The organism is Streptomyces sp. NPDC022910 (assembly GCF_055561075.1).
The window spans coordinates 55,984-283,696 of the sequence record NZ_JBVHHL010000003.1 but is presented as its reverse complement, the minus strand read 5'-3'; the positions used below and the strand labels follow the sequence as shown (position 1 = coordinate 283,696).

The 227,713-nt window shown below is 70.4% G+C and carries 205 protein-coding genes and 6 pseudogenes (2 of these 211 running past the window's edge); 129 read left to right on the top strand and 82 right to left on the bottom strand.

Annotated features, from left to right (window positions below):
• On the bottom strand, positions 1–160 hold the 5' end (the start) of the coding sequence (locus tag ACZ3TS_RS04680) for a pyridoxal phosphate-dependent aminotransferase (RefSeq protein ID WP_467613659.1). Its footprint begins 1,052 nt before the window's first position; only the first 160 of its 1,212 coding nucleotides appear in the window; it begins with the start codon at positions 158–160; the stop codon falls past the left edge of the window.
• Positions 161–287: 127 nt separating this feature from the next.
• Between ACZ3TS_RS04680 and ACZ3TS_RS04675 the strand changes: the two genes are divergently transcribed.
• Both ACZ3TS_RS04675 and ACZ3TS_RS04670 read left to right on the top strand, forming a co-directional pair.
• On the top strand, positions 288–1,085 hold the full coding sequence (locus ACZ3TS_RS04675) for a hypothetical protein (RefSeq protein WP_467613607.1): 798 nt from the start codon (positions 288–290) through the stop codon (positions 1,083–1,085).
• 203 nt (positions 1,086–1,288) lie between these two features.
• Positions 1,289–1,435: pseudogene (locus ACZ3TS_RS04670) on the top strand (serine protease); the annotation flags it as partial.
• 30 nt (positions 1,436–1,465) lie between these two features.
• Here the strand turns inward: ACZ3TS_RS04670 and ACZ3TS_RS04665 are convergent.
• Positions 1,466–3,076: an N-acyl-D-amino-acid deacylase family protein gene (locus ACZ3TS_RS04665; protein WP_467613606.1), complete on the bottom strand. Its 1,611-nt coding sequence runs from the start codon at positions 3,074–3,076 to the stop codon at positions 1,466–1,468.
• 10 nt (positions 3,077–3,086) lie between these two features.
• Positions 3,087–4,364: an amino acid deaminase gene (locus ACZ3TS_RS04660; RefSeq protein ID WP_467613605.1), complete on the bottom strand. Its 1,278-nt coding sequence runs from the start codon at positions 4,362–4,364 to the stop codon at positions 3,087–3,089.
• Positions 4,365–4,573: 209 nt separating this feature from the next.
• Here ACZ3TS_RS04660 and ACZ3TS_RS04655 point away from each other — a divergent pair, with 209 nt between their 5' ends.
• The 5 genes from ACZ3TS_RS04655 to ACZ3TS_RS04635 all read left to right on the top strand — a co-directional run bounded on the left by ACZ3TS_RS04655 (position 4,574) and on the right by ACZ3TS_RS04635 (position 9,105).
• Positions 4,574–5,620, top strand: coding sequence for a sugar kinase (locus tag ACZ3TS_RS04655; protein WP_467613658.1), 1,047 nt, complete (start codon positions 4,574–4,576; stop codon positions 5,618–5,620).
• On the top strand, positions 5,617–6,378 hold the full coding sequence (locus ACZ3TS_RS04650; RefSeq protein ID WP_467613604.1) for an IclR family transcriptional regulator: 762 nt from the start codon (positions 5,617–5,619) through the stop codon (positions 6,376–6,378). The genes ACZ3TS_RS04655 and ACZ3TS_RS04650 overlap by 4 nt, the downstream gene beginning before the upstream one ends.
• Entirely contained in the window at positions 6,375–6,785 is a 411-nt protein-coding gene (locus ACZ3TS_RS04645) for a RidA family protein (RefSeq protein WP_467613603.1), read from the top strand. Before ACZ3TS_RS04650 ends, ACZ3TS_RS04645 begins: the two co-directional genes overlap by 4 nt.
• Positions 6,786–6,916: 131 nt before the next feature.
• Positions 6,917–8,437 carry a GntP family permease gene (locus ACZ3TS_RS04640; RefSeq protein ID WP_467613602.1) on the top strand — a complete coding sequence of 507 codons (1,521 nt, stop codon included), beginning with the start codon at positions 6,917–6,919 and terminating at the stop codon, positions 8,435–8,437.
• A gap of 68 nt (positions 8,438–8,505) precedes the next feature.
• Positions 8,506–9,105 carry a hypothetical protein gene (locus tag ACZ3TS_RS04635; protein WP_467613601.1) on the top strand — a complete coding sequence of 200 codons (600 nt, stop codon included), beginning with the start codon at positions 8,506–8,508 and terminating at the stop codon, positions 9,103–9,105.
• Between the two features lie 216 nt (positions 9,106–9,321).
• Here the strand turns inward: ACZ3TS_RS04635 and ACZ3TS_RS04630 are convergent, their stop codons facing one another.
• From ACZ3TS_RS04630 to ACZ3TS_RS04620, 3 genes are all read right to left on the bottom strand, one after another.
• Positions 9,322–10,572, bottom strand: a complete 1,251-nt coding sequence (locus ACZ3TS_RS04630) for a hypothetical protein (RefSeq protein ID WP_467613600.1) — start codon at positions 10,570–10,572, stop codon at positions 9,322–9,324.
• A gap of 75 nt (positions 10,573–10,647) precedes the next feature.
• Positions 10,648–11,163 (bottom strand): SigE family RNA polymerase sigma factor, encoded by a 516-nt coding sequence (locus tag ACZ3TS_RS04625; RefSeq protein ID WP_467613599.1) that lies wholly within the window; start codon positions 11,161–11,163, stop codon positions 10,648–10,650.
• Between the two features lie 219 nt (positions 11,164–11,382).
• Positions 11,383–13,083 (bottom strand): chitinase, encoded by a 1,701-nt coding sequence (locus ACZ3TS_RS04620; protein WP_467613598.1) that lies wholly within the window; start codon positions 13,081–13,083, stop codon positions 11,383–11,385.
• A gap of 325 nt (positions 13,084–13,408) precedes the next feature.
• Here ACZ3TS_RS04620 and ACZ3TS_RS04615 point away from each other — a divergent pair, with 325 nt between their 5' ends.
• The 16 genes from ACZ3TS_RS04615 to ACZ3TS_RS04540 all read left to right on the top strand — a co-directional run bounded on the left by ACZ3TS_RS04615 (position 13,409) and on the right by ACZ3TS_RS04540 (position 27,008).
• Positions 13,409–14,269 (top strand): hypothetical protein, encoded by an 861-nt coding sequence (locus ACZ3TS_RS04615; protein ID WP_467613597.1) that lies wholly within the window; start codon positions 13,409–13,411, stop codon positions 14,267–14,269.
• An 83-nt stretch (positions 14,270–14,352) separates the two neighbouring features.
• Complete coding sequence (cpaB, locus tag ACZ3TS_RS04610; RefSeq protein WP_467613596.1) at positions 14,353–15,066, top strand: Flp pilus assembly protein CpaB; 714 nt, start codon at positions 14,353–14,355, stop codon at positions 15,064–15,066.
• Positions 15,067–15,126: 60 nt separating this feature from the next.
• Entirely contained in the window at positions 15,127–16,746 is a 1,620-nt protein-coding gene (locus ACZ3TS_RS04605) for an AAA family ATPase (RefSeq protein WP_467613595.1), read from the top strand.
• The gene (locus ACZ3TS_RS04600; protein WP_467613594.1) at positions 16,743–17,132 is read left to right on the top strand and encodes a TadE/TadG family type IV pilus assembly protein; all 390 of its coding nucleotides are present in this window, start codon (positions 16,743–16,745) and stop codon (positions 17,130–17,132) included. Before ACZ3TS_RS04605 ends, ACZ3TS_RS04600 begins: the two co-directional genes overlap by 4 nt.
• A gap of 8 nt (positions 17,133–17,140) precedes the next feature.
• The gene (locus ACZ3TS_RS04595; RefSeq protein ID WP_467613593.1) at positions 17,141–18,481 is read left to right on the top strand and encodes a CpaF family protein; all 1,341 of its coding nucleotides are present in this window, start codon (positions 17,141–17,143) and stop codon (positions 18,479–18,481) included.
• A 25-nt stretch (positions 18,482–18,506) separates the two neighbouring features.
• A complete protein-coding gene (locus ACZ3TS_RS04590) occupies positions 18,507–19,454 on the top strand; it encodes a type II secretion system F family protein (RefSeq protein ID WP_467613592.1) in 948 nt (315 codons plus the stop codon).
• Positions 19,455–19,465: 11 nt separating this feature from the next.
• The gene (locus ACZ3TS_RS04585; RefSeq protein WP_467613657.1) at positions 19,466–20,356 is read left to right on the top strand and encodes a DUF5936 domain-containing protein; all 891 of its coding nucleotides are present in this window, start codon (positions 19,466–19,468) and stop codon (positions 20,354–20,356) included.
• Positions 20,353–21,657 (top strand): sensor histidine kinase, encoded by a 1,305-nt coding sequence (locus ACZ3TS_RS04580; protein ID WP_467613591.1) that lies wholly within the window; start codon positions 20,353–20,355, stop codon positions 21,655–21,657. The genes ACZ3TS_RS04585 and ACZ3TS_RS04580 overlap by 4 nt, the downstream gene beginning before the upstream one ends.
• Positions 21,650–22,384 carry a response regulator gene (locus ACZ3TS_RS04575; RefSeq protein WP_467613590.1) on the top strand — a complete coding sequence of 245 codons (735 nt, stop codon included), beginning with the start codon at positions 21,650–21,652 and terminating at the stop codon, positions 22,382–22,384. Before ACZ3TS_RS04580 ends, ACZ3TS_RS04575 begins: the two co-directional genes overlap by 8 nt.
• Positions 22,385–22,495: 111 nt before the next feature.
• Positions 22,496–22,702 (top strand): hypothetical protein, encoded by a 207-nt coding sequence (locus tag ACZ3TS_RS04570; RefSeq protein WP_359392176.1) that lies wholly within the window; start codon positions 22,496–22,498, stop codon positions 22,700–22,702.
• Positions 22,699–23,307 carry a pilus assembly protein TadG-related protein gene (locus tag ACZ3TS_RS04565; RefSeq protein ID WP_467613656.1) on the top strand — a complete coding sequence of 203 codons (609 nt, stop codon included), beginning with the start codon at positions 22,699–22,701 and terminating at the stop codon, positions 23,305–23,307. Before ACZ3TS_RS04570 ends, ACZ3TS_RS04565 begins: the two co-directional genes overlap by 4 nt.
• A 15-nt stretch (positions 23,308–23,322) precedes the next feature.
• Positions 23,323–23,910, top strand: a complete 588-nt coding sequence (locus ACZ3TS_RS04560) for a hypothetical protein (protein ID WP_467613589.1) — start codon at positions 23,323–23,325, stop codon at positions 23,908–23,910.
• 6 nt (positions 23,911–23,916) lie between these two features.
• On the top strand, positions 23,917–24,543 hold the full coding sequence (locus ACZ3TS_RS04555; RefSeq protein ID WP_467613588.1) for an OmpA family protein: 627 nt from the start codon (positions 23,917–23,919) through the stop codon (positions 24,541–24,543).
• Positions 24,544–24,643: 100 nt separating this feature from the next.
• Complete coding sequence (locus ACZ3TS_RS04550; protein ID WP_467613587.1) at positions 24,644–25,219, top strand: dihydrofolate reductase family protein; 576 nt, start codon at positions 24,644–24,646, stop codon at positions 25,217–25,219.
• Positions 25,220–25,259: 40 nt separating this feature from the next.
• Positions 25,260–26,132 carry an LLM class flavin-dependent oxidoreductase gene (locus tag ACZ3TS_RS04545; RefSeq protein WP_467613586.1) on the top strand — a complete coding sequence of 291 codons (873 nt, stop codon included), beginning with the start codon at positions 25,260–25,262 and terminating at the stop codon, positions 26,130–26,132.
• A 105-nt stretch (positions 26,133–26,237) separates the two neighbouring features.
• Positions 26,238–27,008: a class I SAM-dependent methyltransferase gene (locus tag ACZ3TS_RS04540; RefSeq protein WP_467613585.1), complete on the top strand. Its 771-nt coding sequence runs from the start codon at positions 26,238–26,240 to the stop codon at positions 27,006–27,008.
• 59 nt (positions 27,009–27,067) lie between these two features.
• On the opposite strand, the gene ACZ3TS_RS04535 is transcribed toward ACZ3TS_RS04540, so the two are convergent.
• On the bottom strand, positions 27,068–27,403 hold the full coding sequence (locus ACZ3TS_RS04535; protein WP_467613584.1) for a DUF192 domain-containing protein: 336 nt from the start codon (positions 27,401–27,403) through the stop codon (positions 27,068–27,070).
• 590 nt (positions 27,404–27,993) lie between these two features.
• On the opposite strand from ACZ3TS_RS04535, the gene ACZ3TS_RS04530 reads away from it, so the two are divergent.
• The 4 genes from ACZ3TS_RS04530 (at position 27,994) to ACZ3TS_RS04515 (ending at position 33,055) form a co-directional block, all read left to right on the top strand.
• A complete protein-coding gene (locus ACZ3TS_RS04530) occupies positions 27,994–28,767 on the top strand; it encodes an isoprenyl transferase (protein ID WP_467613583.1) in 774 nt (257 codons plus the stop codon).
• 376 nt (positions 28,768–29,143) lie between these two features.
• Positions 29,144–30,469: a PhoH family protein gene (locus tag ACZ3TS_RS04525; protein ID WP_467613582.1), complete on the top strand. Its 1,326-nt coding sequence runs from the start codon at positions 29,144–29,146 to the stop codon at positions 30,467–30,469.
• 395 nt (positions 30,470–30,864) lie between these two features.
• On the top strand, positions 30,865–31,578 hold the full coding sequence (locus ACZ3TS_RS04520) for an aggregation-promoting factor C-terminal-like domain-containing protein (protein WP_467613581.1): 714 nt from the start codon (positions 30,865–30,867) through the stop codon (positions 31,576–31,578).
• A 169-nt stretch (positions 31,579–31,747) separates the two neighbouring features.
• A complete protein-coding gene (locus tag ACZ3TS_RS04515; protein WP_467613580.1) occupies positions 31,748–33,055 on the top strand; it encodes an AI-2E family transporter in 1,308 nt (435 codons plus the stop codon).
• A 137-nt stretch (positions 33,056–33,192) separates the two neighbouring features.
• Here the strand turns inward: ACZ3TS_RS04515 and ACZ3TS_RS04510 are convergent, their stop codons facing one another.
• Both ACZ3TS_RS04510 and ACZ3TS_RS04505 read right to left on the bottom strand, forming a co-directional pair.
• The gene (locus ACZ3TS_RS04510; protein ID WP_467613579.1) at positions 33,193–33,726 is read right to left on the bottom strand and encodes an alkyl hydroperoxide reductase; all 534 of its coding nucleotides are present in this window, start codon (positions 33,724–33,726) and stop codon (positions 33,193–33,195) included.
• A gap of 3 nt (positions 33,727–33,729) precedes the next feature.
• Entirely contained in the window at positions 33,730–34,284 is a 555-nt protein-coding gene (locus ACZ3TS_RS04505; protein ID WP_467613578.1) for a peroxiredoxin, read from the bottom strand.
• A 159-nt stretch (positions 34,285–34,443) separates the two neighbouring features.
• Between ACZ3TS_RS04505 and ACZ3TS_RS04500 the strand changes: the two genes are divergently transcribed.
• Both ACZ3TS_RS04500 and ACZ3TS_RS04495 read left to right on the top strand, forming a co-directional pair.
• Positions 34,444–35,400 carry a LysR substrate-binding domain-containing protein gene (locus ACZ3TS_RS04500; RefSeq protein ID WP_467613577.1) on the top strand — a complete coding sequence of 319 codons (957 nt, stop codon included), beginning with the start codon at positions 34,444–34,446 and terminating at the stop codon, positions 35,398–35,400.
• Between the two features lie 121 nt (positions 35,401–35,521).
• Positions 35,522–35,695, top strand: coding sequence for a hypothetical protein (locus tag ACZ3TS_RS04495; protein WP_467613663.1), 174 nt, complete (start codon positions 35,522–35,524; stop codon positions 35,693–35,695).
• A 60-nt stretch (positions 35,696–35,755) separates the two neighbouring features.
• On the opposite strand, the gene ACZ3TS_RS04490 is transcribed toward ACZ3TS_RS04495, so the two are convergent.
• The 5 genes and pseudogenes from ACZ3TS_RS04490 to ACZ3TS_RS04470 form a co-directional block, all read right to left on the bottom strand.
• Positions 35,756–38,086 (bottom strand): ABC transporter permease, encoded by a 2,331-nt coding sequence (locus ACZ3TS_RS04490; protein WP_467613576.1) that lies wholly within the window; start codon positions 38,084–38,086, stop codon positions 35,756–35,758.
• Positions 38,083–38,772: an ABC transporter ATP-binding protein gene (locus ACZ3TS_RS04485; RefSeq protein WP_467613575.1), complete on the bottom strand. Its 690-nt coding sequence runs from the start codon at positions 38,770–38,772 to the stop codon at positions 38,083–38,085. The genes ACZ3TS_RS04490 and ACZ3TS_RS04485 overlap by 4 nt, the downstream gene beginning before the upstream one ends.
• On the bottom strand, positions 38,769–39,293 hold the full coding sequence (locus ACZ3TS_RS04480) for a PadR family transcriptional regulator (protein WP_467613574.1): 525 nt from the start codon (positions 39,291–39,293) through the stop codon (positions 38,769–38,771). The genes ACZ3TS_RS04485 and ACZ3TS_RS04480 overlap by 4 nt, the downstream gene beginning before the upstream one ends.
• A gap of 125 nt (positions 39,294–39,418) precedes the next feature.
• A pseudogene (locus ACZ3TS_RS04475) lies at positions 39,419–39,643 on the bottom strand (type II toxin-antitoxin system antitoxin); the annotation flags it as partial.
• Between the two features lie 70 nt (positions 39,644–39,713).
• A pseudogene (locus tag ACZ3TS_RS04470) lies at positions 39,714–39,824 on the bottom strand (SPFH domain-containing protein); the annotation flags it as partial.
• 238 nt (positions 39,825–40,062) lie between these two features.
• Here ACZ3TS_RS04470 and ACZ3TS_RS04465 point away from each other — a divergent pair.
• Positions 40,063–42,414, top strand: coding sequence for a transglycosylase domain-containing protein (locus tag ACZ3TS_RS04465; RefSeq protein WP_467613573.1), 2,352 nt, complete (start codon positions 40,063–40,065; stop codon positions 42,412–42,414).
• Positions 42,415–42,491: 77 nt separating this feature from the next.
• Positions 42,492–42,749: a hypothetical protein gene (locus tag ACZ3TS_RS04460; protein ID WP_467613572.1), complete on the top strand. Its 258-nt coding sequence runs from the start codon at positions 42,492–42,494 to the stop codon at positions 42,747–42,749.
• On the opposite strand, the gene ACZ3TS_RS04455 is transcribed toward ACZ3TS_RS04460, so the two are convergent.
• The 5 genes from ACZ3TS_RS04455 to ACZ3TS_RS04435 all read right to left on the bottom strand — a co-directional run bounded on the left by ACZ3TS_RS04455 (position 42,736) and on the right by ACZ3TS_RS04435 (position 50,752).
• Entirely contained in the window at positions 42,736–44,199 is a 1,464-nt protein-coding gene (locus ACZ3TS_RS04455; protein ID WP_467613571.1) for a catalase, read from the bottom strand. The two genes, ACZ3TS_RS04460 and ACZ3TS_RS04455, sit on opposite strands and share 14 nt — an antisense overlap.
• 139 nt (positions 44,200–44,338) lie before the next feature.
• Positions 44,339–46,444, bottom strand: coding sequence for a SpoIIE family protein phosphatase (locus ACZ3TS_RS04450; RefSeq protein ID WP_467613570.1), 2,106 nt, complete (start codon positions 46,442–46,444; stop codon positions 44,339–44,341).
• 289 nt (positions 46,445–46,733) lie between these two features.
• The gene (fomD, locus tag ACZ3TS_RS04445; RefSeq protein WP_467613569.1) at positions 46,734–47,426 is read right to left on the bottom strand and encodes a cytidylyl-2-hydroxypropylphosphonate hydrolase; all 693 of its coding nucleotides are present in this window, start codon (positions 47,424–47,426) and stop codon (positions 46,734–46,736) included.
• Between the two features lie 84 nt (positions 47,427–47,510).
• Positions 47,511–48,896 carry a class II fumarate hydratase gene (locus ACZ3TS_RS04440; RefSeq protein WP_467613568.1) on the bottom strand — a complete coding sequence of 462 codons (1,386 nt, stop codon included), beginning with the start codon at positions 48,894–48,896 and terminating at the stop codon, positions 47,511–47,513.
• A 188-nt stretch (positions 48,897–49,084) separates the two neighbouring features.
• Positions 49,085–50,752, bottom strand: coding sequence for a fumarate hydratase (locus tag ACZ3TS_RS04435; protein WP_467613567.1), 1,668 nt, complete (start codon positions 50,750–50,752; stop codon positions 49,085–49,087).
• 208 nt (positions 50,753–50,960) lie between these two features.
• Between ACZ3TS_RS04435 and ACZ3TS_RS04430 the strand changes: the two genes are divergently transcribed.
• Positions 50,961–51,665, top strand: a complete 705-nt coding sequence (locus tag ACZ3TS_RS04430) for a DUF1707 SHOCT-like domain-containing protein (protein ID WP_467613566.1) — start codon at positions 50,961–50,963, stop codon at positions 51,663–51,665.
• Between the two features lie 163 nt (positions 51,666–51,828).
• Positions 51,829–52,200, top strand: coding sequence for a WhiB family transcriptional regulator (locus ACZ3TS_RS04425; protein ID WP_467613565.1), 372 nt, complete (start codon positions 51,829–51,831; stop codon positions 52,198–52,200).
• A gap of 211 nt (positions 52,201–52,411) precedes the next feature.
• Here the strand turns inward: ACZ3TS_RS04425 and glpX are convergent, their stop codons facing one another.
• Complete coding sequence (gene glpX, locus ACZ3TS_RS04420; RefSeq protein WP_467613564.1) at positions 52,412–53,446, bottom strand: class II fructose-bisphosphatase; 1,035 nt, start codon at positions 53,444–53,446, stop codon at positions 52,412–52,414.
• 127 nt (positions 53,447–53,573) lie between these two features.
• Here glpX and ACZ3TS_RS04415 point away from each other — a divergent pair, with 127 nt between their 5' ends.
• Positions 53,574–54,095, top strand: a complete 522-nt coding sequence (locus ACZ3TS_RS04415; protein ID WP_467613563.1) for a DUF4245 domain-containing protein — start codon at positions 53,574–53,576, stop codon at positions 54,093–54,095.
• Between the two features lie 105 nt (positions 54,096–54,200).
• Here the strand turns inward: ACZ3TS_RS04415 and ACZ3TS_RS04410 are convergent, their stop codons facing one another.
• Together ACZ3TS_RS04410 and xseA are read right to left on the bottom strand one after the other, a co-directional pair.
• Positions 54,201–54,434 (bottom strand): exodeoxyribonuclease VII small subunit, encoded by a 234-nt coding sequence (locus tag ACZ3TS_RS04410; RefSeq protein WP_467613562.1) that lies wholly within the window; start codon positions 54,432–54,434, stop codon positions 54,201–54,203.
• A 9-nt stretch (positions 54,435–54,443) separates the two neighbouring features.
• Entirely contained in the window at positions 54,444–55,652 is a 1,209-nt protein-coding gene (gene xseA, locus ACZ3TS_RS04405; RefSeq protein ID WP_467613561.1) for an exodeoxyribonuclease VII large subunit, read from the bottom strand.
• A gap of 99 nt (positions 55,653–55,751) precedes the next feature.
• Between xseA and ACZ3TS_RS04400 the strand changes: the two genes are divergently transcribed.
• Together ACZ3TS_RS04400 and ppgK are read left to right on the top strand one after the other, a co-directional pair.
• Positions 55,752–56,747 carry a 4-hydroxy-3-methylbut-2-enyl diphosphate reductase gene (locus ACZ3TS_RS04400; protein ID WP_467613560.1) on the top strand — a complete coding sequence of 332 codons (996 nt, stop codon included), beginning with the start codon at positions 55,752–55,754 and terminating at the stop codon, positions 56,745–56,747.
• A gap of 63 nt (positions 56,748–56,810) precedes the next feature.
• Positions 56,811–57,557 (top strand): polyphosphate--glucose phosphotransferase, encoded by a 747-nt coding sequence (gene ppgK / locus ACZ3TS_RS04395; RefSeq protein WP_467613559.1) that lies wholly within the window; start codon positions 56,811–56,813, stop codon positions 57,555–57,557.
• Between the two features lie 18 nt (positions 57,558–57,575).
• Here the strand turns inward: ppgK and ACZ3TS_RS04390 are convergent, their stop codons facing one another.
• Entirely contained in the window at positions 57,576–58,229 is a 654-nt protein-coding gene (locus ACZ3TS_RS04390) for a DUF6542 domain-containing protein (RefSeq protein WP_467613558.1), read from the bottom strand.
• 199 nt (positions 58,230–58,428) lie between these two features.
• Between ACZ3TS_RS04390 and ychF the strand changes: the two genes are divergently transcribed.
• Positions 58,429–59,517, top strand: a complete 1,089-nt coding sequence (ychF, locus tag ACZ3TS_RS04385; RefSeq protein WP_467613557.1) for a redox-regulated ATPase YchF — start codon at positions 58,429–58,431, stop codon at positions 59,515–59,517.
• Between the two features lie 84 nt (positions 59,518–59,601).
• Here ychF and ACZ3TS_RS04380 read toward each other — a convergent pair whose 3' ends face one another.
• Positions 59,602–59,865, bottom strand: a complete 264-nt coding sequence (locus ACZ3TS_RS04380; protein WP_467613556.1) for a type II toxin-antitoxin system RelE family toxin — start codon at positions 59,863–59,865, stop codon at positions 59,602–59,604.
• The gene (locus ACZ3TS_RS04375) at positions 59,858–60,127 is read right to left on the bottom strand and encodes a type II toxin-antitoxin system Phd/YefM family antitoxin (protein WP_101400445.1); all 270 of its coding nucleotides are present in this window, start codon (positions 60,125–60,127) and stop codon (positions 59,858–59,860) included. Before ACZ3TS_RS04375 ends, ACZ3TS_RS04380 begins: the two co-directional genes overlap by 8 nt.
• A gap of 108 nt (positions 60,128–60,235) precedes the next feature.
• Here ACZ3TS_RS04375 and ACZ3TS_RS04370 point away from each other — a divergent pair, with 108 nt between their 5' ends.
• The gene (locus ACZ3TS_RS04370; RefSeq protein WP_467613555.1) at positions 60,236–62,419 is read left to right on the top strand and encodes a DEAD/DEAH box helicase; all 2,184 of its coding nucleotides are present in this window, start codon (positions 60,236–60,238) and stop codon (positions 62,417–62,419) included.
• Positions 62,420–63,083: 664 nt separating this feature from the next.
• On the opposite strand, the gene ACZ3TS_RS04365 is transcribed toward ACZ3TS_RS04370, so the two are convergent.
• From ACZ3TS_RS04365 to ACZ3TS_RS04325, 9 genes are all read right to left on the bottom strand, one after another.
• Positions 63,084–63,728, bottom strand: coding sequence for a LutC/YkgG family protein (locus tag ACZ3TS_RS04365; RefSeq protein ID WP_467613554.1), 645 nt, complete (start codon positions 63,726–63,728; stop codon positions 63,084–63,086).
• Positions 63,725–65,164, bottom strand: coding sequence for a lactate utilization protein B (locus ACZ3TS_RS04360; protein WP_366023800.1), 1,440 nt, complete (start codon positions 65,162–65,164; stop codon positions 63,725–63,727). Before ACZ3TS_RS04360 ends, ACZ3TS_RS04365 begins: the two co-directional genes overlap by 4 nt.
• Positions 65,161–65,925 carry a (Fe-S)-binding protein gene (locus tag ACZ3TS_RS04355; RefSeq protein ID WP_366023799.1) on the bottom strand — a complete coding sequence of 255 codons (765 nt, stop codon included), beginning with the start codon at positions 65,923–65,925 and terminating at the stop codon, positions 65,161–65,163. Before ACZ3TS_RS04355 ends, ACZ3TS_RS04360 begins: the two co-directional genes overlap by 4 nt.
• The gene (locus ACZ3TS_RS04350) at positions 65,922–66,836 is read right to left on the bottom strand and encodes a carbohydrate ABC transporter permease (protein ID WP_366023798.1); all 915 of its coding nucleotides are present in this window, start codon (positions 66,834–66,836) and stop codon (positions 65,922–65,924) included. Before ACZ3TS_RS04350 ends, ACZ3TS_RS04355 begins: the two co-directional genes overlap by 4 nt.
• Positions 66,833–67,765: a carbohydrate ABC transporter permease gene (locus tag ACZ3TS_RS04345; protein WP_366023797.1), complete on the bottom strand. Its 933-nt coding sequence runs from the start codon at positions 67,763–67,765 to the stop codon at positions 66,833–66,835. The genes ACZ3TS_RS04350 and ACZ3TS_RS04345 overlap by 4 nt, the downstream gene beginning before the upstream one ends.
• Positions 67,762–69,150, bottom strand: a complete 1,389-nt coding sequence (locus tag ACZ3TS_RS04340) for an ABC transporter substrate-binding protein (RefSeq protein WP_467613553.1) — start codon at positions 69,148–69,150, stop codon at positions 67,762–67,764. Before ACZ3TS_RS04340 ends, ACZ3TS_RS04345 begins: the two co-directional genes overlap by 4 nt.
• A 94-nt stretch (positions 69,151–69,244) precedes the next feature.
• The gene (locus tag ACZ3TS_RS04335) at positions 69,245–70,342 is read right to left on the bottom strand and encodes an enolase C-terminal domain-like protein (protein ID WP_467613552.1); all 1,098 of its coding nucleotides are present in this window, start codon (positions 70,340–70,342) and stop codon (positions 69,245–69,247) included.
• Positions 70,343–70,391: 49 nt separating this feature from the next.
• Positions 70,392–73,586: a discoidin domain-containing protein gene (locus ACZ3TS_RS04330; RefSeq protein WP_467613551.1), complete on the bottom strand. Its 3,195-nt coding sequence runs from the start codon at positions 73,584–73,586 to the stop codon at positions 70,392–70,394.
• A gap of 210 nt (positions 73,587–73,796) precedes the next feature.
• Complete coding sequence (locus ACZ3TS_RS04325) at positions 73,797–74,645, bottom strand: FadR/GntR family transcriptional regulator (protein ID WP_467613550.1); 849 nt, start codon at positions 74,643–74,645, stop codon at positions 73,797–73,799.
• A 375-nt stretch (positions 74,646–75,020) separates the two neighbouring features.
• On the opposite strand from ACZ3TS_RS04325, the gene ACZ3TS_RS04320 reads away from it, so the two are divergent.
• From ACZ3TS_RS04320 to ACZ3TS_RS04295, 6 genes are all read left to right on the top strand, one after another.
• Entirely contained in the window at positions 75,021–75,854 is an 834-nt protein-coding gene (locus ACZ3TS_RS04320) for a fumarylacetoacetate hydrolase family protein (RefSeq protein WP_467613549.1), read from the top strand.
• Between the two features lies 1 nt (position 75,855).
• On the top strand, positions 75,856–76,605 hold the full coding sequence (locus tag ACZ3TS_RS04315) for an SDR family NAD(P)-dependent oxidoreductase (protein WP_467613548.1): 750 nt from the start codon (positions 75,856–75,858) through the stop codon (positions 76,603–76,605).
• 4 nt (positions 76,606–76,609) lie between these two features.
• Complete coding sequence (locus tag ACZ3TS_RS04310) at positions 76,610–76,933, top strand: L-rhamnose mutarotase (protein WP_467613547.1); 324 nt, start codon at positions 76,610–76,612, stop codon at positions 76,931–76,933.
• A gap of 123 nt (positions 76,934–77,056) precedes the next feature.
• Positions 77,057–77,890: an amidohydrolase family protein gene (locus ACZ3TS_RS04305; protein ID WP_467613546.1), complete on the top strand. Its 834-nt coding sequence runs from the start codon at positions 77,057–77,059 to the stop codon at positions 77,888–77,890.
• A complete protein-coding gene (locus ACZ3TS_RS04300; protein WP_467613545.1) occupies positions 77,887–78,891 on the top strand; it encodes an aldo/keto reductase in 1,005 nt (334 codons plus the stop codon). The genes ACZ3TS_RS04305 and ACZ3TS_RS04300 overlap by 4 nt, the downstream gene beginning before the upstream one ends.
• On the top strand, positions 78,866–79,309 hold the full coding sequence (locus tag ACZ3TS_RS04295; RefSeq protein WP_467613544.1) for a zinc ribbon domain-containing protein: 444 nt from the start codon (positions 78,866–78,868) through the stop codon (positions 79,307–79,309). The genes ACZ3TS_RS04300 and ACZ3TS_RS04295 overlap by 26 nt, the downstream gene beginning before the upstream one ends.
• A 74-nt stretch (positions 79,310–79,383) precedes the next feature.
• Here ACZ3TS_RS04295 and ACZ3TS_RS04290 read toward each other — a convergent pair whose 3' ends face one another.
• On the bottom strand, positions 79,384–80,574 hold the full coding sequence (locus ACZ3TS_RS04290; RefSeq protein ID WP_467613543.1) for a serine/threonine-protein kinase: 1,191 nt from the start codon (positions 80,572–80,574) through the stop codon (positions 79,384–79,386).
• Between the two features lie 700 nt (positions 80,575–81,274).
• Here ACZ3TS_RS04290 and ACZ3TS_RS04285 point away from each other — a divergent pair.
• On the top strand, positions 81,275–83,536 hold the full coding sequence (locus ACZ3TS_RS04285; protein ID WP_467613655.1) for a peptidoglycan recognition protein family protein: 2,262 nt from the start codon (positions 81,275–81,277) through the stop codon (positions 83,534–83,536).
• A 342-nt stretch (positions 83,537–83,878) separates the two neighbouring features.
• Entirely contained in the window at positions 83,879–84,298 is a 420-nt protein-coding gene (locus ACZ3TS_RS04280; protein WP_467613542.1) for a hypothetical protein, read from the top strand.
• Between the two features lie 41 nt (positions 84,299–84,339).
• Here the strand turns inward: ACZ3TS_RS04280 and ACZ3TS_RS04275 are convergent, their stop codons facing one another.
• Together ACZ3TS_RS04275 and ACZ3TS_RS04270 are read right to left on the bottom strand one after the other, a co-directional pair.
• Entirely contained in the window at positions 84,340–86,979 is a 2,640-nt protein-coding gene (locus ACZ3TS_RS04275) for a SpoIIE family protein phosphatase (RefSeq protein WP_467613541.1), read from the bottom strand.
• Positions 86,976–87,161, bottom strand: coding sequence for a hypothetical protein (locus tag ACZ3TS_RS04270; protein WP_467613540.1), 186 nt, complete (start codon positions 87,159–87,161; stop codon positions 86,976–86,978). The genes ACZ3TS_RS04275 and ACZ3TS_RS04270 overlap by 4 nt, the downstream gene beginning before the upstream one ends.
• Before the next feature lie 315 nt (positions 87,162–87,476).
• On the opposite strand from ACZ3TS_RS04270, the gene ACZ3TS_RS04265 reads away from it, so the two are divergent.
• The 4 genes from ACZ3TS_RS04265 (at position 87,477) to ACZ3TS_RS04250 (ending at position 90,573) form a co-directional block, all read left to right on the top strand.
• Positions 87,477–87,773: a hypothetical protein gene (locus ACZ3TS_RS04265; protein ID WP_467613654.1), complete on the top strand. Its 297-nt coding sequence runs from the start codon at positions 87,477–87,479 to the stop codon at positions 87,771–87,773.
• Positions 87,774–87,816: 43 nt separating this feature from the next.
• Complete coding sequence (locus ACZ3TS_RS04260) at positions 87,817–88,251, top strand: archease (protein ID WP_467613539.1); 435 nt, start codon at positions 87,817–87,819, stop codon at positions 88,249–88,251.
• Positions 88,252–88,645: 394 nt separating this feature from the next.
• Entirely contained in the window at positions 88,646–89,074 is a 429-nt protein-coding gene (locus ACZ3TS_RS04255) for a DUF2267 domain-containing protein (RefSeq protein WP_467613538.1), read from the top strand.
• Between the two features lie 74 nt (positions 89,075–89,148).
• Positions 89,149–90,573, top strand: a complete 1,425-nt coding sequence (locus ACZ3TS_RS04250) for an RtcB family protein (protein ID WP_467613653.1) — start codon at positions 89,149–89,151, stop codon at positions 90,571–90,573.
• A 30-nt stretch (positions 90,574–90,603) separates the two neighbouring features.
• Here ACZ3TS_RS04250 and ACZ3TS_RS04245 read toward each other — a convergent pair whose 3' ends face one another.
• A complete protein-coding gene (locus ACZ3TS_RS04245; RefSeq protein WP_467613537.1) occupies positions 90,604–91,725 on the bottom strand; it encodes a pyridoxal-phosphate dependent enzyme in 1,122 nt (373 codons plus the stop codon).
• Between the two features lie 169 nt (positions 91,726–91,894).
• Between ACZ3TS_RS04245 and ACZ3TS_RS04240 the strand changes: the two genes are divergently transcribed.
• From ACZ3TS_RS04240 to ACZ3TS_RS04215, 6 genes are all read left to right on the top strand, one after another.
• Complete coding sequence (locus ACZ3TS_RS04240) at positions 91,895–93,082, top strand: DUF4190 domain-containing protein (protein WP_467613536.1); 1,188 nt, start codon at positions 91,895–91,897, stop codon at positions 93,080–93,082.
• 147 nt (positions 93,083–93,229) lie between these two features.
• The gene (locus tag ACZ3TS_RS04235) at positions 93,230–93,982 is read left to right on the top strand and encodes a GntR family transcriptional regulator (protein WP_467613535.1); all 753 of its coding nucleotides are present in this window, start codon (positions 93,230–93,232) and stop codon (positions 93,980–93,982) included.
• Between the two features lie 334 nt (positions 93,983–94,316).
• Positions 94,317–94,499, top strand: a complete 183-nt coding sequence (locus ACZ3TS_RS04230; RefSeq protein ID WP_467613534.1) for an SPOR domain-containing protein — start codon at positions 94,317–94,319, stop codon at positions 94,497–94,499.
• A gap of 53 nt (positions 94,500–94,552) precedes the next feature.
• A complete protein-coding gene (locus ACZ3TS_RS04225; protein ID WP_467613533.1) occupies positions 94,553–94,951 on the top strand; it encodes a (deoxy)nucleoside triphosphate pyrophosphohydrolase in 399 nt (132 codons plus the stop codon).
• Between the two features lie 336 nt (positions 94,952–95,287).
• Complete coding sequence (locus tag ACZ3TS_RS04220; RefSeq protein ID WP_467613532.1) at positions 95,288–95,695, top strand: ATP-binding protein; 408 nt, start codon at positions 95,288–95,290, stop codon at positions 95,693–95,695.
• Positions 95,696–95,977: 282 nt separating this feature from the next.
• Positions 95,978–98,587, top strand: a complete 2,610-nt coding sequence (locus ACZ3TS_RS04215) for a SpoIIE family protein phosphatase (protein ID WP_467613531.1) — start codon at positions 95,978–95,980, stop codon at positions 98,585–98,587.
• A 192-nt stretch (positions 98,588–98,779) separates the two neighbouring features.
• Here the strand turns inward: ACZ3TS_RS04215 and ACZ3TS_RS04210 are convergent.
• Together ACZ3TS_RS04210 and ACZ3TS_RS04205 are read right to left on the bottom strand one after the other, a co-directional pair.
• Positions 98,780–99,079 (bottom strand): annotated as a pseudogene (locus ACZ3TS_RS04210) (immunity 49 family protein); the annotation flags it as partial.
• Positions 99,080–99,159: 80 nt separating this feature from the next.
• A complete protein-coding gene (locus tag ACZ3TS_RS04205; protein ID WP_467613530.1) occupies positions 99,160–100,734 on the bottom strand; it encodes a TPM domain-containing protein in 1,575 nt (524 codons plus the stop codon).
• Positions 100,735–100,951: 217 nt separating this feature from the next.
• On the opposite strand from ACZ3TS_RS04205, the gene ACZ3TS_RS04200 reads away from it, so the two are divergent.
• Together ACZ3TS_RS04200 and ACZ3TS_RS04195 are read left to right on the top strand one after the other, a co-directional pair.
• The gene (locus ACZ3TS_RS04200) at positions 100,952–101,251 is read left to right on the top strand and encodes a hypothetical protein (RefSeq protein ID WP_467613529.1); all 300 of its coding nucleotides are present in this window, start codon (positions 100,952–100,954) and stop codon (positions 101,249–101,251) included.
• The gene (locus ACZ3TS_RS04195) at positions 101,248–102,243 is read left to right on the top strand and encodes a phosphotransferase family protein (RefSeq protein WP_467613528.1); all 996 of its coding nucleotides are present in this window, start codon (positions 101,248–101,250) and stop codon (positions 102,241–102,243) included. Before ACZ3TS_RS04200 ends, ACZ3TS_RS04195 begins: the two co-directional genes overlap by 4 nt.
• On the opposite strand, the gene ACZ3TS_RS04190 is transcribed toward ACZ3TS_RS04195, so the two are convergent.
• Genes ACZ3TS_RS04190 through ACZ3TS_RS04175 form a run of 4 tightly spaced genes read right to left on the bottom strand, consistent with a single transcriptional unit; the run spans position 102,218 to position 106,145 of the window.
• Positions 102,218–102,994: a succinate dehydrogenase/fumarate reductase iron-sulfur subunit gene (locus ACZ3TS_RS04190; RefSeq protein WP_467613527.1), complete on the bottom strand. Its 777-nt coding sequence runs from the start codon at positions 102,992–102,994 to the stop codon at positions 102,218–102,220. The genes ACZ3TS_RS04195 and ACZ3TS_RS04190 overlap by 26 nt on opposite strands.
• Positions 102,991–104,964, bottom strand: a complete 1,974-nt coding sequence (locus tag ACZ3TS_RS04185) for a fumarate reductase/succinate dehydrogenase flavoprotein subunit (RefSeq protein WP_467613526.1) — start codon at positions 104,962–104,964, stop codon at positions 102,991–102,993. Before ACZ3TS_RS04185 ends, ACZ3TS_RS04190 begins: the two co-directional genes overlap by 4 nt.
• Positions 104,965–104,981: 17 nt before the next feature.
• Positions 104,982–105,815, bottom strand: coding sequence for a hypothetical protein (locus ACZ3TS_RS04180; RefSeq protein ID WP_467613525.1), 834 nt, complete (start codon positions 105,813–105,815; stop codon positions 104,982–104,984).
• Positions 105,816–105,854: 39 nt separating this feature from the next.
• Positions 105,855–106,145: a hypothetical protein gene (locus tag ACZ3TS_RS04175; protein WP_467613524.1), complete on the bottom strand. Its 291-nt coding sequence runs from the start codon at positions 106,143–106,145 to the stop codon at positions 105,855–105,857.
• A 363-nt stretch (positions 106,146–106,508) separates the two neighbouring features.
• Between ACZ3TS_RS04175 and ACZ3TS_RS04170 the strand changes: the two genes are divergently transcribed.
• The 7 genes from ACZ3TS_RS04170 (at position 106,509) to ACZ3TS_RS04140 (ending at position 117,107) form a co-directional block, all read left to right on the top strand.
• The gene (locus tag ACZ3TS_RS04170; RefSeq protein ID WP_467613523.1) at positions 106,509–108,557 is read left to right on the top strand and encodes an ABC transporter family substrate-binding protein; all 2,049 of its coding nucleotides are present in this window, start codon (positions 106,509–106,511) and stop codon (positions 108,555–108,557) included.
• A 172-nt stretch (positions 108,558–108,729) separates the two neighbouring features.
• Complete coding sequence (typA, locus tag ACZ3TS_RS04165) at positions 108,730–110,637, top strand: translational GTPase TypA (protein WP_467613522.1); 1,908 nt, start codon at positions 108,730–108,732, stop codon at positions 110,635–110,637.
• 623 nt (positions 110,638–111,260) lie between these two features.
• The gene (locus ACZ3TS_RS04160; RefSeq protein WP_467613521.1) at positions 111,261–112,883 is read left to right on the top strand and encodes a peptide ABC transporter substrate-binding protein; all 1,623 of its coding nucleotides are present in this window, start codon (positions 111,261–111,263) and stop codon (positions 112,881–112,883) included.
• Positions 112,884–113,032: 149 nt separating this feature from the next.
• Positions 113,033–113,959 carry an ABC transporter permease gene (locus tag ACZ3TS_RS04155; RefSeq protein ID WP_467613520.1) on the top strand — a complete coding sequence of 309 codons (927 nt, stop codon included), beginning with the start codon at positions 113,033–113,035 and terminating at the stop codon, positions 113,957–113,959.
• Positions 113,952–114,893 (top strand): ABC transporter permease, encoded by a 942-nt coding sequence (locus ACZ3TS_RS04150; RefSeq protein ID WP_467613519.1) that lies wholly within the window; start codon positions 113,952–113,954, stop codon positions 114,891–114,893. Before ACZ3TS_RS04155 ends, ACZ3TS_RS04150 begins: the two co-directional genes overlap by 8 nt.
• A gap of 11 nt (positions 114,894–114,904) precedes the next feature.
• The gene (locus ACZ3TS_RS04145; RefSeq protein ID WP_467613518.1) at positions 114,905–115,966 is read left to right on the top strand and encodes an ABC transporter ATP-binding protein; all 1,062 of its coding nucleotides are present in this window, start codon (positions 114,905–114,907) and stop codon (positions 115,964–115,966) included.
• Positions 115,959–117,107, top strand: a complete 1,149-nt coding sequence (locus ACZ3TS_RS04140) for an ABC transporter ATP-binding protein (protein ID WP_467613517.1) — start codon at positions 115,959–115,961, stop codon at positions 117,105–117,107. The genes ACZ3TS_RS04145 and ACZ3TS_RS04140 overlap by 8 nt, the downstream gene beginning before the upstream one ends.
• 112 nt (positions 117,108–117,219) lie before the next feature.
• On the opposite strand, the gene ACZ3TS_RS04135 is transcribed toward ACZ3TS_RS04140, so the two are convergent.
• The 6 genes from ACZ3TS_RS04135 to ACZ3TS_RS04110 all read right to left on the bottom strand — a co-directional run bounded on the left by ACZ3TS_RS04135 (position 117,220) and on the right by ACZ3TS_RS04110 (position 124,081).
• Positions 117,220–118,206: an ABC transporter ATP-binding protein gene (locus ACZ3TS_RS04135; protein ID WP_467613516.1), complete on the bottom strand. Its 987-nt coding sequence runs from the start codon at positions 118,204–118,206 to the stop codon at positions 117,220–117,222.
• Positions 118,203–119,201: an ABC transporter ATP-binding protein gene (locus ACZ3TS_RS04130; protein WP_467613515.1), complete on the bottom strand. Its 999-nt coding sequence runs from the start codon at positions 119,199–119,201 to the stop codon at positions 118,203–118,205. The genes ACZ3TS_RS04135 and ACZ3TS_RS04130 overlap by 4 nt, the downstream gene beginning before the upstream one ends.
• Positions 119,198–120,112, bottom strand: coding sequence for an ABC transporter permease (locus ACZ3TS_RS04125; protein WP_467613514.1), 915 nt, complete (start codon positions 120,110–120,112; stop codon positions 119,198–119,200). The genes ACZ3TS_RS04130 and ACZ3TS_RS04125 overlap by 4 nt, the downstream gene beginning before the upstream one ends.
• A complete protein-coding gene (locus ACZ3TS_RS04120) occupies positions 120,109–121,182 on the bottom strand; it encodes an ABC transporter permease (protein WP_467613513.1) in 1,074 nt (357 codons plus the stop codon). The genes ACZ3TS_RS04125 and ACZ3TS_RS04120 overlap by 4 nt, the downstream gene beginning before the upstream one ends.
• 26 nt (positions 121,183–121,208) lie before the next feature.
• Positions 121,209–122,960 carry an ABC transporter substrate-binding protein gene (locus ACZ3TS_RS04115; RefSeq protein ID WP_467613652.1) on the bottom strand — a complete coding sequence of 584 codons (1,752 nt, stop codon included), beginning with the start codon at positions 122,958–122,960 and terminating at the stop codon, positions 121,209–121,211.
• 365 nt (positions 122,961–123,325) lie between these two features.
• Positions 123,326–124,081 (bottom strand): class I SAM-dependent methyltransferase, encoded by a 756-nt coding sequence (locus ACZ3TS_RS04110; RefSeq protein ID WP_467613512.1) that lies wholly within the window; start codon positions 124,079–124,081, stop codon positions 123,326–123,328.
• Between the two features lie 163 nt (positions 124,082–124,244).
• Between ACZ3TS_RS04110 and ACZ3TS_RS04105 the strand changes: the two genes are divergently transcribed.
• The 9 genes from ACZ3TS_RS04105 to ACZ3TS_RS04065 all read left to right on the top strand — a co-directional run bounded on the left by ACZ3TS_RS04105 (position 124,245) and on the right by ACZ3TS_RS04065 (position 131,907).
• Complete coding sequence (locus tag ACZ3TS_RS04105) at positions 124,245–124,631, top strand: VOC family protein (protein WP_467613511.1); 387 nt, start codon at positions 124,245–124,247, stop codon at positions 124,629–124,631.
• 76 nt (positions 124,632–124,707) lie between these two features.
• Complete coding sequence (locus ACZ3TS_RS04100) at positions 124,708–125,220, top strand: DinB family protein (protein WP_467613510.1); 513 nt, start codon at positions 124,708–124,710, stop codon at positions 125,218–125,220.
• Between the two features lie 5 nt (positions 125,221–125,225).
• Positions 125,226–125,618, top strand: coding sequence for a VOC family protein (locus ACZ3TS_RS04095; protein WP_467613509.1), 393 nt, complete (start codon positions 125,226–125,228; stop codon positions 125,616–125,618).
• A gap of 2 nt (positions 125,619–125,620) precedes the next feature.
• Complete coding sequence (locus ACZ3TS_RS04090; RefSeq protein WP_467613508.1) at positions 125,621–126,106, top strand: GNAT family N-acetyltransferase; 486 nt, start codon at positions 125,621–125,623, stop codon at positions 126,104–126,106.
• A 187-nt stretch (positions 126,107–126,293) separates the two neighbouring features.
• A complete protein-coding gene (locus ACZ3TS_RS04085; RefSeq protein WP_467613507.1) occupies positions 126,294–127,916 on the top strand; it encodes a peptide ABC transporter substrate-binding protein in 1,623 nt (540 codons plus the stop codon).
• 34 nt (positions 127,917–127,950) lie between these two features.
• The gene (locus ACZ3TS_RS04080; RefSeq protein WP_467613506.1) at positions 127,951–128,874 is read left to right on the top strand and encodes an ABC transporter permease; all 924 of its coding nucleotides are present in this window, start codon (positions 127,951–127,953) and stop codon (positions 128,872–128,874) included.
• Complete coding sequence (locus tag ACZ3TS_RS04075; RefSeq protein WP_467613505.1) at positions 128,867–129,847, top strand: ABC transporter permease; 981 nt, start codon at positions 128,867–128,869, stop codon at positions 129,845–129,847. The genes ACZ3TS_RS04080 and ACZ3TS_RS04075 overlap by 8 nt, the downstream gene beginning before the upstream one ends.
• A gap of 4 nt (positions 129,848–129,851) precedes the next feature.
• Complete coding sequence (locus ACZ3TS_RS04070; RefSeq protein WP_467613504.1) at positions 129,852–130,844, top strand: ABC transporter ATP-binding protein; 993 nt, start codon at positions 129,852–129,854, stop codon at positions 130,842–130,844.
• Complete coding sequence (locus ACZ3TS_RS04065) at positions 130,831–131,907, top strand: ABC transporter ATP-binding protein (protein WP_467613503.1); 1,077 nt, start codon at positions 130,831–130,833, stop codon at positions 131,905–131,907. The genes ACZ3TS_RS04070 and ACZ3TS_RS04065 overlap by 14 nt, the downstream gene beginning before the upstream one ends.
• Before the next feature lie 169 nt (positions 131,908–132,076).
• Here the strand turns inward: ACZ3TS_RS04065 and ACZ3TS_RS04060 are convergent, their stop codons facing one another.
• Positions 132,077–134,197, bottom strand: a complete 2,121-nt coding sequence (locus ACZ3TS_RS04060) for a S9 family peptidase (protein ID WP_467613502.1) — start codon at positions 134,195–134,197, stop codon at positions 132,077–132,079.
• Between the two features lie 204 nt (positions 134,198–134,401).
• Here ACZ3TS_RS04060 and ACZ3TS_RS04055 point away from each other — a divergent pair, with 204 nt between their 5' ends.
• The 8 genes from ACZ3TS_RS04055 to ACZ3TS_RS04020 all read left to right on the top strand — a co-directional run bounded on the left by ACZ3TS_RS04055 (position 134,402) and on the right by ACZ3TS_RS04020 (position 142,086).
• Positions 134,402–134,596: a hypothetical protein gene (locus ACZ3TS_RS04055; protein WP_306189482.1), complete on the top strand. Its 195-nt coding sequence runs from the start codon at positions 134,402–134,404 to the stop codon at positions 134,594–134,596.
• A gap of 60 nt (positions 134,597–134,656) precedes the next feature.
• The gene (mshB, locus tag ACZ3TS_RS04050) at positions 134,657–135,580 is read left to right on the top strand and encodes an N-acetyl-1-D-myo-inositol-2-amino-2-deoxy-alpha-D-glucopyranoside deacetylase (RefSeq protein WP_467613501.1); all 924 of its coding nucleotides are present in this window, start codon (positions 134,657–134,659) and stop codon (positions 135,578–135,580) included.
• Entirely contained in the window at positions 135,577–135,963 is a 387-nt protein-coding gene (locus ACZ3TS_RS04045; protein WP_467613500.1) for a DUF6113 family protein, read from the top strand. Before mshB ends, ACZ3TS_RS04045 begins: the two co-directional genes overlap by 4 nt.
• Before the next feature lie 256 nt (positions 135,964–136,219).
• On the top strand, positions 136,220–138,487 hold the full coding sequence (locus tag ACZ3TS_RS04040; protein WP_467613499.1) for a hypothetical protein: 2,268 nt from the start codon (positions 136,220–136,222) through the stop codon (positions 138,485–138,487).
• Between the two features lie 128 nt (positions 138,488–138,615).
• Positions 138,616–139,539 (top strand): ABC transporter ATP-binding protein, encoded by a 924-nt coding sequence (locus ACZ3TS_RS04035; RefSeq protein ID WP_467613498.1) that lies wholly within the window; start codon positions 138,616–138,618, stop codon positions 139,537–139,539.
• Positions 139,536–140,276: an ABC transporter permease gene (locus ACZ3TS_RS04030; protein WP_467613497.1), complete on the top strand. Its 741-nt coding sequence runs from the start codon at positions 139,536–139,538 to the stop codon at positions 140,274–140,276. The genes ACZ3TS_RS04035 and ACZ3TS_RS04030 overlap by 4 nt, the downstream gene beginning before the upstream one ends.
• A 5-nt stretch (positions 140,277–140,281) precedes the next feature.
• The gene (locus tag ACZ3TS_RS04025; protein WP_467613651.1) at positions 140,282–141,475 is read left to right on the top strand and encodes a sensor histidine kinase; all 1,194 of its coding nucleotides are present in this window, start codon (positions 140,282–140,284) and stop codon (positions 141,473–141,475) included.
• Positions 141,472–142,086 carry a response regulator gene (locus ACZ3TS_RS04020; RefSeq protein WP_467613496.1) on the top strand — a complete coding sequence of 205 codons (615 nt, stop codon included), beginning with the start codon at positions 141,472–141,474 and terminating at the stop codon, positions 142,084–142,086. The genes ACZ3TS_RS04025 and ACZ3TS_RS04020 overlap by 4 nt, the downstream gene beginning before the upstream one ends.
• A 120-nt stretch (positions 142,087–142,206) precedes the next feature.
• Here ACZ3TS_RS04020 and ACZ3TS_RS04015 read toward each other — a convergent pair whose 3' ends face one another.
• Positions 142,207–143,058, bottom strand: a complete 852-nt coding sequence (locus tag ACZ3TS_RS04015; RefSeq protein ID WP_467613495.1) for a transglutaminase family protein — start codon at positions 143,056–143,058, stop codon at positions 142,207–142,209.
• Positions 143,059–143,075: 17 nt separating this feature from the next.
• Positions 143,076–144,125 carry a GNAT family N-acetyltransferase gene (locus ACZ3TS_RS04010; RefSeq protein ID WP_467613494.1) on the bottom strand — a complete coding sequence of 350 codons (1,050 nt, stop codon included), beginning with the start codon at positions 144,123–144,125 and terminating at the stop codon, positions 143,076–143,078.
• 140 nt (positions 144,126–144,265) lie between these two features.
• Here ACZ3TS_RS04010 and fdxA point away from each other — a divergent pair, with 140 nt between their 5' ends.
• Both fdxA and ACZ3TS_RS04000 read left to right on the top strand, forming a co-directional pair.
• Entirely contained in the window at positions 144,266–144,586 is a 321-nt protein-coding gene (gene fdxA, locus ACZ3TS_RS04005; protein WP_043443616.1) for a ferredoxin, read from the top strand.
• Positions 144,587–144,748: 162 nt separating this feature from the next.
• The gene (locus ACZ3TS_RS04000) at positions 144,749–145,840 is read left to right on the top strand and encodes a bifunctional succinyldiaminopimelate transaminase/glutamate-prephenate aminotransferase (RefSeq protein WP_467613493.1); all 1,092 of its coding nucleotides are present in this window, start codon (positions 144,749–144,751) and stop codon (positions 145,838–145,840) included.
• 77 nt (positions 145,841–145,917) lie between these two features.
• Here ACZ3TS_RS04000 and ACZ3TS_RS03995 read toward each other — a convergent pair whose 3' ends face one another.
• Both ACZ3TS_RS03995 and ACZ3TS_RS03990 read right to left on the bottom strand, forming a co-directional pair.
• On the bottom strand, positions 145,918–146,355 hold the full coding sequence (locus ACZ3TS_RS03995) for an ATP-binding protein (RefSeq protein ID WP_467613492.1): 438 nt from the start codon (positions 146,353–146,355) through the stop codon (positions 145,918–145,920).
• 324 nt (positions 146,356–146,679) lie between these two features.
• Positions 146,680–147,636 carry a heavy metal transporter gene (locus ACZ3TS_RS03990; RefSeq protein WP_467613491.1) on the bottom strand — a complete coding sequence of 319 codons (957 nt, stop codon included), beginning with the start codon at positions 147,634–147,636 and terminating at the stop codon, positions 146,680–146,682.
• 96 nt (positions 147,637–147,732) lie between these two features.
• Here ACZ3TS_RS03990 and dapE point away from each other — a divergent pair, with 96 nt between their 5' ends.
• On the top strand, positions 147,733–148,812 hold the full coding sequence (gene dapE, locus ACZ3TS_RS03985) for a succinyl-diaminopimelate desuccinylase (RefSeq protein WP_467613490.1): 1,080 nt from the start codon (positions 147,733–147,735) through the stop codon (positions 148,810–148,812).
• Positions 148,813–148,925: 113 nt separating this feature from the next.
• Entirely contained in the window at positions 148,926–149,684 is a 759-nt protein-coding gene (locus ACZ3TS_RS03980) for an LOG family protein (RefSeq protein WP_467613489.1), read from the top strand.
• A gap of 58 nt (positions 149,685–149,742) precedes the next feature.
• Here ACZ3TS_RS03980 and folP read toward each other — a convergent pair whose 3' ends face one another.
• Positions 149,743–150,603 (bottom strand): dihydropteroate synthase, encoded by an 861-nt coding sequence (gene folP, locus ACZ3TS_RS03975; RefSeq protein ID WP_467613488.1) that lies wholly within the window; start codon positions 150,601–150,603, stop codon positions 149,743–149,745.
• A 151-nt stretch (positions 150,604–150,754) separates the two neighbouring features.
• Here folP and ACZ3TS_RS03970 point away from each other — a divergent pair, with 151 nt between their 5' ends.
• Both ACZ3TS_RS03970 and ACZ3TS_RS03965 read left to right on the top strand, forming a co-directional pair.
• Positions 150,755–151,102 (top strand): DivIVA domain-containing protein, encoded by a 348-nt coding sequence (locus ACZ3TS_RS03970; protein WP_467613487.1) that lies wholly within the window; start codon positions 150,755–150,757, stop codon positions 151,100–151,102.
• On the top strand, positions 151,099–151,680 hold the full coding sequence (locus tag ACZ3TS_RS03965) for a DNA-3-methyladenine glycosylase I (RefSeq protein ID WP_467613486.1): 582 nt from the start codon (positions 151,099–151,101) through the stop codon (positions 151,678–151,680). The genes ACZ3TS_RS03970 and ACZ3TS_RS03965 overlap by 4 nt, the downstream gene beginning before the upstream one ends.
• A 22-nt stretch (positions 151,681–151,702) precedes the next feature.
• Here ACZ3TS_RS03965 and chcB read toward each other — a convergent pair whose 3' ends face one another.
• Positions 151,703–152,506: a 2-cyclohexenylcarbonyl CoA isomerase gene (gene chcB / locus ACZ3TS_RS03960; protein ID WP_467613650.1), complete on the bottom strand. Its 804-nt coding sequence runs from the start codon at positions 152,504–152,506 to the stop codon at positions 151,703–151,705.
• A 373-nt stretch (positions 152,507–152,879) separates the two neighbouring features.
• Between chcB and ACZ3TS_RS03955 the strand changes: the two genes are divergently transcribed.
• Entirely contained in the window at positions 152,880–153,047 is a 168-nt protein-coding gene (locus ACZ3TS_RS03955; RefSeq protein ID WP_003966491.1) for a DUF3117 domain-containing protein, read from the top strand.
• A 114-nt stretch (positions 153,048–153,161) separates the two neighbouring features.
• On the opposite strand, the gene ACZ3TS_RS03950 is transcribed toward ACZ3TS_RS03955, so the two are convergent.
• Positions 153,162–153,860, bottom strand: a complete 699-nt coding sequence (locus tag ACZ3TS_RS03950) for an O-methyltransferase (protein WP_467613649.1) — start codon at positions 153,858–153,860, stop codon at positions 153,162–153,164.
• 153 nt (positions 153,861–154,013) lie between these two features.
• Between ACZ3TS_RS03950 and sigE the strand changes: the two genes are divergently transcribed.
• The 5 genes from sigE (at position 154,014) to ACZ3TS_RS03925 (ending at position 159,267) form a co-directional block, all read left to right on the top strand.
• A complete protein-coding gene (sigE, locus tag ACZ3TS_RS03945) occupies positions 154,014–154,784 on the top strand; it encodes an RNA polymerase sigma factor SigE (RefSeq protein ID WP_467613485.1) in 771 nt (256 codons plus the stop codon).
• Positions 154,781–155,770, top strand: a complete 990-nt coding sequence (locus ACZ3TS_RS03940; protein WP_467613484.1) for an anti-sigma factor family protein — start codon at positions 154,781–154,783, stop codon at positions 155,768–155,770. Before sigE ends, ACZ3TS_RS03940 begins: the two co-directional genes overlap by 4 nt.
• Before the next feature lie 138 nt (positions 155,771–155,908).
• Positions 155,909–157,735 carry a S1C family serine protease gene (locus ACZ3TS_RS03935; protein WP_467613483.1) on the top strand — a complete coding sequence of 609 codons (1,827 nt, stop codon included), beginning with the start codon at positions 155,909–155,911 and terminating at the stop codon, positions 157,733–157,735.
• A 198-nt stretch (positions 157,736–157,933) separates the two neighbouring features.
• Positions 157,934–158,368, top strand: coding sequence for a sec-independent translocase (locus ACZ3TS_RS03930; protein WP_467613482.1), 435 nt, complete (start codon positions 157,934–157,936; stop codon positions 158,366–158,368).
• Positions 158,369–158,610: 242 nt separating this feature from the next.
• Entirely contained in the window at positions 158,611–159,267 is a 657-nt protein-coding gene (locus ACZ3TS_RS03925) for a hypothetical protein (protein ID WP_467613481.1), read from the top strand.
• Between the two features lie 92 nt (positions 159,268–159,359).
• On the opposite strand, the gene ACZ3TS_RS03920 is transcribed toward ACZ3TS_RS03925, so the two are convergent.
• From ACZ3TS_RS03920 to ACZ3TS_RS03910, 3 genes are read right to left on the bottom strand one after another with little or no spacing between them, the layout of a single operon-like run.
• Positions 159,360–160,493 (bottom strand): Mrp/NBP35 family ATP-binding protein, encoded by a 1,134-nt coding sequence (locus ACZ3TS_RS03920; RefSeq protein ID WP_467613480.1) that lies wholly within the window; start codon positions 160,491–160,493, stop codon positions 159,360–159,362.
• A gap of 44 nt (positions 160,494–160,537) precedes the next feature.
• Complete coding sequence (locus tag ACZ3TS_RS03915) at positions 160,538–161,155, bottom strand: DUF1003 domain-containing protein (protein WP_467613479.1); 618 nt, start codon at positions 161,153–161,155, stop codon at positions 160,538–160,540.
• Positions 161,145–162,425 carry a magnesium transporter MgtE N-terminal domain-containing protein gene (locus ACZ3TS_RS03910; RefSeq protein ID WP_467613478.1) on the bottom strand — a complete coding sequence of 427 codons (1,281 nt, stop codon included), beginning with the start codon at positions 162,423–162,425 and terminating at the stop codon, positions 161,145–161,147. The genes ACZ3TS_RS03915 and ACZ3TS_RS03910 overlap by 11 nt, the downstream gene beginning before the upstream one ends.
• Before the next feature lie 224 nt (positions 162,426–162,649).
• Between ACZ3TS_RS03910 and ACZ3TS_RS03905 the strand changes: the two genes are divergently transcribed.
• Positions 162,650–163,354, top strand: coding sequence for a hypothetical protein (locus tag ACZ3TS_RS03905; protein ID WP_467613477.1), 705 nt, complete (start codon positions 162,650–162,652; stop codon positions 163,352–163,354).
• 83 nt (positions 163,355–163,437) lie between these two features.
• On the opposite strand, the gene ACZ3TS_RS03900 is transcribed toward ACZ3TS_RS03905, so the two are convergent.
• Both ACZ3TS_RS03900 and ACZ3TS_RS03895 read right to left on the bottom strand, forming a co-directional pair.
• Complete coding sequence (locus tag ACZ3TS_RS03900) at positions 163,438–163,947, bottom strand: hypothetical protein (RefSeq protein WP_467613476.1); 510 nt, start codon at positions 163,945–163,947, stop codon at positions 163,438–163,440.
• A gap of 22 nt (positions 163,948–163,969) precedes the next feature.
• Complete coding sequence (locus tag ACZ3TS_RS03895; RefSeq protein WP_467613475.1) at positions 163,970–165,085, bottom strand: magnesium and cobalt transport protein CorA; 1,116 nt, start codon at positions 165,083–165,085, stop codon at positions 163,970–163,972.
• A gap of 511 nt (positions 165,086–165,596) precedes the next feature.
• Between ACZ3TS_RS03895 and ACZ3TS_RS03890 the strand changes: the two genes are divergently transcribed.
• Positions 165,597–166,181 (top strand): suppressor of fused domain protein, encoded by a 585-nt coding sequence (locus ACZ3TS_RS03890; protein WP_467613474.1) that lies wholly within the window; start codon positions 165,597–165,599, stop codon positions 166,179–166,181.
• 41 nt (positions 166,182–166,222) lie between these two features.
• Here the strand turns inward: ACZ3TS_RS03890 and ACZ3TS_RS03885 are convergent, their stop codons facing one another.
• A complete protein-coding gene (locus ACZ3TS_RS03885; RefSeq protein WP_467613473.1) occupies positions 166,223–167,485 on the bottom strand; it encodes an MFS transporter in 1,263 nt (420 codons plus the stop codon).
• A gap of 170 nt (positions 167,486–167,655) precedes the next feature.
• On the opposite strand from ACZ3TS_RS03885, the gene ACZ3TS_RS03880 reads away from it, so the two are divergent.
• From ACZ3TS_RS03880 to ACZ3TS_RS03870, 3 genes are all read left to right on the top strand, one after another.
• Positions 167,656–168,297, top strand: a complete 642-nt coding sequence (locus tag ACZ3TS_RS03880) for a DUF6758 family protein (RefSeq protein ID WP_467613472.1) — start codon at positions 167,656–167,658, stop codon at positions 168,295–168,297.
• A 118-nt stretch (positions 168,298–168,415) separates the two neighbouring features.
• Positions 168,416–169,282, top strand: coding sequence for a PHP domain-containing protein (locus tag ACZ3TS_RS03875; protein ID WP_467613471.1), 867 nt, complete (start codon positions 168,416–168,418; stop codon positions 169,280–169,282).
• Between the two features lie 147 nt (positions 169,283–169,429).
• On the top strand, positions 169,430–170,035 hold the full coding sequence (locus tag ACZ3TS_RS03870; RefSeq protein ID WP_467613470.1) for a MarC family protein: 606 nt from the start codon (positions 169,430–169,432) through the stop codon (positions 170,033–170,035).
• A gap of 121 nt (positions 170,036–170,156) precedes the next feature.
• Here ACZ3TS_RS03870 and ACZ3TS_RS03865 read toward each other — a convergent pair whose 3' ends face one another.
• Positions 170,157–170,309, bottom strand: coding sequence for a hypothetical protein (locus ACZ3TS_RS03865; protein WP_331265367.1), 153 nt, complete (start codon positions 170,307–170,309; stop codon positions 170,157–170,159).
• A gap of 247 nt (positions 170,310–170,556) precedes the next feature.
• On the opposite strand from ACZ3TS_RS03865, the gene ACZ3TS_RS03860 reads away from it, so the two are divergent.
• Entirely contained in the window at positions 170,557–171,453 is an 897-nt protein-coding gene (locus ACZ3TS_RS03860; protein ID WP_467613469.1) for an NYN domain-containing protein, read from the top strand.
• Here ACZ3TS_RS03860 and ACZ3TS_RS03855 read toward each other — a convergent pair.
• Positions 171,450–172,328, bottom strand: a complete 879-nt coding sequence (locus tag ACZ3TS_RS03855; RefSeq protein WP_467613468.1) for an alpha/beta fold hydrolase — start codon at positions 172,326–172,328, stop codon at positions 171,450–171,452. The two genes, ACZ3TS_RS03860 and ACZ3TS_RS03855, sit on opposite strands and share 4 nt — an antisense overlap.
• Before the next feature lie 131 nt (positions 172,329–172,459).
• Complete coding sequence (locus ACZ3TS_RS03850; RefSeq protein WP_467613467.1) at positions 172,460–174,583, bottom strand: DEAD/DEAH box helicase; 2,124 nt, start codon at positions 174,581–174,583, stop codon at positions 172,460–172,462.
• 462 nt (positions 174,584–175,045) lie between these two features.
• On the opposite strand from ACZ3TS_RS03850, the gene ACZ3TS_RS03845 reads away from it, so the two are divergent.
• On the top strand, positions 175,046–175,783 hold the full coding sequence (locus ACZ3TS_RS03845) for a ferritin-like fold-containing protein (protein WP_467613466.1): 738 nt from the start codon (positions 175,046–175,048) through the stop codon (positions 175,781–175,783).
• Between the two features lie 147 nt (positions 175,784–175,930).
• Here ACZ3TS_RS03845 and ACZ3TS_RS03840 read toward each other — a convergent pair whose 3' ends face one another.
• The 4 genes from ACZ3TS_RS03840 to ACZ3TS_RS03825 all read right to left on the bottom strand — a co-directional run bounded on the left by ACZ3TS_RS03840 (position 175,931) and on the right by ACZ3TS_RS03825 (position 178,083).
• Positions 175,931–176,200: a hypothetical protein gene (locus ACZ3TS_RS03840; protein ID WP_467613465.1), complete on the bottom strand. Its 270-nt coding sequence runs from the start codon at positions 176,198–176,200 to the stop codon at positions 175,931–175,933.
• Between the two features lie 282 nt (positions 176,201–176,482).
• A complete protein-coding gene (locus tag ACZ3TS_RS03835) occupies positions 176,483–176,710 on the bottom strand; it encodes a DUF3107 domain-containing protein (protein WP_351235243.1) in 228 nt (75 codons plus the stop codon).
• 153 nt (positions 176,711–176,863) lie between these two features.
• Complete coding sequence (locus ACZ3TS_RS03830) at positions 176,864–177,508, bottom strand: TetR/AcrR family transcriptional regulator (protein WP_467613464.1); 645 nt, start codon at positions 177,506–177,508, stop codon at positions 176,864–176,866.
• A gap of 353 nt (positions 177,509–177,861) precedes the next feature.
• Positions 177,862–178,083: a hypothetical protein gene (locus ACZ3TS_RS03825; protein WP_467613463.1), complete on the bottom strand. Its 222-nt coding sequence runs from the start codon at positions 178,081–178,083 to the stop codon at positions 177,862–177,864.
• Positions 178,084–178,289: 206 nt separating this feature from the next.
• Between ACZ3TS_RS03825 and ACZ3TS_RS03820 the strand changes: the two genes are divergently transcribed.
• The 9 genes and pseudogenes from ACZ3TS_RS03820 to moeZ all read left to right on the top strand — a co-directional run bounded on the left by ACZ3TS_RS03820 (position 178,290) and on the right by moeZ (position 189,954).
• A complete protein-coding gene (locus ACZ3TS_RS03820; protein WP_467613462.1) occupies positions 178,290–179,369 on the top strand; it encodes an alpha/beta fold hydrolase in 1,080 nt (359 codons plus the stop codon).
• A gap of 821 nt (positions 179,370–180,190) precedes the next feature.
• The gene (locus ACZ3TS_RS03815) at positions 180,191–181,345 is read left to right on the top strand and encodes a DUF3152 domain-containing protein (RefSeq protein ID WP_467613461.1); all 1,155 of its coding nucleotides are present in this window, start codon (positions 180,191–180,193) and stop codon (positions 181,343–181,345) included.
• Between the two features lie 24 nt (positions 181,346–181,369).
• Positions 181,370–181,771, top strand: a pseudogene (locus tag ACZ3TS_RS03810) (ABC transporter permease subunit); the annotation flags it as partial.
• A gap of 29 nt (positions 181,772–181,800) precedes the next feature.
• Positions 181,801–183,422 (top strand): annotated as a pseudogene (locus ACZ3TS_RS03805) (dipeptide ABC transporter ATP-binding protein).
• A 232-nt stretch (positions 183,423–183,654) separates the two neighbouring features.
• Entirely contained in the window at positions 183,655–185,385 is a 1,731-nt protein-coding gene (locus tag ACZ3TS_RS03800; RefSeq protein ID WP_467613460.1) for a DUF3492 domain-containing protein, read from the top strand.
• On the top strand, positions 185,382–186,830 hold the full coding sequence (locus tag ACZ3TS_RS03795; RefSeq protein ID WP_467613459.1) for a hypothetical protein: 1,449 nt from the start codon (positions 185,382–185,384) through the stop codon (positions 186,828–186,830). Before ACZ3TS_RS03800 ends, ACZ3TS_RS03795 begins: the two co-directional genes overlap by 4 nt.
• Positions 186,831–187,015: 185 nt before the next feature.
• The gene (locus ACZ3TS_RS03790; RefSeq protein ID WP_467613458.1) at positions 187,016–187,975 is read left to right on the top strand and encodes an NAD-dependent epimerase/dehydratase family protein; all 960 of its coding nucleotides are present in this window, start codon (positions 187,016–187,018) and stop codon (positions 187,973–187,975) included.
• Positions 187,963–188,712: a spherulation-specific family 4 protein gene (locus ACZ3TS_RS03785; RefSeq protein WP_467613457.1), complete on the top strand. Its 750-nt coding sequence runs from the start codon at positions 187,963–187,965 to the stop codon at positions 188,710–188,712. The genes ACZ3TS_RS03790 and ACZ3TS_RS03785 overlap by 13 nt, the downstream gene beginning before the upstream one ends.
• Before the next feature lie 63 nt (positions 188,713–188,775).
• Entirely contained in the window at positions 188,776–189,954 is a 1,179-nt protein-coding gene (gene moeZ, locus ACZ3TS_RS03780) for an adenylyltransferase/sulfurtransferase MoeZ (RefSeq protein ID WP_467613456.1), read from the top strand.
• 404 nt (positions 189,955–190,358) lie between these two features.
• Here moeZ and ACZ3TS_RS03775 read toward each other — a convergent pair whose 3' ends face one another.
• Positions 190,359–190,925, bottom strand: coding sequence for a YceI family protein (locus ACZ3TS_RS03775; protein WP_467613455.1), 567 nt, complete (start codon positions 190,923–190,925; stop codon positions 190,359–190,361).
• A gap of 300 nt (positions 190,926–191,225) precedes the next feature.
• The gene (locus ACZ3TS_RS03770; protein WP_467613454.1) at positions 191,226–192,470 is read right to left on the bottom strand and encodes an IS110 family RNA-guided transposase; all 1,245 of its coding nucleotides are present in this window, start codon (positions 192,468–192,470) and stop codon (positions 191,226–191,228) included.
• A 393-nt stretch (positions 192,471–192,863) separates the two neighbouring features.
• Here ACZ3TS_RS03770 and ACZ3TS_RS03765 point away from each other — a divergent pair, with 393 nt between their 5' ends.
• Positions 192,864–193,826 (top strand): DUF2332 domain-containing protein, encoded by a 963-nt coding sequence (locus ACZ3TS_RS03765; protein WP_467613453.1) that lies wholly within the window; start codon positions 192,864–192,866, stop codon positions 193,824–193,826.
• A 339-nt stretch (positions 193,827–194,165) separates the two neighbouring features.
• Here ACZ3TS_RS03765 and ACZ3TS_RS03760 read toward each other — a convergent pair whose 3' ends face one another.
• Complete coding sequence (locus tag ACZ3TS_RS03760) at positions 194,166–194,408, bottom strand: hypothetical protein (protein WP_467613452.1); 243 nt, start codon at positions 194,406–194,408, stop codon at positions 194,166–194,168.
• Between ACZ3TS_RS03760 and ACZ3TS_RS03755 the strand changes: the two genes are divergently transcribed.
• Both ACZ3TS_RS03755 and ACZ3TS_RS03750 read left to right on the top strand, forming a co-directional pair.
• Complete coding sequence (locus tag ACZ3TS_RS03755) at positions 194,409–194,825, top strand: hypothetical protein (protein WP_467613451.1); 417 nt, start codon at positions 194,409–194,411, stop codon at positions 194,823–194,825. It begins immediately after the preceding gene.
• A 333-nt stretch (positions 194,826–195,158) separates the two neighbouring features.
• On the top strand, positions 195,159–195,350 hold the full coding sequence (locus ACZ3TS_RS03750; protein ID WP_467613450.1) for a site-specific integrase: 192 nt from the start codon (positions 195,159–195,161) through the stop codon (positions 195,348–195,350).
• 161 nt (positions 195,351–195,511) lie between these two features.
• On the opposite strand, the gene ACZ3TS_RS03745 is transcribed toward ACZ3TS_RS03750, so the two are convergent.
• From ACZ3TS_RS03745 to ACZ3TS_RS03735, 3 genes are all read right to left on the bottom strand, one after another.
• Complete coding sequence (locus tag ACZ3TS_RS03745; protein WP_467613449.1) at positions 195,512–197,047, bottom strand: alpha/beta hydrolase; 1,536 nt, start codon at positions 197,045–197,047, stop codon at positions 195,512–195,514.
• Between the two features lie 167 nt (positions 197,048–197,214).
• A complete protein-coding gene (locus ACZ3TS_RS03740; protein WP_467613448.1) occupies positions 197,215–198,780 on the bottom strand; it encodes an alpha/beta hydrolase in 1,566 nt (521 codons plus the stop codon).
• A 136-nt stretch (positions 198,781–198,916) separates the two neighbouring features.
• Positions 198,917–201,754 carry a lysylphosphatidylglycerol synthase transmembrane domain-containing protein gene (locus ACZ3TS_RS03735; RefSeq protein WP_467613447.1) on the bottom strand — a complete coding sequence of 946 codons (2,838 nt, stop codon included), beginning with the start codon at positions 201,752–201,754 and terminating at the stop codon, positions 198,917–198,919.
• A gap of 186 nt (positions 201,755–201,940) precedes the next feature.
• Between ACZ3TS_RS03735 and ACZ3TS_RS03730 the strand changes: the two genes are divergently transcribed.
• From ACZ3TS_RS03730 to ACZ3TS_RS03705, 6 genes are all read left to right on the top strand, one after another.
• Complete coding sequence (locus ACZ3TS_RS03730) at positions 201,941–202,306, top strand: MGMT family protein (protein ID WP_467613446.1); 366 nt, start codon at positions 201,941–201,943, stop codon at positions 202,304–202,306.
• 332 nt (positions 202,307–202,638) lie between these two features.
• Entirely contained in the window at positions 202,639–205,980 is a 3,342-nt protein-coding gene (locus ACZ3TS_RS03725) for an ATP-dependent helicase (protein ID WP_467613445.1), read from the top strand.
• Positions 205,981–206,085: 105 nt separating this feature from the next.
• Positions 206,086–209,601: an ATP-dependent helicase gene (locus tag ACZ3TS_RS03720; RefSeq protein WP_467613444.1), complete on the top strand. Its 3,516-nt coding sequence runs from the start codon at positions 206,086–206,088 to the stop codon at positions 209,599–209,601.
• A 31-nt stretch (positions 209,602–209,632) separates the two neighbouring features.
• Entirely contained in the window at positions 209,633–211,036 is a 1,404-nt protein-coding gene (locus tag ACZ3TS_RS03715; protein ID WP_467613443.1) for a dipeptidase, read from the top strand.
• 164 nt (positions 211,037–211,200) lie between these two features.
• Positions 211,201–212,142, top strand: coding sequence for an NAD(+) diphosphatase (nudC, locus tag ACZ3TS_RS03710; protein WP_467613442.1), 942 nt, complete (start codon positions 211,201–211,203; stop codon positions 212,140–212,142).
• A 169-nt stretch (positions 212,143–212,311) separates the two neighbouring features.
• Positions 212,312–213,091 carry an SDR family NAD(P)-dependent oxidoreductase gene (locus ACZ3TS_RS03705; RefSeq protein ID WP_467613441.1) on the top strand — a complete coding sequence of 260 codons (780 nt, stop codon included), beginning with the start codon at positions 212,312–212,314 and terminating at the stop codon, positions 213,089–213,091.
• A gap of 179 nt (positions 213,092–213,270) precedes the next feature.
• Here the strand turns inward: ACZ3TS_RS03705 and ACZ3TS_RS03700 are convergent, their stop codons facing one another.
• Positions 213,271–213,528: a mycoredoxin gene (locus ACZ3TS_RS03700; RefSeq protein WP_467613440.1), complete on the bottom strand. Its 258-nt coding sequence runs from the start codon at positions 213,526–213,528 to the stop codon at positions 213,271–213,273.
• A gap of 136 nt (positions 213,529–213,664) precedes the next feature.
• Here ACZ3TS_RS03700 and ACZ3TS_RS03695 point away from each other — a divergent pair, with 136 nt between their 5' ends.
• The 5 genes from ACZ3TS_RS03695 (at position 213,665) to ACZ3TS_RS03675 (ending at position 217,615) form a co-directional block, all read left to right on the top strand.
• Entirely contained in the window at positions 213,665–215,920 is a 2,256-nt protein-coding gene (locus tag ACZ3TS_RS03695) for an ATP-dependent DNA helicase UvrD2 (protein WP_467613439.1), read from the top strand.
• Between the two features lie 167 nt (positions 215,921–216,087).
• Positions 216,088–216,408, top strand: a complete 321-nt coding sequence (locus ACZ3TS_RS03690; RefSeq protein WP_467613438.1) for a hypothetical protein — start codon at positions 216,088–216,090, stop codon at positions 216,406–216,408.
• Between the two features lie 176 nt (positions 216,409–216,584).
• On the top strand, positions 216,585–216,953 hold the full coding sequence (locus ACZ3TS_RS03685) for a WhiB family transcriptional regulator (protein WP_019072119.1): 369 nt from the start codon (positions 216,585–216,587) through the stop codon (positions 216,951–216,953).
• Entirely contained in the window at positions 216,950–217,273 is a 324-nt protein-coding gene (locus tag ACZ3TS_RS03680; RefSeq protein WP_467613437.1) for a hypothetical protein, read from the top strand. The genes ACZ3TS_RS03685 and ACZ3TS_RS03680 overlap by 4 nt, the downstream gene beginning before the upstream one ends.
• A 117-nt stretch (positions 217,274–217,390) precedes the next feature.
• Positions 217,391–217,615, top strand: coding sequence for a hypothetical protein (locus ACZ3TS_RS03675; RefSeq protein WP_467613436.1), 225 nt, complete (start codon positions 217,391–217,393; stop codon positions 217,613–217,615).
• Positions 217,616–217,939: 324 nt separating this feature from the next.
• On the opposite strand, the gene ACZ3TS_RS03670 is transcribed toward ACZ3TS_RS03675, so the two are convergent.
• Entirely contained in the window at positions 217,940–219,307 is a 1,368-nt protein-coding gene (locus ACZ3TS_RS03670; protein WP_467613435.1) for an ABC1 kinase family protein, read from the bottom strand.
• Complete coding sequence (locus ACZ3TS_RS03665; RefSeq protein ID WP_467613434.1) at positions 219,300–220,523, bottom strand: TOMM precursor leader peptide-binding protein; 1,224 nt, start codon at positions 220,521–220,523, stop codon at positions 219,300–219,302. Before ACZ3TS_RS03665 ends, ACZ3TS_RS03670 begins: the two co-directional genes overlap by 8 nt.
• A 225-nt stretch (positions 220,524–220,748) precedes the next feature.
• On the opposite strand from ACZ3TS_RS03665, the gene ACZ3TS_RS03660 reads away from it, so the two are divergent.
• The 4 genes from ACZ3TS_RS03660 (at position 220,749) to ACZ3TS_RS03645 (ending at position 224,651) form a co-directional block, all read left to right on the top strand.
• Positions 220,749–221,345, top strand: a complete 597-nt coding sequence (locus ACZ3TS_RS03660) for a M48 metallopeptidase family protein (RefSeq protein ID WP_467613433.1) — start codon at positions 220,749–220,751, stop codon at positions 221,343–221,345.
• Positions 221,346–221,519: 174 nt separating this feature from the next.
• On the top strand, positions 221,520–223,187 hold the full coding sequence (locus tag ACZ3TS_RS03655; RefSeq protein WP_467613432.1) for a TerD family protein: 1,668 nt from the start codon (positions 221,520–221,522) through the stop codon (positions 223,185–223,187).
• An 11-nt stretch (positions 223,188–223,198) separates the two neighbouring features.
• On the top strand, positions 223,199–223,879 hold the full coding sequence (locus ACZ3TS_RS03650) for an AIM24 family protein (protein WP_467613431.1): 681 nt from the start codon (positions 223,199–223,201) through the stop codon (positions 223,877–223,879).
• Between the two features lie 16 nt (positions 223,880–223,895).
• Entirely contained in the window at positions 223,896–224,651 is a 756-nt protein-coding gene (locus ACZ3TS_RS03645) for an AIM24 family protein (protein WP_467613430.1), read from the top strand.
• Between the two features lie 44 nt (positions 224,652–224,695).
• Here ACZ3TS_RS03645 and ACZ3TS_RS03640 read toward each other — a convergent pair whose 3' ends face one another.
• Both ACZ3TS_RS03640 and ACZ3TS_RS03635 read right to left on the bottom strand, forming a co-directional pair.
• Positions 224,696–225,211, bottom strand: coding sequence for an NUDIX hydrolase (locus ACZ3TS_RS03640; RefSeq protein ID WP_467613429.1), 516 nt, complete (start codon positions 225,209–225,211; stop codon positions 224,696–224,698).
• Positions 225,208–226,638 carry a zinc-dependent metalloprotease gene (locus ACZ3TS_RS03635; protein WP_467613428.1) on the bottom strand — a complete coding sequence of 477 codons (1,431 nt, stop codon included), beginning with the start codon at positions 226,636–226,638 and terminating at the stop codon, positions 225,208–225,210. The genes ACZ3TS_RS03640 and ACZ3TS_RS03635 overlap by 4 nt, the downstream gene beginning before the upstream one ends.
• Positions 226,639–226,829: 191 nt before the next feature.
• Between ACZ3TS_RS03635 and ACZ3TS_RS03630 the strand changes: the two genes are divergently transcribed.
• Positions 226,830–227,713 carry the 5' portion of an SDR family oxidoreductase gene (locus tag ACZ3TS_RS03630; RefSeq protein ID WP_467613427.1) on the top strand. Its footprint extends 280 nt past the window's final position, so the window shows 884 of its 1,164 coding nt (coding positions 1–884); it begins with the start codon at positions 226,830–226,832; the stop codon falls past the right edge of the window.

Sequence of the window (227,713 nt, the reverse complement as noted above, 5' to 3'; positions counted from 1 at the left end):
GGATCTCGGGCGGGCACTCGAAGCCGAAGGCGGCCGGGTTGCCGGTGTTGAGCTTGAGGATGCGGTGGCCCGCGGCCTCCAGTCGCATGGCCTCCTCGAGAACCGGGCCCCGGATCTCGTAGCAGACGTTGGCGAGCTTCGTGGACTGGATCACCTGCATGTTCGTGAGCTTACGGCCGCGTACCGCCTCGCGCCCCGTGTTTTCCACCACGTGGGGCACGGTGGGTTTGAGCGGTTATCGACGGTAACTGCCCCACGGATCACTCCCGCCCCTAAAATGCACGCCCATGGCATGGGAGCAGGGGCACGACGGCGGGGCCGACGGGGCGAATGCCGCGAACGGTGCGGGGGGTGGGTACGCCACGGAGGGGGCACACCCGGCGAACGGTGGCCCACAGGGTCCCCCGAACGTGTACCACCCGAATGCCGCGACGGAGCCCGAGTACGAGCAGTACAACGACCCCGCGGCCGCCCATGGCTGGCAGAACGCCTACGACGAGACGCAGAAGCTGCCCCCGATCCCCGATGTCCCGGTCCCCGATGCCCCGGTCCCCGATGCCCCGGTCCCCGATGCGCCGGCCCCCGTGACGCCCCGGCCGGAGGCCGGCTCGCGCCGGCAGGCGCGGCTCGCGCAGCGCCGCTCCGGGCTGCCTCGCCGGGCGGCCGTCGCCGTCGGCGCGCTGGGCGCCGTGGGCATCGCCGTCGCGCTCGCCGGCGGCTTCGGTTCCGGCTCCTCGGGCGCGCCGGGTGATGCCGGCGAGCCCGCACGGCCGAAGGCCGCGCCGTCCTCGTCGCCGGCGCTGACCACCCCGTCCGCGTCGGACGCGGACGGGTCCGCCGCCGCCTCCTCGTCCGTCGCCGCACAGCCGCCCAGTACCCGCGAATCGTCGGCGGCCGCCAAGGTGTCGCCGACGGCCGCCGCCTCCCGGGCCGCCTCCCCGGCGACCAGTTCCGCGCCCGCCTCCTCCTCCCCGGCGCCCACCAGCCAGAGCCCCTCCGCCACCGCGGGCGACGGCGGCTGGGGTGACGGTGACTGGCAGGGCAGGCCGGGCCATGGGCACGGGCCCACCAAGAGGCCCAGGTAGCCGAGCCTGCCGCAAGGCGGCCGGCGGCTGCCGTGAGGGTGCCGCCGGTCCGTCCCGTATGCGTGGGCACCGCGGCGGTCCCAGCAGCCGCCTGAAGCGGCCGAAAACCGCTCCTTGCCCCCGTACGCCCCACTGCTGACAATGCGCATGACAAACCAGGGAGGGCAGGGAGACCTCCGGTCCTCCCCGTCATCCAGAGGGGACACCCCTGCGAGGTCGACGCGAGCGGCAACGTGAACGTCCGTCAGAGCAGCAACTACGCCGAGGAGACGTACCAGATCCCCGCCTGCTTCGGCACCGGCAACAAGCTGAACCTGAACGCCAGCGGCTGCGTCCTGCCAAAGCCGTAGCATCCGGCGCCGAAGGCGCGGGGCGGGCGGTCACACCGGAGTCCGGCGGACCGCCCGCCCGGCGAGGACGTCCGTCCTGCGCCCGTCCTCGATCGCGAAGCGGCCGTCGACCAGGACGTACGGGATGCCCGTGGGAAGGGTGCGCGGCCGCTCGAAGGTGGCGCCCGCGGCCACCGTGGCCGGGTCGAAGAGGACCAGGTCCGCGCGGTGTCCCTCACGGACCAGGCCGCGGTCCGGCAGCCGCAGCCGGGCCGCCGGCCGCGAGGTGAGGTGGGCGACGCACTCCTCCAGCGACAGCACTCCCAACTCCCTCACATACCGGCCGAGATAGTGCGGGAACGCGCCGTAGGCGCGCGGGTGCGGTTTCGTCCCCTGGAGGATGCCGTCCGAGCCGCCGGTGTGGACCCGGTGGCGCATGATCGCCCGCACGTTCTGCTCATGGCCCACGTGCTGCAGGATCGTGGGGCCGAGCCGGTCCTCGACCAGCAGCCGCCGGGCTGTCGTCCACGGGGCCTCGCCGCGCAGGTCCGCCGACTCCTGGACGGTCCGGCCGATGTAGGCGGCGAGCCCGGGCCCGCTCACCCCGGAGATCTCGATCGTGTCCCACTCGATGGGGACGCCATGGCAGCCGTCGGCCCCGGTGACCTCCATGTCGTGCCGGATCCGCTCGGCAACCGCGTCGTCGGCGAGCCGCGCGAGGATCTCCTCGGGGCCGCCCTCGCTCGCCCAACTGGGCAGCATCGCGGCCAGCGTCGTCGAGCCCGGGGTGTAGGGATAGGTGTCCAGCGTGATGTCCGCGCCCGCCGCGAGCGCCGCGTCCAGCAGGGACAGCAGTTCGGGGGCGCGGCCCTTGTTCACGCCGAAGTTCATGGTGGCGTGGGCGAGGTGCAGCGCACAGCCGGCCTCGCGGGTCAGGGCCACCATCTCCTCGTAGGCCCCGAGGGCGCCCGCCCCGTACGAGCGGTGGTGCGGGCAGTAGTAGCCGCCGTAGGAGGCCACCACCCGGCACAGGTCGGCCAGTTCGGTGTCCGGGGCGTACATGCCGGGCGTGTAGGTGAGCCCGGACGACATGCCGACGGCGCCCTGCTCCATCCCCTCCGCGACCAGTCGCCGCATCTGGTCGAGCTCCTCGGCCGTCGCCTCCCGGTCCTCCCAGCCGACGGCCAGCATCCGGACCGTGCCCTGCGGGATCAGATACGCGGCGTTGACCGCGATGCCCTCGTCCAGACGGTCCAGGTACTCGCCGACGGACCGCCAGGTGAAGTCGATGTCGTCGCCGTACCCGTTCCAGCCGGTGATCGCGCGGCGCACCTCGGCGAGCGTACGGTCGTCGACCGGGGCGTACGACAGCCCGTCCTGCCCGACGACCTCGAGCGTCACGCCCTGCGCGACCTTGGCGCTGTGGTCCGGGTCGCGCAGCAGGGCCAGGTCGCTGTGGGCGTGCATGTCGATGAAGCCGGGGGAGAGGACCAGGCCCTCCGCGTCCAGCTCGCGGCGGGCCTCGGGGCGCTGGCAGCCGGCCGTCGCGGCTTCCTTGACGATGGAGACGATCCTGCCGTTGTCGACGACCACGTCGGCGCGGTAGGCGGGTTCCCCGCTGCCGTCCACGACGTCGGCGTCCCGGATGACGAGCTCTTCCACGCCGGATCTCTTAGAAGAACGTACGGATGTAGTCGACGACCGTGCCGTCCGCATCGGCCACCGGGATCAGCTGCCACTTGTCGAAGGACGTGCACGGATGGGACAGGCCGAGCCCGATCCAGTCGCCGACCTCGACGTCCGCTTCGGGGGCCGTACGGAGCCAGGCGTGCTGGTCGGAGAGGGCGGTCACCGAGACGCCCGTGGCGGGCCGTTCCTCGCCGTCCCGGCGCACCACCTGGACGAAGGGCAGGTCCAGGTCATACGCCGCGTCCCGCTTGCCCGCGTTGGCGAAGGCCTGCTCCGGGGAGGGGCGGGAGACCACCTGGGCCCACAGGCGGAACGCCGGCTCCAGCCCGCCCTCCTCCGGGACGCGGGTGAACGGGGTGAGCCTGCGGTAGTGACCGTCGTCGTGCGAGACATAGGCGCCCGAGCGCAGCAGCTTCAGCACCGGTGCGGAGAGTTCCGGGATGTCCGCGAAGACGTCCGCCACCGCGTCGAACCACGCGCTGCCGCCCGCGCTCACCACGATCTCGCCGAGACCGGCGAATCGGCCCGCCTTGTCGAACTCCACGGCCAGCGCGGTGAGCCGGCGCAGCCAGGCGCGTACCCGGTCCGGGTCCGCCTGCGGCACCTCGCCCTCGTACCCCGCCACGCCCACCAGCCGCAGGGTCCGCGTCGCCGCCACGGCGTCCGCGACCGCCGCGCACTGCTCCTCCGTGCGCGCGCCGGTCCGGGCGCCCTCACCGGCCGCCAGTTCCACGACCACGTCGATCCGGCGCGCTGTCCCCTTCAGCGCCGCGTCCATCAGCTCCACGCCGCGTACCGAGTCGACGTAGCAGATGAAGCGGAACTCCTCGTCCGCGGCGAGCTCCGCGGCGAGCCCGCGAAGGGCCGCCGGGTCCACGAGCTCATTGGCGAGGAAGACCCGCTGGATGCCGAACTCCCGTGCCACACGCACCTGGTGGGGGACCGCGAGGGTGATGCCCCAGGCGCCGTGCTCGATCTGGCGGTGGAAGAGCTGGGGTGCCATGGACGTCTTGCCGTGCGGGGCGAAGGCGAGGCCGTGGCGGGCCGCGTACGTCTCCATGAGGCGGACGTTGTGGTCCAGCCGCTCGGCGGACAGGGCGAGGACCGGAGTGGTGAAGCCGCCGGTGAAGAGATTGCGGCACTCGGCCGCCAGTTCGGCGAGTGTCAGGCCCTGGGCGTCCGGCGGGAGGCCCTTGAAGCGGTGGTCGACGCGTTCCGCCCCGAGGGCGGCGAGGCGTTCTGCGACGGTGGCTGCGTCCATGGGGCCTCCTTGAGGTCGACCATTGCAGCATGTGCAACGGTCGTTGCGTGTCTCGCTTGCTGCTGTCTAACATCCCGGCCAACATGCGGTCAACGGAGTCGCCGTGACCGTTCCCGAGCTTGTGCCCCCGCTCGAGCAGGGGCACCCCCGTCCGACGAGGAGCCACCACCATCGTGACCGCCAACGGCCTGCCCACCGCCCCGGACGCCATGGACACCGTGGACGTCGTCGCGCTCGGCGAGTCCATGGTCACGTTCCTGCCGTCCCGGCCGGGGCGCCTCGCCGACGTGCCGTCCTTCGAGCGGGGGATCGGCGGCGCGGAGTCCAACGTCGCCTGTGTGCTGGCGGCCGCCGGGCACTCGGCGCGGTGGGTCAGCCGGGTCGGGGCGGACGGCTTCGGAGACCACCTGGTCGAGGCCATCGGGGCGTACGGCGTCGACGTCGCGTCCGTACGGCGTGATCCGGCGCGGCCCACCGGCATCTACTTCCGCACGGCGGGGGACCGGGCGACCGACGCCCACGAGGTGGCGTACTACCGGGCGGGATCGGCGGCCTCGGCGATGGCGGTGGAGAACGTCGACCTGGACGCGGTGCGCTCCGGCCGGGTGCTGCACCTGTCCGGGATCACGGCGGCGCTCTCGGGTGGCTGCCTGGATCTGCTGCGGGAGCTGACGGCGCCCCGGGCGGGGCGTCCGCTCGTCTCCTTCGACGTCAACCACCGCCCCGGGCTGTGGCGTGACGCCGACGGGCCCCGGGTGCTGCTGGAACTGGCCCGCGGAGCCGACATCGTGTTCGTCGGGGACGACGAGGCCCGGCAGGCGTGGGGGCTGCACGGCGCCCGCGCGATCCGGGAGGCGCTGCCGGAGCCGGAGATCGTGGTCGTCAAGCAGGGCAGGGGCGGGGCGACGGCGCTCGACAAGGACACCGACGGCCTGTGCGAGGACGCCACCGGTACCGCCACCTCCGTACCCGCCCTGAACGTGGACATCGTGGCCGCCGTCGGTGCCGGGGACGCCTTCGCCGCCGGCTTCCTCTCCGCCACCCTGCGCGGCCTGCCCGTCCGCGACCGCCTCCGCCACGGCCATCTCATGGCCGCCGCCGCCCTCACCGTCCCCGGTGATCTCGCCGCCCCTCCCGCGCGTGACCACGCCGACCGTCTGGCCGCACTCGACGAGGCCGGGTGGGGGACACTTCGACTCAGCCCCGGCTGGTCCGAAGCCGACGCACGGGCCGAGGAGGAGGTACGTACACCATGAGCCAGACCGTCGACCGGGCGCTGAGCATTCTGCCGCTGCTCGCCGAGGGACCCGCCGATCTCGGACAGGTCGCGGACCGGCTCGGGGTGCACAAGTCCACCGCCCTGCGGCTCCTGCGCACCCTGCACGAGCACGGCCTGGTGTACCGCCAGTCCGACCAGCGCTACCGCCTCGGCGCCCGCCTCTTCGCCCTCGCCCAGGAGGCCGTGGAGAACCTCGACGTCCGCGAGATCGCCCATCCTCACCTCGTCCGCCTCAACGAGGAGTGCGGGCACACCGTCCACCTCGCCGTCTACGAGGAGAACGAGGTCCTCTACATCGACAAAGTGGAGAGCCGCTACCCCGTGCGGATGTACTCGCGGATCGGGAAGCCGGTGGCCATCACGGTCGCGGCCGTCGCCAAGCTGCTGCTCGCCGATCTGCCCGAGCCCGAGCGCCGCGCGGTCGTGGAGAAGCTCGACTACCCCCTGTACACGGCCCGTTCGACACCGAACCCGGCCGTCTTCCTGAAGGAACTGGCGATCGTGCGCGAACAGGGCTGGGCCACCGACCTCGGCGGCCACGAGGAGTCCATCAACTGCGTCGCCGCCCCCATCCGCGGCGCCGACGGGCGGGCCGTCGCGGCCATGTCGGTCTCCGCGCCCAATGTCGTCGTCACCGCCGACGAACTCCTCACCCTGCTTCCGCTGGTGCGCCGTACCGCGGCCGCCATCAGCCGGGAGTACTCCGGCAACACACCAGCAAAGGACGCCGTATGACGGACAAGATCGCCCTGACGCCGAAGACCCACACCATGCCGCCCGCCAGGTTCTCGCACGGAGTGAAGAGGGGGAACATCCTCCAGGTCGCCGGCCAGGTCGGCTTCCTGCCCGCCGAGGAGGGCAAGCCGCCCACGCCCGCGGGCCCGACGCTGCGCGAGCAGACCCTCCAGACCCTCGCCAACGTCAAGTCGATCCTTCAGGAGGGCGGCGCCTCCTGGGACGACGTGATGATGATCCGCGTCTATCTGACCGACGTGGACCACTTCGCCGAGATGAACGAGATCTACAACTCCTACTTCGAGGAGCAGGGCCTCACCCAGCCGCCCGCCGCCCGGACCACCGTCTACGTGGGTCTCCCGGCCGGCCTCCTCATCGAGATCGACGCGCTGGCCGTCCTCGGCTGACGCGGCGTCCGCCCCCCCCGCACCTCCGTACGCCGTCACGGTGCGGCGCCCCCCACCCCCGGGGTGCCGTGCCGCGATCCCCCCTGCCCGAAAGCTCCATGGCCTTACGAGAAGCAAGAGGTCTCCCTGTCATGCCCATGCCCTTCCTGGCCGCCACCGGAACCCCTCCGCCCCCGCCCCACACCGGCGGCCTGCTCGCCCTCGTCCACGGCACCGCCGGTCTGCTCACGGTCGCCGCACTCGGTATCGCGCTGCTGCTCGTCCTGATCATCAAGCTGCGGCTCCAGCCCTTCGTGGCGCTGCTGGCGGTCTCCATAGCCGTCGGCCTCGGCGCGGGCCTGTCGGTCACCGAACTCTTCGGCACGGTCCAGCGCTCGGACGCCGTCTCCCTCATCGAGTCGGGCATGGGCGGCACCCTCGGCCACGTCGCCATCATCATCGGCCTGGGCACGATGCTCGGCGCGGTCCTCGAAGTCAGCGGCGGAGCCGAGGTGCTGGCGTCCCGGCTGCTGGGCCTGTTCGGCGAGCAGCGAGCCCCCCTCGCCATGGGCCTGACCGGTCTGATCTTCGGTATCCCGGTCTTCTTCGACGTCGGCATCTTCGTGCTCGCGCCGATCGTGTACGCGGCCGCCAAACGCCCCCAAGCTCTCGACTCCGCTCGAGCAGGGGGGACCCCCACGGGCAAGTCGATCCTGCTCTACTGCCTTCCGCTGCTCGCCGGCCTGTCGATGACCCACGCCTTCCTGCCGCCGCACCCGGGCCCGGTGGCCGCCGCCGGTCTGCTGAAGGTCGACCTCGGCATGGTCATCCTGATGGGCATCGTCTGCGGCATCCCGGCGGTGCTGGCCGCGTGGGCGTGGTCGGCCTGGATCGGCAGGCGGATCTTCGTGCCCGTTCCGCAGGACATGGTCGAGGCGGCGGAGGAGGCGAAGGCCGCTCTCGCGCTGGAACAGCGGGCGGCCGGCGTCACCCCGCCGGAGAAGCCGGTGCCGCTCGCCACGGTCTTCGCGATCATCGGTACGCCCCTGGTCCTCATCCTCCTCGCGACGTTCTCCTCGATCGCCTTCGACCCGTCGACCGGTCGGTCCGTGATCGAGTTCGTCGGCCACCCGTTCGTGGCGCTGACGATCGCGCTGCTGCTGGCGTACTACCTGCTGGGCATCCGCCGAGGCTGGTCCCGCAAGTCCCTGGAGACGGTGTCCACCGCCTCCCTCAAGCCGGTCGGCAACATCCTGCTGGTGGTCGGCGCGGGCGGCATCTTCGGCGCGGTCCTCAAGGGCAGCGGGGTCGCGCAGGCCCTCTCCGACACCTTCCATGACGTCGGCCTGCCGGTGATCGTCCTCGCGTACCTGATCTCGCTCGTCCTGCGCGTGGCCCAGGGCTCGGCGACGGTGGCGATCGTCACGACGGCGGGCATCGTCGCCCCACTGCTGTCGGAAGGCCACCACTCCCAGGCCTTCGTCGCCCTGGTCATCATGGCCATCTCGGCCGGTTCCATCTTCGCCTCGCACGTCAACGACGGGGGCTTCTGGATGGTGGCGAAGTACTTCGGCATCAGCGAGCGCGACACGCTGCGGACGTGGACGGTGCTGGAGTCGGTGCTGTCGGTGGCCGGGTTCGCGGCGGCCGCCGTGGTGAGTGTCTTCGTATAGCGAAGATTCGTATAACGATGCCGGGGCTGGCTGTGTCCGGCACAGGATCTTCGACCATACTGCCCGCTGTGGAGCAGCGCATTGGTTCGAGCAGCCAGCCCCTGGACGGCGCCGGTATGGACCCGGCCTTCATTCCCGGGCTCATCTCACCCGTGTCCGGCGAACCCGGGGACGCCAAGCCGGAGGACCCGGAGTCCGGGGTCGTGACCCAGGAGACCGCCTCCGACGGCGCGGTTTCCGGCACCCCGGCCTCCGAGGAGAAGCCGGCCGGGGAGGAGGAGCCCGCCGAGGAGCCCGAGGAAGAGCCCGCCGAGGAGCCCGAGGAGGAGTCCCCGGCGGAGTCCGAGCCAGAGGGCCCCGTCTTCGAGGCCTCCGACCGCCGTGCCCGGATCGTCGCGGACCACAGCGGCGTACAACTCCGCCTGGACGATCAGGAGTGCGAGTTCCGCTGGGACGAGATCGGTGCCGTGGAGACGGAGACCTCGCGCTTCGGCAAGCGGTTCACGGTGACCGTGCACACGCGGGAACGCCGCTGGTACCCGATCGAGATCGAGGCCGATTCCCGCTCTCGCTTCCAGGAGTGGGAGGCACGGCTCGACGAGGTCCTGGACGCCTACTTCGAGGACGGCGGGAACAAGCCCGCCGTCCTCGAGGAGGCCGACGACTGATCCGGGCCGTCAGCTGCAGTACTGCGCCGCCTTCCCGATGGAGCGGTACATGCAGTCGGCGTTCTCCAGCCCGGCCGGACCCGCCGAAGGCGTCCTCGCGAGGATGTGCGGGCGGTGCCTCCCGCCGATCCGGCACAGTTCGGGGCGTCTTCGCAGGCGTCGGACGAGGAAAGGGCCCCGGCGTTCACCCGCCGGGGCCCTTTCGGTTGCCGTGCGTCAGCCCAGCGTGCGCCACTTCGCGCTGGTGGCGATGGCTTCCAGCTGCTTCATGGTGAGCACCGGGACCGTACGCGTCGCGGACGTGTGCTGGGTGCCGGAGTTGAAGGCGCTGATCACCACCCGGAAGCCGCCGGGCCGAATGGTGTCCACGGTCCACATGACGACCCCCTGTCCGCCCTTCTCACCGGGCCCCTGGTGCGTGGCGACCTTGGTGCCGTCGGGCAGGGTCTTGGCGCCGTCGCCGAAGAGCTGGCCCTCCACGTCCGACATGTCGGGCTGGACGTTGACCTGGACCAGGCTCGCGCCCTTTCCGTCGTCGAGGACGGCATATCCGAACCCGGCGTCCGCACCGCTCTTCGAGACGACCTGGAGCCCCTTGGGCAGCAGCGAGACCAGTGTCTTGGAGACGGAGCCGCCGGGGACGCCCTGCGTTGCGCCCGGCTCGGCCGACGGCGTCCCGGGGCGCACAGGGATGGCGTCGGCGGCGGCACGCCACTCGGGTGCGCTGACGAGCGTCCTCAGCTGGGAGGCCGACAGCGGAGGCGCGTCCCGGGTGATGGGCGCGTCCTTCTCGGCGGGCGAGTTCCACTCCTGAAGGCTGATGTGCTGCCCGGACGGTGTGACGAGTTCGGCGTTCCACATCTTCGTGTCGACGCGGCGGTCCGGATACTCGTATCCCTGCAGGACCATGAGTTTGGAACCGTCGGACAGCGTGGTGCTGGTGCAGGCGTCGTACGCGATGAACACCTTGTCCGGGCACTGGGTGCTCTGAACGGCCTCCTGACCGCCGGCCGGGACCCGGGCGAGCGAGAGGGCGATGCCGGCTTTGCCCTTGCCGTCGTCGTACACGACCCGGGCGAGCGGGAGCCGCTTGTCGTTCGTACCCCGCCCCTCCTCCTGGCTGAAACGCCCCTCGGGCAGCAGCTTCTTGAGGGTGCTGACGAGTTGTGCGCCCGACACGGTGGTCCGCGGCGCGGCCGAGGCGGCGGGGGTGGACCGACCGGCGGCCACGGACCGCTGCTGTCCGTCCGCGCCGTGACCGCCGGGCAGGAGCATCGCCGCGCCGAGCCCCACCAGCGCGACGCCGGCCGCGCCGCCCACGACGGCGGCCCGGCCGCGCCGGATCCGCCGGGCGCGCTCCTCGCCGCCGACGACGAGGGCGTGCCGGTCGGGCTCGAAGGTGTCGCCGGCCTGCCGCAGGGCCGAGGCGAGCTGGTCCTCGAAGAGGTCGTGGTCTTCTACGGGCATGGCGAACCGCCTTTTCTGCGGGTGGGGCAGGGGCAGGGGCAGGGGCAGGGGCAGGGGCGGGGCGGGGCGGGGTGGTCAGGGTGTCGCGTACTCGCTGATGGCGCCGCCGAGGAGGGAGCGCAGCCGGGCGAGTGCGCGGACGCAGCGTGTGCGCACGGCGGCCGAACTGGTGTTCATCGCGGCGGCGGTCTCCTCGATGCTGCGGTCCTCCCAGTAGCGCAGGACGACCACGGCCCGGTCCTTGGCGGGCAGCCGGCCGAGCGCCTCGAGCAGGGTGAGCCGCAGCGGCATGTCACCGGGCGTGTCCTGCACGGGGGCGTCGGGGAGCACGTCGGTGGCGCGCTCCTTGCGGCTGCTGTGCCGCCGCTGGTGGGCGAGGAAGGTACGGGTGAGGATGGTCTGGGCGTAGCCGGCGGGGTTGTCGACGCGGGAGATCCGGCCCCAGCGGAGGTACACCCGGCCGAGGGTCTCCTGGACGAGGTCCTCGGCGAGATGGGTGTCGCCGCCGGTCAGCAGGCAGGCGGACCGGTACAGATGCCCGGCACGTGCCGCCGCGAACTCCGGGTATCCCTCGCTCCGGTCCTGCCGCATCTCTTCCCCCGGTCTCTCGGTGTCTTCCGACCGCCCTCATCTCATTGATGCGGTGGACCCGGAGAAATGTTTCAACAGACCTGTGCGGGAGGGGACACCGGCCCCGCGATCCGTCCGCCTCGCGGCCGCCATGGGGTGACCTTCCGGCACAGACGGGAGGGGCGGGACGGCCTGCTCACCGCAAGCCGTCCCGCCCCTGAAGCGTCTGTCATCCCACCGTCACGGCAGCGCGTGCACGTGCGGTCCCACCGCGTTCGACCAGGCGTTGCCGGAGGCCGCGTCCCAGTTGGTCGACCATGTCATCGCGCCCCGCAGGTCGGGGTACGTCTTCGACGGCCGGAAGGAACCGCAGTTCGTGGTCTTCGTCAGGCAGTCCAGGGCGTTGTTCACCACCGTGGGGGAGACATAGCCGCTGCCCGCCCCGCTCGGTGAGGCCGGGACGCCGAGGCCCACCTGCGACGGGGACAGACCGCCCTCGAGCTGGATGCAGGCCAGGGCGGTCAGGAAGTCCACCGAGCCCTGGCTGTAGACCTTGCCGTCGCAGCCCAGCATGGAACCGCTGTTGTAGTACTGGGTGTTGACGACGGTCAGGATGTCCTTGATGTTCAGCGCCGTCTGGAAGTACCCGTTCGACGTCGACTGCATGTCGATCGTCTGTGGGGCCATCGTGATGACCAGCGAAGAGCCCGCCTTCGAGGACAGCTGCCGCAGGGCCTGCGACATGTAGGTCGTGTTCAGGCCGTTCTCCAGGTCGATGTCCACGCCGTCGAAGCCGTAGGTCTGCATCAGGGAGTAGACCGAGTTGGCGAAGTTCGCCGCGGAGGTGGAGTCGTTCACCGACACCGTGCCGTTCTGGCCGCCCACCGAGACGATGACCTTCTTGCCGGCCGCCTGCTTCGCCCTGATGTCCGCCTTGAACTGGTCCACGGTGTAGCCGCCGAGGCCGCCCGAGTCCAGGTTGAAGGTCACAGCGCCCGGTGTGCCCGTGGCGTCGGCGAAGGCCACCGCGATGATGTCGTACTGCGACGGGACGTCCGCGATCTTCTGGACCGTCGCGCCGTTGTTGAAGTTCTGCCAGTAGCCCGTGACCGCGTGCTTGGGGAGCGTCCCGCCGCCGCCCCCGCCGGTGGCCGCGGTCGTGGCGGTCACCGGTGACGACTTGGCCGACTCACCCGCCGCGTTGGTCGCCGTCACCTGGAATGAGTACGAGGTCGACGGTGACAGCCCCGTCACGGTCGCGGAGGTGCCGGTGACGGCGGCCACCTTCGTGCCACTGCGGTACACGCTGTAGCCCGTCGCGCCCGACACCGCGTTCCAGGCCAGGGAGACCGACGAGGACGTGGTGGAAGAGACCGCGAGGCCCGTGGGGGCCGCGGGCACGGTCGGGGACGGGTCACCGCCGCCGCCCCCGTCCGGGCCGAACACCGACACGTCGTCCGCGTAGTACGCCGCCTGCCCGTACCAGCCGTGCAGATACACCGTCACCGACGTGGCCGAGGCGCCGGTGGTGAAGGTCGTCGACAGCTGCTTCCAGCTTGTCGAGTCCGGTGTCCACGTCGACACGTCCGTGGTGCCGGTGCCCGTGGTCCCCAGGAACGTGTACCCGCCCTGCACCCAGGCGCTCAGCGTGTACGTCGAGTCGGGCTTGACCGCGACTGTCTGCGAGCACTGCGCGTAGTCCTGGCCCGTGGGTGTGGCCTTCAGCGCGGCAGTTCCGCCGTGCGCCGGTGACGACACCGTTGTGCCGCTGCCCGCCGCACAGGTCCAGTTGGCGAGGCCCGACTCGAACCCGGCGTTCCTGGCGTTGTTCACGTCCGCGGCGGCCGCGGGACCGGCGGCCAGGAAGGAGAGGGCGAGCGCTGCGACGGCGGCTCCGGCGAGGGTCCGTCTGGGGCGGGGTATCCCTGATGTGCGGTCCACTTGGGCCTCCGAGGGGGGAGATGGGGGCAGGAGGGCATTGCGGAACGGTGGCCACCGCCTGACGAATGAATTTGGTCCAGACCAATTGGGTTGTCAAGGCCTCTGGTGATGCCAACGGCCCGGAACAAGTGCCGAGTTGGGATATGCACGCCTACTCTGTGTCGATCGCGCCCGCACCTTCGGTGAGATGATCTTCCGGATTCGGTGTTGAGCGGGGCATGCCGTGGATATGGTGCTGGTGCAGGACGATGCAATTGGACGTCACAGGGGCGATCTGAGGCGGTGGTCGACCACCCCGCCGCAGCGAACGGGGTGGTGTGCAGCCGTGCCGACCGCGATAGCCGTCACCAGTTCCGACCTGGTGCTGCCGCCGCCCGACCGGCAGACGCCACCCGCCGCGGTCCAGCCTCAGCCCACCCTCGAACAGTCCCTGACCGGTATGCACGCACTGGTCGAGCAGCACGGCTACGTGATCGCTCTGCACCCCGCCTCCGGCGACGCCGAGGCCGTGCAGCGGCTGCGTACGGTGCGTTCCGTCCTGGAGAGCGACCGCATCGCCGTCCTCGGGGTGGACCTGCCTCCCCTCGGACTCGCCCTGCTCGCCCAGCAGTTGCGGCAGCTGTCCGTCTGCGACTTCAGTCCTGGGGTGCTGGCGTCGTCCGCGCGGCTGCTCGCCCACTACATCTACGCGGGCGCCCTCCTCGGTTCGGTCGCCAAGCTCGACCACGTCCCCGTCCCGCTGGCCTCGCACGCCAAATCATGGGTAACGGGCACCCAGTTCGGCGTGCTCGCCCATCCCCGGCCGCTGCTCGTACGGGCCGGGCAGGAGGAGCTGCCGGGCCCCGAGTTCGGTACCCGGATGCTCGTCGCCGCCGGTCAGCCGCCCTCGGACTGGGTCACCGCCCACCTCGCGCCCGCCTGGCGCGTCCAGGGTGTCGCGACCGTGCCGCTGCCGGAGATGTCCGGGCAGTGGTGGGGGACCGGCCGGCTCGTCGAGTTCGCGGCGGGCCTGCACGACGTGTCCGTGCTCTACCAACTCGTCTCGTCGGTACGACGCGAGGTCTGTCACTGGTGCGGGCTGGAGCTCATCGGCGACCGCTGCGGGTTCTGCGCGGCGCCCCTGCCCCCGCCGTCCGAACAGCAGCCGGTCACCGCTGCCCGCGCCCTGCCACGGGGCGGCACGTAACCCCGAACGCACAACTCCACAGCACGACCGCACGATCGCTCGACCGCCCGTCCCCCACCGCTCCGATCGAGGTTGTCCGCGTCATGAACTCACGCCAGCGCCGTGGCGTCATCCTGCTGGTCCTCTCGGCCCTCGCCGCTGTCGGCGCCTTCGCCGGAGTGCTGTCGGTGATCCGCGACGTGAACTCGAAGGTCGGCCCCGAGGTCACGGCGTACCGCCTCAAGAGCGACATCGCACCCTACAAGGAACTCACGGCCGACCAGTTCGAGCAGATCGCCATGCCCAGACGCTGGTTGTCCGCGACCGCCGTCACCAGTCTCACGCAGATCCGCGGCAAGATCGCGGTGACCCGGCTGGAGAAGGGCTCCCTGCTCCAGACCGACATGATCGTCGACCGGCCCGAACTCCAGCCCGGACAGCAGGAGATCGCCATCATGATCGACGCCTCGACCGGTGTGGCCGGCAAGATCGACCCCGGCTCCCGGGTCAACATCTACGCCACCTTCAAGGCCGCCAACGAGAAGAGCAGGGACGAGTCCAAGGTCATCGTGACCAACGCCCGCGTCCTCGACGTCGGCAAGCTCACCGCGCTCGACCCGGGCCAGTCCAGCGACGAGCGGCGGCGCAACGCCACCGACGCCGTCCCCATCACCTTCGCGCTCGACACGGCCGACGCCCAGCGGGTGGCCTACGCCGAGTCGTTCGCCGAACACGTACGGCTCGCCCTGGTCGCGGGCGGTACCCAGACCGCGGTCGCCCCGGGCGACCGCACCTACACCCTCGACCAGGACAAGTAGGAGGCCGCGCATGAGGTCCGTCCCCGTGCCCAGCGAGCCTGTCCCCCTGAGGTGCCGCCGATGACCATCCGTATCCTCTCCGCCGTCGGCGACCTGGACACGGCCCGCTCGCTCACCACCCTGCTGAGCCGGCTCGACGACGCCGAGCCCGCACCGCCGGTCCACGACTCCACGGCCCTGCTCGACACCCTTGCGCGGCTGGCCGGCGAGTCCCTCGACGAACTGCCCGAGGTCGTGCTCGTGCACGAGCGGATCGGTCCGGTCCCCGCGCTCGAACTGATCCGTGATCTGGTGCTGCGGTTCCCCGCGGTCGGGGTCGTTCTCATCACCGCCGACACGAACACGGGCGTGCTCACCGCCGCGATGGACTCCGGCGCCCGCGGCATCGTCACCCTGCCCCTCGGCTACGACGCCCTCGCCGAACGCGTCCAGGCCGCCGCCGCCTGGTCGGTGGGCATGCGGCGCCACCTGGGCAGCGGCACACCGGAGCTGTACGCCGGCGCCGGCGGAACGGTGGTCACGGTGTCCGGGGCCAAAGGCGGTGTGGGAGCGACGGTCACGGCCGTCCAGCTGGCGCTCGCCGCACGGGCCTCGGGCCGCACGGTCGCGCTGGTCGACCTCGACCTGCAGTCCGGGGACGTCGCCTCCTACCTGGACGTCCAGTTCCGCCGCTCGGTCGCGGACCTCGCCGGGATCACGGACATCAACCCCCGGGTCCTCCAGGACGCGCTCTACACCCACGACACCGGCATCGGGCTCCTCCTCGCCCCTGCCGAGGGGGAGCGAGGCGAGGAGGTCACGGACCGGGTGACCCGCCAGATCCTCGGCACCCTGCGCTCCCGCCACGACGTGGTGGTCGTCGACTGCGGCTCCCAGATGAACTCCGCCACCGCCGCGGCCGTCGAGGTCGCCGACCAGGCGCTGCTGCTCGTGACCCCGGACGTGATCGCGGTCCGCGCCGCCAAACGGATGGTGCGCCTGTGGGACCGGCTCCAGATCCGCAAGGCGGAGGAGACCCTCACCGTCGTCAACCGCCACTCACGCGGTACGGAGATCCAGCCCGCCCTCGTCGAACGCGTCACCGGCACGAAGGTGGCCCGCGCCTCGGTCCCGGCATCGTTCAAGGAACTCCAGTCCGTCGTCGACGCCGGACGGCTCCAGGACCTCGACGCCCGCTCCGCCGTGAAGCAGGCGCTGTGGTCGCTGGCGGGAGAGCTGGGCCTGGTCACGGTGCACGAGGGCGGAGGCGGCCGGAGGCGCAAGGTGTCCTCGGACCGGGGAGCGCTGAGCCTGTGGCGGAAAGGCGGCGACCGGGGCTCGGTGACCCTGGAGTTCGCCGGCATGTTCCCGCTCGTCCTGGTCGTGATGGCGCTCCTGTGGGAGTGCGCCCTGTACGGCTACACGTACTCGCTCGCGGGCAATGCGGCGGACGAGGCGGCACGGGCGGCCACGGCGGCGTACGCGGTGGGCGGCGACTGGACCGTGGTGTGCGCGTCGGCGGGCGCCAGGCATCTGCCGGGCGCGTGGAGCAGGGCACAGATCCGCTGCACGCCGGACCCGGGCGGCTCGGTGATGAGGGCGACGGTCGAGGCGGACGTCCCCCTGTTCCTCCCGGGCGTCAACCCGGGCTGGCGGGTGGACGGCAGCGCGGGCGCGGCGCTCGAGGGGAACCGGCCATGAGGGTGCCGCCGAGGGCTCGTCTCCGCGACGACCGGGGCGTCTCGATGCTGGAGTTCGCCGGATTCCTGCCCATCCTCCTCGTCATCGGCATGGCCGCCGTCCAGCTCGGGCTCATCGGCTACGGCATCAGCCAGGCCGGCACCGCCGCCCGGGCCGCGGCCCGCGTCGCCTCGCAGAACGGCGACGGTCGAGCGGCGGGCACGGCGGCCGTCAGCGGCTGGCTCAGTCCCCGCGTGGACGCCCCCAAAGGCGCCGGCACCACCACCGCCACCGTCACCGTCCGCGTGCCCGCCGTCATCCCCCTCTTCGACGGCTGGACCGTGACCCGCCACGCCACCATGCCCAACGACCCCGACCCCGATCCCGGTACCCCGGAGAGGAGCTGACGACGGACATGAGCCTGCGCTCCCGTATCGCCGCCCCCGACGACGGCGGGGCCGACCGCGAGGACGGGCACCTCGTCGCGGTCTACCGTGCCAAACTCCTCGAAGAGATCGACCTCGCCGAGATGTCGGGCCTCGCCGCAGCCGAACGCAGGGTCCGCCTGGAGCGCGTCCTCGGGCACATCATCAGCCGGGAGGGGCCGGTCCTCTCCTCCGCCGAGCGCTCCCAGCTGATCCGGCGGGTCGTCGACGAGGCCCTCGGCCTGGGCGTCCTCGAACCGCTCCTCGCCGACGCGTCCATCACCGAAATCATGGTCAACGGCCCGGACTCGATCTTCGTGGAGCGGGCCGGCCGTGTGGAGCAGCTCCCGCTGCGCTTCGCCTCCACCGAGCAGCTGATGCAGACGATCGAGCGCATCGTCTCCACGGTCAACCGCCGTGTCGACGAGTCCAACCCGATGGTCGACGCCCGCCTGCCCACCGGTGAACGCGTCAACGTCATCATCCCGCCGCTTGCCCTGACCGGACCCACCCTCACCATCCGCCGCTTCCCTCGCGCCTACACGCTCCCCGAACTCATCGGCCTCGGCTCCCTCGACGAGCAGATGCTGATGCTGCTCGCCGCCTTCGTCCGCGCCCGTTTCAACCTCATCGTCAGCGGCGGTACGGGCACCGGGAAGACCACCTTGCTCAACGCCCTGTCCGGGCTGATCCCGGCCCACGAGCGCATCATCACCATCGAGGACTCGGCCGAACTCCAGCTCCAGCAGGAGCATGTGATCCGCCTGGAGTCCCGCCCCCCGAACGTCGAGGGCAAGGGCCGGGTCACCATCCGCGACCTGGTCCGCAACAGCCTCCGGATGCGACCCGACCGGATCATCGTCGGTGAGGTCCGCGGCGGCGAGACGCTCGACATGCTCCAGGCGATGTCCACGGGCCACGACGGCTCGCTGGCCACCGTCCACGCCAACTCGGCGGAGGACGCCCTGATGCGGCTGCAGACCCTCGGCTCGATGTCCGAGGTGCTGATCCCCTTCGAGGCGCTCAAGGACCAGATCAACGCGGCGGTCGACGTGATCGTGCAGCTCGCCAGGTACGCCGACGGCTCCCGCAAGGTCGTGGAGATCGCGCTCGTCGTCTCGCACGGCCGCGAGCAGTTCCGGGTGGCCACCGTGTCCCGTTTCGTGCCCCAGCCCCTCGCCGCCGACCGGATCGTCCGCGGCCGCTTCGAGCATCTGCCGCTGCCCCGGGCGGTCGCGGAGAAGCTGTACGTCGCCAACGAGCCGCTCCCGCCGGCCTTCGGCGTGGCGGAGGCCATCGACGCACGGAACACGAGGCAGGCCATCGGATGAACCCCGTCCACATCAGGAGCGAGCCATGACCGACCCCGCTCTCCTCGCCCTCGGCGCCACCGTCCTCACCGGGACGCTCGCCGTGGCCGGCGTGCACGCGTACGCGTCCGGCCGCGCCCAGCGCCAGGCGCTCGTCGACCGGCTCTCCGGCGACGCGGCGGGCCCCCTGCGCACGGCGGGCGGCCGGGTGCGGCGGTTCACGGCCATCGACCGCAGGCTGCGCCGCATCCGCCTCGGCCGCGCCGTCCACCTGCGCCTTTCTTCGACGGGGCTCGACCTCACGGCGGGCGAGTTCGTCACCTACGTCACAGCCGTCGTCGTCGCGCTCTGGCTGATCGCCGCGACGACCCTGGCCCCCTTCTTCGGCCCGATCGCCGCCCTGGTAGGGGTGTGGAGCGCGGCCGTCTTCCTCAACTGGCAGCGGCAGAAACGCATCGAGGCCTTCATCAACCAGCTCCCGGACGTGGCGCGCCTCCTGGCCAACGCCACGGCCGCCGGACTCGCCCTGCGCACGGCCCTCGCCATGGCGGCCGAGGAACTCGAGGCCCCCGCCGGCGAGGAACTCGCCCGGGTCGCCGACCAGCTGACGCTGGGCCGCTCGGTCGACGACGCCCTGGGCGAACTGGCCGAGCGACTCCCCTCCCGGGAACTGATCGTCCTCGTGACCACGCTCGTCCTGGCGAACAAGGCGGGCGGCTCGGTGGTGAACTCACTGCGCAACCTCACCCAGACCCTGGAGGACCGCAAGGAGACCCGGCGCGAGGTCCGCACGATGCTCTCCGAGGTCAACGCCACGGCCTTCACGGTCCCGCTGCTGGGCCTCGGCTCGCTCGTCCTGGTCAACTCCTCGAACGAGGGCGCCCTTGCCCGTGTCACCGGCTCCCCCATCGGCCAGGGCCTGGTCCTGCTGGCCCTCGGCCTCTACACGGTCGGCTTCTTCGTCATCCGCCGTCTCGGCAAGATCGAAGTGTGAGGGAGGTCGCCATGCTGCCGCTGTTCCTCGCCCTACTGATGGCCGTCTCGGTCGCCGGGATCCTCCTCGGCGTCCGAATGATCCGCGCCGACGCCAAACTGCCCGGCGACCTCGCGCTGGCCCTGGAAGTGGGTGCCACCCGCGTGTCCCGGGCGGGATCGGCGGTCGACCGGCTCGGGATGCGCTTCGCCCCGCTCGTCCTGCGTCTGATGGGCCCGCGCCGCATCGACGAGAAACGCCGGCGCATCGACATGGCCGGCAATCCCGGCGGCCTCACCCTGCACCGGTACGCCGCCCGCCGGGCCGTGTACGGCATCTTCGGCGTCCTGATGGGCCTGATCTTCCTCACCAACGGCCATCTGCTGCTCGCCGTCGGCACCTTCGCCTTCGGGCTGCTCGCCGCCGACGCGCTGATCTGGCAGGCCATCCGCGAGCGCAAGGACGTCATCGACCGCACGCTGCCGGACTTCCTGGACGTCCTCGCGGTCGTCGTCTCGGCGGGGCTCGGCTTCCGCCAGGCCCTGGACCGGGTGGCGGAGAAGTACGAGGGGCCGTGGGCGGACGAACTGCGCATCACCCTGCGCCAGATGGACATGGGGGTCAGCCGCCGCCAGGCCTTCGACGAACTGCGTCGGCGCAACTCCTCCGAGCAGGTCGCCCAGTTCGTGTCGGCCCTGCAACAGGGAGAGGAGCTCGGCTCCCCGATCGCGGAGACCCTGATCCAGCTGGCCACGGACATGCGGCGCACGGACGCCCAGAACGCCCGCCGCCGTGCCGCGAAGACCATCCCCAAGGCCACGCTGGTCACCCTGGTCTTCATGCTCCCGGCAACGATGATCCTGATCGCGACGGGCATGTTCCTCGGCTCCGGCACGGACTTCGGATCGATCCTGGGCCGATGATGAGCAGCCGCGCCCCGCGCCCCACACCCGGGTACCTGGAGGACGACGCCCCGCCCCCGGCAAGCGTCCGCCTCCAGCTGAGCGCGCTGCAGTCCCTGTGCCGCCAGACCGTGGCGGTACGCCTCGCCATGGTCGTGATCGGCGCCCCCTTCGCCCTGGCCAACACCCCCGACGGCGTGCCGCGATACGCCGTCCTCACGTCCGCCGTCCTCGGCGTCATGACCTCCTACGCCCTGTTGCGCGACTGGGAGAAGGTGGGCCCGCGCCTGCTGGCCCACCCGACGCTGATGGCGCTGGACCTCCTCTTCGTCGCCACGCTCCTGGTGACCGCCTCCCCCGCCTCGCCCCTCGCATACGCCACCGTCTGCACGCCGCTCCTGTCCGGCCTGCTGTACGGCTGGCGGGGCGCGGGCGTCTTCACCGGCCTCCAACTGGTCGTGGTGCTCTCCGCGTTCCGAGCCTGGGAGCATCGTCCCGGCGCCGGTGTCAGCACCCTCCTCGTCGCCGGATTCTGCGTGGCCGCGGGCATCATCGGTGTGACCCTGCGCAATCTGCTGTTCCGCTTCGGCGCAGCCGGCGAGGCGCTGTCCGAGGCGGACGCGCGCCTCGCGGCGGCGGAGGCCGTCGAGTCCGAGAGGGCCCGGCTCGCCCGGGAGATGCACGACTCGGTGGCGAAGACCCTGCACGGTCTGGCGCTGGCGGCGGACGCCCTCGCGGCCTCCGCCGACCACTGCGACCCCGACACGCTCAAGCGCCAGGCGAACCTGGTCGCGGGCGCAGCACGCAGGGCGGCGGCGGAGTCCCGGGACCTGCTGTCGGATCTGCGGCGCCGTACGGACCTCACGACGGCGCGCCCGGACCTGACGGCCGAACTCGGCCGCGCCGTCGAGGAGTTCACCGCACGTACCAAGACCGAAGTCGAACTGTCGGCACCGCAGGCCCCGCTCCCGCTCCCGTACGCGACGGCACACCACGTGCTGGCGATCGTCTCGGAGGCCCTCGAGAACACGCACCGCCACGCCCACGCGACCCGCGTACGGGTCGAGCTCACCACCGTCGACGACGAGGCCCTGGACCTCCGCGTGCAGGACGACGGCGACGGCCTGCCCCCGGCGACCGCACCCGAGGACCTGGCGAAAACCGGCCACTTCGGTCTGCTCGGCATGTCGGAGCGCGCCACGTCCCTGGGCGGCCGCCTCGGCCTGGGCCGTTCCCCGCTCGGGGGCGCCGAGATCCATCTGCACGTCCCCCTCCGCGCCACCTTTCCCCCCACCCCCCAAGAGGAGGCCGCACATGCCTGACCAGGCGCTTCCCGGCCCGCCCCTGTGTGTCCTCGTGGCCGACGACAACCCGGTCGTCCGCGCGGGACTGACCGCCCTGCTGTCCGTCCATCCCGACATCGAGGTGGTCGCGGAGGCGGCGGACGGCGAACAGGCCCTCGCGCTCGCCGGCCGCCACCGCCCCCAGGTCGTCCTCCTGGACGTCCGCATGCCCGGCACGGACGGCCTGACGGCACTGCCCGAGCTGGCCCGCCTCGCCCCCGTGATGATGCTGACCTACAGCAGGGAACCCGAGGTGGTGGCCGAGGCGCTGCGCCGCGGGGCCTCCGGCTATCTGGTGCACGGCGAGTTCACGGCGGCCGAACTGATCGAGGCGGTACGGGAGCTGAGGGAGGGCCGTCGCTGCCCTGTCTCGTCTCCGCTCGGTGCTTCGTACCAACCGGGGGAAATTTCTTCGCAGATGCAACCAGTTGTGGCACAGTCGTCGAAGGCTCGGCCCGTCCGCAGGGCGAGCCTGCGGCGCCGAGCCGCCGGGTGGCTGGACTTCGGTCTGAGCACGAGGGAGGTGGAGGTCATGGATCTCATCGCGTCCGGAATGAACAACCGGCAGATCGCCGCCACTTGCTTCATCAGCGAGAAGACGGTCAAGAACCACATCAATCGCATCTTCGCAAAGCTGCACAGTACGTCGCGCAGCGAGGCGATCGCCCGGTGGCTGGGGACGGCGGGGGAGGGGTGGGCCCGATGACCGCCGGGAGACGCGGAAGTTGGGCCCCCGGGCCCACTCGGAGTGAGGGCTCTTTCACGTACGGTGCGTTGGTTGACGGCATCCGCATCGGGCGGGAGGGGACGGACCGTGATGACCAGGGCCAGGCACAGGATCGGCGCGTGGGGGCGGACCGTGGCGTCCCGGATGCGGGGGGATGCCGGGGCGGGGTTCGTGGAGTATGCCGGGCTGATGATCATCATTGCCGGGATCTTCACGATGATCGACGGGCTGGGCCTCGACGGCGCTATCTCGGGAGCGATCATGCGTGCCGTGAACAACGTCATCGGTGGGGGCTGACTTCCCCGTACCCGCTGGACGACCGCGGGCAGACGCTCCCCCTCTACATCTGGCTGACGGGGATCCTGTTGCTCGCAGCGTTCGGCTTCTTCGTCTTCGCTCAAGCAGCGTCCGCCCGGAATGGAGCACAATCCGCGGCGGACGCTGCTGCGTTGGCGGCCGCGCAGGACTCGCGCGACGAGCTGATGACTGGCCTCGAGGCGGCCATCGGCCATGACGACAACTGGCTGGACTGGCTGAACGGCGACCGCTTCGAGGGCGCAGGAGCAACCGCAGCGGCCGAGCGACTCGCCGCCGCGAACGACTCGACCGTGCCGAGTGGGGCTGTCCCCACGACGGTCAACGGCTATCCCGGATACCAAGTGACGGTGGAGACGCGCTACACGGTGGGGAAGTCCATCATTCCTGGCACCGAGAGCCAGCACGCCAGAGCGGAGGCCACCGCGGTGATCGAGCCACGGTGCACCTTCGCTCAGGACGCCGACCCCAAGGAGCCCGTGCAGCTGAATTGCGACGGTCAACTCGTCGACATCGACCCCGAAGATTTCCGTCCGGACGACCTTCCTGACGCGTCCGTGCTGTTCTCTGTGCATCTGGCCAAGTGAAAGGAAGCCGTACCGATGGATTTTCGGCGCACCATGGTGAGCCGCAGGGTGCTGAGCGCGGTCGCGGTCGCGACCGCGCTGCTCCTCACGGTGGCCGGCTGCGGAGGGGGAGACGACGGGAAGTCGGACAAGGGCAGCGCGGCCTCCTCTGCGACGGCCCAGAGCAACCGCGGTCAGAAGGAGTCGCCGACGGCCCGGGCGGACGCGGCGCTGGCCGAGGTCAAGGGCGAGAACGGCCTTACCCTGACGGTCACCTCTGCCAAGCGCGACGCCGGGGGATTCGTGACCGTGGAAGGGACTGTCACGAACAACACCGGCACGCTCTGGGTCGCGGCCGAGTGGCGGGGCGACGAGCAGGAGTTGGCGAGGAACGGTGGATCCATCGCCGGTGCCAGCCTGATCGACCAAAAGGGCAAGAAGAAGTACCTCATCCTGCGCGACACCTCCGGCCGCTGCCTGTGCACCCAATTCACGGGTGGCGTGCGTCAGGGTGCCACCTCCCAGTGGTTCGCCCAGTTCCCCGCCCCGCCCGAAGGCACCACCGACGTCGACTTCCAGGTCGGTGCGATGCCCCCCGCCTCCATCCAGATCTCCGAGGGGTGACCTGCCATGGCCCCCGCCCCGCGCTCCGCCACGCCCGCCCTCGTGGCCGCTCTCACGCTCCTCACCCTGACCGGAGCCCCCCCAGCCACCGCCGACGACAACCCCAGCGCACCCCCCGGCAGCGTCACCACCTCCCCGCCCCCGTCCGTCGACCCCACCAGCCCGGGGCTGAAGCTCGCCGACGGGGCCACGCTCGCGCCCGCCAAGGTGCTGGACATCAAGTCCGTCGTGGAGGACCTCGGCGGCGAGGAGCGGCGGGAGGACACCAATGAGAACGTCACCTTCGCGCTGCAGGCGGAGGTGCTGTTCCCCAAGGACAGCGCCAAGCTGAACCCGGAGGCCCGCTCCCGGATCGACGCCATCGCGGACGAGGTCAAGAAGCAGAACGCGACGAACGTCCGTGTCTTCGGCTTCACCGACAACCTCGGCAGCTACGCCCACGGACTGGTCCTGTCCAAGCAGCGCGCGGAGGCGGTGCACGACCGGCTGGCCGCGAGCCTCGGCGGCAACGTCACCTTCGAGGTGCGCGGCTACAGCGAGGACTACCCGATCGCCGACAACTCCTCCGAGGAGGGCAGGCGCAAGAACCGTCGCGTGGAAGTGTCGTTCCCAAGGGGGGACACGGCTTCGTAGGCGTGCGCGTATTCCGCCGGAGCAGCCTCCGCGCCCGCGCGGCACGGCTGCGCGATGCTCGTGCCGTCCAGTCGGTGGCCGTCGGAACCGGGAGTTGCCCATGCGAAAGATCGTCCTGATGATGTCCGTGTCCCTGGACGGCTACATCGAGGGCCCGAACCGCGAGATCGACTGGCACCTGGTCGACGACGAGCTGCACCAGCACTTCAACGATGTGCTCAAGGAGATGGGGGCCTTTCTCAACGGCCGCGTGACCTACCAGCTCATGGCCGACTTCTGGCCCACCGCCGACACCGATCCGCACCGCTCGGGGCCCATGGTCGAGTACGCCCGGATCTGGCGGAACATGCCGAAGATCGTGTTCTCCCGGACCCTCGAGCACGCCGCCTGGCACACCACCGTCGTCCGGGACGTCGTCGTGGACGACATCCTCGCGCTCAAGGCGCAGGACGGGGGCGACCTCGCGCTCGGCGGCGCCGCCCTCGCCGCCGAGTTCCTGCGGCACGACCTGGTGGACGAGTTCCGGATCTACGTCCACCCGATCCTCGTCGGCCGCGGTCAGCGCCTCTTCCCCGAGACCGACGCGCTGACGGCCCTGCGCCTGATCGACTCGCGCCGGTTCGGCAACGGTGTCGTGCTCCTGCACTACGAGCGCCCGCAGCCGGGCGACCGGTAAACCTGTTGTCCTGCCCGGGTCCGCTCGATAGGAAGACCGCATGACTGGACTCGGTGCCGTGTTCCGGCCCCAACTGCCGCCCGAGCGGCTGCGCGCGATCGCGCGGCTCGCGGACGAGGCGGGCCTTGAGGAGCTGTGGCTGTGGGAGGACTGCTTCCTGGAGGGAGGGATCTCCGTCGCGTCCACCGCGCTCGCCTGGACCGAGCGGCTGCGGGTCGGCATCGGACTGCTGCCCGTGCCGCTGCGGAACGTCGCGGTGACCGCAATGGAGGCCGCCACCCTTGAACGGATGTTCCCCGGGCGGGCGATCCTCGGTGTGGGGCACGGCGTGCAGAGCTGGATGGAGCAGGTCGGCGCCCGCGCCGAGTCACCGGTGACGCTGCTGGGCGAGTATCTCGACGCACTGCGGGCCCTGCTGCGCGGTGAGGGTGTCACCACCGACGGGCGGTACGTGAGACTGGACGGCGTGGCGCTGGACTGGCCGCCCGCGCAGGCGGTCCGCGTCCTCGCCGGTGCCACAGGACCGCGCACCCTGCGCCTGTCCGGCGCGGCGGCCGACGGGACCGTCCTCACCGCCGCCACGGCACCCGAGGGCGTACGAAAGGCCCGTCAACTCGTCGATGAGGGGCGCAAGGCGGCCGGTCGCACCGACCCCCATCACGTCGTCGTCTACCTGCACACCGCCACCGGCCCGGACGCCGCCGCCAGGCTGCGCGCCGAGATCGAGGCCAACAGGGAGGACCTCGTGCCGGAACACGGTGTGGCCGGCGACGCGGGCGCGGTCGCCAAGGCCGTCCGGCGCCTCGCCGACGCGGGTGCCGACACGGTGATCCTCCAGCCGACCGCGGACGAGCCGGACCCGGAGGCGTTCATACGGTTCGTGGCCCACGAGGTCCGCCCCCTGGTGCGGTAGCACCTGGGCGGGGGGCCGTCGCGGGGTCGGACACCCGCAGGGGCGGGCGTCCGACCCCGCGAAATTCGTTCGCGTAGCCCTCGCGGCCGTTGGGACGATCGCCGTATGACCACCAGTCGTCCCTTCGAAGACCTCGTCCGGGAAGCCGTCGCCGCCGCCGTCGACGGCTGGGACTTCTCCTGGTTCGAGGGCCGGGCCACGGAGGAGCGGCCTCCCTGGGGGTACGCGCGTTCGATGGCGGAGCGGCTCGCGCGGGCGTCCGCCGCGCTCGACGTCCAGACCGGGGGAGGGGAGGTCCTGGCCTCCGCTCCGGCGCTGCCGCCGCTCACCGCCGCCACCGAGGGCTGGCCGCCGAACATCGCCAAGGCCACCGCCCTGCTCCACCCGCGCGGCGCCGTCGTGGTCGCCTCGCCGGAGGAAGCTCCGCTGCCGTTCGCGGACGCCGCCTTCGACCTCGTCACCAGTCGGCACCCGGTACGCACGTACTGGCGCGAGATCGCACGGGTCCTGCGCCCCGGCGGCACGTACTTCTCCCAGCAGGTCGGTCCGGCGAGCGCCGTCGAGGTCGTCGAGTACTTCCTCGGGCCGCAGCCGGAGGAGGTCCGCAACGCCCGCGACCCCAAGCGGGCGGGGCGCGAGGCCGAAGCGTCCGGGCTTGAGGTCATCGACCTTCAGGAGGCCCGGCTGCGCATGGAGTTCCACGACATCGGGGCGGTCGTCCACTTCCTGCGCAAGGTGATCTGGATGGTCCCGGGTTTCACCGTGGAGCAGTACGAGACGCAACTGCGGTCCCTGCACGAGCGGATCGAGTCCGAGGGGCCCTTCGTCGCCCACAGCACGCGCTTCCTGATCGAGGCCCGCAAACCCGGCACATGACGTATCTGTCCACCGAAGCGGGGGCATCGTTCAGGCGGATGCGACGGCCGTCCCACCCGTCAGGGGTCGCGCACGGCCACCTGCACCCCGCGCCGTACGCCCCATTGCTTCAGCGCCCCGGCCTCGGCCTCCAGGACGTGGCGCGCGCGGGGACGGGGCAGGCCGATCCGCCCCGGCCGCATCGTCCGTACCGCCACCACCCGCAAGTTCCGGTCCAGGTAGGCCACGTCGATCGCGAACCGCATCCCCAGGGTGTGCACCGCGCTCGCCGGACTCAGCAGCAGCGCCCCCTCGATGCCGTCGCGACCGAGCAGCCCGCGCCGGCGGTCCCGCGGCGACCGGGCGACCTCCAGTGGCACCGGGCCCGGCAGTCCCGTGGTGGTGAGCATGGCCATGACTGCGAAGGTAGCGACGGCGTCAAGGGGACGTTCGCGCCGTGCGTCACCCGCCCGGAGTACGCCCGGGCATGTCGCCGATCGCCCCACAGGGCAAGCGCATCCCTTGGATCTCTCAGGATTCGGCCGCATTCTCTTGGAATCCGATGTGTTTCAGCCATGATCACGAGCTGAATGAACGCTTCCGGGGCCACCGACGCGTCGCCGGGTGATTCCGGAGAGTAGTTGTGGCACGCCGATGCACGCAGCATCACTTACGAAGGGTTATGGTGGAAACCCCCCCTCGGGCCGGTCCGTCTCCCCCCCCACGGACCGGCCCGTTTTCCTTTCCCGCGTGGCCGAGCCCCGCGGCCCTTCCCGACTCGTCCGCCGAGCCCGCCGCCCCCGCGCGGAGGCGATCCCCCCGCATTCCGGCCCGGAATTCCGGCCAAGCGGCCCCCGTTCACGGGTACGAACCTGAGACAGAGCACTGACACCCCTTGGCGGAGCCCGGGTTCCCCAGGGGTAGGCTTCGCCTCCGGGGACTGCCATCTGACGGGGATCGCGTACGCCCGCACCTGTCTGATCCGCACGGAGGGGCTGACAATCACGTGAACCTGCGCGACAAGCTGCGCAGCCTGCTGGTCAGGCTGTACGCACGCCGGGTGGAGGGCCACCTGGACCACGCTCAGGTGCCCAAGCACATCGGCGTCATCATGGACGGCAACCGGCGCTGGGCGAAGGCCGCGGGCTCGACCACCGCACAGGGCCACCGGGCCGGGGCCGACAAGATCGAGGAGTTCCTCGGCTGGTGCGCCGAGACGGACGTCGAGGTCGTCACCCTCTGGCTGCTGTCCACGGACAACTTCGACCGACCGAAGGAGGAGCTGGTCCCGCTGCTCGGGATCATCGAGGACGTCGTCCGCTCCCTCGCCGCCGACGGCCGCTGGCGCGTGCACCACGTGGGCGCGCAGGACCTGCTGCCCCCGCAGATGCAGACCGCCCTCAAGGAGGCCGAGGAGGCCACCGCCCACGTCGACGGGATACTCGTCAACGTCGCCATCGGCTACGGCGGCCGCCAGGAGATCGCCGACGCCGTCCGCTCGATGCTCGTCGACGCCCACGAGAAGGGCACCTCGATGGTCGACCTCGCCGACTCCGTCGACGTCGACCTGATCGGCAGGCACCTCTATACGAGTGACCAGCCCGACCCCGATCTGGTGATTCGTACGAGTGGCGAGCAGCGGCTGTCCGGATTCATGCTCTGGCAGACCGCCCATTCGGAGTACTACTTCTGCGAGGTCTTCTGGCCGGCCTTCCGGAAGGTCGACTTCCTGCGCGCCCTGCGCGACTACGCGGCGCGACACCGGCGCTACGGCGGCTGAAGAACCTCCTCGTCACGGCGGTGAGGGCGGCTCTCGCTCCGTGACGGACGTCACCCGCTCGGGTGCAAACGTAACAAGGAGTTCATCGGGGCGCCGTCATATGCCGTGGCATGGCAGCGCATGTTCGAGGGCATAAGCCAGACAGGTCGACACCCGAACCACGGGTGTCGTATCTCAGCGGGCGGCTCGGGGCCGTCCGCCCGGGAGGCCCTTTGCACCAGCTTGACCGTGCGGTCACGGCACGGAAGAAGCAGCGGAGGGCCGGTCCTCGGCCCGTGCATCGCGGCCGTCGACCGGTCGGGATTTCTCCCGCCCTGCCCCACCCGGCACTCCACTCCGTCGCTCCCCGACCTCATCCGAGGGGGTACGTCCTTCCGTGGTGACCAGCACAAAGCGCCATAAGCCAGATCGGCGCACCTATGTTCTCGACACCAGCGTCCTGCTGGCCGACCCGAACGCCCTGACCCGCTTCGACGAGCACGAGGTCGTGCTCCCCATCGTCGTGGTCACGGAGCTGGAGGCCAAGCGGCACCATCCGGAACTCGGCTACTTCGCCCGTCAGGCCCTGCGCCTGCTCGACGACTACCGGGTCCGGTACGGCCGTCTGGACGCCCCCATTCCGATCGGGGACCTCGGCGGAACCGTCCGGGTCGAGCTCAACCACTCGGACCCGAGCGTGCTGCCCACCGGGTACCGCCTGGGGGACAACGACTCCCGCATCCTCGCGGTCGCCCGCAACCTGCAGGCCGAGGGATTCGACGTCACCGTCGTGTCGAAGGACCTGCCGCTGCGGATCAAGGCGTCCTCCGTCGGCCTTCTCGCCGAGGAATACCGCGCGGAGCTGGCCATCACGGACTCCTCCGGCTGGACCGGGATGTCGGAACTGACCCTGTCCGGCGAGCAGGTGGACATCCTGTTCGAGGAGGGGCACGCACACGTCCCCGAGGCGGCCGACCTGCCCGTGCACACCGGCCTGACGATCCAGTCGGAGCGGGGCAAGGCGCTCGGCCGTGTCACGGCGGAGGGCAGCGTCCGTCTGGTGCGCGGGGACCGGGAGGCGTTCGGCATCAAGGGCCGCAGCGCGGAGCAGCGGATCGCTCTCGACCTGCTGCTCGACCCTGACGTCGGGATCGTGTCGATGGGCGGCCGGGCCGGCACCGGCAAGTCGGCACTGGCGCTGTGCGCGGGCCTGGAGGCGGTGCTGGAGCGCAGGCAGCACCAGAAGGTGATGGTCTTCCGGCCGCTGTACGCGGTCGGCGGCCAGGAACTCGGCTATCTGCCCGGCACCGAAGCCGAGAAGATGAGCCCCTGGGCGCAGGCGGTCTTCGACACGCTGTCCGCGGTCACCAGCCGCGAGGTCATCGAAGAGGTCACCGCACGCGGGATGCTCGAGGTCCTCCCGCTCACCCACATCCGCGGCCGCTCGCTGCACGACGCCTTTGTCATCGTGGATGAGGCCCAGTCACTCGAACGGAACGTACTGCTGACCGTTCTGTCCCGAATCGGCGCGAATTCACGGGTCGTTCTGACTCATGACGTGGCCCAGCGGGACAACCTGCGGGTGGGTCGGTACGACGGAGTCGTCGCCGTGGTGGAGAAGCTGAAGGGGCATCCGCTCTTCGCCCACGTCACGCTGACGCGGTCCGAGAGGTCCCAGATCGCTGCCCTTGTGACCGAAATGCTCGAGGACGGTCAGATCTGACCCAAGTGCTCAACTTGAGATAGTTACCCGTCGGTTGGCGCCGTCCGGCAAAGGCCTAGAGCCTAGCCGGGCGGCGTCTTCGCGTGTGGGCTTTCCGGAAATCTGCTGGGCCAAACGGGATGTGAGCTTTCACACCCAACTCAGAATTGCCACCCGGCGTCCGGTTACGGCAGAGTCTCACTCCTGTCAGGCCCCGCATACGACACACCTGTACCCCCAGCGGTACGGCACAACAGCAGCATCAGAACTCCATAGCGCCGTCGTATGCCGCCCGAGCACCACGCGGCCGCTCCCGTCAGGGGGCTGCCCACCGGGCCCGTGCCTCCCGTGACCCCGCAGTTGGGAGGCCAGCGTCAGGGGCACGATTGCGTCCGCCAGGGTCACCGAAGCGGGCGATGCTGGAAGGAAACCGTGTGAGCCGGATCTCGGTCCGGGGATTCGCAGTGGCCTCGGCCACCGCGGTCACCGCTGTCGGCGCCGTCACCGGTGTTGCCTCGGGCAGCACTGGGCAGCCCTCGAGCGACGCCGAGGCGCTGGCAAGCGACTCGACGCTGCTCGCTGACATACCCGCGGGTCAGCAGGCCCAGGTGCAGACCGCGTCCCTGACGCAGCAGGCCGACGCACAGGCCATCGCGGCGGACGCGAGCGCCAAGAAGGACGCCGAGGCGGCGGCCCGTAAGCAGGCGGCTGCGGACGCGATCGCCAAGCAGAAGGCCGCGCAGAAGGCCGAAGAGGCAGCCAAGGCACGCAAGGAGGCGGCCCTCGCGGCCAGCCGTGCGTCCCGTGACGCCTCCAGCTTCCCGGTCCAGAGCTCCTACACCGTCGCGCAGATCCAGGCGATGGCGCGTCAGATGGTGGCGGCAGACCAGTTCCAGTGCTTCAGCAACATCGTGGACCACGAGTCCAGCTGGAACTACCGCGCGGTCAACGCGTCCTCCGGTGCCTACGGTCTCTTCCAGGCCCTGCCCGGTTCCAAGATGTCCTCGGTCGGCGCCGACTGGCAGACCAACCCGGCCACGCAGATCAAGTGGGGCCTCAACTACATGAACGGCCGGTACGGCAGCCCCTGCCAGGCCTGGTCGTTCTGGCAGGCCAACCACTGGTATTGAGCCGCGGGTCCGCCGTGCGGCCGCTCAACCTCACGAAGCCCCTCACCGTCTATGGGTGAGGGGCTTTGACCGTTCATGGCCGCGGGGCCCCGCCATGTACGGTCGGAACCGACGACTCCAGGGGGGAGCGGTGGGGAGCACCCGAGGACACGGGGGAAGAGGACGGATCATGTCGCAAGTGCCAGGGTGGCTCTCCCGGCTCGGCGCCGGACTGACCCAGGTGGGGGAGCGACTGGACGAACGCCGCGCCGAGGTCGAGAAGGAGCACGCCGAGCCCGAGCCGCCCCCGGCGGCGGACGGCGTCCCGCCACCACCGGCATACGCGCCCGATGTACAGGGGCGCCCGCACCCCGTCGAGGCGGTGCCGTGGGGCGTACGGGTCGCGGCCGAGGCGGGCTGGCGGCTGCTCGTCCTCGCGGGCACCGTCTGGGTGTTGATGCGGGTCATCAGCGCCGTCCAGCTGGTGGTGCTGGCGTTCGTGTGCGCGCTGCTCATCACGGCGTTGCTGCAGCCGACCGTGGCGCGGCTGAGACGTCACGGTGTGCCCAGGGGCCCGGCGACCGCGCTGACCGCGATCCTCGGCTTCGTCATCATGGGCCTCATCGGGTGGTTCGTGACATGGCAGGTCATGGAGAACATCGACTCGCTCTCCGGCCAGATCCAGGACGGTATCGACGAGTTGCGCAAGTGGCTGCTCAACAGCCCCTTCCACGTCACGGACAAGCAGATCAACCAGATCGCCAAGAACCTGCGTGAGGCGATCGGCGCCAACACCGACCAGATAACGTCGGCAGGCCTGGAGGGCGTGCAGGTCGTCGTCGAGGCCCTGACCGGCATCCTCCTGACGATGTTCTCCACTCTCTTCCTGCTGTACGACGGCCGGCGCATCTGGGAGTGGACGCTGAAGCTGGTGCCGGCGGCGGCGCGGCCGGGTGTGGCGGGTGCGGGCCCGCGGGCCTGGCGCACGCTGACGGCCTACGTCCGCGGCACGGTGATCGTGGCCCTGATCGACGCGACCTTCATCGGCCTGGGCATCTACTTCCTGGACGTCCCCATGGCCGTGCCGCTCGCCGTCTTCATCTTCCTCTTCTCCTTCATCCCGCTCGTGGGCGCGGTGGCGTCGGGCGCGCTGGCCGTGGTGGTGGCGCTGGTGACGCAGGGCGTCTTCACCGCCATCATGACGCTGGTCGTGGTCCTGGCCGTCCAGCAGATCGAGGGCCACATCCTGCAGCCGTTCATCCTGGGCCGGGCGGTGAGGGTCCACCCTCTGGCGGTCGTCCTGTCGGTGACGGCCGGCGGAATGGTCGCGGGGATCGGCGGAGCGGTGGTGGCGGTGCCGCTGGTGGCGGTGTCGAACACGGTGGTGGGCTATCTGCGCTCGTACGCGAGTTCGGGAGTGCCACGCCGCCTTCCCCAGCCGACGCCGGTGTCGCAGTCGGAGACGTCAACGCCACAGGACAGCACGCCCGACGCCTGACGAGGATTCAGCCTGTCCGGCGTGTGAGGACGAGGCCGTTGCGGCCGAAGGAGGGTCTGGGGCGAAGCCCTCGGAGGCGGCCACGACAACACGGAGGGCCTCGCCCACCAAGGGTGAGCGAGGCCCTCAACAGCCGCTTACTCGGAGAGCACGGCCTCCGCGTCCAGCGTCACGCCGACCGCCTGGATCACCGAGGCGATCTTGAAGGCCTCCTGGATGACCTCACGGTCGACGCCCGCCTTGCGGAGCACCTGCTCGTGCGAGTCCAGGCACATCCCGCAGCCGTTGATGGCGGAGACCGCGAACGACCACAGCTCGAAGTCGACCTTGTCGACCCCGGGGTTGCCGATGACGTTCATCCGCAGACCCGCGCGCAGGGTGCCGTATTCGTGGTCCGAGAGCAGGTGGCGGGTGCGGTAGAAGACGTTGTTCATCGCCATGACGGCGGCCGCGGACTTCGCCGCGGTGTACGCGTGAGGCGTGAGGTTCGCCTTCGCCTCCGGCGCCAGCTCGCGCAGCACGATCGGCGAGCGTGCGGCGATGGCGGTCGCCAGCACCGTGCCCCACAGCTGCTGCGCCGGCAGGTCGGAGTTGCCGATGACCGAGCCCAGGTTGAGCTTCAGGTCCTTGGCGTAGTCCGGAATGGCGGACTTCAGGGAGTCGAGGGACATCGCTCACTCACCGGCCAGCAGCTTGACCGGGTCGAGGGTCTGCTCGCCCTTGCTCCAGTTGCACGGGCACAGCTCGTCGGTCTGCAGGGCGTCCAGGACCCGCAGGACCTCCTTCGGGTTACGGCCGACGGAACCAGCGGTCACCATGGTGAACTGGATCTCGTTGTTCTGGTCGACGATGAACACGGCACGCTGCGCGAAGCCGTCCTCGCCCTCGATGCCCAGGGCGCGCATCAGCTCGTGCTTCGAGTCGGCCATCATCGGGAACGGCAGGTCGCGCAGATCCGGGTGGTCCTTGCGCCAGGCGTGGTGCACGAACTCGGAGTCACCGGAGAAGCCGAGGATCTGGGCGTCACGGTCGGCGAACTCGTCGTTCAGCTTGCCGAAGGCCGCGATCTCGGTCGGGCACACGAAGGTGAAGTCCTTGGGCCACGCGAAGACGATCTTCCACTTGCCCTCGTAGGTCTTGTGGTCGATCTGCTCGAACTCCTTGCCCTTCTCCAGCGAGACGCAGGCGGTCAGTTCGAACTCGGGGAACTTGTCACCGACAGTGAGCACACGCTCTCCTTGCAGCACAGAAACACCGTGTACACAAGATGCTTCTCATGGGTTGGACGGTCCCGATCCTGGCACACGGTGCATTGATTCAGGAAATAGCTACACTCGGTCGCGTTGATCGACGACGACTATCAGTGACTACCGGTAAGGGGTGCGGCCATGGGCGGGACCAAGGGCAGCGGGCGCCGTCAGCCCACTCTGGCCCAGCTGCGGGCCTTCGCGGCCGTCGCCGAGTACCTCCACTTCCGGGACGCGGCCGCCGCGATCGGCATGAGCCAGCCCGCGCTGTCCGGCGCGGTCTCCGCACTCGAGGAGGTCCTCGGCGTCACCCTGCTGGAGCGCACCACCCGCAAGGTGCTCCTCTCGCCCGCCGGCGAGCGCCTCGCCGTACGGGCGAAGGCGGTGCTGGAGGAGGTCGGCGCCCTCATGGAGGACGCGGAAGCCGTCCGTGCACCCTTCACCGGGGCGCTGCGGCTGGGTGTGATCCCGACCGTCGCACCGTACCTGCTGCCGACCGTCCTCAAGCTCGTCCACGACCGCTATCCCCACCTGGATCTGCAGGTCCACGAGGAGCAGACCGCCAACCTGCTCGACGGACTCACCACCGGCCGGCTCGATCTGCTGCTGCTCGCCGTTCCCCTCGGCGTGCCCGGTGTCGTCGAACTCCCGCTCTTCGACGAGGACTTCGTGCTCGTCACGCCGCTCGACCACTGGCTCGGGGGACGGGAGGGGATACCCCGCGAGGTCCTGCGGGAGCTGCGCCTGCTACTGCTCGACGAGGGCCACTGCCTGCGCGACCAGGCCCTCGACATCTGCCGGGAAGCCGGCCGCGAGGACATGCCCGTGACCACGACCGCCGCCGGGCTGTCCACCCTCGTGCAGCTCGTCGCCGGCGGCCTCGGTGTCACTCTTCTGCCGCGCACCGCGCTCAAGCTGGAGACCAGCCGCAGCAATCAGCTCCTCACCGGCTGTTTCGCGGACCCGGCGCCGACGCGGCGCGTCGCCTTCGCGATGCGCGCGGGCGCCGCGCGGGGCGCCGAGTACGAGGAACTGGCCCAGGCGCTCCGAGACGCGCTGCGCCCGCTGCCCGTGCGGGTCCTGGGGCCCGACTCCTGAGATTTCCCGAGCGGCCGCGCACACATACTCGGTCATTCAGGCGTCCGATCGGCGCAGTCGGGGGCGTCCGTACGGAGGGCCTTGACCAGGCCCATCACCTGGTCGGAGAAACCCCTCCGGCGTGGTCGACATGTCGACGGGGACGCTGCTGTCGTACGAGACCGTGGACAACCACCCGCCCGAGGTTCTCGACCTCCTGGCAGGCGCGACCCTCGCCCTGTTCCAGGAGCGCACGGTCGTGATGATCGAGGACGTGCTCGAGGAGCGCCGGGGATCGGCAACGACAACCATGTGAACGCGTGCGGGCCCCTCCCGGTCAGGGGGAGGGCCCGCACGGTGGGCCGTCGGCTGTCGGCTACTCCGTACGCAGCCCGTCCGGCCGCATCAGCCGCAGCAGCGGAGGCAGGCTGAGCAGCGTCACCAGGAGGACGACCCCGGCGCCGATGCCCGTCATGGACAGCACGCTCGGCCAGTCCACGCGGACGGTCTGGCCGGTCATCCTCAGCAGGACCGCGCCCAGAGTCAGACCGACCGCCGATGCCAGCACCAGTCCCAGCGCGATCGGGATCGCCGTCTGCCACAGCACCGACAGGCTCAAGGTGCGGCGCCGGGTGCCGAAGGCGACCAGCGAGGACAGCAGCTTCTTGCGCTCGCGCAGCTGCTCCAGCTGCGACACCAGGAGGCTCGCTCCGATCAGCGCCAGCACACAGGCGGCGCCCACGAACAGCCCCGTGCGGATGGAGGTGTACCTGTTGGACCGCTCGGTGGCCGCCCAAACCATCGTGTCCGCCCGCACGTCGACCCGGGCCGCCGTGTTCCGTACGTACTCGCGTACGTCCGGCACGGCCGGGTCGAGCGACAGGTAGATCTGCCCGGTGACCGCCGCCGTGGCCCGCCCGGGCAGCGCGCTCGGTGTCATCAGGATGCCGCCACGCCGCACACCCGTCGGATCCTTCATCGACTGAGCCTGTTTCAGCTGCGCCGGCACGGTCCAGGCGACCTCGCGGTTGCGCTCATCGGAGTAGGACGGATCGATGTAGAGCGTCCGGCCCGGCTTGGCCAGCTTCGGCGTGTCGGTGTCGTACTCGCCGCCCCGTACGGCGAACACGTCACCGTCGCGACACGAGGGAAGCGACGCCAGCTCGCGCAGGGCGGCACAGTCGCCGACATTGAGGTCCATGCTCGCGTCGGGATCCTTGCGCCTTTCACCGATGGTGCCGCCGGAGAGCGCCGTGACTTTCCGTACGCCCTTGGTTCCGACGAGCTGCCGGGCGGCCGCGTCGACCGGCACCCCGCTCGGCAGGTGCACCTGCATCTGTGCCCGTGAGAGGTCGTTCTGGGACTGCTTGGTGTAGTCGCTCTCGACCCCGGCGAACAGCATCTGCAGCGCGATCGCCCCGGCCACCGCCACCGCGATGCCGTTGACCATGCGGGCCGCGGTGCCGCTGCTCAGCTGCAGCCTGCGCACGGCCAGTTGCCAGGCGATGCCGCCCTGGCCGAGCCGGGCGACGACCGTCTCCACGATCCACGGCAGCAGAGCGGTCACGCCGACGAGCAACAGGATGACGCCGCCGGTGACCAGGTACTGGTTGAAGTCCCCGTTGTCCCGCCCCTGGCCGACCATCGGGTAGAGCATCGCGAGCCCGCCCAACGGCAGCAACAGCCGCCACCACAGCCGGCGTCGAGTCGGGCGCGCTGTACGCACCACTCCGAGCGGCTCGATGACGACCCTGCGCAGCGTGAACAGCGTGACCAGGACCGCGGCCGCCGGGACCGCGATCGCGACGAGCACGGCGAGGGCGGGCGACGGGTTCAGATAGCTGGGGAACACGCTGACGTCGAGGAGCTCGACGGAGCCCCCGGCCTGACGTCCGATCAGGAAGAACACCATGCCGAGGACCAGCCCGAGCAGGGCCCCCGCGAGCGCTTCGCCCGCGGCGATCCGGCGGGTCATCCCGCCGTCGGAGCCGACCAGCCTGAGCGCCGCGAGCCTGCGGTCCCGCCGCTCGCCGCCGAACCGCACGGCCGCGGCGATGAACACGGCGACCGGCGTCAGCAGCACCACGAAGACGACGAGGGACAGCAGGACCAGCACCGGATCCGACTGCTCGGTGGTCGGGTTCGGGTCGCCGAAGCGGTCGATCCGGGCCACCGTCGATCGGTTGATCTTTGCGGCGAGGTCGTCCGCCCCCGCGTAGTAGGCGAGTTCGGCAGAGCCGATGAGCCCGCGCTCCCCGATGGTCCCGACGATCCGGTACGGCAGTCGCTCCCTCAACAGCTTCCCGCTGTCGGAGACGAGCAGCTCCTTCAGCGCCGGAAAGACCACCATGTCCCCCACCGCCGGGAACTCGTCCACCCCCGGCGGAAGCGGCGCCCGTACCCCCTCGGGCTCCATCAGCCGCCCGCGCACGTCCTTCTCGTGGTACGTCGTGTCGATGTCCGCGATCACAAGGGTGTCGTCGGCCCTGGGCAGGGTCTTGCGGCCGTACGTGTAGTCCAGGCGCGCCTCCTCGCGGTCGTGCCGGACGGTCAGCGCGTTCGGCAGCGCGGTGGTGAGCAGCAGCAGAGCCACGCCGAGACCGACGCCGACGGCCGTCAGGAGAACCCGGGCCCATCCTTCGCGTCCGCCGGTGAAGGCGAAACGGACCCCCATGGCCAAGTCCCTGCACCACTGACGCGTCCTCATACGACGCGCTCCATGTCCCGGGACTTCCCGTCCCGTACGACGATCTCGCGGTCGGAGTACGCGGCCACCCGTGCCTCGTGCGTGACCAGCACGACGGCCGCGTTGGTGGACCGGGCCGCCTCGGTGAGCAGCTCCATCACGCGTTCGCCGTTGAGCGAGTCGAGGGCGCCGGTGGGCTCGTCCGCGAACAGCACACGCGGGCTGGTGACCAGCGCGCGGGCGACGGCGACGCGCTGTCCCTGACCGCCCGATATCTCGCCGGGCCGCTTGCCCGCCAGGTCGTCGACCTCGAGCCGCTCCATCCAGGACAGGGCGGTGCTCTCGGCCGCCTTGCGCGACGTGCCGCTCAGCCGCAGCGGAAGGGCCACGTTCTCGACGCAGGTCAGTTCTGGCACGAGCTGCCCGAACTGGAAGACGAACCCGAACTCGGACCGCCTGAGCAGACTGCGCTCGGCGTCGCTCATGCCGGCCATCTCGCGGCCGTTGTACATGATCGAGCCCGAGTCGGGTGGCACGATCCCGGCGAGACAGTGCAGCAGGGTCGACTTGCCGGAGCCGGACGGACCCATCACCGCGACGATCTCGCCCGGGTGGATGGAGAACTCGGCGCCGTCGAGGGCGACGGTCGGCCCGTACGCCTTGCGCAGGTCCTCGGCGGCGAGCAGGGAACCGGGAGGAGCAGTCACTTGGCCACCGCCTCGGCGAGCTTGTCGAGACGTGCTGCGGTCAGCTCCAGCCAGCGCAGGTCGGCCTCGAGATGGAACAGGGCGTGGTCGCAGATCAGCTGGTCCGCCAGATCGCCCTTGCGCTTGCGGTCGGTCAGGATCCGCATCATGCGCAGGTGTTCGGCGCGCTGGGTGTCGAGGATGTCGGCGGCGTTGCGGTGTGTGAGCAGGGCGAGGACGACCTTCGTGTAGAGGGTCGACTGCAGATACGGCTCGGGCTTCTCCGGAGTCGCGAGCCATCGCTGTACGTCGGTGATCCCGGCGTCGGTGATGGCGTAACGCTTCCGCTCGGGCCCGCCGCCCGCCTCGATGCCGTCGACTTCGACGAGCCCGTTCTTCAGCAGCCGGGACATCGTCGAGTAGACCTGGCCGTAGTGCAGCGGCCGGTCATGACCGAACTTCTCGTCGAAGGCCCGCTTCAGGTCGTAACCGTGACGGGGCCCGGACTCCAGGAGTCCCAGGAGGGTGTGACCGATGGACATGGGAAGCACTCTACATACGGCGTATACACCCCGCGTATACATAGCGCGTATAGATCCCGGTCGAGTGGGCGTCCTCGCTGGTGAGGGCCGATTGTCACGGTTCTGCTACACGGCTGCAGCGGGGTCTATGCTTCGGGCTCGCCTGAAGCCGGCGGACGCCCCCGGCGGGGGGTCGGCCTGGTTCCGCCGGGCAGGCGGCCCGCCTCCGCGAGGGCGCGCCGGAGGAGGAACTCGATCTGTGCGTCGGCCGAGCGCAGATCGTCCGAGGCCCATCGGGCCAGGGCCTCATGGGTCAACGGGTCCAGCCGTAGTAGTACCTGCTTTCGTTGCTGCGGCCGACGCTGGGGGCCGGATCCCCGGAGGGATCCGTCACTGGTGGAGCGATCCCGTGTTGAGTGCGGGCGGCGGCGCCCTGTCCCCGCCGAGCGCCGGCGCGAGACCGCCGACGACGCTGTGCGCGGTGAACTCCCGGACTCGCGGCGCGGGCATCTCGGGTATGTCGCCGGTGGCGGAAACACCATGTGCGGACATGGGTGGTTTCACCCGTTTCATCCCATAGCTCGACTCTAGCGAAGTGATAACGCATTCTCCGGTCCGACAACCATCCGCGCCTCCCGATCGTCGGTTCCGGTGAGGCGGGTGCTGATTGTCACGTCCGCAAAAGGCGGGATCGGCAACCCTTTGTCATACCGCGCGGTGTTAGCTTTCTGAGCTGACCTGAGCCACGTACCTGTGTGACACACGAGAACGAAGCGGAGCGGATCGACTCATGGGACGAGCGGAAGAGAGACGAGCGCGGCAGCGCGGTGGCCGCCGCGCGGCGCCCAAGCGCTCGTCCGGGGTGGCAGGCTCCGCGTCCATCGGCACGGGCGGCGCGCCGGCCGGAGGCCGGGCCGCCGCGCGCGGCAGGGCAGCCAAAAGCAAGAAGAGCGGCATACGCAGGTTCTTCACCTGGAAGTCGGTCCTCGGCTCGCTGTTCGGCTTCGTGCTCTTGGTCATGGGTGCGTTCGTACTGCTGTACGTGATGACCCCCATTCCCGCGGGCAACGCCGCCGCCAAGCTGCAGAGCAACGTCTACAAGTACAGCGACGGCACGATCCTCGCCCGCACCGGCGAGATCAACCGCGAGAACGTCGACCTAGCCGAGGTGCCCAAGGACGTTCAGCACACCTTCGTCGCCGCCGAGAACAAGACCTTCTACCAGGACGCGGGTGTCGACCTGAAGGGCACCGCCCGCGGTCTGCTCAACACCGTCTCCGGCAAGGGCGCACAGGGTGGTTCGACGATCACCCAGCAGTACGTCAAGAACTACTATCTGAACCAGAACCAGACCGTCACGCGCAAGCTGAAGGAACTGGTCATCTCGCTGAAACTGGACCGCCAGAAGTCCAAGGACTACATCCTCGCGGGCTACATCAACACCAGCTACTACGGCCGTGGCGCGTACGGCATCCAGGCCGCCGCGCAGGCGTACTACGGCAAGGACGCGAAAGACCTCACGGTCGAGGAGGGCGCGTACCTGGCGGCGCTGCTCCAGGCGCCGAGCCAGTACGACTGGGCGGTCGCCACCGATACCGGCAAGAAGCTGGTGCAGGCTCGCTGGAACTACGTGCTGAACAACATGGTCGGCCAGAACTGGCTGGACGCGGGCAAGCGCGCGGCCATGAAGTTCCCGGTGCCGAAGACGCCCAAGGGGGCGCCCGGCATGGAGGGGCAGACCGGCTATCTGGTGGACGCGGCCAACGCGGCACTGGAGAAGCAGCTCGTCGCCCAGGGCACCGCCTCCTCGCTCGGTGACGCCGAGGCGCTCGTGAAGGCGGGCGGCTGGACCATCACGCTGAACGTCGACAAGAAGAAGCAGGCCCAGCTGGAGCAGGCCGTCAAGGACAGGCTGACCAGCAAATTGGATGCCAAGAAGCGTTCCGTCGACGGTGACGTCCAGCCCGGCGCCGTGTCCGTGGACCCGAAGACGGGCCGCGTGCTTGCCATGTACGGCGGCGCGGACTACCTCAAGCACTTCACCAACAACGCCACCCGCCGCGACTACCAGCCCGCCTCCACCTTCAAGCCGCTGATCCTCGCGGCAGCCCTGGACGAGCAGGCCAAGACGCAGGACGGCCGGGCCATCACCGCGAACACGATCTACGACGGCACGAGCGGCCGCCCGGTCAAGGGCAGCGACATCGCCTTCGCCCCGCCGAACGAGGACGACCAGAACTACGGCGACATCACCGTTCAGAAGGCGATGAACCAGTCCGTCAACTCGGTCTTCGCGCAGATGGGTGTCGACGTCGGCATGGAGAACGTGCTGAAGGTCGCGAACTCGCTCGGCCTGGACACCAAGGGCCTGCAGGCCGTGCCCGCACAGACCCTCGGCTCCATGGGCGCCAGCCCGCTGGAGATGGCCGGTGTGTACGCGACCCTCGACAACCACGGCAAGAAGGTCACCCCGGCGATCATCAAGTCGGCGGAGCACAAGGACCGTACGGTCGACCTCCCCGACCCGATCGGCGATCAGGTGATCACCCGCGAGGCCGCCGACACGGTCACCTCGGTGCTCACCGGCGTGGTCGACGACGGTACGGCCAAGGTGTCGGTCGCGAGCAACCCCGCCCGCGACGGCCAGCAGGTGGCGGGCAAGACGGGTACGTCCGACAACAACAAGTCGGCGTGGTTCACCGGTTACACGCCGGACCTGGTCACCTCGGTCGGTCTGTTCGGCGAGGATTCCAAGACCCATGCCCAGGTCACCCTGAAGGGCGCCACAGGTCTCATCCCGGGCAGCGGCCGTATCAACGGCGGTGGCTACCCGGCGCAGATCTGGGCCGCGTACACCTTCGGGGCGATGGGCAGCGTCAGCAAGTTCGACCTGGAGACCACGCAGGGCGCGGCGGTCCAGCCGACCGTGTCGCCGACGATCACCCAGTCGCCGACCACGACCACCCCGTCGACGACGCCGACCACGCAGCAGCCGACGTCCCAGCCACCGACGATCACGGCTCCGACGACGCCGACGCAGACGCCCACCCAAACACCGACGACGAACCAACCGACCACGCCGCCGGCCACGACCCCGCCGACGACGCCGCAGAACCCGCTGAAGCCACAAGCCGATCAGTAGCGCTCTTTACGTGATCTTCGAGACGTACAACCTCCCGGCTCACGAGACAGAGCCTCGGCACCTGCACCCCGCCGACCGTGGGCCGAGACCTGTCCCTGCTGACGGCCCCCGCGTCGCTCGCCCTGTACCTGCGGGGATGCCTCCACGTCCCCTTCCTGGAACGGCAGGACATCGGCAACGCATGCGCGAAGAAAGCCGAGGGGATCCGCGTTGCCGCGTTCCACGGCGACTTCGTTCCGCTGGGACTCGTATGCCACCGGTCCTGTGACCGCCCCTGTCCCGCGCTCGTGCGGGACAGGGGCGTCCCGGAAGCGGGCCGGTTCAGCCGCCGTTGACGTTGTGGGCGATGCGGTCGCCGACCTCCTTGTCGATGTTGCGCCAGTACTGCAGCGCGCGGTCGAGGACCGGACGGCTCACGCCCTGCAGCAGGTGCCCGCTGACGTTGGAGACCAGCCGGTCGCGGGCCGCCTCGTCCAGGACCTGGCGGACCATCGTGTGGGCCTGGCCGAAGTCGTCGTCCTCGCGGTGCAGCCGGTAGGCCTCCCGCACCATCTCGCCCGCCGTCTCCCAGCCGGCGGGGTCGCCGAACTGCTGGACGGCCGCGGCCGGTCCGCCGTAGGAGTTGGGCGCGTACGGCCGCGCGGTGTGCGCGGGGTCGTAGCGCATCGGACCGTCCTTGGCGTAGGAGCGCACATCCACGCGCGGCCGGTTCGGCGGCAGCTGGGTGTAGTTCGGGCCGATGCGGTAGCGGTGGGTGTCGGGGTACGAGAAGAGCCGACCGAGCAGCATCTTGTCCGGGGACGGACCGATGCCCGGCACCATGTTGGACGGCTCGAACGCGGCCTGCTCGATATGGATGAAGTAGTCCTCCGGATTCTTGTTCAGGGTCATCCGGCCGACCTCGATCAGCGGGTAGTCGCCGTGCGGCCACACCTTGGTCAGGTCGAACGGGTTGAACCGGTAGTCCGGCGCGTCGTCGAACGGCATCACCTGGACGTGCATCGTCCACGACGGGTGATCGCCGCGCTCGATCGCCTCGTACAGGTCACGGCGGTGGACGTCGGCGTCCTTACCGGCCAGTTCGTCGGCCTGCTCCTGCGTGAGGAAGTCGATGCCCTGGTCGGTTTTGATGTGGTACTTGACCCAGAACTTCTCGCCGCCACCGTTGATCCACATGTAGGTGTGGGACGAGTACCCGTTCATGTTCCGGTACGTCTTCGGGATGCCCCGGTCGCCCATGAGCCACGTCACCATGTGCGCGGACTCGGGGGAGAGGGTCCAGAAGTCCCACTGCATGTCGTTGTTGCGCAGCCCGGTCATCGGGTGGCGCTTCTGGGAGCGGATGAAGTCCTGGAATTTCTGCGGATCACGGACGAAGAAGATCGGCGTGTTGTTGCCGACCAGGTCGTAGTTGCCGTGGTCCGTGTAGAACTTGAGCGCGAAACCACGGGGGTCACGCCAGGTGTCGGGGGAGCCGAGCTCGCCCGCCACGGTCGAGAAGCGCGCCAGCATCTCCGTGCGCTTCCCGGGCCGGAACAGGTCCGCCTTGGTGAACTGGCTTACGTCGTTGGTGACTTCGAAGGTTCCGTACGCGCCACTGCCCTTGGCGTGTACCACCCGCTCCGGGACCCGCTCCCGGTTGAACTGGGCCATCTTCTCGATGAGGTAGTGGTCCTGGAGCAGGATCGGGCCGTTCGGACCGACGGTGAGCGAGTGCTCGTCGCTCTCCACCGGGATACCCGAATTGCTGGTGGTGTAAGGAACCGACTGGGGTACGTGGGTCACGAGCGTCCTCCCGTCGTTCAGAGGGGTCGGTCAGGTCGCTTCGCTCACCCCAGCAGTCAACTCCGGCGACGGGATGGTGGCAACTTTTGGACTGGGTCCAAAGTAGGTTCTCTGCTGAGCGCGGGCCTGCGGGCCCGGCTCAGCCACGGTTCAGTTCGAACCAGACCACCTTTCCGGTGCTCAGCCGGGTCGCGCCCCAGCGCCGGGCCAGCCGGTTCACCAGATAGAGCCCGCGGCCGCCCTCGTCCGTGGCCCGCGCCTGCCGAAGCCGCGGCAGCTGCGGCACGTCGTCGCCGACCTCGCAGCGCAGCACGTCGGTGCGCAGCAGGCGCAGTGTGACCGGCCGTGACGCATAGCGCACGGCATTGGTCACGACCTCGCTGACCAGCAGCTCCACCGAGTCCGTCAGCTCCTCCATGCCCCAGCGGGCGAGCGCCCGGCGGGCGAGGCGCCGGGCCCGGCTCGGGGCCGCGTCCTCGGGTTCCAGGAACCAGTACGCGACGTCGCTCGGCGCGATCCCGTCGAAGCGGGCCGCGAGCAGCGCGATGTCGTCGTCCCGGTCACCGGGACCGAGCATGTCGAGGACCTCGTCGCACAGCGCCTCGAGCGGCGGCGGATGGTCCGCGCCCGTGAGCTGGGCGGTGGCGGCGAGCTTCTCCCGCAGCTGCTCTATCCCGGTCCACACGTCCCGCAGGCGCGACTCGACGAGACCGTCGGTGTACAACAGGAGAGTCGCGCCGGCCGGGGCGTCCAGCTCCACCGCCTCGAAGTCCACCCCGCCCACGCCGATGGGGGCGCCCGCCGGCACCCGCAGCACCTCGGCCCGGCCGCCCAGGTGCAGCAGGACCGGTGGCGGATGGCCGGCGTTGGCGATGGTGATCCGGTGCGCGACCGGGTCGTACACCGCGTACAGGCAGGTCGCCATGCGGTCGGTGCCGAGCCGCTGGGCCTGCTCGTCGAGGTGGTGCAGCACCTCCTGCGGCGGCAGGTCGAGCCCGGCGAGCGTCTGGGCCGTCGTCCGCAGCTGACCCATGATCGCGGCGGACGTCATCGAGTGGCCCATGACGTCACCCACGACCAGCGCCACCCGGCTGCCCGGCAGCGGAATGGCGTCGTACCAGTCGCCGCCGACCCGAGCGGTCTCGGCGGCCGGCAGATAGCGGGACGCGAGCCGTACGCCCGTCGGGTTCGGCAGGGTCTCCGGCAGCATCGTCCGCTGGAGCTCGTCCGCGATGTACGCCTCACGGCCGTACAGGACCGCCTTGTCGATGCCGAGCGCGCTGTGCGTGGCGAGCTGTGCCGCGACCAGCAGGTCGTCCGCCTCGAACGCCAGGCGCTCGGGGCGGCGCAGGAACAGCACGGCACCGATGACCCGGCGGCGGCCGCGCAGCGGCGCGAGGATCGCGCGCTGGCCCGCGGGGATACCGAGGTCGTCGCCGAGCAGCTCCGGGAGCGCGGCACGGGCGGCGGGAGCGTCCGCGAACACCGGCCGCACCCCGCGCAGCACCTCCGCGAGGGCACCGCCGGGCCGCACCTCGCACAACTCGTTGCTCAGCGCCACCAGGCCGGAGTTCTCCGGCACCGGCACCGGCAGGATCCCGTCCTCCAGGTCCCGATCCTGCGGGATCCGGTCGGTGCGCCGCAGGCGCAGCACCAGGGGCCCGGTGGGCCGCTCGTCGCCCACGGGCAGGGGGTCGCGCAGATACACGAGGATCGCGTCCGAGAAGGTCGGTACCGTGGCCCGGCACAGCCCCATCACGATCTCGTCGAGGTCGATGCCGCGGGCGATCCGCCGGGTCGCGGCGCCCACGAAGCGCAGCCGGTCACCGTCGCGCCGCATGGGCATGGGACCGTTCGGCGGGGCCTGGCCGGTGCGCCGGTCCTTGCCGCCGGGCAGCCCGGGGGTCCGGTCCTGCTCGCTGCCGCCGGGCTGGACCGGAATGGCCTCCGGTGCGGGGCGCGGCCGGTGCGCATCGGTCTCGTTGGCGGCCGGCTGGGAGTGCTCGGTGCCGCCCGTCGCGGGCAAAGGGGCGGAGGCGCCGCCCGGCGTGCCCGACGCTCCGTGCTTCGCGCAGGGCAGCGGAGCGCCCGAGGACGGGGGAGCGTCGCCCGCCCGGGTCTGCGCGGGTAATGCCGTGGCGGGCGGCGTGGGCAGCGGCTCGGGGGTACGCAGGAGCGCCCCGCGGGGGTCCGCGGGGCCTACGCCCGGCTGCGGGCGCTCGTGGGAGGTCGGGTGCTCCGTCACGCGTGTCGAATCCGTCCGTCCGGGGCTGCACGCCATGCGTGCAGTTCGTCCCGCAGTGAAGCCGATACCCGGAATACGTGTCCCAGGAACGGAATTCCCGCGTGGTCACACACCGTCCATGATCCACGGGTCGGGCGAGCCGTCCCGGTGTGACCCTCGTACCCCTCGCTCACGTCCTGCCGCCCCTCGGTGACGTTCGGTCAAGCCCAGCGCATACTGCGGGAGTTGCTGTTGTGTGCCCTTGCGGAGGACGATCCTACGGTTGTACCGCGGGGGCGCAACAAGGGTCTCATGAGGTCACATGCACAGGCGTACGGTCCCAGTCCTCCGGCAGAGACGGGACCGACCAGGACGGATCGGGGCGCCAGTGCTGCCAGCCGTCCGAGAACGGCGTCCCCCACGCCCGGATCACCTTCACCGCGGACCGTCCCGCCTCCCTTACCCGTTCGGCCAGCTGAGCGTCCATCAGGCCGTCCCGCTGGGCCTGCGCGAACTCGTCCTCGTCGCGCCAGCCCCAACGGCGGTCGGGGTAGACGCAGATGTCCAGGAAGTGGTCCTCGGAGTCGACCCCGCCGGCCCACCGGACCAGCGGCTCCTCCAGGTTCACGTACCAGTTCTTGAACCGCCAGTCCGGGTCCCAGAACAGCCACACGGACCAGGGCTCGCCGCGCCGGGCCAGCTTGAGCACGCCGGTGCCGAACCAGCGGTCGAGCTGCACGGTCCGCGGCTTGGTGTAGCGGGACTCCAGCGGCTCGGCGTGCAGCGGCGTGCCGTCGGCGAGGACGGGCTTCACGCACTCGGTGCCGGGTGCCATCCACACGGCGAGCAGGTCGGCGTCGTCCCTGACGACGGTGACGGGGCGAGCGATGTGGAAGCGCTCGCCGGCGTTCTCCCGGTAGCGCCACAGGATCTGTTCCCCCGGCGCCCAGTACGTCGTCGACCCGCCCGTTTCCACTCGTCTCACCGCTCCACCGTCTGCCATGCACAGATATTAGGTGCCCCAGGCATACGACGCTGCGGTGCCCGTCACGGTTCGCACGAGGGGCGGGTGATGTGACGCGAGACGTTACGGGCGCGTCATCCGCAGGACATCGAGTGCTTCGTCGAGCTGCTCCAGCGTGAGGTCGCCGCGGTCCACGTACCCCGACTCCAGGACGACCTGACGGATCGTCCTGCGTTCGGCGAGCGCCTTCTTGGCGACCTTCGCGGCCTCCTCGTACCCGATGTACTTGTTGAGCGGGGTCACGACGGAGGGCGACGACTCGGCGTACTCGCGGGCGCGTTCCCGGTGGGCGACGATGCCGTCGACGGTCCGGTCGGCGAGCAGCCGCGAGACGTTGGCGAGCAGCCGGATCGACTCCAGCACGTTCTTCGCGATGACCGGCATCATGACGTTGAGCTCGAAGGTGCCGGAGGCGCCGGCGGTGGTGACGGTCGCGTCGTTCCCGATGACCTGCGCGGCGACCATGAGGACGGCCTCCGGGATGACGGGGTTCACCTTGCCGGGCATGATCGAGGACCCCGGCTGAAGGTCGGGAAGACTGATCTCCGACAGTCCGGTCCTGGGCCCGGAGGCCATCCACCGCAGATCATTGGCGATCTTGGTCAAGCCGACGGCGATGGTCCTGAGCTGCCCACTGGTCTCGACGATGCCGTCCCGTGCGCCCTGGGCCTCGAAGTGGTTGCGGGCCTCGGTGAGCGGGAGCCCGGTGACACGGGCGACCTCGGCGATGACGGCGGCGGAGAAGCCGGGCGGGGTATTGATGCCGGTGCCGACCGCGGTGCCGCCCAGCGGCAGTTCGGCCAGCCGCGGCAGCGAGGCGTTCAGCCGCTCCACGCCGTACCGCACCTGGGCGGCGTATCCGCCGAACTCCTGTCCCAGTGTCACGGGCGTGGCGTCCATGAGGTGGGTCCGCCCCGCCTTCACGACATCGGCGAACTCGTCGGCCTTGCGTTCGAGGGAGGCCGCGAGGTGTTCGAGGGCGGGTACGAGGTCGCGGGTGACGGCGGCGGTGGCGGCGATGTGGAGGGACGAGGGGAACACGTCGTTGGACGACTGGGAGGCGTTCACATGGTCGTTGGGGTGCACGTCCCTGCCGAGCCGCTCACTGGCGAGAGTGGCGATCACCTCGTTGGTGTTCATGTTGGACGAGGTCCCGGACCCGGTCTGGAAGACGTCGACGGGGAACTGCTCGTCCCACCGCCCTTCGGCGACCTCGGCCGCGGCCTCCTGGACGGCCTGGGCGACATCCTTGTCGAGCACGCCGAGTTCCGCGTTGACCTTGGCGGCGGCGCCCTTGATCCGCGCGAGCGCCTCGATGTGCGCGCGCTCGATCCGCTGCCCGGAGACGGGGAAGTTCTCCACGGCCCGCTGGGTCTGCGCCCGCCACTTGGCGTCTACGGGGACCTGCACTTCACCCATGGAGTCGTGCTCGATGCGGTATTCGCTCATACCGGGTACAGCGCGGGAGGCGATGCGGATGTTCCGGGGGTGGGCCGAATGGGGGGCGCGAAGGATTACGGCCACGCCCACTCTTGGGGCTGCCCCCCGGGGGGGCGGAGTCCCTGCGGGGTGGAGGGGACCGCGACGGGACGGGCAGGTGCGGCGCGGCGGGGATCCCGTCCCCGCCGCACGGAGGCCTACGCCAGGCCGGGGCCCCTGACCGGGATCGACGTGAACGTGGGGGGCTCGGCCGGGACCTGGAAGAAGTCGCTCCCCTTGTCGTCCACCACGATGAACGCCGGGAAGTCCTCGACCTCGATCTTCCAGACCGCCTCCATCCCGAGTTCCTCGTACTCGACGACCTCGACCTTCTTGATGCAGTCCTGGGCCAGACGGGCGGCCGGGCCGCCGATCGAGCCGAGGTAGAAGCCGCCGTGCGACGCGCACGCGTCCGTGACCTGCTTGCTCCGGTTGCCCTTCGCCAGCATCACCTTGGAGCCGCCGGCCGCCTGGAACTGCTCGACGTAGGAGTCCATACGGCCGGCCGTCGTCGGACCGAAGGAACCGGAGGCGTAGCCTTCCGGGGTCTTGGCGGGACCCGCGTAGTAGACCGGGTGGTCCTTCAGGTACTGCGGCATCTCCTCACCGCGGTCGAGACGCTCCTTGATCTTGGCGTGCGCGATGTCGCGCGCCACGACCAGCGGCCCGGACAGCGAAAGCCGCGTCTTCACCGGGTACTTGGTCAGTTCCGCGAGGATGTCGTCCATCGGCTGGTTGAGATCGATGCGTACGACGTCGCCGTCCTGCGCCAGATGCTCGTCCGTCGTCTCCGGCAGGAACCGCGCCGGGTCCGTCTCCAACTGCTCCAGGAACACGCCCTCGGCCGTGATCTTCGCGACCGCCTGGCGGTCGGCCGAGCAGGAGACCGCGATGGCGACCGGGCAGGACGCGCCGTGCCGCGGCAGCCGCACCACCCGTACGTCGTGGCAGAAGTACTTGCCGCCGAACTGCGCCCCGATCCCGATCTTCTGCGTCAGCTCGAAGACCTTCTCCTCCAGCTCCTTGTCCCGGAATCCGTGGCCCAGTGCGGACCCCTCGGTGGGCAGCTCGTCCAGGTAGTGCGCGGAGGCGTACTTCGCGGTCTTCAGCGCGTACTCGGCGCTGGTACCACCGACGACGATCGCCAGGTGGTACGGCGGGCAGGCGGCCGTACCCAGCGAACGGATCTTCTCCTCCAGGAACTTCATCATGGAGGCCTCGTTCAGGACGGCCTTCGTCTCCTGGTAGAGGAAGGACTTGTTGGCGCTGCCGCCGCCCTTCGCCATGAACAGGAACTTGTAGGCGCCGCCGTCCGTCGCGTAGAGCTCGATCTGCGCCGGCAGGTTGGAGCCGGTGTTCCTCTCCTCCCACATGGTGAGCGGAGCCATCTGTGAGTAACGCAGGTTCAGCCTGGTGTACGCGTCGTAGATACCGTGGGAGAGCGCCTTCTCGTCCTCGCCCTCGGTGAGGACGTTCTGTCCGCGCTTGCCCATGACGATCGCCGTGCCGGTGTCCTGGCACATGGGGAGCACGCCGGCCGCCGCGATGTTCGCGTTCTTCAGCAGGTCCAGGGCGACGAACTTGTCGTTCGCCGAGGCCTCCGGGTCGTCGATGATGCGCCGCAGCTGGGCGAGGTGCGCGGGCCGCAGGTAGTGCTGGATGTCGTGGATCGCCTCTTCGGCGAGCTTGCGCAGCGCCTCCGGCTCGACCTTGAGGAACGTACGCCCGCCGGCTTCGAAGGTGGAGACACCCTCGGAGGTCACCAGCCGATAGGGGGTGGTGTCCTCTCCCGTGGGGAGCAGATCGGTGTACGCGAACTCAGGCATTCTCGCCCATTCCTCACTCAAGCGACAGCGGCTGGCCTCCGTTGGCAGCGTGCACCAGCGTAGAACCTGGCGCTGACGGCGAACCTGTGAGGTAGGGCTCAGTCGGGCGTCCGGCCGGACGTGTGTGCGAACTGCATCGCAAGGCCGGTTTTCCACAGGCCGGATCGAGGGGTAGTCGCGATCTATCGCGTTTCGGTACGCTGCTGCCGTGGACCTTCACAAGAGCCCCGCCCCGACGGACCGGCAGACCGTGGCCCCGGCCGAGCTGCGCTGTTCCGACGCCGACCGTGACCGCATCGCCGACATCCTGCGCGACGCCCTGGCCGAGGGCCGCCTGACGGCGGAGGAGCACGCCGAGCGCGTCGAAGGCGTGCTGAACGCCAAGACGGTCGGAGAGCTGGACCGGTTCGTCCGGGACCTGCCCGCCGGCCACCCGCGCCGCACCGCCCCGGCGTACACGCCGGCTCCCAACCGCCCGGCTCCGGGTTCGACGCCGGTCGAGCCCGACGAGAACGTGGTGGCGGTCTTCAGCAGCGCCGTGCGCAAGGGCCGCTGGCGCCCCGGCCGGCGTATGCACGCGTACGCGATCTTCGGCAGCGTCGACATCGACCTGAGCGAGGCGATATTCGAATACCAGCAGGTCGTGATCAAGGCGATCTCGGTCTTCGGCAATGTGGATATCCGCGTCCCGGAGAACGTCTCGCTGCGCGGCACCGGTGGCGGCGTGCTCGGCAACTTCGAGGTGAGTCCGCTGGACTCGGCCGAACAGGACGCGCCCGTCATCTATGTGGACGGACTGGCCGTCCTAGGAAATGTCGAGGCGCGCCCCAAGCGGGGCAAGTTGGTCGCGGACATCCTCGACCGTGTGTCGGGCAAGGTGGACAAGGCTTTGCGCAGACACCTGGACCGTTGACGCTTGTGAATTCGGTCGCGTCCGAGGTGAACCGGTCGCGCACCGGCGGCACCGACATCCCCTGGGATTCCAGCGGCTGGGGACTCAGTGCATAGGCACGCGCACAGCGGGTAGGCCTTGCTGCATCGTCTCTCGCTCGCGAAGCCGTCGTCAGGAGTAGACCGTGCTGCAACCGCCGCATTCGTCCCTGCAGGTCGCTGACGTTCCGCACCAGCGGGTGCCAGTGCGCGACAGGGATCAGGACGCCCCGTGGCACACGGAGGCGGTGTGCCGGCGCGACGAGGCCGGCCTGTTCTTCGCCCCCTCCAAGGAACCCACGGCGGCCCGGCTCTCCCGCGAGGAGGCCGCCAAGCGCGTCTGCGCGCGCTGCCCCGTGATGGTCGAGTGCCGGGAACACGCGCTGCTCCAGCCCGAGCCCTACGGGGTGTGGGGCGGTCTCACGGCCGCCGAGCGCCGGGTGGTGCTGGCCCGGCGGCGCCGCCGCGACATGGAGCTCAAGAAGGCCGCACGGGGGACGATAGCCGCGGCCGGCTAGGGAGCCCATGGCAAGAGGGACGCCCCGACCGGCGGGTGAGTGAGTCGAAGGGGCTCTCACCACAGGCTTCAGCACCTTTGAGGCGAACCGAGCCTCAAAAAGAACCGAGCCTCAAAAAGAGGGGGGCGCCCTCTCCGCACAGAGGGCGCCCTCGACGTTCCCGGCAGGCGAGCCGACGGGGCTTCCCGCCCCGGGGACCGACCGAGCCCGGTTATTTCGCGCGGTCGAAGTCGATCGCGCTGTAGGCACGCAGCTTGCTCAGCCGGTGCACGGAGTCGATCCGGCGGACGGTGCCGGACTTCGAACGCATCACGATCGAGTCGGTGGTGGCCGTCTCGGAGCGGTAGCGCACTCCGCGCAGCAGCTCGCCGTCGGTGATGCCGGTGGCGACGAAGAAGACGTTCTCGCCGGAGACCAGGTCGTCCGTGGTCAGCACCTGGTCGAGGTCGTGGCCCGCGTCGACGGCCCGCTGCCGCTCCTCGTCGTCCTTGGGCCACAGCTTGCCCTGGATGGTGCCGCCCAGGCACTTCACCGCGCAGGCGGAGATGATGCCCTCGGGCGTGCCGCCGATGCCGAGCAGCAGGTCGACTCCGGTGCCTTCGCGCAGCGCCAGGATCGAACCGGCGACATCGCCGTCCGAGATCAGCTTGATGCGCGCGCCCGTCTCCCGGACCTCCTTGATGAGGCCCTCGTGACGCGGCCGGTCGAGGATGACGACCGTGACGTCCTCGGGCGTGGACCGCTTGGCCTTCGCGACGCGGCGGATGTTCACCGAGACGGGAGCGTCGATGTCCACGAAGTCGGCCGCCTCCGGGCCGGTGACCAGCTTGTCCATGTAGAAGACGGCGGACGGGTCGAACATGGTGCCGCGGTCGGCGGCGGCCAGCACCGCGATCGCGTTCGGCATGCCCTTCGCGGTGAGTGTGGTGCCGTCGATCGGGTCCACGGCGATGTCGCACTCCGGACCGGTCCCGTCGCCGATCCGCTCGCCGTTGAAGAGCATCGGCGCCTCGTCCTTCTCCCCTTCGCCGATGACGACGACGCCGTTCATCGACACGGTGGAGACGAGGCTCCGCATGGCGCGTACCGCGGCGCCGTCGGCGCCGTTCTTGTCTCCTCGGCCGACCCAGCGGCCCGCGGCCATCGCGGCGGCCTCGGTGACGCGGACCAGTTCGAGGGCGAGGTTGCGGTCTGGCGCCTCGGAGGGAACTTCCAGTTCGGACGGCAGATGATGATTCTCGGTCATCGGAGCGCACCTTTCTGATACGACGACGGCCGGATGAGGGTGATGCCCATGACTCTATCGTCGGGCAGACAAAATGAGCAGGGGGCCCCACGGATGAGCAGACCCCTGCACCTGCGACGATAGGGGCGTGGCAGGTACGAAAGGCAAGCAGAAGACGGTCCGGGACATGCTCCTCTCCCTGGGCCTGATCGGGCTGATGGCGGGCGTCATCTACCTCTTCATCCCGCACGACGACCACGCTCCCGATCTCAAGCGGGTCGACTACCGAGTCGAGCTGCTCACGGCACGTCGCTCGGCAACCTACCCGGTGGCGGCGCCCGAGGGCCTGCCCGACACCTGGAAAGCCACCTCGGTGCGCTTCCGGGGCGACAACTTCGATGCCTGGCACCTCGGCTTCCAGGACCCCACCGGTCAGTACGTGGCGATCGAGCAGTCGACTCAGAAGCCGTCCACGTTCATCGACGAGGCCAGCCAGGGCGCGCAGGAGACCAAGGTCACGCAGAACATCGGCGGCCGGACCTGGCAGCGCTACACGGGCGGCCGTTATGACGCGCTCGTGCTCAAGGACGAGGGCGCCACGACCGTGGTGGCCGGAACGGCGTCGTTCGCGCAGCTGACGAAGATGGCTGAGGCGCTGAGGACCACGTGACACCCCCTCTCGGTCCGGCCTGAGAGAAGGGCCCCTGGAAACCGCCCATGAGCAGGGGGCCCTTCTCGCGCGCAGAGCGTCGGCCGGGTCCGTGCGGGCCGCGGATCACTCGGAGTCCTCGGCGGCCTCCTCTTCCCTCTCCTCGGCCAGCGCGGCGTCCAGCCGCTTGCGGGCGCCCTCCAGCCACGTCCGGCAGACCTTGGCCAGTTCCTCCCCCCGTTCCCACAGCGCCAGGGACTCCTCGAGCGTCGTGCCGCCGGCCTCCAGGCGCCGTACGACCTCGATCAGCTCGTCCCGCGCCTGCTCGTACCCGAGTGCCTCGTCCGTCTTGCTGGTCATGCGCCCACCCTAGATCTCTGCCCGTACCGTGAACTCACCCTCGGCCACCCGCGCCCGCAGCGCCTCACCCGGCGCCACCTCGTCCGGCCCCCGTACGACGCCCCCATCGGCCTTCTGCAGCACCGCGTACCCCCGCTGCAGCGTCGCGGCCGGTGACAGGGCCACCACGCGGGCGTGCGTGTGCGTGAGCTCCGACTCGGCGCGGTCGAGCAGATGGCGGAGCGTGCGGCGGCTGCGGTCGACGAGCGAGGCGATCTGGTCGGCCCGTTCGTCGATCATGCGGTGCGGATCCTCTATGCAGGGCCGCGCCAGCGCGTGCGTGAGCCCTCGCTCCTCACGCTCGACCAACGCCAGGACACACCGCCGCGCCCGGTCCCGCAGCGCCTGTACGCGCTGCAGCTCCTCGCCCACGTCCGGCACGACCTTCTTGGCGGCGTCGGTCGGGGTGGAGGCGCGCAGATCGGCGACGTGGTCGAGCAGGGGATTGTCCGGTTCGTGCCCGATGGCCGACACGACGGGCGTACGACAGGCGGACACCGCCCGTACCAGCTGTTCGTCGGAGAACGGCAGCAGATCCTCCACGCTGCCGCCGCCGCGCGCCACGATGATCACATCCACCTCGTCCAGCGCGTCCAGCTCCTTCACGGCCTGGACGACCTGGGGGACGGCGTGCACACCCTGCACGGCGACGTTGCGCACCTCGAAACGGACGGCGGGCCAGCGGTGCCGCGCGTTCTCCAGCACGTCGCGCTCGGCCGCCGAGGCACGGCCGCAGACGAGCCCGATGAGCTGCGGCAGGAACGGCAACGGCTTCTTGCGCTCGGCCGCGAACAGCCCCTCGGCGGCCAGGGACTTCTTCAGCTGTTCGAGCCGCGCGAGGAGTTCACCGACGCCCACCGGCCGTATCTCGGCGGCGCGCAGGGAGAGCTGTCCCCTCGGGGCGTACCACTCGGGTTTGGCGTGGACGACCACACGGGCGCCCTCGCTCACGACGTCGGCGACGGCGTCGAACACCTGGCGATAACAGGTGACGCCGACGGAGATGTCGTACGACGGATCGCGCAGCGTCAGGAAGACGACGCCCGCTCCGGGCCGCCGCGACAGCTGCGTGATCTGCCCCTCGACCCACACGGCCCCGAGACGGTCGATCCACCCGCCGATGAGCCGCGACACCTCACCGACGGGCAGCGGGGACTCCGCGGACGTGTTGACTGCCATGCGCCCGAGCGTAACGGCCAGGACCGACAACGCCGGTCGGTGCGACCTCTCCCCACGGAGGCGATCTACGGTGCCGGGGGCGGCCTTACGATGGTTGGCATGACTGCTTCGCCTGGCCGCCGTGTTCTGCTCGCCGCCCCCAGGGGCTACTGCGCGGGTGTCGACCGTGCCGTCATCGCCGTCGAGAAGGCCCTGGAGCAGTATGGGGCCCCGATCTACGTCCGCCACGAGATCGTCCACAACAAGTACGTCGTCCAGACCCTGGAGAAGAAGGGCGCGATCTTCGTCGAGCAGACGGAGGAGGTGCCGCCGGGGAACATCGTCATGTTCTCCGCGCACGGCGTCGCACCCACCGTCCACGAAGAGGCCGAGGAGGGCCGGCTCGCCACCATCGACGCGACCTGCCCGCTGGTCACCAAGGTCCACAAAGAAGCCGTCCGCTTCGCCAAGGAGGACTTCGACATCCTCCTGATCGGGCACGAGGGCCACGAGGAGGTCATCGGGACCTCCGGTGAGGCCCCCGACCACATCCAGCTCGTCGACGGCCCCACGGACGTCGCCAAGGTCGAGGTCCGCGACCCGTCCAAGGTCGTGTGGCTCTCCCAGACCACCCTCTCGGTCGACGAGACCATGGAGACCGTCGACGCCCTGAAGGAGAAGTTCCCCCTGCTGATCTCCCCGCCCAGCGACGACATCTGCTACGCCACGCAGAACCGTCAGCTGGCGGTGAAGCAGATGGGCGCCGAGGCGGACCTGGTGATCGTGGTCGGCTCCCGCAACTCCTCGAACTCCAAGCGGCTGGTGGAGGTCGCCAAGCTCGCGGGTGCGCGCGCGGCGTACCTCGTGGACTTCGCCGACGAGATCGACGAGGCGTGGCTGGAGGGCGTGTCGACGGTCGGCGTGACCTCGGGTGCCTCTGTCCCGGAGGTCCTGGTCGAGCAGGTCCTGGAGTGGCTCGCGCAGCGCGGCTTCGAGGGCGTCGAGATCGTCAAGGCGGCCGAGGAGTCCATCACCTTCTCGCTCCCCAAGGAACTCCGCCGCGACCTGCGCGCGGAGGCCGAGGCCCTCATGGCGGAGCGCACCGGCGAGATCTGACCGCACGGCCGTCAGGAGGGCGCCGGCAAGAGGCTGTCGGTCCCACGACGTACCGTGGCGCCCATGCAGATCTTCGGCGTGGACATCGGCGGCTCGGGAATCAAGGGCGCTCCCGTGGACCTGGACCGGGGCGACCTGGCGGAGGAGCGCTACAAGGTGCTCACGCCGCATCCGGCGACGCCCGACCTCGTGGCCGACGGGGTGAAGGAGGTCGTCGGCCACTTCGGCTGGGCGGGACCGGTCGGCATCACCTTCCCCGGTGTCGTCACCGGTGGCTCCACGATCCGTACGGCGGCCAACGTCGACAAGAGCTGGATCGACACCGACGCGCGCGCCCTGTTCACCGAGCGCCTGGACGGGCTCCCGGTGACCGTGCTGAACGACGCGGACGCCGCCGGCGTGGCCGAGATGCAGTTCGGCGCGGGCCGTGACCGCCAGGGCACGGTCATCGTGCTGACGCTCGGCACGGGCATCGGCAGCGCCCTGTTCATCGACGGTGTCCTCGTCCCCAACACGGAGCTGGGCCATCTGGAACTGGGCGGCCACGACGCGGAGAAGCGCGCCTCCACGAAGGCCAAGGAGGACCACGAGCTGACGTGGGAGCACTGGGCCCGCCGCGTGCAGAAGTACCTCGCCCATGTGGAGATGCTGTTCTCCCCGGAGCTGTTCATCATCGGCGGCGGCGTCAGCCGCAAGTCCGAGAAGTTCCTGCCGCTGATCGAGGGCATCAAAGCGGAGATGGCCCCGGCCCAGCTGCAGAACAACGCGGGGATCGTGGGCGCGGCGATGAGGGCGGCCAAGGAGGGGTAGCGGCGCGCGCCGGGGCGGTCAGACCGTTCGACGGCGCGCCGCCGCCCGGCGTCGCATCATCCGCAGCCTGCGTACGGTCGCGATGACGCCTGCGACGAGCGTGCCGCCGTACAGCCAGCCCGCCTGGGTGGCGAGTGCGGTGACCAGCCCCACCAGGCGCCCGCCGAGTCCGCCGTCGCCGTCGGTCACGATCAGCACGCCGACGGAGAAGGCGATCGGCACCACCACGGGCGCGGCCACCAGGTCCCCGGGCCGCACCCACAGCGCGGTCAGCGCGCACACGGGCAGGAACAGCACGCCGTACACCGTCAGGGACGAGTCGAACAGCAGTCGGTCGAGGCATCCGAGCGCGAGCATCACGGCTGCGCAGAACAGTCCGCCGCCGAGGCCGGTGAGCCGGGGGCCGGGCAGGCGCCGTACCGCCTGGGCGAGCGGTGCGCCGGTGCGTTGCTCAGCCGCCGGGTGCCGCTGGAGGCCGCCGTTCCCCTGGTTCGCCGGCCGTGCGCCGACGGCACCGCCGCGCGGTTCGGGCCGGCCGGGGCCGCCGGACCGGGAGGGCCGGGCAGCCGTACCGGACCGCGCGGGCGTGGCCGGACCCCTTCGGCCCTGCGGGGGAAGGGGGGCGCCGCGTCGCGGTCCGTGTTGCGCAGGTCGCGTCCTGTGTTGCTCCACTGGACCAACTTAGGTCGGTTTATGTGCGGAATGCCCGCTCAGACACGCCGATGGCGAGACCTTGGCCAAGCGTTCGATACATCGCCGGGTCGCTGTCCGGCACGCCGTAGACTGGTGGATCGGCCCCAACGCTCTCCTGACGGACCCGGGCCCAGACAGCCCAGTCCAGTCCTCCACCTCACGTACGGGAAGTCGCAACGTGTCGCTCACGATCGGAATCGTCGGTCTGCCCAACGTCGGCAAGTCGACCCTTTTCAACGCCCTGACCAAGAACGACGTGCTGGCGGCCAACTACCCGTTCGCCACGATCGAGCCGAACGTCGGAGTCGTGGGCGTCCCCGACGCCCGTCTCGCCAAGCTGGCCGAGATCTTCAAGTCGGAGCGGACCCTCCCGGCGACCGTGGACTTCGTCGACATCGCGGGCATCGTGCGCGGTGCGAGCGAGGGCGAGGGCCTGGGCAACAAGTTCCTGGCGAACATCCGCGAGTCGGACGCCATCTGCCAGGTCATCCGCGCCTTCAAGGACGAGAACGTCGTGCACGTGGACGGCAAGGTCTCGCCGAAGGACGACATCGAGACGATCAACACCGAGCTGATCCTCGCGGACCTCCAGACGATCGACAAGGTCCTGCCGAGGCTGCAGAAGGAATCCAGGATCAAGAAGGACGTCGCCCCGAAGGTGAAGGCCGTCGAGGAGGCGAAGGAGATCCTGGACAAGGGCGACACGCTCTTCGCGCACGGCATCGTCCAGGGCAGCGAGCGCGCCGAGCTGCTCCACGACCTGCACCTCCTCACCACGAAGCCCTTCCTCTACGTCTTCAACGTCGACGAGGACGAGCTGATGGACGACGCCTTCAAGGACGAGCAGCGGGCGCTGGTCGCCCCCGCCGATGCGATCTTCCTCAACGCCAAGCTGGAGGCGGACCTCACCGAGCTCGACGAGGACGAGGCCCTCGAACTCCTCGAGTCGGTCGGCCAACACGAGCCGGGTCTCGCGACCCTGGCCCGGGTGGGCTTCAACACCCTGGGCCTGCAGACCTACCTCACGGCGGGCCCGAAGGAGTCCCGCGCCTGGACGATCAAGAGGGGCGCAACCGCCCCCGAGGCCGCCGGTGTCATCCACACCGACTTCCAGAAGGGCTTCATCAAGGCGGAGGTCATCTCCTTCGAGGACCTGGTCGCCACGGGTTCGGTGACCGACGCCCGCGCGGCGGGCAAGGCCCGCATGGAGGGCAAGGACTACGTGATGCAGGACGGGGACGTGGTGGAGTTCCGCTTCAACGTCTGATTGGACGTGGACAAACGGTCTGACCTGCGAGAAAGCAGGTCAGGCCGTTGTGCAGTCCGCAACTGTCCGCAGAACCTGGAGCAGCTACGTGTCGTGGACCGTGGAGCGGTGTCCGACGTCTACGACCCACACCACCAGCTCCCCGTTGTCGATCGTGTAGACGACACGGTAGTCGCCGACCCGAAGGCGGCGGCGCTCAGGCTGGGATACGAGTGCGGTGGTGTTGAAGCCGAAGGGGTCGCTCTCCAGCTCTGTCAGTTTGGCCAGGATGCGAAGCGCCATGTCCCGCGGGATCTTGCGCAGCTCCGCCTGGGCCTCGGGCCGGAACACCGTGCGGTAGTCACTCACTGCGAGCCAGCGTCTCCCTCATCACGTCCTCGATCGGGACGCCGACGGCCGGGCTCGCCATGCGCTCGTCGATGATGCGGTTGATCTCGCGCTCCTCCCACTCCTGGTACTTGCGCAGCACGTCGATCGAGACCACAGCGGCGACCTGCTTGCCGCGACGGGTGATGACAGTGGGCACGTCGTCACGGTCGGCCCGTTCGACGACTTCGGCCAAGTGAGCGCGTACATCGCGGATGGACTCTATGGGCAGCGGCTGAGTCATGCTTCAAGGGTACCGAGTGTGCCATGTGTACACACTTGCGGGCCCCGGCCGGTGCCGGGGGTCAGCGGTGGCAGTATGTGGGGACATAGCGAGAGGGGCCGGGGCGGGATGGGGCGCAGTGAGCGGGAGGCGGTTGCCGCGGGAGGGCGGCTGTACGAGGCGGCGCAGGCGGTGGCCGGCGACCACGGGCGGGCTGTCGAGGCGGTTCGGGCGGCGCTGAAGCCGATCTGCGACACGGCGGCGGAACAAGCGCTGGACGCCATTCCAGTGGCCCGGTTGAAGGAGGTCACCGAGGGTCGGCTGAGGCTCGGGGAAGTCGAGAAGAGTGGCCTGCGATCGGTCCGGCAGGTACTCGATGCCGGTTCCTACCGGTTGCGACAGATTCCTGGGGTGGGGCAGCGGACCGCCGATCAGGTCATCGCGGCGGCACGTCAGATATCTGATGCCGTTCGGGAGACCATCGCCGTCTACATCGACGTGGACCGGCCAGAGCCGCGAACCACCTCACTCGTCATGGCCCTGCATGTGCTGGTGGAAGCGGGCCCCGATGCGCGGCGAGCCGTCGACACGGCTGTGGCTCTCTCGGAGCGGCTCGGTCCGCTGCTGGCCGAGGCCAAGCCGGCCGCCAGGCGGCTGCGGATGCTGCTGGTGGGGCAGGCCAAACGAGCTCGGGCGCTGGAGGCCGTTGCAGAGGTCCGCAGGCTGGCCGAGGAAGCAGCGCAGGGCGGTGTGCCGGAGCTGCTTGCACAGGCCTCGGTGGATCTGCTGCGCGGTACCTCGACCGAGGTTGCCGCCTGGGTCGACTTCGAGCTGCGTTCCGCCGAGTACTACAGCCTGCTCGCGGAGATCTCCGGCCGTAGCCCCGACACTGCCGCTGCCGAGGGGTTCCTGCCCGACGAAGTTGCCGAGCGGGTCCGCGACCAGATGCTTGATGACACTCATCGGCGGGTGTCGCTGCGCGGCTATCAAGCCTTCGGGGCGCGCTTCGCCCTGGCGCAACGCAAGGTGATTCTTGGCGACGAGATGGGGCTCGGCAAGACCATCCAGGCCATCGCTGCTCTGGCTCATCTCGCTGCCGAGGGGCAGACTCACTTCATGGTCGTCTGCCCGGCCAGCGTCCTGATCAACTGGACACGCGAGATCGAGGCCCGCAGCAAGCTGCGCGTGATGCCTCTTCACGGCCCCGACAGGCAGGAAGCGTTTGCCGACTGGAAGACCCGGGGCGGCGTAGGGGTGACTACCTTCGACGCCTTGCGTGGTTTCCCGACCCCCGGAGGTGGCGAGCTGGGGATGCTGGTCGTGGACGAGGCGCACTACGTGAAGAATTCGAAGACGCGTCGCTCCCAAGCCGTGACGGAATGGTCCGGGCACTGCGAACGCGTTCTCTTCATGACCGGCACGCCCATGGAGAACCGAGTCGCCGAGTTTCGCAGCCTTGTGCAGATTCTCCAGCCGCACCTGGCAGGGGTTGTCGGTGACCGTGACGGAGTGGCCGGTTCCAAGGCATTCCGGAAGGCCGTCGCCCCGGTCTATCTGCGCCGCAACCAGCAGGACGTTCTGACCGAACTGCCCGCGCTCCAGCAGACGGACGAGTGGGAGGAACTGAGTGCGTCGGACGAAGATGCCTACCGCGAGGCCGTGCACGCCGGCAACTTCATGGCGATGCGCAGAGCGGCGTACGCGCGCCCCGAGAAGTCGGCCAAGCTGAACCGGCTGCGCGAGATCGTCGAGGACGCCGCCGAGAATGGGCTGAAGGTGGTGGTGTTCTCCAACTTCAGGGATGTCCTTGGAACGGTGAAGGACACGCTGGATGGCGCGCGGAGCAATGGTGGCGCTCAGGTGTTCGGTCCGATCTCGGGAAGCGTGCCACCCGCGCGCCGTCAGCAGCTGGTGGACGAGTTTGCCGCCGTGCGGGGTCATGCGGTGCTGGTGGCGCAGATCGAGGCGGCGGGGGTGGGGCTCAACATGCAGGCCGCGTCCGTCGTGATCATCTGTGAGCCCCAGATCAAACCGACCATCGAACACCAGGCGGTGGCGCGGGCCCATCGCATGGGGCAGGTGCGTTCGGTCCGGGTGCACCGGCTGCTCACCACCCGCGGGGTGGACGAGCGGATGGTGGAGATGCTGAAGAACAAGACCCGCCTGTTCGACGCGTACGCGCGCCGCAGCGCGGTCGCCGAGTCGACGCCGGACGCGGTCGACGTTTCGGACACGGCGATGGCCCGCCAGATCGTCGAGGAGGAACAGGCGCGGCTGGGAGCGGTCCGCAAAGAGTCCGCAGGGCACCCGTAAGCGACCGTCGGGACCCAACGCACGCCAACGAGGAAATGCCTGGTCAGGGCGCTGCATGCGGCTCCGCCACAGGTCAGGGTTGGTGTGCAGACATTCCGCTTCAACGTTTAGTCGCCGCCTCAGCGTCGGCGTGGCGATCTGGCAAATGTGCAGGTCAGATGGGGTCTATCCCGGTCGGGGTCGGCCCCGTCGCTGTACCCCGTGCTGGATCCGTACTGGATTTTCTGACACCTCGTCACCTGTCATCATCCCTGGTTGTCCGTACCCCAGCTGGATCGGCGCTGGATATGACTGACGGTGCGTCAGCTGTATGTGCGGCAGACTGGCCGGGGAATCCGTAGCCGACGGGCCGCCGCGGGCGGCGGGCGCCGACGGTGGAGTGTCGGCACCGTCGCCCGGAGCGTTGCATCAGGGCGCCATAGGGTCCGTTGTTGTGACCGGTGGCCGTCGGCCGGGCCGCAGGTTCGAGTCCTGGGCGGAGGACGCGGAACATGGGAACGGGAAAGTCGCCTGTCGAAGAAGGGCCGTCGGCGGCGGTGGTGGGGGCGGTCGGTGGGAGCTGTACCGGCGGTACGGCGAGCTCGGGCGGCGGCCAGGCGATGGGCTGGGAGGGCAAGGCTGCTCCAGGTGTCGTCGGGTGAGGGGTGCGCGGCGCCGGTGCGGCTCAGGGGTGGACGAGGACGACGTCGAGGATTCGGGGGCCGTGGACGCCTTCGACGCGTTCGAGTTCGATGTCGCTGGTGGCGGAAGGACCGGAGATCCAGGTGAGCGGGCGGTTCGGTGACAGCCGCGCCACGGCTCGCGGAACCGAGGCGACGACCTGTTCCGGAGCGCGCACCACGCAGAGGTGGTGGTCGGGGATCAGGCTCAGCGCACGCCGGCCCTGCCCCGGCCCGCCGTCCAGCACGATCGTGCCCGTCTCGGCGATGGCCAGCGCACACCCCGTCACCACGCTGTCCGCCGCGTCCCAGGCGCGCGGGCTCAGCGGCGGGGTGTCGGTGAGCCGTTCGACCACGGCCTCGGACAGCCACTCCTCGGGCAGCCCCTCGGGGACGACGACCGTACGAGCACCCCGCCGGGCCAGCACCGCGGCCACCGTCCCGGGCAGACCGGCGGGGTCGCACCGGTGCACGGCCGCGCGGTACTCGGTGAGATGGTCCTGAAGCAGGTCCAGCAGCTCACCGGGGTCGTCCGCGGCGTGTGCGGCCCGGTAGTCGCGGGCGACGGGGACGTCCTCGGGCCCCTCCTGGCGGGGGACGTCGCTCAGGGCCGTGCGGATACGGCCGAGCACCACGTCCCGGCTGCTCATGGGCGCTCCTCGGTCGTTCGGTTGGCGCGCCACCAGTCGCGGAAGGGCGCGGCCGGGATACGGGGCAGATCGCGGGACTCGCTCCAGGCACCGCTGCCGGGTCCGGGCAGGCGGCGGGGGTGCAGCCGTCGGGTACGGGAGGCGGTGCGCTCGGCCGCGGCGAGAACCGCCGGACGGTCGAGGACCCAGCCGGCCGCGCGGACGGCGCCCTTCTCCAGCCGGTGGCCCGCACCGCCCTGCTCGGCCACCCGTTCGCGGAGGTGGACGAGGACTTCGGGGATGTCGATGGCAACCGGGCAGACCTCGTAGCAGGCGCCGCACAGGGAGGAGGCGTAGGGCAGGGAGGCGTCCAGTTCGGTACCGATCCCACGGAGTTGGGGGGTGAGGATGGCTCCGATGGGGCCGGGGTAGGGCGAGCCGTAGGCGTGGCCGCCGGCGCGTTCGTAGACGGGACAGACGTTGAGGCATGCGGAGCAGCGGATGCAGCGCAGCGCCTGGCGGCCGACTTCGTCGGCGAGGGTGGCGGTGCGGCCGTTGTCGAGCAGGACCAGGTGGAATTCCCGGGGCCCGTCGCCTTCGGTGGTGCCGGACCACATCGAGGTGTACGGGTTCATCCGCTCGGCGGTGGAGGAGCGGGGCAGGGTCTGGAGGAAGACCTCCAGGTCCCGCCAGGTGGGTACGACTTTCTCGATCCCCACCACGGAAATCAGCGTCTCGGGCAGGGTCAGGCACATCCGGCCGTTGCCCTCCGACTCCACGACGACCATCGTGCCGGTTTCGGCGACCATGAAGTTCCCGCCGGAAATGGCCACCTTGGCGCGCAGGAACTTCTCGCGCAGGTGCAGGCGGGCGGCCTCGGCCAGTTCCGCGGGATCGTCGGTGAGTCCCTCGGGCGCCGGGCGTCCCCACTGGCTCATGGTCGCGCGGAAGATGTCCCGGATCTCGCCCCGGTTTTTGTGGATTGCCGGGACCAGGATGTGGGAGGGCCGGTCGTCGCCCAACTGCACGATCAGTTCGGCGAGGTCGGTCTCGTAGGCGGTGATGCCTTCGGCAGCCAGGGCTTCGTTGAGGCCGATCTCCTGGGTGGCCATGGACTTGACCTTGACGACCTCGGTCTCCCCGGTGGCCTTGATCAGGTCGGCGACGATCCGGTTGGCCTCGCCGGCATCGGCCGCCCAGTGCACCACACCGCCGGCTCGGGTGACCGCCGCCTCCAACTGCTCGAGGTAGTGGTCGAGATGCCGCAGCGTCCGGTCCTTGATCGCGGCTCCGGCGGCGCGCAGCCGTGCCCAGTCGTCCAGCTCGGCTACGGCCTGCGCGCGCTTGGCGCGGATGGTGCCGGTGGCCCGGGTCAGGTTCGCCCGCAGACGGGTGTCCTGGGTGGCGGCGGCGGCCGCGCGGGGGAAGGCGGGCATCCCCAGGTACGTACCGGTCATCGCAAGGGTTCCGTCCGGGTGGAGGCAAGGATTTCGGCGAGGTGCAGCGGGCGCAGGTCACTGCCCCGGCGGCGCAGCATCCCGTCCAGGTGCATGAGGCAGGAGTTGTCGGCGCCGCACAGCACGCGGGCGCCGGTGGCCTCGGCGTTGCGGATCTTGTCGGCGCCCATGGCCGCCGAGACGTGGGGGTTCTTCACCGCGAAGGTGCCCCCGAACCCACAGCACTCGTCCGCGCCGGGCAGTTCCACCAGTTCCAGGCCCTCGACCGCCTCCAGCAGCCGCCGGGGACGGTCGCCGAGTCCCAGCACCCGCAATCCATGACAGGACGGGTGGTAGGTGACGGTGTGGGGAAAGTACGCGCCGACGTCGGTCACGCCCAGTACGTCGACCAGGAACTCGCTGAACTCGTGGACCCGGCCGGCCAGCGAACGGGCCTGGTCGGCAAGGTCGTCGGCCCGCCCCTCGGCCGCGGCGCGCGAGCCGAGCCGGGGATAGTTGTCGCGTACCATGGCCACGCAGGAGCCCGACGGGGCCACCACGTGGTCGTATCCGTCGAACGCCTTCGCCATGCGGCGCAGCAGCGGCTCGGTCTCCCGGCGGTAGCCGGTGTTGTACTGCGGCTGGCCGCAGCACGTCTGCTCGAAGGGGAAGTCCACCTCGACGCCGAGCCGTTCGAGGACGGTGACCGTGGCGATCGCCGTGGCGGGGTGGACGGCGTCGTTGACGCAGGTGGGGAAGAGGGCGACGCGGAGGGAACTCATTCCTTGGTCGCTCCGGCGAGCATCCCGGACACCAGTGTGCGCTGCGAGAACAGGAAGAGCACCAGAACGGGCAGGATGGCGACGATGATCGCCAGGGCCAGTTCCGGGATGGTGATGTTCAGACCGGCACCGGCAACGGGGTTGAAGGACGGCGTGGAGGTCAGCAGCTGGTACAGGCCCACCTGGACGGGGAACTGCTCGCTTTTCGGCAGGACGAGGTACGGCAGGAAGAAGTTGTTCCAGTTGCCCACGAAGCTGAAGAAGGCGACCAGCCCGACCACCGGCTTCGCCAGCGGCAGCGCGATGCGCGAGAAGAGCTGCCATTCCGTACAGCCGTCGATCCGCGCGGCCGACAGCAGGTCCTTGGGCAGGCTGCTCCCGAAGTAGATGTACACGAGGTACACGCCGAACGGGTAGAAGGAGAAGGGCAGGATCACCGACCAGATGGTGCCGATCAGGTGGAAGCGGTTGAGTTCCAGGAAGACCGGAAGCACCAGGGTGGCCTGCGGCATGATCATCGTGACCAGGGTGATCATGAGGAGCGTCTTGCGTCCGCGGAACTTCGTCAGGGCCAGTGCGTACCCGGCGGGCACGCTGACGGCCAGCGTCAGGATGAGCGAACCACCGGAGTAGATGGCCGAGTTGCGCAGCCAGGTGACCATGGCGCCGTCCTGGAAGGCGAACAGGTGCCGCCAGGCGGCACCGATCTGCCGGAACGAGCCGAAGGAGAACGGGTTGTCCTGCACCACTTGGCCCGCGGTCTTCGACGGCGCGAGCAGCAGCCAGATCACCGGCAAAACGAAGAACACCAGCAACAGGGCCAGCAGGAGGCCCACTACCAGGAAGGAGGCGGCCCGGGAAGGGGCGAAGCGCCGGCCCGCCGCCGCCGAGGGGACAGTGGTCTGTGTCATTTCTCGTCCAACTTGAACAGGTTCGATCGGGCCACCAGCAGTCCGGCCGCCAGGAGCCCCAGCGCCAGCAGGAAGACGGAGATGGCGGCGGCGCCGTTGAAGTCGCCCTGCTGGAAGGCGTAGACGTAGGCGAGCTGGTTGGGTGACCACGTGGGGCTCACCCGGCCGAGGCTGGCGGTCTGGAGCAACTGGGGCTCGACGAACAGCTGGGTGCCGGTGGCGAACGCCATGATCGTCATGTAGACGATCCACTGCCGGATCATCGGGATCTGGATGTGCCAGGCGGTGCGCCAGGGCCCCGCGCCGTCCATCCGGGCGGCTTCCAGCACCTCGTCGGGGATGTTGTTCAGCGCCCCGTACATCACGACCATCCAGCCGCCGGCGCCGGTCCAGAAGGCGATCAGCATGAGGACCAGCGGCAGGTTGCCGGGCGAGAGCACGGCCGCGAAGGTCTGCAGTCCCATGCTCTTGAGCATCCAGGACACCGGGCTGACGTCGGGGTCCAGCATGAACAGCCAGACCAGGACGCTGGCGACTCCGGCGAGGGCACCGGGAATGTAGTACAGGAAGCGGAAGAGCGCCGAAGTGCCCGGCCGCACCCGGCTGCGCAGGACCACCGCGACGAGGACCACCAGGACGACGAGTGTGACCAGCCACATGACCAGGTAGATCAGCATGTTCGTGAAGGCCGGCACGAAGCGGTAGTCCTGGGCGACCTTCAGGAACTGGTTGAGTCCGGTGAACTGGCCCCGGTCGTTGGTGAGCGCCAGGTAGAACGAGTAGCCGGTGGGGAAGACGCCGAACGCGAGCAGCAGCACCGCGTAGCCGGCGACGAAGAAGTAGCCCGCGAGACCGCGGCCCCTCCGCCGCGGCATGATGCCGCGGCGGAGGGGGGAGACGGCGACGCGCTCGGTCTCCAGCAAGGTCATTGGTTGACCACCTGGTATCCGTGGGCCTTCGCCTCGTTGCTGATCTCCTGCTGCCACGCCGGCAGGGTCGAGGTCAGGGTCTTGCCGGCGGTCAGGGCCGGCAGCACGACGCTGGACCAGGCGGTGGCGTCCGGGAACTTGGTGTTCGACCAGCCGGTCCACACCTCGTTGGCGGCCTCCTGGAAGGGCTTGCTCACGTCGTTGGCGAAGTAGTCGCTGTTGGCCGGGTTGGCCAGCCACGCCTCCGCGGCCTTGGTGTAGGCCGGGTAGGTCGGCGCGGAGGCCTGGTTCTGGGCGGAGGTGGTCAGCCAGGTGGCCAGGTCCGTGGACGCCTTGAGGTTGGCGCTGTGCGAGGACACCATCCACACGCCGCCGCCGACGTTGCCGGTGGCGGCCGTGGTCTCACCCTTCCAGGTCAGCGGGGACGCCGCGGCGATCTGCTTGGCCGGGGCGTTGAAGGCGGCCTTGAAGAGGTACTGGCCGTACCACGACGGGCCGTACGCCATCAGGACCTTGCTGCCGCTCTCCTTGGCGAAGCCCTGGCTGAAGAAGCCCTTGGTGGTGACGGCCTTGGCGGAGATCAGCCCGTCCAGCAGCTTCGCCATCCGGGTGCAGTTCGGGTCCTGCAGGGCGCTGCGCAGAGTGTCCGGCTTCGTCAGGCTGAACGCCGGGCACCGGCCGGACCAGAAGTACGACTCGTGGGAGTTGGTGTCGCCGACGGAGCCGACGAGGTAGCCGGGGTGGTCCTTGGCGACCTGCTTGCCCAGGGCTTCGTAGTCCTCCCAGGTGGTGGGGACCTTGTAGCCCCACTTGTCCATGAGGTTCTTGTTGTACCAGAGCACGACCTGAGCGATGTCGTTGCGCAGGCAGTAGGTGTGGCCGTTGAACTGGCAGGGCGCGAGGGAGCCCTTGGCGAAGCCGTCCAGCGTGCTCTGCGGTACGAGCTTGTCGTCCAGGGGCGCGGCGAACGGCTGTGCGCCGGGCTTGGTGGGCTCCGACGCCCAGGTCACGTCGGTGGGTGAACCGAACACCACGTCCGGCCAGCCGCTGCCGGTCCGGTCGAAGAGCTGCACCTTCGTCTGGAGATACGTGGAGCCGTCGGCACCGCCGTCGTACGTGACGATCTTCATCTTCACGTTCGGGTGCGACTTCTGGTACGCCTGCACCGACGGCAGGCGGGTCGAGTCGGCCCACACCGTGATCTGCGAGCCGTCCTGCTGCGTGACCGGCTTGAACGCCGGCTGCGCGGACGAGGACGACTGGGCGGTGGTGTCGGCGCTGGCGCAGCCGGCCAGGACAGCCGCTGTGGCCAGGGAGAGCGCGGCCGCCGTGGTGCGCAGCACTGCGCGGCGCCGGCCGATTCTCGGAGATCCGGAAGACCTCATCGTCTTGCCTTTCTTGTTCCTTGCGTGGGACAGGTAACGCGCCTGATGGGGGGCGCCGCTGCGGTGGCGGTCCGGGCGGACGGCCACCACACGGTCAGCGCGGCTGCTCGACGAACGGCAGGAGCTCCTTGCCGTAGCCGAAGTCGAGCGGGAGGGCTATGCCAGGCCCCGTGGGGGCGTGCACCAGGCCCTGGTCGTCCACATGGCGCTCGCGGACGACCTTCGCCGCGGTCACCAGGGACTCGTAGTAGGTGGTGTTGGAGATCGCCATGCACAGGTGGTGGTTCGGGATGTCCGAACCGTGCACCTCGGCCCGCAGCCGGTAGGCGTCGGCGAGGTGTGCGGTGCGCATGGCGCCGGTGATGCCGCCGCGGAGGGTGGTGCCGGCCCGCACCCCGAAGGTGGCGGCACCGGCCCGGATGAAGTCCGCGGAGTTCATGTGCGCTCCGTCGGAGGTCTCGGCCACCAGCAGCGGTATGTCCACGGCCGCTGCCAGCCTCTGGTACGCGGAGATGCTGAACTCGCGCATCGGCTCCTCGTACCAGAGGTAGTCGGCCTCCGAGAGCGCCCGGCCCAGGCGGATCGCGTCGGGCAGGTCGAAGCCGGCCGAGCCGTCGTACATGAGGGGGATCGACGGACCGACGTGGTCGCGCAACGCCAGGCACAGCTCGGCGTCACGCCGGGCGTCGCCCCAGGCGTGCAGCTTGATACCGCGGTAGCCCAGTTCCAAGCACTGGTCCGCCACGTCGAGGAACTCCGCGATGCTGGAGAACGTCGAGGTGGAGGCGTAGGCGGGGATCGTCTCCCGGAAGCCGCCCAGCAGGCGCCAGACAGGCTGGCCGTGGTACCGGCCGGCCAGGTCCCACAGGGCGGTGTCGATCAGGCCCAGGGCGGGGAGCGGGAGCTCGTGAATACGGTCCAGCTCCCACACCCGGTGCCACAGCCATTCCCGCTGGAACGGGTCGGCTCCGACCAGTTCCTCGCGGAAGACCCGCTCCACCAGGTCCCGCAGGGTGGCGAAGGCTCCGGGCCGGGCGAACAGCGCCACCCCCTCGGCTCCCTCGTCGGTGCCGATCCGCAGCACCGCGCCGTCGCCCACCGGAGCGCTTCCGCTCAGTCCGTCCCTCCAGCGGAAGGGCGGGCTGGCCGCCGGAACTTCGATCCGGTGTACTTCGACATGGGTGATCTTCATCCTGATGTCATTTCTCTGTGAGCGGGCCGGCTCCGGGGGCGCGTACGGGTCAGAAGTCGCCGTATGCCTGGAGCTCGTAGATGCTGCCGCCGTTCCAGCTGGATCCAGTGACGGTCAGCCGCAGGTAGCGGGCGGTGACGGGCGCGTCGGCGAACGAGTAGTTGGTCGCCGAAGCGGTGTTCTCGGAGGTGTGGTCCTCGAACGTGGACCACGTGACGCCGTCGGCGGAGTACTCGAGCAGGTACTTGTAGCCGCTGGGCTTCTCGAAGGTGGTCACCACGCTGGAGACCGACGTGTCCTGGCCCAGGTCCACCTGGAGCCACGACGGGTCGGGCAGCCCCAGGCCCTGGGCCCAGCGGGTGGACAGGTCGCCGTCCACCGCCTTCTGAGGCGTGTTGTCCTCCGAGTACGAGGAAGCGGTGACCGCCTTGTTCTGCGCCAGGTCGTGGTCGGCCGGCATGGTGATGACGGCCGCCGGGCTGGGGTCGGAGGTGTTCAGCGCGGCGTCGCGGGCGACGACCGTGAAGGAATACTGCTTTTCCGGAGTCAGGCCGGAGACCCGCAGGGTCGTGGCATCGGTGACGGCGATCCGCTTGCCGTCCTGGTAGACGGCGTAGGTGGTCACGCCGGTGTCATCGGTCGCGGCGGGCCAGGTGAGGTCCGCCAGGCTGGGCAGCAGCGGCTTGACGTTGGGCTGTCCGGGGGCCGCGGGAGGCGTGTGGTCGGAACTGGGCGCCCTGGGCGTGCCGTAGACCTGGAAGTCGTAGATGCTGCCGCCGTTGCCGCTGGAGCCGGTGACCGTCAGCCGCACGAAGCGGCCGGCGACCGGATCGGCGGTGTGGGAGTAGTCGGTCATCGCCGTGGTGTTCGCGGAGGTGTGGTCCGCCAGCGTCTGCCAGTGGACCTCGTCCGGGGACACCTCGATGCGGTACTTGTAGCCGCTGCTCTTCTCGAAGGTGGTGATCGCGCCGTTCACGTCGTACTGGGCACCGAGGTCCACCTGGATCCAGGACGGGTCGGGCAGACCGAGGCCCTGGGCCCAGCGGGTGGACAGGTCGCCGTCCACCGCCTTCTCGGGGGTGTTGTCCTCGGAGTACGAGGAGTAGGTGACCGGCTTCTTCAGCGCCAGGTCGGAGCCGGAGGGCATGGTGACCTCCAGTGCCTGGCTCGGCTGGGACTCGTTGCCGGCCGCGTCACGGGCGGTGATCTGGAAGCTGTACGTCTTCCCGCCGGTCAGGCCGGACAGGCGCACCGAGGTCTTTCCGGAGGCGCTGACAAGCGTGCCGTCGCGGTAGACGGAGTAGCCCGTGACGCCCGTGTCGTCGGTGGACGCGGGCCAGTTGAGGTCCGCGATGGTCGGGAAGTCGGTGACCGCGGTCGGGGTGCCGGGCGCGGTGGGCGCCTGGCGGTCGGTGACGTCCGGGCCCGGGTCGAGGTGACGGTAGCTCGGTTGGAGGCCGGCGTTGTTCACGATCGAGGCCGGGAGCTGGTCGCAGGAGCCGACGGTGGTGTTGCCGCTCACGTTGTTGCCCGTGCTGTTGGCCTGGGTGGTGAACGCGGGCTGGGTGGTGAAGTTGCCGGTGGCGGTGATGTCCATGCCGTGGTTCATCAGCAGCCACTGGTACGCCACGTCGCAGAAGGCGTTGCCGGTGTTCTGCCAGTAGCGGCTGCCCTCGTCGTGGTAGACGGCACCGTAGGCCGGCGCCGGAACGCCGTGGATGTAGTTGCCGGAGACCACGCCGCCGGGGTTGGTGCTGAGGGTGTAGATGGCGCCGCCGTCCGCCTGCGACTTCATGATGTCGGAGATGTCGTTGTCGGTGACCTTGTTGTCCCGGCTGGTGGTGTCGGTGTTCCAGATCGGTACGCCGGAGTTGCCGGGGTAGTTGGTGTCGCCGCCCTTGTCGGTCAGACCCCAGCCCCAGCCGACGGAGATGCCGCTGTAGGGCAGGTCGTAGACCTTGTTGTGGGTGATCACCGTGTGGTCGGTGTAGCCGGCCAGGATGCCCAGCGAGCCGTTGTACTGGTCGGCGACCTTGGTGACCACGTTGTTGTCGACCGTGGTGTCCTTGGTGATGTCACGCGGGTCATCGGGGTGGGCGTCGATCACGTCGGTGCCGCCGATCTGGATGCCGGTGGCGGCGATCTGGCGGAAGACGTTGCCCGTGATGTCGGTGCCCTGGGTGCCGGTGTTCAGATTGAGACCGACCGCGCCGAGGTGGGTGAAGGTGTTGTCCTGGAAATTGACGCCGTGGCCGTAGCTCACATTGACCGCGCCTGGCGTCTTCTGCCACTTCAGACGGGTCGAGTCGAAGTCGGGGTTGTTGTCACCGACCATCCGGAAGCCCGCCTGACCCTCGATGAGGCCGTCGGACGAACTGGGGGCGAGCCAGGTGGAGTACGAGAAGGTGATGCCCTGGAAGGACACGTCGGTCACCGGGTCGGTCCTGGTGCCGTTCAGGTCGACCAGGTCCTGCACGCGCGGCACCGTGACGGTCGCGGTGGACAGGTCCTGACCGTCCTTGGGCATGTAGTAGATCTCGCCCGCGCCCTTGTCCAGGTACCACTCGCCGGGAGTGTCCAGCAACTCGCGGGCGTTCTCCAGCCAGGTCGGATTGGTGATCTCCTGACCCTGCTGGAGGTTGGCGTTGTGCCAGCAGGGCTGCTGCATCGTCATCGTGTTGCCGGAGATCGACTGTACGGGGCAGCGCATGAGCTTCCAGCCCCAACTGCTGACGACCTCCAGGTCCGAGGGACGCTTGTAGTTGCTGAGACTGCTGTCGGTGAAGGTGTAGCCGGTGGACGTCTTGCTGAAGCCGGCCGGGTTCTTCCCGCCCCGCGCCCGGGTCTCCAACTCGCCGTTCACATAGAGCTGGCGGGTGTCGAGGTCGCCGACCTCGGCCTTGTAGACCTTCCCCGACGAGTCGGCCGGGGTCCAGCCGGTGACCTGCGTGCCGCCACTGATCACCGGCTGCGCGCCGGGCGCGGCCTCGTAGACGACCCGGTGCCCGGCACTGCCCGAGTCCTGGGCGGTGAGGGTGAAGGTCCGGCTCAGCCGGTAGGTACCCGACATCAGCAGCACGCGGACGTCGCCGGAGACCTTCGTCTTGACGTCACGCACGTAGTCCCGTGCGTGTTCCAGCGTCTTGAACGGATGCTTGGCGGTACCGGAGCCGGCGTCGCGGCCGGTAGGCGAGACGTAGACGTCCAGGCCCGACGCGTTCGAAGGGGACGCCTGGGCCGGCACGGCGGCCAGGGGCGCCGTTGTCGCAGCGAGGGCCAGTGCGGCAACGAAAACTCTTCGGAGCGGCACGAATATTCGTGGAGAAACAGACGGTACAGACACAGGAATCCAATCGCCTGAATGAGATGACGTCCGGGAGCCCGCTCGTCCTGCGGGTTCCTCCGGCGTTGGGCGGCTCGGTCCGCGAGCCCGTGGTACCGGCGCGGTGCCGGTCTACGAGGCGGATGTCTCCGGGGACGACGGCTCGTCCGCGGCACCGGCGCTCCTCGGCGGCTGCGCCGGCGCCCCGGAGGCGCCGCGGCCGTCAAGATTGAACAGCCGGTCACGGATCTTGCGTTCGAACTGGCTCTGAGTGGTGGCGATGTGCTCCACCATCAGCTGCGTGGCGAGATCGGCCTCCCCCGCGGCGACCGCCTCAGCTATGGCGAGGTGCTGTCCTGCGGCTACTTCCAGTGACCCGGGAGCGTCACCGTGGAAGAGCAGCACGTCGGACTGTGACGCGAAACGCCGCACGTTGGCGACGCTCGCTCTCAGAAAGACATTGTGTGCGGCGGCGCCCACCGCGTCGTGGAACGCCGCGTCGGCCCTGGCGAAGGCGTACCCGTCTGCCGCCCGGGCCGCCTCCAGTGACGACTCGGCGCACTCCCGGACGGTACGGACCTCGATCGGCGTGGCGAGGGAGGCCGCACGGCGCGCCGTCTCCGACTCGATCACCGTCCGGTAGTCAAGCAGCATCAGGACGTGTTCCATGCTCGTCGGCCGGAAGTGCGAGAGCTGGTCGTCCACCAGCCCGCCGGTGGACTCGGCGACGAAGATGCCCGCGCCACGCCGCACACTCAGCCGGCCGATGGCGGCCAGGACCTTCACCGCCTCGCGGGTGACATTGCGGGAGGCGCCCAGGATCTCAGCCAGGCCCTGCTCCGTGGGCAGCCGGTCGCCGGCCCGCAGGTTCTGCTCGTCGATGTAGTTCAGCAGCTGCTCGGCGACCAGCTCATAGCCCGGCCGGTAGCGAGGCGACGCCTCGTCATCCCCTTCACCAGGGACCTGTGTTGCGGCTGCCACGGGGTGACCCTCCTCTTGCCTGTTTCACATTAATCAGGTTCATCGGTGAGGGTAACTATGACATCGGCGTTACGGACTGGAAAGAGTCTGAGGAGTTTTTTGTTCGTCCCCGCTTTGAAACGCCCGTCTATCATGACAAATCGGGAATCTCACTCGGAACTATTGCGCAGGAAGGGTCAGATCCTTATGGTCCTGCCTGTCGGATGAAGCAGATCCTTCGCGATGGAGATCACGCCGGCCCCGGGACGGGCGCTCGGCGCGGCTGCCATCAGGACCCGCATCCGGCTCGAGCCGCGATCGGAGCGCGGGGCCGTACGGCCCGGCGGCGCCCCATGCGGCGGGAATTCCGAGCGCGCACCCGTGGGAGAGACCCCTATGAGACTGGCACGGCACGGCACGGCAGGAGCCGAACGCCCCCTGATATCCGCGGCCGACGGACCGTGGCACGACCTGCGCCCCGTCGTCGCCGACCTGACGCCCGACACCCTTCCCACGGTCCTGGACGGCGTCGACCTCGACGCGCTGCCCGTGGTCGAGTCGCCCGGCCGGTTCGGACCGCCGCTGACCGGGATCGGGAAGATCGTCTGCATCGGGCTGAACTACCGGCAGCACGCCGCGGAGACCGGCGCCGCCGTCCCCGAGGAGCCCGTCGTCTTCCTCAAGACGCCGGACACCGTGGTCGGCCCCGACGACGAGGTCCTGATCCCCCGCCGCTCCCTGAAGACCGACTACGAGGTCGAACTCGCCGTCGTCATCGGCCGCGAGGCCCGCTATCTGCCCGACGAGGCCGCCGCTGCCGCGTGCGTGGCCGGTTACGCGATCAGCAATGACGTCTCCGAGCGCGAGTTCCAACTCGAACGCGGCGGCCAGTGGGACAAGGGCAAGAACTGCGAGACGTTCAATCCGCTGGGCCCCTGGCTGCTCACCGCGGACGAGGTGCCCGACCCACAGGCGCTCGGCCTGCGGCTGTCGGTCAACGGCGAGCCGCGCCAGGACGGCAACACCTCCGACATGATCTTCGGTGTGCACCACCTGATCCGGTATCTGAGCCACTTCATGGTGCTTCGTCCCGGTGACGTCATCAACACCGGTACCCCCGCGGGCGTCGCCCTGGGCCGGCCCGGCCTGCCCTACCTGCGAGCGGGCGACGTCGTGGACCTGGAGATCGACGGCCTCGGCCGCCAGCGGCAGACATTCGGGCAGGCCTGACATGGGTGCTTTCGACGGACTCAGGGCTCTGGTCACCGGCGGTGCCTCCGGCATCGGCCTTGCCACCGCCCGGTTGCTCGCCGCCGAGGGGGCCCGGGTGGCCGTGCTCGATCTGCAGGCCGCGCCCGAGGGCTTCACCGCTCACGTCCGGGCCGACATCGGCGACGACACCTCGATCAGGGACGGCGTCGGAGCGGCCGTCTCGGCCCTGGGCGGCCTGGACGTGCTGGTCAACAACGCAGGGATCGGCGCGCAGGGCGGCATCGAGGACAACCCCGACGAGGAGTGGCACCGCGTCCTGGACATCAACGTCCTCGGGCTGGTGCGGGTCACGCGCGCCGCGCTGCCCGCGCTGCGTGCCTCCGCCCACGCGGCGGTCGTCAACATCAGCTCGATCGCCGCGACGGCCGGCCTGCCGCAGCGGGCGCTGTACTCGGCCAGCAAGGGCGCCGTGCTGTCGCTGACCCGGGCGATGGCCGCCGACCTGCTGCCGGCCGGCATCCGGGTCAACGCCGTCAACCCCGGCACCGCCGACACACCGTGGGTCAGCCGGCTGCTGGACCGGGCGGACGACCCGGCGGCCGAACATGCGGCGCTGGCGGCCCGGCAGCCGCACGGCCGCCTGGTCAGCGCCGACGAGGTCGCCGCCGCCGTCGCCTATCTGGCCTCCCCGGCCGCCGCCTCCACGACGGGCACCTCCCTGGCCGTGGACGGCGGCATGGACGGACTGCGACTGCGGAAGGAGGGCTGAGCGGATGCAGCGCTTCGCCGCCGTGATCCGTCTGCGGCCCGAGAAGGAGCGGGAGTACCGCGAACTGCACGCCGCCGCGTGGCCGGGCGTGCTCGCGGCCCTCAAGCGGGCCAACATCGGCAACTACTCCATCTTCCTCCGGGACGGCCTGCTCTTCAGCTACCTCGAGTACACGGGGACCGACTACTCCACCGACACTGCGGCGATCGCCGCCGACCCGGTCTCCCGCGAGTGGTGGGAGTTGACCGATCCGTGCCAGCAGCCGCTGGACAGCGTGGCCGAGGGGCAGTGGTGGGCCCCCGCCGAGGAGGTCTTCCACCTCGACTGACGGCACGTGCCCGCCCCGGTCCGTGCCCACGCCGCCCCCGCGGAGGTCCGGCCCCGCTCCTTCGCTGACGGTGGGGGCCAGGAGCCCTCCCGACATCCGTCCACCGACCCCAAGGACCGAACGGTGCGCATCGACGCTCATCACCATCTGTGGGACCTCGCAGTGCGGGACCAGCCGTGGACCCGCGACCTGCCCACCCTGCGCCGCAGCTTCGCCACCGCCGAACTGCGACCGGCACTCGACCGGAACGCGATCGACGCCACTGTCCTCGTACAGACCATCGCCGTTGCGGAGGAGACCCCCGAACTGCTCGCCGTGGCCTCCGCAGACCCGCACGTGCGAGCGGTCGTCGGCTGGACGAGCCTGACCGACCCCGGCATCGCCGACCGCCTCGCGCGACTGCGCGAGCTGCCCGGGGGATCCGCGCTCGTCGGCATCCGGCACGGCATTCAGGACGAGGCCGACCCGGACTGGCCGGCGCGTCCCGAGGTGCGCCGCGGCATCAAGGCGGTGGGTGCCGCGGGCCTCGTCTACGACCTGCTCGTCCGGCCCGACCAACTGCCCGCCGCCGTCCGGACCGTACGCGAACTGCCCGACGTCCGCTTCGTCCTGGACCACGCCGGCAATCCGGTCGTCGGCACCGACGGCCTGACGCCGTGGACCTCGCTGCTGACCGAGTTGGCCGACTGCCCCAATGTCGCCGTGAAACTGTCCGGCCTGGTCACCCGGACCGCAGCCGACCCGGCCCGCGCTCTGCGTCCCTTCGCGGACGTACTGCTCGCGACAATGGGCCCGGGCCGCCTCATGTACGGCTCGGACTGGCCGGTCTGCCTGCTTGCCGCCGGATACGACGAAGTCCTGGCCGTCGCGGAGACGCTCACCGACCACCTGAACCCCGGCGAGCGCGAGGCGGTCTTCGGCACGACGGCCGCGCGCTGGTACGGGATCGCCGCGTGACGGCCCGCCGGCTCGGCCGTACGAGCGTCCGGGTCAGTGCACTGGGGTTCGGCGCCGCACCCATCGGCAATCTCTACGCCCCGCTCGACGACGACCAGGCGCGGGCCGCGGTCGAGGCCGCCTGGGACGCCGGTGTGCGCTACTACGACACCGCCCCGCACTACGGCCTGGGGCTGTCCGAACGCCGGCTCGGCGCGGCCCTCGCCCACCGGCCACGAGCGGAGTTCACCCTCTCCACCAAGGTCGGCCGCCTGTTGGAGCCACACCCCGCCCCCACCGGATCCGACCTGGCCGCAGGCGGCTTCGCCGTACCGGACACGCTGATCCGCCGCCCCGACTACTCGCGCGACGGCGTGCTGCGGAGCCTGGAGGGCAGCCTGACCCGACTGGGTCTGGACCGTGTGGACGTCGTCTACGTCCACGACCCCGACGATCACCTCGACGCGGCCATCGACCAGGCACTGCCCGCGCTGGTGGCCCTCCGCGACCAGGGCGTCATCGGAGCCGTCGGCGTGGGCATGAACGCCGTCGCTCCACTACTGCGGGTCGTCGCCGAAGCGGACGTGGACACCGTGATGATGGCCGGCCGGTGGACTCTCATCGACCGCACCGCACGCCCGCTGCTGGAGGCGTGCACGAAGCGAGGTGTCTCGGTGGTCGCCGCGGCCCCGTTCAACTCGGGCCTCCTCAGCCGGCCCTGCCCTCCCGACAACGCCACCTTCGACTACGGCCCCGTCCCCGACGCGGTGCTGCGTCGTGCCCGGCGCCTTGCCGACGTCAGCGCCCGGCACGGAACCGTCCTCCCCCATGCCGCCGTCCGCTTCCCGCTCCGCGACCCCGTAGTGGCCTGCGTGGTCGCGGGCTTCCGTTCCTCCGACGAGGTCACCTCCGCCGTCGCATGGGCCCGCACCGACCTGAGCGACGCGGCGTGGGCGGAGCTCGACGCGGTCGCGGAAGCGGCCGAGGACGGGCCCGGTGGTATCGGTGGCGACGGCGGGTAGGGCGGGTGACCTTTTTTCGCGGGCCCCGTTGGGAACACCGCCGGAAGATGGGCGACCCCGGACCGGCAGAAGGCACACGCGATCCGCGCCGAGTTCGCTAAAGTCGACGAGTCGATCAACACGATGCTGGACGGCCCAAGCCGGTGGACCTCGTCCAGGCCCTCGTCCCGCCGATGCCCTCGCGCGTGAACAGCGGGCCGGGGTGCCCCTGGTCTTCGTTGATCCCGGGTACACGTCGCAGACGTGCGCCAAGTGCGGCCACATCGACAAGCGAAACCGTGTCGACCAGGGGCTTTTCATCTGCCGGGGGTGCGGGGTCGTTGCCCACGCCGACCGGAATGCTTCCCACAACATCGCCACCCGTGGCGAGAGCGTGTGGAACGCGGGGCGTGAGTCACGCGCCCCTGCCACCCCATAGGGGTGTCTGGACGCAGGAGTCCACCCCAGCAGCCGGCTGGGCCCTACCTCCAAGCCCGGTCCTTCAGGGCCGGGTCAAGTTGACTCGTCGGATCCCTTGCCTTTTTCCTTCTTCTCGCCGTGCCTGCTCTTGCCGCCGTGGTCATCCTTTGGTGCAGCGGTGGCGGATGGGGTGATGGACGAAGGCTCCGTCGTAGGTGTCTCGTTGACAGCCGCTGTCGGTGTCGTCGCCGTCGTGGAAGACAGCGGGGTGGGGCTGCTGTGGCCGGGGTTCCCGTTCCACGAGGCTCCGATCGCGACCGCTCCGGCGAGGAGGGTGACGCCCGCGGCGCCCAGCACAGCCTTTCGTGACAGCTTGCGGCCGCTGCGCGGTTGTACGCGGGTGACATGCTCTGCTGTGGCCTGTTCCGCAGCGGTTGACGGAGCGACCTTCGGTGGCGCGGGGTCGAATTCTGCCTCGGCCGAGGTCTGTTGGCGGGCGTGGAGCCAGGCGGCTGCCTGGTCGGCGCCGGGGCGGTGCGCCGGGTCTTTGGCGAGCAGGTGCATGACGTAGTCGGCGAGCGGCGGCGGTATGTCGGGGCGCAGGTGCGAGGGTGGTGGTGGCAGGGCATCGACGTGCTGCTGCACCACGGCCAGCGAGGTGGTGCCGCGGAAGGGGGGATGGCCGGTGAGGAGTTCGTATAGCACGCAGCCGAGCGAGTAGATGTCGGAGGCGGGCTGTGCGGGGTGGCCCAGGGCGCGCTCGGGGGCGAGGTAGGCGGCGCTGCCGATGATTTTGCCGGTGGCGGTCAGAGTGCCGACGGCGTCGTCGGTGAACCGAGCGATCCCGAAGTCGGTGAGTTTCGCGATGCCGTCGGTGGTGAGCATGACGTTGGCGGGCTTGACGTCTCGGTGGACCACGCCCTGCCTGTGTGCGGCGGCCAGCCCGGCTGCCATCTGGGCCGCGATACCGGCTGCCTCAGTCGGGGTGAGTGCTCCGCGCAGGGAGCGTTCCTGGGACAGGTTCCGGCCGTCGACGAGTTCCATGACCAGGTAGGGCCGGCCGTCGTGGGAGCCGAAGTCGTACACACCGACGACGTTGGGGTGACTGAGGCGGCCTGCTGTCTGCGCCTCCATACGGAACCGCTCGAAGTCGGCGGCATCGTCGCCGTGCAGGACCTTCACCGCAACGGTGCGATGGAGGACCTGGTCGGCAGCCCGCCACACCTCTCCCATTGCGCCGCGTCCCAGCCGATCCTCCAGCTGATAACGGTCCGCCAGCAGCATCCGTGCCCCCACCCGACATCCGACAACACTCAACTATTTTTTGCAGTTCGTCACGATTTGGGCCGCGATGGGCCCACGCTACCCGTACCGGCGGAACGACGGCAGGCCGCCCCCGCGAGGGTTGCGCCGGGGCAGGCGGACGACGGGGGGATTGCATCCGCCTGCCCGGCGCGTGAGCTCCCGCGCAGGGGGGGAGCGCGGTGCCCGGGACCGGTAGGTCCACTGCCTACAGCGCATGGGGGCACCGAGGCGTCACTCGCGCGCTGAATGTGCCCGTCCCGAACAGGGGATGCACTGACGCCGTAGCGACCGGGGCAATGGCCGAGGTCGTCGCCGGAGCCCCGGCCGAGAGCCGGCGGCATGTCACGGCCGGGAAGGGCGGTCAGGCAGCTGCGCGCTCAGCGTCCGCGACGTCGGCCCAAGACCCCGGGCCTGGGAAGTTCGGGTTCGCCGCCGCTCCGGTTCGCTCCCGCAACACGGACAGCCATGGCGACCGAGCGGCACACCCGCGGCACTTGTAGTGATCTACGTCACTGTGGCCCGTTGGCCTGTGACGCTCGTCGGCCACGATGCGCTTGAGAGACAGGCCGCCTGTGTGACTGGCGTGCCTCATGTGACTCTTTTCTATGGCCTGGGTGGGCCTTCTGGGGGTGGATACGACGTGAGTCGTCGTACTTCGCATGCGTACAGACCGCTGAGCCTGAAGCGACGCGCGTGGCTGACGCTCGGGGCCGTGGTTCTGGGTGGTGGAGGCGTGGTGACCTATGCCGTCGCCAGCCCCTCCGACCCTGGCGCAACGGGCCGGGCCAAGCGGCCGGTGAAGGTCTACGACCTCGCGCTGAAAGGCACCGAAGCCGGAAGGCGGGAGCTGCCGCGCACGGACACCGAGCAGTTCTCGATGGTCGGCGTCTCCTGGACGGGTGCCGCCAAGCGGCTCGACGGCACGGTGCAGGTGCGCACCCACAGCCGTGAGAGCGGCGAGTGGAGCGGCTGGCAGGACCTCGAAGTGAACGTCGACCCGCTGGAGAACCCCGGCGCCCATGTACGTGGTGCGTCGGAGCCGCTGTGGGTCGGCTCCTCGGACGGTGTGCAGGTGCAGGTCGTCCGTAAGAACGGCACCACCGGCTCGCTGCCCAAGGGGCTTGAGGTCAACCTGGTGGACCCGGGGGTGGTGACCGCCGCGGAGACCAAGGCCACCGGCGGAGAGCCGGCCGCGTTCGTCGCCGAGACGAGTCCCGGCGCCACGCCCACCGACTCCGCCACACCCAGCGACGGCACCACCGCCACGCCGACGGACGGGCAGACCACCACCATGTCCTCGGCCCCCACCGACACCCCGCCCTCGGCCACCCCCACCGACTCGGGCTCCGCGTCCCCCTCGGCGAGCACCTCCGCGAGCCCGTCGGCCACCACGCCGTCCACCACGCCGTCCGCGCCGCCGTCCACCGTGCCCGAGCCACCGATCGTCGCACGCGCCGACTGGGGTGCGGACGAGTCGATCAGCCCCGAGGCGCCGGAGTACAACGCGGACGTGAAGGCCGTGTTCGTCCACCACACCGACGGAGCCAACGACTACTCCTGCGCCGACTCGGCATCGATCGTGCGGAGTATCTACGCGTACCACGTGCAGGTCGAGGGCTGGAAGGACATCGGCTACAACTTCCTCGTGGACAAGTGCGGCACCGTCTTCGAGGGCCGCAAGGGCGGTGTCGACCTGCCGGTGCTCGGCGCCCACACCTACGGCTGGAACCGGGAGTCCGCGGGCATCGCGGTGCTCGGTGACTACACCACCACCAGCGCCTCCAACGCCGCACTGGCCTCGGTCGCCCGCCTGGCGGCCTGGAAGCTCGGCCAGTACGGCGCCGACCCCGCCGGGACCACGCAGCTCACCGCGGGCGCCAGCCAGAAGAACTACTTCAGCACCAGCTTCACGGCGGGTAGCAAGTACACCTTCAACCGGATCTCCGGCCACCGCGACGGCTACAACACCCAGTGCCCCGGCAGCTCCCTCTACGCCCAGCTGCCGACCATCCGGACCTGGGCGGCCGGACCGGTGCAGGGTCTGAAGGCCACCTCGGTCGACGGCGCGGGCCTCTCGGGCTCGACGTACTACACCAAGGGCGCCATCACCGTGCACTGGACGGCGACCACGCCGTCCTCGCTCATCAAGAGCTTCCAACTGCTGGTCGACGGCAAGACCGTCGCCACCACCTCGGGCACCGCCACCTCCGCCGGCGCCACCCTGGCCCTGGGCAGCCACACCGTCGCCGTGCGGGCCGTGCACCAGTCCGGCAAGACCGCTACCAGCGCCGCGCTGAGCGTCGTGGCGGAGACGACCGCACCGACCTTCACCACCAGCCCGAAGCTCTCCCTGCGCACCGGCACCGTCAACACGAGCGCCGTTCCGGTCACCCTCAGCTGGAAGGCCACCGACGACAAGGCCCTGCGCTACGTGAAGCTGCTGTCCCCGACCACGGCCACCTTCGGTCCGACTACCACCAGCGCCAGCCGCACCGCCAATTCCGGCACGGCCACCACCTGGTCGATGCGTGCCTACGACTACGCCGGTAACTACCGCACGTCCTCACCGGCGTTCACCCCCATGATCCTTCAGGAGACCTCCGCCGCGAAGTCCGGCAGCTGGACCACTCGCTCCTCCACCAGCTACCTCGGCGGCAAGTCCTACTCCAGCGGTTCGAAGGGCGCCAGCCTCACCTGGACGTTCACCGGCCGCTCCGCAGCCTGGGTGGTTTCTCGCGCCTCCAGTTCCGGCCAGGCATACGTCTACGTCGACGGCACCAAGGTCTCCACCGTTGATCTGAAGTCCTCGACCACCCTCTACCGGCAGGCCACCTGGACCAAGACCTGGTCCAGCAGCGCCAAGCACACCATCAAGATCGTCGTCGTCGGCACCAGCGGCCGTCCCGCCATCACCACCGACGGGCTCGTCTACATCAAGTAACCCTCCACCCGCGGGGCGGAGGCACGCCATACCGACCGGCGCATGCGCCGGTCGCCGCGTCTGCCCCGCAATGCGACGTCGGCGTTCACGATCCGACGTGTCTGCGGCATCACCCGCTCCGCGTCGGCGCACCTCTCTCCAGATTTGGCGCGTCTGCGGCCGGGAGCGGGCGAACCAGACGCCGGTCCGCTGCCTCACAGTGGGAGTGGCAGCCGGGGAAGACAGCTGTCAGGGGCACATTCCCCGCTTGAGGGACGCTTCTTGGGCCTTCTCGTCGGCCATTGCGCTATGAGCCTGAGTGAACCCGAGTGAACATAAGTGAACCTGAGTGAAAGGGACAGCATGAGTCGGCTCCTTTGGGCCGAGGGTGTCAGGACGCAGTATTCGCTGATCTCGATTCGAGACTTCGGTACTGCCGACCACCCCGTGGCGCAGACAGGCGAGGAGGAGGTGATCTACGCGCCCGGCCAGATCTTTGTGGCGACGCGTGCCGATGTCGACGGGGATGTTCGTGTTGAGGTCTGGCTCGGTACACCCGGTCCCGACAGCGGGCGCGGCCTGCTCGATACCGTGATGAACTTCTCGTCGGGAATCATGTGCGTCACCGCTCCCGCCGAGGAAGACGACGAGTCACTTCGGCTGCCTGCGCCCGGGGCGTGGCGTGTGCGTGTCTGCGTGCAGGGCGAGCCTGAGCCGCACACCGTGTCTCTGTTCCTTCAACCCGGAGGGCAAACGGAAATCGGCGAATCGCTTCCCCTGTAGCCGAGACGCTTGCTGCTGCGACAGATCCAGTGGCGCGCCGGTCACCGCTCCTGAGAGTCCTCGGGTGGTAGGGGCTGTTGGGTCCAGATGGTCTTGCCGGTGGGTGTGTAGCGCGTACCCCAGTGCTCGGTCATCTGGGCGATGATGAACAGGCCCCGGCCTCCCTCGTCGTCGCTTGCGGCGTGGCGCAGGTTGGGGGTGGTGTGGCCCGTGTCGGAGACCTCGCAGATCAGGTTCCGGTCGCGGATCAGGCGCACCTGGATGAGGCCGCCGACGTAGCGGATGGCGTTGGTGACCAGTTCGCTGACGATGAGTTCGGTGGTGAAGGCCAGGTCGTCCAGCCCCCAGTCGCGGAGTTGCTTGCTGACGCTCGTGCGGAGGGAGGCGACCGCCGCCGGATCCGCGGCCAGTTCCCACTGGGCGAACTTGTTCCGGTCGAGCAGCCGTGTGCGGGCCAGGAGCAGCGTCGCGTCCTCGTCCACCGGCCCGGGCAGCAGGGTGGCCACGGCCCGGTCGCACAGCTCTTCCAGGGGCTGCCGGTGATCGGCGAGGCTCTGGGCGAGCCGGTCGAGCCCGGCGTCCTGGTCGTCGGCCGCCTGGAGAAGGCCGCCCGTGAAGAAGACGAGCAGACTGCCTGGCGGGAGTGGCAGTTCGGTGCTCTCGTAAGGCGGGCCACCTACTCCCAGCGGCGGACCGGGCGGCAGCTCCGGAAAGTCGACCACGCCCGTGTGCGGATCGACGACCGCCAGCAGCGTCTGCCCCGCCCGTGCCAGGCTGCAGTGTCCCGAGACCGGGTCGTACACCGCGTACAGGCAGGTCACCCCCAGGGCCTCGTCGGCCTGCGGCCTCCCGAGGCCGGGGATGTGGCCTGCGCCGCGCTCGTGCGCTGTCTGCTCGACCAGGTCGTCCAGACGGGACAGCAGTTCGTCCGGGGCCAGGTCCAGCCGGGCCAGGACCCGCACGCCCGTGCGCAGGCGACCCATGGTGGCGGCGGCGCGCAGGCCGTGGCCGAGCACGTCGCCGACGACCAGGCCGCCGCGGGTGCCCGACAGCGGGATGACGTCGAACCAGTCACCGCCCACGCCGGACCCACTGTCGGCCGGCAGGTAGCGGTACGCGGAGTCGAGCGCGGAAAGCGGCGGCAGACGGTGCGGAAGCAGGCTCCGCTGGAGTTTGAGGGCCGCGGTGTGCCCACGGGTGATCACCAGCATCAGCACGAAGCCGAGCAGCAGGGCCCCCAGGCCCACGACCGTGACCCCGCCCGCCGGTCCGATCAGAGGCAGGTCGACGGTGGTCGCGCCGTAACCGGGGTCGGCGTAGACGAAGGTGGCGTAGACGAAGAGACAGAGCATTGTCAGCCCGCCCAGCCCCGGCAACACCCCCCTGTACACCAGGTCCCTGACGCTGTGGGTGAGGACCTTGCGGTGGTACCAGAGGCACGCGAAGCCGGTCAGGCCGTAGTAGAACGTGATCGCGAGGCCGACCGAGCTCACCGAGTCGGCCAGGATGTCCCGGCTGAACGAGGTCAGAAGGACCAGGACGACGATCGAGACCGTTCCCATGCCGATCGTCGACCAGGTCGGGGTGAGGAACCTGCGGTGGACCCGGGCGAACCGGGAGGGCATGGCCTTGTGGACCGCCATGGAGAAGACGGTCCGGGCCAGGGGCAGGATGGTCGTCTGCGTGGAGGCCAACGCCGAGGTGAGCACCATCAGGATCAGCAGTCTGGACAGGAACAGCCCCGGGCCGTCGCTGCCGAAGACAGCGTTTCCCAGCCCGGAGAGTACATCGCCCGCATGGCCGAGGTTGCCCAGCCCGATGCCCGAGGTGCCGACCCCGGCGAACGCCTGCGCCGACGTGGACACCAGTCCGTAGGTGATCAGGAGCAGCACGGTGGAGGCGACCGCGGCGCGCCCTGGGATGCGCGTGCTGTCGGCGGTCTCCTCGTTGACCGAGACGGAGGTGTCCCAGCCCCAGTAGATGAAGACCGCGGCGAGGAGGCCGGAGGTCAAGGCCTTCACCGAGGACACCTCGAAGGGGTTGAACCATGATGCGGACACGTGCACTGCCGTGGGAGGGGGACCGGTGTAGACCCTGACCAGGGCGGTGACGGCCAGCAGGAGCAGTACCGCGACCTCCAGGCACAGCAGCCAGCGCTGGACGGCGGCCGAGACTTCGATGCCGATGTAGCAGATCGCGGTCATCACGGCGATCCAGCCGACGCCCGCCACGGTGGTCCACAGCCGGTTCGCCGCCAGCCCGTCGTAGCCCAGCAACTGGAAACCGTAGATGCCGGCGATCTCGGCGAGGTTCGTCATGACGAGGATGTCGGCGACGATGAGGCCCCAGCCGCCCATCCAGCCGGTGCGCGGACCGAAGGCGCGGGTTGCCCACGTGAAGGTGGTCCCGCAGTCGGCGTTGCTCGCGTTGAGCTCCCGGTAGGAGTACGCGATCAGCAGCATCGGGACGAACGCCAGCATGGTGACGATCGGGGCCTGCAGCCCGACGGCCGCCACGATGAGGCCGAGCGTGGCGGCGAGGCTGTAAGCCGGGGCTGTGGAGGCCAGACCGATGACCACCGACGAGAACATGCCCAGGGCGCACTTCTTGAGCCCTTTCCGGCCGGCCCCCGTGCCGGGAGCGGGGCGGCCGGCGGGCACGGTACCGCCAAAGAGCCTCACGCCTGATTCCAACTCCGGGCCGCGCCCGTCCGCAACACCACCCGACCGCCGGGCAGCCGGGCGTCGTACGACCTGGCCGCACGGACGTCCGCCGTCGTCACCGCCCCCGGGCCCCCTGCCCGGGGCACCGCATCGCCGGGCAGGGGGCCGGGCCCGGCGAATCCGGCCACGCGTTCGTGCATGGGGGATGGTCCCTCCTGCCGTGACTGCTCCCTGTACATCAGGACGAGTCGGGTGTGCGGCACCGCCACCCACCTTGCGCCTTGTGCGGGAAATTCACAACAAGTGCGTCTTTCCGCCGTCCTGGCACTATGGATCTACTTTTGGGTCACCCCAGATCCAGACCCCGGCCGGGTGACGGCGCCGCCCCGGGGCCTGCCCGGGGCGGCCAGGGTCTCCGCTGTCCTTCCGGGTTCCGCAGGCGGACGATACGCAGTAGCAGGTATCACGGCGCTGTCGGACGAGGCGCCCGCGTTCATGAGGAGAGGCTGATGGTCATGCTCTGGGCATCATGGACGACGACGGGGGTGTTCGCCGGGCGGGGAGGTGCCCGTACCGACGAGGCCGGGATCATGACCGGCGACCTGACCGTGCACACCACCTGGGACGGCAGTCAGGCCGATGTTGCGGTCCAGTACAGCGGCGGCTCGCAGTGGTTCACCCTCGCCGGAAGTCCGGTGCCGTGCCTCTCCGAGGAGGACAGCCGCCACCTGCACCAGGAGGTGGTGGAAGCCGTGAGGGCCGGCGGCGGCGCCACCGTTCCGCGCCACCACGAGCAGGGGGGACGGCCCTGATCGCCGTCGGCAGACGGCCCGGAATCGCTGAGGCAGGTGTGTGATGCGGCGGGAGAACCCGATCCGGCGCGGCGGTCACCGCAGCGTTCCGCACACCGCGGACCTGCGGGTCGAGGCCTGGGGCACGACCCGTGAGGAGTGCCTGGCCCAGGCCGTTCGGGGTGTCTGTGAGTCGTTCCTGGACCTGACGGGGGCCGCCGGTGTCCGCACCCGGGACGTGCTGGTGCGGGCCGAGAGCGACGAGGACCTGCTGGTGACCCTGCTGGAGGAGGTCGTGTACCGGCTCGACACCGAGGGCGAGGTCCCGGTCGACGTGGAGCTGAGCCCGGCCGAGGGGGGTCTGCGCGCCGGGCTGCGCATGGCCGACGCCGACTCGCTCCCGGTGACGGGCGCCGTACCCAAGGCGGTCACCCTGCATGAGCTGGACATCGCCGCCGGGCCCCATGGCTGGACCTGTTCAGTGACGCTCGACGTCTGAGTGAGGTCCGGGGGACGTCAGAGCGATGGCTGAGCGACGGCAGAGCGACAACGGTACGAGATCGGCGCGAGGTCGCAGCCGGCGTCCGAGCCCGGCCGGGGCCGCATTCCTCTGCCTGCCCGCGAGGTCCTCGGCCCACCCGAGCGGCGGCGCGGCTGCCGACCGGTTTCCCGCGCAATACCATGGACGTCAGAGGACAGGGACGAAGAGAAGCAGTTGCATGCGACGCCTTCGGCCCCTGCGGCACGGGCCACAGGCCACCACCGGCAGGCGCCGCCCGCATGCTCGTCGACTTCTCCGTCCCCGGCCGTCGCGGTGTCGAACACCGCCCGCGCCAAGGCGCCGCATCCCGTGAAGTGCATGGACGCCACCGGCAGACCGGAAGGGAAGATTCATGTCCGTCACACACCCGCCCGACTTCGAGCGCACCATCCACACGGCGAACATCTGGCTGAAATCGGTGTCCGAGGCGCTGGGAACCGAGGACCGCCACCTGGCCCACCGGGTACTGCGCACCTGGTTGCACACGCTCCGGGACCGGCTCACCGTCGATGTGGCCGCCCACTTCGCCGCGCAGCTCCCCGAGTTGATGCGAGGTGCCTACTACGACGGCTGGGATCCCAGCATCGTGCCGATCAAGTACGACCGCGAGGGCTATGTGAACCGCTTCTCGCACGAGGCCAAGATCACCCCCGAGGAAGTCCCCCGCGTTGCCGCCGCGGTCACCATCGCCGTACGCGACCACGTCTCGCCCGGAACACTGGAGTCGGCGCTGGAACAGGTCCCGCACGACATCCGGGAGCTCCTCCTCCAGCTGGCCTGACGGCGCCGGAGCCGGGGCGCGGGCGGGCGGCACCCCGGCGACGGGACGAAGGCCGGCCGACGGACGTGACCGGAATGGACATCACGCTGGTGCCGGAGGGCCCGTTCCGGTTCCGCATGGACCGGTGCGACCCGATGCGCGTGCCCGGGGTTGTCTTCGCGACGCGGGAACTGCTGCCCCAGACGGCCGGGGACAAGGCGCTCGAGCAGGTCGCGAACGTCGCGACGCTGCCCGGTATCGTCCGTGCCTCGTTCGCCATGCCCGATGTGCACTGGGGATACGGCTTCCCGATCGGCGGCGTCGCCGCCACGGACATCGACGCCGGCGGGGTCGTCTCGCCCGGCGGCGTCGGATTCGACATCTCCTGCGGTGTGCGGCTGCTCGCCGCCGGTATCGACCGAGAACCCCTGGGCCCGAGGATGCGCAGGCTGATGGACGTCCTCGGTGACACGGTTCCGCGCGGCGTGGGGCGTGGCGGTCTGTGGAAGCTGTCCGGCCGCGCGCAGATGGAGGAACTCCTGGTCGCCGGTGCCGGATACGCGGTGGAGCAGGGGCACGGCGTGCCGCGTGACCTGGAGCGCTGCGAGGACCGCGGGGCGCTGGCGGAGGCCGATCCGTCGCAGGTCGGGCAGCGGGCCGTGGCCCGGGGGCTCCAGCAGGTGGGCAGCCTGGGCTCGGGCAACCACTTCCTGGAGGTACAGGCCGTGGACCGGGTGTACGACGCCGACACCGCGGCGGCCTTCGGTCTGCACGTCGGCCAGGTGTGCGTCATGATCCACTGTGGCTCGCGCGGCCTGGGGCATCAGGTGTGCAGCGACCACGTCCGTGTCATGGACCAGTCCCTGCGCGCGTTCGGCATCCACGTCCCGGACCGACAGCTGGCCTGCGCGCCCGTCGTCTCCACACCGGGCCGTGCCTACCTCGGGGCGATGGCGGCCGCCGCCAACTACGGCCGCGCCAACCGGCAGTTGCTCACACAGGCCGCGCGTCGCGCCTTCACCACCGCTGCCGAGACGGGACTCGACCTGGTCTACGACGTCTCCCACAACACCGCCAAGATCGAGACCCATGAGGTGGACGGCACACCGCGCCGGCTGTGCGTCCACCGCAAGGGCGCCACCCTTGCGCTCCCGCCCGGCCACCCCGACCTGCCCGAGGACCTCGCGGCCTTCGGGCACCCCGTACTGGTTCCCGGCACGATGGGTACGGCCTCGTACGTGATGGTCGGCGCCGTCGGCAACGACGCGTTCTCGTCCGCCGCCCACGGCGCGGGGCGCGTGTGGAGTCGTCATCAGGCGCTGCGCCGGGTCCGTGGCGAGCAACTGCGTGACGAGCTGGAGTCCCAGGGCATCTCCGTCCGGCCCTCTTCGTGGCGCGGGCTCGCCGAAGAGGCCCCCGAGGCCTACAAGGACGTCGACGTGGTCGTCCTTGCCGCCGAGGGGGCGGGACTGGCCCGACTCGTGGTGCGCCTGGTGCCGCTCGGCGTCGTCAAGGGTTAGCCACGGAGGTGCGCAGGTCCCGCGCCGGCCTCAGGCGCCGGACGGTCCGCCGCCGGCCAGCCCCGTCTTCAGGCCGGCACCGCACAGCGGTACCACCGCGCTGCGTTCCCCCAGCACCCCCTCGCGTACCGCCGCCCAGCTCACCACCCCGGTCGACTCCACGTACAGGCCCCGGGAGGCGAGGTCCCGTTGGGCGTGGCGGATCTGATCCTCCGTCACGGTGAGGAACCTGCCGCCCGACTCGCGGACCGCGCGCAGGATCTGGCGGGCCCGGGGCGGCCTGGGGATCGCGATGCCCTCGGCGAACGTGGGGGCAGTGTTGGTGGCGTCCGCCAGGTCGTCGGCGCTCTCCTCCCACGCGCGCGCCAGCGGCGCGACCGCCGCCGCCTGCACGGCGTACAGCGCCGGGCGGCGCTCGATCAGCCCTGTCGTGTACAGCTCGGCGACGGCCAGGGCCGTGCCGAGCAGCAGCGTGCCGTTGCCGACGGGCAGGACGAGTACGTCCGGGAGCCGGCCGCCGAGGTCCTCCCACAGTTCGTGGGCGTACGTCTTCGTGCCGTGCAGGAAGTACGGGTTGAAGACGTGCGACGCGTAGAACACCTCCGGGGCGTCCGCCGCCTCGCGTGCCGCCCGCGCCGCCGCCTCGCGGTCGCCGTCGACCACATGCACCCGTGCCCCGTGCGCCCCGATCTGCTCCAGCTTCTTGGGCGAGGTTCCCTCGGGGACGTACACCGTGCACGGCAGTGCGGCGCGGGCGCAGTACGCGGCGATCGCCGTGCCCGCGTTGCCGCTGCTGTCGGCGACCACCTGCCGCGGCCGCAACCGCAGCGCCAGCTCGGCCAGCAGCACCGCGCCCCGGTCCTTGAAGGACAGTGTCGGCATCAGGAAGTCCAGCTTGGCCGAGATGCCGTCCGTCAGCTCCACGACCGGCGTACGGCCCTCTCCGAGGCTGATCGAGGGGGCCGCCAGCGGCAGCGTCTCCGCGTACCGCCACAGTGAGTTCACCCGTCCACCGAGGGACTTGAGCGGAGCGGGGGTCGGCGCGAAGTCCAGGTCCAGTGGGCCGCGACAGACGGGGCAGCACCAGGCGAGCGACCCGGCGGAGACGCGCGTGCCGTCCACCGGGCAGTAACAGTCCGGCAAAGGTGTCATACGAGCAGGGTAGTTGTCCGGTTAGTGGAAATATTTTTGGTTTTGCGCGTGGCGTCTGCCCTGTGCCCGGGTTCATCGAGCACCTCGCATTCCGCCCCCACATCCGCCGCCCCTACCATGCGCCTCGTACATCAGTTCTGCGCACTCCGGACGAGGAGCCACGGTACCCGTGTCCATACCCCCGCCCCCCGGGCCCCAGCAGCCCGGGGGTCCCTACGCGCAGGGTCCCCATCAGCAGCCGTACGGCAACGGGTTTCCCTACCAGCCATGGGGACAGGGGTACTCCCCGTACAACCGCCCGGCTCCGGTCAACGGGCTTGCGGTCACCGCGCTCGTGCTCGGCATTCTGTGCTTCCTGCCCGGCGTCGGGCTGGTCCTCGGTCTGATCGCGCTCGCGCAGATCAAGCGGCGCGGTGAGCGCGGCCGGGGCCTTGCGATCGGCGGCATCGTGATGTCCTCGATCGGGCTCGCGCTGTTGGTCCTCGCCTTCGCCACAGGCGGCGCGCACGAGTTCTGGGAAGGTTTCAAGGACGGGGCGCGTGACGCGCGCGGCAACGGTGTGACCTTCTCCGTGAAGAAGGGGGAGTGCTTCAACACACCGGGAGATTCCCTCGAGGGCGAAGCCTACGACGTCGACAAGGTGCCCTGCTCCGGCGAACACCAGGCCGAGGTCTTCGCCAACTTCACGCTGCCGGAAGGCGGTTACCCCGGCGACGCCACGATCGGCAAGAAGGCCGACGACAAGTGCTACGCGCTCCAGTCGGCGTACGCCATGGACTCCTGGGCGATCCCCGACGACGTCGACGTCTACTACTTCACCCCCACCCGCGAGAGCTGGGCCTACGGCGACCGCGAGGTCACCTGCATGTTCGGCAACACCGACGAGAAGGCCACCCTCACCGGCGTCCTCCGCCGCGACGCCACGACCCTCTCCGGCGACCAGGTCGCCTATCTGCGGGCGGACGGCGTCCTGTACGGGGCGCTGGACACCGCGCCTGATGCCGAGTACGTCGAGGACGACCTGCCGGGCCACAAGAAGTGGGCGGCGCGGGTCGTCGCGGCGCTGGCCGACCAGACCCGACAGCTGCGCGCCCACACGTGGCAGGGCGGAGCGGGGCAGCCCGTCGCCGGCCAGGCAAGGGCCCTGGACCAGGCCCGCGAGGAATGGCGGAAGGCCGCGGACGCGGCCGACGCCGACACCTTCTACACCCACTACGACCGGGGCAGCGCACTTCTGGAAGGTCGCGCGGCGGTCACCGCCCGCGAGGCTCTGGGCCTTGCCACGACTCCCCCGTCGCGCGACACGGGCGACAGCGGGGACGGCGGCGGGGGTACGGACGGCGGAAAGCAGGTGTGACGGCGGCTACAGCGGGGAGAAACTGCCTGCGTGAAGCCCTCGGCCGAGCCGAGTCATCACATCGAGTGATTCCTTGGCCCGTGCTTGCATAGCACAACCCACGGTTGCCAGGCTGTTGCTGTCTGTACAAACTGATGGGAGCGGCCAGTGACTTTCGGTGAGCAGCCGGCGTATCTGCGTGTTGCGGGTGATCTCCGCAAGAAGATCGTCGACGGTCTGCTGCCACCGCACACCCGCCTCCCGTCCCAGGCCCGCATCCGCGAGGAGTACGGCGTCTCGGACACGGTCGCCCTGGAGGCGCGCAAGGTGCTGATGGCCGAGGGGCTCGTCGAGGGCCGCTCCGGGTCGGGCACCTACGTCCGGGAGCGGCCGGTGCCGCGCCGGGTGGCCCGCTCCGGGTTCCGGCCGCAGACCGGCGCCACCCCGTTCCGCCAGGAGCAGGCGGACGCCTCGGCGCGGGGCACCTGGGAGTCGCACAGCCGGCAGACGGAGGCGAGCGGAGCCATCGCCGAGCGGCTCGCCATCCCGCCGGGCGCCCGCGTGATGTGCACGAAGTACGTGTTCCGCGACGCGGGCGAGGCGATGATGCTCTCCACGTCGTGGGAGCCGCTCGCCGTGACCGGCCGCACCCCTGTGATGCTGCCCGAGGAGGGGCCGCTCGGTGGCATGGGCGTCGTCGAACGCATGGCGGCCATCGACGTGATCGTGGACAACGTCACGGAGGAGGTCGGCGCCCGCCCCGGCCTCGCGGAGGAACTGCTGGCGCTGGGCGGTGTCCCCGGTCATGTGGTGCTGGTCATCCAGCGGACGTACTACGCCTCGGGTCGCCCGGTGGAGACGGCGGACGTCGTGGTGCCGGCGGACCGTTACCGGGTGGCGTACCACCTGCCGGTGAAATAGCGGCGTACCACCGCTCCCCAAGTTCCCCCGACCCTCACCGAATCGGACATTTCGTCCGCCAGGCGGCATGAGCTCCGCCGCGGTTGCAATCCGGCCGTTCTCCCGGTGGCCATCCGCGTGCGCTCCCCGCCGCTTCGGGTGCAGCGGGGGCGTACTGGACGGCGCGTCCGACGGCGTGCGCCCCTCCCGGCATGGCTGGTTGCGTACCTCTTTGTGAAAAGCCGTGTTCGCTGCGTAAAGGTAAGGCGTAGGCTCGGGCATATGCTCAGTGCGGTTTCCTTGGTGGGCGGGGCGGGGCGGGGCGAGAGCCGGGGACGGGAAGTGGAGGGGCGCGATGAACGACAGCACAGTCACTCTCCCCTGGCTCGTCGTACGGCAGGACGACAACGGCAACCGCTACCGCGTGGGCAGGTACGCGACCCGCGCCGAGGCGCAGAAGATCGTGGACAGCCTCGACGACCGCGGCCACAAACAGCTCTACTGGGTCGAGCGCATCGGGCAGAACGGAGGGAAGTGAGGGGTCCGGCCTCAGGTGTGTGATCCTTCGCGCGCTCCCGTAGGCTCCGGCGCATGACGTGCCCCATCGTGGTGGTGGGAGCCGCCCTGGTGACCGGCGGCCGCCTCCTTGCCGCCCGCCGCAGCGCGCCGGCCGAGCTCGCCGGACGCTGGGAGCTGCCCGGCGGCAAGGTCGAACCCGGCGAGACCCCCGAGCACGCCCTGGTGCGCGAGCTGCGCGAGGAACTGGGCGTCACGGCGGAGCCCGTGGAGCGCGTACCGGGGGAGTGGCCCCTGAAGCCGGGATACGTCCTGCGTGTCTGGACCGCGCGCCTCCTGGAAGGTGCCCCCGAGCCCCTCGAGGACCACGACGAGCTGTGCTGGCTCACCCCCGACGAGCTCTGGGACGTGGACTGGCTCGACCAGGACGTGGCGGCGGTCAAGGCGGTCCTGACCGTCTGGAAGCGGTGCTGACCATCTCCCAGGGCGTGGTGTGCGAAGTCGTGCCGAACGCGCCGAATACATGGAGTCGGTGAAAGCTGTGGCCTTGTTGTGTGCGGGCTTCCGACGTGTGCAGGCCTGAATTCGTGGTTCCGACGTGCACGAAAGCCGTGCTGGGAACCCTGGCACACCGGTTTCCGGGCGAGTAAGAGCTGAGGCTGCCGGGGTGTGTGATGCTCCAGGGGCTGGCGCCCCATACGCCGCTCGTGCCACAGTGCGCCCTAGTGCGCGGTAAGGCGCTGGTGATATCGGGTATGTGCCCATTAACCCCACGAAACCGGATGAGGGTGGGCTTCTGGGCCCTGGGAAGTGATCGGCGTGCTCGACAGCCATGGCGAAAGCGCCGAGTGGACGTTCCCTGCTGACCCCAGTGCGGTACGGACAGCTCGCGCCGTAGTCCGTGGCAAGCTGCGCACCTGGGGGCTCGACGAGCTCGGGGACGTCACCGCGTTGCTGGTCAGCGAGCTGGTGACCAATGCGCTGCGGCACGCCGCGGGACCCATCGGAGTGCGTCTGACACACACCGGCGGTGCTGCCCCCTGTCTCCTCGTCGAGGTCTCCGACCCGCTCCCCGAACCGCCGCGCAAGCGCACCGCCCACCATGACGACGAGGACGGCCGCGGACTCCAGTTGGTCGCGCACTCCTCGCGCCGCTGGGGCACCCGGCCGGCGAACTCCGGCAAGACGGTCTGGTTCGAGCTCGCGGTTCCCGGCTGAGCACGGCCCACGGTCCACGGTGGAGCCTCTGGTGCGGCGCGCGGCTGACCGGACGCGCACGCGGACCGACGAGATCAGGCCACGGAGCAGGACGGAAGTCTTGGGTTCGAGGGGGCACCACCTGGTTAGAAGACTGGGAGTATGGCGCGGCCGGTCCTAAAGCCATCGGGACCGTGCTGTGATCGTGAACACCGTGTTGTGCGGCGCCGTAGTGCTGGATACTGCGGGCAGCCGCCCCCGGTGACCGGTGCCGGACGCGGTGAGCTGGAGGGGACGGTTCGCGTGAGCGAGATACCAGCGAAGGCCACGGAGTCCGAGGACCCGTCGGACGGCGCGAGGGGTGAGGCCACGGTCGATTCCGCCGCGGCCGCCGCACCGCGTGACACGACGAGCGGCACCATGTGGCAGAGCAGTCCGCCCGGCTCCATCTACGACTACATCAAGGTCGCCTCGTTCTCCATCGGCCCCGACGGGCACGTCGACCAGTGGAGCCTGCGGGCCGAGCACCTCTTCGGCATTCCCGCCGAGCGGGCCGTCGGCATGGACCCCATCGAGGCGTTCATCACCCCTCAGCTGCGCGAGCGCGGCCAGCGCAAGATGGCGGAGATCCTCGACGGCCGGGAGTGGACCGGGGTCATCCCCTTCCGGACGCCCGACGGGTACGGGACCGAGGGGCTTGCCGAGGTCTATGTGATGCCCACCACGACGGAGGACGGCGAACGGGCCGCCGTGTGCATCATCGTGGACGTCCGCACGCTCCGCAGCATCGAGACCGACCTCGCTGCCTCGCAGTCGATTTTCGGTCAATCTCCTTTCGGGTTCCTGCTGATCGACTCCGAGCTGCGGGTACGGCGTGCCAACCAGCGGTTCGCGTCCACGTTCGGCGGCACACCCGACGACCACCGCGGCAACTCCGTCCACGACTATCTGCAGTCCCCGGAGGCCGAGCGCGTCGCCGCGACGCTGCAGCGCGTCCTGGAGACCGGCGAGTCGATCACGGACATGAACGTCACGGGCTTCATCCCCGGCTCCGACGAACGCAAGCACTGGTCCGTCAACCTCTACCGCGTGCACAGCGGCAGCGGCCGCCCCATCGGCATCGCCTGGCTTGGAACCGACATCACCGCTCGCCGTGCCGCCGCCCGTGAGGCCGCCGCCGCCCGCCGCAACCTCGCTCTCCTGAACGAGGCCGGCGCCCGCATCGGCAACTCCCTCGACTTGGAGACCACGGCGCGCGAACTCCTCGACGTGGTCGTCCCCGGCTTCTGCGACCTCGCCACCGTCGACCTCTACCAGGGGCTCCTGGTCGGCGACGAGACCCCGCCGGGCCTGGCCGACGGCAGCGCCGAGCTGCGCCGCGTCGCGTTCTCCAGTGCCGTCTCGGACGTGCCCTTCGTCGGCGGGCCCGAGCCCGTCGACGTCGGTGCCGTCCATCACTACGCCTTCAACTCGCCCTGCGCGGACGCCCTGCGCACCGCCCGCCCCCGGCACATCCCCGCGGAGGACGGCGGCCTGATCCAGTCCACGCTCGCCGTCCCCATGGTCGCGCACGACACCGTGGTCGGCCTCGCCCAGTTCTCCCGGACGAAGGGCAGCGAGCCGTTCGGGGAACGCGACCGTGCGCTCGGGGTGGAACTCGCCGCGCGCGCCGCGGTCTGCATCGACAACGCGCGCCTGTACCGCCGCGAGCACGAACGGGCGTTGATACTGCAGCGGTCCCTGCTGCCTCCGGGCGACCCGGAGGCCTCCGGCCTGGACATCGCCTGCCGCTATCTGCCGGGCAACGCGGCCACCGGTCGGCCGAGCGAGGTCGGCGGCGACTGGTTCGACGTCATCGAACTCCCCGGCCACCGTACGGCGTTGGTCGTCGGCGACGTCATGGGGCGCGGGCTGCGCGCCGCCGTCGCCATGGGCGAACTCCGCACGGCGGTACGGACCTTGGCGCAGCTCGACCTCGAACCGGCCGAAGTCCTCGCGCAGCTGGACGAGATCGCGCGCGGTCTGGGCGCCCCCGGTGGTGTCCAGCAGGCCACCCGCGCCGCCCGCCGCCCGCGCGAGGCGGACCTGTCCGAGGTCTACCTCGCGACCTGCGTGTACGCGGTCTACGACTCGGTGACGCGCCGCTGCACCTTCGCCAACGCGGGCCATCTGCCCCCGGTGCTGGTCGAACCGGGGGAGCCCGCGCTGATGCTGGACGTGCCGCCGGGTATGCCGCTGGGCGTGGGCGGCGAGCCGTTCGAGGAGGTGGAGGTCGAACTGCCGGAGGGCGCGCTGCTCGCGCTCTACACGGACGGCCTCGTCGAATCCCGCGACCACCCGCTGGACGAGGGGCTGCAGGCCTTCGTGGGAGCGCTGACGGACCCCACCCGCCCGCTGGAGGACGTCTGCGACCACGTCCTGAACACCCTCGACAGCCATCACGGCGAGGACGACATCGCGTTGTTGATGGCGCGTGTGCAGGGGCTGCCGGCCGAGTCCGTCGGCGACTGGACACTGCCGCGTGAGCCGCGCAGTGTGGGGCGGGCCCGGGAGTACGCGCGCGGCCAGCTGCTCGCATGGGATCTGGAGCCGCTGGTGGACACGACGGAGCTGCTGGTCAGCGAGCTGGTCACCAACGCCCTGCGGTACGGCGAGGGCGACATCAGACTGCGGCTGCTGCTCGACCGGACGCTCGTCTGCGAGGTGTGGGACGCGGGACTGGTCCAGCCGCGCCGCCGCCGCGCCCGGGACACCGACGAGGGGGGCCGCGGCCTGCAACTGGTCGGCCTGCTCTCCGCGGCCTGGGGCTCCCGTCGCACGCCGCGCGGGAAGACGGTGTGGTTCGAACTCCCGCTGCCGGACGGCGAGACCGGGCTCACGGATCCGGCGGAGGCGTTGCTGAGCCTGTTCTGAGCGCGTGTGTTGCGGTGAACAGGACCGGCCGCGGGAAAGGTACTTCACCTCGCCCGCGCTGTCGATGCGGCACGGCACGGGATCTCCGCAGCCGTTTTGACCCCGGCCACCGGTGAACGCGCTCCCGTGCCCGTCACGTGTCCTACTCGCCCACCCAGGACCGCCGCAGGGGCGCCCGCGGAATGTCTCCTTGTGCCAGGTGAGGGCGTCGACGAGGGCCGCGGTGAACTGCTCCGCCTCCCGGCGCAGACAGCGGTGGAAGAGTGCGAGCGGCGGATACAGGATCTTCAGCATCAGCTCCTCGGGGGTCGTGCCGTCGATGGCGGTGACCAGGGTGTCCCAGGTCGTCCGTCGCCCGAACCAGAAGGTCTGCAGGGTCGCCACCCAGCCGTAGACGTACTCGTCGAACTCCGGGCCGGATTCGCGCAGGGTGGATGCGGGCACCTGGGCCAGTCGGTCGACCGCTGCGCCGCCTCGGAGCCCAGCAGGCAGTGCGACTTCGCCACGGTGAGCGTGGTGCGCAGGGCGTCGCCCACCGTGGGTGGCGACCAGCAGGCGTCGCCGAGCCTGTTCTAGGGAGCTTCAGGGCCTTCTGGGGGCGGGCTCTCCGGCTGCGTCGGCCGGAACAGCTCACCGCAGTCTCTCCGCCCCCGCGTGCCCGGTCCGCCGTAGCTCGCGGGGCCGCCGTCGCCCGGGTGGCCCGGGCGGTCGCCTCGCCGGTGAGGGGCGTCGAGCAGGATGCCGCCGAGTACGGCGCCTCCCGTCCAGATGCCCTCGCCGTACGGCGTCCCGTATGCCCGTACGTCCCTCTCCGCGAGCTGCCCGGCCTGCCGGGCGAGCGTGTCGGCCTCGCGGGCGTCGGCGAGAGCGTCGGCGGGCGCCGGAACAGGCGGTGCGTCCGTGTTCTCCGCCTCGCGCAGCCGCCGCTGCGCCTCCGCGAGGCGTGTCCTCGCCTCGCAGCCGACAGCTCCGCGATGCGTCGTCACATAGTCCGAGGCGGCACGGACGGTGCTGTGGGCGATGAGAAGGGCCCGCTCAAGCCGCCCGAGGGCGCGCCCCCCGTCCGGCACGCGGCGCAAGGCCCGGTCCAGACCCGCCGCCACCTGTTCGGTCCGACGCAGCGCACCGACGGGGTCGTACTTGCCCCGATCGCCCCGCTCACCGCCGGTGGTTCCGCCGCCCATCTCCCCGCGTACCGCAGCCACCACCGACTCCCCGTAGGCGATGCGGCCCCCCAGATCCGCCCGGGCGGTCTCGGCACCCAGTCGCTCGCGGGCCTCCGCGAGGTCGGTTTCCGTGGCGGCCAGAGCGGTGGGCAGTTCCGCTGTCGCGGTGGCCAGGTCCGACGCGAGCCGGGCCATGCCGTCCAGCAGCAAGGCCGTCTGGTCGACGGCGGCCTCGGCCGCGCGCAGATGCACCACCGCGTCCCCCGTCTCCTCACGGTCCAGGGCCTGGCGTGCCCCGTTGAGACAGGTCGTCGCGAAGACCAGCCGGTCCTTGGCCTGTTCGTCGCGTCCCGTCACCGGCAGATACGCGGACAGGGCGTACCGCTCGCGCAGGCCGGCGAGCGTACCGTCCGCATCCGCGACCCGCGCCGCCAGCTCCCGGAACCGTGCCTCCGCATACCCCAGCGCCTCCCGTGCGGTCCGCTCCAGCGCCCGTATCTGGTCGAACCCCGCGGCCTCCGCGTCCAGCCGCCTCCCGGCCGCCCCGCATCGCGCGACGATCTCCTCCAACAGCAGCCGCGCCGCGCCCTCTCCGTCGTCGAGCCGCTGCCGAACCCGGAAAGCCTCGGCGAGTTCCGCCGCCGCGAACTCCACAGCCTGTGCGGGCAGCCGAACCGCTTCCTGCCCGAACTGTGCGGCGGCATGGCCGAGTTCCTCCCGGCTGGTGCGCACGCAGTCGTCGGTCTCGACGAGCGAACGCCGGGCGCGGCGGTCGAGTTCGTCCAGTGGTACGACCGTGGGCGCGGCACCGCCGGGTGTCGTACGCGTCGCGGTGCGCAGTCTGCGGCGGACCGCCGCGTACGCCGCCACGGCCACGGCGGCGACCCCGGCGATCAGCGGCAGCACCAGGTCCCCGGTGGAGGTCTGGTTCTGCGCGGCCCCGGCCACCCCCACCGCGACCACCAGCACCACCCCACCCACGACAGGCACCTTCCGCACGGCACGGTCCGCGGCGGCCCGGCGCGGCCTGCGTCGACGGTGGGTCGGCGTCACATTTCGGAGCGTATGGCCGTTGACGCGACACCGCGAGCGGGGTGCACCCGATACGGCGGGCCTCCCGCCGATTCACAGGGGGTGGATCTGGTCGGCCGACCGCGGGTGGTGCCATGATCAGGGGCGACAGACAACGGGGGGTTCGATGCACGAGTTCGTCACGGTCACCCTGGCGGTGCTCCTGGTGCTCTACGCCGTCGCGGGCATCCTCGCCATCACGACCGGCTGGGTCCTTCCATGGCAGCAGGGGCGCATCCCACGGCCGCGGCTTTGGGGCTCCGGAGCCCTGTTCTTCTGTGCCGGCGTGACGCTGTTCCAGTACGGCTCGACCGTGCGCGGCACGACCGCCATCGACGTCGTCTACGCCTGTGGCATGGTCCTGTTCCTCTCCGGCGCGGTGCTGCAGCTCCTCGGACAGCGCGTCGGCCGTATGCCGTCCGCATGACGGGCCCCCGGACACCTCTCGGCCGCGACCATCTTGCCCCCCTGGTCCGCGCGGCACTGGGTCCCACGCGCCGCCTGGACACCGTCGCCCGCCTGCGCGGCGGCAGCAAGAAGGGCGTCTACCGCCTCGCCCTCGACGACGGCTCCACCGCGATCGCCTACGTCTGGTCACCGGACGAGGACTACTGGGACGAGCCGGCCGCCGACCGCCGCGACCCCTTCTCGCACGCCTCGGGCCTCGACCTGTTCACGGCGTCGCACGATCGTCTCACGACCCTCGGCGTCCGCACGCCTCGCCTCCTCCTCGCCGACCCCACCCACACCCACCTTCCGGCGGACGCGGCGGTCGTCGAGGATCTCCCCGGCGGCAGCCTGGAGGAACTGCTGCACCGCGACCCGCGTGCGGCGGCGCACACGCTGGACGAGCTCGCCGCGGCCCTGACGACTCTGCAGGCCCACGAGGCGCCCCGCTTCGGCAAGGTGGCCGTCGTCGACGCCGGCGGCAGCGCCCACGGCACCTCGTGCGAGGCGGTCGTCCGGGACCGGGCGCTGCGCGACATCGAGGAGGCCGCGTCCAGAGAGCCCCCTCTCGCCGCCGTGCGCGGGCATCTCGACGACCGCGTGAACACACTCGCCGCAGCCGTCCGCCCCCGAGCCCGCCACTCCCTCGTCCACGGCGAACTCGGCCCCGACCACATCCTGGTGGACACGGACGGCCGACCGGCGCTGATCGACATCGAGGGCCTGATGTACTTCGACGCCGAATGGGAGCACGTGTTCCTGGAGCTCCGCTTCGGCCCGCGCTACGACACCCTGCGCGGCGACGGCCTCGACGAGGACCGCCTGCGGCTGTACCGGCTCTCGATGCACCTGTCCCTCGTGGCGGGCCCGCTGCGCCTCCTGGAGGGCGACTTCCCGGACCCGGGGCCGATGCGCGCGATCGCCGAGTACAACCTCGGACGGACGCTCACGCTCCTGAAGGACGCCTCCTGATCTTCGATCCCAGCCACACCAGTGGGTCGTACTTGCGGTCGATCGCCCGTTCCTTCAGCGGGATCAGTGCATTGTCCGTGATCTTGATGCCCTCGGGGCACACCTCCGTGCAGCACTTGGTGATGTTGCAGTAGCCGAGGCCGTGTTCGTCCTGGGCCGTGCGCTTTCGGTCCAGGCCCGTCTCCTGAGCTGCGTCCAGCGGGTGCATGTCCAGCTCCGCGACCCGCATCAGGAAGCGCGGGCCCGCGAAAGCCTGCTTGTTCTCCTCATGGTCGCGCACCACATGGCAGGTGTCCTGGCACAGGAAGCACTCGATGCACTTGCGGAACTCCTGCGAGCGGTCCACGTCCTCCTGCATCATGCGGTACTCGCCGGGGCCGAGGCCGGAGGGCGGTACGAAGGAGGGGACCTCCCTCGCCTTCTGGTAGTTGAACCCCACGTCCGTCACCAGGTCGCGGATCACCGGGAAGGCACGCAGCGGTGTCACCGTGATCGTCTCGTCCCGGTCGAACACCGACATCCGCGTCATGCACATCAGCCGCGGCCGCCCGTTGATCTCCGCCGAGCACGAACCGCACTTGCCGGCCTTGCAGTTCCAGCGCACGGCGAGGTCGGGCGTCTGGGTGGCCTGGAGGCGGTGGATGATGTCCAGCACCACCTCGCCGTCGTTGACCTCGACCTTGAAGTCCTCAAGGCCGCCCCCCTGCACATCGCCCCGCCACACCTTGAAGCGGGCCTCGTAGCTGCTCACTCGTACAGCTCCTCTTCGGCGAGGTACTTGACCAGCTCCTCCTTCTCGAAGAGGGCGAGCAGGTCGGAGCGGATGGGTTCGGTGGTCTCCCGGGACAGGGCGATCTGGCCGCGGACCGGGTCGGTCGCCGCGAGCCCGCCCGTGGGGTCGGTGAGCCGGCACAGCAGGTTGATGCGGCGCCACGTGCGGTCCATCGTCGGAAAGTCCTCGCGGGTGTGGCCGCCGCGCGACTCCGTGCGCTCCAGGGCGGCTCGCGCCACGCACTCGCTGACCAGCAGCATGTTGCGCAGGTCCAGGGCGAGGTGCCAGCCGGGGTTGAACTGCCGGTGCCCCTCGACACCGGCCCGGCGCGCCCGCACCCGCAACTCCGCCAGCTTCTTCAGCGCCAGCTGCATCTCCCCCTCGCGGCGGATGATGCCGACCAGGTCGTTCATGGTCTGCTGGAGTTCCTGGTGGAGGGTGTACGGGTTCTCCGGCGGGCGGCTCCGCTCCTCGACGTCCTCGCCGGGCACCGGGCCCTCGGCCGAGAACGGGCGCAGGGCCTCCGCCGCCGCCGTGTCCACCTGGACGTCGTCCACCGTGGGTCGCTCGGCAAGACCCCTCGCGTACTGGGCCGCGTGCAGACCGGCTCGCCGCCCGAACACCAGCAGGTCGGAGAGCGAGTTGCCGCCCAGCCGGTTGGAGCCGTGCATACCGCCGGCCACCTCACCGGCCGCGTACAGGCCCGTGACCCCGCGGGCCGCGGCCGTGTCCGAGTCGACCGCGATGCCGCCCATCACGTAGTGGCAGGTCGGACCGACCTCCATCGCCTCGGCGGTGATGTCGACGTCCGCCAGCTCCTTGAACTGGTGGTACATCGACGGCAGCCGGCGCCGGATGACCTCGGCGGGCATGCGCGTCGACACGTCCAGGAAGACACCGCCGTGCGGGGAACCGCGGCCCGCCTTCACCTCGGCGTTGATGGCGCGCGCGACCTCGTCACGGGGGAGCAGCTCGGGCGGACGCCGGTTGTTGTCCGGGTCCTCGTACCAGCGGTCGCCCTCCTCCTCCGACTCCGCGTACTTCTCCTTGAAGACATCGGGGATGTAGTCGAACATGAACCGCTTGCCGTCGGAGTTCCTGAGCACTCCGCCGTCGCCGCGCACCGACTCGGTGACGAGGATGCCCTTCACCGACGGCGGCCAGACCATGCCCGTCGGATGGAACTGCACGAACTCCATGTTCAGCAGCGGCGCCCCGGCGAGCAGGGCCAGCGCATGTCCGTCGCCGGTGTACTCCCATGAGTTCGACGTCACCTTGAAGGACTTGCCGATGCCGCCTGTCGCGATCACGACGGCCGGCGCCTCCAGGACGAAGAAGCGCCCGGACTCGCGTTCGTACCCGAAGACTCCCGACACGCGGCCCCCCGCGGCGGAGCCGCTGTCGGGCACACTCTTGAGCACCCGTGTGACGGTGCACTCCTGGAAGACCTTCAGCCGGGACTCGTAGTCCCCTGTCTCCTTTTTGTCCTCCTGCTGGAGTGCCACGATCTTCTGCTGGAGCGTGCGGATGAGCTCGAGGCCCGTACGGTCGCCGACGTGCGCGAGGCGCGGGTACTCGTGGCCGCCGAAGTTGCGCTGCGAGATGCGCCCGTCCTTCGTACGGTCGAAGAGGGCGCCCCACGTCTCCAGCTCCCAGACCCGGTCGGGTGCCTCACGCGCGTGCAGTTCGGCCATCCGCCACTGGTTGAGGAACTTCCCGCCCCGCATGGTGTCGCGGAAGTGCACCTGCCAGTTGTCGTGCGGGTTGGCGTTGCCCATCGCGGCCGCGATGCCGCCCTCGGCCATCACCGTGTGCGCCTTGCCGAACAGCGACTTGCAGATCACCGCCGTACGGGCGCCGCGCTCGCGGGCCTCGATGGCGGCCCTGAGGCCGGCGCCGCCGGCTCCGACCACGACTACGTCCCACTCCTGCCGGTCGACCACGGACATCAGAAGGCCCCATCCATTCAGAAGAAGCGCGGATCGTCGAAGGCGCCCGACGCCACCAGGTACACGTAGAAGTCGGCGAGTGCCACGCTGAACAGCGATGCCCAGGCCAGCTGCATGTGCCGGGCGTTGAGCCTGCTGACGAACTGCCACGCCTTGTAGCGCACGGGATGCTTGGAGAAGTGCTTGAGCCGGCCGGCCACGATGTGCCGGCAGGAGTGGCAGGAGAGGGTGTACGCCCAGATCAGCACGATGTTCACCAGGAAAACCAGGGTGCCTACACCCATGTGGCCCCAGCGGTAGTGCTCGTCGCGGAAGGCGAGCACGGTGTCGTACGTGAGCACGCCGGCCACGAGGAGCGCCGCGTAGAAGAAGTACCGGTGGATGTTCTGCAGGATCAGCGGGAAGCGGGTCTCGCCGGAGTACTTCCGGTGCGGCTCCGCCACAGCGCAGGCCGGGGGCGACAGCCAGAAGCCGCGGTAGTAGGCCTTGCGGTAGTAGTAGCAGGTCAGGCGGAAGCCGAGCGGGAAGATCAGGATGATGATCGCCGGGGAGATGGCCCACCAGCTGCCGAAAAGGTCCGCGTTGGGGCCCGCGTGCATCGTCCGGCACCGCTCCGCGAGACAGGGCGAGTAGAACGGCGAGACATACGGCGCCGCGTAGTAGTACGCGTCGGCGAAGGCGCGCCAGGTCGAGTACACGATGAAGGCCAGCAGCCCCGCGGTGGTGGCGGCCGGGGTCAGCCACCAGCGGTCGGTGCGCAGATGCGGAGCGGCGATCGCGGCGCGCGCACCGGTCCGCACGCCGCCGGGCGCATGAGGTTGTGTGTCGGGGGGTTTCGTGCCAGTGGCCAACGCACCTTCTCCTCTTTTGGGTCTCGGTTCGCCCCCGGGTCAGGGGGCGTGCCGGTCACGGGCGCCGAGACCCTCGTCGTCCGAGTCCGTCCACAGGGTGGTGTCGTACGGAGTGTCGGAAATCGTCACGAGCTCGGGCCGCCGGGACGGGCTGGGGGCCGCGGCCGCCTCGCGCAGCAGGGCCACGCTCTCGCGCAGGTGATCGGCGTCGGTGCGGACGCGGCGTATCTCCAGCCCGCCGCTGCCCATCTGCTGTTCCAGGCGCCCCACCGACCGGTACAGGTCGTCGAGGCACCGTTGTACTGACGTCAGTTCGTCGTGCACGGACATGACGTGACCTCACTTCCACGGGTCCACAGGCCCAGGGTGGCAACGCTCATGCGCCTGCGAGTGTTGCGCGTCACACCAGCCGGTGTGAAGGGACGTGCAGGGATTGGCCGACGCGCGTTGGTGTGTGCGGGCGCAGATTCGATTTCCCCGCCCCTCGGGCCGGTGAGGAGCGGGGGCCGCGGGGCGCGGCGTGCCGGGGTGATTGGGCCACCTGGGTGACCTTGCCGTGCCCCGTCGCCGTGTCGCCGCATGCTATTGAACTCTTTCCTCTTCAGTGGGTCATATATCTGATCAGCTCCAAATACCCCCAAACCGGATCATAACCCTCGCTCATCGGCCGAGCGCCTCCCGGAGGTGGACGTGATGTCCCACGACGACGTCGGACCGCGCGCGGTGATGCGCTCGGTCGCATTCCTCACCGCGGGAGCACTCGCGGTGACCGCGCTCGCCGCCTGCAGCGCCGACGAGGACGAGGGGAGCAAACCGGTCGCCGCGCAGGACATCGCCCCGGCCGCCCGCACGCTCGTCGCCGACGGCGGCTCCCTGCGCTGGGCCGTCGACGGCGTGCCCCCGACCCTGAACACCTTCCAGGCCGACGCAGGCGTCGCGACCACCCGTGTCGCCCAGGCCGTACTGCCCTCGATGTTCCGGCTGGACGCCAACGGCCGCCCCCAGCGCAACCCGGACTACCTGGAGTCCGCCAAGGTGGTGTCGACCGAGCCCAAACAGGTCGTCGTCTACCGCCTCAACCAGCAGGCCGTCTGGAGCGACGGACGGGAGATCGGCGCCGACGACTTCGCCGCCCAGTGGCGTGCCCTCTCCGGCAGGGACAGCGCGTACTGGACCGCCCGCAACGCCGGCTACGACCGCATCGAGAAAGTCGAGCGCGGCGCGAACAACCTCGAGGTCAAGGTCACCTTCAGCAAGCCGTACGCCGATTGGAGGTCCCTCTTCTCGCCGCTGTACCCGAAGGACGTCATGGGTACGCCGAACGGCTTCAACGACGGGGCCAGGAGAACCCTGAAGGCCACCGCCGGCCCGTTCACCCTCCAGAAGGTCGACCAGAAGCAGGGCGAGGTCACCCTCGTCCGCAATCCGCGCTGGTGGGGCCGCCCCACCAAGCTCTCCCAGATCGTGCTCGTGGCCGTCCCGCGCGACAAGCGGACCGCCGCGCTCACCGACAAGAAGGTCGACATGGCCGATCTCGACCCGGAGGAGGCACAGCGGATCACGCTCGCCACCCGGGCCAAGGGCAGCCCGCCCTTGCAAGGGGCCTCCCCCTCGGCCGGGCAGAGCGGCAGGCCGGGTGCGCAGGGCGCCGGGCAGCAGCAGGTGCTGGGCGGCTACGTGATCCGCAAGTCCCTGGAACCCGCCTACACGCAACTCGCCCTGAACGGCTCCAAGGGCCCGCTCGCCGACGAGCGCGTGCGCCGGGCCGTGGCCCGCGCCATCGACCGCAAGGAACTGGCCGGGCTGGTCCTCAACCCGCTGGGGCTGCCCGCCGTGCCGGTCGGCAGCCATCTCGCCCTCTCGGGGCAGGATGCGTACGCCGACAACAGCGGCGCCCTCGGAAACAAGGACACCGCCCAGGCCAAGGCGCTGCTGACCGAGGCGGGCTGGGTACCCGGCGGGCCGGTCAAGGAGGAGAAAAAGAAGAAGACGGCCGGGGCGGAGGGCAAGAAGGCGGGAGGCGACGACGGGACGTACACCTTCGGCCAGGACGACAAGGGATACCCGAAGGACCCGGGGGACCACTCGAAGAAGCAGGAGCACGGTCGACCGGGCGGGGCGCCGGGGGCCTACGCGCCCAAGGGCACGGCCGCTCCGGCCGACGCCGCGGGCGGGGCGCTCGCCAAGGACGGCAAGCCGCTGGTGCTGCGATTCGTGCTGCCGTCGGGGCCGGGCTCCCAGACACTGCGAACCGTCGGCAACCGCATCGCGCGCATGCTGGAGAAGGTCGGTATCCACACGGAGATCACCAAGGTCCCGGACGACAGCTACTTCAAGGACCACGTCGCCTCCGGGGACTACGACCTGGCGCTGTACTCGTGGCCCACGTCCGCGTTCCCCGCGACCGACGCTCGGCCGATCTACGCCAAGCCGGTGCCGGCGGCGGACGGCTCGCTGAGCGTGGAGCAGAACTACACGCGGGTCGGCACCGACCAGGTCGACCAGCTCTTCAACCAAGCGATCGCCACGCTGGACGAGGACGAGGAGCGGGACCTGGTACGCAAGGCCGACGCGCGCATCTGGGCCGCCGCGGGCTCGATTCCCCTTTACCAGCGTCCCCAGCTCACGGCCACCCGCGTGAACCTGGCCAACGCGGGAGCGTTCGGCTTCCAGACGCCTCTTTACGAGGACATGGGCTTCCTGAAGAAGGGGGTACAGCCGTCGGCGAGCCCGTCGTCGTGACCAGGACCGCGGTCCCGGTGCGGCGTGCCTGGTCAGCGGACCTGACCTGTACCCGGCAAGCCCGGCCGGCGGTGTCCCTTTACCATGGGACGAGGCCGAGGCGTGTTCAGCCCGGCAGGCCGGCGCAGCGATCGCGCGGGCCGTCCTCACCATTCCGGGAGTACGCCACATCATGGCCACGCGCCACGACATCCGCAACGTCGCCATCGTCGCCCACGTCGACCACGGCAAGACGACCATCGTCGACGGCATGCTGAAGCAGGCCGGTGCCTTCGCCGCCCACCAGCTCGAGCAGGTCGACGACCGCGTCATGGACTCGAACGACCTGGAGCGTGAGAAGGGCATCACGATCCTCGCCAAGAACACGGCGGTGAAGTACCACCCCAAGGACGGCGGGGACCCGATCACCATCAACATCATCGACACCCCGGGCCACGCCGACTTCGGCGGCGAGGTCGAGCGCGGTCTGTCGATGGTCGACGGAGTCGTGCTGCTCGTCGACGCGTCCGAAGGCCCGCTGCCGCAGACCCGCTTCGTGCTGCGCAAGGCCCTGCAGGCCCGGCTGCCCGTCATCCTCTGCATCAACAAGACGGACCGCCCGGACGCCCGTATCGACGAGGTCGTGAACGAGACCTACGACCTCTTCCTCGACCTGGACGCGGACGAGGAGCAGATCGAGTTCCCGATCGTCTACGCCTGCGGCCGCGACGGCATCGCCTCCCTGACCAAGCCGGAGAACGGCACCGTCCCGGCCGACTCCACCAGCCTGGAGCCGTTCTTCTCGACGATCCTGGAACACATCCCGGCCCCGACCTACGACGAGGACGCCCCGCTCCAGGCACACGTCACCAACCTGGACGCCGACAACTTCCTCGGCCGTATCGCGCTGCTCCGAGTCGAGCAGGGCGAGCTGCGCAAGGGCCAGACCGTCGTCTGGATCAAGCGCGACGGGTCGATCGGCAACGTGCGCATCAGCGAGCTGATGATGACCGAGGCCCTCACCCGCAAGCCCGCCGAGAAGGCCGGCCCGGGTGACATCTGCGCTGTCGCCGGCATCCCCGAGATCATGATCGGCGAGACCCTGGCCGACCCGGAGAACCCGGTCGCGCTGCCGCTGATCACGGTCGACGAGCCCGCGATCTCCATGGTGATCGGTACGAACACCTCGCCGCTGGTCGGCAAGGGCGGCACCGGCAAGGGCGCCAACGCGAAGGCCACGGTCAAGGACCGCAAGGTCACCGCCCGCCAGGTCAAGGACCGTCTCGACCGCGAGATGATCGGTAACGTCTCCCTGAGGGTCCTGGACAGTGAGCGGCCGGACGCCTGGGAGGTGCAGGGCCGCGGCGAGCTGGCGCTGGCCATCCTGGTCGAGACCATGCGCCGGGAGGGCTACGAGCTCACCGTCGGCAAGCCGCAGGTCGTCACCAAGGACGTCGACGGCAAGGTGTACGAGCCGGTCGAGCGCATGACGGTCGACGTGCCCGAGGAGCACATGGGCGCGGTCACGCAGCTCATGGGCGTCCGCAAGGGCCGCATGGACAACATGTCCAACCACGGCTCCGGCTGGGTCCGCATGGAGTTCGTCGTCCCGTCGCGCGGTCTCATCGGCTTCCGCACCGAGTTCCTGACCCAGACCCGTGGAACCGGCATCGGCCACTCCATCCACGAGGGCCACGAGCCGTGGTTCGGCCCGCTCCAGACCCGTAGCAACGGCTCGCTGGTGGCCGACCGCTCAGGCAGCGTCACGGCGTTCGCGATGACCAACCTCCAGGAGCGCGGCACGCTCTTCGTCGAGCCTGGCACCGAGGTGTACGAGGGCATGATCGTCGGCGAGAACTCCCGCTCCGACGACATGGACGTGAACATCACCAAGGAGAAGAAGCTCACCAACATCCGGTCGGCCACGGCGGACATCGCCGAGTCGATCGTGCCGCCGCGCAAGCTGTCGCTCGAGCAGTCCCTGGAGTTCTGCCGCGACGACGAGTGCGTCGAGGTGACCCCTGAGGCCGTCCGCATCCGCAAGGTCGTCCTGGACCAGCGCGAGCGCGCCCGCGCGGCCAGCCGCGCCAAGCACGGCTGAGGTCGGCCACGCCCGACGGGCCGGGCGCCCCGCAAGGCGGGGCGCCCGGCCCCGGCCTTTTTGCGGTCGCCAAGTTTAGGGAAAACCCTGCACCTCGGCTCAGGAACCGCACAGGATGGCTGACACCCACTAGCCTGCTTTTGGCGTGCGTTCTTTCCATGCCCGGCGGCTCACCGAACCAACGGCCCGGTGCATGTGGCCGTTGACCGAAACGGGACGGCGTGGGCACGGTGCGTGCAGGCGCGGGGGTACGACAACGACACCCCGCACGCAGACCACCGTAGCCGCAACCGGTTTTTCCCGGCCGCGTGTCCGGAATTCGGACACCTGGAACCGATAGATGTGTAACAAGTCCGTTTCGCAGCGATCTTTCAGCAAACCCTTTGTCCGGATTTTGGAAGATGTACGCGCCAGGTGTGATCGAACCGAGACCTAATGGGTGTGGTTCGACTTCTGCCCATGGCAGATAGTTAGGCGCGTAGAGCTCGGATCAACGGGTCACGCGCTGCAGGCGGCGCCGACTCACGAGCGTGGGGGCACCTGACCATTTCAGGCACCGGTGACGGTGAAGTGTCTTGTGCCCCTGCATGCGGTGAACCAATGGACTCATGAGGAGGAGCCCCATGCGTGGTGCCAAGAGCGCCAGGTGGGTTGCGGTAGCTGCGGTTGTGGCGCTGGGCGCGACGGCTTGTGGTGGTGGCGGCGACGACAGCAGCTCGGGCAAGGGCAAGGGCAACGGCGTCGTCTCGGTGGAGATCGGTGAGCCGCAGAACAGCCTGGTCCCCACCAACACCTACGAGACCGAGGGCGGCCAGGTCATCAACGCCCTCTTCACGGGTCTGACCAGGCTTGACGCCAGCAACAAGGTCGTCGACGCCATGGCGCAGTCGGTCGAGACCAAGGACAACAAGGTCTGGACGATCAAGCTGAAGCCGGGCTACACCTTCCACAACGGCGAGAAGGTCACCGCCCAGTCCTACATCGACGCCTGGAACTACGGCGCCAACCAGGCCAACGCCCAGCAGACCAACGCCCTGTTCAACCACATCCAGGGCTGGAGCGACCTGAACCCGGGCGAGGGCAAGAAGCCCAAGACCGACAAGATGTCGGGTCTGAAGGCCGTCGACGACAACACGCTCCAGGTCACCCTGACCGGTCCGTTCTCGGCGTTCCCGACGCAGCTGTCCTTCACGGCGTTCGTCCCGCTGCCGAAGGCGTTCTTCAAGGACCCGAAGGGCTTCGGCGAGGCCCCGATCGGTAACGGCCCGTTCAAGATGAGCGGCACGTTCAAGCACAACGAGCAGATCAGCGTCACCAAGTACGACAAGTACCCGGATGCCTCGAAGATCGAGGTCAAGGGTGTCAACTTCAAGATCTACTCGAACCTGGACACCGCCTACAAGGACCTCGTCGCCGGCAACCTCGACAGCCTGCTGACGATCCCGACCTCGGGTCTGCCGACCTACAAGAAGGACCTGCCGGGCCGCACGATCGACGAGGCCGACTCGGCCGTCGGTTACATCGGCTTCCCGATCAAGTACAACAAGGCCTTCCAGAACGCGGACCTGCGCAAGGCCATCTCCATGTCGATCGACCGGAAGACGATCGCCGACAAGATCTTCCTCGGTGCCCGTACGCCCGCGGACGACTACATCAGCCCCATCATCGACGGCTACCGCAAGGGCGCCTGCGGCGAGGCCTGCACCCTGAACCCGGCCAAGGCCAAGGAGCTCTACAAGGAGAGCGGCGGACTGCCCGGCAACAAGCTGGAGATCGGCTACAACGCGGACGGCGGCCACAAGGAGTGGGTCGAGGCCGTGGCCAACCAGATCCAGCAGAACCTGGGCATCAAGGTGACGGCCAAGCCGTTCGAGCAGTTCCAGACGATTCTGAACGACCTGGACGCCAAGAAGTACCAGGGTGCGTTCCGCATGGGCTGGAGCATGGACTACCCGGACATGGAGGACTACCTCCGTCCGATCTTCTCGAAGGACGCCATCACCTCCGGCTCGAACTACGCCGGTTACGTGAACCAGGACTTCGAGAAGCTCCTCGTCGAGGGCGACAAGGCCCCGACGCACGAGGACGCCATCAAGAAGTACCAGGAGGCCGACGACGTCCTCCTCAAGGACATGCCGTACATCCCGGTGTACTTCTACACGCTGAACGCCGGCTTCAGCGACAAGATCAAGTCGATGCAGGTTGCCGGTCACCAGATCCTGTGGGACACGGTCAAGCTCAGCTGAGCCAGGTCTGAGCAGTTCCGATAGCGGACAGGTGGGTGAGCAGGGGGAGGATCGAAGCCTTCCCCCTGCTCACCCCTTCTGCCGTCTCCCGTCCGACAGTGCCGCCGCCCCGGCCGCGGGCGGGTCGAGCACCCCCCTCTGGAGTACCCATGGGCCGATATGTCGTGCGCCGCCTCCTGCAGGTGATCCCTGTGGTGATAGGCGTCACGTTCATCATCTTCTGCTTGGTCTTCGCTCTGCCCGGCGACCCGATCCAGGCACTGGCCGGCGACAAGCGCGCCGACCCCAACGTCGCGGCGATTCTGCGAGCGCACTACCACCTCAACGAGCCGCTCTACCAGCAGTACTGGCACTACATCAGCGGCGTCTTCACCGGTGACCTCGGTGAGACGTACAACGGGCGTGCCATCTCCGACATCGTTTCCGAGCGGTTCCCGGTCACCCTCAAGCTGGGCCTGACCGCTTTCGGGGTGGAGGCCGTCATCGGCATCGTGGCGGGCGTCCTCTCCGCGCTGAAGAAGGGCAAGTTCCTCGACAACGTGGTGCTGGTCTCCACACTCGTGCTGATCTCGATTCCGGTCTTCGTACTCGGTAGCGTGCTCCAGCTGGAGTTCGGAGTGAACCTCAAGATCACGCCTGTCGCCGGTATCGAGAAGGGCTGGCCGCAGAGCTACATCCTCCCGGCGATCGTCCTCGCATCGACCTCCATGGCGTACATCTCGCGGCTCACCCGGGCGAGCATGGTGGAGTCGATCCGCGCCGACTACGTCCGTACGGCGATCGCCAAGGGCCTGCCGCAGCGGCGGGTCATCGGCCTGCACGCGCTGCGCAACTCCCTGATTCCGGTCGTCACCTTCCTGGGCTTCGACCTCGGCGCCCTCATGGGCGGCGCCATCATCACCGAGCGCGTCTTCAACATGCCGGGCATCGGTGGCCAGTTGGCCCAGTCCGTCTATCTGCGCGAACGGCCCGTCGTCGTCGGTCTGGTGACCTTGCTGGTGCTGATCTACCTGGTCGCCAACCTCCTCGTAGACCTGATGTACGCCGTGCTCGACCCGAGGATCCGCTATGAGTGAGAAGACGATAGAGAAGCCCACCAGCACCGACGCGATGACCCTGGAGAGGGAGGCCGAGGCCGAGGAGAAGGCGGCGGCCCGTCAGGCGAGCCTGCTCAAGGACGGCTGGGTGGACCTGCGCAAGCGGCCCATGTTCCTCGTGACGGCCTTCATCATCGTGTGCCTGCTCGCGCTGGCGATCGCACCCAGCCTGTTCACGGGCCGCTCCCCGTTCTCGGACGGTTTCTGCCAGCTGCAGAACTCCATGAACGGGCCGTCGTCCGGGCACCTGTTCGGCTACGACGTCCAGGGCTGCGACATCTACACGCGGACCGTGTACGGCACCCGCAACTCCATCGTCGTCGGTGTGGTGACGACCGTGGCCACCACCCTGATCGGCGGTCTGCTGGGCATGCTGTCCGGTCTGGTCGGCGGCTGGATCGACGCGCTCCTGTCCCGGATCACCGAGGTCTTCTCGGCTCTGCCGCTCATCATCGGCGGTCTGCTGATCATGTCGATCTGGGGCGGCGGCGACGTGTGGTCGGTGTCGTTCATCATGGCGATCCTCGGCTGGCCGCAGGTCTTCCGGATCATGCGCGGTGAGGTCATCTCCAACAAGTACAACGACTACGTGATGGCCGCCCGGGCGCTCGGCGCGGACTCGTGGCGGATCGCGTTCCGGCACATCCTGCCGAACACGCTCGCCCCCGTCATCGTCATCACCACGATGAACCTCGGCGTCTACATCTCCGCCGAGGCCGCCCTGTCCTACCTGGGCATCGGCATCCAGTCCCCGAACATCTCCTGGGGTCTGATGATCAGTGACGCACAGGACCGATTCCTGACCTCGCCGCACGCGCTGCTCTTCCCGGCCGGCGCCCTGAGCATCACCGTGCTGGCGTTCATCGTGCTCGGCGACGTCGTCCGCGACGCCTTCGACCCCAAGATGCGCTGAGGGAGGCGTACGTGACCACCATCCAACCGACGGACGCCGTCCCGGCTCCGCGATCCGGCGACGCCGAGAAGACCGGCCCGCTGCTCGAAGTGCGTGACCTGCACGTCGAGTTCGCCACCCGCGAGGGCGTGGTGAGGGCCGTCAACGGCGTCAACTACTCGGTGAACGCCGGGGAGACACTCGCCGTGCTCGGCGAGTCCGGCTCCGGCAAGTCCGTGACCGCCCAGGCGATCATGGGCATCCTCGACATGCCGCCGGCCCGCATCCCCCAGGGGGAGATCCGCTTCTACGGCCAGGACATGCTCAAGATGTCCCCCGAAGAGCGGCGCAAGCTGCGCGGCGCGCGGATCGCCATGATCTTCCAGGACGCGCTGTCCGCGCTCAACCCCGTGCTCAGCGTGGGCTTCCAGCTCGGCGAGATGTTCCGCGTCCACCAGGGGCTGTCCCGCAAGCAGGCCAAGGCCAAGGCCATCGAGCTGATGGACCGGGTGAAGATCCCGGCCGCCGCGGCGCGCGTGAACGATTATCCGCACCAGTTCTCCGGCGGTATGCGCCAGCGCATCATGATCGCCATGGCACTCGCCCTGGAGCCGGACCTGATCATCGCCGACGAGCCCACCACGGCCCTCGACGTGACGGTCCAGGCGCAGGTGATGGACCTGCTCGCCGAACTACAGCGCGAGTACCAGATGGGGCTGATCCTCATCACCCACGACCTCGGTGTCGTGGCGGACGTCGCCGACAAGATCGCCGTGATGTACGCGGGCCGGATCGTCGAAACGGCGCCGGTGCACGAGCTGTACAAGCGCCCGGCTCACCCCTACACCCGCGGCCTGCTGGACTCGATCCCGCGCCTGGACCAGAAGGGGCAGGAGCTCTACGCGATCCAGGGCCTGCCGCCCAACCTGCTGAAGGTGCCGACGGGCTGCGCCTTCAACCCGCGCTGTGAAAAGGCGCAGGACATCTGCCGCACCGAGCGTCCGCCGCTGGTCCCGGTGACCGAGCGGGACGGAACGGAACTGCCGGGACGCGCCAGCGCGTGCCACTTCTGGAAGGAGACGATCCATGGCTGAGCTGACCGAGTCCGTCGAGCCGGCGGACGCGACGCCTAACGTCTCCGACGTGGAGATCGCCGACGTCCACTCCGAGGAGGAGGCGGTCGCCGCCCTCGAAGCTCCGGTCGAGCGCGGCGAGCCGATCCTGCAGGTGCGTAACCTGGTCAAGCACTTCCCGCTGACCCAGGGGATCGTCGTCAAGCGCCAGATCGGCGCGGTGAAGGCCGTCGACGGAGTCTCCTTCGACCTCTACCAGGGCGAGACCCTGGGCATCGTGGGCGAGTCCGGCTGTGGCAAGTCCACGGTCGCCAAGCTCCTGATGCACCTGGAGCGGGCGACGGCCGGCCAGATCTTCTACAAGGGCCAGGACATCACCAAGCTGTCCGGGAAAGCGCTCAAGGCCGTCCGCCGCAACATCCAGATGATCTTCCAGGACCCGTACACGTCGCTCAACCCCCGTATGACGGTGGGCGACATCATCGGCGAGCCCTTCGACATCCACCCCGAGGTGGCACCGAAGGGCGACCGACGGCGCAAGGTCCGGGAGCTGCTGGACGTCGTCGGCCTCAACCCGGAGTACATCAACCGCTACCCGCACCAGTTCTCCGGCGGTCAGCGTCAGCGCATCGGCATCGCCCGCGGCCTCGCGCTCAACCCGGAGATCATCATCTGCGACGAGCCGGTCTCCGCGCTGGACGTGTCCGTCCAGGCGCAGGTCATCAACCTGATGGAGCGACTGCAGGACGAGTTCAACCTCTCCTACATCTTCATCGCGCACGACCTGTCGATCGTCCGGCACATCTCGGACCGTGTGGGCGTGATGTACCTCGGCAAGATCGCTGAGATCGGCACCGACGAGCAGATCTACGACCACCCGACGCACCCCTACACCCAGGCGCTGCTGTCGGCGGTTCCCGTGCCGGACCCGGACGCTCGCGAGCACCGCGAGCGGATCATCCTGACCGGTGACGTGCCCTCCCCGGCCAACCCGCCGTCCGGCTGCAGCTTCCGCACCCGTTGCTGGAAGGCCCAGGACAGGTGCGCCACGGAGTCCCCGATCCTGGCGATCCCCGAGCGTTTCAAGAGCTCGGACGCGCCGACGGCCCATGAGTCGGCCTGCCACTTCGCCGAGGAGAAGGACGTGGTCCACGCGGCCTGACCCCTGGTCGACCCCGGTTCCCGGCACACCTCTGGTGAGGTGTGCCGGGAACCGGCGTTCCGGGGCCCGTACGACATCGCCGGGCCCCGGCGAATCGGTGGCCGGGGCGTGCCTACGCCGTCACGCCCGCCCGCGCCCAGTGGCAGGCGACCTGGGCCCCCGCCCCGCCGTCCAGCACCTCCAGATCCCTGGTACGGCATGCGTCCGCGACGCCCGCCGCCTCCGCCTCCCCGCTCGCCAGAATCTGGCAGCGGGCGTGGAAGCGGCAGCCCGTGGGGATGCGGGCCGGGTCCGGGGGCTCGCCGGTGAGGACCACAGGGATGCCCGGTGCCTCCGGGAGAACCGACAGCAGGGCCTGGGTGTAAGGGTGACGGGGGGCTGTCAGCACCTGCTCCACGTCGCCCGTCTCCACGATGCGGCCCAGGTACATCACCGCGACCCGGTCGGCGATGTTCCAGGCGAGACCCAGGTCGTGGGTCACGACCAGCGCGGACAGGCTCAGTTCGGCGCGCAGTCGCAGCAGCAGCGCGAGGATCTCGCCGCGTACCGAGGCGTCGAGCGAGGCCACCGGCTCGTCGGCGACGACGAGTTCGGGCTCGAGGACCAGCGCGCCCGCGATCACGACCCGCTGACGCTGGCCGCCGGAGAGCTCGTGCGGATACCGCAGGAAGAACCGCTCGGGCGGCCGGAGCCCGGCCCGGGCCAGGGCCTCGGCGACGGCAGCCCGCTCGTCACCGCCGTGACCGTGGATGCGCAGTCCCTCGGCCACGGCGTCGTAGACCGTGTGCCTCGGGTTCAGCGACCCGCCCGGGTCCTGGAGCACCAGCTGGACCCGTTTGCGGTACGCCTTCAGCGCACGGGAGGAGTAGTCGAGCGGTGCCCCGTCGAAGGTGACACGTCCCGCGGTCGGCGGGACCAGGCCGAGCAGGGAACGGGCCAGTGTCGTCTTGCCGCACCCGGATTCCCCGACCAGCGCCACGATCTCGCCGGGCCGGATGTCCAGGTCCACGCCGTCCACCGCCCGGGCAGGCGGCGCGCTGTGCCGGCCGGGGAAGGTGACGTGCAGGCCCTCGACGCTGATCAGTGGCGCGTTGGTCACGGGGTGCTGCTCCTCACTTCTGCTTCCTCCTCGGTCGCCGCGGCGCCCCGCGCCACGTGCACGCAGGCCGCCCGCCGCCCTGCCCCCGCCACCCGCAGGGCCTGGTCCTGAGTGGCGCAGAGGTCCAGCGCGACCGGACAGCGGAGGTGGAAGGCGCACCCGGACGGCAGCCCCGCCGGGTCCGGCGGATCGCCCGGCAGCCCGCGCGGCGCGAACCGCGACGCCGGGTCGCCGATCTGCGGGAACGCCTCCGACAGCGCCCTGCCATAGGGGTGGTGTGCGTCGTCGTGGACCTGCCGGGCGGGCCCCTCCTCGACCACCCGGCCCGCGTACATCACCGCCAGCCGGTCACAGGTGTCGGCGAGTACCGCAAGATCGTGGCTGATCATGATCAGGCCCAGGTCCTGCTCGCTGACCAGCCGCTCGATCAGGCGCAGGATCTGGGCCTGGATCATCACGTCCAGGGCGGTGGTCGGCTCGTCGGCGACGATCAGACGCGGGTCGCAGGCCAGCGCCATGGCGATCATCACGCGCTGCCGCTGACCGCCGGAGAGCTCGTGCGGGTAGGCGTTCGCACGCGCCGCGGGCAGGCCCACGTGCTCCAGCAGCTCGCCGGCCTTCTTCTTCGCGCCCCCCGGGGTCGCTTTCCGGTGCAGCAGGATCGGCTCGGCGATCTGGTCGCCGACGCGGTGAACGGCGTTCAGGGAGTGCATCGCCCCCTGGAACACGATGGAGGCCCCGGCCCAGCGCACCGCGCGCACCCGGCCCCACTTCATCGTCAGCACGTCCTCGCCGTCGAGCAGGATCTCGCCGCCGATCCGTGTTCCGGCCGGCAGCAGCCGCAGCAGCGCCAGCGCCAGCGTGGACTTGCCGCAGCCCGACTCGCCCGCGATACCGAGCTTCTCGCCCGCGGCGAGGGAGAGGTCGACGCCCCGTACGGCGGCCGCTCCGCCCGGGTAGGTCACTTCGAGGTTCCTGACGTCGAGCAGGCTCAACGGGACACCCCCAGCCTGGGGTTGAGGACGGACTCGACCGCGCGCCCGCACAGCGTGAACGCCAGCGCGACGACCGCGATGGCGATGCCCGGCGGCACGAGGTACCACCAGTCGCCCGAGCTGACCGCGCCCGCCTCCCGCGCGTCCTGCAGCAGCCCGCCCCAGGAGACGACCGTGGGGTCACCGAGCCCGAGGAACGCGAGCGTCGCCTCGGCGAGGATCGCGGAGGAGATGATCAGGGTCGTCTGGGCGAGCACCAGCGGCATGACGTTGGGCAGCACATGACGGGACATGATGTGCCGGTGGCCGCCGCCCAGCGCCTTCGCGCGTTCGATGTACGGCCGTGACTCCACCGCCAGTGTCTGCGCCCGCACCAGCCGCGCGGTCGTCGGCCACGTCGTGACCCCGATCGCCAGGATGATGGTGCTCAGCGAGCGGGACATCACCGTGGCGAGCGCGATGGCGAGCACCAGCGTCGGCATCACCAGGAACCAGTCCGTGATCCGCATGATCACGGCGGCGTACCAGCCGCGGAAGTGCCCGGCGGTGATGCCGATGAGCGCGCCGATGGCCACTGACAGCACGGCCGCGAGCAGCCCGACGAGCAGCGATACACGCGAACCCCAGACGACCAGGCCGAGCAGGCTGCGCCCGAACTGATCCGTGCCCAGGGGGAAATGGGCGCTCGGACTCTCCAGCGGCTTTCCGGGCGCGTCCGTCACGCTCTGCACGCCGGAGCCGACCGTCAGCGGCGCGGTCAGCGCGACCAGCGCGAACAGCACCAGGGCGGCGAGCCCGAAGAGGCCGGCGCGATGGGTGCGGTACTCCCGCCAGAAGCGGGCGGCGGAGGCGCGGCGGCGCTGCCGGGCGAGGGTGCGGGGACCGGGGGTCGTGGCGGTTTCGGCGGTCATCGGCCCACCCTGGGGTCGAGCAGTGGATAGAGAAGGTCGGCGAGGGTGTTCATCACGATCACGGCCGACGCGAAGACGAAGAACAGGCCCTGCACGAGCGGCAGGTCGGGCACGCTCAGCGCCTGGTAGAACAGCCCGCCGAGGCCCGGCCAGGAGAAGACGGTCTCCACCAGGATGACGCCCGCGACGGTCCGGCCCAGATTGACGAAGACCAGCGTCACGGTCGGCAGCAGCGCGTTCGGGACGGCGTGCCGGCGCCGTACGAGATCGTCCCTGAGGCCCTTGGCGCGCGCGGTCGTCAGGTAGTCGCTGCCCATCTCGTCGAGCAGTGCCGACCGGGTGACGAGCAGCGTCTGCCCGTACTCCACCGCCACCAGGGTGACCACCGGCAGGACGAGGTGGTGGGCGACGTCGAGGACGTAGGCGAAGCCCTCCTTGCCGCCCGTTTCCATGCCGCCGGTCGGGAACAGTCCCGGAACCGGGCCCACCCCGACCGACAGCACGATGATCAGCAGCAGTCCCAGCCAGAACGACGGGATCGAGTACAGGGTCAGCGCCAGACCGGTGTTGAGGCGGTCGCCGAGCCCGCCGTGCCGCCACGCCGAGCGGGTGCCGAGGAACACGCCGAGCGCCGTGTACAGCACGAAGGCCGTGCCGGTGAGCAGCAAAGTGTTCGGCAGGGCCTCGGTGATCTTGTCGAGGACGGGCGCCCGGAACTGGTACGAGGTCCCTAGGTCGCCGGTCAGCGCCTTGCCGCAGTAGTCCGTGAACTGCCGCCACAGCGGCAGGTCGAGCCCGAACTCCCGCCGGTAGACGGCGATCTGCTGGGCCGAGACCGGGCGACCGCCCGTCATGAACTTCACCGGATCGCCCGGGATCAGCCGGAAGAGGAAGAAGCTGGTGACGAGGACGGCGAGCAGCGAGACGGCGGCGCCCGCCAGCTTGCTTGCCCCATAGCGCAGATACGCGGTGGTGGTGCGCGCGCGTGGCCCGCGGCCCGCAACCGGCCCGGTCTTTCCCGGGTCGGTTGCGGGCCCCTCGACCAGCGCGGGTGTCGCTTCAGCGGTCATGAGCACTCACTCGGTCGGTGGCCGGCCTATTCGCGGTCTTCGGCCGTGGCCCGGCGGCGCACCGCGAAGAGCACCGCGAGGCCGACGAGGACGACGACGCCCGCGACGATTCCGATGATGACGCCCGTGGACGTGGAATCGCCCGAAGAGTTCCCGGAGTTCGCCGGAACGGCTGACCACCAGCTCCAGTAACCGTCCTGGCCGTAGATGTTGCCCGCCGCGGACGGCATGGTGGTGATCGACTCGATCTGGTCCGTGCGGTAGGCCTCGACCGCGTTCGGGTAGGCCATGACGTTCATGTACCCCAGGTCGTACAGCCTCGACTCGGCCTGCTTCACGAGGTCCGCCCGTTTGGCCGGGTCGTACTCGGCGAGCTGCTGGGCGTAGAGCTCGTCGTACTTCTTGTCGCAGATGAAGTTGTCGGTCGCGCCCGTGTCCTTGGGAGTCGCCGGGAGCGCGGCGCAGGTGTGGATGGAGAGCACGAAGTCGGGGTCGGGATTGACCGACCAGCCGTCGAAGGCGAGGTCGTACGTGCCCGCGAGCCAAGGATCGGTGACGTTGTCCAGGCAGTTGAGCGTCACGCCGATGCCGAGCTTGCCCCACCACTCCTGCAGGTACTTGCCGACGGCCTTGTCATTGGGGTCGGTGGCATGGCACAGGACGCGGTAGTTCAGGGGTTTGCCGTTCTTGCCGACGCGTTTGCCGTCGCCGTTCTTCTTGTAGCCGGCCTCGTCGAGGAGTTGGGCGGCCTTGGCCGGGGCGTAGGCGAGCTCCTGGCTTCCCGACGGCTGCCAGAAGTACGTCGAGAAGCGCGGTGGGATGTATCCCTTGCCCTCGACGGCGTGGCCCTGGAACACCTTGTCGATGACGGTCTTGCGGTCGACCGCCATGAACAGCGCGTGCCGTACCCGCTGGTCCAGCAGAGACGGGTCGCCGTCGCCGAACTTCTTGCCGTTCTTCGCCTGCGCGCCCGGATTGGTGGCGAGGGCGTAGAAGCGGCGGCCGGGGCCTTCGTTGACGTGGATGTTCTTGTCGCCCTTGAGGGAGGCCGCCTGGGCGGGAGTCAGGGAGGGCGAACCGGCAACGAAGGAGACCTCGCCCTTGCGCAGGGCGGCCACCGCCGCGTCCTGGTCCTTGTAGTACCGGAAGACGAGCTCGTCGAACTTGGGTGCCCCGCGCCAGAAGCTCTTGTTGGCCTTCAACCGCACGTAGCTGTCGGGCTTGTAGTCGGCGAGCACGAACGGCCCGTCGCCGACGATGGGGAAGCTCTTGTCGTTGTTGAACTTCGAGAAGTCCTTGACGTTCTCCCAGATGTGCTTGGGCACGATCGGCACGTCGAGCGCGGTCATGGTGGCCTGAGGCTTCTTCAGCTCGATGACCAGCTTCGTGGGGCTCGGCGCGGTGACCTTCTCGAAGTTGGTGACGAAGCTGCCGTTGGCGGTGGCGGCGCCCTCGTCGGACATCATCTTGTTAAAGGTCCAGGCCGCGTCCTCGGCGGTGACCTGCCGGCCGTCCGACCACTTGGATCCTGAGCGGATCGTGTACGTCCAGGTCAGTTTGTCGGGCGACGACTCCCACTTGGTGGCCAGAGCAGGGATGACGTGGGCGTCCTTGGGGTCGTAGTTGGTCAGGTACTCGTACATCAGCCGGTGGATGCTGGTGCTGAGCAGACGGGTCGCCAGAAACGGACTGAGCGAGTCGACGCTCTGGGCGACCGCCACGGTGAGGACCGCCTTGTCCTTCGCCTCGGCCCGCTGGGACGAGGGGGCGAGCGACATCGCGAAGGCGGTCAAGAGCGTCAAGGCGGCGGCCAGGAGCCGAGCCGTACGGGGTCGTGGTCTGTCCGGGCGAGGGCGCCCTCTGCCGTGCTGGACTCGTGTGCTCATCGATCATGACCTCGCGTCATCGCTTGTGCAGGGACGGCTCGTTGGAATGCTTGTTCGAGCTGGGTCGGCTGACGTCGGCTGGGTGAAGGTGTGTCTATCAGCGGCGGTCTGCGCGCGTCAACGGCGCCTGAACCCCTTGTGGCCTGCGGAAATAGCACGTGGATGCGATCGAGACAGTCATTGGTCCACACCTCTGAAGCGCTCCAGGTGGAGGCCTGACGGTGTGTCGATCGAGGACCGGGCGAGAGGAGGCGTCCTCAGAGAGAGTCGGCCCGGTCGGCGGTCCGCGCCACGGTGATGATCTCGGGGCTGGTGGGGGTGAGCGGACCCCGCCCCCAGTCCCCGTACTGCTCGACGACCGTGAGCCCAGCCCCGGTCAGGAAGCGGGAGAGGGCGTCCGGTTCAAGGAACCGAAGGGTGCTCCGGGTGACCCGCGGACGCTCCCAACCGGTGCCGTCGAAGGTCGAGGTGAACGTCACCCGGTCCCCCGGCTCAGGCGTCTCCACCTCGTGCCGGAGGCTCACGACCTCGCCGTCGCCGTACGGCGCCTCGCGCACCCGGTCCGGCGTCCACGACTCCCAGGCGCGGGCTGTCGGGTTCCGGGTCTCGAACACGAACTTCCCACCCTCGTCGAGGGCTTCGCGCACGCCTGCCAGGCAGGTCAGCAGCTCCTCGTCCGACAGAAGCACTTGAAAGGCGTGCCCGGTCATCACGACGAGATCGAAGGCACTCTGCCAGCGGTGGGACAGCAGGTCGCCGAGCACCCACTCCACACCGGGAGCGCGGCGCCGCGCCTGGACGAGCATCGCGGCGGCCGGGTCGAGCCCGCACAGCCGCCCGTCGTGCCCGCTCTCCCGGGCCCGCGCCAGCAGCTTGCCGGTCCCGCAGCCGACATCCAGCACCCGCGCCGCGCTCATCACGACTTCCAGGTAGAAGTCGTCACTCGGGCCCCACGGATTGAGGGCGTCGTACAGCCCGGCAAGGGCGACATCGGAGAACGCGCGGTCGACCATCGTGGCAGTTTCTCAGCTCCGGGCCGGGGTTGGGCGGACTGTACGCGATCTTTGTCGACCGTAACCAACATGTGGGGGTATCGCGTAGTGTCCGTGGGGAGAGCCGTCTCGTCTCCCGGGACGACGGAGGCCGCTCGCGGGGCCGACAGGGGAAGAGCAGGGCGTGCTGCATCACATCGAGCTGTGGGTCCCCGACTTGGGGAGCGCCGTCGCGTCCTGGGGCTGGCTGCTGGAACGCCTCGGCTGCGCCCCCTACCAGGACTGGCCGGACGGCCGGAGCTGGCGGCACGGGGACGTGTACATCGTCGTGGAGGAGTCCCCGGCCCTGCGCGGGCGCGACCACGACCGGCTGCGTCCGGGCCTGAACCATCTGGCGTTCCACGTGCCGACCCGGGCGGACCTCGACGCCCTCGTCACCGAGGCGCCCGGGCACGGCTGGACCCTCCTCTTCCCCGACCGCCACCCGTACGCGGGCGGTCCCGGTCACTGTGCGGCGTACCTGGAGAACGCGGACGGCTTCGAGGTCGAACTCGTCGTGCGGGCTGCGTGATCGCCTTGCTCGTCCCCTTCGTTTGCGCGTTCAATTCGTTCGACTTCCGGTCGGCGGTCCGGGATGCTGCCTGGCGATGACTCGAACCGACACGCCTCCCGCCTGGGACGAGCGCACGCAGCTGACCACCTTTCTCGACTATGTACGCGCCACCGCCCGCGCCAAGTGCGAGGGCGTCTCGCCCGAGGACGCCGTCAAGGCGCCGCTGCCCGGCTCTCCGCTCATGACCCTGTGCGGTCTGGTCAGCCATCTGCGCTGGGTGGAGTACCACTGGTTCCACGTGGTCTTCCTGGGCCAGGAGGACGAGGGCATGGTGGCCCGGGCCACCGAGGACGACCCGGACCCGGAGATGCGTCTGGCCGTCGACATTCCCTTGGCCCGCCTCCTCGCCGAGTACGAGGAACAGAGCGCCCGCTTCCGCGACCTGGTCGCCGCCCATGACCTCGACACCAGGGCGGAACGCCCCATCCGCGACGGCCGCCGGGTCGACCTGCGCTGGATCCTGCTGCACCTCATCGAGGAGACGGCCCGCCACAACGGCCACCTGGACATCGTGCGCGAACTGCTCGACGGCGCGAAGGGAGTCTGAGCCTCATGGGAGAGAGCACCCCGCTCGGCCCGATCATCCGCACGATCACCTTCGACTGCACCGGCGACCCGTACGAACTCGGCCTCTTCTGGAGCGCGTTGCTGGACCGCCCCCTCGCCGACGACGACAAGCCCGGCGACCCGGAGGCGGTGCTCCGCGACCCCGACGGCGGCCCGGCCCTGCTCTTCGTCCGGGTGCCCGAGGGCAAGTCCGCCAAGAACCGTGTCCACCTCGACCTCCGGCCCCGGGGCCGCACCCGGGCCCAGGAGGTGGACCGCGCCTTGGCCCTGGGTGCCCGCCGGATCGCGGGCCGCACCCGACCGGACGGCGGCGGCTGGGTCGTCCTCGCGGATCCGGAGGGCAACGAATTCTGCATGGAACGCGGAGAGTCGGACTGAGCATGTCCTCCCTGCCCCTGCCCCTGCCCCTGCGCCTGGAGAAGGTGACCGAGGAGAACGTCGACGCCGCGTGCGAACTGCGGGTCCGCCCGGACCAGGAGCGCTTCGTGTCGACGGCGGTGAAGTCGCTCGCCGAGGCGTACGTCCGCCCCGGGACCGCCTGGCCCCGACTCGTCTACGACGGCGACGCACTCGTCGCCTTCGTCATGGCCTTCTTCGACGTCCGCTTCAACCCCGAGGAGCCCGACGACCGCCCGCGCTCGGGCCTGTGGCGCCTCAACATCGCCGCCGGTCACCAGGGCCGCGGCTATGGCAGCTTCGCCGTACGGTCCGGCTGCGACGAAGTCCGCCGCCGAGGCGCCACCCGCGCCACCGTCACCTGGGCACAGGGCGAGGGCGGCCCCGAACCGTTCTACCTGCGGCTGGGGTTCCGGCGCACGGGGGAGATGGGTGGGGAGCAGGTGGTCGGCGAAATGGACCTGATGTAGAGGTCGGGCTGCCGCCCGACCTCTCGTTTTCCACGCTCAAGGGCTCCCGCGGGATGCCTGCCATCCGAATGACGTCCCGCCGCGGCGGGTGGCGTGACTGGGTGATATGTCAGCTAAATGCTGATATGGAGTGATAACGGACAGCGCCTCGGCGCTGGAGGTTCGGGGCACTCCGAGGAGGCACTCCATGCGTGGAGCCAGGCGTGCGGGATGGGCGGCGGGCGCGGCCGCGGCAGCCCTCGTCGCGGCCGGCTGCGGCGGGGGCGGAGGCGGCGGCAGCGACCCTGGAGTGCTCAGCGCCTCCTGGGGCGATCCGCAGAACCCGCTGGAGCCCGCCAACACCAACGAGGTCCAGGGCGGCAAGGTCCTCGACATGGTCTTCAGGGGACTGAAGCGCTACAACCCGAAGACCGGCGCGGCCGAGAACATGCTCGCGGACAAGATCGAGACGTCGGACTCGCGGAGCTTCACCATCACCGTCAAGGCCGGCTGGACGTTCAGCGACGGGGAGCCCGTCACCGCCCAGTCCTTCGTCGACGCCTGGAACTACGGCGCGAGCCTGAAGAACAACCAGAAGAACGCGTACTTCTTCGGATACATCGAGGGGTACGACAAAGTGCACCCGGACACCGGCACCCAGACCGCCGACACCCTCTCCGGACTCCGAGTGACCGGCCCCCGCACCTTCACGGTGAGGCTCAACCAGAAGTTCTCGACCTTCCCGGACACCCTCGGCTACGCCGCCTTCTCCCCGTTGCCCAGGGCGTTCTTCGAAAACCACACGGCCTGGCTGAAGAAACCGGTCGGCAACGGTCCGTATCTGATCAAGTCCTACACCAGGGGCTTCATGATGTCGCTCAGGAAGTGGAACGGATACCCGGGCGCGGACAAGGCGCAGAACAACGGGGTGGATCTGCAGGTCTACACCGACAGCAACACCGCCTACACCGATCTGCTGGCCGGGAACCTCGATCTCGTCGACGACGTACCCGCCCCGCAGCTCAAGTTCATCAAGGCCGACCTGGACGGCCGGTACATCAACGTCCCGGCCGGCATCATCCAGACCCTCGCGTTCCCCTTCTACGACCCCAGGTGGAACAAGCCCGGGACGGAGAAGGTCCGCACGGGCCTGTCCATGGCGATCGACCGGGACCAGATCACGAACACCATCTTTCTGAAGACCCGCACGGCCGCGACCGACTGGACCTCACCGGTGCTCGGCCCGGACGGTGGCTTCAAGGAGGGGCTGTGCGGCGACCCCTGCAGGTACAAGCCGGTCCGGGCCAAGCAGCTCATCCAGGAGGGCGGCGGGCTGCCCGGCGGCCAGATCAAGATCACCTACAATGCCGACTCCGGCTCCCACAGGCAGTGGGTGGACGCCGTGTGCAACTCCATCAACAACGCCCTCGGCAACGACAAGGCCTGCGTGGGCAACCCGGTCGGCACCTTCGCCGACTTCCGCAGCCAGATCGGCCGGCACAAGATGCAGGGCCCGTTCCGGGCCGGCTGGCAGATGGACTACCCGCTGATCCAGAACTTCCTGCAGCCGCTCTACTACACGAACGCGTCCTCCAACGACGGCAAGTGGTCCAACAAGGACTTCGACAAGCTCGTCGACCAGGCGAACGCGGAGAGCGACCAGGCCAAGGCGGTGAAGCTGTTCCGGCAGGCCGAGGGGGTCGTACGGGACAACATGGCCGCCATCCCGCTCTGGTACCAGAACGGCAGCGCCGGCTATTCGGAGCGCCTCTCCCACGTGGCCCTCAACCCGTTCAGCGTCCCCGTCTACAACGAGATCAAGGTCGGCTGAGCCCCACGGCTGCCCGCTACCCCCCGGAGGCCCCATGGGACGGTACGTCGTCCGGCGTCTGCTGCAGATGATCCCGGTCTTCGTCGGCGCGACCCTGCTGATCTTCCTGATGGTGAACGTGATGGGCGACCCCATCGCGGGCCTGTGCGGGGAGCGGCAGTGCGACCCCGCCACGGCCGCCCAGCTGCGCCGGGACTTCGGCCTCGACAAACCCGTGTGGCAGCAATACGCGACCTACATGGGCAACGTCTTCACCGGCGACTTCGGCACCGCCTTCAACGGGCAGCCCGTCACTGAGCTGATGGCGACGGCCTTCCCGGTCACCATCCGGCTCACCGTCGTCGCGATCCTCTTCGAGATCGTCATCGGCATCGCCCTCGGTGTGGTCACCGGTCTGCGCCGCGGGCGGCCCGTCGACACGACGGTCCTGCTGCTGACCCTCGTCGTGATCTCGGTGCCGACCTTCGTCACCGGTCTGCTGCTCCAACTGCTGCTCGGCGTCCAATGGGGCTGGATCAGGCCGTCGGTCTCGCCGGACGCCGCCTTCGGCGAGCTGATCGTCCCCGGCCTGGTCCTCGCCTCCGTATCGCTCGCCTATGTCACCCGGCTGACCCGGACCTCCATCGGCGAGAACAAGCGGTCCGACTACGTCCGCACGGCGATCGCCAAGGGGCTGCCTCGCCACCGCGTGATCACCCATCACCTGCTGCGCAACTCGCTCATCCCCGTCGTCACCTTCATCGGCACCGACATCGGCGCGCTGATGGGCGGCGCGATCGTCACCGAGCGGATCTTCAACATCCACGGGGTCGGCTACCAGCTCTACCAGGGGATCCTCCGGCAGAACACGCAGACGGTCGTCGGCTTCGTGACCGTCCTCGTCCTCGTCTTCCTGGTCGCCAACCTGCTCGTCGACCTCCTGTACGCCGTACTCGACCCGAGGATCCGCTATGCCTGAGCAGCCGTACGAGCCCGAGCGGGCCGTCGCCGGGACCGGCATGGGCGGCGCGATGGACCTCGCCGCGAGCGAGGCGACCACCCTCGAGAAGACACCAGGGGGACCGGAGGGCACAGGTCCCGCGGGCAAGCCGCGCAGCCTGTGGTCCGACGCCTGGCGCGACCTGCGCCGCAACCCCGTCTTCATCGTCGCCGGGCTGGTGATCCTCTTCCTGGTCGTCATCTCGGTCTGGCCGTCCCTGATCACCTCCGGCCACCCCCTCCAGTGCGACCTCGCCAAGGCCCAGGAGGGTTCCCAGCCCGGGCATCCGTTCGGATATGACGGCCAGGGCTGCGACGTGTACACCCGGACCGTCTACGGCGCGCGTACGTCGGTCACGGTCGGCGTCTGCGCCACGCTGGGCGTGGCGGTCCTCGGCTCGATCCTGGGCGGGCTCGCCGGGTTCTTCGGGGGAGGGTGGGACGCGATCCTGTCCCGCACCACCGACATCTTCTTCGCCATCCCGGTCGTACTCGGCGGTCTGGTCCTCCTCTCCGTGGTGACCAGCAACACGGTCTGGCCGGTCATCGGGTTCATGGTGCTGCTCGGGTGGCCGCAGATCTCCCGCATCGCCCGCGGCTCGGTCATCACCGCCAAGCAGAACGACTACGTCCAGGCGGCCCGTGCCCTCGGCGCCTCCAACTCCCGCATCCTGCTGCGGCACATCGCCCCCAACGCGGTCGCACCGGTGATCGTCGTGGCGACCATCGCGCTGGGCACCTACATCGCCCTGGAGGCGACCCTGTCGTACCTGGGTGTCGGTCTGAAGCCGCCGAGCGTGTCCTGGGGTATCGACATCTCCGCCGCCTCGCCGTACATCCGCAACGCCCCGCACGCGCTGCTGTGGCCCTCCGGCGCCCTCGCGATCACCGTGCTCGCGTTCATCATGCTCGGCGACGCGGTGCGCGACGCCCTCGACCCGAAGCTGAGGTGACCCCGTGCTCCTCGAAGTGCGCGACCTGCACGTGGAGTTCCGGACCCGGGACGGGGTGGCCAAGGCGGTCAACGGCGTCAGCTACGGCGTGGACGCGGGCGAGACGCTCGCCGTGCTCGGCGAGTCCGGCTCGGGCAAGTCCGTGACCGCGCAGGCCGTCATGGGCATCCTCGACATGCCGCCCGGCAGGATCACCGGCGGCGAAGTCCTCTTTCAGGGGAAGGACCTGCTCACCCTGAAGGAGGACGAGCGGCGGAGGATCCGCGGCGCCGGGATGGCCATGATCTTCCAGGACGCGCTGTCCGCCCTCAACCCCGTGCTCACCGTGGGCGAGCAGCTCGGCGAGATGTTCGTCGTACACCGCGGCATGTCGAGGAAGGACGCCCGCGCCAAGGCCGTCGACCTGATGGACCGGGTAAGGATCCCGGGCTCCGCGCAGCGCGTTCGCGACTACCCCCACCAGTTCTCCGGCGGCATGCGCCAGCGCATCATGATCGCGATGGCTCTGGCGCTGGAGCCCGCGCTGATCATCGCGGACGAGCCCACCACCGCCCTCGACGTCACCGTCCAGGCCCAGGTGATGGACCTGCTCGCCGAGCTACGGCGCGAGTACCGGATGGGCCTCATCCTGATCACGCACGACCTGGGCGTGGTCGCGGACGTCGCCGACCGGATCGCCGTCATGTACGCGGGTCGGATCGTGGAGTCCGCTCCCGTGCACGACATCTACAAGGCGCCCGCCCATCCCTACACCAGGGGTCTGCTGGACTCCATTCCCCGCCTCGACCAGAAGGGCCGGCAGCTCTACGCCATCAAGGGCCTGCCGCCGAACCTCATGAACATCCCGCCCGGCTGTGCCTTCAACCCCCGCTGTCCCCTGGCCCGGGACGTGTGCCGCACCGATGTGCCGCCGCTCTACGAGGTCGCCGGCGACCACGGGAGCGAGCGGGTGAGTGCCTGCCATTTCTGGAGGGAGTGTCTGCATGGCCGGTCCTGAGCCGATTCTGGAGGTCTGCGGGCTGGTCAAGTACTACCCGCTCACCCGGGGCATCCTCTTCAAGCGGCAGATCGGCGCGGTCAGGGCGGTCGACGGCGTCGACTTCACCCTGGGTCGCGGGGAGACCCTCGGCATCGTCGGCGAGTCCGGCTGCGGCAAGACGACGGTGGCCAGGATGCTGGTCCACCTGGAGACACCGACGGCAGGTTCGATCAAGTACAAGGGCGAGGACATCACCAAGTTGTCCGGGCGCGCCCTGAAGGCCGTCCGGCGCAACATCCAGATGGTCTTCCAGGACCCGTACACCTCCCTCAACCCCCGTATGACCGTGGGCGACATCATCGGGGAGCCCTACGAGATCCACCCCGAGGCCGTGCCCAGGGGGGACCGGCGCCGGCGGGTGCAGGAGCTGCTCGACGTGGTGGGGCTCAACCCCGAGTACATCAACCGCTATCCGCACCAGTTCTCCGGCGGCCAGCGTCAACGCATCGGCATCGCAAGGGGGTTGGCGCTGCGCCCGGAGATCATCGTCGCCGACGAGCCCGTGTCCGCGCTCGACGTGTCCGTCCAGGCCCAGGTGATCAACCTGATGGCGCGGCTCCAGGACGAGTTCGGGCTGTCCTACGTCTTCATCGCGCACGACCTGTCGATCGTGCGGCACATCTCCGACCGGGTCGGGGTGATGTACCTCGGGCGGATCGTGGAGATCGGCAGGGAGGCGGAGATCTACGACCATCCGACGCACCCCTACACCCAGGCCCTGCTGTCGGCCGTACCCGTGCCCGACCCGGAGGCGCGCGAGCGCCGGGAACGGATCATCCTGAGCGGTGACGTGCCCTCCCCGACGAACATCCCCTCCGGCTGCCGCTTCCGCACCCGTTGCTGGAAGGCCCGGGAGCGGTGCGCGTTGGAGGTACCACCGCTCGCGGTCCCCGAGGATTTCCGTCGGGCGACGGGGCCGGCCGTGCACGATTCGGCGTGCCATTTCGCGGAGGAGAAGACGGTGGTGCCGCCCGAGGAGCCGCCGGTGGTGGGGGATGACCCGCACGAGGAGCCCGTATAAGCACACAAAAGCACACGAAGTTCGTTAACAAGCAAGCAACTTGGCCGACGCGGTTCCGATATACGGACGCAGCACAGTGAACAGCGTACGGCCGTGCGGGTGCCGTAAACGGGCCGGGGTGCGCCATGTCACCCCGGCTCGTTCTTCTGCGCCTGAACCGGCGCCGCTCTCAGACCGGGTTCAGAGCGCGCTTCAGGAAGTCCAGCTGTAGCAGCAGCAGGTTTTCGGCGACCGTTTCCTGCGGGGTCATGTGGGTCACGCCGGACAGCGGGAGCACCTCGTGCGGGCGGCCGGCGGCCAGGAGGGCCGAGGACAGGCGCAGGGAATGGGCCACCACCACGTTGTCGTCAGCCAGCCCGTGGATGATCATCATCGGCCGGGTCGGCTCCGCGGCCTCCACCAGGCCCGCGTCGTCGATGAGGGAGTTACGGCTGTAGACCTCGGGTTGCCGCGCCGGGTGCCCCAGGTAGCGCTCCTGGTAGTGGGTGTCGTACAGCCGCAGATCGGTCACCGGTGCGCCGACCACGGCCGCGTGGAACACATCCGGGCGGCGCAGCGCCGCGAGCGCCGCCAGATAGCCGCCGAAGGACCAGCCGCGGATCGCCACCCGGCTCAGATCGAGCGGGAAGTCGCCGGCCAGGGCGTGCAGCGCGTCGACCTGGTCCTGGAGCACGACCGCCGCGAGATCGTCCTTCACCGCCTTCTCCCATGCGGGGGAGCGGCCCGGGGTGCCCCGCCCGTCCGCGACGATCACCGCGAAGCCCTGGTCGGCGAACCACTGCGAGGTCAGGTGCGGGTTGTGCGCGGCCACCACGCGCTGCCCGTGCGGGCCCCCGTAGGGGTCCAGGAGAACGGGAAGGGAGGTGTCACCGTCGTAGTCCGTAGGCATAAGCACGGCGCACGGGATTCGGCGTGCGCCCCCCTGTGTGAGTGTCACGTGCGGGGACAAACCGGGATCTTCCGCGTACGACGCCATGGTTGACACCTTCTTGCCGTCGCGCAGCACGTGCGCCTGGGCACCCGGGCGGTCGAGCACGGAAGAGACGAGCACGGTCACGCCCCCGGCACGCACCGCCGAGTGCACGCCCGGCTGCTGCGACACGCGTTCCACGCCGAGCTCATTGACCCGGTACACATGGACCTCGCCGATCTCCGGATCGGCTGCCGCCTCGCCGGCCGACGCCGCGACCAGCACATCGTCGTCCGACACGTCGAGCACCGCCCGCAGGTGCAACTGCGCTCCTGTGAGAGGCCGTTCCCCCACCGCGAGCACCCGCGCGCCGCCCTCGTCGGCGATCCGCACCAGCTGCCCGGAGGGGCTCCAGCACGGGACCCCAGGGAAAAGTTCAAGCCATTGTGGATCTTCGTCGGCGTGCACCATCCGGGTCGCCCCGGTGTCCGGGTCCACTGCCAGGAACAGCTGGCTGCGCTGGTCGCGCGCCTGCACCAGAATCAGCGGCGCAGCCGCCGCTGACCAGTGAACACGCGCCAGATAGGGGTAGCCCGCCCGGTCCCAGACCACCTCCGTGCGGGCCCCGTCGAGGCCCAGGACGAACAGGCGCACGTCCGCGTTGTCGGTGCCGGCCGCCGGATACGCGACCCGCTGCGGCTCGCGCTCCGGATGTGCCGGATCGGAGATCCACCACCGGCGCACCGGCGTGTCGTCCACGCGTGCCACGAGCAGCCGGTCGGACTCGGGCGACCACCAAAACCCGCGCGAACGCCCCATCTCCTCGGCCGCGATGAACTCGGCCAATCCATAGGAGACCGACTCCGACTCCTCCTCGGCCAGCGCCCGGTCGTCCTCGCCCTCGGCGCCGACCACGCGCAGGGCGCCTCGGGCGACGTACGCGACATGCCGTCCGTCGGGGGCCGGTCGGGGGTCGATCACGGGTCCGGGCACGGGCAGTTCGCGTGCCGTGCCCGCGCGCAGCTCCGCCGTGAAAAGCCGTCCCGACAAGGCGAAAGACGCCAACTCCACGGCGGTGTCGGTGGCGTAGCCGACGATGCCGGCGCCGCCCTCGCGGCTGCGCTCCCGGCGGGCGCGCTCCTCGGGTGGCAACTGCTCGGCGGCGCCCCCGAGAAGCGCGCGCGGATCGGCCGCCGGGCGCTCCGTGCCGTCCGTCGCATCGAGGACCCACAGCTGGTGCGCGCGATCCGTGCCGGACGCGGAGCGCAGGAACACGACACGGGAACCGTCGGGCGCGACGGTGAACGCACGCGGCGCGCCGAGCGTGAACCGCTGGGTCCGCGCGTGCCGTCGGGGGAAGGAAGCAGACTCGGTCGTCATGCCCCGACCATATTGGCCATGCGCCCCCTTGTGCGGCCGTGCGCCGATCGATGCGCACGTACGGATAGTTATGATCGCTACCGCATAGTGGGTATGAACCCGCTTGCATCCGGGTGGATTTATCTGTGTGGATATTTCCGCACGGATTCGTTGCCCCCATAGTCCGACCCCCGCGCCCCTGTGGATCTTTGGAGGTGAGCCGCCGTGGCACTCTCGATTTCGGCGGTGGTGCTGCTGGCGATCATCGTCTTCCTTCTGATCAGGAAGTCAGGGCTGAAGGCCGGGCACGCGATCGTGTGCATGCTGCTCGGGTTCTACCTCGCCTCCTCGACCGTCGCCCCGACGATCAGCGAGCTGACGACGAACATCGCGGGGATGATCGGCAGCATCAAGTTCTGACGGGCTCCGACCCGGGCGGGGCACGACGCACGGCGCCGCCCGCCTCGTAGGGTGGGTCCCATGACGGATCTGCCCGACCGGCGTCTGCTCCTGGTGCACGCGCACCCGGACGACGAGTCGATCAACAACGGGGCGACCATGGCCAGGTACGCGGCCGAGGGCGCCCGGGTGACGCTGGTGACCTGCACGCTCGGCGAGGAGGGCGAGGTCATCCCGCCCGCGCTCGCGCATCTCGCGCCCGACCGCGACGACGCGCTGGGCCCCTACCGCCTCCGCGAACTGGCCGCCGCCATGGCGGAGCTCGGCATCACCGACCACCGCCTCCTCGGTGGTCCCGGCCGCTACCGCGACTCCGGGATGATGGGCGCCCGCCAGAACCACCGACCGGGCGCCTTCTGGGCCGCCGGCCTCGACGAGGCGGCCGGCCATCTGGTGGCGGTCGTCCGGGAGGTGCGCCCCCAGGTCCTCGTCACCTACGACCAGAACGGCGGCTACGGCCACCCGGACCACATCCAGGCCCACCGCGTCGCCATGCGCGCCGCCGAGCTGGCCGCCGACCCCGGCTTCCGCCCCGACCTCGGCGCGTCCTGGGAGATCGCCAAGATCTACTGGAACCGGGTGCCGCGCCCGGTCGCGGAGGCCGCCTTCGAGCGCCTGCGCGAGGTGCTCGACAAGACGCCCTTCGCCAAGGCGGCGACCGTCGAGGACGTTCCCGGTGTGATCGACGAGGCGTTGATCACCACGCAGATCGACGGCACCGCGTTCGCTGCCGCGAAGGCCGCGGCGATGCGGGCGCACGCCACGCAGATCGAGGTCACCGAGCCGTGGTTCGCCCTTTCCAACGCGCTCGCGCAGCCCCTGTTCACCACCGAATATTACGAGTTGGTGCGCGGTGAGCGAAGCGAGAGGGGGGTCCCCCCGGCCGGAGGCTGGGGGAGCACCGAGGCACGCGAGACCGACCTGTTCCAAGGAGTGACCCCATGACGTCCTCGGGCAAGCAGCCGAGTGCGCTCGCACAGCCGCTGAATCCGCCCTCGGCCGGACGGATCGCCGGATATCTGGGCCTGTTCATGCTCGGCGCGGTGGTCGGCGTGGCGGGCGGGCTCGTGCAGTCCGGCTGGTTTCCCGGCGGACTGCTCCTCGCACTCGTGGGCGCGGCCGGGCTCTTCGTCGGAGGTGCGCGGGCCACGGGGACCCGGGCGGGGGCCGTCGCGCCCGCCGCGGGCTGGGTGATCGCCGTCATCCTGCTCACCGCCAGCCGCCCGGAAGGCGACTTCCTGTTCGGTGCGGGCGTCGGATCCTATCTCTTCCTGCTGGGCGGGATGGCCGTCGCTGTGATCTGCGCCACCCTTGCCCGGGGGCGGTGACCGGGTGGCCCCGGCGCCCGACTTGGCAAGTGACGTACCACTTCGTCTTCCGGGGCGCGGGATGTCCCCCGTGAAAACGGGGCGTGCAGGTGGGGGTCCCGTGCGGGTTTCCCAGCAGGCGCGGTCTGCTGGGGGCGAGCGGCCAGTATGGTGGTGCGCGCCGCCGAGCCTCCTCCGTGTTCTCGGCTTCGCCGGAGCGGAGGAGACCACCTGTTGAGGTCGAAACAGGCGGTGGAGCCAACCGGGAGAACCTGCCTTGAGTCGTGAAACTGACAGTTCGTCCGCCGGACCGAACGGGCGTGGCGGAGCCGCGTACCCGTCGGGGACGCCGCCGTACGGGACCCCCATGGCTTCCGAGGACGGTGTCGACGCGAGCCGTTCGGCCGCGCGGCCGGAAGAACGCAAGACCGAGACCACGCTGACGACCCGGATCCGGATCAACATCCCCGGATCGCGGCCCATTCCGCCGGTCGTCATGCGCACGCCCGTCGCGGACGCCGACACCGCGGACGAAGCGGGCCCTGACACCCAGACGACGGAGACCGCGAGCGCGCTCAGCACTTTCGACAGCCCCGTGGAACCCTCCGCGCAGGCCGAGGACACGGCGAGCGACTGGTTCGCGCCCCGCAGAGCCTCGGCGGCCAAGGGCCCGCAGGGCGGCGGGTCGGCCAACGGCCCCGGCCTGCCGGGGGGTTCCGGTATACAGGGCCCGAACGGAACCTCGAGTGCGCCGGGCGGCCCCCGTGCGGGTGGCGCGCTGCCGGGTGCTCCGGGCGCGAACGGCGCGGGTGGTGCGCGCCCCGGTGCTTCCGGGGCTCCGGGCGCCCCGGGTGCACGGCCCGGAGGGGGCACCGGCGGCGCGGGCCCGCTGGGCGCAAGCCCGGGCGGGACGAACGGCAGGGGGCTTCCCGGTGCCACCGGCGCGGGCCCCGTCGCGCCGGGGCACGGCGGCGGCACCGGCTCCTTCGACGTCTCAGACGCGGTGGCGGCCAGCACCGCCTCGTTCCCGGCCATCGGCACCGAAGGCGGTGAATCCAGCCGCGACGATCTTCCGTACTTCACCGATGCGGGCCGCAGTGGCCCGTCCGGACCCACCGGCGGCCCGGTCACGGGCGACGGACCGGTCATTCCCCCCGCAGGCCCCAGGCCGGGTGGTCCCGGCCGGAGCGCCCCCGGGGCGGGCCCCGGCGGCCAGGGCTTCCCGACACCCGGCCTCCCGGGCACACCCGGCACCGGCCAGGGCGGTCCTCTCGGCCCCGGTGCACCTGGCGCGCCAGGTGCCGCTGCCGCCGCGGGCCGGGGCCGTCCCGGCGGCGGGCTCAGCGACGACACCGCGATCCTCACCCCACAGAAGCCGGCCCCCGGACCCGGTGGCCAGGGCTTCGGCGGCCCCGGCGAGAACATCTCGGGGCACACGGTCACCAGCGGCATCCCGGTCGTCCCGTCGGGTGCCCAGAACGGGCCGTTCGCGGGCACACACCCCGACGGACCGGTGCCGCACACGCCACCCAAGCTGCCCGACCCGCCCAAGGCGCAGCAGTCCACCGGTGCGAAGCCGGCCAAGAAGGCCAAAAAGAAGGGTCGCAACAAGCCGGTGCTCCTGGTCGGCGGCCTGGTCGTCGTCGCCGGTTTCGCCTACGGCGCGGGTCTGCTGATGAACCACTCCGACGTGCCCAAGGGCACCACCGTGCTCGGCGTCGACATCGGCGGCGGCACCCGTGACGAGGCGATCCAGAAGCTGGACGCCGCGCTGGGCAGCCGTACGGACAAGCCGCTCCAGCTGTCGGTCGACGGCAAGACCGTCTCCCTCAAGCCGGACCAGGCGGGCCTTCAGCTCGACAGCAAGGCCACCGTCGCGGCCGCCGCGCAGAGTGACTACAACCCGATGTCGGTGATCGGCTCCCTCTTCGGGCAGGAGCGTGTCGTCAGTCCGGTCATGCCGGTCGACGAGGAGAAGCTGCAGGCCGCCCTGGAGCGCGCCGCGGGAGGCGCCGGCTCGTTGACCGAGGGCACGATCAAGTTCGAGTCCGGCAAGGCCGTGGCCGTGTACGGCAAGGCGGGCAAGGGCATCGACGTCGCCGGTTCGACCGCGGCGGTCGAGCAGGCGTACCGCACCCAGGTGGAGACCGGCGTCGGCACGCCCGTGAAGGTGCCCACGACCACCCGGCAGCCGACGATCACGAACGCCGAGGTCGACCGGATGATGAAGGCGTTCGCGGAGCCGGCGATGTCCGCCAACGTCACGGTGCGCACGGACGCCGTGCACTTCGTCTCGTTCAGCCCGCAGAAGTCGATCTACAAGTTCCTCAGCGTGCAGGCGGTGAACGGCAAACTGGTGGAGCACTATGACCTCCAGGTGCTCAAGGAGTTGTACGGCGGCACGTTCACCGGGGTGAAGATCCAGCGCGGCAACGGGAGCAAGACGGACGTGACCCCACAGGACGTCGCCGGCGCCCTGAGCAAGGCGCTGCGCGGCAAGGCCACCGCGGAGCGGGACGCCACGATCGAGACGAACCCCAGCTAGCCGCGGCGCGCACGGCACGGGGGCACCCGGCATCCGTCGGGTGTCCCCCGCCGACATGACGTCTGTCATGTCGAATGCGCGACAGCCGGCACTGCCCCGCGGTGCCACGGCGTCGCGACGATGGGGCCATGACGACGACAACTACGGCCACCGGGCCGGTGGTCGGGTTCGACCAGGTGACCAAGGCCTACGGAAACGTCCGGGCCGTCGACGCGCTGTCGCTCGAACTGCACCCGGGCGAGACGGTGGCCCTGCTGGGCCCCAACGGGGCGGGCAAGTCGACCACCCTCGACCTGCTCCTCGGGCTCAAGCACGCGGACAGCGGCACGGTCCGGGTGTTCGGTACCGGCCCCCGCGAGGCCATCGTGGCCGGGCGCGTAGGGGCCATGCTGCAGAGCGGCGGCCTGATGGACGAGGTCACGGTCGCCGAACTGGTCAAGCTCGCCTGCGCTCTTCACCCCAAGCCCTACAAGGTCACCGACGTCCTCGCCCGCGCGGGCATCTCGCAGATCGCCGACCGCAAGGTCAACAAGCTCTCCGGCGGCCAGTCCCAGCGCGTCCGCTTCGCCCTGGCCACCGCCGGCGACAGCGACCTGATCGTGCTCGACGAGCCGACCACCGGCATGGACGTCTCCGCCCGCCAGGCCTTCTGGGCCACCATGCGCGAGCAGGCCGACCAGGGGCGTACGGTCCTGTTCGCCACGCACTACCTGGAAGAGGCCGACGCGATCGCGGACCGGGTGCTCGTCCTGCACCGCGGGCGGCTCCTCGCCGACGGCACCGCCGCCGAGATCAAGGCGAAGGCCGGCGCCCGCCGCGTCTCCTTCGACCTGGAGGGCATGATCGACGAGGCCCCGCTGCGCGCGCTGCCCTTCCTGACCTCGATAGACGTTTCCGGGCAGACGGTCCGAATCCAGTCCACCGACGCCGACGCGACGGTCCACGCCCTGTACGGCCTCGGCGTCTACCCCCGCAACCTCGAAGTCGCTGGGCTCGGGCTCGAGCAGGCGTTCGTCGCCATCACCGAGGCCGAGGAGGCCAAGCAGTCATGAGCAGCCTGATCAAGCTGGAACTGGCCCGGGCCCTGCGCAACCGCAAGTTCCTGTTCTTCTCCGTGCTCTACCCGTCGCTCCTGTTCCTGCTCATCGCCGGGAAGGCCGACAGCGTGACCAAGGTCGACGGCACAGGCCTCACGATCCCGACCTACATGATGGTCTCCATGGCCTCCTTCGGCGCCCTGACCGCCGTCCTGATGGGCAACAGCGAGCGGATCGCCAAGGAGCGCGAGAGCGGATGGGTACGGCAGTTGCGGCTGACCACCCTGCCGGGGCGCGGCTACGTCCTCGCCAAGACCGCCAGTGCCGCCGTCGTCAGCCTCCCGTCCATCGTCGTCGTGTTCGTGGTCGCCGCGGCCGTGAAGCACGTCCACCTGGACGCCTGGCAGTGGCTCGCCCTCACCGGCGCGATCTGGGCCGGCAGCCTCGTCTTCGCGGCGCTCGGCGTGGCCATCGGCTACCTCGCCAGCGGCGACGCGGTCCGCCCGATCACGATGATCACCTACTTCGGCCTGTCGATACTGGGCGGTCTGTGGATGCCGACGACCACTTTCCCGCAGTGGCTGCAGGACATCGCCAAGTGGCTGCCCACCTACGCGTACGCTGCCCTGGGACAGGCCATCGAACAGAGCCGGGCCCCGCACGCACAGGACATCGCCGTCCTCGTCGCCTTCTTCGCGCTGTTCGCAGGCGGCGCGGCCTGGCTGTACCGGAAGGACACCTTGAAGGCGTGAGCGCCATGACGGACGACCTGCGGTCCGACGAGGTCCGGTCGGAGCGGCTGATGCGCATGGGGCAGCCGCCCCGCAACCGGCGGGAGCTGCTGCGCAAGACCCTGTGGATCGGCGTCTGGCTCGTCTTCCTCAGCTCACCGGTCCACGACCTTGCCTCCGGCAACCACACCACCGGCGGCATCGCGGCCGGCTGGCTGGGTCTCGCGGGCTTCGTCGGGGTCTATCTCACGCTGGTCTTCCGCAACATGGGCCGGCCGTTCTCCCGGACGTTCGTCAGCGTCCTCCTGGTCTCTCTCGCCGCGCTCGCCGCCCTGCTGTGCTTCACGCTCGGCTCGCCCTGGATCGGCCTCTTCGTCTACGTGTCCGTCGCCTGCGGGGCGACCTTGCCGCTGCGGGTGGCCTACTGGGCGATCCCGGCGACGGCCGCCGAGATGCTGCTCGTCGGACAGCTTGTCGGTGAGGAGCACGCGTGGAACATGCTTCTCCTGGTGCTGCTCATCGGGTACGCGATGACCGGAGTCGGCCAGCTGGTGCGCACGACGATCGAGTTGCGCAAGGCCCGCGCCACCGTCGCGCAGCTCGCCGCCAACGAGGAGCGGCTGCGGCTGGCCCGCGATCTGCACGACCTGCTCGGCCACTCGCTCTCCCTGATCACCCTGAAGAGCGAGCTCGCCGGCCGTATGCTCCCCGACCATCCCGACAAGGCGGCCCAGCAGGTCGCCGACATCGAACAGGTCAGCCGCCAGGCCCTCGTCGATGTGCGCGAGGCGGTCACCGGCTACCGTCGCCCGCGCCTGGCCGCCGAACTCGCGGGCGCCCAGGTCGCCCTGACGGCGGCCGGGGTCACCGCGCAGGTGCCCGCGGAACCGGACCTCGCCGGCGTGGCGGAGGAGAGCGAGTCCGCCCTTGCCTGGGCTCTGCGGGAGGCGGTGACCAACGTCGTACGGCACAGCGGCGCGGGGCGCTGCACGGTGGAGGTGCTGCGGCGGCAGACCCTGGAGGGCCCGGTGCTGGAACTCTCCGTCGAGGACAACGGCTCGGGCGGCTCGGGCAAGGGCCCCGGCAACGGCCTGACGGGTCTGACCGAGCGGCTGGAGAAGGCCGCCGGGACCCTGGAGGCGGGCCGCCTGAAGCACGGCTTCCGGCTGGTCGCGCGCGTGCCCCTCGGTACCGCGGTGGACGTAGGATCCGGTGCATGAGCCGCACGATCAAGGTCCTGCTCGCCGAGGACCAGTCGATGGTCCGGGAAGCCCTGGCCGCCCTGCTGGGCCTGGAGGAGGACATCGAGGTCGCTGCCCAGGTCGCCCGCGGTGACGAGGTGCTGACGGCGGCACGCGCCCATGACGTGGACGTGGCACTCCTGGACATCGAGATGCCCGGCGCCACCGGGATCGAGGCGGCGGCCCAGCTCCAGCGGGAGTTCCCGTCCCTCAAGGTGATCGTCCTCACCACGTTCGGACGTCCCGGCTATCTGCGCTCCGCGATGGAGGCGGGCGCCGACGCCTTCCTGGTGAAGGACGCGCCCGCGGCCCAACTCGCCGAGGCGGTACGGAAGGTGCTGGCCGGGGAGCGCGTCATCGACCCCACCCTGGCGGCGGCCGCCCTCGCCGACGGCGCCAACCCGCTGACCGACCGCGAACGCGAGGTCCTGCGCGCGGCGGCCGACGGCTCCACCAACGCGGAGCTGGCCGCCGCCCTGCACCTGTCCCAGGGCACGGTCCGCAACTACCTCTCCACGGCGATCCAGAAACTGGCGGTCCGCAACAGGGCGGAGGCGGTACGGATCGCTCGTGAGAAAGGGTGGCTGTAGCGCCCCCGAAAGGGCGCCGGGCCTGTGACATCAAGCGGCTCCGCCGCATGGGCGCGCGACCGGTCCCGACGTATCCGCACTCGCACGACCGCGCCGACCCCGCGGTGCTGGGGCGAACCCTCAGTTGAGCCTGGCTCGAGCCGCCCGGGCCTGCTCTCGCACCCGGTCGGCCGCCGTCTCGTCGACGGCGGACACCAACTCGGCGTAGGCCTCGAGCTCCGCGGCCCCTCGCAGAAAATCGCCGCGCTGCACGAGAAGCTGCGCGCGCTCGTACCGCAGCCGCGCCGGATGCGACGGCAGCAGCAACGACAACTCGACCGCCCACAGGGCGACATCCGACCGCTCGGGCCGGGCGGCGGCCCACGCGCGGATGTTGTTCAGCATGCGCAGCACGACGTCCAGCGGATCGGCGGGCACGAGCATCGACGGATCGAGCGGCGCCCCCGTGGCCCCGGCGACCAGCATCTCCGCGTCGCCGCCGGTCAGCACCCGGCCCCCGTCGAAGGGGTCGGCCAGCACGTGCTCGTCCGTCGGCCCGAACCCGACGACGAAGTGCCCGGGGAGCGCGACCCCGTGCACCGGCCCACCCGCCCGCCGTGCCACCTCGATCCACACCACCGACAGCAGGATCGGCAGCCCGCGCCGCCGCCGCAACACCTCGTGCAGCAACGAGGACTGCAGCCGCTCGTAGTCGGCGGGCGTGCCATGGAATCCGTGGCGCCCGCCGAGGAGGTCGGCCAGCGCGGCGGCCCAGGACCGGGGTCCGCCCGGCGCGAAGGGCAGCTGCCCGGCCAGCCGGTCCAGCTCGATCTGCGCGGCGTCCATCCCGGCATCGTCCAGCGTCCCGTCCGCGGCCGCTCCCACCAGCAGACAGAGGGTCGCGAGGTCGGGCCGCGCGGAGCGGGCCTCCTCGCCGAACCGCCGCCGCACCTCGGCGGCCCGTTCCGGTTCCGGGGGATAGGGGGCATGCATGGCGGCCTCGAAACCTCTCACACCACCGGGCCGCGCCCCGCGACCGCCGGGCCGTCCGTGTCGGGCCCGGGGGAGCCCTCCGGCTCCCGGTAGTGGTGATGTGCATGATGCGCTTCGAAGCCCAGTCCCGCGTACAGGGCCCGGGCGCCCGCGTTGTCCGTCTCCACCTGGAGCCAGGCCGCCGAGGCGCCCTCGGCGAGGGCCTGCCGGGCCAGCGCGGCCATCACGGCGCCGGCCAGGCCCCGTCGGCGCTGGTCCGGGGCGACCTCGACCGCCGCGAAACCGGCCCACCGGCCGTCCACCACACACCGCCCGATCGCCGCCGGAGGGGCACCCTCCGGCCCCGGTACCGCCGCGAACCAGACCGAGGGTCCGCTGCCCAGCACCTTGAGGGCCACCTCGCCCAGCCCCTTGCGCTGGTAGCGGGCGAGCCACCGCTCGTCGGCCGTGCGCGAGAGCACGACCCCGGGCGCCTCCCGGTCCGTCAGGGGTGCCAGCGAGCCCGTCCACAGCTCGGCGGTCACCTCCCGTGTCCACCCACGGGCCTCCAGTTCGGCGCCCAGCAGCTCCTGCGTGCCCTGCGCACCCGTCGCCACCTGCACGTACGCGGGCAGGCCACGGGCCGCGTACCAGCGCCGTACGACCTCCAGCGCCGCGTCCAGCGACAGCCCGGGGTCACCGAGCGGCAGCACCGAATTGGCCCGGCGCGTGAATCCGGCGGCGGCCCTCAGCTCCCACTCGCCGAGGGGCTCGCGCTCCACCGGCTGCCAGGCCCGGGCGGTGATCCGTGCCAGCTCCTCGTACGAGGCCGCCGGGCCCCGCCGACGGGCCGGAGCCGCCGGCACGACCTTGCCCGCGACCAGCGAGGATTCCGGGATCCGGACGCTTTGACCGTCCCGCCGTGTGATCAGCAGCACACCTTCGTCCCATGATGTGAGAACACCGACCGTGTCGGTGAACCTCTCACCCTCGGCGGCATGTTCGTACCACTGCCGTACGGAGACGCGTTTGCCCACGTCAGCAGCGGTGATTCGGACCTCGAGCCGTCCGCCCGCAGAGATTTCCACAGGTCAGTTCACCCCTCCTGTTCGGATCATGCCCAGGAACGGAGATACTAGGTGCGGGCATCGACGACGCCGCGCTCCCGCGCGCCAGGCGGCGGAGCCTGAGGAGGCCCGCCAGCGCCCTATCGAGGAGGAACGACAGCGTGACCTACGTCATCGCAGAGCCTTGTGTCGACGTCAAGGACAAGGCGTGCATCGAGGAGTGCCCGGTCGACTGCATCTACGAGGGCCAGCGGTCCTTGTACATCCACCCGGACGAATGCGTCGACTGTGGAGCCTGCGAGCCGGTGTGCCCGGTCGAGGCGATTTTCTACGAGGATGACACGCCCGAGGAGTGGAAGGACTACTACAAGGCGAACGTCGAGTTCTTCGACGAGCTCGGCTCGCCCGGTGGCGCCAGCAAGCTGGGGCTGATCGAGCGCGACCACCCCTTCATCGCGGCGCTGCCCCCGATGAACCAGTAAGCGGTACGCACCACCGTGCCGCCTCGGTCCCGTACGGTGCCCGCCGCACCGCACGGGACCGAGGCGTTTGGCGCCCGTACGCTCCTACTGGGGCACTCGTCGTACGAGAACACGAGAACTCGTACCGGGGCGCCCGATGTACAAGAAAGTGAGCCCGATCCCGTGTCCGCAGTCTCCCACCGCCTTCCGACCTTCCCTTGGGACAAGCTGGAGCCGTACAAGAAGACGGCTGCCGCGCATCCGGACGGGATCGTCGACCTGTCCGTCGGTACCCCGGTCGACCCGGTGCCCGAGCTGATCCAGAAAGCGCTGGTAGCGGCGGCGGACTCCCCGGGCTATCCGACGGTCTGGGGCACGCCCGAGCTGCGGGACGCGATCACGGGCTGGGTGGAGCGGCGTCTGGGTGCCGGTGACGTCACCCACCGCCATGTCCTGCCCGTGGTCGGCTCCAAGGAGCTCGTGGCGTGGCTCCCGACCCAGCTGGGCCTCGGTCCCGGCGACACGGTCGCGTACCCGCGCCTGGCCTATCCGACGTACGAGGTCGGCGCGCGACTGGCCCGCGCGGACCACGTGGTCTACGACGACCCGACCGAGCTGGACCCGGCGAACCTGAAGCTGCTCTGGCTCAACTCCCCGTCGAACCCGACGGGCAGGGTGCTGGCCAAGGAGGAGCTGACCCGGATCGTGGCCTGGGCGCGCGAGCACGGGGTCCTGGTCTTCTCCGACGAGTGCTACATCGAGCTGGGCTGGGAGGCCGACCCCGTCTCGGTCCTGCACCCGGATGTGTGCGGCGGCTCGTACGAGGGCGTCGTCGCGGTCCACTCCCTGTCCAAGCGGTCGAACCTGGCGGGCTACCGGGCGGCGTTCCTCGCGGGTGACCCGGCGGTCCTGGGCCCGCTCCTGGAGATCCGCAAGCACGGCGGCATGATGACGTCGGCGCCGACGCAGGCAGCGGTCGTGGCCGCCCTGGGCGACGACACGCACGTCCGCGAGCAGCGCGAGCGCTACGCCGCCCGTCGCACGGCCCTGCGCGACGCTCTCCTGAAGCACGGCTTCCGCATCGAGCACAGCGAGGCGAGCCTGTACCTGTGGGCGACCCGCGACGAATCGTGCTGGGAGACGGTCTCCCACCTCGCCGACTTGGGCATTCTGGTCGCCCCGGGCGACTTCTACGGCGCTGCGGGCGAGAAGTTCGTACGGGTGGCCCTGACGGCGACGGACGACCGCGTCGCGGCAGCGGTCGCGCGGCTGTAGGCCGCCTACGGACGCCACGGACGCTGCGGAGGGGTCCAGGGAACTCCCTGGACCCCTCCGCCGTACGGCCGTGCGGCTCAGCCGCCCAGCGGCAGCTGCTGTACCGGCAGCCCCGTCTTCGTGGCGCCACCGAGCAGACCCCCGGCCTGCCCCGTCGCGTCCCCGGCCACCTTCTGCGCGACCGGCGCTGCCGTCCCGACGATCTTCCCGCCGGTGCTGCTCGCGGTCGGCACCGCCTTCTTGACCGCCTTGCTGCCGGCCTTGACCGCCTGGCCGCCTGCGTCACCCGCGAGTCCGGTGACCTTCTGGGCCGCACCGTCGACCTTCTGAGCCGCGCCGTCGACGGTGGTGCCGACCTGCGCGCTGTCCAGAGCGGTCAGCCCGCCGAGGTTCGGGGTGGCCGGCAGATCGGTCGTCGCCGCGCTGGCGGAGCCGGCCGCACCGACCACGGGTGCCGCTCCCGCCGCGATCAGCAGCGCGGCACGGGCGATCCGGCGGGTCAGGGGGAGGGACATGATGCTCCTTAGACGGGAGAGAACGGTGAAGTGTCCGACTGCGTCCGGCAGTTGACCGTTCGGGGCTCGGACGCAGTGACTACCGCTCGAAGCCCACGAAGGTTGCGGTGCCCCAATGTAAAGAGTTGGTAATGCGTCGCATTATCGGCTGGGGGTGAAATCGGGCAAACGGCATCCGGCCGGAAAGCCTGCCGAATCCTTACAGCCCTTTGTTCTCAAGGGATTTCGTGTCCGCGTAAGGGGGCGGACAAAAACCGGCGCGCCTCGTCGACGAGGCGCGCCGTGCACAACTCCGATGGGTGAGCACCCGTACTGCTGCCCGATCTACTCTCCGGTGACGATGCGGACTTCGGTGGTCGACGCCTTCGCGCCGGAGGCACCGGTCGTACGCCACTCGGCCGCGAAACCTCCGCGCGACCACTCGCGGCCCGCGAAGGAGACGCGCGCGATGTGCAGCGCCGACGAGTTGGCCACCGCCCAGTGCGCCAGCTCCCAGCCGCGCTGGCGGACCGTGCCCGAGGCGGTGGACTTCCGGGGCACCGGGACCGTCACCGCGTTTGCGGCCGGCTTCGTGGCGACCGCGTGGGACGGCGACGACCGCCCTGCGCCCACCTCCGCGCCGGCCGTCTGCAGCACCTCGCGCCCGAAGTCCCTCACGAGCGCGGCCCTTACCGCGTCCGGGCCGCCGGTCGCCGTCGGCGCCGGGCGTCCCTGACAGGTCAGTGTGGCCGCCGCCTTGCCGGTCAGCGCGTCGGCGAGCAGCGCGGCATCCGGCTCGTGCTTCGCGTACGCCTCCGGATAGCCGCTGCGCTGCACGCGCTGCGCGGCGACGGTCAGCGGCAGGTGCCGGTAGTCGGGCACCTTGGCCAGGTGTTCGTAGAAGACGCCCGCCGCGTACGTCGGGTCCATGATCTGCTTCCTCGTGCCCCAGCCCTGTGACGGACGCTGCTGGAACAGGCCGAGGGAGTCCCGGTCGCCGTGCTCGATGTTGCGCAGGCCCGACTCCTGGAGCGCGGTCGCGAGCGCGATGGTCACCGCCCGCTCGGGCAGGCCGCGGGTGGTGCCGACGGCGGAGATCGTCGCGGCGTTGACCGCCTGCTCCGGGGTGAAGTCGTACGACGCTCCGCCACCCTTGCCCGAGACGACCCGGCATCTCGGCGCGGCCGAGCCGGTGAGGTACTGGACGACGAGATAGCCCGCGAGGGCGAGCAGGACCACGACGGCCGCCCCGAAACGGAGAAGGCGGCCGCGGCGCTTGGGGATGGGGGACGGCTCCGGCACGCGTTACAAGGTACTGGAGGTGCCCCGAGGCGTTGCCCGGGGTTGTGGACAACTCGTGTGCAGGTACGGGCGGTCCGGCGCGCTAGGGTCGACATCATGGCCGATACCCCTCTTGACCTCACGCTGGACGCCGCGCGGCTGACCGCGCAGCTCGTCGACTTCCCCTCCGAGAGCGGCAATGAGAAGCCCCTCGCGGACGCGATCGAAACGGCGCTGCGCGCCCTGCCGCACCTGACGGTCGACCGGTACGGCAACAACGTCGTGGCCCGGACGAACCTCGGACGGCCGGAGCGCGTCGTCCTGGCGGGCCACATCGACACGGTTCCGATCGCGGACAACGTGCCCTCCCGCCTGGACGAGGACGGCGTGTTGTGGGGCTGCGGCACCTGCGACATGAAGTCGGGCGTCGCGGTCCAGCTCCGCATCGCGGCGACGGTCCCCGAGCCCAACCGCGACCTCACGTTCGTCTTCTACGACAACGAAGAGGTCGACGCGCACCTGAACGGTCTGAAGCATGTGGCCGAAGCCCATCCCGACTGGCTGGAGGCCGACTTCGCGGTGCTGCTGGAGCCCTCCGACGGCCAGGTCGAGGGCGGTTGCCAGGGCACGCTGCGGGTCCTGCTGAAGACCAAGGGCGAGCGGGCCCACTCGGCGCGCGGCTGGATGGGCTCGAACGCGATCCACGCGGCGGCCCCGATTCTCGAGCGCCTGGCCGCGTACGAGCCTCGGTACCCGGTGATCGACGGCCTCGAGTACCGGGAGGGACTGAACGCGGTCGGCATCTCGGGCGGGGTCGCCGGGAACGTGATCCCCGACGAGTGCGTGGTCACGGTCAACTTCCGCTACGCCCCCGACCGCACCGAGGAGGAGGCGGTCGGGCACGTCCGCGAGGTGTTCGCCGACTGCGGGGTGCAGGAGTTTCTCGTGGTCGACCACAGCGGCGGCGCCCTGCCCGGCCTCTCACACGCGGCCGCGGCGGCGTTCATCGAGGCGGTCGGCGGCACCCCGCAGCCCAAGTACGGGTGGACGGACGTTTCCCGCTTCAGCGCACTCGGCGTCCCGGCCGTCAACTACGGCCCCGGCAACCCGCACTTGGCGCACAAGCGGGACGAGCGCGTGGAGACGGCGAAGATCCTTGCCGGGGAGGAGCGCCTGAGGGCCTGGCTGACCTCCTGACCTGCCGCCGGATCGGGGGACGGCGGTTCGTGGCGGACATGCACACGTCCCCCGTCCGTAACCCGCGTGGATCTACGCTGGGGTGGAACGACCCCCGAGCGGAGGGAGCGCACATGCCTACCGGCAACCCCGAGGGGAAGAAGGTGCCGCCGGACGAGCAGCGGCTCGGTCCGGTGCTGCGCAGGCGCGGCCAGGTGATGAAGAGCACCACGGACCAGCGCCTGCTGGACGAGCGCGCCCCCACGGACTGGGTCCACACGGATCCGTGGCGTGTCCTCCGCATCCAGTCGGAATTCATCGAGGGCTTCGGCACCCTTGCCGAACTCCCGCCTGCGATCAGCCTGTTCGGTTCCGCGCGAACGCCGGTCGACTCGCCCGAGTACGAGGCGGGCGTGCGCTTGGGGCGCGGCCTGGTGGAAGCGGGCTGGGCGGTGATCACGGGCGGCGGCCCGGGCGCGATGGAGGCGGCGAACAAGGGCGCCTGCGAGGCCAAGGGGATCTCGGTCGGCCTCGGCATCGAACTGCCCTTCGAGCAGGGCCTGAACCCGTACGTCGACATCGGCCTGAACTTCCGCTACTTCTTCGTCCGCAAGATGATGTTCGTGAAGTACGCGCAGGGCTTTGTCGTCCTGCCGGGCGGCCTGGGCACCCTCGACGAGTTCTTCGAGGCCCTGACCCTGGTCCAGACCCAGAAGGTCACCCGCTTCCCGATCGTCCTGTTCGGCACGTCGTACTGGGGCGGCCTGGTGGACTGGCTCAAGAACACCCTGGTGGCCCAGGGCAAGGCCTCGGAGAAGGACCTGCTCCTGTTCCATGTGACGGACGACGTGGACGAGGCGGTGGCGCTGGTGTCGAAGGAGGCGCAGCGCTAGCGGAAGGGGCGAGGCCCGGGAAGCGACGGGACGGGCGGGGGCGGCGGGGCGACAAGCGTCAGGCCAGCCCCCGGCGGGCCACCGCCGGTGGCCGGTGGCCCGCGATCGACCCCACCATGTCCAGGACCTGGCGCGTCTCCGCCACCTCGTGCACCCGGTAGACCTGCGCCCCCAGCCACGCCGACACCGCCGTCGTCGCCAGGGTCCCCAACACCCGTTCCTTCACCGGCTTGTCCAGCGTCTCGCCCACGAAGTCCTTGTTGGACAGCGACACCAGCACAGGCCACCCCGTGTCGACCATCTCGTCCAGCCGCCGCGTCGCCTCCAGGCTGTGCCGCGTGTTCTTCCCGAAGTCGTGGCCCGGGTCGATCAGAACCGACTCGCGCGGGACCCCCAGAGCCACGGCCCGCTCCGCCAGCCCCAGGGTCACCTCCAGGATGTCGGCCATCACGTCGTCGTACGTCACCCGGTGCGGACGGGTCCGCGGCTGTGATCCCCCGGCGTGCGTGCACACCAGCCCCACCCGGTAGCGCGCCGCGACCTCCGCGAGCCGCGGGTCGACCCCGCCCCACGCGTCGTTCAGCAGATCCGCGCCCGCCTCGCACACCGCCTCGCCGACCTCGTGCCGCCAGGTGTCCACGCTGACCACCACGTCGGGGAAGCGCCGCCGCACCTCGGCGACGAAACCGACCGTCCGTCGCGCCTCCTCCTCGGCCGTGACCTCTTCCCCCGGCCCGGCCTTGACCCCGCCGATGTCGATGATCGCGGCACCCTCTGCCACCGCCTGCTCCACACGCGCGAGGGCGGGCTCGTCGCGGAACGTGGCCCCCTGGTCGTAGAAGGAGTCGGGCGTCCGGTTCACGATCGCCATGATCACCGGCTCGTGTGTGGCGAATTCCCGCCTTCCCAGCCTGAGCATCCCCTGTGACCTCTCCCGTTACGTCCGTTCCTTGGCCGCCTGCGACCTTAGTTGTCAGCGTCGCATGGCACGATCTGACCCAGACAGATTCGACATCGGCACTTCCGCGTCGGCGCGCAGCGCGCCGGCACCGAGCGTGGGGACCTCAGTGATGCTCATGTTCTTGTTCCTGGTCGTCGCGCTCGCCGTCGTGGTCGCCGCGGTGACACTGGCCGTGGTGGGCGGCGGCGAGAGCGCCCCCCTGCCGGAGGCGGCGCCCGAGCGGCTCGAGGACCCGCTGCCCCCGGACCGCCCGGTCGGCCGCGCGGACGTGGAGGCCCTGCGCTTCCCGCTCGCCGTCCGCGGCTACCGCATGGCGGACGTGGACGACGCGCTCGGCCGGCTCGGCGCCGAGATCGCCGAGCGGGACGCCCGCATCGCCGACCTCGAGGCCGCGCTCGCCGGTGCACGCGCGCCGAGGACGTCCCTGGACAAGCCGGCCGAGGGGAACCACCAGTGAGCGGCGCGGCCATTGCGGGACCCGACGGAGTGCTGCGCTGCCCCTGGGCCCTGTCCACCGAGGACTACGTGGCGTACCACGACGAGGAGTGGGGCCGCCCGGTCCACGGCGACGAGGCGCTGTACGAGCGGCTGTGCCTCGAGGCCTTCCAGTCGGGTCTGTCGTGGATCACGATCCTGCGCCGCCGTGAGGGCTTCCGCGCCGCCTTCGCCGACTTCAGGATCGCCAAGGTTGCCGCCTTCACGGAGACCGACCAGGAGCGCCTGCTCGCCGACCCGGGCATCATCCGCAACCGCGCCAAGATCGAGGCGACGCTTGCCAACGCGCGCGTGCTGGCCGACTGGGCACCGGGCGAGCTGGACGAGCTGATCTGGTCGTATGCCCCCGACGGGGCCTCCCGGCCCGCCCCGAAGACCCTTGCCGATGTCCCGGCGGTCACCGCCGAGTCGACGGCCCTGTCCAAGGCCCTGAAGAAGCGCGGCATACGTTTCGTCGGCCCGACGACGGCGTACGCGCTGATGCAGGCGTGCGGGCTGGTGGACGACCACCTGGCCGACTGCGCCGCCCGGAGCGGCTGACCCCGGACGGCGCGACTCCGCCTCAGCGGCCCACGTACTTCGGCTTCTCCTTGTTGACGAACGCCCGCACCGCGATCGCGTGGTCCTCCGAGGCTCCGGCGCGGCTCTGCAGCTCGTCCTCCTTCCCGAGGGTCTCGTCGAGGGAGTGGGAGAGCCCGAAGGCGAGGGACTCCTTCAGGGCGGCGTACGCGAGCGTCGGCCCCTGGGCCAGCGAGCGGGCCACCTTCTCCGCCTCCGCACGCAGCTCGGCCTGGGAGACCAGCCGGTTCGCGATCCCCCACTCGTACGCCTGCTGGGCGGTGATGCTCCGCGGGAAGAGCAGCAGGTCCGCGGCGCGGGAGGGGCCGACGACGCGCGGCAGTGTCCAGGAGACCCCTGAATCGGCGGTGAGCGCGACCCCGGCGAACGACGTGTTGAAGGCCGCCGTGTCGGCGACGATCCGGTAGTCCGCGGCGAGTGCGAATCCGAAGCCCGCCCCGGCCGCCACCCCGTTCACGGCGGCGACCACCGGCTTCGCCGCTTCGGTCAGCGCCCGCACGATGGGGTTGTAGTGCTCCCGGACGGTGCTCATCACCGCGGTGTCGGAGCCCGAGTCCTGGGCCTGGAGCAGCCCGATGTGTTCCTTGAGGTCCTGCCCCACACAGAACGCCCGGTCCCCGGCGGCGGTGAGCAGGATCGCCCGTACCGCCTCGTCGTCCGCCGCCTCCTGCGCCGCGTCCCTGAGGGCGACCTTGGTCGCGATGTTCAGCGCGTTCATCGCCTCGGGACGGTTCAGCGTGATCGTCGCGAGTCCGTCGCTCACCTCGTAGAGCACGGTGTCGGCCATGGTGGTCTCCTCCGGTGTCGCGGCTCCGTCGTACCGGTCGGTACGCCCTGCGTCGAAGGACAGCATGGCGGAGATCACCGCCCGCGGTGCGGACCGGACGTGTGACCTGCGTCAAAGAATTCCCGTCCGCGTCCGGTCGACGGATGTCCGTGTGAGGGCGCAGTATCACAGTCGCATCGCCGAATTGAGTGGTTTTGCTCGCGCGTGTTGCCCAAGCGATGCCGACCGATGTTGGTCATCGGGTCCTGAGATGCGGGATAATGGCTTGGAAGCAATGTGTTCGATGCCGGTGTCGCGTGTCCTGTGAAGGACCGCGTGCCCTTTCAAGGGGCCGTCGGCTGACGATGAGCTGGTTTCAGGAAGGGGAACGAGCATGGCGGCCATGAAGCCGCGGACGGGCGACGGCCCGCTCGAGGTGACCAAGGAGGGGCGGGGCATCGTCATGCGCGTTCCGCTCGAAGGCGGCGGTCGGCTCGTCGTCGAGCTGACCCCTGACGAGGCCGACGCGCTCGGCGACGCCCTCAAGAAGGTCGTCGGCTGACGCGCAAGCGACCCTGGCTTTCAGCTCCCCGGCATCGTACGCGGTGCCGGGGAGCGCTTTTTCGGGGGCTCGGTTCGCCTCCCGGGCGCCTGAGACCCGGTTCATTCAGCGCGCTCAGCGCTTGACCGCGCACAGCAGCCCGTCCCCCACCGGCAGCAGCGAGGGCACCAGGTCCGGGCTCTCGCGCACCGCGCGCAGCAGTTCCCGCAGGCGCAGGACCTCGGTGGGCTGCGGCCCCGAGTCCACCGTGCGGCCGTTGGCGAAGACCCCCTCGAAGACGATGAGCCCGCCCGGACGCAGCAGGCGCAACGATTCGGCGAGGTAGTCGAGGACCTCGAGCCGGTCGCCGTCACAGAAGACGAGGTCGTAGCCCGCGTCGGCGAGCCGGGGCAGCACGTCCAGGGCTCGGCCCGGGATGAACCGGGCGCGGTTGCTCGCGAAGCCGCAGGCGCGGAAGGCATGGCGGGCGAACTGCTGGTGTTCCGGCTCCGGGTCCACGGTGGTCAGCACCCCGTCCGGGCGCATACCGTGCAGCAGATGGATCCCGGAGACGCCGCACCCGGTCCCGATCTCCGCCACCGCCTTCGCGTCCACGGTGGCGGCGAGCACTCGCAGCGCGGCGCCCGTGCCGGGCGACACCGAGCGCAAACCCGCTTCACGGGCCCGGTCGCGGGCCCAGCGCAGCGCGTCGTCCTCGGCGACATAGGCGTCGGCGAACGCCCAGCTCGTCTGCCGGTTGCCGGTAATGACCCTCTCCTGTCCCCGTGATTGCCTGGGCGTGACTGTATCCGTTGACCCCGGGAACCCGCAGATGGGACCGGGCGTTTAGGAGAGTGGGAAGAGCAGCGGGGGAAGGACGCGGGGGAACGGATGGACCTGGACGCCGAGCAAGTGCTGACGCAGCCGCATCAGCACCCATCAATTTCTCGTAAAACCGCTTATCCGGAGCTAACGGGCGAGGTGGCTATGGTAGGGGCTCCACTGGACACCACCAGAGCCGACAGGGGAGGTGCGGCTGCGCCTGTGGATCGGGGAGGAGTGCTGCGGCGCCTTCTCAGGTCGTCGGGTGAGCCGAAATCCGTGACCGACATCGCTGACACCCACCACGCTTCCGACACCGCGCAGACCGCGACCTTCGCCACCGACGCGGACTCGCAGGCGTGGACTCCGCCCACCTGGGAGGAGATCGTCAGCACTCACAGTGGCCGGGTCTACCGGCTGGCGTACCGCCTGACCGGAAACCAGCACGACGCCGAGGACCTGACCCAGGAAGTTTTCGTCCGGGTCTTCCGCTCCCTGTCGACGTACACGCCCGGCACCTTTGAGGGCTGGCTGCACCGCATCACCACGAACCTCTTCCTGGACATGGTCCGCCGCAAGCAGCGCATCCGTTTCGACGCACTGGGCGAGGACGCGGCCGAGCGGCTGGCCAGCCGCGAGCCGACCCCCCAGCAGGTCCTGCACGACGCGCACTTCGACGCCGACGTCCAGCAGGCGCTCGACACGCTCGCGCCCGAGTTCCGTGCGGCCGTGGTCCTGTGCGACATCGAAGGACTGTCGTACGAGGAGATCGCCGCGACCCTGGGCGTGAAGCTCGGCACGGTCCGGTCCCGCATCCACCGTGGCCGCTCCCAGCTGCGCAAGGCCCTGGCGCACCGCTCGCCCGAAGCCCGCGCCGAGCGCCGGTCCTTCGTGGCCCGGGTGCCCGCGCTGGGGGGAGGGGGCGCGACCGCGTGAGTGGATCCCGTCGCCCCACACCGGCAGAGCAGCACCTGGGAGACCGCCTTTCCGCCCTCGTGGACGGAGAGCTCGGTCATGACACGCGCGAGCGCGTGCTGGCCCATCTGGCCACGTGCGCGAAGTGCAAGGCAGAGGCCGACGCACAGCGCCGACTGAAGAACGTCTTCGCGGAGGCAGCCCCGCCGCCGCCCTCCGAGAGCTTCCTGGCCCGCCTGCAGGGCCTGCCCGCGGGAGGTGACGTCGACGGCGGTGGCACGCCGTTCGGCGGGGGGGACTTCGGCAGAGGGCTCCCGTCGGCCGCCGGGCTGCCCCCGGGCACCGGAGTCTTCGGAGTGAGGGGCGAACCCTTCCGGTACCTGCCCTCGGGACCTCATGCCACGGCGCTGTCCCCCTCCGAGGACCGGACCGTCTCCGGGGAGCCCGGCTTCCGCATCCACCACGTCGGCCGCCAGGACGCCGAGCGGTCCGCGTCACGCGGGCTGCGGTTCGCGTTCGCCGCCGCGGGCGCCGTGTCGCTGGCCGCGATCGCGCTCGGCGGCGTGTCGACGAGCGTCACGACCGACGCGGGCGTCGAAGCGCGCGGCGGTTCGGGTGCCGGAAGCAATGTGACCCCGATGCGCTCGCCGGGCACGGGTGCTTCGGCGCCCGAGACCCAGCGCCGGCGCTCCGCCGGACCGCTGCTCGGACAGCGCACGCTCGACCGGACACCCCTCGCGTCCACCGAGGAATCGGCCCCCCTGCTGCCCGGAACTCCCGCTCCCGGCGTCCAGGAGGCTTCGGAGATCCGTGCTCTGACCGCTCCCGTGGTCGCCGGAGCCGCCGCGATGTCCCCGCTCATACGTCCGCTCACCGAGACCGCACCGCTCGCGCTGACCTCCTGGTCGACGGTTCCGGGGATCAAGGCTCCCGGGCTGCTGGCCGCGCCGGTGCCGGCCTCGTCCACCACCTCGTCCCCCACGCCTTCCTCGCACGCCGCCCACTGACCCGGCGTCTGCGCGGCGGCCGGGGAACCTGGTTGAATCCATGGTGGGCCGCGCTCGCGCAAGCGTTCCGGGCGCGGAATCGACGATCCAGCGGCGACCGCCGGTGCCGCCGTGCCGCGCGCCGGGTGTGGGGAGAGCATGAACGAGGGGAAGCCGGTGTCTCCGGGGCAGGCCGAGGCACGGGCACCTGAGGCAGAGGACGGTGCCGGGGCCGATGGGATCTCCTCCGCGGCGGAAGATCCGTCAGCCGACGGCGAGGCGTTGAACAGTGAGGCGTTGAACGGGGGCTCCAGCGGTCATGACGAGCTGAGCCAGCCCGTCGGCGCGCCTCTGCGAGCCGAGGCGGACACCGACGGGGACTTCGAGCTGGAACGCCCTACCGCAGTGCCGCCGAGAAGCGGGGACGCCCCGGACCGCACCGAGGCGCGGTCCGCCCCGACCGACGGCGTGCCCGCCGGTGCCGGTACCGAGCAGGGAGGTTCCACCGAAGGCGTGCTCCCGCACCAGGTCGGCGACCCGCACGCCGCCCTCGCCGACCGGCCCGAACCTCTCCACGACCCCGACCCCTACAGCACCCCGCCCTACGGCGAACCGGGCCCCTGGGCCCCCGCCCCGCTGGTCCAGCACCCGACGGCAGCGCCCGCGCAGGGCACGGCACCCCCGGTGCCTCCGGCACAGGCCGCACCGATGCCTCCGGCGCCCGCGCCACCGGGCGCGCCGGTCCCCGTCATGGCCGCACCCGCGTCGAACCCCGCCACGTACACCGCCACCGCCTGGCAGAACTACGACCCCTGGGCACCCCGGTCGCCCTTCCGGCAGAACGGCGCCCCGGTCGCCGGCCAGGATCAGCGGCGCAGACCGGCCAGGAAGACGCTGGTGCTCGGGGCCGTACTGCTCGCGCTCGTGGCCGGCGGAGTCGGCGGTGTCATCGGCTCCGCGCTGGAGCGTAACGGCCAAGCCGGGGACGTCCGGTTGCCGCAGGCGGGGGAGGAGCCCAAGGGACGGGCCCCGGACAGCGTCGCCGGGATCGCCGCCCGGGCGCTGCCCAGCGTCGTGACCCTGCACGTCAAGGGCTCCAAGGCGGAGGGCACAGGCACCGGGTTCGTTCTCGACGGGCGCGGACACATCCTCACCAACAACCATGTGGTCGAACCGGCCGGATCCAGCGGTGAGATAAGCGTGACGTTCAACGGGGGCGAAACGGCCAAGGCCACCGTCGTCGGCCGGGACACCGGCTACGACCTCGCCGTCGTCAAGGTGAGCGGCGTCAGCGGCCTGAGGCCCATGCAGCTCGGCAACTCCGACAACGTCCAGGTCGGCGACCCGGTCGTCGCCATCGGTGCGCCCTTCGACCTCGCCGGCACCGTCACCTCCGGGATCATCAGTGCCAAGGAACGCCCCATCACGGCCGGCGGGGAGAAGGGCGACGGGAGCGATGTGTCGTACGTCGACGCCCTGCAGACCGACGCCCCGATCAACCCCGGCAACTCCGGGGGACCCCTCCTCGACTCCAAGGGCCGGGTCGTCGGCATCAACTCGGCCATCCGGTCGGCCGACAACAGCTCCGAGCAGAGCGGCCAGGCGGCGGGCTCCATCGGGCTGGGCTTCGCGATCCCCGTCAACCAGGCCAGGCGCGTGGCCGAGGAGCTGATCAACACCGGTCGGGCCACCCACCCGGTCATCGGTGTCACGCTCGACATGAACTACACGGGCGACGGCGCTCGCGTCGGCACCAAGGGTGCGGGGGGCGGGCCCGCGGTCACTGCGGGAGGCCCGGGGGCCAAGGCCGGGATCGAGTCCGGCGACGTCATCACCGGGGTCGACGGCCTACGCGTCCACTCCGGTGAGGAGCTCGTCATCAGGACGCGCGCCCACCGCCCCGGCGACCGGCTGGAACTCACCGTCGTCCGTGACGGCAGGGAACGGACGATCACGCTCGTCCTCGGCTCGGCGGACGGCAACTGACACGAAGCCCACAAGGACGGGTCCGAAACGTGCCCCACGAGGCAAACAACCCGGAAAACCCGTCGTGTACACGCGGTCGGGGCGCCCGGACGGTACCGGTCCGGCAGGATCGCCGGGTACCGTGGATCCGGCCCGGACCACGGAAGACCGCACAGACCACCGAGGGCCGAGGACCGAGGACATCGCAAGGAGCTTCAGGTGTTCAATGACATAGGACCGCTCGAGCTGGTGACGCTCGTTGTCCTCGCCGTGCTCGTCTTCGGTCCGGACAAGCTCCCGAAGATGATCCAGGACGTCACCCGCACCATCCGAAAGATCCGGGAGTTCTCGGAGAGCGCCAAGCAGGACATCAGGAGTGAACTGGGCCCGGAGTTCAAGGACTTCGAGTTCGAGGACCTCAACCCCAAGACGTTCATCCGCAAGCAGCTGGACAACGACGACCTGGGGCTCAAGGAGATCCGCAACGGCTTCGACCTGAAGAAGGAAATGGCCGAGGTCACGGACGCGGTCCACGGCCGCGAGACCGACTCCTCGCCCTCCTCGTCCTCCCCTTCCGGCTCCGTCGACATGACGAAGAAGCCCGAAAAGATCGACCCCGACGAGCGCCCGCCCTTCGACGCGGACGCCACCTGAGCCGTAGTCGGACGCCCCGGGCCGCACGACACCCCGCGGTGACGTGACGTAGGCCATACACCCATCGGCGTGCGCGCGGCCGTATTGCGACGTCCAGAAGGCCGTACGCGCCGGGCGTTTCGCTGTCGTTCGGAGTGCTGTGGCTATGCTGCCCAGTTGTTGTGCGGACCGTTTTCGGAGCGAGGACGCCCGTGGGGGGCGGGCCGCTCGGGTCCGACGAGAGCGAGGAGGCGTCCGGGCAGATGGAGACGACGAGTCGGGTGGGCGGACAGGCGCCGGCAGCGGAGGGCGGACAACGGCTTTCCTCCGCTCGGCGCACGGTCGACGGCTATCTCCAGGCGTCCTTCCCGTGGTACGGCCTCGACGAGGCGTTCACGGGTCCGCGCTGGCTGATGCAGGTGGGCACGGCGGCCGACGGGGCCGTGGAGCACGGATCGATCGGGCACGGCGAGGAGCCCACCGTGCGCAGCGAGGCCACCGAGGACAAGGAGCGGTTCGCGGTCGTGGTCACCGTCGCCGCCAATCCCGTACGGCGCAGCCCGGACGGCACCGGCCTGCTGGAGGCCACGTCGGTCTCCTCCGCGGCCTGGCTCGCGGGCGTGGGTTTGCTCACGTTCACCTGGCCCGGCCAGATGGACCACACCCTGCGGGACGACTGGCTCGACCAGCAGACCGAGACGGCCTGGGTCCTCGCGGACGACCTGTCCGGCTCCGCCTGGTCCACCCTGTCACTGCCCGTGGACGGCGTTCCGACGCCCTTCCACTACCGCGAGTCCGAGTTCGGCTGGGTGCTGGCCGGGTCCACGCAAGCGGGCGTGCACGTCGGGGCGTACGGCCGGGGAATGAGCGCATACGGACTCGGTTTCGCCGTGATCAAGGACATCGCGGCCTACGCCTAGCCGTGGGTGGGACGATGGGGGCGGCCGTCTCACCCGGACGGCCGCCCCCATCGTCGTACGAGACTCGGAATGACCCGATCGGCGTATCGGCTCTAGAACTTGTTCTTCGGCGTGATTCCCAGCGACAGGCCCGCCAGGCCACGCTGACGGCCGCCCAACTGGCCCGCGATCGCGGAGAGGGCCGAGCCTGCGGGGGAGTCCGGGTCGGTCAGGACCACCGGCTTGCCCTCGTCGCCGCCCTCGCGCAGCCGGACGTCGATGGGGATGGAGCCGAGGACCGGGACCGTGGCGCCGGTCGTACGGGTGAGGCCGTCGGCGACCTGCTGGCCGCCGCCCGTGCCGAAGACGTCCACCATCTCGCCGCAGTGCGGGCAGGGCAGGCCGGACATGTTCTCGACCACACCGACGATCTTCTGGTGCGTCTGGACGGCGATGGCGCCCGCCCGCTCCGCCACCTCCGCGGCCGCCTGCTGCGGGGTGGTGACCACCAGGATCTCCGCGTTCGGGACGAGCTGTGCCACCGAGATCGCGATGTCGCCCGTGCCCGGCGGCAGGTCGAGCAGCAGCACGTCCAGATCCCCCCAGAACACGTCCGCGAGGAACTGCTGGAGCGCGCGGTGCAGCATCGGGCCGCGCCAGACGACCGGCGCGTTGCCCGGGGTGAACATGCCGATCGAGATGACCTTCACGCCGTTCGCCTGCGGCGGCATGATCATGTTCTCGACCTGGGTCGGACGGCCGTCCACGCCCAGCATGCGCGGCACGCTGTGACCGTAGATGTCGGCGTCCACCACGCCGACCTTCAGGCCGTCGGCAGCCATCGCCGCCGCCAGGTTCACGGTCACCGAGGACTTGCCGACGCCTCCCTTGCCGGACGCCACCGCGTAGACGCGGGTGAGCGAGCCCGGCTTGGCGAAGGGGACCTCACGCTCGGCCTGACCGCCGCGCAGCGCGGTCGCCAGCTCGCGGCGCTGCTCGTCGCTCATCACGTCGAGCGTGACGTCCACCCGGGTGACGCCCTCGACGCGCGAGACCGCCTCTGTGACACGCTGCGTGATCGTGTCGCGCATGGGGCAGCCGGAAACCGTCAGGTACACGGTGACCGCGACCGCTCCGTCCTCGCCGATCTCCACCGATTTGACCATCCCCAGCTCGGTGATAGGTCGCTGGATCTCGGGGTCGTTCACCGTCGCCAGTGCCTCGCGCACCGCGTCTTCCGTAGCCATAGAGACGATGGTACGGCGCCCGGCGGGTGCCTCGGAAAGCCCCGTCACCGGTCGTCCACGTCACGTCCGCCCGCCCGCTCCGCCGGGAATACGACATGACCGTCGGGGCGCCGCTGCCCGTCCAGCTCCTTCACGAAGTCCTGGAGTTCGGAACGGATCCAGTCGCGGGTGGCGACCTCGCCGAGGCCCGTGCGCAGTGCGGCGACCTCCCGGGTCAGATACTCGGTGTCCGCGATCGACCGCTCGTTCTGCTTGCGGTCCTGTTCGAGGTTGACCCGGTCGCGGTCGGCCTGCCGGTTCTGCGCGAGCAGGATCAGCGGGGCCGCGTAGGAGGCCTGCAGGGACAGCATCAGGGTCAGGAAGATGAAGGGGTACGGGTCGAAGCGCAGATGGTGCGGAGCGAAGACGTTCCACACCACCCACAGAATGATGACGACCGTCATCCAGACGATGAACCGCCCGGTGCCGAGGAAGCGTGCGATCCGTTCCGACAGGCGTCCGAACGCCTCCGGGTCCCACTCGGGCAGGAGGCGGGTGCGGCGCGGCTGCGGCTGGTCGAGCCGGAGACGGTGGGCACCCCTCCCGGCTCGCGCGAACTCGAGAGTTTGAGGGCGGGGGACGGCGGTCGCGCCCGAAAGGGTCCTCTCGCGCTCAGGCACCATGGTCGGCCCCCTCGTCGCTCAGTTCGAACTCCGTCTCGCGCCAGTCCTCCGGCAGCATGTGGTCCAGTACGTCGTCCACGGTCACCACGCCGAGCAGCGAGCCGGACTCGTCGACGACGGGCGCCGCGACCATGTCGTAGGTCGCGAAGAACCCGGCCACCACCGGCAGCGGGGTGTCCGGCGCCAGGGGCTGCAGATCGTCGTCGAGGATCGAGCTGACGAGCGTGTAGGGCGGATCGCGCAGCAGCCGCTGGAAGTGCACGATCCCCAGGTACTTGCCGGTCGGTGTCTCATCCGGTGGGCGGCAGACGTACACCTGGGCGGCGAGTGCGGGGGACAGATCACGGTTGCGGACCCGGGCGAGGGCGTCGGCGACGGTGGCGTCGGGCCGCAGCGCGATCGGCTCGGTGGTCATCAGGCCGCCCGCCGTCTTCTCCTCGTACGCCATCAGACGGCGCATGTCGGCCGCGTCGGCGGGCTGCATCAGGTTCAGCAGCCGCTCCTTCTCGTCCTCCGGCAGTTCGGCGAGCAGGTCGGCGGCGTCGTCCGGGTCCATGGCCTCCAGGACGTCCGCGGCGCGCTCCTCCTGCAGCTTGCCGAGGATCTCGATCTGATCGTCCTCGGGCAGCTGTTCGAGGACATCGGCGAGCCGGTCGTCGTCCAGGGCGGCGGCCACCTCCGCGCGGCGCTTCGGGGAGAGATGGTGCAGGACGTTGGCGAGGTCGGCCGGCCGCAGCTGTTCGAACGTGGCCAGGAGGCTCTCGGCGCCCTGTCCCTGCTCCTCCAGGGAGAACCCGGTGACGGCGGACCACTCGACCGTGAGCGTCTCGCCCTTGCTGCGCCTGAACGCCCCGCCCTTCCCCTTGCGTACGAAGACCTTGTCGACCTCCCACTCCCGGCGGGCCGGCAGCTGCTGCACCGAGAGGTCGAGGACGGTGACCTCCTCGCCGGTCTCGACGAGCTTGACGCGCCGGTCGAGCAGCTCACCGAAGGCGAGCCGCTCGGTGGGCCGCTGCTCGAAGCGGCGCACGTTCAGCACACCCGTGGTGATGACCTGGCCGGACTCGATGCCGGTCACGCGGGTCATGGGCAGGAAGATCCGGCGGCGGGTGGTCAGTTCGACGACCAGGCCGAGCAGCCGCGGGGGACGTCGGCCCACGCGCAGCATGACGACGAGGTCGCGCACGCGTCCCACCTGGTCGCCGTTGGGGTCGAAGACGGCTACGCCGGCCAGGTGCGAGACGAAGATGCGAGGGGCGCTTGCCGCCATGCCCGCGCCTCCTGTTCCAGCCGTTTTGTCCTCTCGCGTGGGCTTCAGGCTAGCCCGTCCCGGTGCGGTACGCCCTGGCGAGAGGTGCGGACGGACTGGCTCCGGAAGGCCTCGCGGGCACCGGTACGCTGCCGTACGCCGATGAGGACACCCACATGAGAGGCAGCCCCACCTTGACCGCATTTCCCCCGGGTCGTAGCCACAGGGCCGCACTGGTGAGCGCGATGTGCGCACTGGTCGTGACGGGGACGGGGCTCGTGGGGTGCAGTAGCGGCGACCCGGACGCCGGGACGAACGGGGTGGGGAAGCTGCCGGCCGAGAAGATCCAGAGCCGGACGCGGACGGCGGCCAAGTCGGCATCGGCGGTGCGGTTGTCCGGGACCGTCGTCAGCAACGGCGGCACGTACACGCTGGACATGCGCCTCAAGGCCGACGGAGGTACCGGGTCGGTCACCTCGAAGAACGGGACGTTCAAGTTGCTGCGGGTGGGCGACCACCTGTTCCTGAAGGCCGACACCAAGTTCTGGGACCAGGAGGACGGCACGGGAGGCGGGGCGAGCTCGGCGGCCGCGGCGAACAAGCTCGACGGGATGTATGTGAAGGTGCCGACCGGGGACCCCGCCTACAAGCGCTTCAGCGGCTTCACCGACAAGGACGTGCTGCTGGACGGGCTCCTCAACCTGCACGGCACGCTGGGGACGGACGGCCACCACGAGCAGAACGGCGTCCGCACGATCCGTATCACCGGCGACAAGGGCTCCGGCGGCACGCTGTACGTCTCCCTGGAGGGAGCCCCCTATCCGCTGCGCCTGGTCCGCGCCGGCAACGCGGGGACGCTCCGCCTGGCGGACTGGGGGAAGGACTTCGCGCTGGCGGAGCCGCCGAAGGACGAGACGGTGGACTACGGGAAGCAGCTGCCGTCGTCCTAGCTGCGCGCAGCACCTGACTGCGGTCGCCGCAGGTGCCCGGCAACGGGCTGAGCGGCACGACTGCCCGCAGCCCGGCCGGATGATCAGCGGCGTTTGCGGCGCAGCAGGCGTGGCAGGGCCGCCGGCATCGGGCGGCGCGTCGTGGCGGGGGTCGGCGGCGGTGGGGCCGCGAGGGAATCCTCCGGCAGCGGCGCCGTCGTACCGCACGGCTCCAGGCGCAGCACCCGGCACTCCCGGCGCCACCGCTCCGGCATCTCCTCGCCGTCGGGAGCGTTCAGCCGCTTGCCCTTCAGCTCGGCGACGGTGCCCTCCCATTCGGGCGAACCCGGCGCAAGCTCGAACACCTTCGCGGGCCAGGTGACGATCCGGCCGCCCTTGTCCTTGCTGCGGACCGTGACGAGCGCGTCCCCGCCGTAGGTCAGACCGGGCAGCGGCTGCTCGCCGGGGCCGTCACCCACCACGCAGGCTGCGCCCTCGTGCCACACGTGCCACAGCGCACGCGCGGGGGCCGGCATCGCGCCCTGGACCCAGATCAGCCCGGACTTCTTCGTGGCCTCCTCGATGAGGGCCCGGTCGAGCAGCTCGCTTGTCATGCGCCCAGCCTAGTAGGGCTTCTCACAGCCAGCCGTTCCGCTTCAGCGTGCGGTGGATGCCCAGACAGATGGCCACCGTGACGCCCATGATCAGCGGATAGCCGTACTTCCAGTGCAGTTCCGGCATGTGATCGAAGTTCATGCCGTACACGCCGCACACCATCGTCGGCACGGCGATGATCGCCGCCCACGCCGTGATCTTGCGCATGTCCTCGTTCTGCGCGACGGACGCCTGCGCCAGATTGGCCTGGAGGATCGAGTTGAGCAGCTCGTCGAAGCCCACCACCTGCTCGTGCACCCGGGCGAGGTGGTCGGCGACATCGCGGAAGTACTTCTGGATGTCCGGGTCGATCAGCCGCATCGGCCGCTCGCTCAGCAGCTGCATCGGCCGCAGCAGCGGCGCCACCGCCCGCTTGAACTCCATTACCTCGCGCTTGAGTTGATAGATGCGGCTGGCGTCCGTGCCCCGGGGCGTCCCCTTCCTGCCCGGCGAGAACACCTCCGTCTCCACCTCGTCGATGTCGTCCTGCACCGCGTCCGCCACCGCGATGTACCCGTCGACGACGTGGTCGGCGATCGCGTGCAGCACGGCGGAGGGGCCCTTGGCGAGCAGCTCGGGTTCGTCCTGGAGCCGGTGCCGCAGCGTCCGCAGCGAGCCCTGTCCGCCGTGCCGGACGGTGATGAAGAAGTCCCGGCCGGTGAAGCACATCACCTCGCCGGTCTCGACGACCTCGCTGTTGGCGGTGAGCCGGTCGTGCTCGATGTAGTGGATGGTCTTGAAGACGGTGAAGAGGGAGTCGTCGTACCGCTCCAGCTTCGGCCGCTGGTGCGCCTGTACCGCGTCCTCGACCGCCAGCGGGTGCAGCCCGAACTCGCTCGCGATACCGGCGAATTCGGCCTCGGTCGGCTCGTGGAGGCCGATCCACACGAAGCCTCCGTCGCGCTGCACCAGCCGCATCGCCTCGTGCGGGGACAGCGGCTTCTGCGTGTCGATGCGGACACCGTCCCGGTAGACGGCGCAGTCGACGACGGCGGACGGCGTCCCGGGGTCGCGCGTGGTGTCGTACGTGCCGGCGTCCTTGCGCAGCGAGGGGCGGGAGGGGCGGACCGCGGCGCGCAGGTCACGGATCATCGACATGGCAGGCTCCTTCGCAACGAGTAGCGAGGGCGCCGGCGGCGGGTGGAACTGCCCGGAATGGGGACGTCCTGTGTGCGGAGGTTTGGCACGTCCACAAAGCGGGGAGCACCGCACCGTCGCGGTGGCGGACTTCGCTACTGATTCAGATCAGACAGATCAGGCAAAACGAAACGAAGTGCTCTTCCGTGGTGCACCGGGGGATCCGAGGCGGGTCCGAGGGAATCCGCGGAATCACGGCGCACATGTGAGAGGTGGCAGCCAGCCAGAGCAGCTACATCAGCGGCCGGAAGAGCGGGTGGTACTGCACGGTCGACTTCGATCCATAACAGCCCCACCTCCTCCGGCCGGTCCCTCGTGAGGGACGATCAACCCCCTGTTGGGGGGTTTTCAGGTGTCGGGATCCGATCGCGACGCTTCTGCGTGCTGCCCGAAACCACCGGCCAAGAGTATCAGCCGACCGAAGTGTCAAGGCGCTGCTTTGCCGGGTACTGACGAGTTCTATGCTCGCCGCATGGCTGATGTTCTTCCTCTGGTCGAGGCCCGGTTGCGCACCGCGCTGGGCGAACCGGACGCTCGCGCAGCGGTCACCTTCCTGGGCACGGACCGCATCGAGGTGCTGCGCTTCCAGGAGGGGGACATCCTCCGTTACGCCACGCTCGGCATGTCCGCCCAGCCGATGACGGACCCCACGGCGACGCTCGCCGGCCCCGTCAAGGGGCCCCGCGCCGAACTCGTCCTCTCCGTCCGTGGCGGCCTCGCCGACACCGACAAGGTCCTTCGCCCGCTCGCCGTGCTCGCCGCGTCCCCGCAGGTCGAGGGCGTGATCGTGGCCCCCGGCGCCTCGCTGGACGTCGGTGAACCGCTGTGGCCGGGCTCCCCGTTCACCTCGGTTCTGGTCGCCGAACCGGGCGGCCTGGTCGAGGACCTGGAACTGGGCGAGCCGCTCGACCCGGTGCGATTCCTTCCCCTGCTGCCGATGACCCCGAACGAGGCCGCCTGGAAGCGGGTGCACGGCGCCCAGGCTCTCCAGGAGCGGTGGCTGACGAACGGGACGGACCTGAGGGATCCGTCCCGCAGGTCCGTCCCGCTGGAGTGACACGGGAGTGAGCAAGCTCACCAACCCGTGGCCGGAACCGGTCAGTTGGCAAAGACGGTGACGCTGTCCTCGCTCGCGTGCCGCGTCTCAAGTTCCTCTGCTTCGTGGGAGAGCACGTTCCGCCGTACGAGGACCACGACCACGCCCAGGGCCGCGGTGACCGCCGCGACCACGAACGGGATGTGAATGTCGCTCCACTCCTCGATCTTCGGCGCGAAGTAGGGCGCGGCCGCGGCGGCGAACCAGCGCACGAAGTTGTAGCCCGCACTGGCCACAGGGCGCGGCGCGTCCGAGACGCCCAGCGCCAGCTCGGTGTAGACGGTGTTGTTCACGCCGATGAAGGCGCCGGACAGGATCGTGCAGACGACGGCCGTGGTGTGGTCGCCGTAGCCGAGTACGAGGACGTCGATCGCCAGCAGAACCAGCGAGCCGCCGAGCACCTTCAGCGAGCCGAAGCGTTCCTGCATGCGCGGCGCCACGATCACCGAGAAGACGGCGAGCAGCACACCCCAGGCGAAGAACACGGCACCCGACTTGTACGGGGTCATGTTCAGTACGAACGGCGTGAAGGCCAGCACGGTGAAGAACGTGTAGTTGTAGAAGAACGCCGAGACGGCGGCCGAGGCGAGGCCGCCGTGGCCGAGCGCCTTGATCGGGTCGAGCAGCGAGGTCTTGCGCGCGGGCTTGGGCTGCTCCTTCAGGAACACCGTGATGCACAGGAAGCCGATCGCCATCAGCGTGGCCGTGCCGAAGAACGGGTAACGCCAGCTGAAGTTTCCGAGCAGTGCGCCCAGCAGCGGGCCGCACGCCATGCCGAGGCCCAGCGCTGACTCGTACAGCAGGATCGCCGCGGCGCTTCCCCCGGCCGCCGCGCCGACGATGACGGCGAGGGCCGTGGAGACGAACAGTGCGTTGCCGAGGCCCCAGCCGGCCCGGAAACCGACGAGCTGTGCGACCGAGCCCGAGGTGCCCGCGAGGCCGGCGAAGACCACGACGAAGGCGAGGCCGAGCAGCAGCGTCCTGCGGCCGCCGATACGGCTGGAGACGAAGCCGGTGACCAGCATCGCGACGGCGGTGATCAGGAAGTAGGAGGTGAAGAGCAGCGAGACCTGGCTGGGCGTCGCCTGAAGGCCCTTGGCGATGGACGGCAGGATCGGGTCGACGAGCCCGATGCCCATGAACGCGACGACGGACGCGCCGGCGGTCGCCCAGACGGACTTCGGCTGGCGCAGGATGCTCCCGGCTCCCGCGTCGAACGGGTCCGCCTCGGCTGCTGGGGCGGGTCCTCCTGTACTGGTGCTCATGCGTGTCCTCGCAGTCCTCATCACGATTGTTGGCGTATACACATATTAAATTAGCTGGGCTAATTAATGCAAGGCGCATCTAGTTTCCCGGTGAAGCGGGGTGGCGGGGCACGCGCCGGACGGGTGATCGTCCTTGACGCGGCGCTGGACGGGGAGGACCGTGGGGCCCTATGAGGGGCGAACCCAGTTGCCCGAAGTGTGGTGGCCGGGTCCGGGCTCCCGGACTCTTTGCCGATTCCTGGCAGTGCGATGTGCACGGCAACGTGCATCCGCTGCAGCCCGTGATCCCGCCCAGCGTCGAGGCCCTCAGCGTCGTGGTGCACCGTGCCAAGGTGCCGGTCTGGATGCCGTGGCCGCTGCCGGTCGGCTGGCTGTTCACGGGCGTGGCCTGTGCGGGCGACGACCGAAGTGGGGGCCGGGCGACGGCGGTGGCCTGCTCGGGTCCGGGGCCGCTCGGCGGGATAGGCGAGCTGATCCTCGTCGCCGAGGAACTGGGGGTGGGCCTCGGTGCGCGGTACGCGGGTATCGATGGTCCGGACCCCGGCCCGTATCTGAATGTCGAGAAGCCGCCGCAGGCGAAGGTGCTGGCCGTCGGCCGCCCCACTCCGCTGTGGCACGTCACCGGCACCCCTGACGACCGTGCGGTCTTCGCGGGCGAGGCCCGCGGACTGTGGCTGTGGGCGGTCGTCTGGCCCGAGCAGACGGGCATGCTGATGTACGACGAACTGGTGCTGACCGATCTGCGGGACGCCGGGGCGGAAGTGGACCTGCTGCCGATCGGGGCGCTGTCGCCGCGCCTGATCGAGCCGTGACGCAGGAGGGGTGGCGGGCGTAGGGGGCGCACCCCCTATGCGGGTGTGACAGGGGACTCCCGAAGCCCGTTATCCTTGAGCGTCCCCCTCCGTCCCGTCACCGCTTGGAGTCCGTGTCGTGCGCATCGATCTGCACACCCACTCCACCGCCTCCGACGGTACGGACACCCCGGCCGAGCTGGTGCTGGGCGCCGCTGCCGCCGGACTGGACGTCGTCGCGCTCACCGACCACGACACCACCCGCGGCCACGCGGAGGCGATCGGCGCGCTGCCCGCGGGTCTGACCCTCGTCACCGGCGCCGAACTCTCCTGTCGGCTGGACGACATCAGCATGCACATGCTGGCCTACCTGTTCGACCCCGAGGAGCCCGAGCTGCTCGCCGAGCGCGAGCTGGTGCGGGACGACCGGGTACCACGGGCCCACGCCGTGATCGCCAAGCTACGGGAGCTGGGCGTGCCGGTCACCTGGGAACAGGTGGCCCGCATCGCGGGCACCGGCTCGGTCGGACGGCCGCACATCGCCTCGGCGCTGGTCGAACTCGGCGTCGTGGACAGCGTCTCGGACGCCTTCACGCCCGAGTGGCTGGCCGACGGCGGGCGTGCGTACGTCCAGAAGCACGAGACCGACCCGTTCGAGGCGATCCGGCTGGTCAAGGCCGCGGGCGGGGTCACAGTCTTCGCGCACCCGGCCGCCTCCAAGCGTGGGCGGACCGTGCCGGAGTCCGCCATAGCGGACCTCGCCGCCGCCGGTCTCGACGGCATCGAGGTCGACCACATGGACCACGACCCGGCGACCCGGGCACGGCTGCGCGGCCTCGCCGGCGAACTGGGGCTGCTCGTCACGGGCTCCTCCGACTACCACGGCAGCCGCAAGACGTGCGTGCTCGGGGAGTACACCACCGATCCCGAGGTGTACGCGGAGATCACCCGGCGGGCCACCGGGGCGTTCCCGGTGCCGGGCGCCGGTGGACTCCGGAGCGCCTGACCCTGCCGTAGTCCCCGCTTCTGCCCAGGCGCCCGGCATTCGCTGCCGCGCTTCCGCCGTCGCGCGCCTCCCGGCGCGCCGACTTCGTCCAGCGGCCGCGGCTCGCCCTCCGCCGTGTGCTCGTCCGTACCTCTTCGCAAGGCCCCCATGTTCGACGTCGCCGTCTTCGGTTCCCTTTTCCTCACCCTCTTCGTGATCATGGATCCCCTTGGGATCACCCCGATCTTCCTCGCGCTCACCGCCGGTCGCCCTCACAAGGTGCAGAAGCGGATGGCCTTCCAGGCCGTCTGCGTGGCCGGCGGGGTCATCGCGGTGTTCGGTGTCCTCGGCCATCAGATCCTGAACTACCTGCACGTCTCCGTGCCCGCCCTGATGATCGCGGGCGGACTGCTCCTCCTGCTGATCGCCCTCGACCTGCTGACCGGCAAGACCGACGAGCCGAAGCAGACCAAGGACGTCAACGTCGCCCTCGTACCGCTCGGCATGCCGCTGCTCGCCGGGCCGGGCGCGATCGTCTCCGTGATCCTGGCGGTCCAGAAGGCCGACAGCGTGGGCACCCAGGTGTCGGTGTGGGCGGCGATCCTCGCGATCCATGTCGTGCTGTGGCTGGTCATGCGCTACTCGCTACTGATCATCCGAGTGATCAAGGACGGCGGCGTGGTCCTGGTGACCCGACTCGCGGGCATGATGCTCTCCGCGATCGCCGTGCAGCAGATCATCAACGGTGTCACCCAGGTCGTCCACGGAAGCTGAGTGTCCGGCAGTCCGCGGTACGCACGGAGCCCCGTACGGCACCTGTGCCGTACGGGGCTCCGAAGTTTCAAGTACGCCCGCGTGATCGATTACGAGGCGGACGAGTTACGAGGCGGACGAGTTACGAGGCGGACGAGTCGGCCGGGCGGATCCAAAGTCGCTGCCCGATGGCCGCGGCTTGCTGAACGATCTGCTTGACGGAGGCGGCGTCCACGACGGTGGTGTCCACGGGCGTACCGTCGACGTCGTCGAGTCGCATGATTTCGAAGCGCATGAGGCTTCTCCCTTCGTCTGGTCATCCTCCAGAGGAGAACTACTGGTGAGGGAGCGCGGGCTTCCGTACCCCCGCTCCTGTTCGGATTCAACGGGATGCTTGTTACAAACATTCCCTACGCTAAGGAAAATTTTCGAGTCGCTAATTACCTGCCGGTAAGGAGGCGGAACCGGAGTCAAGTGCGTCATGGTGCACTGATCGGGGCCGGTTGTGTTCGCAGCGTGACCGCCGGGACAATGGAGGCAGTATGAACGACGACCTGGCGGCGCTCGGCGCCCGTATCGACCGCACGAACGAGTTGCTCCTGCGCATGCTCGCCGAGGTGGCCAAGACGCCCTCGACCCATGCGATCTTCGTCGATGCCGGCTACCTGTACGCGGCCGCGGGACGCCTCGTCGCCGGCACCGAGGACCGCCGGGCCTTCGACCTCGACGCCGAGGGGCTGATCGAGGCGCTCATCGACAAGGCGCGCTCGATCTTCGCGGACAGCCGGCTGCTGCGCGTGTACTGGTACGACGGCGCGAGACGCCGAATCCACACCGCCGAGCAGCAGTCCATCGCCGAACTCCCCGACGTGAAGGTGCGGCTCGGCAACCTCAACGCCAACAACCAGCAGAAGGGCGTCGACTCCCTCATCAGGTCCGACCTCGAGTCACTGGCCCGGCACCGCGCCATCAGTGACGCGGCGCTCATCGGCGGTGACGAGGACCTGGTCTCGGCGGTCGAGGCCGCGCAGGGCTACGGGGCGCGGGTGCACCTGTGGGGCATCGAGGCGCCCGAGGGCCGCAACCAGGCGGAACCGCTGCTGTGGGAGGTCGACAGCCAGCGCACCCTCGAACTCGAGTTCTTCAAGCCGTATGTGACCCGGCGTACGGCCTCGACGTACGAGGCCTCCGCCGCCGCCCGTCCCACCCGCGAGGACGTCCGTTTCGTGGGCGCGCAGATCGCGGCGAAGTGGCTGGCGGCACGGGGCCGGGAGGCGCTGGTGGACCTGCTGCCCGGCCACCCCTACCTGCCCGGCTCCGTCGACCAGGACCTGCTGGTGGAGGCGGAGGGCGTGCTGCAGTACTCGCTCCGGGGCCAGTCGGATCTGCGCCGCGCGCTGCGGGACGGCTTCTGGGAGCACCTGCAGGGGCAGTACTAGGCCGCCTCGAGGAGGCGGCCCCAGAAGGCGGCGAGAGCCTCGGCCGTCCGTTCGGGCTGATCCGTGTTGGGGGAGTGCTCCGCGCTCGGTACGACGGTGCGGGCGGCGCTCAGGCGGGTCGCCATGTCGTCCAGGAGCGGGACGGGCCAGGTGTCGTCCCGGTCCCCGGACAGCACGTGCACGGGCAGGCCGACGGCGGCCAGTTCGGCCACCCGGTCGGGTTCCTCGCACAGCTGCCGGCCCGTGGCGAGCAGCTGGGCGGGGCTGTTGCCCAGCCAGCGGCGGCGCAGGTCCTCCCCGTCCGAGAGCCCCTCGTCGAGGTCTCCGGCGTCGGCGTCCTCCGGCGGTTCCATGGCCTGGATGGCGTCCCAGACCTGAGCCATGTTCAGAACGGCGAGGGCGTCGTGCAGTAGCTTCACGCGCTGCTGCTGGGGTACGGAGATCTGGGCCGGGCCGGAGGCCATGAGTGTGAGCGAGACGAACGGGGAGGCGTCGAGGAGGACGGCGGCGCGGGCGATCTGGCCTCCCAGGGAATGCCCGAGGAGATGCACGGGTGCACCGACGGCGTGCGCTTGCGCAAGCACGTCCCGCGCCAACTCGGCCTGCGCGTACGGTGCCTCGTCGTCCCGGGGGCCGGGGGACTCGTACTGCCCCCGCCCGTCGACGGCGACGGTGCGGTACCCGGCCGCCGCGAGAAGCGGCTGCAGGGCGAGGAAGTCCTCCTTGCTCCCGGTGAACCCGGGCAGCAGGAGAGCGGTCCCCTTCACCCGCGACGTCATCGCGTCGGCCTCGAGTACGGCGAACTCCCCGCGTTCCGTACCGAGCCGGTACGCCCGGACACCGGGGGGCGGGGTGAAGCTGGGGGGACGACTCATGGGGGGAGGCTACCGGGCGGTTGGGACGGGGCGCGGGTGGGACCGGATGACAACACGGTGTACGAAGCGGGAGGAACGCCGATGGCCCGTCCCCGCAAGACGTGGGGACGGACCATCGACCGGGTTTCCTGTCAGCTCTCGGCAGGCTCCGCGGCCTTGCGCGTGCGCCGCCGCGGCTGCGCCTCGTCCGCCTGAGCCGGGATCTCCGCCTCCACGGCCACGGCCACGGCCTTGCGGGGCCGTCGCCGAGGCTCGACGTCGGGCTCCTCGGCCGCTTGCGCGGGGATCGTGGCCTCGGCGCCCACGGCCTTGCGGGTGCGTCGGCGCGGCTTCGCGTCGGCGGCCTCGACGGTGTCGACGGCGGTCTCGGCGGCAGCGGGGGTCGCTTCCGCGGTCTTGCGGGCGCGCCTGCGCGGCTTCGCCTCGGCGGCCTCGGCAGGGGCGACCTCGGCGGTCTTGCGCGTACGCCGCGGCTTGGCCGGCGCCTCGGCCTCGGCGGTGTCGACCGGGGTCTCGGTGGTCTTGCGGGTGCGTCGGCGCGGCTTGGTTTCCGTGGCCTCGGCGGTGTCGACGGCGGTCTCGGCGGCAGCGGGGGCTGCTTCGGTGGTCTTTCGGCGCGGCTTGGTTTCCGTGGCCTCGGCGGTGTCGACCGCGGCCTCCGCGGCAGCGGGAGCCGCTTCCGTGGTTGCTATGGCGGCCTCGTCCGCGGCCTGAGCCGTCTCCGCACTCCTGCGGGTCCGACGTCGGCGCGGCTTCACCTGCTCGGCCGTGTCCACGGCCGCCTCCGCCGCCTCGTGCACCGCCGGCTCCGCCGTTTCGGTCACCGCGGTGACCGTCTCGGCCGGAACCCCGCCGCGCACACGGCGTCGGCGGCGCGGGGTACGCGGCTCCACGGCCTCGGCCGTGTCCGTGTCCGTGTCGGTGGTTCCCGTCACGTCCGGGGCGGTCGGCGTCTCGACCGACGCCCCGTTCCGCGTACGACGTCGGCGTCGTGGCGTACGCGCCGGGCGCTCGCGCTCCGCGGACGGGTCCGAGGAGCGGCGGCCGCGCGGCCCCCGGCCGCCCGTCTCGCCGAGGTCCTCCAGCTCTTCGGCCGCGAGTCCCGCACGCGTCCGCTCGGAACGCGGCAGCACACCCTTCGTGCCCTCGGGGATGCCGAGTTCGGCGAAGAGGTGCGGGGAGGTGGAGTACGTCTCCACCGGGTCGTTGAAGTTCAGCTCCAGCGCCTTGTTGATCAGCTGCCAGCGCGGGATGTCGTCCCAGTCGACGAAGGTGATCGCCGTACCCGACGCGCCCGCGCGGCCCGTACGGCCGATGCGGTGCAGATACGTCTTCTCGTCCTCGGGGGACTGGTAGTTGATGACGTGCGTGACGCCCTCGACGTCGATGCCGCGCGCGGCCACGTCGGTGCAGACGAGCACGTCCACCTTGCCGTTGCGGAAGGCCCGCAGCGCCTGCTCGCGCGCGCCCTGGCCCAGGTCGCCGTGGACCGCGCCGGACGCGAAGCCGCGTCGCTGGAGCTGCTCCGCGATGTCGGCCGCCGTCCGCTTCGTACGGCAGAAGATCATCGCGAGACCGCGGCCCTCGGCCTGCAGGATGCGTGCGATCATCTCCGGCTTGTCCATGGAGTGCGCGCGGTAGACGTGCTGCGCGATGTTCGCGACGGTCGCGCCCTGGTCGTCCGGCGCCGTGGCACGGATGTGCGTCGGCTGGGACATGTAGCGGCGGGCGAGCCCGATGACCGCGCCCGGCATGGTCGCCGAGAAGAGCATGGTCTGGCGCTTCGCCGGCAGCATGTCGATGATCTTCTCGACGTCGGGCAGGAAGCCCAGGTCAAGCATCTCGTCGGCCTCGTCGAGCACCAGGCACTTCACGTGCTTCAGGTTCAGCTTCTTCTGGCCGGCCAGGTCCAGCAGACGCCCCGGGGTGCCGACGACCACGTCGACGCCCTTCCTCAGGGCCTCGACCTGCGGTTCGTATGCCCGGCCGCCGTAGATCGCGGTGACGCGCACGTTGCGCACCTTGCCCGCGGTGAGCAGGTCGTTGGTGACCTGCGTGCACAGCTCGCGGGTGGGGACGACGACGAGCGCCTGGGGGGAGTCGGTGAGGGCCTCGGGCTTGGCACGGCCCGCTTCGACGTCCGCGGGGACGGTGACGCGCTCGAGGAGCGGAAGGCCGAAGCCGAGCGTCTTGCCGGTGCCGGTCTTGGCCTGGCCGATGACGTCCGTGCCGGAGAGGGCGACGGGGAGGGTCATCTCCTGGATGGGGAAGGGATTGATGATGCCGACGGCTTCCAGGGCCTCGGCTGTCTCGGGAAGGATCCCGAGCTCTCGAAAAGTCGTAGTCAGGGTGCTGCCTCTTCTGTGTGCGCGATGCGAGGCGAGCGCGGGGGTCGTGACCGTGTGGATGGCGTCGGCCTGCTTGGGGGACGGGCCTGTGGCACGGGACCACGCCGACGCTCGAGCGCTCGTACCGCTGAGGGTCCCTCCGGATGCCGTACGCACTGTGCCGTACGGACAGGGAGAGCTGTCGGGTCGGAGCCGATCGGGCCACCGACCGGGCATCCTCATACGTGCGGCCCGTCGAATATTCGGCAGGCGCATTACCACCATACCCCGGAATCACGCACATGTGATGGCCGATTCGGTCACGTAGCCGTCGTCACAGTGATTGACCAGGGACTTCCGCGGGGCGGTGAGCGGGCTATTGTGCGCTTCATGACGACGCCTGACAACGCCCCCGACGCCTCCGCCGAACCCACCTCGGTCGCCGCCCAGGACTGGGCGAAGGCCTCCGTCGACCCCCAGTACCGTGCCGCGGTCGTGGATCTCCTCGGCGCGCTCGCCTACGGCGAGCTGGCGGCGTTCGAACGGCTCGCGGAGGACGCGAAGCTCGCTCCCACGCTCACGGACAAGGCGGAGCTGGCGAAGATGGCGTCCGCCGAGTTCCACCACTTCGAGCGGATCAGGGACCGGCTCACCGAGATCGGGGTCGGGCCGACGGAGGCGATGGACCCGTTCGTCACGGCATACGACAGCTTCCACAAGCAGACGGCGCCCTCGGACTGGCTGGAGGGGCTCGTCAAGGCGTATGTGGGCGACTCGATCGCCAGCGACTTCTACCGGGAGGTCGCGGCTCGGCTCGACTCCGACACGCGCGGGCTCGTCCTCGCCGTGCTCGACGACACCGGGCACGCCAGCTTCGCCGTCGAGAAGGTGCGGGCCGCGATCGACGCCGACCCGCGCGTCGGCGGGCGGCTCGCGCTGTGGGCGCGGCGGCTGATGGGCGAGGCCCTGTCGCAGTCGCAGCGCGTGGTCGCGGAGCGGGACGCGCTGTCGACGATGCTTGTGGGCGGCGTCGCGGACGGCTTCGACCTCGCCGAGGTCGGCAAGATGTTCTCGCGGATCACCGAGGCGCACACAAAGCGGATGGCGGCCCTGGGGCTCGCCGCCTGATCAGCGGGCCGCGGGCCCGTCAGTGCGGTTGCCGCTGCCTTCCGGGGCGCGATCGTGGGCCGGCGGCCCACCGCGGCCGATGCCATCGGGCCGCCCGGGGTGTCTCGTCAGGGGTGCCCCGGGCGCCGCCGTGCCCGGCGTCTGGCCTCAGGCCGTCGCCGATCGGCGGCGAAATCTTTCCGCGGGACGCAACAGCAGTGACAGTGAGGCAGCGGCGAGGACCAGAGCGCCGATGAGGATCACCAGAAGGCTCCCCGCACCCAGCGCGCTGTGGGTGACGAACGCCCCGAAGAGAGCTCCGGCAACGCCGGTCGACAGCACCAGGGGGCGGGTCGGCAGCCGGTGGGGCAGCCGATGCGTGGCCGCCCAGGCCAGCGCGAGCCCGAGGACGGCGGAGCCGAGCGCTTCCAAGAGCATGACGAGTTTCCTCCCGCACGGCTGCTGCCTGGGCAAATCGGTCGTAGCCGGTACTACCCGCAGCGCGCGGAAGACAATCCTCCCCTGTGCGGGGGATGTGCTCCATCTGTGCGCGTGCGGCCTGGGAACGCGCCGGAACGGGTCAGCGGAACGGAGCAGTGGAACCGGAGCAGTGGAACCGGAGAAGCGGAACCGGAGAAGCGGAACCGGAGAAGCGGAACCGGAGAAGGGAAGGGGCCCGGTGGTGTGTCCCACCGGGCCCCTTCTCCGCTTCGTCCGGAACTACAGCGTGCCGAAGCCCACCTTGCGCGGGGCCGGCTCGCCGATCTCCACGTACGCCAGACGGTCGGCCGGGACGAGAAGCTTGCGGCCGTGCTCGTCCACGAGGCTCAGCAGCTGCGACTTGCCGGCCAGCGCCTCGGCCACGACGCGCTCGACCTCCTCGGCACTCTGACCGCTCTCCAGAACGATCTCGCGGGGCGCGTGCTGCACGCCGATCTTGACCTCCACGGCTTTGTCCCTCCGACGGTCAGTGATGTGCGCGGCCGTCCGCGCCGTACCCGCACACATTAGCCCGGTGAGGGGACGTACACGCTCCGCTCCAGAACGCCAGAAGCGAACAGTCGCCGGGAACAAAACCGCAGTACGTCTCGTCGGCCGCGCTCAGTGGTGCTGTTCGCTGCCGTGCAGCGGGAATCCGGCGATGCCGCGCCAGGCCAGGGAGGTCAGCAGCTGCACCGCCTGGTCACGCGGCACGCTGCGGTCGCTGTGCAGCCAGGAGCGCGCCACGACCTGGGCGAGGCCGCCGAGCCCTGAGGCCAGGAGCATCGACTCGGCCCGCGACAGCCCGGTGTCCTCGGCGATGACGTCGCAGATCGCCTCCGCGCACTCAATCGTGACCTTGTCGACGCGCTCGCGCACCGCGGGCTCGTTCGTCAGGTCCGACTCGAACACCAGTCGGAACGCGCCGCCGTCGTCCTCGACGTACGCGAAGTAGGCGTCCATGGTGGCCCGTACGCGCTGCTTGTTGTCGGTGGTCGACGCGAGCGCGTTCCGCACGGCCTGCAGCAGGGCCTCGCAGTGCTGGTCCAGCAGGGCAAGATACAGGTCGAGCTTGCCCGGGAAGTGTTGGTAGAGCACCGGCTTGCTGACGCCGGCGCGCTCGGCGATGTCGTCCATCGCGGCCGCGTGGTAGCCCTGCGCCACGAATACTTCCTGGGCGGCGCCCAGCAGTTGGTTCCGTCGGGCACGGCGCGGCAGGCGAGTGCCCCGCGGGCGTGCCGCCTCTGTCTGCTCGATGGCTGTCACGCCGCCTCCCAAAATCGTCCACATGCGGTGTGCGCCGCGCCGCCATCGTACTTTTCGGTAACCCGGGTGTGCGCGGTGCGAGCGCAGAATTTCACGGACCGGACGGTGACGAAAGCCCCCCAGAGGGCGCTGAACGGGGGCAGGGCGGGCGAAAGGGTGCCCTGGCGCCGGACGGCGGCACACGGCCTCTTGCCTCGCACACTTGCTTACCCGAGGTGATCCCTTACCCGAGGTGGTGCCCTACCGACGGGGATGCCTTACGCGAGGTGGTGCCCTACCGACGGGGATGCCTTACGCGAGGTGGTCGTCGTCCTCGTACCTAGCCGATCTCGTACCCCGCCGATGCTCACCGCTCACTGGTATTCGTCCTCGTCGATGTGCACGATGCGCTTCTGTTCCACGAGGTCCGCTTCGTTGGCGCGCAGGATCTCCTCCTCGGTCAGGGGTTCGTCCCGCGCCGGGGCGAGATCCGCGAGCTGTTCGGCGACGTCGTTCTCCGGGGCCTCCACGTCGATGTCGACTGCCTCGGGCTCTTCGTCCTCGAACGTCTCGGGATCAGTGGGGTCTACGGCCATGGTGGGCTCCCTTCCTAGAACTCCTGGAACGTCCCTGAAAGAGGCAGGGTCCACACGCGGGTGCCCTGCTATGAGCCTAGGAGACACGCGATCCGGACGCTATGTGTGGTGACGAGCCTGCTTCGGGGCGGCGCCGGGCCGCCGCCGTCGCGTGCTGTGACGGCGAACACATGAGCCAGTGCGTGATCGTCTCGTAACATTGCCGCATGTCTTCGACCGAGCTGCCGTCCGTCGCGGCCTCCAATGTGCTCCCGAAGGTCGCGCCCGTCAGGGTCGCGGAGGGGGAACGGCTCAGGTCGGTGGGGCTGCCGGGGATCACGCTGACGGTGCGGTGGAGGCCGCCGGAGCGCGAGGGACTGCCGCCCGCCTTGTACATCCACGGACTCGGTGGTTCGTCCCAGAACTGGTCGGCGCTGATGGCGCTGGTCGACGGGCTCGTCGACAGCGAGGCCCTCGATCTGCCGGGCTTCGGCGACTCGCCGCCGCCGGACGACGGCAACTACTCCGTCACCGGACACGCCCGCGCGGTCATCCGCTATCTCGACGCGGCCGGGCGTGGACCCGTGCACCTGTTCGGCAACTCGATGGGCGGTGCCGTCGCCACGCGCGTGGCGGCCGTTCGCCCCGATCTGGTCCGCACGCTCACACTCGTCTCACCCGCGCTCCCGGAGATCTTCATCCAGCGCGGCGCCGTTCCGACGGGGCTGCTCGCGCTGCCCGGCATCGCCGCCCTGTTCACCCGGTACACCAGCCAGTGGACCGCCGAGCAGCGCGTCCGGGGGGTCATGGCGTTGTGTTACGGCGACCCCGGGCGCGTCACGCCCGAGGGCTTCCGCAATGCCGTCGAGGAGATGGAGAGACGGCTGCGGCTGCCGTACTTCTGGGACGCGATGGCGCGCTCGGCGCGCGGGATCGTGAACGCGTACACGCTGGGAGGTCAGCACGGGCTGTGGCGCCAGGCGGAACGGGTCCTCGCGCCCACACTGCTGGTGTACGGCGGCCGGGACCAGTTGGTGTCTTTCCGCATGGCCCAGCGGGCGGCGCGCGCCTTCCGCGAATCCCGGCTGCTGACTCTGCCGGAGGCGGGGCACGTCGCGATGATGGAGTACCCCGAGGTGGTGGCCACGGCCTTCCGTGAACTGCTCGAGGACAGGGGCGAGTTGCCCGACAGGGCGGGCGTACCTTCGAGGGGCCGCGACGGCCGCGGTGGCCGTACGGGTGAGCGGTCCGACGGCAGGCACTCAGGGACGACGGGCGAGTCCGGCATCGCCGGCGCGGAGAGCTGAGGCGCGGCGTGGGACGGCACAGCCGCAAGGGGCGGGGCGACAGGACGAAGACGGACACGGGCGCGGTGCCGGCCATATCGGCGACCGCGGCGTCGGCGCGCGCGTCGGCATCCCGGGACTCGCCGGCGCGCGGTGCGTCGGAGTGGCGGGACTCGTCGGCGCGTGGCGCGTCGGTACCGCCACCGCGAGAGCCGTCGGCACGAGGTGCGGCGACTCCCGCGGATCTGTCGGCCTACGGCCCGCAGGCGTCGGCGACAGCGCCGGCGGAGGCGGTCGTCGGCCGCCGTGCCCCGATGGGTGGGACTCCGCCCCGGGGCGTTTCGCGCCACACCGACGGGACGCCGGCGCACGGCGTCCCGCGTTATGTGCCGGGGACGCCTCCCGGAGGCGCTCCGCGTCCTGCGGACGGCACGCCCGCCCATGGCATCCCTCGCGCCACTGGCGGGACTCCGTCCCGCGGAGTACCCCGTTTCACGGACGGCACACCCGCACAGGGCGTCCCCCGCCTCGCCGACGGGACCCCGGCGCAGCGTGCCCCGCGGCCGGGCGACGGGACTCCGGCTCGTGGTGTGCCGTGTTTCGGCGAGGGGACTCCTGCTCATGGCGTGCCCCGCTTTGTTGACGGGACCCCGGCGCAGCGTGCCCCGCGGCCGGGCGACGGGACTCCGGTTCGTGGTGTGCCGTGTTTCGGCGAGGGGACTCCTGCTCATGGCGTGCCCCGCTTTGTTGACGGGACCCCGGCGCAGCGTGCCCCGCGGCCGGGCGACGGCACTCCGGTTCGTGGCGTGCCGGGTTTTGCCGACGGGATTCCTGCTAACGGTGTGCCCCGCGTTCCTGACGGCACCCCCGCTCACGGATCCCACCAAGTCCGTGGCGGTCATCCCGAGCAGCATGAATCCGGCGGTGGCTGGGGCGAGTTCGGGGGCGGGACGGCGCCCACGGCGGCGCCGCAGGCCGCGCCCCCCGGTCGTCCCGTACGCCGTATCCCCCATCAGCGGTCGCAGCCCGGCGGGCCCCGCCAGGAGTACCTCGACGCCTTCGACGAGGACGACGACGTCTTCGCGCCCCGCCGCAACGGTGCCGCCGTCTCCGTCCCCGCTCCCCTCACCGACGACCGCGGTACCGGTGACGCGTCGGCGACCGAGACCGAAGACGCGGCGCACAAGGCGAACGGCAAGGGGCGTGCGTTCACCGGTATCGCGGCCGCCGCCGTCATCACCGTGCTCGCCGTCGTCGTCGCCGGCCAGGTCGCCGACGGGCGGGGCAACACCGTCGCGCAGTCTCCGCCCGCCACCGACGAGGCCCGGGAGACCCACGGCTCCGCCACCCGCGGCAACGGCCGCCCGACCCCCTCCACCTCGCCCAGCGCGACGCCGCTGACGTACGCGCAGGCGATGGACAAGAAGTTCCCGCTCAGCGCCACGCTGAAGGGCCCGGGGAAGTTCTACGCGGTCCCCGGCTTCGCCAAGGCGCCGGGCACCGGGCGGAAGTACACCTATCGCGTCGACGTGGAGAAGAGGCTCGGCCTCGACGGCGAACTGTTCGCGCAGGCCGTACAGAAAACCCTCAACGACGACCGCAGCTGGGCCCACGACGGCGCCCGCGTCTTCGAGCGCGTGTACTCCGGAAAGCCCGACTTCGTGATCACGCTCGCCAGCCCCGGCACCACCGCCGCCTGGTGCGCCAAGTCCGGCCTCGACACCACGGAGGACAACGTCTCGTGCGACTCGGCGTCCACCGAGCGTGTGATGATCAACGCCTACCGCTGGGCGCAGGGCTCCACGACGTACGGCGACGAAATTCACGCCTACCGTCAGATGCTGATCAACCACGAGGTCGGCCACCGCCTCGGCTACGGCCATGTCACCTGCGACAAGGACGGCCAGCTCGCGCCTGTCATGCAGCAGCAGACGAAGTTCCTCGACCACGACGGAATCCACTGTCTGCCCAACCCGTGGCCCTACCCCGGGAGTTGACGGGCAGCGCTCTCGTCACATTGACTGCTGCCCTGGCTGTCGCTCGCCCTGATCGAGGCCGCCTCGTTCGCCCGTCTGACCCGGGCCGCGATGCTGGAGACCCTCGCCGAGGACCACATACGGACCTTCCGGGCCTACGGCGTCGGCGAGCGCTCGGTCATCGGGCGACACGCACTGCGTGGCGCGCTCGCGCCGGTCATCGCGCTGAACGCCAACAACTTCGGCTCGGCCGTCGGCGGCGCGGTGCTCACCGAGACGCTCTTCGGCCTGCCCGGCATCGGACAGGAACTGGTGCACGCGGTGGCGGTCGTCGACCTCCCGGTCGTCGTCGGCATGGTCCTGGTCATCGGCTTCTTCGTGGTCATCGCCAACGCCGTCGCGGATGTGCTGTACGCGGTGGCCGACCGACGGGTGGTACTGACGTGAGCGACTCCAAGGCTGCTACGACACCGCTGGTGGAAGTGACCAGCCTCTCGGTCGAGTTCGGCGACGTGCGCGCCGTCGACGGCCTCTCCTTCCAACTGGCCAAGGGAGCCGCACTGGGGCTGGTCGGCGAGTCCGGCTCGGGCAAGTCCACCGTCGCGTCCGCCCTGCTGGGGATGCACCGCGGCACGGGTGCCAGGGTCGGCGGCTCGATCCGCGTCGCCAGAACCGACGTGGAAGAGGCGTCCGACGAAGAACTGCGGCGCCTGCGTGGCGGAAAGGCCGCGATGGTGTTCCAGGACCCGCTGTCGTCCCTGGACCCGTACTTCGCGATCGGCGACCAGATCGCCGAGGTGTACCGGACGCACACGCGCGCGTCGCGTCGTGCGGCACGCGCGCGTGCCGTCGAAGTGCTGGACAGGGTGGGGATTCCGGACGCGGTACGGCGGTCCCGCTCGCGTCCGCACGAGTTCAGCGGCGGTATGCGTCAACGCGCCCTGATCGCCATGGCACTCGCCTGCGAGCCCGAGCTGCTGATCGCCGACGAACCGACCACAGCGCTGGACGTGACCGTCCAGGCCCAGATCCTCGACCTGCTGCACACCCTGCGGGAGGAGACCGGGATGGGGCTGCTGCTGGTCACGCACGACGTGGGCGTCGCCGCCGAGAGCGTCGACGAGGTGCTCGTCATGCGGCACGGCAAGGCCGTCGAACACGGCGCGGTCGCCACCGTGCTGGGGGAACCCCACCAGGAGTACACGCGGAAACTGCTGGGCGCGGTGCCGCGCGTGGACGTGCCCAGGATCTCCGCGGGCGCCGCCTCGGACGAGGTCGTCGTCGAGGCGGTGGGCCTGCGGCGCGAATTCGGCCGCGGCAGGCGGAGCTTCGCCGCCGTGGACGACGTGTCGCTGACGGTCCGGCGCGGTGAGACCCTCGGCATCGTGGGCGAGAGCGGCAGCGGGAAGACCACCCTGGGGCGCATGCTGGTCGGCCTGCTGGAGCCCACGGCCGGCGAGGTCCGCTACGAGGGCGGCGTGCGGTCCGGGGTGAGCCCGGCCGTGCAGATGGTCTTCCAGGACCCGGTCTCCTCCCTCAACCCCAGGCGCAGCGTGGGCGAATCGATCGCCGACCCGTTGCGGGCCCGCGGGATGGGGGTCCCCCCGCTCGAGCGAAGCCGAGAGCGGGGGAGCGACGAGCAGCGCGTCCGACGGCGCGTGCGGGAACTGCTCGAGCGCGTGGGGCTCGAAGGGGCGCACTACGACCGCTACCCGCACGAGTTCAGCGGCGGCAGCGTCAGCGCGTCGGCATCGCGCGTGCGCTGGCCGCCGATCCGCGTGTCATCGTCTGCGACGAGCCGGTCTCGGCGCTCGACGTCACCACCCAGGCCCAGGTCGTCGCCCTGCTCGGCGAGTTGCAGCGCGAACTCGGACTCGCGCTCGTCTTCGTCGCGCACGACCTCGCCGTCGTGCGCGAGGTCAGCGACCGGGTCGCGGTGATGCGCCGCGGAAGGATCGTCGAGTACGGTCCCGCCGACGAGGTGTACGAGTCGCCCCAGGATCCCTATACGAAGCAGCTCCTGGCCGCGGTACCGGCTCTCGATCCGGCGGTCGCGGCCCAACGGCGCACCGCACGCAAGGAGTTGGCGGCTGTGTGAGGGGCCGTCCCGGGGCGGTCGGCCCGCGGAGCCGCGCCTGCGACGGAACGTGATCTCTTGATGTCTTAGCGCGACCGAACGCTGTCTGTGCGGGAAAGTTACGTCCGTTCACCCCTTTTGGTGGCGCGATGGACAACCGTCCGTCGCGCCACCGCCATATCCGCATACGTTCGTCCCGCTGCGAGCCGCCGGGGCAACGGCGGCTCCCATACGGGAGATCGGGGGTGCACTCGTGCGCATCGGACTGCTTACGGAGGGTGGCTATCCGTATGTGAGTGGTGATGTCAGGCTCTGGTGCGACCGGCTCGTGCACGGGCTCGGGCAGCATGAGTTCGACATCTACGCGCTCAGCCGCACCGAGCGGCAGGACACCGAGGGCTGGATATCGCTGCCACCACAGGTCAGCCGGGTACGGACGGCGCCGTTGTGGACCGCGGAGGACCAGGGGGCCGCCTATGGGCGGCGGGCGCGACGGCGGTTCGCCGAGGCGTACCAAGAGCTGGCCGCCGCGCTCTGCACGGCACCTGAGCCAGGCACACCACAGAAAGCGGCCGAACCGGTCGGCCCCGAGGCGGACCGTTTCAGCAGCGCCCTGTACGCGCTCGCCGAACTCGCCCGTGACGAGGGCGGACTGGTCGGAGCCCTGCGTTCCGAGACCGCCCTGCGCGCCCTGGAACGGGCCTGTCGCGCGCCGCATGCCCTGCGCACCGCGCGCACGGCGCGCGTCCCCGATCTGCTGAAGGTGTGCGCGCAGGTCGAACGCGCGCTGCGCCCCCTCTCACTCGACTGGTACGAGGACGACGGGCTCGGCGCGGTAGACCTCTGCCATGCCACCACGGGCGGTTCGGCGGCCCTCGCGGGGCTGCTCGCCGGACACTTCGCCGGGGTACCGCTGCTGGTCACCGAGTACGGCGTGACGCTGCGGGCGCACTACCTGGGGGCGCCGGAGGAAGCGCCCCCGGTGCGCGCGCTGCTGGCCTCCTTCCAGCGGCGGCTGGCCGCCGAGGTGTACCGCAGGGCCGCCTGTATCACGCCCGGCAACACCCACGCCCGCCGCTGGCAGGAGCGGTGCGGGGCCGACCGGGCCAGGCTGCGCACGGTCTACCCCGGCATGGAGGCGTCCCGCTTCGCGGAGGTGGGCGAGTCGGCCGACGGCGCGGACCCTTGCACGCTGGTCTGGGTCGGCCGCATCGAACCTGCCAAGGACCTGATCTCGCTGCTGCACGCCTTCGCGGAGGTCCGCAAGGAGGAGCCGAAGGCCAGGCTGCGGATCGTGGGCGCCGCGGCGGACCCCGACGGCACGGCCTACCTCGGCCACTGCAGGGCGCTGGCCGCGCAGCTCTTCCCCGACGAGGCCGAGGGCGTGCACGCCGTCGGCGACAATCCGGTTTCCTTCGAGGAGATCGGCGGCCCGGAGGTGCCCGACCTGGCCGACGCGTACGCGGCCGGGGCCGTCGTCGTCCTGTCGAGCGTCGTCGAAGGGTTTCCGATCAGCCTGGTGGAAGCCATGTTCTGCGCCCGCGCGACGGTGTCCACGGACGTGGGCGCGGTGGTGGAGGTCATCGGTGGTACGGGCCTCGTGGTCCCTCCGCGCAACCCGCGGGCGCTCGCGGAGGCGTGCCTGGCCCTGCTGCACGACCCCGAACGCCGCGCACGCCTCGGCGCAGCCGCCCGCGCGCGAGCCCTCGAACTGTTCACGGTCGAGCAGAACGTCGCGGCATTTCACGGCATTTACCTGGAGGTCGTCTCCCACGCGCCGGTGCGGCGGGTGCTCGTGGACGACTCGGGGGAGCCCCTGCCCTTCGGAGCGCCGGCGGAGTCGCACCTGCCCGGGCGCTGGACCGAGGTACGGTCCCCGGGCGCAAGACCGCGCTGGGCATGGGAGCCGGGCGAGGCGATCCCACCCGTGCACGCTACCGGGCGGCTCCAGGAACCCGTCCCTGTGGCGGAGGGCGCGCGATGAGCGACGTGGGAGAACTGGACCGCCCCGGCACCCCTGACAGCCCCGGGCCCTGGGACGCGCGGTCGGAGGAATGGCTCGTCGGGGTGTGGGAGAAGCACGCGGACGCGGACGCGGACACGGACACGGCGACAGAGACGGCCGTGCGGGTGGACGAGGCGGTTCCGGATGGCGCAGACGAACCAGGCCGAGTCGGGGGCCGCAGGGAATCCGGCGCGACGCAGCACCGACGGGTGGGGCAGTGGGAAGCGCTCGACGCACCGCCCTGCGCCGAGGCGCGCACGGAGCCAGGTGCGCCCGAGCACGCGCCCCGTACCGGCGGTGCCGCGCGCCCCGCACCCACCGGGAGCGCCCACCAGGCCCGTAGGCCCGCCGCCCGCCGCGGTGCCGTCGATCCCGTCAAGGCCCTCATGCACCGGCACCGCGACCTGTGCGAGCGCGCCGTCGATCCCTTGGAGATCGCCGCCGGCCTGGAGGCGCACGGCCTGACCGACCGGACCGCCGCCCGCTTCCGGCACCGGGACGTGTTCTCGCTCGCCGAGGAGATGTACGCGCGCGTGCCACGCGACGGTGACCGGCCGCTCCCACCGCGGTCCGCACCCGCGGAAGGCTCCCGGGAACACTGGGCGTGGGCCGTCCTTGCCCTGCTCCCGGGCGTGCTGTGCACGGCCGCCGTCATCGGGTTGCGGACCACCGAAGGCCTGCTACGCCTCGCCGTCGCCGCGCTCGGCGTGCTCGCCGTCGCGTGCGGCCTGTGCGCGGCGCTCGGTCGCGGTCCCCTGCGCGCCCCCGCCCACGCCAGGTCCACCGCCGCACGCGCGGCGACGTGCTGGCTGCTCGCCCACGCCCTCCTCGGCGGCGGCCTGCTGCGCGCCGCACTGGACGGCGGCCCCGACGGCCCCTGGCCCCTGGCCACCGCGCCCGTCCTCGCTCTCGCTCTGGCCTGCGGCCCCGCCGCCTGGTGCGCGCGCCTGTTCGCCATACGCGCCCACCGCAGACTCGCCGCCAGCCGTGGCCTGGAGGAGTTCGCGTCCTCGGTCATACCGCTGCTGCTCGGCGTCTTCGGCCTCTTCCTCTGCGCCCTGGGCGCGCTGCTGGCACTGTGCGGAGCACTGCTCGGCGAGCCCGCCGCGTACGCCGGAGCCGGAGCCCTGGGCGCTCTCCTGCTGCTCGCCCGGCTGCTCACCGCGCACGGTTTCGGCCACGCCCCGGCCGTCGTCCTCCCTGCCGCGGCCGCCGCCGAGGCCGCGGCTGTGGCCACGGGCTTCGCCGGCCGCCTCCCCGGCTGCGCGTTCCTGGCCACGCCGGTCAGGGCCCTGGCCGACGCATGGGGCGCGGACGCCGTCCCGGCCCTGGTCTGCGCGTCGGCAGCCCTGGTCCTGCTGGTCCACGCGATCCGCGCCCTGACCCGGGCCTCGGCCCACGCCCGGCCGCCCGGATCCCCCTGAGCTCCGGTTCGTGACACCCACCTCCGGCCGCATGAACCGCAACCGTTGCCCGGGGACTCGTCCCCGGCGCCCCTTCTCCCGCGGGGCCGACACCGCGGGCCCCTCTCATCCCACGGCACCACCCCCGAAGGAGAACGCCAGATGATCACCTCCCGAACCGGAGAATCCGCCCCGGGAGCCGCCCGATGAGGGTCCTGCTGATCGGAGCCAACGGCTACCTCGGCCGCTTCGTCGCCGACCGCCTGCTCGCCGATCCGGCCGTGCAGCTCACCGCGCTGGGCCGTGGCGACGACGCCGACGTACGGTTCGACCTCGCGTCCGGCAGCCCCGGCGCGCTCACCCGCTTCCTGGACGCCGTTCACCCCGGAGTCGTCGTCAACTGCGCCGGCGCCATCCGCGGCGGCGCCCGCGAACTCACTCGGCACAACACCGTCGCCGTCGCCACCGTGTGCGAGGCGCTGCGCCGCAGCGGCTGCGGGGCCCGCCTGGTGCAGATCGGCTGCGGCGCCGAGTACGGACCCAGCCAGCCCGGCTCCTCGACGGCCGAGGACGCCGTCCCGCGCCCCGGCGGCCCGTACGGCGTCAGCAAGCTCGCCGCCACCGAACTGGTCCTGGGCTCGGGGCTCGACGCCGTCGTGCTCCGCGTCTTCTCGCCCGCCGGGCCCGGTACCCCCGCCGGATCCCCGCTCGGCCGACTCGCCGAGGCTCTGCGCCGCGCCATGCAGTCCGGCGACGGCGAACTCAAGCTCGGCGGTCTGGGTGTCCAGCGCGATTTCGTCGATGTGCGCGACGTCGCCCGAGCCGTCCACGCGGCGTCCCTCTCCGCCGCCCAGGGAGTGATCAACATCGGCTCCGGCCGTGCCGTGCGCCTCCGTGACGCGGCGGCCGTCCTTGCCCGCGTGGCCGGCTACGGCGGCACCCTGCACGAACTCGACGGACCTCCCGGCCCGATGCGCTCTCCCATCGGTCACCCGCGCAACGATCCGGAGCACGCCGCCCCGATCGCCTACCCCTACCCGGACGGCTGCGGCAGCTGGCAGCAGGCCGATGTGCGCACCGCCCGCGACCGGCTCGGCTGGCGGCCCCGGATCAACCTCGAAGAATCCCTCGCCGACATCTGGATGGAGGCGGCATGCCGCATCTGACCAGCATCACAGCGGGCACCGCGAACACCAGCCTGGGCCCCGGCCTCGGCATCCCCGGCTATGCACACCCCCTCGTCGCCCCGATGGAGTGGGGCGAACTCACCCGCCCGGGTACCCCTGTGCACTGGGCCGTCCTCAACGTCAGCGGGGGTCCAGGAACACGCCCCGACCCGCACTGCCTGGAAACCGCCGGACGGCTGCACAACGCGGGCATCCGTGTTCTCGGCCATCTCGACCTCACCTATGGCGCGCGCCCCTTCGGCGAATTGATCTCCGAGGCGCACCGGTATCTCGACTGGTACCAGGTCGACGGTTTCCTCCTGGACCGCTGCCCGACCGAACGCGCCGCGCTCCCCGAGGTCCGCCGCACGGTCACCACGCTCCGCGCGCTCCTCGATCCGGCCCACATCGTCCTGGGGCACGGCACCCACCCGTATCCCGGATACGCCGAGAACGCCGACCAGCTGGTCACCTTTTCCGGCTCCTGGAGCGACTACCGCTGGTCGCAGGTGGCCGAGTGGACCGCCGGCTACCCGCCCGAGCGGTTCTGCCACTTCGTGCACGGCGTGCCCCGCGGCCACCTCGACGAGGCGCTGCGCATCGCGCGCTGGCAGGGAGCCGCAACGATCTGGTTCACCGACCGCACGGACCGGGGCGGCCGCACCGATCCCTGGGAGGCCATGCCCGGCTACTGGGACGAAATTGTCTCGCGTATCGGAACGGGTGTCTCGGAATGAAGAAGGGCGTGGCAGTGTTACGGGGAGAACAACCGTAGTGATTGACCGACCAACGGAGTCCCCGTGTCGCTGCCACCCCTGGTCGAGCCGGCTGCCGAGCTCACCGTAGACGAGGTCCGCAGGTACTCCCGCCACCTGATCATCCCCGATGTCGGGATGGACGGGCAGAAGCGGCTGAAGAACGCCAAGGTGCTCTGTGTGGGCGCCGGCGGCCTGGGCTCGCCGGCGCTGATGTACCTCGCCGCGGCGGGCGTGGGAACGCTCGGCATCGTGGAGTTCGACGAGGTCGACGAGTCGAACCTGCAGCGGCAGATCATCCACAGCCAGTCCGACATCGGCCGCTCCAAGGCCGAGTCCGCGCGCGACACGGTCAAGGGCATCAACCCGTACGTGAACGTGATCCTTCACGAGGAGCGGCTCGAGGCCGACAACGTGATGGACATCTTCAGCCAGTACGACCTGATCGTCGACGGCACGGACAACTTCGCGACCCGCTACCTGGTCAACGACGCGTGCGTGCTGCTGAACAAGCCGTACATCTGGGGTTCGATCTACCGCTTCGACGGCCAGGCCTCCGTCTTCTGGTCCGAGTACGGTCCCTGCTACCGCTGCCTCTACCCGGAGCCCCCGCCGCCGGGCATGGTCCCCTCGTGCGCCGAGGGCGGCGTCCTCGGCGTGCTGTGCGCGTCCATCGGCTCCATCCAGGTCACCGAGGCGATCAAGGTCCTCACCGGCACGGGCGAGCCGCTCGTCGGCCGACTGATGATCTACGACGCCCTGGAGATGCAGTACCGCCAGGTCAAGGTCCGCAAGGACCCGAACTGCGCGGTCTGCGGCGAGAACCCGACCGTCACCGAGCTCATCGACTACGAGGCCTTCTGCGGCGTTGTCTCCGAGGAGGCCCAGGCTGCGGCCGCCGACTCGACGATCACTCCCAAGCAGCTCAAGGAGTGGATCGACGACGGCGAGAACATCGAGATCATCGACGTCCGCGAGCCGAACGAGTACGAGATCGTCTCCATCCCGGGCGCCAGGCTGATCCCGAAGAACGAGTTCCTCATGGGCACCGCCCTGGAGAGCCTCCCGCAGGACAAGAAGATCGTTCTCCATTGCAAGACGGGTGTCCGCAGTGCGGAAGTCCTCGCCGTCCTGAAGTCGGCGGGCTTCGCGGACGCGGTCCACGTGGGCGGCGGAGTGATCGGCTGGGTCAACCAGATCGAGCCGGACAAGCCGGTGTACTGAACACCGGCCTCGCTGACCAGCGATCCAGCAGAAGCCCACGGCTCTGACCAGCTCAGATGCCGTGGGCTTCTGTCGTTGTCGGTTGGCGTCGGCTGACCTCGTACGGCCCGGAGACGGCCCGGAGAGCGCGCCGGGCCGCCCGTTCCCAGGAGCACCGCTTTAGGAGTTCGAGCGCGCTTCTGCTGCGCTTGCCAGAACTCACGGTGTGGTCGGCAGGGGTCGGCAGAAGGCTCCTCCCACATCCGATCTAAGCCGCCATCGCCCGTGCTGTGCTGGAGCGGGCGCTTAGAAGATGCGGGCACGCCCCTCGGACTGGGCCTGGGCGGCTGTGACTGATTCCGCTGGCCGTCGCACGGGTTCGCCGTCGTACACCGTCGTTGCCGTCAGGACTGCCGTCGCTGCGGTCAGCCTGGTGCGTCGATCTCCTGAAGACCGGTGGTGACCTCGATGTCGACGGCGTCGCGAAGTTTGAGGGCGCCGAAGAAGCCCGAGTATGGCTTGATGCCCCATTGGGACTGCACCACGCTCCCGGCACCCTTGACGCTGCCGTCCTCTCGCTGTCGCACATCCAAGCGGAGCGGACGGGTCTGCCCAACCAGAGTCAGATCTCCCTCAACAGTTGCGCTGTCGTCGTGGATCTCCACGCCTGTGGAGGTGAAGGCCGCATATCGGTGCTGATCGACACGCAGCAGCTTGTGCATCGTTTGCTGGATCTGTTGCCTGTCGGCGTCGCTGAGCGGCTTGACCCCGCCGGTGCCTTCCAGGACCTTCAGCGCGCCCAGGTCCACGCGTACTGACACCACCGTCGGCTGGGTCGCGGGGTCCGCCGGCACCCTGACGTGGCCTTCCCACTCGGTGGCCTCGATGAGCAGGTCATGTCCAACCCTTGCGGCCATGCCCTGGCGAGCGGTGCGCATCAGCAACCGACCGACCTGCTTGCCAATCGCGTACTCGCCTGCTGCTATGGCCATGATTCCAGCCTACGTTCGGCCAGTCGGCCACGACATCAACCGTGTCATCGCTCCATCACATCCGGGTAGTGGCAGAGTTCCTACGGAGCGGTCCGACGGTCGACCCACTTCCATCAGACGTGTCGGTTGGAGCAGCCCCAGACCATACGGCAGGTTCGGCGGTCGAGTTGATCGAGCCGCACCTGCTGCCGGGAGCGTTCGGACCGATCCCTGACGCGTAAATAACAGCAGGTCAGGGTGGGTGTGGGCAGCACTGGACGCCCGGTGGCCGTGGGGTTGCCGGGTGGCCGGGGTTGCCGGTCAGGCTGCGTGCTCCCTCGGGTTGAGGGTGACGGTGTAGCCGAGCTGGTTGAGCTGGTTGATCGCGCGGCGGGTGGCGCGTTCGGGGTCGCGTTGGGTGAAGTAGGTGCCGCCGAGTTCGTGGTAGGGGACGTTGTCGGTGAGCATGTGCCAGATCGCGGTGATGATCGAGTGTTCGACGGCGACCAGGGCTCGGAGCGGTCCGCGGCGTGAGGTCAGCCGTTTGTAGCGGGCCTGCAGGTAGGTGTCCTTGGTTCGCACCGCGCCGAAGGCGGCCAGGCCGAGGGCGCCCTTGAGGTAGGGGTTGCCGGGGCGGACCTTGGCGTTCTTGGTGCGGCCGGCGGACTCGTGGTGGCCGGGGCAGACCCCGGCCCAGGAGGCGAGGTGTTTGGCGGAGGCGAACCGGGCCATGTCGCCGCCGGTCTCGGCGATGATCACTTCGGCGACGGCCCGGTTGATCCCGGGGATGGTGTCCAGGAGGTGGAGGGTGCCTCGAAAGGGGGCCATCGTCTCCTCGATCCGTTCGTCCAGCTGCCGGATCGCGTCGGTGAGCTGGTCGTAGTGGTCCAGGTGCAGCCGGGTCAGGAACGCGTGGTGCTCGCGGAAGCGTCCGGTCAGGGCCTCGGTGAGCTCGGGGATCTTGTTGCGGAGCTTGCGTTTGGCCAGCTCAGCGAGGGTCTGCGGGTCGCGTTCCCCGGCGATGAGGGCTTCGAGCATGGCCCGGCCGGAGACGCCCATGATGTCGGCGGCGACCGCGGCGAGTTTGATTCCGGTGTCCTCCAGCAGCTTCTCCAGCCGCTGCACGATCTGGCCGCGTTCGCGGGTCATCTGGGTCCGGGCCCGGGTCAGGTCCCGTAGCTCGCGCACCGGCTGCGGCGGGACGAATGAGGCACGGACCAGGCCGTGGGCGCCGAGCTGGGCCAGCCAGGCCGCGTCTGAGACGTCGGTCTTGCGGCCTGGCAGGTTCTTGACCTGCCGCGCGTTGACCAGGATCACGTTCAACTCGTCGGCCAGCAGGTAGTAGAAGGGCTTCCAGTAGTCCGAGGTCGCCTCGATCACCACCAGGGTGACCTGGGCGGCGAGCAGGTGATCGCGCAGGGCGAGCACGGCGTTCGTCGTCGCGCCCCAGGTCGTGGTCTGGTTGGTGAACGACCCGCGCCGTTTCGTACTCGGGGTGCGGATGCACGCCTTGGCGTCCTTCTTGCTGACGTCTACACCGGCGCAGCGTTCGTGCAGTACGTCCATGTCCAGAGCCCCTCCCTCAACGGCCGAGCGGTACGCCGTTCCGGGAGGGCCAGGGTGGATCAGGGATTCTGACGCACGTGCTCGCAGCAACACTCCACGGTTCCCGTGGACGGCCCTCGGCACCATGCTGGCCTGCGAGCTCACGGGCATCACAGAGACCTCGGTTTCGGCCGGAACGAACCCCTCCAGCGTCCCGGGCCCGCAGCAGCCCACGCCAGGGCAGACAGAAGCACCCCCGGCGCGCGCCACGGGATTTACCACGCCCCCGGCGCGCGCCGAAGGCGCGCTGCGCTGCTGACCTGCAGCTACTCAACACGGTGATGTGGCGATTTCCCGTGTTTACGTGGTCCGCGCATCTACCGGAACCTCCGGAGCGGCCCATATGATCACGCCATGGCGATGACGGGCTTGGACGACCGGGTCACGACGGCGGAAAACTACCGCCGCTTCGCCGAGCACGAGGCGGCGGGACGATCCCCCGCCTACGAGACGCTGGCCCTCGCGGTGGCGTCCGACCCGGACGTGCTGGGTTTCCTGGGCGCTCTGCCCGCCGACAAGCGCCAGCCGAACCTGCTGTTCGCCGCGGCCCGCCACATGCTCCGTACGGTGCCCGACGTGGACGCGCTGCGGGAGCTGGCCACCACGCGGGCCGGGGAGCTGCGGGCGATGGTGCTGTCCCGGCGCACCCAGACCAACGAACCGGGCCGCTGCGCAACGCTTCTGCCCGCGCTGGCTGCGCTCGATGGGCCGCTCGCCCTGGTCGAGGTCGGCGCGAGCGCCGGACTGTGCCTGCACGTCGACCGGTACTCCTACGACTACGGCCACACACACCTGACCGGCCGTGACCCACAGGCGCCGACACTCCGGTGCCGGGCGGAGGGACCGCACCCGGAACTGCGGATGCCCGAGGTGGCATGGGCGGCCGGCATCGACCTCAACCCGCTCGATCCGTCGGATCCCTGGGACCGGTCCTGGCTCGAGTGCCTGGTGTGGCCAGGGCAGACGGCCCGCCGCGAACGCCTCGTCTCCGCATTGGCAACCGCGCAGCGCCATCCTGTGCCTGTGCACGAGGGCGACCTGCTCGAAGCGCTGCCGGCCCTCGTCGAGCAGGCGCCCCGGGACGCGCGTGTTGTGGTCTTCCACTCGGCGGTGCTGGCATACGTCGGGCCGCAGCTCCGCGCCGACTTCGCCGGGCTGGCCCGCGAGCTTGACGTCGTATGGATCGCGAACGAGGCGCCGGGCGTGGTCGCCGACGTCACGCCGCCCCAGTTCGAGACCTCGCCGTTCGTCCTCACCGTCGACGGCGCACCTGCCGCCTTCACCCACCCGCACGGTGACTGGATCCGCTGGATGTAGCACGTGCAGCCGGCATGGCGCATCCCCGCCTCCCGGTCCCCGGGACGATGCCGGTCCCCGGTGTCCCGACATCCCCCGTGACCCATGCCAGGCCCTCTATCCGCGCCAAACGCGCTGGTAGGGGGCTTGCCGCTGCCCGGTCACTGCCAGTTCTCCGGGCTTCGGCATAACCCTTGCAGTGTCGCAGATCAACTCCACCGGCCCAGGCCAGAACGGGGTGGGGGCGATCACCCACGGGTGCCGTCTGTCAGCTTTGGTCAACCTCGCACGGCCCAGGGACGGCCCAGGAGACTGCCCGCTCGCCGCCGAGGTGATCGAGATCGCGCCCGCTCTGAGCCGTCACACGAGCGGCTGGGGAGCAACCCGGAGCTGCTCACTGTAGAGCCAGGTGAAGGTGCGGTCCGGTTCGAGATGGGCGTCTCCCCAATGGATGGCGTGGATGCCGTTCTCCGGGTCGGCCGTAAAGAACAGACAGACGAGCTTGGTGGAGGCTCCGAGCGCCTCGAACGTCTCGTGCAGCTCCTCGTACTCCTCCGTAGTCTTACGGGCTCGTTGTCGCGAGACGAGGGGGTCTTCGGCCATGTGGTCGACGAGGCCGGCGGATCGGTTCCGGAACTCGTTCGCCAAGTGGCCGCCGAGGCCGAACAGGCTTGGAAGCACTACGCAGTGGAAGGTGCAGTTGGCCCGGACACACCAGTGGAGATCGAGGACGCGCTCTCGCAGATCGACGCCGAGCGCGCCCAGGAACTCTTGACGTACCTGGCGGCCGATGACCTGGCATTCCCGGGCTCAAGACGCCGTGACCGCACCCACGCTCGCAGAACGGCGGAACGTGTCGTGCGCCTGCTGGGCTACGAGGCGGTCTGGTACACGAACATCAGCGACCTCTCGCGCCGGGTACGGGCATGGAACCCGGTAACCCGGCATACCTTCGACGGTGTCGTTGCGGGAACCGACGGGCGCTTCACTGTGGTGTTGTTGCAGGTGGGTGAAGACTGATCACACGTATCCACCGGCTGGTCGACTGCGGATGCCTCGGACACCTACCGCGTGAACCTCAGCCGACGGCAGTCAGCCACGACGGCGGGTGCGCTGACCGATCAGGCGCGCGTACGTCTCGCTGCACCCCCACCGGCCTCAGCCACGGTGCGACGCCGTCGACGGGAGCAAGCCGCGCCAGCCGGGTTGAGGCGACGGCGCTGAGTTGATCGCTTCGAAAAGCCCTCGGCTTGGGAAGCTTCGGTCCTCAAGAGGTGGTCACGACCTCACCTGCTGCGGAGCGCCGCTGCCATGGTGGATCTGGCTGGCTGATGCGGCCTGCGTCAGGGCGAGGTGCTGGGGCTGGCGGTCGAAGACGTCGACTTCATCGAGGGAGTGGTGCACGTAATCCGCCAGGTCAAGCTCATCCGTAACCGCCCCGTGTTCGCGCCGCCCAAGGGAGGCAAGACACGTACGGTCCCGTTGCCCGAGAGCGTTGCCCGGTCGGTCGAGGAACACATCAGCCAGGACCTCCTGCCGCTGTGACGCTGCCGTGGCGAGCGGTGGACGGCGCGCCGGTCACGGCGGCCCTGCTCTTCCATCGGGATCAGGGCCGCCCGGTCAACCGGAACGACTTCAACCGCTGGTTCCCCCGTTCCGATTGCGGGGGCTTCGGGTACCGCGGGTGCCCGAAGCCCCCGCAATCGTCATGAGCAGACCTTGCCGTCCTTCGGGACCGTCCCGTTCAGCAGATACGCGTTCACCGTCGAGTCCACGCAGGCGCTCCCGCTCCCGTACGCCCCGTGCCCCTCGCCCTTCCAGGTGAGCACGACACCGACGCCCTTGCCGAGCTCGTCGGCCATCTTTCGGGCGCCCTCGTACGGCGTCGCCGGATCCCCGGTGTTGCCCACCACCAGGACGGGCGCCGCTCCGGGTGCGCTGACCTCCGGATGGTCGAACTGCCCGGCCACCGGCCAGTCGTGGCACCAGCCGGCCGTGTCCCAGCCCAGGAAGTCGCCGAACACAGGTGAGATCTTCTCGAACTCCGGCAGTAGCTTCTTCATGCTCTGGGACGTCGGCCGCTGCCTCTCGTCCAGGCACGATATGACCCGCTGTGCGTGCGTCGTCGTGCCGTAATGCCCCGAGGCGTCCCGCTCGTTGTAGGCGTCGGCGAGGCTCAGCAGTGCGGAACCGTCGCCCGCCTCGGCCGCCTGAAGCGCGGCGGCGAGCGTGGGCCAGCTCTCCTTGCTGTAGAGCGGCAGCACGATGCCGGTGAGGGCCAGGGTCTGGGTGAGCTTGCGGCCGGACGACGTCGGCAGCGGCTTCGCGTCGATCCGCTTCAGCAGGTCCGCGATCTTCCGGGAGCCCTGCTTCGGGTCCTGGCCTGTCGACTTGAGGTAGTCGTCCAGCGCGCGCTGGAAGCCACGGGTCTGGTTCTTTGCGTGGCCCACGCTGTCGGCGGTCGGGTCGACGACGGCATCCAGCACCAGGCGCTCCACGTTCTTCGGGAACAAGTGGGCGTACACGCCGCCCAGTTCGGTGCCGTAGGAGATGCCGAAGTAGTGCATCTTCCGGTCACCCAGTACCTGGCGCATCAAGTCCATGTCGCGCGCCGTGTCGGTCGTCGAGACATGCGACAGCAGCTTCCCGGCGGCCTTCGCACAGCCCTTGCCGAAGTCGGCGGCGTCGGCGAGGTACGCCTTCTCCTCGGCGGCGTTGTCCGGAGTGGCATCGACGGTCTCGGCGGCCTGGATCGCCTTGTCGCCGCGACAGCGGATGCCCTTGCTGGCGCCGACCCCGCGCGGATCCCAGCTCACCAGGTCGTAGCGCTCGTGTAGCTTGGCGACCGTGCTCGCGTACGACGGCATCGTCGAGACGCCGGAGCCTCCCGGACCGCCGAAGTTGAACAGGAGCGAGCCTATACGGCTGCCTCCGCTTGCCTTGGAACGGATCAGCGCCAGGCCGATCGTCTCACCCCCGGGCTTGGCCCAGTCCAGCGGCACCTTGAGCGTCGCGCACTGCCAGTCACCGCCGGGCGCCGACGCGCCCTTGCAGCGGCCCCAGGCGAGCTTCTGGGAGGTGAGGGAGGTGGGCAGCTTGGAGGAGGCCGCAAGAGGTGACGCCGACGGGGAATCCGACCCGCCCTTCGCGTCGTCCCCGCCTCCGCCGGACGAACCGCTGCCGCAGCCGGTCATCAGCACCGCGGCCGCGACCGCGGCGGACCACCATACGAAACGTGACATGTGCACCCCCCTGACGAGCTCCCCACACGGAGCCGCGAGGAGCAGTCAGGCCATAGTAGGCGGACCTGGCCGAAGCCCACGCCCGCCTGTGGATAAGCCTCTGACCTGCGCTTTTCCTAGGGAGTGGCGCCGGTCGATGTGCCGGTCAGGACAAGATGCCGCTGCGACTAGGTGCAGACGGTGCCGGCTGCAGGAACCTTTCCGTTCAGCAGGTAGTCGTTCACGGCGTTCTGCACGCACTTGTTCCCGCTGTCGTACGAGCCGTGCCCCTGGCCCTTGTACGTCAGCTCGACGCCGACCCCTTTGCCCAACGCCTGCACCATCCTCTGCGCGCCCTCGTACGGGGTGGCCGGGTCGCCCGTGTTGCCGATCACCAGGATCGGCGCGGCACCGGGCGCGCTCACGTTCGGGTGGTTGGCGGCTCCCGCCACCGGCCAGTCGGTGCAGCTGAGCATGCCCCAGGCCAGAAACTCGCCGAACAGCGGGGAGGCAGCCCGGAACTGCGGCAGCCTGGCCTTCACGTCGGCGGGGGTGTAGCGCTGCTTCTCGTCCGCGCAGTTGATGGCGACGTTCGCCGGGATGAGATTGCTGTACTGGCCGTTCTCGTTGCGCCCGTTCAGCGCGTCCGACAGAAACATCAGCACCTTGCCGTCACCGGCGTACGCCTGTCGCAGGCCCTCGGTGAGGTACGGCCAGAAGTCCTTGGAGTACAGGGCCTCGGCGATGCCGTTGATCGCGGCGGTCTGGGTCAGCTGACGGGGGAAGATACCGGGGATCGGCTTGCTGTCAAGGCTCTTCAGCAGTTTGGCGATCCGGTTCTGGACGTCCTGCGGGGTTTTGCCGACCGGGCATCCCGTGCTCTGCGAAGTGCAGTCCCGGGCGTAGTTGTCGAGCGCGAGCTGGAAGCCCTTGGCCTGTCCGAGCGAACTCTGTTCCGGGTTCTGCGTCGGGTCGACGACCGCGTCGAACACAGCCCGCCCGACCTTCTTGGGGAACAGGTGCGCGTAGACGCCACCGAGTTCGGTGCCGTATGAGATCCCGAAGTAGTGCAGTTTGGCGTCGCCGAGCACTTGGCGCATCAGATCCATGTCTCGGGCGGCGTCGGTGGTGCGCAGATACGGCAGCACCTTGCCGGAGTGAGCCTTGCAGGCCCGGTTGAACTTCTTTGTGCTGTTCAGGTACGTCTTCTGCTCGGCGGCGTTGTCGGGCGTCGCGTCCTGCTGGAAGAACGCGTCCAGTTGCTGGTCGTTCTCGCAGATCACGCCCGCGCTGCGGCCGACCCCTCGGGGGTCGAAGCTCACCAGGTCGTAGCGGGTACGCAGGGTCGCGTAGTCCTGTGCGAAGGCGGGCAGCGCGGTGACGCCTGAGCCGCCGGGGCCGCCGAAGTTGAAGATGAGGGAGCCGATGCGCTTGCCAGGAGGGCCGCTGGCCTTCACCCGGATCAGCGCGATGTCGATGCTGGCGCTCTTGGGGTCGTTCCAGTTCAGGGGCGCCTTCATGGTCGCGCACTGCCATCGGCCGCCGTTCGGCAGGGGAGAGGGGGCGCTGCCGCCGCCCTCCGACGCCGACGGCGCCGGGCAGTCCTTCCAGTTCAGCTTCTGATTCGACCAGTTCGCCGTCGGGCTCGACAGCCCCACACTCGTGGAGGCGGTGGCGCAGCCCGTCAGCAGAGGGGACACAAGGACGGCGGTGGCAGCCACGCAGGTGGCGCGGATCCGGTGAGGGTTCGGCATGGTCCCATCGTGGGCCCGAGTCCGGCGGGGCGCTCAGGATGCGGGCCGTGCGGGTGACTCCCCCTTCCGGGGACCGCGTGTCGCATTGTCTGACGGGGGTGCACGCGCGCGTGCACCCCCGTTGCCGTGCGCAGCTCTAGAGCGCGCCCTTGCGCGTCAGATGGTTGAAGAAAAGCCATCCCGGGAGCACCGGCAGCCAGAGCGTCAGCAGCCGGTACAGCAGCACCGCGGGCGCCGCGACCTCCTTGGGAAGACCCACGGCGATGAGACCGACCGTCAGAGTCGCCTCGACCGCACCCACGCCGCCCGGGGTCGGGGCGGCCGAACCCAGAGCGTTGCCCGCGAGGAAGACGACCGCGACGCTGGCCAGGCTCAGCGTGGTCTTCTCCTCGTGCCCGAAGGCCCGGATCGAGGCGTCCAGGCACATCACGAAGGACGCGGTCAGCAGCAGCATGCCGCCGATACCGGTGACCAGCTTCTGCGGCCGCTGCAGGACGTCGAGCATGCGGGGCACGACACCCGCGAACAGCGACCTCACGCGCGTGACGACGAATTTCCGCAGGAACGGCACCGACGTCACCACGAGGACCAGCACGGCGACCGTCAGCAGACCGGCGATGACCGTGCGGGACGGCGACAGGGACGGCGTCTTCTCGGTGCCCGTGAGGTAGCCGAACGACAGCAGCATCAGCACATGGCAGCCCAGTCCGAACAGCTGGGACGCGCCGACGCTCGCCACCGCCAGTCCCGGCCGCACGCCGGAGCGCTGCAGGAAGCGCGTGTTGAGCGCGACACCGCCGACGGCCGCAGGTGCCACGATCTTCACGAACGACCCCGCGACCTGTGCGGCCACGGTCCGCCAGAACGGCACCCGCTCGGGCACGAAGCCCAGCAGCGCCATCGCCGCCGCGACGTAGCTCAGCGCCGAGAAGAACACGGCCGCCGCCACCCAGCCCCACTGGGCGTTGGCGAAGAGGGTGCCGAACTGGATGTGCGTCAGCTGCGTCAGCAGGAAGTACGCGCCGATGGCACCGGCGATAAAACTGATCAGCGTGCGCGGCCGCACCCGCTCCAGTCGGGCGGGTTCCACGGGCGCCTGTGGCCGGATCCGCAGCACCTGGTGGCGGATCTGGGTGAGCAGGTCCTCTTCGCGGGCCTCGTCGAGCGCCTCGTCGAGCGCCCGCTTCTCGGCCCGCTGCGCGGCGCGTGCGGACTTCTTGTCGGTCTTGTCGAGGATGACTCCGGTGCCCTCGTGGTCCTCCTCCAGGCGGGCCGCCTTGGCCTGGCGGGACGCCTCCAGGACCGCCTCCCGTTCGCGCTCGGCCCGCTCGCGGGCCAGTTTCCTGAGTGTCGCGCGCGTCGAGCGCGTCAGTGCGATGGGCTGCAGCATGGGCAGACAGTCGGCGACCGCGTCAGGGCCGAGCACGCCGACCGCGGACGCCACCGCACGCTCGGCACCGACCCGCAGCCCGAGCGTGGTCAGCAGCTGCGCGATGTCCATCCGCAGCATCAGTTCGCCGGCCGCGATCTCGCCGCCACGCAGGTCGGTCAGGATGACGGTGCCGGAACGATCCACCACGATGGCATCACCGGCGAGCCGGCGGTGTGCGATGCGCCGCGACTGGAGGGCACGTACCTGGTGCCAGGTGTCGTGCAGCAGCGCGTCGGTGATCTCCTCGTCGGGCAGCTGGTCCAGGCTGCGGCCGCCGGTGTGCTCGTAGACAAGCATCACGGCGTCGGGGCCGAGCTCTGAGGTCGCGATCAGCTTGGGCGCGTTCGCGCCGGCAGCGATGGCCGCGTACGCGAGGAGAGCCTCCTGCTCGAGGGCCTGGCGCAGCGACTGCAGGCTGCGCCTGGTGGTGATGCCGCGCAGCGTCAGCTGCCGCCACACCCGGTAGAAGAAGCCCTGGGCCTGCTGTTCGCGGTCGACGACGGTGACGTCGAGGGGCGGGCCGTCCTCCAGGGACACGAAGTAGCGCCGGCCCCGGTCACCACCGTTGTCCGTCGTGCCCGGCATCTCCTCGCGTGCCGCGCTCACGGGGCGGAAACCCACGGTGCGCAGGCCTGCCATCAGGGTCCGCCCGGTGGGCCGCACGTTCGGCGAGCCGACCGCGTACAGCGTGCCCGCCGCGACGCTCCAGCCGATCAGCACCGTCAGGATGATCGAGAACGGTGTCGTGTAGCCGGTGACCAGCATCGAGAAGGCGTCGAGCAGCAGCACGACCCACAGCACGGCGCGCCAGCGCGGTCTGCGCGACATGCCCACGGCCGTCATATAGGCGATGACGGGTGCTAGATAGCCGTGCACCGGGTCGGTCAGGGCGTGGATGTCGCCGGGGGAGGGCTGGGTGAGTGCCTCCTGGATGGACGGGGGGGCGGCCCTGGCGACCCACAGGTCTGTGGCGAGTGTCACGCCGTGTGCGAGAACCGCCGCGAGAACGCCGTCGGCGATGCGCAGCCCGTCCCGTTTGATCAGCCGTTCGATCGCGAAGGCGACCGGCACCAGCAGGATCGCGATGCTCGACGCCAGACCCGCGATCTTGATCAGAAGATCGGGTGCCTGCCCTGTGCCCTTGTTGATGTCCTGTTCGAGCCCCGACGTGGTGCCGTGGGCGAACGCGGCGATGGCGAGCAGCACGATGATCGCGAGCACGCCCACCAGGAGACGCATCAGGTCGGAGGGCCGGTGCACGCGCGCGGGGAGCAGCGGTTCGTCGCCCTCGACCTCGTCGTTGTGGGTGTCGGCGGAGTGGTCGTGCGGCTCTGACCGCCGCCTGGGACCCACCGCCCGCGGCTTCTCGCCCTCGTACGCCTTCTGGGGTGTGTCTTCGCTCTTGTGCGCGTCGTCGCCGGCACGCGTCTTCTTCTCGCCGGCGCCCTCGCCGGCGTTCTGGCCCGCGGTGGCGGTGTCGGGGCGCGACGAACCATCAGAGGTGCCCTCCCCGCCGTCGGGGTGCACGCCCTGCTCTTTCATCGTCTCTTCTTGATCTCGTATCACCAGTCACCGCCCGCACGATGGTGGCATGCCCACCCGACACACGGGGGTATCAGGGTGCAAATGCGGGGGCGCACAGTCTGCCCGAAGCACTGCGCCAGGGCGAGGGCTGCGCCTGGCCGCTCTCACGTCACATTGTCGGTGGTGTGGGGCAGGATGGGTCGGATGAGCGAGGAGAGCCTTCCGGCGGATGCCCTGCCGGAGTACGCGGAACGGGTCCTTGACGTGGCCGAACGCATTCCGCCGGGGCGCGTGATGACCTACGGGGACGTGGCCGAGTGGCTGGAGGAGGGCGGCCCGCGCCAGGTGGGCCGCGTCATGGCGCTCTACGGCGGAGCGGTCCCCTGGTGGCGTGTCATCCGGGCGGACGGCGTACTGCTCCCGGGCCACGAACTGGAGGCACTGGACCACTACCGCGTGGAGGGCACCCCGCTGCGCGAGGCCGGCCGAGCCTCCGAGAGCCATCTGCCGCGGGTCGACATGAGGCGGGCGCGATGGGACGGCGACAGACGCGCGGCGGGTCACACCTGACAGCTTCCGGCATCGCACGGGCCGGAGAGGAACCCATGGCCCGTACGGGGGAATCCCGGCACGTCCGTGACATGCCGTACGTTCGTGCAGCGGGGGACAGGCGTGACCCGACGGGCACGAGTGGCTGGACGGGCATGCCGCGTCACGGGGAAGCCCTGCTTCCGCCGCTCGCGCGGGCGTAGCGTCGACGGCGCGCGTTCCTCTCATCCCGCGGCCACCGCCCGCCACGCGCGGCAGTCCTCCGACCCGTCGCCCGACCACCACCCCTCGACGTCGGCGCTCCGCGCCGACAGTGACAAGCCCGAGCACGACCACCAGGACCGGCGAACCACGTGAGCTCCTCTTCCTCCACCAGGCGCCTGCCGCACCCCCAGGTGCGGCAGGGGAGCCGTGGCGCTTACCGACTGGTGCGTACCCCGTCCGTCCGGGTGGATCCCCCTCTGCTGGACGCAGCACAGCGCGCCGTGGTTGACCACGAGGCCGGTCCGCTGCTGGTTCTCGCAGGCCCGGGCACCGGCAAGACGACCACGCTCATCGAGTCCGTCGCCGCCCGGATGGCCCGCGGCGGCTCCCCGGAACGCACCCTGGTCCTGACGTTCAGCCGCAGGGCCGCCGTCGACCTGCGCGACCGGATGGCCCTGCGCATCGGGGCGGCACACGCCCCGCAGGCGACCACGTTCCACTCCTTCTGCTACGCCCTGGTCCGCGCCCACCAGGACACCGGTCTCTTCGTTGAGCCACTGCGGCTGCTGTCCGGCCCCGAACAGGACGTGGCCGTGCGCGAGCTGCTCGCGGGTCAGCCAAGCCTGGAGCGACTCGGGCTCGCGCACGTGCGCTGGCCCGACGAGCTGCGCGCCTGCCTGACCACGCGCGGCTTCGCCGACGAGGTCCGCGCCGTGCTGGCCCGCACCCGCGAACTCGGCCTCGGCCCCGACGCCCTGCGCCGCTTCGCCGAGCGCATCGGCCGCCCCGACTGGAAGGCCGCCTCCGCCTTCCTCGCCGAGTACCTGGACGTCCTCGATCTCCAAAGAGTCATCGACTACGCGGAGCTGGTCCACCGTGCGGTACTCCTGGCCCGCCGCCCCCGGGTCGCCGAGCAGTTGGCCGCTCAGTACGACGCGGTCTACGTGGACGAGTACCAGGACACCGATGCCGCGCAGGTGCGCCTCCTGAGGGCGCTTGTCGGCGGCGGCCGGACCCTGGTGGCCTTCGGCGACCCTGACCAGTCGATCTACGCGTTCCGGGGCGCCGACGTGGGCGGCATCCTGGATTTCCCGCACGCCTTCCCGCGCGCGGACGGCGCTCCGGCGCCCGTGGAGGTCCTCAGGACCTCCCGCCGCTCCGGAGCCGGCCTCCTGGCCGCCACCCGGCTGCTGACCCGGCGCATGCCCCTGACCCGGCTTCCGGCGGAGAGGGTGCGTGCCCACCGGGAGCTCGCCGCGGTACGCGACGGGGGCCGCGTCGAGGTCTTCACATACCCCACGCCCGGCACGGAACTCGACAACATCGCCGACATCCTCCGCCGTGCCCACTTGGAGGACGGCGTGCCGTGGGGCGAGATGGCCGTCCTGGTGCGCGCCGGAACCCGCACGATCCCCACGGTTCGCCGCACCCTGACGGCGGCCGGAGTCCCCCTGGACATCGACGGCGACGACCTGCCGCTGCGCCACGAACCGGCGGTGACTCCCCTGCTGACGGCACTGCGCGCGGTGGCGCGGGCGGAGGCCGCGAACACGAACCGCGAGGGGGGTGAAGAGGAGGAGGCCGGACGGGACGAACAGGCAGAGGCGGAGTCGGAGGCCTGGCTCGACACCGAGACTGCGCTCACCCTCCTCGCCTCCCCACTGGCCGGCATGGACGCCGCCGACCTGCGCCGCCTGGGCCGCGCCCTGCGCGAGGAAGAGCGGGCCGCCGGCAACCCCGTACCTCCGCCCTCCGACGAACTGCTCGCGCGGGCACTGGCCGAGCCGGAGCGGCTGGTCGCGCACGACCCGGCCTACGCGCGCGGAGCCCAGCGGCTCGGCGCGCTGCTCAGGAAGGCACGTGAGCGGCTCGCGGGGGGCGGCACGGCCGAGGACGCCCTGTGGGAGCTGTGGGACGGCACACCGTGGCCCAAGCGCCTGGAGAGTGCCTCGCGGCGCGGCGGCGCGGCCGGGCGCAACGCCGACCGTGACCTCGACGCCGTGTGCGCCCTGTTCGCGACCGCCGCGCGCGCGGAGGAGCGCACCGGTGGCCGCGGTGCCCTCAACTTCCTGGAGGAGACAGAGGCCCAGGACATCGCCGCCGACACGCTCACCCGCCGGGCCGTGCGCCCCGACGCCGTGCGCCTGATGACCGCGCACCGCTCCAAGGGCCTGCAGTGGCGCCTGGTCGTCGTCGCAGGTGTGCAGGAGGGCCTGTGGCCGGACCTGCGCCGCCGCGGCTCCCTGCTGGAGGCGGACCGCATCGGCCACGACGGGCTTGCCGAACCCCTCACCCCCGGCGCGCTTCTGGCCGAGGAACGGCGACTGTTCTACGTCGCCTGCACGCGCGCGCGTGAACGCCTGATCGTGACGGCCGTGAAGGCACCCGCAGACGACGGCGACCAGCCCTCCCGCTTCCTCGCCGAACTCGGTGTCGAGCCCAAGGACGTCACCGGCCGCCCACGCCGCCCTCTGTCCGTCGCCGCGCTCGTGGCCGAGCTGCGCGCCACGACCGTCGACCCGCGCGTCTCCGACGCCCTCAGGGATGCCGCCGCCCGCCGACTGGCCCGGCTCGCCGCGCTCGCCGACGAGGACGGCCGTCCCCTGGTGCCCTCCGCGCATCCCTACCGCTGGTGGGGCATGTGGGACCCGACCGAGAGCAAGGTGCCCCTGCGCAACCGCGACCAGCCCGTCGCACTCTCCGGAAGCGCCCTCGACCAGCTGGCTAACACCTGCGCCCTGCAGTGGTTCCTGGGCCGCGAGGTGAAGGCCGACGCCCCCGCGACCCTCGCCCAGGGCTTCGGCAACGTGGTGCACGTCCTCGCCGACGAGGTGGCCTCCGGGCGCACCCCCGCCGACCTCGCCGTCCTCATGGAGCGGCTCGACTCGGTGTGGAACGCGCTCGCCTTCGACGCGCCCTGGAAGTCCACGCAGGAGAAGGACAACGCGCGCGTGGCGCTCGAACGCTTCCTGAAGTGGCACGTCATGGACCGCACCGGGCGCACGCCGGTGGCGAGCGAGCACGACTTCGACGTCACCCTCGAAGCAGGCGACTACCAGGTGCGCATCCGCGGCTCCATGGACCGCGTCGAGAGGGACGGCGAGGGCCGCGCCTACGTGGTCGACTTCAAGACCGGCAAGCAGGCGCCCAGCGCCGCGGAGGTGGACCGCCATCCGCAGCTCGCCGTGTACCAGCTCGCCGTGCGCGAGGGCGCCGTCGACGAGGCCTTCGGCGGGCTGCGCCCCGAGCCCGGCGGCGCCGAACTCGTCCAGTTGCGGCAGGCCGCCGCCAAGAAGGACGGCGGCGACACCCTGCCCAAGGTGCAGGCCCAGGAGCCCCTCGCGGGCGAATGGATCGGAGAGCTGCTGGCCAGCGCCGCGGGCAAGGTCCTCGACGAGCGCTTCGCACCGACCACCGGACAGCACTGCACGCACTGCGCGTTCCGGGCCTCGTGCAGCGCCCGTCCGGAGGGCCGTCATGTAGTGGAGTGACAATGGCTGTGTGATGCACCGCACCACAGGTGCTGACCAGCGTTTCTTCGAGCACGGCGGGCGATGTGGCATCCGCTGTCAGTGGCCGCCGCTAGCCTCTGCGACGTGCCCGCCCGTATCACCGACCCCGAGCAGCTCAAGGAGCTCCTCGGCATCCCGTTCACCCCGGAGCAGACGGCCTGCATCACCGCGCCGCCCGCCCCGCAGGTGATCGTGGCCGGTGCCGGGTCCGGCAAGACCACGGTGATGGCGGCCCGCGTGGTGTGGCTCGTGGGCACCGGACAGGTCGCCCCGGAACAGGTCCTCGGACTGACGTTCACCAACAAGGCGGCCGGTGAACTGGCCGAGCGCGTCCGCAAGGCGCTCGTCAAGGCAGGCGTCACCGACCCGGACGTGATCGACCCGGACAACCCGCCCGGCGAGCCGGTGATCTCCACGTACCACGCCTTCGCGGGCCGTCTGCTGACCGACCACGGCCTGCGCATCGGACTCGAACCGGCGTCGCGCCTGCTCGCCGACGCCACCCGCTACCAGCTCGCCGCGCGCGTCCTGCGCGAGGCGCCCGGCCCCTACCCGGCGCTGACCCGCTCCTTTCCGGACCTCGTCAGCGACCTTCTCTCCCTCGACTCCGAGCTGGCCGAGCACCTCGTACGACCGGAGGAGGCGCGCGCGTACGACGCCGAGCTGCTGCGCACGCTGGAGAGCGTCCGGCTCACCAACGCCGACCTGCGCAAGGTTCCCGAGACGGCAGCAGCCCGCCGGGAACTGGCCGAGCTGGTCGGCCGCTACCGCGCAGCCAAACGGGAGCGCGACCTCCTCGACTTCGGCGACCAGATCGCCCTCTCGGCGACCCTCGCCCGTATCCCCGAGGTGGGCCGCATCCTGCGCGACGAGTTCCGTGTGGTCCTGCTCGACGAGTACCAGGACACGTCAGTGGCCCAGCGCGTCCTGCTCGCCGGACTGTTCGGCGGCGGCACCGGGCACCCCGTGACCGCCGTGGGCGACCCCTGCCAGGCGATCTACGGCTGGCGCGGCGCGTCCGTCGCCAACCTCGACGACTTCCCCGAGCACTTCCCGCACGCCGACGGCCGACCCGCGACCCGCCGGGCGCTCAGCGAGAACCGCCGCAGCGGCGGCCGCCTCCTCGACCTCGCCAACGGCCTCGCCGAGCCGCTGCGTGCGATGCACGCGGGCGTGGAAGCGCTCCGCCCGGCCCCCGGCGCCGAGCGCGACGGACAGGTCCGCTGCGCACTGCTGCCCACCCACGCCGAGGAGATCGACTGGGTCGCGGACTCCATCGCCCATCTGGTGCACACCGGCACGCCGCCCGGCGAGATCGCGGTCCTGTGCCGCACGGCGACCGACTTCGCCGAGATCCAGGGCGCCCTCGTGGCCCGCGACATTCCGGTGGAGGTCGTGGGCCTGTCCGGGCTGCTGCACCTGCCCGAGGTGGCCGACCTCGTCGCCGTCTGCGAGGTCCTGCAGGACCCCGGCGCCAACGCCTCCCTGGTCCGTCTACTCACCGGCCCGCGCTGGCGCATCGGTGCCCGCGACCTCGCCCTCCTGGGCCGACGCGCCCGGCTGCTCGTCTCGCACGCGCGCGTGGACGCCGACGACGACCCGGATCGCCGACTCGCCGCGGCCGTCGAGGGCGTCGATCCGTCCGAGGTGATATCGCTCGCGGATGCCCTCGACACCTTCCTGGAGCTGCCCATCGAGGCCGGAGGGGCGGACGACGGGCTGCCCTTCTCGCCCGACGCCCGCGTGCGGTTCGCGCGCCTCGCCACCGAGCTGAGGGAGCTGCGCCGCTCCCTCGCCGACCCCCTGATGGATGTCCTGCACCGGGTCCTCACCGTCACCGGCCTGGAAGTGGAACTGTCCGCCTCCCCGCACGCGCTGGCCGCCCGCCGCCGCGAGACCCTGTCGAACTTCCTGGACATCGCCGCCTCGTTCGCCGTCAACGACCCGGACGCCACCCTCCTGGCCTTCCTCGGCTTCCTGCGCACCGCCGCCCAGTACGAGAAGGGCCTCGACAACGCCCTGCCCGGCGGCGAGAACACCGTCAAGGTGCTCACCGCGCACAAGTCCAAGGGGCTGGAGTGGGACGTCGTCGCCGTCCCCGGCCTGGTCACCGGTACCTTCCCGAGCACCCAGGGTCGCGAGAAGTGGACCGCCCAGGGCAAAGTGCTGCCCCACGCACTGCGCGGCGACGGTGACACCCTGCCCGACGTCGAGAGCTGGGACTCCCGGGGACTGAAGGCCTTCCACGAGGCCATGAAGGAGCATCAGCACACCGAGGAGCTGCGCCTCGGATACGTCACCTTCACCCGCCCCCGCTCTCTGCTGCTCGGCTCCGGCCACTGGTGGGGGCCCGCCCAGAAGCGCCCCCGGGGGCCCTCGGACTTCCTCCAGGCCCTCTACGACCACTGCGCCGCCGGGTACGGCGAGATCGAGGTCTGGGCCGAGGAGCCGGCCGAGGACGAGGAGAACCCGGCGCTCCACCGGGCCACCGCCGAGCACGCCTGGCCGCTCCCGCTGGACGAGGCGGCACTCGCCCGCCGCCGCGCCGCAGCCGAGACCGTGCTGGCCCACCTCGACGAGGTCGCCTCGCATGAAGGCGCCCGCCCCGCGGTCACCCACGACCCCTCCGCGCACGACAACCCGGATTGGCCGGCCCCGCCGGACGGCGAAGACCTCCACGAGGAGCAGGACCCGTACGACGACTTTCCCGACGCCGGCCCCTACGACGAGATTCCCGACGGCTTTCCCGAGGAGGCCACCGACTGGGAGTCCTGGACGAACGACCGCCCCGCGGACGGGCCCGAAGCCGCCCACGCGCGCGTGCGTCTCGTCGACGACACCCCGACCGTCCCGCACGCCCGTCGGCACCCGGCCGATGACGGCCACGCGCTCACGCCGGAGGAGGCCCGAACGGTCGCCTCCTGGGACCGCGACCTGGACGCCCTCACCGGAGAGCTGCTGCGTGCGCGCGCAACCGTCGCCGACGTACCCCTGCCGCCGTCGCTGACCGCCTCCCAGGTGCTGCGCCTGGCCGCCGACCCCGACGGGCTTGCTCAAGAACTCGCGCGCCCCATGCCGCGCCCCCCACAACCCGCCGCGCGCCGTGGCACCCGATTCCATGCCTGGGTCGAGGCGCGCTTCGAGGAACTGCGGCTGCCCATGCTGGAGCCCGAGGAGCTGCTCGGCAGCGACGCCGAGATCGCCGACGAGCGCGACCTGGAGGCACTCAAGGACGCCTTCGAACGCACCTCCTACGCACACCGCACCCCGTACCGCGTCGAAGCCCCCTTCCAGCTCGCCATCGCCGGACGCGTGGTACGGGGCCGCATCGACGCCGTCTACCGCACGGACGACGGCGACGGAGCGGCATACGAGATCGTCGACTGGAAGACCGGCCGCACCGGCACCGGGGACCCGCTCCAGCTCGCCCTGTACCGGCTCGCCTGGGCCGAGCAGCAGGGCGTGCCTCTGGAAGCAGTCGAGGCCGTGTTCCTGTACGTCCGCACGGGGGAGGTCGAACGCCCCGAGGACCTCCCGGACCGGGCCGCACTGGAGCGGCTGCTGCTGGCCGAGCCGTCCCCGGAGGAACCGGCGGACTAGGATGTCGGCGCGGGCCGATAGGCTCGTGACCATGAGCGAGACCCCGGACAGTGCCGTCCGCACGTACATCGACCGCCACCGTGCCGCCTTCCTCGACGACCTCGTGGAGTGGCTGCGCATCCCGTCGGTGTCCGCTCAGCCCGAGCATGCGGCGGACGTGCGACGCAGCGCCGAGTGGCTCGCCGCCAAGCTCGAGGAGACCGGTTTCCCCACCGCCGAGGTGTGGCCGACCGACGGCGCCCCTGCCGTCTTTGCCGAGTGGCCCGCCGACGATCCGCAGGCGCCCACCGTCCTCGTCTACGGCCACCACGACGTTCAGCCCGCCGCCCGCGAGGACGGCTGGGACAGCGAGCCCTTCGAGCCGGTGATCCGCGACGGCCGCCTCTACGCGCGCGGGGCCGCCGACGACAAGGGTCAGGTGTTCTTCCACACACTCGGCCTCCGCGCCCACCTCGCCGCCACCGGCCGCACCGCCCCGGCCGTCCACCTGAAGCTGCTCATCGAGGGCGAGGAGGAGTCCGGCTCCCCGAACTTCCGCACCCTCGTCGAGCAGCACGCGGACCGGCTCGCCGCCGACGCAGTGATCGTCTCCGACACCGGCATGTGGTCCGCGGACACCCCCACCGTCTGCACCGGCATGCGCGGCCTCGCCGAATGCGAGATCACCCTGCACGGACCCGAGCAGGACATCCACTCCGGCTCCTTCGGCGGCGCCGTGCCGAATCCGGCCACCGCGGCCGCCCGCCTGGTGGCGGCCCTGCACGACGAGCACGCGCGTGTGGCGATACCAGGCTTCTACGACGGCGTCACCGAGCTCACCGACCGCGAACGCGAGCTCTTCGCCGAGCTCCCCTTCGACGAGGAGCAGTGGCTGCGGACCGCCAGGTCGAGGGCCACCCACGGCGAAGCCGGTCACAGCACCCTGGAGCGCATCTGGGCTCGCCCCACCGCCGAGGTCAACGGCATCGGCGGCGGCTACCAGGGCCCCGGCAGCAAGACGATCATCCCGTCATCCACCATGGTCAAACTCTCCTTCCGCCTCGTCGCCGGCCAGGACCCCGACCACGTCGAGAAGGCCGTCAGAGCCTGGGCCGCCGACCGACTGCCCGCCGGGATCCGGCACGAGATCATGTTCGGCGCCTCCACCCGCCCCTGTCTGACGCCCCTCGATCACCCCGCCCTGCAGTCTGTCGCACGCGCCATGGGCCGCGCCTTCCAGCAGCCCGTCCGCTTCACCCGTGAGGGCGGCTCCGGACCGGCCGCCGACCTCCAGGAAGTCCTCGGCGTGCCCGTCCTGTTCCTGGGCATCTCCATCCCGTCCGACGGCTGGCACGCCCCGAACGAGAAGGTCGAACTCGATCTGCTCCTCAAGGGCGTCGAGACCACCGCATACCTGTGGGGCGACCTGGGGGAGAACCGGCGCGATGCGGACTGACCGTCTCGCGGGCCGGACCGCCGACCGGGTGGGCCGCGAGGCGCGGCACACTGGAAGGACCGCCCCGCACGGCCAAGGTCCACCGGACCCGGTCACCTCCAGCCGTACGTCCCGCTGAACCGCCCGCCGAAACCACCGCTGCACCGGGGGAGTTGGAAGCACCCGTGACCACCTGGACCGACCACACCGCCGATCGACCCATCTCGCTCACCGCCCCGAGCGGCATCGACCGCGCCGCCCACCATCGGCTCGACGAGGCCTGGCTCGCCGCGGCGTGGAGCCACCCCACAACCCGCTGCTTCGTGGTCTCCGACGGCCAGGTCCTCATCGACGAGACGCCCGACGGCCGGACCGAGCTCGTGATGACCCCCTCCTTCGAAGCACCCCTTACGGAGGCCCACCGTTACTTCCTGGGCACCGACGAGGACGGCGTCAGCTACTTCGCACTCCAGAAGGACGCCCTCCCGGGCCGCATGGACCAGTCGGCGCGCCCGGCCGGACTGCGCGAGGCGGGCCTGCTGCTGTCCCCGCGCGACGCCGGCCTGATGGTGCATGCGGTCGCCCTGGAGAACTGGCAGCGCATGCATCGCTTCTGCTCACGCTGTGGCGAACGCACGGTCATCGCGGCCGCCGGCCACATCCGCCGCTGCCCGGCCTGCGGCGCCGAGCACTACCCGCGCACCGACCCAGCGGTGATCATGGCCGTCACCGACGACGAGGACCGCCTCCTCCTCGGCCGCCAGGTGCACTGGCCCGAGGGCCGCTTCTCGACCCTCGCCGGCTTCGTCGAACCGGGCGAGTCCATCGAGCAGTCGGTGCGTCGAGAGGTGTTCGAAGAAGCGGGCATCACCGTCGGCGAGGTCGAGTACATCGCCAGTCAGCCCTGGCCCTTCCCGTCCAGCCTGATGCTCGGCTTCCTCGCCCGCGCCACCTCCACCGACATCACCGTCGACGGCGACGAGATCCACGAGGCCCGCTGGTTCTCCCGCGAGGAACTGCACGCCGCCTTCGAGTCCGGGGAGGTCCTGCCTCCGTACGGCATCTCCATCGCCGCCCGCCTGATCGAACTCTGGTACGGCAAGCCCCTGCCGACGAGGAGCGTCTGACACCGGCGGGCGGTCAGCGGCATCTGGGCTCCCCAAGGAGAAGTCGCAGGTAATCGGGAGAGAAGGCGCAGGCACATGGCCGAGAAGGCCCGGTCCGGGGAATGGCCACTGGACGATGACACCACCCCCGAGCGCTACGGCTCTGGGCGCGCCCGCCTAGGGTGCGGGCATGACCTCGCAGGCATACCTCTCCGAACTGTTCTCGCTCGACGGCCGGGTCGCCGTGGTGACCGGCGGCAGTTCCGGCATCGGCCGAGCCGTCGTCGGTGCCCTCGCGCGCGCAGGAGCGAGCGTCGTGGTCGTGGCACGCAAGGAGGCGGAACTCGCGGCGACAGTCGGCGAGCTGGCGGCCCACGGTTGCCGGGCGGCGTGGGTGAGCGCCGACCTGGGCACTCGCGACGGCATGCGCGCAGCGGCCGAGGAGGCAGCCGAGGCATTCGGGGAGCCCGACATCCTCGTCAATTCCGCCGGGATCAACCTGCGCCCCCCGATGGGCGAGCTGGGCGAGGACGTGTGGGACACCACGATGGCGGTGAACTTGGAGGCGCCCTACCTGCTGGGACAGCGGTTCGGGCCCGGCATGGCCGAACGGGGCTTCGGGCGGATCATCCACATCACCTCCCAGCAGGCGCATCGGGCGTTCTTCCAGAGCGGCGCCTACGGGGTTTCCAAGGGGGCATTGGAGTCGCTGGCCCGTTCGCAGTCCGAGGCATGGTCGTCGTACGGCGTCACCTGCAACACGCTCGTGCCGGGGTTCGTCATGACGCCGCTGAACGCACGTCTGTCGTCCGACCCCGGGAAGGTGGCGGCGCTCGCTGCACGCACGATGGTCGGGCGCAACGGTCTGGCCGAGGACTTCGCGGGTGCAGCGGTGTTCCTGGCGAGCCGCGCCTCCGCCTACGTCACCGGGCAGGCGATCTTCGTTGACGGCGGGTTCTCCGTGCACTGAGCCCAGCACCGGAGCGTCCGGGAAGGCATACCAGTACGGCGGCCGGGACCATGGCAGCCGTCTCCCCGTCGGGCGGGCCGAGCCGTGTCGGCCGTTCAGGATCGGTGATCAGGTACCCCTGCACCACATGGTTCAGCCCCCGCCCATGGAGGAGCGGGGGCTGCTTGCGGAGATTCGGGTCAGGCGCCGAGTGCCTGCTTCACCTGGGCAAGGCTGGGATTCGTCATGACGACTTCGTTGCCACCAGTGACGGGAAGTACCCGAACAGTCGGGACTGTCTGGTTTCCGCCATTCGCCTTCTCCACGAACGCTGCGGACTCCGGGTCCTGCTCGATGTTGATCTCGTCGTACGCGATGCCCTCACGGTCCAGCTGACTCTTCAGTCGGCGGCAGTAGCCACACCACGAGGTGCTGTACATCGTCACAGTGCCCGGCATGTCGCTCGCGCTCCTTTACGGCTCGGTGTGCGTAGTAGCTGAGGGAGCAACGTATGTGAATGTTCCACCATTCCCGCCACCGCCCCGGTGCTCCGGCCCCTCACCGGTGACGCCTGCCGCATCAGTACGACTGCAGGTGCCTCCCTGTGGACAACCGACGCACCCGTCTCCGCCGACCTGGCAGCATGGCGGGGTGACAGCAGCAACGCATTCCACGCTCTTCCCGCAGGTCCCGGACTCGGCCGACGCGGTGCTCGTAGGGCTCGACCCCGAGCAGCGCGAAGTGGCGACCGCCCTGCACGGCCCGGTATGCGTGCTGGCAGGCGCCGGCACCGGCAAAACGCGGGCCATCACCCACCGCATCGCCTACGGAGTCCGCGCCGGCATCCTCCAGCCCTCCAGCGTGCTCGCTGTCACCTTCACCAACCGCGCCGCCGGCGAGATGCGCGGCCGCCTCCGCCAGCTCGGCGCCGCCGGCGTCCAGGCCCGCACCTTCCACTCCGCGGCGCTGCGCCAGCTCCAGTACTTCTGGCCGAAGGCCGTCGGCGGCGGCCTCTCGAAGATCATCGACCGCAAGATCCAGATCGTCGCGGACGCGGCCGCCGCCTGCCGCATCCGCCTCGACCGCAACGAACTGCGGGACGTCACCGCCGAAATCGAATGGTCGAAGGTCACCCAGACCGTCCCCGCCGACTACGTTGCCGCGGCCGCCAAGACAGGCCGCGAAACCCCCCGCGACCCCGCTGAGATCGCGCAGCTCTACGCCACCTACGAAGATCTCAAGCGTGACCGCGCCCTCATCGACTTCGAGGACGTCCTCCTTCTCACCGTCGGCATCCTCCAGGACCGCCACGACATCGCCGACGAGGTCCGCGCCCAGTACCAGCACTTCGTCGTCGACGAGTACCAGGACGTCAGCCCGCTCCAGCAGCGCCTGCTGGAGCTGTGGCTCGGCGACCGCGACAGCCTGTGCGTCGTCGGCGACGCCAGCCAGACCATCTACTCCTTCACGGGCGCCACCCCCGACCATCTCCTCGACTTCCGCATCCGCCACCCCGCGGCCACCGTCGTCAAACTCGTTCGCGACTACCGCTCCTCACCCCAGGTCGTCCATCTCGCCAACGGTCTCCTCGGCCAGGCCCGGGGCCGCGCCGCCGACCACCGCCTCGAACTCGTCTCCCAGCGCGCCCCGGGCCCCGAACCCGTCTACACCGAATACGCCGACGAGCCCACCGAGGCCGAAGGCGCCGCCCGCCGCATCCGCGACCTCCTCGCCGACGGTGTACCCTCCGCCGAGATCGCAATCCTGTTCCGCACCAATTCCCAGTCCGAAATCTACGAACAAGCCCTCGCGGACGCCGGAATCCCCTACCAACTGCGTGGCGCCGAGCGTTTCTTCGACCGCCCCGAGGTCCGCAAGGCAGGCATCGCCCTGCGTGGCGCCGCCCGCTTCGGCGCCAACGACTCCCTCCTCGACGACGCCGTGGACCTGCCCTCCCAGGTGCGTGCCGTCCTCTCGGGCGAAGGCTGGACGCCCACGCCCCCCGCGGGCTCCGGAGCCGTCAGGGAGCGATGGGAGTCCCTGGCCGCGCTCGTGAACCTCGCCCAGGACTTCGCAGCAGCCAAACCCGCCGCCACCCTCGCCGACCTCGTGGCCGAACTCGACGAGCGGGCGAACGCCCAGCATGCCCCGACCGTGCAGGGCGTCACCCTCGCCTCCCTGCACTCCGCCAAGGGCCTGGAATGGGACGCGGTCTTCCTGGTAGGCGTCGCCGAAGGCATGATGCCCATCACCTACGCCAGAACCGACGAGCAGATCGAAGAGGAACGCCGCCTCCTCTATGTAGGTGTCACCCGCGCCAGGGAACACCTCCACGTCTCCTGGGCTCTGTCCAGGTCACCCGGCGGCCGCCCCAACCGACGGCCCAGCCGCTTCCTCGACGGACTGCGCCCCGGCTCCTCCGCCGCCGCGGGCCGCTCCGCAGCCGCCGGCCATGGAGGCATCGAACGCGGCTTCAGCACCACCGGTACGACCGCCGCACCGCGCCGCACCAGCAGAACCCCGGCCCGCTGCCGGGTCTGCGGGCGCACGCTGTCCGAGGCCGGCGAGATGAAACTGATGCGCTGTGACGACTGCCCCTCCGACATGGACGAAGGCATCTACGAGCGGCTGCGCGCGTGGCGGGCGACGCAGGCGCACCGCAGCGGCCAGCCGGCGTTCTGCGTCTTCACCGACCGGACCCTGATCGCGATCGCCGAAGCCGTACCCGGCGACGAGCGTGAACTGGCGCGTATCCCGGGGGTCGGAGTGCGCAAACTCAACCGCTACGGGACAGATGTTCTGGCCATCTGCGCAGGCCGGGACCCGGTTGAAGAGGACAACGACGACTGATACGAACTCGTCGCAAAAATAGTTTGCGCAAGCCCCAGCAATCCCCATAGGTTCTAAGCCACGGGAACGGCGGCCTTCTCGGAGGCCCTGATTCCGTGTTGTACTTACATCACCGCCGGACTGGGTTCACCCCTGGTCCCCTAAGACGCCGAGAGGAGGCGATTGAAGTGATCAGCATCAAGACCAGCTCCACCCGCACCGCCAAAATGACCGATCGCTCGGTCGTCTCCACGTGCATGCTCGGCGTCTCCAACCTGGGCACCGGTCTGTCCGGCATTCGTGCCGTCCGTCCGGCGTCCTCCCTGTCTCTCGCGGGTCTTCCCATCCGTGAGCGCAATGAGCGACCGGCCAAGGCACTGGAAGCAGTAGTGGCACAGGCACAGGCCTATGCCTTTGCAGCGGCCGGTGCCCGATTCCGGAAGCAGACGACGCAGCACCACCTGATGTGGGCCTTCCGTGGGCCAGAACCCTGGAGTGATCCAGCCTGATCGGCGATCAGGCCGGCGCCTTCAGGGCCGCGGAACCCCATCCGGGATCCGCGGCCCTTCTGTTTTCCCCGAACGGGGACGGCAGAACGAAGGGGCCTCGGGACAAGAAAAGAACCCGGTACCAAGCCGACACCCGGTCCAACAGGGCCGGAACGACCAGACGAGGAAGACGAACCGTGCAACTCGAAGCGCACGCCCCGTCCGTACCGCCTTCCGAAACGATCCCCCCGCCCGGCCTCACGGAGGACTCCACCTTGACCCCGCTCACCGCGCTCACCGCGCTCGACGACGCCATCGAGAACCTCGGCGTACCCGTCCCCTGCCGCTCCTACGACCCGGAGGTCTTCTTCGCCGAGTCGCCGGCCGACGTCGAGTACGCCAAGTCCCTCTGCCGCACCTGCCCGCTGATCGAGGCCTGCCTCGCCGGTGCCAAGGAGCGGCGTGAGCCCTGGGGCGTCTGGGGTGGCGAGCTCTTCGTCCAGGGTGTCGTCGTCGCCCGGAAGCGGCCGCGTGGCCGCCCGCGCAAGAACCCGGTCACGGCATGAACACCGCAGGAACGATCGACCGCCCCCTCACGCACGACCCCAAGAAGCAGGCCCCGATGAAGCCGTCCACCAGCGAGCCCGCAGGCTCCGCGATTTCAGACTTCACCTCCACCGGTGCGAACGCCTCGCGCCAGAACAGGACCCGAGAGATGCAACTCATCCCAGAAGCCCTGGCTCGTGCGCATATGCACGAGCGACTGCACGAGGCCGAGCGGGAACGCAGGGCCGTGCGCCTGGCGAGAGCCCGCCGGATGCAGCGCCGGGCGGAACGCGCCTCGATGCGCGCCCGCCGTGCGCTCGCCATGGCTGTCATGCAGTAGGCAGGCCGACATTCACACTCGGCACCCGGAAAGCCTCGCGGGGGCCGGTCCGAAGGGACCGGCCCCCGCGGTGCGTTGTGTGCGACGAAGCAGTGGGACGGCGATATCGTCACAGGGGTGACGAGTCTTCCCGGAGACAGCGACAACAGCGGCTCCGTGCGCCTGCCGGACACCGTACAGGCCCAGAACCTCATGTGCGCTTGTTGCGGCACCCGGGCCGATGGCCCCCGACCCACCTGGACCTGCTCCGTGGAGAACGGCCTGCGCCACTACTTCTGCGACAACTGCGCCCGCACCCATATCAGGGCGATCGAGGGGCGGTTGGACTCGGCGTGGTGGTAGCTCTCGCGTCCGCTTCACTCAGCGAAGCTGCTCGCCGTCTGTACGCCAACTGAGTGCGGATCCGCCAGCAGCACCACACGGCCGGCCGCCGGGGCGAACCCGAGTACCGGGTTCCCGTAGTCGCCCGCCGCAGTCATCATTCGTCCGGGAGGGGCGGGACCCGCAAAGCGGCCGTCTTGGCGTCGGCCGGACGCGCCGGCATCTCAGCCGCACAAGGCAATGGCCCAGCGACGCCACCTTCCGAGTACTCCCATGCCCACTCACTCGACCCTTGGTGAACCGCACCAAGGCATCCCTGGCCCGGCACTGTTCGGACAGCCCAGGTCACGCCTCCGCTCCGGGTTCCTCCTCCTCCTCCGGCAGGAAGCCCGGTAGCCACTCCTCCAACTCATCACGCAGGCGGACCGTCGCGCCCAGTTGGCACAGCACGCCGATCGTGCTCAACGTCACCCGGTGTATGAGGAGGTACGACGGGGGCAGGTTCAGTCGTTTGCCCAGCTGGTACGCGGGCGAGCGTGGGTCGGCGACGCGCGCCGCCTGGCTGCGCATCCAGCCGCGGGTGAACGTGAACTGGTCGACCTGGGCGGGTTCGATGATCGGAAGGAGATAGTCGAGGACCGCGTCGGGGTCGAGTTCGATGGTCTCCTTCACAAAGCCCTCCTCGCAGAGGAGTTCGTAGACCGACTGGGCGTCGCCCTCCAGGGTCAGGCGCAGCGAGTGGCCGATGGGGGTCGGCAGGCCGCCTGGCAGACGGTCGACCGTGCCGAAGTCCAGGACGCCAAGGCGCCAGTCCTCCTTCCGGGTGCCGAAGCCTGAGCCGGGCAGAAGACGGAAGTTGCCCGGGTGCGGGTCGGCGTGCAGCAGACCCGTGCGGGCCGGCCCCGAGAAGAGGAAGCGGGCCAGCAGCTGGCCGGCGCGGTCCCGCTGCTCCTGGGTACCGCCGGAGATCACCTCCGACAGCGGTATGCCGTCGACCCACTCGGTCACCAGGACCTGATCGCACTGATGCACCACCGCCGGCACCGTGAAGTCCGGGTCCCCCTCGAACTCCTCCGCGTGTGTCTGCTGCGCCTGTGCCTCCAGGCCGTAGTCCAGTTCCTCGGAGACCCGGTCGCGCAGCTCCGCGATCAGCGGCTTGATGTCCATGCCCGGGACGAGGGGACCCAGCAGGCGGGCGAATCGACTGAGTTGGTTGAGGTCCGAGAGCAGCGCATCGCCGGCGCCCGGGTACTGCACCTTGACCGCGACCTCGCGTCCGTCGTGCCACACCCCGCGGTGTACCTGGCCGATCGAGGCCGCCGCGGCCGGTTTGTCCTCGAATTCCAGGAACAGCTCGTGCCAGTCCTCGCCGAGGCGTTCCTCCAGTACCGCGTGCACCGTGCGCGTCGGCATCGGAGGGGCCGCCTCCTGAAGCTTCGTCAGAGCGGCCCGGTAGGGTCCGGCGACCTCCTCGGGGAGCGCCGACTCGAAGACGGACAGGGCCTGCCCGAACTTCATCGCGCCGCCCTTCAGCTCGCCCAGCACCTTGAACAGTTGCTCGGCCGTGCGCTGTTGGAGTTCGCGGCCGACGATCTCCGCGGATTCACCGACGATGCGTTTACCGAGTCCCCAGGTCGCCCGCCCGGCGAAGCCGAGCGGGAGCGCGGCGAGCTTGGCGGTCCGGGTGACCGCCTTCCGGGGAAGATCAGACATGCGCCCTCCAAGTCCCAGACAGCCGTGCCGCGTGTGCCTTGCGAGACAGGTTCCTCGACGGCTGTTGCTCCGCCATTGTCTCGTGCGGCTCCCCGTCCTTTGAGGTGTGTTCCTCCTTACCTTTCTCCGCTGCACCGCACCCGCATGCGGGATGGGCCCACACCGGTCGCGCGTGCCAGTCGAGCCGGGGCACGGAGGCCTCCCAGCGCGCGCCCGCGCTGGAGGGCGCCTCGCCGTCCAGGAAGGCGAGCGCATGCCCGGCGGCCACTGCGGCGACGGCGGTCGCCAGGGTGAGGTCGCACGCCTGGACCTGCGGCGGGCGCCCGGAGCGCCACTGGGCGACCATACGCGGCCAGGTCTCGTCCCGGTCGGTGCGCCCCCGGTCGAGGCAGCCCGCGCAGCTCGTGTCACCAGGGAGGACGAACGGGCCGACGATGCCCGTGCCCTCCACGACACCGGCGTACAAGTGGGGCGTGCCGGAGGCGATCAGCGGCTGGGCGGTGAACGGGTCGGGCGCGTGGATGTCGACGCCGTCGCGCGGGGCGAGGATCACCAGCGAGAAGCCGGGGTCCGGGTCGTCGTGGGGAGAGCGCCGGGAGGCGCGTTGCCGGCGCGGTGGCCGGTCCGGGGCTGCCGCGCGAACCGCGCGGCGGGCCGCTTCATCTCTGCGCTCGCCGATGGAATCTGCCGGCAGTCCGCCGGGTGCAACGTCCCACGGCTCGACGCAGCCGGTGTCCCGGACGTCCACCTCGCCGACGCCCGCCCCCGCCAGCAGGGAGGCGAGGACGGCACCCACGCGGCCCGCGCCTCGGACCTGGACCCGGAGCGAGCGGCGCGCGGCCAGACGCATGGCGGGCTCGCCCGGTGTGCGGGCGACCAGCGACAGTGACGCCAGGTCAGGACGGAGGCGGTCCAGGACGCCGGCTTTGGCGCGGAGGGTGTCGGCCTGCGGGCCGCCGCCCGTCGCGTCGTCGAGCAGGCCCGCGCCGGAGAGGTTGTCCACGAGTGCGTCGACGTGCCCTTCGGGCAGGCCCATGCGGCGGGCATCCTCGCGCAGGAGCGACAGCCCGCGGGTGCCGTCGAGCAGGGTGAGGAGGCTGCCCGTCGCGGTGTCGACGGGACCCAGCACCATCGCGTGCGCGGGTGCGATCCCGAACTGCACGGTGTTCAGGTCGCGCCAGCCGCGCCGCAGCGCGGGCTTCACCATCGGATGCATGACCGGCCCCCGTTCTTCGTGTACTTGTGTGTGTTCGTTCCTGTTTGCCGGCTGATGTCCTGGTCTGCCGACGCAGGCCAGCATGCCGGGACCGGGCGGGGGCGTGCGGAAAGTTGTCCACAGGCGGGGGTATTGGTCGTACAAATCAAGGGCACGGGGTGTGGATCGGCAGGGAACCCTCCCGGAGGCGGGACTTCCTCCGTGCGCAGCGGGTAACGTCGGGGCGTGCCCGCCGATCCACTGCACCGCGTCGGAACGCCACAGCGCAGCACGACGAGCCAGCCGCCGAGCGGCTCGGGGGCGAGCGCGATCGAAGTACGCAGGAGCGCGCGACGCCGCAGAACGGTCTCCGCGTACCGCGAGGGCGATCGCACCGTCGTGCTGATCCCCGCCCGGATGTCCGAGGCGGAGGAGCAGCGCTGGGTGACCGTCATGCTCGACAAGCTGGCCGCCCAGGAGAGCAAGCGGGTGATCGGCGACGCCGAGCTGGCCGAGCGCGCCGGGCGGCTGTCGGTGCAGTACTTCGACGGCCGGGCGCGGCCCACCTCGGTGCGCTGGGTCACCAACCAGAACACGCGCTGGGGCTCGTGCACCCCCTCCGAGGGCAGCATCCGTCTGTCGCACCGCTTGCAGGGCATGCCGGAGTACGTCGTCGACTACGTCCTCCTGCATGAGCTCGCGCATCTGCTGGTCCCGGGACACGGGCCGCGTTTCTGGCGGCTGCTTGATGCGTATCCACGCACGGAGCGAGCCCGCGGCTACCTCGAGGGTGTGGTCGCGGCGGACCGGCTGCCGCATCAGCCCGCGCCGGCCGAGGAGTAGCGGGAGACCGCGCACGCACGCCGCGCCGTCGGCCCCCAGCCGCCGGGCGGATGTCATACCGTGCCGCCGAGAAGTCTTTGTGTACCGGGTCTGTACCGGCTTCTTCCGCTCGCGGCGTTTGCCGTTAGCCTGGCGCGACGCACTCATATTCGGGATGGGGGACGGTCGTTACGCATGGCCAGGGAATTCCAACGCGGCCACAAGGCCAGGATCAGTGACCTCACCGCGGGCACGGATCTGTACGTAGGTGTGCAGATCTCCGGGCCCGGACTGACCTTCGACATCAGCTGCTTCGGTCTGGACGCCGACGAACGACTCTCGGACGACCGGTACTTCCTCTTCTTCAACCAGCGGAAGACGCCGGAGGAGTCCCTTCAGCTCCTCGGTCCGCAGGCGGGCGACACGGAATCTTTCCGGGTCACGCTCGACAGGATCCCGCCGCAGATCCAGAAGCTGTCCTTCACGGCGACGGTCGACGGTGCCGGGCAGATGTCGCAGATCAATCCCGGATACATCCGCATCGTCGCGGGCGGCGAGGAGGTGGCACGGTACTCCTTCACCGGTTCGGAGTTCACCACCGAACGCGCCGTCATGCTGGGCGACTTCTACCTGAAGGACGTCTGGCGGTTCGCCGCGGTCGGCCAGGGCTTCGACGGTGGGCTCGAGGCACTGCTGAAGAACTTCGGCGGCGAGGTCCTCGAGGAGGAGGCGCCCGCCCCGCAGCAACCGCAGCCCGGTGCCGCGCCGGGCTTCGCGCCGCCCGCCCAGGCCACCGCGCCCCCCGCCTTCGCCGCCCCGGCGCCTGCTCCCGCTCCGGCGCCGCAGCAGCCCGCCCCGCAGGGCTTCACGCCGCCACCGGCACCCGCGCCGCCCGCCCCGGCTCCGGCGCCTTCCGTGCACGCCGCGCCCACCATCGTCGCGCCCCTGAACACGCCTCCCGGCGGAACCGTGCCCCCGCCGGGTCCCGCCCCCTACGCGCAGCCGCCGGGCCAGCCGGGGCCGCCGCCCGGTTACGGCCAGCAGCCGTCCGCCCCGATGCCGCCCGGCTATGGCCAGCAGCCGCCGGCCGCGCCTCCCGGTTATGGTCAGCAGCCGCCGCAGGGGCAGGTTCCGGGACAGTACACCGGTCAGCCCGCGGCTGCTTCTCCGTACGGTGCCCCCCAGGGCGTCCCCCAGGCCGGTGCCGGTGTGGCCGCCGCACTGCAGCCCTTCAAGGAGACGCCGACCGGGCAGCGGTGGACGCAGCAGAACAAGAAGCTCGTCCGCGTCGACCTCGGCATCGGCGGCCAGCCCGTGCTGGCCCGGCAGGGCAGTATGGTGCTCTATCAGGGCAAGGTCGACTTCAGCTACAAGGGCGCCGGTTTCGCCGGGCGGATCGTGGGCAACGCGACCGGCCAGGAGATGCAGCTGATGCGCTGTACCGGGCAGGGCCAGTTGTTCCTCGCCGAGAACGCGACCCATCTGCACCCGATCGAACTCCAGGGGGACGCGATCTGTGTCTCCGCGGAGAACGTCCTCGCTTTCGACGAGTCCCTGCAGTACGAGGTCCGGCGCATCGAGGGGCACGGCATCCCCGGTGGCGCGCTGTTCACGATGCAGTTCCAGGGGACCGGCACGATCGTAGTGAAGACGCACGGCGCTCCCGTGGTGCTGCCCGTCACCCCGACGACATTCGCCGACTGCAACGCCGTCGTCGCCTGGTCGGCCGCCGCGCAGGTGATCGTCTCCAGCCAGGTGCGGATGCGCCGCAACGCCTACCCCGGGGACACCGGGGAGAGCGTCAACCTCCAGTTCCGGGCGGCGCCCGGCAATTTCGTCGTCGTCCAGCCGTACGAGGTCTGAGGGAGCCCGATATGAACCAGCCGCTCGCGGGCTTCGCCCCCGCCCCCGTCACCGCCCGCATGGAGAACCACGGCAGCCACATGCTGAAGGTCGCCTTGCAGACCGGAAACGACCTCCTCGCGCGCGTGGGGTCGATGGTCGCCTACGAAGGCTTCGTCCAGTACGAGCCCAACCCGCCCGCCGTACGCCAGATCGCGCGGGACTGGGTCACCGGTGAGGGCGCGCCCCTCATGAAGTGCTCCGGCGACGGTCTGCTCTACCTCGCCGACTACGGGGCGAACGTCGTCGTCATCAACCTCAACGGAGACGCGATCTCCGTCAACGCCACCAACCTGCTTGCCTTCGACGCGCACCTGCAGTGGGGGGTCGAACGCGTCAAGGGCCTCGCCAAGTTCGCCGGGCAGGGCCTGTGGAACACGAAGATCTCCGGACAGGGCTGGGTGGCGCTGACCTCCCGGGGCAAGCCGATCGTCGTCGACTGCGGCGGCGGCGAGGACGAGACGTACGTCGATCCGGACGCCCTCGTCGCCTGGTCCCCGAACCTCAAGGTGAAGGGCAAGCGCAGCTTCAAGGCGCAGTCGCTCATCGGGCGCGGCAGCGGCGAGGCGTACCAGATGGCGTTCTCCGGGCAGGGCATCGTCGTCGTCCAGCCCAGCGAGGACAGCACTGATCGCCTCCGGATCCGGGGCTGAGGGGGAACCGCACACCATGCAGAGCACGCTTTTCGGCTACAACGAGCAGCAGACCCAGGAGCGCTACAGCCTGCAGAACCCGCAGATGCTGCGCGTCGTCCTGGAGGGGCACGACGACATCCTCGCCCGCAAGGGCACCATGGTCGCCTACCAGGGGCTCGTCGAGTTCGACGCCGAATACCAGAACAACGGCCAGCGGCGCGCGCGTGCGTACACCGGTGAAGGCCTCGACCTGATGCGCTGTCACGGGCAGGGCACCGTCTACCTCGCGAACCTCGCCCAGCACGTGCACATCATGGACGTCGAACAGGACGGACTCACCGTCGACAGCAGTTACGTCCTGGCGATGGACTCCTCGCTGCATCACGAGGTCATCGCCGTGGACAGCCAGTACGGCATCTCCGGCTCCGGCAAGTACCAGCTCAACATCACAGGCCGCGGCAAGGTCGCGTTGATGACGTCGGGCGCGCCCCTGCTGATGCAGGTCACGCCGGACAAGTACGTCAACTGCGACGCGGACGCGATCGTTGCCTGGTCCACCGGTCTGCGGGTCCAGATGCAGGCGCAGACGCACTCGTCGGGGGTGTGGCGCCGCCGCGGCAACACCGGTGAGGGCTGGGAGCTCAGCTTCATGGGCAGCGGCTTCGCGCTCGTCCAGCCCAGCGAGCTGCTGCCCCCGCAGAACGCGGTGATCGGGCAGGGACTGCGCGCCCAGTACGGCATGGGCCAGCACGGGGCGCGGGGCCAGAACCAGGGCAACGTCTGGAGCTGAACGCAGGTGAGGGGTGACCGCCTTTGCGGTCGCCCCTTACACCGTCAGAGCCTGGCGCGGGTCGCCTCCAGCAGGCGTACGACCGAGTCGTCCGCCACCTCCGCCACCTCGTCGTAGGCGAACCAGCGCAGGTCCAGGGACTCGTCGCTGATCGCCTCGACGGCCCCGGACGGCGTGAGCGCCGCGTACTGGACGTCGAGGTGCCAGGCGCACGGCGTGTGGTGGCGGTCCAGGCGCACCGGCCCGCCAGGCAGCAGGGCCAGCCCGTCGATGCCCGACTCCTCGGTCGCCTCGCGCAGGGCCGCGGCCCGAAGGGTCGCGTCGCCCGGCTCGCAGTGGCCGCCCATCTGCAGCCACATCCGCAGCTTCTTGTGGAGGGTCAGCAGCACCCGGCCGCGCTCGGCGTCGACGACGAGGGCGCTCGCCGTGAGGTGCCCGGCCCCGCAGGCCTTCCACATGCCGTCCGGGTGCGCAGCCAAGTGATCCAGGTAGACCTGACGCAGTTCCTCCTGCTCCTCGTAGTCCTTCAGCACGAGGACCGCGTCGTCGTGGAGGCTCACTCGGCGTCGTCGTCCTTGCCGTCCTCGTCCTTCTTCTTCAGATCCGGCTGCCCGGCGGAGCCGCCCGCCGCCTCGCCGAGCATCTTGTCCAGCTCGGAGAAGTCCAGGTGCTCGCTGTGTACGAAGCCGTCCGGGTCGTCCAGGTCGGAGGCCGTCGGCAGCATGTCCGGGTGGGCCCACAGGCCGTCCCGGCCGTCCACACCGCGCGCGTCCGTGAGCGACGCCCACAGGCGCGAGGCGTCCCGCAGGCGGCGCGGGCGCAGCTCCAGACCGATCAATGTGGCGAACGTCTGCTCGGCCGGACCGCCCGTGGCGCGACGGCGGCGCAGGGTCTCGCGCAGCGCGTCCGCGGACGCCAGGCGCGGCTTCGCGGACGCGTGCACCACCGCGTCCACCCAGCCCTCGACGAGCGCCAGGGCCGTCTCCAGACGGGCCAGGGCCGCCTTCTGCTCCGGCGTGTCCTCCGGCTGGAACATGCCCTGCTGGAGCGCCTGCTGCAGCTCCTCCGGGTTCTGCGGGTCGAACTGGCCGACCACGTCCTCCAGCTTCGCCGTGTCGACCTTGATGCCGCGCGCATAGCCCTCGACGGCCCCGAACAGGTGCGAGCGCAGCCACGGCACGTGTGCGAACAGACGCTGGTGGGCGGCCTCACGCAGGGCGAGATACAGCCGCACCTCCTCCTTGGGGATGCCCAGGTCCTTGCCGAACGCCTCGACGTTCAGCGGCAGCAGCGCGGCCTTTCCGGCCGGGCCGAGCGGCAGGCCGATGTCGGTCGAGCCGACGACCTCGCCCGCAAGCACGCCGACGGCCTGCCCGATCTGCGTACCGAACATGGCGCCGCCCATCGAGCGCATCATGCCGATCAGCGGGCCCGCCATGGCCTGCATCTCCTCCGGCAGGACGTCGCCCATCGCCGCCCCGACGCGCTCGGCGACCGGGTCGACGAGCTCCTTCCACACCGGCAGGGTCGCCTCGACCCACTCCGCACGGCTCCAGGCCACGGCGGACCCGGCACCGGAGGGCAGGGACGTCGCATCGTCGAGCCACAGGTCGGCCAGGCGGACGGCCTCCTCGACCGCGGAGCGCTCGCCGGGGCTCACGCTCACGTCCTTCGTGCCGTCCGGGGTGCCCTGCGAAACCGTCTGGCGGGCGATCTGCTTGGCCATGTCCCAGTTCACCGGCCCGCCCTCGTACGAGAGCATCTGGCCAAGCTGCTGGAAGGCGGCGCCCAGGTCGGTGGGGCTCAGGGAACCGAACATCGCGGCGAGCGGGTTGTCGGCGCCGGCACCGCCGGCTCCGGGCAGCCCGCAACCGAACGGGTTGGCCGGTCCCTGACCACCACCGCTCTCCTGGTCCTTCTTGTTGCCCTCGTCGCCGTTCTCCGGCTCCTCCGGCGGAAGGCCGAATCCGAATGGGGTGTCACTCACGGGATTCCTCGGCTGGTAAGGCCACCGGTTCCTTCCGGCGGCTGGCTGCCCGACAACACCACCCAGCGTAGACACCCCGGCCCGATCGAGCCTGGGTGCTTCGCCGACACCTTGCCTGCGGCAGGATGGATGCCACCTCGTACGCGCGTGTGCTCCGCGTTCGTACTGAAGACAACCGCTGGAGACGCCCGGTGAGTTCCCCAGATCCGCAGGTTCGCGCAGCGCGAAACCATTCAACCCGCCCGTCGGCCGACCAACGCCCCCGGGCGGAGGCGGGACGCGCCGGCGAGTCCGCCGGCGTCCGCGGGCCCGTCGTCGCGGTCACCGGCGCCGCGTCCGGCGTCGGGGCGCTGCTCACCGAGCGGCTCGCCGCGTCCGACGAGGTCAAGCAGGTCGTCGCCATCGACGAGCGGCGCGGGGAGTGCGCGGCGGCGCAGTGGCACATCCTGGACGTGCGGGACCCGGCGATCGCGGACAAGCTGCGGGGCGCCGACGTCGTGGTGCACCTGGCCCTCGACCTCGACCTGGAGACGGATACCGCGGCGCGCACGGCATACAACGTGCGGGGGACCCAGACCGTGCTGACCGCCGCCGCGGCGGCCGGGGTGCACCGGGTGGTGCTGTGCACGTCGGCGATGGTGTACGGGGCGCTTCCGGACAACGAGCTGCCGCTCTCCGAGGACGCCGAGCTGCGGGCGACGGCGGAGGCGACCGGGGTCGGGGACCTGCTGGAGATCGAGCGGCTCGCGCGGCGGGCGCCGCGGGCCCATCCCGGGCTCAATGTCACCGTCGTCCGGCCGGCCGTGCTCGTCGGGGGCACCGATACGGCGCTGACCAGGTACTTCGAGTCGCCTCGGCTGCTGGTGGTGGCGGGGTCGCGGCCGGCCTGGCAGTTCTGCCACGTCGAGGACCTGTGCAGCGCCCTGGAGTACGCCGTCCTGGAGAAGGTGGACGGGGAACTGGCCGTCGGGTGCGACGGGTGGCTGGAGCAGGAGGAGGTCGAGGAGCTCAGCGGGATCCGGCGGATGGAACTGCCGTCGGCGGTCGCCCTGGGGGCGGCGGCCCGGCTGCACCG

Bases quoted from the DNA above. Each gene is read 5' to 3' on its own strand.
- folP (WP_467613488.1), bottom strand. From the start codon at position 150,603: ATGCTCAGGCTGGGAAGGCGGGAATTCGCCACACACGAGCCGGTGATC.
- ACZ3TS_RS03650 (WP_467613431.1), top strand. From the start codon at position 223,199: ATGAACCAGCCGCTCGCGGGCTTCGCCCCCGCCCCCGTCACCGCCCGC.
- ACZ3TS_RS03980 (WP_467613489.1), top strand. From the start codon at position 148,926: ATGCCTACCGGCAACCCCGAGGGGAAGAAGGTGCCGCCGGACGAGCAG.
- ACZ3TS_RS03915 (WP_467613479.1), bottom strand. From the start codon at position 161,155: ATGGTGCCTGAGCGCGAGAGGACCCTTTCGGGCGCGACCGCCGTCCCC.
- ACZ3TS_RS03900 (WP_467613476.1), bottom strand. From the start codon at position 163,947: ATGACAAGCGAGCTGCTCGACCGGGCCCTCATCGAGGAGGCCACGAAG.
- ACZ3TS_RS04195 (WP_467613528.1), top strand. From the start codon at position 101,248: ATGACGGGCCCCCGGACACCTCTCGGCCGCGACCATCTTGCCCCCCTG.
- ACZ3TS_RS04575 (WP_467613590.1), top strand. From the start codon at position 21,650: ATGCCTGACCAGGCGCTTCCCGGCCCGCCCCTGTGTGTCCTCGTGGCC.
- ACZ3TS_RS04640 (WP_467613602.1), top strand. From the start codon at position 6,917: ATGCCCATGCCCTTCCTGGCCGCCACCGGAACCCCTCCGCCCCCGCCC.
- ACZ3TS_RS03765 (WP_467613453.1), top strand. From the start codon at position 192,864: ATGGCGATGACGGGCTTGGACGACCGGGTCACGACGGCGGAAAACTAC.
- ACZ3TS_RS04365 (WP_467613554.1), bottom strand. From the start codon at position 63,728: ATGAGCAGCCGGGACGTGGTGCTCGGCCGTATCCGCACGGCCCTGAGC.
- ACZ3TS_RS03645 (WP_467613430.1), top strand. From the start codon at position 223,896: ATGCAGAGCACGCTTTTCGGCTACAACGAGCAGCAGACCCAGGAGCGC.
- ACZ3TS_RS04175 (WP_467613524.1), bottom strand. From the start codon at position 106,145: ATGTCCGTGCACGACGAACTGACGTCAGTACAACGGTGCCTCGACGAC.
- ACZ3TS_RS04115 (WP_467613652.1), bottom strand. From the start codon at position 122,960: ATGTCGCTCGCCCCCTCGTCCCAGCGGGCCGAGGCGAAGGACAAGGCG.
- ACZ3TS_RS04355 (WP_366023799.1), bottom strand. From the start codon at position 65,925: ATGAGTTCCCTCCGCGTCGCCCTCTTCCCCACCTGCGTCAACGACGCC.
- ACZ3TS_RS04160 (WP_467613521.1), top strand. From the start codon at position 111,261: ATGCGTGGTGCCAAGAGCGCCAGGTGGGTTGCGGTAGCTGCGGTTGTG.
- ACZ3TS_RS04550 (WP_467613587.1), top strand. From the start codon at position 24,644: ATGCGAAAGATCGTCCTGATGATGTCCGTGTCCCTGGACGGCTACATC.
- ACZ3TS_RS04465 (WP_467613573.1), top strand. From the start codon at position 40,063: ATGGGACGAGCGGAAGAGAGACGAGCGCGGCAGCGCGGTGGCCGCCGC.
- ACZ3TS_RS03700 (WP_467613440.1), bottom strand. From the start codon at position 213,528: ATGCCGGGCACTGTGACGATGTACAGCACCTCGTGGTGTGGCTACTGC.
- ACZ3TS_RS04515 (WP_467613580.1), top strand. From the start codon at position 31,748: ATGTCGCAAGTGCCAGGGTGGCTCTCCCGGCTCGGCGCCGGACTGACC.
- ACZ3TS_RS04675 (WP_467613607.1), top strand. From the start codon at position 288: ATGGCATGGGAGCAGGGGCACGACGGCGGGGCCGACGGGGCGAATGCC.
- ACZ3TS_RS03970 (WP_467613487.1), top strand. From the start codon at position 150,755: ATGCTCATGTTCTTGTTCCTGGTCGTCGCGCTCGCCGTCGTGGTCGCC.
- mshB (WP_467613501.1), top strand. From the start codon at position 134,657: ATGACGGATCTGCCCGACCGGCGTCTGCTCCTGGTGCACGCGCACCCG.
- ACZ3TS_RS04140 (WP_467613517.1), top strand. From the start codon at position 115,959: ATGGCTGAGCTGACCGAGTCCGTCGAGCCGGCGGACGCGACGCCTAAC.
- ACZ3TS_RS04170 (WP_467613523.1), top strand. From the start codon at position 106,509: ATGTCCCACGACGACGTCGGACCGCGCGCGGTGATGCGCTCGGTCGCA.
- ACZ3TS_RS03845 (WP_467613466.1), top strand. From the start codon at position 175,046: ATGACGACGCCTGACAACGCCCCCGACGCCTCCGCCGAACCCACCTCG.
- ACZ3TS_RS04600 (WP_467613594.1), top strand. From the start codon at position 16,743: ATGAGGGTGCCGCCGAGGGCTCGTCTCCGCGACGACCGGGGCGTCTCG.
- ACZ3TS_RS04125 (WP_467613514.1), bottom strand. From the start codon at position 120,112: ATGACCGCCGAAACCGCCACGACCCCCGGTCCCCGCACCCTCGCCCGG.
- ppgK (WP_467613559.1), top strand. From the start codon at position 56,811: ATGCAGATCTTCGGCGTGGACATCGGCGGCTCGGGAATCAAGGGCGCT.
- ACZ3TS_RS03840 (WP_467613465.1), bottom strand. From the start codon at position 176,200: ATGCTCTTGGAAGCGCTCGGCTCCGCCGTCCTCGGGCTCGCGCTGGCC.
- ACZ3TS_RS04270 (WP_467613540.1), bottom strand. From the start codon at position 87,161: ATGCACGAACGCGTGGCCGGATTCGCCGGGCCCGGCCCCCTGCCCGGC.
- ACZ3TS_RS03795 (WP_467613459.1), top strand. From the start codon at position 185,382: ATGAGCGACGTGGGAGAACTGGACCGCCCCGGCACCCCTGACAGCCCC.
- ACZ3TS_RS04585 (WP_467613657.1), top strand. From the start codon at position 19,466: ATGCTGCCGCTGTTCCTCGCCCTACTGATGGCCGTCTCGGTCGCCGGG.
- ACZ3TS_RS03885 (WP_467613473.1), bottom strand. From the start codon at position 167,485: ATGAGCACCAGTACAGGAGGACCCGCCCCAGCAGCCGAGGCGGACCCG.
- ACZ3TS_RS04650 (WP_467613604.1), top strand. From the start codon at position 5,617: ATGAGCCAGACCGTCGACCGGGCGCTGAGCATTCTGCCGCTGCTCGCC.
- ACZ3TS_RS04030 (WP_467613497.1), top strand. From the start codon at position 139,536: ATGAGCAGCCTGATCAAGCTGGAACTGGCCCGGGCCCTGCGCAACCGC.
- ACZ3TS_RS04025 (WP_467613651.1), top strand. From the start codon at position 140,282: ATGACGGACGACCTGCGGTCCGACGAGGTCCGGTCGGAGCGGCTGATG.
- ACZ3TS_RS04080 (WP_467613506.1), top strand. From the start codon at position 127,951: ATGGGACGGTACGTCGTCCGGCGTCTGCTGCAGATGATCCCGGTCTTC.
- ACZ3TS_RS04440 (WP_467613568.1), bottom strand. From the start codon at position 48,896: ATGAGCGAATACCGCATCGAGCACGACTCCATGGGTGAAGTGCAGGTC.
- ACZ3TS_RS04225 (WP_467613533.1), top strand. From the start codon at position 94,553: ATGACGTGCCCCATCGTGGTGGTGGGAGCCGCCCTGGTGACCGGCGGC.
- fomD (WP_467613569.1), bottom strand. From the start codon at position 47,426: ATGGCAGACGGTGGAGCGGTGAGACGAGTGGAAACGGGCGGGTCGACG.
- ACZ3TS_RS04590 (WP_467613592.1), top strand. From the start codon at position 18,507: ATGACCGACCCCGCTCTCCTCGCCCTCGGCGCCACCGTCCTCACCGGG.
- ACZ3TS_RS03680 (WP_467613437.1), top strand. From the start codon at position 216,950: ATGAACACCGCAGGAACGATCGACCGCCCCCTCACGCACGACCCCAAG.
- ACZ3TS_RS04435 (WP_467613567.1), bottom strand. From the start codon at position 50,752: ATGCCTGAGTTCGCGTACACCGATCTGCTCCCCACGGGAGAGGACACC.
- ACZ3TS_RS03665 (WP_467613434.1), bottom strand. From the start codon at position 220,523: ATGCATCCGATGGTGAAGCCCGCGCTGCGGCGCGGCTGGCGCGACCTG.
- ACZ3TS_RS04510 (WP_467613579.1), bottom strand. From the start codon at position 33,726: ATGTCCCTCGACTCCCTGAAGTCCGCCATTCCGGACTACGCCAAGGAC.
- ACZ3TS_RS04535 (WP_467613584.1), bottom strand. From the start codon at position 27,403: ATGGCCATGCTCACCACCACGGGACTGCCGGGCCCGGTGCCACTGGAG.
- ACZ3TS_RS04410 (WP_467613562.1), bottom strand. From the start codon at position 54,434: ATGACCAGCAAGACGGACGAGGCACTCGGGTACGAGCAGGCGCGGGAC.
- ACZ3TS_RS04335 (WP_467613552.1), bottom strand. From the start codon at position 70,342: ATGAAGATCACCCATGTCGAAGTACACCGGATCGAAGTTCCGGCGGCC.
- ACZ3TS_RS03865 (WP_331265367.1), bottom strand. From the start codon at position 170,309: ATGCGCTTCGAAATCATGCGACTCGACGACGTCGACGGTACGCCCGTG.
- ACZ3TS_RS03820 (WP_467613462.1), top strand. From the start codon at position 178,290: ATGTCTTCGACCGAGCTGCCGTCCGTCGCGGCCTCCAATGTGCTCCCG.
- ACZ3TS_RS04625 (WP_467613599.1), bottom strand. From the start codon at position 11,163: ATGCGGCAGGACCGGAGCGAGGGATACCCGGAGTTCGCGGCGGCACGT.
- ACZ3TS_RS03745 (WP_467613449.1), bottom strand. From the start codon at position 197,047: ATGTCACGTTTCGTATGGTGGTCCGCCGCGGTCGCGGCCGCGGTGCTG.
- ACZ3TS_RS04400 (WP_467613560.1), top strand. From the start codon at position 55,752: ATGACTGCTTCGCCTGGCCGCCGTGTTCTGCTCGCCGCCCCCAGGGGC.
- ACZ3TS_RS04230 (WP_467613534.1), top strand. From the start codon at position 94,317: ATGAACGACAGCACAGTCACTCTCCCCTGGCTCGTCGTACGGCAGGAC.
- ACZ3TS_RS03920 (WP_467613480.1), bottom strand. From the start codon at position 160,493: ATGGCTACGGAAGACGCGGTGCGCGAGGCACTGGCGACGGTGAACGAC.
- ACZ3TS_RS04540 (WP_467613585.1), top strand. From the start codon at position 26,238: ATGACCACCAGTCGTCCCTTCGAAGACCTCGTCCGGGAAGCCGTCGCC.
- ACZ3TS_RS03740 (WP_467613448.1), bottom strand. From the start codon at position 198,780: ATGCCGAACCCTCACCGGATCCGCGCCACCTGCGTGGCTGCCACCGCC.
- ACZ3TS_RS04375 (WP_101400445.1), bottom strand. From the start codon at position 60,127: ATGACTCAGCCGCTGCCCATAGAGTCCATCCGCGATGTACGCGCTCAC.
- ACZ3TS_RS04310 (WP_467613547.1), top strand. From the start codon at position 76,610: ATGCAGCGCTTCGCCGCCGTGATCCGTCTGCGGCCCGAGAAGGAGCGG.
- ACZ3TS_RS04500 (WP_467613577.1), top strand. From the start codon at position 34,444: ATGGGCGGGACCAAGGGCAGCGGGCGCCGTCAGCCCACTCTGGCCCAG.
- ACZ3TS_RS04250 (WP_467613653.1), top strand. From the start codon at position 89,149: ATGGACATCACGCTGGTGCCGGAGGGCCCGTTCCGGTTCCGCATGGAC.
- ACZ3TS_RS04655 (WP_467613658.1), top strand. From the start codon at position 4,574: ATGGACACCGTGGACGTCGTCGCGCTCGGCGAGTCCATGGTCACGTTC.
- ACZ3TS_RS04490 (WP_467613576.1), bottom strand. From the start codon at position 38,086: ATGAGGACGCGTCAGTGGTGCAGGGACTTGGCCATGGGGGTCCGTTTC.
- ACZ3TS_RS03790 (WP_467613458.1), top strand. From the start codon at position 187,016: ATGAGGGTCCTGCTGATCGGAGCCAACGGCTACCTCGGCCGCTTCGTC.
- chcB (WP_467613650.1), bottom strand. From the start codon at position 152,506: ATGGCCGACACCGTGCTCTACGAGGTGAGCGACGGACTCGCGACGATC.
- ACZ3TS_RS04320 (WP_467613549.1), top strand. From the start codon at position 75,021: ATGAGACTGGCACGGCACGGCACGGCAGGAGCCGAACGCCCCCTGATA.
- ACZ3TS_RS03955 (WP_003966491.1), top strand. From the start codon at position 152,880: ATGGCGGCCATGAAGCCGCGGACGGGCGACGGCCCGCTCGAGGTGACC.
- ACZ3TS_RS04545 (WP_467613586.1), top strand. From the start codon at position 25,260: ATGACTGGACTCGGTGCCGTGTTCCGGCCCCAACTGCCGCCCGAGCGG.
- ACZ3TS_RS04075 (WP_467613505.1), top strand. From the start codon at position 128,867: ATGCCTGAGCAGCCGTACGAGCCCGAGCGGGCCGTCGCCGGGACCGGC.
- ACZ3TS_RS04090 (WP_467613508.1), top strand. From the start codon at position 125,621: ATGTCCTCCCTGCCCCTGCCCCTGCCCCTGCGCCTGGAGAAGGTGACC.
- ACZ3TS_RS03655 (WP_467613432.1), top strand. From the start codon at position 221,520: ATGGCCAGGGAATTCCAACGCGGCCACAAGGCCAGGATCAGTGACCTC.
- ACZ3TS_RS04150 (WP_467613519.1), top strand. From the start codon at position 113,952: ATGAGTGAGAAGACGATAGAGAAGCCCACCAGCACCGACGCGATGACC.
- ACZ3TS_RS04095 (WP_467613509.1), top strand. From the start codon at position 125,226: ATGGGAGAGAGCACCCCGCTCGGCCCGATCATCCGCACGATCACCTTC.
- ACZ3TS_RS04185 (WP_467613526.1), bottom strand. From the start codon at position 104,964: ATGTCCGTGGTCGACCGGCAGGAGTGGGACGTAGTCGTGGTCGGAGCC.
- ACZ3TS_RS04260 (WP_467613539.1), top strand. From the start codon at position 87,817: ATGCGGCGGGAGAACCCGATCCGGCGCGGCGGTCACCGCAGCGTTCCG.
- ACZ3TS_RS04605 (WP_467613595.1), top strand. From the start codon at position 15,127: ATGACCATCCGTATCCTCTCCGCCGTCGGCGACCTGGACACGGCCCGC.
- ACZ3TS_RS03880 (WP_467613472.1), top strand. From the start codon at position 167,656: ATGAGGGGCGAACCCAGTTGCCCGAAGTGTGGTGGCCGGGTCCGGGCT.
- ACZ3TS_RS03775 (WP_467613455.1), bottom strand. From the start codon at position 190,925: ATGGCCATAGCAGCAGGCGAGTACGCGATTGGCAAGCAGGTCGGTCGG.
- ACZ3TS_RS04290 (WP_467613543.1), bottom strand. From the start codon at position 80,574: ATGCTGCTGGCGGACCGTTATCAGCTGGAGGATCGGCTGGGACGCGGC.
- ACZ3TS_RS03850 (WP_467613467.1), bottom strand. From the start codon at position 174,583: ATGACCCTCCCCGTCGCCCTCTCCGGCACGGACGTCATCGGCCAGGCC.
- typA (WP_467613522.1), top strand. From the start codon at position 108,730: ATGGCCACGCGCCACGACATCCGCAACGTCGCCATCGTCGCCCACGTC.
- ACZ3TS_RS04560 (WP_467613589.1), top strand. From the start codon at position 23,323: ATGGATTTTCGGCGCACCATGGTGAGCCGCAGGGTGCTGAGCGCGGTC.
- ACZ3TS_RS04265 (WP_467613654.1), top strand. From the start codon at position 87,477: ATGCTCTGGGCATCATGGACGACGACGGGGGTGTTCGCCGGGCGGGGA.
- ACZ3TS_RS04630 (WP_467613600.1), bottom strand. From the start codon at position 10,572: ATGCCCGTAGAAGACCACGACCTCTTCGAGGACCAGCTCGCCTCGGCC.
- ACZ3TS_RS03730 (WP_467613446.1), top strand. From the start codon at position 201,941: ATGAGCGAGGAGAGCCTTCCGGCGGATGCCCTGCCGGAGTACGCGGAA.
- ACZ3TS_RS04345 (WP_366023797.1), bottom strand. From the start codon at position 67,765: ATGACCTTGCTGGAGACCGAGCGCGTCGCCGTCTCCCCCCTCCGCCGC.
- ACZ3TS_RS03995 (WP_467613492.1), bottom strand. From the start codon at position 146,355: ATGTCCCTCCCCCTGACCCGCCGGATCGCCCGTGCCGCGCTGCTGATC.
- ACZ3TS_RS03890 (WP_467613474.1), top strand. From the start codon at position 165,597: ATGGCTGATGTTCTTCCTCTGGTCGAGGCCCGGTTGCGCACCGCGCTG.
- ACZ3TS_RS04360 (WP_366023800.1), bottom strand. From the start codon at position 65,164: ATGACCGGTACGTACCTGGGGATGCCCGCCTTCCCCCGCGCGGCCGCC.
- ACZ3TS_RS04660 (WP_467613605.1), bottom strand. From the start codon at position 4,364: ATGGACGCAGCCACCGTCGCAGAACGCCTCGCCGCCCTCGGGGCGGAA.
- ACZ3TS_RS04315 (WP_467613548.1), top strand. From the start codon at position 75,856: ATGGGTGCTTTCGACGGACTCAGGGCTCTGGTCACCGGCGGTGCCTCC.
- dapE (WP_467613490.1), top strand. From the start codon at position 147,733: ATGGCCGATACCCCTCTTGACCTCACGCTGGACGCCGCGCGGCTGACC.
- ACZ3TS_RS03735 (WP_467613447.1), bottom strand. From the start codon at position 201,754: ATGAAAGAGCAGGGCGTGCACCCCGACGGCGGGGAGGGCACCTCTGAT.
- ACZ3TS_RS04200 (WP_467613529.1), top strand. From the start codon at position 100,952: ATGCACGAGTTCGTCACGGTCACCCTGGCGGTGCTCCTGGTGCTCTAC.
- ACZ3TS_RS04480 (WP_467613574.1), bottom strand. From the start codon at position 39,293: ATGTCCATCGGTCACACCCTCCTGGGACTCCTGGAGTCCGGGCCCCGT.
- ACZ3TS_RS03925 (WP_467613481.1), top strand. From the start codon at position 158,611: ATGGAGACGACGAGTCGGGTGGGCGGACAGGCGCCGGCAGCGGAGGGC.
- ACZ3TS_RS03905 (WP_467613477.1), top strand. From the start codon at position 162,650: ATGTGCGCACTGGTCGTGACGGGGACGGGGCTCGTGGGGTGCAGTAGC.
- ACZ3TS_RS03770 (WP_467613454.1), bottom strand. From the start codon at position 192,470: ATGGACGTACTGCACGAACGCTGCGCCGGTGTAGACGTCAGCAAGAAG.
- ACZ3TS_RS04045 (WP_467613500.1), top strand. From the start codon at position 135,577: ATGACGTCCTCGGGCAAGCAGCCGAGTGCGCTCGCACAGCCGCTGAAT.
- ACZ3TS_RS04035 (WP_467613498.1), top strand. From the start codon at position 138,616: ATGACGACGACAACTACGGCCACCGGGCCGGTGGTCGGGTTCGACCAG.
- ACZ3TS_RS04370 (WP_467613555.1), top strand. From the start codon at position 60,236: ATGGGGCGCAGTGAGCGGGAGGCGGTTGCCGCGGGAGGGCGGCTGTAC.
- ACZ3TS_RS04595 (WP_467613593.1), top strand. From the start codon at position 17,141: ATGAGCCTGCGCTCCCGTATCGCCGCCCCCGACGACGGCGGGGCCGAC.
- ACZ3TS_RS04060 (WP_467613502.1), bottom strand. From the start codon at position 134,197: ATGACGACCGAGTCTGCTTCCTTCCCCCGACGGCACGCGCGGACCCAG.
- ACZ3TS_RS04340 (WP_467613553.1), bottom strand. From the start codon at position 69,150: ATGAGGTCTTCCGGATCTCCGAGAATCGGCCGGCGCCGCGCAGTGCTG.
- glpX (WP_467613564.1), bottom strand. From the start codon at position 53,446: ATGACCGAGAATCATCATCTGCCGTCCGAACTGGAAGTTCCCTCCGAG.
- xseA (WP_467613561.1), bottom strand. From the start codon at position 55,652: ATGGCAGTCAACACGTCCGCGGAGTCCCCGCTGCCCGTCGGTGAGGTG.
- ACZ3TS_RS03870 (WP_467613470.1), top strand. From the start codon at position 169,430: ATGTTCGACGTCGCCGTCTTCGGTTCCCTTTTCCTCACCCTCTTCGTG.
- ACZ3TS_RS04645 (WP_467613603.1), top strand. From the start codon at position 6,375: ATGACGGACAAGATCGCCCTGACGCCGAAGACCCACACCATGCCGCCC.
- ACZ3TS_RS03785 (WP_467613457.1), top strand. From the start codon at position 187,963: ATGCCGCATCTGACCAGCATCACAGCGGGCACCGCGAACACCAGCCTG.
- ACZ3TS_RS03825 (WP_467613463.1), bottom strand. From the start codon at position 178,083: ATGGCCGTAGACCCCACTGATCCCGAGACGTTCGAGGACGAAGAGCCC.
- ACZ3TS_RS04255 (WP_467613538.1), top strand. From the start codon at position 88,646: ATGTCCGTCACACACCCGCCCGACTTCGAGCGCACCATCCACACGGCG.
- sigE (WP_467613485.1), top strand. From the start codon at position 154,014: ATGGTAGGGGCTCCACTGGACACCACCAGAGCCGACAGGGGAGGTGCG.
- ACZ3TS_RS03935 (WP_467613483.1), top strand. From the start codon at position 155,909: ATGAACGAGGGGAAGCCGGTGTCTCCGGGGCAGGCCGAGGCACGGGCA.
- ACZ3TS_RS04100 (WP_467613510.1), top strand. From the start codon at position 124,708: ATGACTCGAACCGACACGCCTCCCGCCTGGGACGAGCGCACGCAGCTG.
- ACZ3TS_RS03760 (WP_467613452.1), bottom strand. From the start codon at position 194,408: ATGGCCGAAGACCCCCTCGTCTCGCGACAACGAGCCCGTAAGACTACG.
- ACZ3TS_RS04015 (WP_467613495.1), bottom strand. From the start codon at position 143,058: ATGCATGCCCCCTATCCCCCGGAACCGGAACGGGCCGCCGAGGTGCGG.
- ACZ3TS_RS04280 (WP_467613542.1), top strand. From the start codon at position 83,879: ATGAGTCGGCTCCTTTGGGCCGAGGGTGTCAGGACGCAGTATTCGCTG.
- ACZ3TS_RS04020 (WP_467613496.1), top strand. From the start codon at position 141,472: ATGAGCCGCACGATCAAGGTCCTGCTCGCCGAGGACCAGTCGATGGTC.
- ACZ3TS_RS04110 (WP_467613512.1), bottom strand. From the start codon at position 124,081: ATGGTCGACCGCGCGTTCTCCGATGTCGCCCTTGCCGGGCTGTACGAC.
- ACZ3TS_RS03895 (WP_467613475.1), bottom strand. From the start codon at position 165,085: ATGTCGATGATCCGTGACCTGCGCGCCGCGGTCCGCCCCTCCCGCCCC.
- ACZ3TS_RS04120 (WP_467613513.1), bottom strand. From the start codon at position 121,182: ATGACCGCTGAAGCGACACCCGCGCTGGTCGAGGGGCCCGCAACCGAC.
- ACZ3TS_RS04350 (WP_366023798.1), bottom strand. From the start codon at position 66,836: ATGACACAGACCACTGTCCCCTCGGCGGCGGCGGGCCGGCGCTTCGCC.
- cpaB (WP_467613596.1), top strand. From the start codon at position 14,353: ATGAACTCACGCCAGCGCCGTGGCGTCATCCTGCTGGTCCTCTCGGCC.
- ACZ3TS_RS03715 (WP_467613443.1), top strand. From the start codon at position 209,633: ATGAGCGAGACCCCGGACAGTGCCGTCCGCACGTACATCGACCGCCAC.
- ACZ3TS_RS04085 (WP_467613507.1), top strand. From the start codon at position 126,294: ATGCGTGGAGCCAGGCGTGCGGGATGGGCGGCGGGCGCGGCCGCGGCA.
- ACZ3TS_RS03855 (WP_467613468.1), bottom strand. From the start codon at position 172,328: ATGAGTCGTCCCCCCAGCTTCACCCCGCCCCCCGGTGTCCGGGCGTAC.
- ACZ3TS_RS04065 (WP_467613503.1), top strand. From the start codon at position 130,831: ATGGCCGGTCCTGAGCCGATTCTGGAGGTCTGCGGGCTGGTCAAGTAC.
- ACZ3TS_RS03910 (WP_467613478.1), bottom strand. From the start codon at position 162,425: ATGGCGGCAAGCGCCCCTCGCATCTTCGTCTCGCACCTGGCCGGCGTA.
- ACZ3TS_RS04155 (WP_467613520.1), top strand. From the start codon at position 113,033: ATGGGCCGATATGTCGTGCGCCGCCTCCTGCAGGTGATCCCTGTGGTG.
- ACZ3TS_RS03670 (WP_467613435.1), bottom strand. From the start codon at position 219,307: ATGTCTGATCTTCCCCGGAAGGCGGTCACCCGGACCGCCAAGCTCGCC.
- ACZ3TS_RS04555 (WP_467613588.1), top strand. From the start codon at position 23,917: ATGGCCCCCGCCCCGCGCTCCGCCACGCCCGCCCTCGTGGCCGCTCTC.
- ACZ3TS_RS03860 (WP_467613469.1), top strand. From the start codon at position 170,557: ATGAACGACGACCTGGCGGCGCTCGGCGCCCGTATCGACCGCACGAAC.
- ACZ3TS_RS04245 (WP_467613537.1), bottom strand. From the start codon at position 91,725: ATGACACCTTTGCCGGACTGTTACTGCCCGGTGGACGGCACGCGCGTC.
- ACZ3TS_RS03705 (WP_467613441.1), top strand. From the start codon at position 212,312: ATGACCTCGCAGGCATACCTCTCCGAACTGTTCTCGCTCGACGGCCGG.
- ACZ3TS_RS04570 (WP_359392176.1), top strand. From the start codon at position 22,496: ATGACCAGGGCCAGGCACAGGATCGGCGCGTGGGGGCGGACCGTGGCG.
- ACZ3TS_RS04580 (WP_467613591.1), top strand. From the start codon at position 20,353: ATGATGAGCAGCCGCGCCCCGCGCCCCACACCCGGGTACCTGGAGGAC.
- ACZ3TS_RS04520 (WP_467613581.1), top strand. From the start codon at position 30,865: ATGCTGGAAGGAAACCGTGTGAGCCGGATCTCGGTCCGGGGATTCGCA.